General features: G+C 68.7%; 214 protein-coding genes and 16 pseudogenes (2 of these 230 only partly in view). 124 read left to right on the top strand and 106 right to left on the bottom strand.

From position 1 onward, the window contains the following. The 8 genes from ACW4TU_RS41540 to ACW4TU_RS41505 form a co-directional block, all read right to left on the bottom strand. Nucleotides 1-525, bottom strand: partial view of a hypothetical protein gene (locus tag ACW4TU_RS41540; protein ID WP_457422118.1) — the 5' portion only. 474 nt of this gene lie to the left of the window's left edge; 525 of the gene's 999 nt are visible here — the first part of the coding sequence; its start codon is at nt 523-525; the stop codon falls past the left edge of the window. 74 nt (nt 526-599) lie between these two features. Further along, nucleotides 600-1,046: a cell envelope integrity TolA family protein gene (locus tag ACW4TU_RS41535; RefSeq protein ID WP_457422117.1), complete on the bottom strand. Its 447-nt coding sequence runs from the start codon at nt 1,044-1,046 to the stop codon at nt 600-602. Between the two features lie 98 nt (nt 1,047-1,144). Then, complete coding sequence (locus ACW4TU_RS41530) at nt 1,145-2,245, bottom strand: phosphoadenosine phosphosulfate reductase domain-containing protein (protein WP_457422115.1); 1,101 nt, start codon at nt 2,243-2,245, stop codon at nt 1,145-1,147. An 87-nt stretch (nt 2,246-2,332) separates the two neighbouring features. Next, a complete protein-coding gene (locus tag ACW4TU_RS41525) occupies nt 2,333-3,400 on the bottom strand; it encodes a biotin/lipoyl attachment domain-containing protein (protein WP_457422113.1) in 1,068 nt (355 codons plus the stop codon). 88 nt (nt 3,401-3,488) lie between these two features. Next, on the bottom strand, nt 3,489-3,686 hold the full coding sequence (locus ACW4TU_RS41520; protein WP_457422111.1) for a hypothetical protein: 198 nt from the start codon (nt 3,684-3,686) through the stop codon (nt 3,489-3,491). 93 nt (nt 3,687-3,779) lie between these two features. Continuing rightward, nucleotides 3,780-4,214: a hypothetical protein gene (locus tag ACW4TU_RS41515; protein WP_457422109.1), complete on the bottom strand. Its 435-nt coding sequence runs from the start codon at nt 4,212-4,214 to the stop codon at nt 3,780-3,782. A gap of 309 nt (nt 4,215-4,523) precedes the next feature. Then, nucleotides 4,524-4,793 carry a hypothetical protein gene (locus ACW4TU_RS41510; protein ID WP_457422107.1) on the bottom strand — a complete coding sequence of 90 codons (270 nt, stop codon included), beginning with the start codon at nt 4,791-4,793 and terminating at the stop codon, nt 4,524-4,526. Between the two features lie 264 nt (nt 4,794-5,057). Next, nucleotides 5,058-6,710, bottom strand: coding sequence for a hypothetical protein (locus tag ACW4TU_RS41505; protein WP_457422105.1), 1,653 nt, complete (start codon nt 6,708-6,710; stop codon nt 5,058-5,060). A 263-nt stretch (nt 6,711-6,973) separates the two neighbouring features. Between ACW4TU_RS41505 and ACW4TU_RS41500 the strand changes: the two genes are divergently transcribed. The 9 genes from ACW4TU_RS41500 to ACW4TU_RS41460 all read left to right on the top strand — a co-directional run bounded on the left by ACW4TU_RS41500 (nt 6,974) and on the right by ACW4TU_RS41460 (nt 12,629). After that, nucleotides 6,974-7,210, top strand: coding sequence for a hypothetical protein (locus tag ACW4TU_RS41500; protein ID WP_457422103.1), 237 nt, complete (start codon nt 6,974-6,976; stop codon nt 7,208-7,210). A 67-nt stretch (nt 7,211-7,277) separates the two neighbouring features. After that, entirely contained in the window at nt 7,278-7,901 is a 624-nt protein-coding gene (locus tag ACW4TU_RS41495; RefSeq protein WP_457422101.1) for a hypothetical protein, read from the top strand. Between the two features lie 69 nt (nt 7,902-7,970). Next, the gene (locus ACW4TU_RS41490) at nt 7,971-8,417 is read left to right on the top strand and encodes a hypothetical protein (protein ID WP_457422099.1); all 447 of its coding nucleotides are present in this window, start codon (nt 7,971-7,973) and stop codon (nt 8,415-8,417) included. 77 nt (nt 8,418-8,494) lie between these two features. Further along, nucleotides 8,495-8,731 (top strand): hypothetical protein, encoded by a 237-nt coding sequence (locus tag ACW4TU_RS41485; RefSeq protein WP_457422097.1) that lies wholly within the window; start codon nt 8,495-8,497, stop codon nt 8,729-8,731. A gap of 186 nt (nt 8,732-8,917) precedes the next feature. Then, nucleotides 8,918-9,355 (top strand): hypothetical protein, encoded by a 438-nt coding sequence (locus tag ACW4TU_RS41480; protein ID WP_457422095.1) that lies wholly within the window; start codon nt 8,918-8,920, stop codon nt 9,353-9,355. A 108-nt stretch (nt 9,356-9,463) separates the two neighbouring features. Beyond that, nucleotides 9,464-10,057: a hypothetical protein gene (locus ACW4TU_RS41475; RefSeq protein WP_457422093.1), complete on the top strand. Its 594-nt coding sequence runs from the start codon at nt 9,464-9,466 to the stop codon at nt 10,055-10,057. Between the two features lie 121 nt (nt 10,058-10,178). Further along, the gene (locus ACW4TU_RS41470; RefSeq protein WP_457422091.1) at nt 10,179-10,580 is read left to right on the top strand and encodes a hypothetical protein; all 402 of its coding nucleotides are present in this window, start codon (nt 10,179-10,181) and stop codon (nt 10,578-10,580) included. Nucleotides 10,581-10,709: 129 nt separating this feature from the next. Next, on the top strand, nt 10,710-11,636 hold the full coding sequence (locus ACW4TU_RS41465; RefSeq protein ID WP_457422089.1) for a hypothetical protein: 927 nt from the start codon (nt 10,710-10,712) through the stop codon (nt 11,634-11,636). 69 nt (nt 11,637-11,705) lie between these two features. Further along, on the top strand, nt 11,706-12,629 hold the full coding sequence (locus tag ACW4TU_RS41460) for a hypothetical protein (RefSeq protein ID WP_457422087.1): 924 nt from the start codon (nt 11,706-11,708) through the stop codon (nt 12,627-12,629). A gap of 73 nt (nt 12,630-12,702) precedes the next feature. Here ACW4TU_RS41460 and ACW4TU_RS41455 read toward each other — a convergent pair whose 3' ends face one another. Next, nucleotides 12,703-13,623 (bottom strand): transporter substrate-binding domain-containing protein, encoded by a 921-nt coding sequence (locus ACW4TU_RS41455; RefSeq protein WP_457422085.1) that lies wholly within the window; start codon nt 13,621-13,623, stop codon nt 12,703-12,705. A gap of 34 nt (nt 13,624-13,657) precedes the next feature. Continuing rightward, nucleotides 13,658-14,260 carry a hypothetical protein gene (locus tag ACW4TU_RS41450; RefSeq protein WP_457422083.1) on the bottom strand — a complete coding sequence of 201 codons (603 nt, stop codon included), beginning with the start codon at nt 14,258-14,260 and terminating at the stop codon, nt 13,658-13,660. Between the two features lie 1,189 nt (nt 14,261-15,449). Between ACW4TU_RS41450 and ACW4TU_RS41445 the strand changes: the two genes are divergently transcribed. The 10 genes from ACW4TU_RS41445 (at nt 15,450) to ACW4TU_RS41400 (ending at nt 22,765) form a co-directional block, all read left to right on the top strand. Continuing rightward, nucleotides 15,450-15,806 carry a hypothetical protein gene (locus tag ACW4TU_RS41445; RefSeq protein ID WP_457422081.1) on the top strand — a complete coding sequence of 119 codons (357 nt, stop codon included), beginning with the start codon at nt 15,450-15,452 and terminating at the stop codon, nt 15,804-15,806. 86 nt (nt 15,807-15,892) lie between these two features. Continuing rightward, nucleotides 15,893-16,252: a hypothetical protein gene (locus tag ACW4TU_RS41440; RefSeq protein WP_457422079.1), complete on the top strand. Its 360-nt coding sequence runs from the start codon at nt 15,893-15,895 to the stop codon at nt 16,250-16,252. Nucleotides 16,253-16,485: 233 nt separating this feature from the next. Continuing rightward, the gene (locus tag ACW4TU_RS41435; RefSeq protein WP_457422077.1) at nt 16,486-16,959 is read left to right on the top strand and encodes a hypothetical protein; all 474 of its coding nucleotides are present in this window, start codon (nt 16,486-16,488) and stop codon (nt 16,957-16,959) included. A 268-nt stretch (nt 16,960-17,227) separates the two neighbouring features. Next, the gene (locus ACW4TU_RS41430; protein ID WP_457422075.1) at nt 17,228-17,755 is read left to right on the top strand and encodes a hypothetical protein; all 528 of its coding nucleotides are present in this window, start codon (nt 17,228-17,230) and stop codon (nt 17,753-17,755) included. Between the two features lie 255 nt (nt 17,756-18,010). Next, nucleotides 18,011-18,367 (top strand): HNH endonuclease, encoded by a 357-nt coding sequence (locus ACW4TU_RS41425; RefSeq protein WP_457422073.1) that lies wholly within the window; start codon nt 18,011-18,013, stop codon nt 18,365-18,367. Continuing rightward, nucleotides 18,364-18,624 (top strand): hypothetical protein, encoded by a 261-nt coding sequence (locus ACW4TU_RS41420; protein ID WP_457422071.1) that lies wholly within the window; start codon nt 18,364-18,366, stop codon nt 18,622-18,624. The genes ACW4TU_RS41425 and ACW4TU_RS41420 overlap by 4 nt, the downstream gene beginning before the upstream one ends. Before the next feature lie 110 nt (nt 18,625-18,734). Continuing rightward, the gene (locus ACW4TU_RS41415) at nt 18,735-19,355 is read left to right on the top strand and encodes a hypothetical protein (RefSeq protein ID WP_457422069.1); all 621 of its coding nucleotides are present in this window, start codon (nt 18,735-18,737) and stop codon (nt 19,353-19,355) included. A gap of 353 nt (nt 19,356-19,708) precedes the next feature. Continuing rightward, complete coding sequence (locus tag ACW4TU_RS41410) at nt 19,709-20,374, top strand: hypothetical protein (RefSeq protein WP_457422068.1); 666 nt, start codon at nt 19,709-19,711, stop codon at nt 20,372-20,374. 319 nt (nt 20,375-20,693) lie between these two features. Beyond that, on the top strand, nt 20,694-22,454 hold the full coding sequence (locus ACW4TU_RS41405) for a hypothetical protein (RefSeq protein ID WP_457422066.1): 1,761 nt from the start codon (nt 20,694-20,696) through the stop codon (nt 22,452-22,454). An 89-nt stretch (nt 22,455-22,543) separates the two neighbouring features. After that, the gene (locus tag ACW4TU_RS41400; protein ID WP_457422064.1) at nt 22,544-22,765 is read left to right on the top strand and encodes a plasmid mobilization protein; all 222 of its coding nucleotides are present in this window, start codon (nt 22,544-22,546) and stop codon (nt 22,763-22,765) included. A 378-nt stretch (nt 22,766-23,143) separates the two neighbouring features. Here ACW4TU_RS41400 and ACW4TU_RS41395 read toward each other — a convergent pair whose 3' ends face one another. Then, nucleotides 23,144-23,296 (bottom strand): hypothetical protein, encoded by a 153-nt coding sequence (locus tag ACW4TU_RS41395; RefSeq protein WP_457422062.1) that lies wholly within the window; start codon nt 23,294-23,296, stop codon nt 23,144-23,146. 5 nt (nt 23,297-23,301) lie between these two features. Then, the gene (locus tag ACW4TU_RS41390; RefSeq protein ID WP_457422060.1) at nt 23,302-23,880 is read right to left on the bottom strand and encodes a hypothetical protein; all 579 of its coding nucleotides are present in this window, start codon (nt 23,878-23,880) and stop codon (nt 23,302-23,304) included. Between the two features lie 423 nt (nt 23,881-24,303). Here ACW4TU_RS41390 and istA point away from each other — a divergent pair, with 423 nt between their 5' ends. Continuing rightward, nucleotides 24,304-25,584 (top strand): IS21 family transposase, encoded by a 1,281-nt coding sequence (gene istA / locus ACW4TU_RS41385; protein ID WP_457417022.1) that lies wholly within the window; start codon nt 24,304-24,306, stop codon nt 25,582-25,584. Beyond that, the gene (gene istB / locus ACW4TU_RS41380; RefSeq protein ID WP_457417023.1) at nt 25,584-26,402 is read left to right on the top strand and encodes an IS21-like element helper ATPase IstB; all 819 of its coding nucleotides are present in this window, start codon (nt 25,584-25,586) and stop codon (nt 26,400-26,402) included. The genes istA and istB overlap by 1 nt, the downstream gene beginning before the upstream one ends. Before the next feature lie 148 nt (nt 26,403-26,550). Here istB and ACW4TU_RS41375 read toward each other — a convergent pair whose 3' ends face one another. From ACW4TU_RS41375 to ACW4TU_RS41345, 7 genes are all read right to left on the bottom strand, one after another. Continuing rightward, nucleotides 26,551-27,006 carry a hypothetical protein gene (locus tag ACW4TU_RS41375; RefSeq protein WP_457422058.1) on the bottom strand — a complete coding sequence of 152 codons (456 nt, stop codon included), beginning with the start codon at nt 27,004-27,006 and terminating at the stop codon, nt 26,551-26,553. Nucleotides 27,007-27,441: 435 nt separating this feature from the next. Further along, a complete protein-coding gene (locus tag ACW4TU_RS41370) occupies nt 27,442-28,107 on the bottom strand; it encodes a hypothetical protein (RefSeq protein ID WP_457422056.1) in 666 nt (221 codons plus the stop codon). A 148-nt stretch (nt 28,108-28,255) separates the two neighbouring features. Then, nucleotides 28,256-29,386, bottom strand: a complete 1,131-nt coding sequence (locus ACW4TU_RS41365; protein ID WP_457422054.1) for an IPT/TIG domain-containing protein — start codon at nt 29,384-29,386, stop codon at nt 28,256-28,258. Between the two features lie 680 nt (nt 29,387-30,066). After that, the gene (locus ACW4TU_RS41360) at nt 30,067-30,750 is read right to left on the bottom strand and encodes an HAD family hydrolase (protein WP_457422052.1); all 684 of its coding nucleotides are present in this window, start codon (nt 30,748-30,750) and stop codon (nt 30,067-30,069) included. A 17-nt stretch (nt 30,751-30,767) separates the two neighbouring features. Next, nucleotides 30,768-31,427, bottom strand: coding sequence for a hypothetical protein (locus ACW4TU_RS41355; RefSeq protein WP_457422050.1), 660 nt, complete (start codon nt 31,425-31,427; stop codon nt 30,768-30,770). Further along, on the bottom strand, nt 31,424-31,690 hold the full coding sequence (locus tag ACW4TU_RS41350; RefSeq protein ID WP_457422048.1) for a hypothetical protein: 267 nt from the start codon (nt 31,688-31,690) through the stop codon (nt 31,424-31,426). Before ACW4TU_RS41350 ends, ACW4TU_RS41355 begins: the two co-directional genes overlap by 4 nt. Before the next feature lie 235 nt (nt 31,691-31,925). Further along, nucleotides 31,926-32,594: a hypothetical protein gene (locus ACW4TU_RS41345; RefSeq protein ID WP_457422046.1), complete on the bottom strand. Its 669-nt coding sequence runs from the start codon at nt 32,592-32,594 to the stop codon at nt 31,926-31,928. Between the two features lie 690 nt (nt 32,595-33,284). Between ACW4TU_RS41345 and ACW4TU_RS41340 the strand changes: the two genes are divergently transcribed. Together ACW4TU_RS41340 and ACW4TU_RS41335 are read left to right on the top strand one after the other, a co-directional pair. Beyond that, nucleotides 33,285-34,532 carry a hypothetical protein gene (locus ACW4TU_RS41340; RefSeq protein WP_457422044.1) on the top strand — a complete coding sequence of 416 codons (1,248 nt, stop codon included), beginning with the start codon at nt 33,285-33,287 and terminating at the stop codon, nt 34,530-34,532. Nucleotides 34,533-34,897: 365 nt separating this feature from the next. After that, nucleotides 34,898-36,112, top strand: coding sequence for a Shedu immune nuclease family protein (locus tag ACW4TU_RS41335; protein WP_457422042.1), 1,215 nt, complete (start codon nt 34,898-34,900; stop codon nt 36,110-36,112). A gap of 82 nt (nt 36,113-36,194) precedes the next feature. Here ACW4TU_RS41335 and ACW4TU_RS41330 read toward each other — a convergent pair whose 3' ends face one another. The 4 genes from ACW4TU_RS41330 to ACW4TU_RS41315 all read right to left on the bottom strand — a co-directional run bounded on the left by ACW4TU_RS41330 (nt 36,195) and on the right by ACW4TU_RS41315 (nt 39,180). Then, complete coding sequence (locus ACW4TU_RS41330) at nt 36,195-36,653, bottom strand: gamma-glutamylcyclotransferase family protein (RefSeq protein ID WP_457422040.1); 459 nt, start codon at nt 36,651-36,653, stop codon at nt 36,195-36,197. After that, on the bottom strand, nt 36,650-37,204 hold the full coding sequence (locus ACW4TU_RS41325) for a GNAT family N-acetyltransferase (RefSeq protein WP_457422038.1): 555 nt from the start codon (nt 37,202-37,204) through the stop codon (nt 36,650-36,652). Before ACW4TU_RS41325 ends, ACW4TU_RS41330 begins: the two co-directional genes overlap by 4 nt. A 172-nt stretch (nt 37,205-37,376) precedes the next feature. After that, on the bottom strand, nt 37,377-38,000 hold the full coding sequence (locus ACW4TU_RS41320) for a 2'-5' RNA ligase family protein (protein ID WP_457422036.1): 624 nt from the start codon (nt 37,998-38,000) through the stop codon (nt 37,377-37,379). 13 nt (nt 38,001-38,013) lie between these two features. Beyond that, entirely contained in the window at nt 38,014-39,180 is a 1,167-nt protein-coding gene (locus ACW4TU_RS41315; protein ID WP_457422034.1) for an NsdA family TPR-like regulatory protein, read from the bottom strand. A 798-nt stretch (nt 39,181-39,978) separates the two neighbouring features. Here ACW4TU_RS41315 and ACW4TU_RS41310 point away from each other — a divergent pair. The 20 genes from ACW4TU_RS41310 (at nt 39,979) to ACW4TU_RS41215 (ending at nt 57,340) form a co-directional block, all read left to right on the top strand. Then, nucleotides 39,979-40,437 (top strand): ATP-binding protein, encoded by a 459-nt coding sequence (locus tag ACW4TU_RS41310; protein WP_457422032.1) that lies wholly within the window; start codon nt 39,979-39,981, stop codon nt 40,435-40,437. A gap of 136 nt (nt 40,438-40,573) precedes the next feature. Continuing rightward, complete coding sequence (locus ACW4TU_RS41305; RefSeq protein WP_457422030.1) at nt 40,574-42,001, top strand: sensor histidine kinase; 1,428 nt, start codon at nt 40,574-40,576, stop codon at nt 41,999-42,001. Between the two features lie 52 nt (nt 42,002-42,053). Then, the gene (locus ACW4TU_RS41300) at nt 42,054-42,536 is read left to right on the top strand and encodes a roadblock/LC7 domain-containing protein (protein WP_457422028.1); all 483 of its coding nucleotides are present in this window, start codon (nt 42,054-42,056) and stop codon (nt 42,534-42,536) included. Continuing rightward, nucleotides 42,533-42,940, top strand: coding sequence for a DUF742 domain-containing protein (locus tag ACW4TU_RS41295; RefSeq protein WP_457422026.1), 408 nt, complete (start codon nt 42,533-42,535; stop codon nt 42,938-42,940). Before ACW4TU_RS41300 ends, ACW4TU_RS41295 begins: the two co-directional genes overlap by 4 nt. A 5-nt stretch (nt 42,941-42,945) precedes the next feature. Beyond that, nucleotides 42,946-43,545, top strand: coding sequence for a GTP-binding protein (locus ACW4TU_RS41290; RefSeq protein WP_457422024.1), 600 nt, complete (start codon nt 42,946-42,948; stop codon nt 43,543-43,545). After that, nucleotides 43,542-44,150, top strand: coding sequence for a GAF domain-containing protein (locus ACW4TU_RS41285; protein WP_457422022.1), 609 nt, complete (start codon nt 43,542-43,544; stop codon nt 44,148-44,150). The genes ACW4TU_RS41290 and ACW4TU_RS41285 overlap by 4 nt, the downstream gene beginning before the upstream one ends. Nucleotides 44,151-44,211: 61 nt before the next feature. Next, a complete protein-coding gene (locus ACW4TU_RS41280; protein WP_457422020.1) occupies nt 44,212-45,492 on the top strand; it encodes an acyl-CoA dehydrogenase family protein in 1,281 nt (426 codons plus the stop codon). Nucleotides 45,493-45,629: 137 nt separating this feature from the next. Beyond that, nucleotides 45,630-46,577, top strand: a complete 948-nt coding sequence (locus tag ACW4TU_RS41275; protein ID WP_457422018.1) for an endonuclease/exonuclease/phosphatase family protein — start codon at nt 45,630-45,632, stop codon at nt 46,575-46,577. 177 nt (nt 46,578-46,754) lie between these two features. Further along, complete coding sequence (locus tag ACW4TU_RS41270; protein ID WP_457422016.1) at nt 46,755-47,294, top strand: LexA family protein; 540 nt, start codon at nt 46,755-46,757, stop codon at nt 47,292-47,294. Continuing rightward, the gene (locus ACW4TU_RS41265; protein WP_457422014.1) at nt 47,287-48,381 is read left to right on the top strand and encodes a CPBP family glutamic-type intramembrane protease; all 1,095 of its coding nucleotides are present in this window, start codon (nt 47,287-47,289) and stop codon (nt 48,379-48,381) included. Before ACW4TU_RS41270 ends, ACW4TU_RS41265 begins: the two co-directional genes overlap by 8 nt. 12 nt (nt 48,382-48,393) lie before the next feature. Continuing rightward, on the top strand, nt 48,394-48,678 hold the full coding sequence (locus tag ACW4TU_RS41260; protein WP_457422012.1) for a helix-turn-helix domain-containing protein: 285 nt from the start codon (nt 48,394-48,396) through the stop codon (nt 48,676-48,678). A gap of 105 nt (nt 48,679-48,783) precedes the next feature. Then, nucleotides 48,784-49,806: a thymidylate synthase gene (locus ACW4TU_RS41255; RefSeq protein ID WP_457422010.1), complete on the top strand. Its 1,023-nt coding sequence runs from the start codon at nt 48,784-48,786 to the stop codon at nt 49,804-49,806. After that, nucleotides 49,803-50,837, top strand: coding sequence for a nucleoside-diphosphate kinase (locus ACW4TU_RS41250; protein ID WP_457422008.1), 1,035 nt, complete (start codon nt 49,803-49,805; stop codon nt 50,835-50,837). The genes ACW4TU_RS41255 and ACW4TU_RS41250 overlap by 4 nt, the downstream gene beginning before the upstream one ends. Nucleotides 50,838-50,860: 23 nt before the next feature. Beyond that, the gene (locus ACW4TU_RS41245) at nt 50,861-52,048 is read left to right on the top strand and encodes a radical SAM protein (RefSeq protein ID WP_457422006.1); all 1,188 of its coding nucleotides are present in this window, start codon (nt 50,861-50,863) and stop codon (nt 52,046-52,048) included. Continuing rightward, nucleotides 52,045-52,653, top strand: a complete 609-nt coding sequence (locus ACW4TU_RS41240; protein WP_457422004.1) for a 3'-5' exonuclease — start codon at nt 52,045-52,047, stop codon at nt 52,651-52,653. Before ACW4TU_RS41245 ends, ACW4TU_RS41240 begins: the two co-directional genes overlap by 4 nt. Beyond that, a complete protein-coding gene (locus ACW4TU_RS41235; RefSeq protein WP_457422003.1) occupies nt 52,650-53,240 on the top strand; it encodes an AAA family ATPase in 591 nt (196 codons plus the stop codon). Before ACW4TU_RS41240 ends, ACW4TU_RS41235 begins: the two co-directional genes overlap by 4 nt. Beyond that, a complete protein-coding gene (locus tag ACW4TU_RS41230) occupies nt 53,237-54,016 on the top strand; it encodes an aldo/keto reductase (RefSeq protein ID WP_457422001.1) in 780 nt (259 codons plus the stop codon). The genes ACW4TU_RS41235 and ACW4TU_RS41230 overlap by 4 nt, the downstream gene beginning before the upstream one ends. Next, entirely contained in the window at nt 54,016-54,582 is a 567-nt protein-coding gene (locus tag ACW4TU_RS41225) for a hypothetical protein (RefSeq protein WP_457421999.1), read from the top strand. The genes ACW4TU_RS41230 and ACW4TU_RS41225 overlap by 1 nt, the downstream gene beginning before the upstream one ends. 743 nt (nt 54,583-55,325) lie before the next feature. Beyond that, nucleotides 55,326-56,363, top strand: a complete 1,038-nt coding sequence (locus ACW4TU_RS41220; RefSeq protein ID WP_457421997.1) for an AAA family ATPase — start codon at nt 55,326-55,328, stop codon at nt 56,361-56,363. Beyond that, entirely contained in the window at nt 56,360-57,340 is a 981-nt protein-coding gene (locus ACW4TU_RS41215) for a hypothetical protein (RefSeq protein ID WP_457421995.1), read from the top strand. Before ACW4TU_RS41220 ends, ACW4TU_RS41215 begins: the two co-directional genes overlap by 4 nt. A gap of 793 nt (nt 57,341-58,133) precedes the next feature. On the opposite strand, the gene ACW4TU_RS41210 is transcribed toward ACW4TU_RS41215, so the two are convergent. Together ACW4TU_RS41210 and ACW4TU_RS41205 are read right to left on the bottom strand one after the other, a co-directional pair. Beyond that, on the bottom strand, nt 58,134-58,364 hold the full coding sequence (locus ACW4TU_RS41210; protein ID WP_457421993.1) for a hypothetical protein: 231 nt from the start codon (nt 58,362-58,364) through the stop codon (nt 58,134-58,136). A 44-nt stretch (nt 58,365-58,408) separates the two neighbouring features. Next, a complete protein-coding gene (locus ACW4TU_RS41205; protein ID WP_457421991.1) occupies nt 58,409-58,798 on the bottom strand; it encodes a DUF6233 domain-containing protein in 390 nt (129 codons plus the stop codon). 389 nt (nt 58,799-59,187) lie between these two features. Between ACW4TU_RS41205 and ACW4TU_RS41200 the strand changes: the two genes are divergently transcribed. The 13 genes from ACW4TU_RS41200 (at nt 59,188) to ACW4TU_RS41140 (ending at nt 80,933) form a co-directional block, all read left to right on the top strand. Then, complete coding sequence (locus ACW4TU_RS41200; RefSeq protein WP_457421989.1) at nt 59,188-59,739, top strand: hypothetical protein; 552 nt, start codon at nt 59,188-59,190, stop codon at nt 59,737-59,739. Nucleotides 59,740-59,951: 212 nt separating this feature from the next. Continuing rightward, the gene (locus tag ACW4TU_RS41195; protein ID WP_457421987.1) at nt 59,952-60,512 is read left to right on the top strand and encodes a hypothetical protein; all 561 of its coding nucleotides are present in this window, start codon (nt 59,952-59,954) and stop codon (nt 60,510-60,512) included. Between the two features lie 41 nt (nt 60,513-60,553). Continuing rightward, nucleotides 60,554-60,946, top strand: a complete 393-nt coding sequence (locus tag ACW4TU_RS41190; protein WP_457421985.1) for a hypothetical protein — start codon at nt 60,554-60,556, stop codon at nt 60,944-60,946. A gap of 53 nt (nt 60,947-60,999) precedes the next feature. Further along, complete coding sequence (locus ACW4TU_RS41185; RefSeq protein ID WP_457421983.1) at nt 61,000-63,411, top strand: phage portal protein; 2,412 nt, start codon at nt 61,000-61,002, stop codon at nt 63,409-63,411. A 6-nt stretch (nt 63,412-63,417) separates the two neighbouring features. Beyond that, nucleotides 63,418-63,630: a hypothetical protein gene (locus ACW4TU_RS41180; protein WP_457421981.1), complete on the top strand. Its 213-nt coding sequence runs from the start codon at nt 63,418-63,420 to the stop codon at nt 63,628-63,630. Between the two features lie 72 nt (nt 63,631-63,702). Beyond that, on the top strand, nt 63,703-75,273 hold the full coding sequence (locus ACW4TU_RS41175) for a hypothetical protein (RefSeq protein WP_457421979.1): 11,571 nt from the start codon (nt 63,703-63,705) through the stop codon (nt 75,271-75,273). An 11-nt stretch (nt 75,274-75,284) separates the two neighbouring features. Beyond that, nucleotides 75,285-75,554 carry a hypothetical protein gene (locus tag ACW4TU_RS41170; protein ID WP_457421977.1) on the top strand — a complete coding sequence of 90 codons (270 nt, stop codon included), beginning with the start codon at nt 75,285-75,287 and terminating at the stop codon, nt 75,552-75,554. Between the two features lie 98 nt (nt 75,555-75,652). Then, a complete protein-coding gene (locus ACW4TU_RS41165; RefSeq protein ID WP_457421975.1) occupies nt 75,653-76,309 on the top strand; it encodes a hypothetical protein in 657 nt (218 codons plus the stop codon). A gap of 12 nt (nt 76,310-76,321) precedes the next feature. Next, complete coding sequence (locus tag ACW4TU_RS41160; protein WP_457421973.1) at nt 76,322-76,534, top strand: hypothetical protein; 213 nt, start codon at nt 76,322-76,324, stop codon at nt 76,532-76,534. A gap of 59 nt (nt 76,535-76,593) precedes the next feature. Continuing rightward, the gene (locus ACW4TU_RS41155; RefSeq protein ID WP_457421971.1) at nt 76,594-78,504 is read left to right on the top strand and encodes an NUDIX domain-containing protein; all 1,911 of its coding nucleotides are present in this window, start codon (nt 76,594-76,596) and stop codon (nt 78,502-78,504) included. Nucleotides 78,505-78,728: 224 nt separating this feature from the next. After that, nucleotides 78,729-80,018 (top strand): phage major capsid protein, encoded by a 1,290-nt coding sequence (locus ACW4TU_RS41150; protein WP_457421970.1) that lies wholly within the window; start codon nt 78,729-78,731, stop codon nt 80,016-80,018. Nucleotides 80,019-80,101: 83 nt separating this feature from the next. After that, a complete protein-coding gene (locus ACW4TU_RS41145) occupies nt 80,102-80,374 on the top strand; it encodes a hypothetical protein (protein WP_457421968.1) in 273 nt (90 codons plus the stop codon). A 67-nt stretch (nt 80,375-80,441) separates the two neighbouring features. Then, on the top strand, nt 80,442-80,933 hold the full coding sequence (locus ACW4TU_RS41140; RefSeq protein ID WP_457421966.1) for a hypothetical protein: 492 nt from the start codon (nt 80,442-80,444) through the stop codon (nt 80,931-80,933). Between the two features lie 105 nt (nt 80,934-81,038). Here ACW4TU_RS41140 and ACW4TU_RS41135 read toward each other — a convergent pair whose 3' ends face one another. Next, a complete protein-coding gene (locus tag ACW4TU_RS41135; protein ID WP_457421964.1) occupies nt 81,039-81,965 on the bottom strand; it encodes a hypothetical protein in 927 nt (308 codons plus the stop codon). 368 nt (nt 81,966-82,333) lie between these two features. Between ACW4TU_RS41135 and ACW4TU_RS41130 the strand changes: the two genes are divergently transcribed. The 19 genes from ACW4TU_RS41130 to ACW4TU_RS41040 all read left to right on the top strand — a co-directional run bounded on the left by ACW4TU_RS41130 (nt 82,334) and on the right by ACW4TU_RS41040 (nt 99,864). Continuing rightward, on the top strand, nt 82,334-82,795 hold the full coding sequence (locus tag ACW4TU_RS41130; protein ID WP_457421962.1) for an IPT/TIG domain-containing protein: 462 nt from the start codon (nt 82,334-82,336) through the stop codon (nt 82,793-82,795). A 153-nt stretch (nt 82,796-82,948) separates the two neighbouring features. After that, nucleotides 82,949-83,500, top strand: a complete 552-nt coding sequence (locus tag ACW4TU_RS41125; RefSeq protein WP_457421961.1) for a hypothetical protein — start codon at nt 82,949-82,951, stop codon at nt 83,498-83,500. Nucleotides 83,501-83,510: 10 nt separating this feature from the next. Further along, nucleotides 83,511-84,362 carry a hypothetical protein gene (locus ACW4TU_RS41120; RefSeq protein ID WP_457421959.1) on the top strand — a complete coding sequence of 284 codons (852 nt, stop codon included), beginning with the start codon at nt 83,511-83,513 and terminating at the stop codon, nt 84,360-84,362. An 18-nt stretch (nt 84,363-84,380) separates the two neighbouring features. Next, nucleotides 84,381-84,713, top strand: a complete 333-nt coding sequence (locus tag ACW4TU_RS41115; protein WP_457421957.1) for a hypothetical protein — start codon at nt 84,381-84,383, stop codon at nt 84,711-84,713. Further along, nucleotides 84,713-85,249 (top strand): hypothetical protein, encoded by a 537-nt coding sequence (locus ACW4TU_RS41110; protein ID WP_457421955.1) that lies wholly within the window; start codon nt 84,713-84,715, stop codon nt 85,247-85,249. The genes ACW4TU_RS41115 and ACW4TU_RS41110 overlap by 1 nt, the downstream gene beginning before the upstream one ends. 40 nt (nt 85,250-85,289) lie before the next feature. Then, nucleotides 85,290-85,571 carry a DUF7210 family protein gene (locus tag ACW4TU_RS41105; protein WP_457421953.1) on the top strand — a complete coding sequence of 94 codons (282 nt, stop codon included), beginning with the start codon at nt 85,290-85,292 and terminating at the stop codon, nt 85,569-85,571. Beyond that, complete coding sequence (locus ACW4TU_RS41100) at nt 85,571-85,996, top strand: hypothetical protein (RefSeq protein WP_457421951.1); 426 nt, start codon at nt 85,571-85,573, stop codon at nt 85,994-85,996. The genes ACW4TU_RS41105 and ACW4TU_RS41100 overlap by 1 nt, the downstream gene beginning before the upstream one ends. A gap of 73 nt (nt 85,997-86,069) precedes the next feature. Beyond that, a complete protein-coding gene (locus tag ACW4TU_RS41095; RefSeq protein WP_457421949.1) occupies nt 86,070-86,903 on the top strand; it encodes an IPT/TIG domain-containing protein in 834 nt (277 codons plus the stop codon). Nucleotides 86,904-87,042: 139 nt separating this feature from the next. Continuing rightward, complete coding sequence (locus ACW4TU_RS41090; RefSeq protein ID WP_457421947.1) at nt 87,043-87,570, top strand: hypothetical protein; 528 nt, start codon at nt 87,043-87,045, stop codon at nt 87,568-87,570. 80 nt (nt 87,571-87,650) lie between these two features. After that, nucleotides 87,651-87,875, top strand: a complete 225-nt coding sequence (locus ACW4TU_RS41085) for a hypothetical protein (protein WP_457421945.1) — start codon at nt 87,651-87,653, stop codon at nt 87,873-87,875. Beyond that, nucleotides 87,868-91,905, top strand: a complete 4,038-nt coding sequence (locus ACW4TU_RS41080; protein ID WP_457421943.1) for a hypothetical protein — start codon at nt 87,868-87,870, stop codon at nt 91,903-91,905. The genes ACW4TU_RS41085 and ACW4TU_RS41080 overlap by 8 nt, the downstream gene beginning before the upstream one ends. Beyond that, nucleotides 91,898-92,947 (top strand): hypothetical protein, encoded by a 1,050-nt coding sequence (locus ACW4TU_RS41075; protein ID WP_457421941.1) that lies wholly within the window; start codon nt 91,898-91,900, stop codon nt 92,945-92,947. Before ACW4TU_RS41080 ends, ACW4TU_RS41075 begins: the two co-directional genes overlap by 8 nt. A 67-nt stretch (nt 92,948-93,014) precedes the next feature. Next, nucleotides 93,015-93,986 carry a hypothetical protein gene (locus ACW4TU_RS41070; RefSeq protein ID WP_457421939.1) on the top strand — a complete coding sequence of 324 codons (972 nt, stop codon included), beginning with the start codon at nt 93,015-93,017 and terminating at the stop codon, nt 93,984-93,986. Beyond that, on the top strand, nt 93,986-95,185 hold the full coding sequence (locus tag ACW4TU_RS41065) for a hypothetical protein (protein WP_457421937.1): 1,200 nt from the start codon (nt 93,986-93,988) through the stop codon (nt 95,183-95,185). Before ACW4TU_RS41070 ends, ACW4TU_RS41065 begins: the two co-directional genes overlap by 1 nt. Before the next feature lie 89 nt (nt 95,186-95,274). Then, on the top strand, nt 95,275-97,590 hold the full coding sequence (locus tag ACW4TU_RS41060; RefSeq protein ID WP_457421935.1) for a hypothetical protein: 2,316 nt from the start codon (nt 95,275-95,277) through the stop codon (nt 97,588-97,590). Nucleotides 97,591-97,593: 3 nt separating this feature from the next. Then, complete coding sequence (locus ACW4TU_RS41055) at nt 97,594-97,794, top strand: hypothetical protein (RefSeq protein WP_457421933.1); 201 nt, start codon at nt 97,594-97,596, stop codon at nt 97,792-97,794. A gap of 124 nt (nt 97,795-97,918) precedes the next feature. Beyond that, complete coding sequence (locus tag ACW4TU_RS41050) at nt 97,919-98,299, top strand: hypothetical protein (protein ID WP_457421931.1); 381 nt, start codon at nt 97,919-97,921, stop codon at nt 98,297-98,299. A 73-nt stretch (nt 98,300-98,372) separates the two neighbouring features. After that, nucleotides 98,373-98,696: a hypothetical protein gene (locus ACW4TU_RS41045; protein WP_457421929.1), complete on the top strand. Its 324-nt coding sequence runs from the start codon at nt 98,373-98,375 to the stop codon at nt 98,694-98,696. A gap of 346 nt (nt 98,697-99,042) precedes the next feature. Then, entirely contained in the window at nt 99,043-99,864 is an 822-nt protein-coding gene (locus tag ACW4TU_RS41040) for a hypothetical protein (protein ID WP_457421927.1), read from the top strand. A 738-nt stretch (nt 99,865-100,602) separates the two neighbouring features. Here the strand turns inward: ACW4TU_RS41040 and ACW4TU_RS41035 are convergent. The 7 genes from ACW4TU_RS41035 to ACW4TU_RS41005 all read right to left on the bottom strand — a co-directional run bounded on the left by ACW4TU_RS41035 (nt 100,603) and on the right by ACW4TU_RS41005 (nt 107,078). Then, nucleotides 100,603-102,210: a hypothetical protein gene (locus ACW4TU_RS41035; RefSeq protein ID WP_457421925.1), complete on the bottom strand. Its 1,608-nt coding sequence runs from the start codon at nt 102,208-102,210 to the stop codon at nt 100,603-100,605. 189 nt (nt 102,211-102,399) lie between these two features. Then, nucleotides 102,400-102,813, bottom strand: coding sequence for a hypothetical protein (locus ACW4TU_RS41030; protein ID WP_457421923.1), 414 nt, complete (start codon nt 102,811-102,813; stop codon nt 102,400-102,402). An 80-nt stretch (nt 102,814-102,893) separates the two neighbouring features. Further along, nucleotides 102,894-104,078 carry a DUF2637 domain-containing protein gene (locus ACW4TU_RS41025; protein WP_457421921.1) on the bottom strand — a complete coding sequence of 395 codons (1,185 nt, stop codon included), beginning with the start codon at nt 104,076-104,078 and terminating at the stop codon, nt 102,894-102,896. 153 nt (nt 104,079-104,231) lie between these two features. Beyond that, on the bottom strand, nt 104,232-105,050 hold the full coding sequence (locus ACW4TU_RS41020) for an ATP-binding protein (protein ID WP_457421919.1): 819 nt from the start codon (nt 105,048-105,050) through the stop codon (nt 104,232-104,234). A gap of 11 nt (nt 105,051-105,061) precedes the next feature. Continuing rightward, complete coding sequence (locus tag ACW4TU_RS41015; protein ID WP_457421918.1) at nt 105,062-106,078, bottom strand: hypothetical protein; 1,017 nt, start codon at nt 106,076-106,078, stop codon at nt 105,062-105,064. A gap of 59 nt (nt 106,079-106,137) precedes the next feature. Beyond that, entirely contained in the window at nt 106,138-106,422 is a 285-nt protein-coding gene (locus ACW4TU_RS41010; protein WP_457421917.1) for a hypothetical protein, read from the bottom strand. Nucleotides 106,423-106,475: 53 nt separating this feature from the next. Further along, nucleotides 106,476-107,078 (bottom strand): hypothetical protein, encoded by a 603-nt coding sequence (locus ACW4TU_RS41005; RefSeq protein ID WP_457421915.1) that lies wholly within the window; start codon nt 107,076-107,078, stop codon nt 106,476-106,478. A gap of 428 nt (nt 107,079-107,506) precedes the next feature. On the opposite strand from ACW4TU_RS41005, the gene ACW4TU_RS41000 reads away from it, so the two are divergent. From ACW4TU_RS41000 to ACW4TU_RS40985, 4 genes and pseudogenes are all read left to right on the top strand, one after another. Next, a complete protein-coding gene (locus ACW4TU_RS41000; RefSeq protein WP_457421913.1) occupies nt 107,507-108,142 on the top strand; it encodes a ParB N-terminal domain-containing protein in 636 nt (211 codons plus the stop codon). Between the two features lie 20 nt (nt 108,143-108,162). Beyond that, the gene (locus ACW4TU_RS40995) at nt 108,163-108,807 is read left to right on the top strand and encodes a hypothetical protein (RefSeq protein ID WP_457421911.1); all 645 of its coding nucleotides are present in this window, start codon (nt 108,163-108,165) and stop codon (nt 108,805-108,807) included. An 84-nt stretch (nt 108,808-108,891) separates the two neighbouring features. After that, the gene (locus ACW4TU_RS40990; protein WP_457421909.1) at nt 108,892-109,947 is read left to right on the top strand and encodes a peptidoglycan-binding protein; all 1,056 of its coding nucleotides are present in this window, start codon (nt 108,892-108,894) and stop codon (nt 109,945-109,947) included. Between the two features lie 55 nt (nt 109,948-110,002). Continuing rightward, nucleotides 110,003-110,375, top strand: a pseudogene (locus ACW4TU_RS40985) (single-stranded DNA-binding protein); the annotation flags it as partial. A 175-nt stretch (nt 110,376-110,550) separates the two neighbouring features. Here the strand turns inward: ACW4TU_RS40985 and ACW4TU_RS40980 are convergent. The 4 genes from ACW4TU_RS40980 to ACW4TU_RS40965 all read right to left on the bottom strand — a co-directional run bounded on the left by ACW4TU_RS40980 (nt 110,551) and on the right by ACW4TU_RS40965 (nt 112,821). Further along, complete coding sequence (locus ACW4TU_RS40980) at nt 110,551-110,844, bottom strand: hypothetical protein (protein WP_457421907.1); 294 nt, start codon at nt 110,842-110,844, stop codon at nt 110,551-110,553. A 61-nt stretch (nt 110,845-110,905) separates the two neighbouring features. Next, on the bottom strand, nt 110,906-111,742 hold the full coding sequence (locus ACW4TU_RS40975) for a hypothetical protein (protein WP_457421905.1): 837 nt from the start codon (nt 111,740-111,742) through the stop codon (nt 110,906-110,908). Between the two features lie 40 nt (nt 111,743-111,782). Beyond that, nucleotides 111,783-112,085, bottom strand: a complete 303-nt coding sequence (locus tag ACW4TU_RS40970) for a hypothetical protein (protein ID WP_457421903.1) — start codon at nt 112,083-112,085, stop codon at nt 111,783-111,785. A 67-nt stretch (nt 112,086-112,152) separates the two neighbouring features. Then, on the bottom strand, nt 112,153-112,821 hold the full coding sequence (locus ACW4TU_RS40965) for an RNA polymerase sigma factor (protein ID WP_457421901.1): 669 nt from the start codon (nt 112,819-112,821) through the stop codon (nt 112,153-112,155). A gap of 984 nt (nt 112,822-113,805) precedes the next feature. On the opposite strand from ACW4TU_RS40965, the gene ACW4TU_RS40960 reads away from it, so the two are divergent. Further along, nucleotides 113,806-115,044 (top strand): tyrosine-type recombinase/integrase, encoded by a 1,239-nt coding sequence (locus tag ACW4TU_RS40960; protein ID WP_457421899.1) that lies wholly within the window; start codon nt 113,806-113,808, stop codon nt 115,042-115,044. 530 nt (nt 115,045-115,574) lie between these two features. Here the strand turns inward: ACW4TU_RS40960 and ACW4TU_RS40955 are convergent. Both ACW4TU_RS40955 and ACW4TU_RS40950 read right to left on the bottom strand, forming a co-directional pair. Then, a complete protein-coding gene (locus ACW4TU_RS40955) occupies nt 115,575-117,518 on the bottom strand; it encodes a serine/threonine-protein kinase (RefSeq protein WP_457430570.1) in 1,944 nt (647 codons plus the stop codon). 94 nt (nt 117,519-117,612) lie between these two features. Beyond that, nucleotides 117,613-118,920, bottom strand: a complete 1,308-nt coding sequence (locus ACW4TU_RS40950; protein ID WP_457421897.1) for a DUF6986 family protein — start codon at nt 118,918-118,920, stop codon at nt 117,613-117,615. 191 nt (nt 118,921-119,111) lie between these two features. Here ACW4TU_RS40950 and ACW4TU_RS40945 point away from each other — a divergent pair, with 191 nt between their 5' ends. Then, complete coding sequence (locus ACW4TU_RS40945; protein WP_457421895.1) at nt 119,112-120,017, top strand: endonuclease/exonuclease/phosphatase family protein; 906 nt, start codon at nt 119,112-119,114, stop codon at nt 120,015-120,017. Nucleotides 120,018-120,074: 57 nt separating this feature from the next. Here ACW4TU_RS40945 and ACW4TU_RS40940 read toward each other — a convergent pair whose 3' ends face one another. From ACW4TU_RS40940 to ACW4TU_RS40925, 4 genes are all read right to left on the bottom strand, one after another. After that, nucleotides 120,075-121,037, bottom strand: coding sequence for an electron transfer flavoprotein subunit alpha/FixB family protein (locus ACW4TU_RS40940; RefSeq protein WP_457421893.1), 963 nt, complete (start codon nt 121,035-121,037; stop codon nt 120,075-120,077). A 75-nt stretch (nt 121,038-121,112) separates the two neighbouring features. Beyond that, nucleotides 121,113-121,898: an electron transfer flavoprotein subunit beta/FixA family protein gene (locus tag ACW4TU_RS40935; RefSeq protein WP_457421891.1), complete on the bottom strand. Its 786-nt coding sequence runs from the start codon at nt 121,896-121,898 to the stop codon at nt 121,113-121,115. Between the two features lie 246 nt (nt 121,899-122,144). Next, entirely contained in the window at nt 122,145-122,663 is a 519-nt protein-coding gene (locus ACW4TU_RS40930; protein WP_457421889.1) for a flavin reductase family protein, read from the bottom strand. Nucleotides 122,664-122,895: 232 nt separating this feature from the next. Next, entirely contained in the window at nt 122,896-123,309 is a 414-nt protein-coding gene (locus ACW4TU_RS40925) for a thioredoxin family protein (RefSeq protein ID WP_457421887.1), read from the bottom strand. Nucleotides 123,310-123,385: 76 nt separating this feature from the next. Here ACW4TU_RS40925 and ACW4TU_RS40920 point away from each other — a divergent pair, with 76 nt between their 5' ends. Both ACW4TU_RS40920 and ACW4TU_RS40915 read left to right on the top strand, forming a co-directional pair. Beyond that, nucleotides 123,386-123,802, top strand: a complete 417-nt coding sequence (locus ACW4TU_RS40920; RefSeq protein ID WP_457421885.1) for a DUF4395 domain-containing protein — start codon at nt 123,386-123,388, stop codon at nt 123,800-123,802. A gap of 190 nt (nt 123,803-123,992) precedes the next feature. Continuing rightward, entirely contained in the window at nt 123,993-124,721 is a 729-nt protein-coding gene (locus ACW4TU_RS40915) for a lysophospholipid acyltransferase family protein (protein WP_457421883.1), read from the top strand. 30 nt (nt 124,722-124,751) lie between these two features. On the opposite strand, the gene ACW4TU_RS40910 is transcribed toward ACW4TU_RS40915, so the two are convergent. The 5 genes from ACW4TU_RS40910 to ACW4TU_RS40890 form a co-directional block, all read right to left on the bottom strand. Then, nucleotides 124,752-125,444 carry a B3/B4 domain-containing protein gene (locus ACW4TU_RS40910; protein WP_457421881.1) on the bottom strand — a complete coding sequence of 231 codons (693 nt, stop codon included), beginning with the start codon at nt 125,442-125,444 and terminating at the stop codon, nt 124,752-124,754. An 8-nt stretch (nt 125,445-125,452) separates the two neighbouring features. Next, on the bottom strand, nt 125,453-126,046 hold the full coding sequence (locus ACW4TU_RS40905; protein ID WP_457421879.1) for a transglutaminase-like domain-containing protein: 594 nt from the start codon (nt 126,044-126,046) through the stop codon (nt 125,453-125,455). A gap of 80 nt (nt 126,047-126,126) precedes the next feature. Further along, nucleotides 126,127-127,197 carry a threonine aldolase family protein gene (locus tag ACW4TU_RS40900; protein ID WP_457421877.1) on the bottom strand — a complete coding sequence of 357 codons (1,071 nt, stop codon included), beginning with the start codon at nt 127,195-127,197 and terminating at the stop codon, nt 126,127-126,129. Next, complete coding sequence (locus tag ACW4TU_RS40895; protein ID WP_457421875.1) at nt 127,194-127,949, bottom strand: SDR family NAD(P)-dependent oxidoreductase; 756 nt, start codon at nt 127,947-127,949, stop codon at nt 127,194-127,196. Before ACW4TU_RS40895 ends, ACW4TU_RS40900 begins: the two co-directional genes overlap by 4 nt. A 41-nt stretch (nt 127,950-127,990) precedes the next feature. Continuing rightward, nucleotides 127,991-129,388: a DUF6421 family protein gene (locus ACW4TU_RS40890; RefSeq protein ID WP_457421873.1), complete on the bottom strand. Its 1,398-nt coding sequence runs from the start codon at nt 129,386-129,388 to the stop codon at nt 127,991-127,993. Between the two features lie 289 nt (nt 129,389-129,677). Here ACW4TU_RS40890 and ACW4TU_RS40885 point away from each other — a divergent pair, with 289 nt between their 5' ends. Next, nucleotides 129,678-130,361: a glycerophosphodiester phosphodiesterase gene (locus ACW4TU_RS40885; RefSeq protein WP_457430568.1), complete on the top strand. Its 684-nt coding sequence runs from the start codon at nt 129,678-129,680 to the stop codon at nt 130,359-130,361. A gap of 16 nt (nt 130,362-130,377) precedes the next feature. Here the strand turns inward: ACW4TU_RS40885 and ACW4TU_RS40880 are convergent, their stop codons facing one another. Next, nucleotides 130,378-130,917 carry a GNAT family N-acetyltransferase gene (locus ACW4TU_RS40880; RefSeq protein ID WP_457421871.1) on the bottom strand — a complete coding sequence of 180 codons (540 nt, stop codon included), beginning with the start codon at nt 130,915-130,917 and terminating at the stop codon, nt 130,378-130,380. Nucleotides 130,918-131,011: 94 nt separating this feature from the next. Here ACW4TU_RS40880 and ACW4TU_RS40875 point away from each other — a divergent pair, with 94 nt between their 5' ends. The 6 genes from ACW4TU_RS40875 (at nt 131,012) to ACW4TU_RS40850 (ending at nt 135,118) form a co-directional block, all read left to right on the top strand. After that, nucleotides 131,012-131,404, top strand: coding sequence for a VOC family protein (locus ACW4TU_RS40875; protein ID WP_457421869.1), 393 nt, complete (start codon nt 131,012-131,014; stop codon nt 131,402-131,404). Nucleotides 131,405-131,554: 150 nt separating this feature from the next. Next, a complete protein-coding gene (locus ACW4TU_RS40870) occupies nt 131,555-132,115 on the top strand; it encodes a DUF5134 domain-containing protein (protein ID WP_457421867.1) in 561 nt (186 codons plus the stop codon). A 102-nt stretch (nt 132,116-132,217) separates the two neighbouring features. Further along, the gene (locus ACW4TU_RS40865) at nt 132,218-133,153 is read left to right on the top strand and encodes a M56 family metallopeptidase (protein ID WP_457421865.1); all 936 of its coding nucleotides are present in this window, start codon (nt 132,218-132,220) and stop codon (nt 133,151-133,153) included. A 57-nt stretch (nt 133,154-133,210) separates the two neighbouring features. Beyond that, the gene (locus ACW4TU_RS40860) at nt 133,211-133,897 is read left to right on the top strand and encodes a phosphatase PAP2 family protein (protein ID WP_457421863.1); all 687 of its coding nucleotides are present in this window, start codon (nt 133,211-133,213) and stop codon (nt 133,895-133,897) included. Nucleotides 133,898-134,030: 133 nt separating this feature from the next. Next, a complete protein-coding gene (locus ACW4TU_RS40855) occupies nt 134,031-134,378 on the top strand; it encodes a twin-arginine translocation signal domain-containing protein (protein WP_457421861.1) in 348 nt (115 codons plus the stop codon). 50 nt (nt 134,379-134,428) lie between these two features. After that, the gene (locus ACW4TU_RS40850) at nt 134,429-135,118 is read left to right on the top strand and encodes an HAD family hydrolase (protein ID WP_457421859.1); all 690 of its coding nucleotides are present in this window, start codon (nt 134,429-134,431) and stop codon (nt 135,116-135,118) included. 263 nt (nt 135,119-135,381) lie between these two features. On the opposite strand, the gene ACW4TU_RS40845 is transcribed toward ACW4TU_RS40850, so the two are convergent. After that, complete coding sequence (locus tag ACW4TU_RS40845) at nt 135,382-136,884, bottom strand: LVIVD repeat-containing protein (protein WP_457421857.1); 1,503 nt, start codon at nt 136,882-136,884, stop codon at nt 135,382-135,384. A gap of 211 nt (nt 136,885-137,095) precedes the next feature. Here ACW4TU_RS40845 and ACW4TU_RS40840 point away from each other — a divergent pair, with 211 nt between their 5' ends. Next, nucleotides 137,096-137,752: a DUF305 domain-containing protein gene (locus tag ACW4TU_RS40840; RefSeq protein WP_457421855.1), complete on the top strand. Its 657-nt coding sequence runs from the start codon at nt 137,096-137,098 to the stop codon at nt 137,750-137,752. Between the two features lie 45 nt (nt 137,753-137,797). Here the strand turns inward: ACW4TU_RS40840 and ACW4TU_RS40835 are convergent, their stop codons facing one another. Continuing rightward, nucleotides 137,798-138,271 (bottom strand): DUF6214 family protein, encoded by a 474-nt coding sequence (locus ACW4TU_RS40835; protein ID WP_457421853.1) that lies wholly within the window; start codon nt 138,269-138,271, stop codon nt 137,798-137,800. Between the two features lie 204 nt (nt 138,272-138,475). Between ACW4TU_RS40835 and ACW4TU_RS40830 the strand changes: the two genes are divergently transcribed. Both ACW4TU_RS40830 and ACW4TU_RS40825 read left to right on the top strand, forming a co-directional pair. After that, a complete protein-coding gene (locus ACW4TU_RS40830) occupies nt 138,476-139,825 on the top strand; it encodes an FAD-dependent oxidoreductase (RefSeq protein WP_457421851.1) in 1,350 nt (449 codons plus the stop codon). Nucleotides 139,826-140,056: 231 nt separating this feature from the next. Continuing rightward, nucleotides 140,057-140,275, top strand: a pseudogene (locus ACW4TU_RS40825) (oxidoreductase); the annotation flags it as partial. 22 nt (nt 140,276-140,297) lie between these two features. Here ACW4TU_RS40825 and ACW4TU_RS40820 read toward each other — a convergent pair. From ACW4TU_RS40820 to ACW4TU_RS40810, 3 genes are all read right to left on the bottom strand, one after another. Beyond that, nucleotides 140,298-142,691: a SpoIIE family protein phosphatase gene (locus tag ACW4TU_RS40820; RefSeq protein WP_457421849.1), complete on the bottom strand. Its 2,394-nt coding sequence runs from the start codon at nt 142,689-142,691 to the stop codon at nt 140,298-140,300. 43 nt (nt 142,692-142,734) lie between these two features. After that, nucleotides 142,735-144,096 (bottom strand): SGNH/GDSL hydrolase family protein, encoded by a 1,362-nt coding sequence (locus tag ACW4TU_RS40815; protein WP_457421847.1) that lies wholly within the window; start codon nt 144,094-144,096, stop codon nt 142,735-142,737. Between the two features lie 170 nt (nt 144,097-144,266). Continuing rightward, nucleotides 144,267-145,598, bottom strand: a complete 1,332-nt coding sequence (locus ACW4TU_RS40810) for an extracellular catalytic domain type 1 short-chain-length polyhydroxyalkanoate depolymerase (RefSeq protein WP_457421845.1) — start codon at nt 145,596-145,598, stop codon at nt 144,267-144,269. Nucleotides 145,599-146,054: 456 nt separating this feature from the next. Here ACW4TU_RS40810 and ACW4TU_RS40805 point away from each other — a divergent pair, with 456 nt between their 5' ends. Both ACW4TU_RS40805 and ACW4TU_RS40800 read left to right on the top strand, forming a co-directional pair. Then, nucleotides 146,055-147,035, top strand: coding sequence for a pectate lyase family protein (locus ACW4TU_RS40805; protein ID WP_457421843.1), 981 nt, complete (start codon nt 146,055-146,057; stop codon nt 147,033-147,035). A 60-nt stretch (nt 147,036-147,095) separates the two neighbouring features. Next, nucleotides 147,096-147,902: a pectate lyase gene (locus ACW4TU_RS40800; RefSeq protein WP_457421841.1), complete on the top strand. Its 807-nt coding sequence runs from the start codon at nt 147,096-147,098 to the stop codon at nt 147,900-147,902. A 176-nt stretch (nt 147,903-148,078) separates the two neighbouring features. Here ACW4TU_RS40800 and ACW4TU_RS40795 read toward each other — a convergent pair whose 3' ends face one another. Continuing rightward, complete coding sequence (locus ACW4TU_RS40795) at nt 148,079-148,513, bottom strand: hypothetical protein (protein WP_457421839.1); 435 nt, start codon at nt 148,511-148,513, stop codon at nt 148,079-148,081. Between the two features lie 109 nt (nt 148,514-148,622). Here ACW4TU_RS40795 and ACW4TU_RS40790 point away from each other — a divergent pair, with 109 nt between their 5' ends. Beyond that, nucleotides 148,623-149,249 (top strand): nucleotidyltransferase family protein, encoded by a 627-nt coding sequence (locus ACW4TU_RS40790; protein WP_457421837.1) that lies wholly within the window; start codon nt 148,623-148,625, stop codon nt 149,247-149,249. Here the strand turns inward: ACW4TU_RS40790 and ACW4TU_RS40785 are convergent. From ACW4TU_RS40785 to ACW4TU_RS40755, 7 genes and pseudogenes are all read right to left on the bottom strand, one after another. Further along, nucleotides 149,224-149,751, bottom strand: a complete 528-nt coding sequence (locus tag ACW4TU_RS40785) for a hypothetical protein (RefSeq protein WP_457421835.1) — start codon at nt 149,749-149,751, stop codon at nt 149,224-149,226. The genes ACW4TU_RS40790 and ACW4TU_RS40785 overlap by 26 nt on opposite strands. Before the next feature lie 43 nt (nt 149,752-149,794). Continuing rightward, on the bottom strand, nt 149,795-151,078 hold the full coding sequence (gene ltrA, locus ACW4TU_RS40780) for a group II intron reverse transcriptase/maturase (RefSeq protein WP_457421833.1): 1,284 nt from the start codon (nt 151,076-151,078) through the stop codon (nt 149,795-149,797). A gap of 608 nt (nt 151,079-151,686) precedes the next feature. Beyond that, entirely contained in the window at nt 151,687-153,240 is a 1,554-nt protein-coding gene (locus ACW4TU_RS40775; RefSeq protein WP_457430566.1) for an ISL3 family transposase, read from the bottom strand. 120 nt (nt 153,241-153,360) lie between these two features. After that, nucleotides 153,361-153,883 (bottom strand): annotated as a pseudogene (locus ACW4TU_RS40770) (integrase); the annotation flags it as partial. Nucleotides 153,884-154,030: 147 nt separating this feature from the next. Further along, nucleotides 154,031-155,452, bottom strand: coding sequence for an ATP-binding protein (locus ACW4TU_RS40765; protein WP_457421831.1), 1,422 nt, complete (start codon nt 155,450-155,452; stop codon nt 154,031-154,033). A gap of 145 nt (nt 155,453-155,597) precedes the next feature. Continuing rightward, nucleotides 155,598-155,744: pseudogene (locus ACW4TU_RS40760) on the bottom strand (ATP-dependent endonuclease); the annotation flags it as partial. A 53-nt stretch (nt 155,745-155,797) separates the two neighbouring features. Beyond that, on the bottom strand, nt 155,798-156,655 hold the full coding sequence (locus tag ACW4TU_RS40755) for an AAA family ATPase (RefSeq protein WP_457421829.1): 858 nt from the start codon (nt 156,653-156,655) through the stop codon (nt 155,798-155,800). Between the two features lie 484 nt (nt 156,656-157,139). Between ACW4TU_RS40755 and ACW4TU_RS40750 the strand changes: the two genes are divergently transcribed. Then, entirely contained in the window at nt 157,140-158,042 is a 903-nt protein-coding gene (locus ACW4TU_RS40750) for a pPIWI-associating nuclease domain-containing protein (RefSeq protein ID WP_457421827.1), read from the top strand. A 98-nt stretch (nt 158,043-158,140) separates the two neighbouring features. Next, complete coding sequence (locus ACW4TU_RS40745; protein ID WP_457421825.1) at nt 158,141-159,037, top strand: hypothetical protein; 897 nt, start codon at nt 158,141-158,143, stop codon at nt 159,035-159,037. A 65-nt stretch (nt 159,038-159,102) separates the two neighbouring features. Here ACW4TU_RS40745 and ACW4TU_RS40740 read toward each other — a convergent pair whose 3' ends face one another. After that, nucleotides 159,103-159,384, bottom strand: a complete 282-nt coding sequence (locus ACW4TU_RS40740) for a hypothetical protein (RefSeq protein WP_457421823.1) — start codon at nt 159,382-159,384, stop codon at nt 159,103-159,105. 409 nt (nt 159,385-159,793) lie between these two features. Between ACW4TU_RS40740 and ACW4TU_RS40735 the strand changes: the two genes are divergently transcribed. The 4 genes and pseudogenes from ACW4TU_RS40735 to ACW4TU_RS40720 all read left to right on the top strand — a co-directional run. Beyond that, complete coding sequence (locus tag ACW4TU_RS40735; protein WP_457421821.1) at nt 159,794-159,964, top strand: hypothetical protein; 171 nt, start codon at nt 159,794-159,796, stop codon at nt 159,962-159,964. Then, complete coding sequence (locus ACW4TU_RS40730) at nt 159,961-160,347, top strand: hypothetical protein (protein ID WP_457421819.1); 387 nt, start codon at nt 159,961-159,963, stop codon at nt 160,345-160,347. Before ACW4TU_RS40735 ends, ACW4TU_RS40730 begins: the two co-directional genes overlap by 4 nt. A 341-nt stretch (nt 160,348-160,688) precedes the next feature. Beyond that, nucleotides 160,689-161,162: pseudogene (locus tag ACW4TU_RS40725) on the top strand (transposase); the annotation flags it as partial. Beyond that, nucleotides 161,116-162,357 (top strand): annotated as a pseudogene (locus tag ACW4TU_RS40720) (ISAzo13 family transposase); the annotation flags it as partial. The pseudogenes ACW4TU_RS40725 and ACW4TU_RS40720, both read left to right, overlap by 47 nt. A 145-nt stretch (nt 162,358-162,502) precedes the next feature. On the opposite strand, the gene ACW4TU_RS40715 reads toward ACW4TU_RS40720, so the two are convergent. The 3 genes from ACW4TU_RS40715 to ACW4TU_RS40705 form a co-directional block, all read right to left on the bottom strand. Beyond that, on the bottom strand, nt 162,503-164,170 hold the full coding sequence (locus ACW4TU_RS40715) for an IS1182 family transposase (protein ID WP_457421817.1): 1,668 nt from the start codon (nt 164,168-164,170) through the stop codon (nt 162,503-162,505). A 99-nt stretch (nt 164,171-164,269) separates the two neighbouring features. Then, nucleotides 164,270-165,082 (bottom strand): IS3 family transposase, encoded by an 813-nt coding sequence (locus tag ACW4TU_RS40710; RefSeq protein WP_457421815.1) that lies wholly within the window; start codon nt 165,080-165,082, stop codon nt 164,270-164,272. Next, a complete protein-coding gene (locus tag ACW4TU_RS40705) occupies nt 165,018-165,377 on the bottom strand; it encodes a transposase (RefSeq protein ID WP_457421813.1) in 360 nt (119 codons plus the stop codon). Before ACW4TU_RS40705 ends, ACW4TU_RS40710 begins: the two co-directional genes overlap by 65 nt. A 71-nt stretch (nt 165,378-165,448) precedes the next feature. Here ACW4TU_RS40705 and ACW4TU_RS40700 point away from each other — a divergent pair. Together ACW4TU_RS40700 and ACW4TU_RS40695 are read left to right on the top strand one after the other, a co-directional pair. Continuing rightward, a pseudogene (locus tag ACW4TU_RS40700) lies at nt 165,449-165,894 on the top strand (ISAzo13 family transposase); the annotation flags it as partial. Between the two features lie 3 nt (nt 165,895-165,897). Continuing rightward, nucleotides 165,898-166,711: pseudogene (locus tag ACW4TU_RS40695) on the top strand (IS701 family transposase); the annotation flags it as partial. Nucleotides 166,712-167,033: 322 nt separating this feature from the next. On the opposite strand, the pseudogene ACW4TU_RS40690 reads toward ACW4TU_RS40695, so the two are convergent. Then, nucleotides 167,034-167,414 (bottom strand): annotated as a pseudogene (locus ACW4TU_RS40690) (protein kinase domain-containing protein); the annotation flags it as partial. A gap of 107 nt (nt 167,415-167,521) precedes the next feature. Between ACW4TU_RS40690 and ACW4TU_RS40685 the strand changes: the two are divergent. From ACW4TU_RS40685 to ACW4TU_RS40675, 3 genes are all read left to right on the top strand, one after another. Next, nucleotides 167,522-167,926, top strand: a complete 405-nt coding sequence (locus tag ACW4TU_RS40685; RefSeq protein ID WP_457421811.1) for an effector-associated constant component EACC1 — start codon at nt 167,522-167,524, stop codon at nt 167,924-167,926. Further along, complete coding sequence (locus tag ACW4TU_RS40680; protein ID WP_457421809.1) at nt 167,923-169,224, top strand: caspase family protein; 1,302 nt, start codon at nt 167,923-167,925, stop codon at nt 169,222-169,224. Before ACW4TU_RS40685 ends, ACW4TU_RS40680 begins: the two co-directional genes overlap by 4 nt. Before the next feature lie 637 nt (nt 169,225-169,861). After that, nucleotides 169,862-170,053: a transposase gene (locus ACW4TU_RS40675; protein WP_457421807.1), complete on the top strand. Its 192-nt coding sequence runs from the start codon at nt 169,862-169,864 to the stop codon at nt 170,051-170,053. Between the two features lie 90 nt (nt 170,054-170,143). Here the strand turns inward: ACW4TU_RS40675 and ACW4TU_RS40670 are convergent, their stop codons facing one another. Beyond that, entirely contained in the window at nt 170,144-170,308 is a 165-nt protein-coding gene (locus ACW4TU_RS40670; RefSeq protein ID WP_457421805.1) for a hypothetical protein, read from the bottom strand. Between the two features lie 377 nt (nt 170,309-170,685). Beyond that, nucleotides 170,686-170,973: a hypothetical protein gene (locus tag ACW4TU_RS40665; RefSeq protein ID WP_457421803.1), complete on the bottom strand. Its 288-nt coding sequence runs from the start codon at nt 170,971-170,973 to the stop codon at nt 170,686-170,688. Nucleotides 170,974-171,104: 131 nt separating this feature from the next. Here ACW4TU_RS40665 and ACW4TU_RS40660 point away from each other — a divergent pair, with 131 nt between their 5' ends. Both ACW4TU_RS40660 and ACW4TU_RS40655 read left to right on the top strand, forming a co-directional pair. Then, a complete protein-coding gene (locus ACW4TU_RS40660) occupies nt 171,105-171,326 on the top strand; it encodes a hypothetical protein (protein ID WP_457421801.1) in 222 nt (73 codons plus the stop codon). 368 nt (nt 171,327-171,694) lie between these two features. Further along, nucleotides 171,695-172,321: a TRADD-N-associated membrane domain-containing protein gene (locus tag ACW4TU_RS40655; protein WP_457421799.1), complete on the top strand. Its 627-nt coding sequence runs from the start codon at nt 171,695-171,697 to the stop codon at nt 172,319-172,321. A 221-nt stretch (nt 172,322-172,542) separates the two neighbouring features. Here the strand turns inward: ACW4TU_RS40655 and ACW4TU_RS40650 are convergent, their stop codons facing one another. Together ACW4TU_RS40650 and ACW4TU_RS40645 are read right to left on the bottom strand one after the other, a co-directional pair. Next, nucleotides 172,543-173,019: a hypothetical protein gene (locus ACW4TU_RS40650; RefSeq protein WP_457421797.1), complete on the bottom strand. Its 477-nt coding sequence runs from the start codon at nt 173,017-173,019 to the stop codon at nt 172,543-172,545. 396 nt (nt 173,020-173,415) lie between these two features. Beyond that, nucleotides 173,416-174,210, bottom strand: a pseudogene (locus ACW4TU_RS40645) (IS5 family transposase); the annotation flags it as partial. A 377-nt stretch (nt 174,211-174,587) separates the two neighbouring features. On the opposite strand from ACW4TU_RS40645, the gene ACW4TU_RS40640 reads away from it, so the two are divergent. Continuing rightward, entirely contained in the window at nt 174,588-176,450 is a 1,863-nt protein-coding gene (locus ACW4TU_RS40640; protein WP_457421795.1) for an ATP-dependent nuclease, read from the top strand. Nucleotides 176,451-176,520: 70 nt separating this feature from the next. Here the strand turns inward: ACW4TU_RS40640 and ACW4TU_RS40635 are convergent, their stop codons facing one another. Then, nucleotides 176,521-176,748: a hypothetical protein gene (locus ACW4TU_RS40635; RefSeq protein ID WP_457421793.1), complete on the bottom strand. Its 228-nt coding sequence runs from the start codon at nt 176,746-176,748 to the stop codon at nt 176,521-176,523. Between the two features lie 87 nt (nt 176,749-176,835). Here ACW4TU_RS40635 and ACW4TU_RS40630 point away from each other — a divergent pair. Next, nucleotides 176,836-178,072: pseudogene (locus ACW4TU_RS40630) on the top strand (IS3 family transposase). A gap of 357 nt (nt 178,073-178,429) precedes the next feature. Beyond that, nucleotides 178,430-179,671: an IS256 family transposase gene (locus ACW4TU_RS40625; protein WP_457421791.1), complete on the top strand. Its 1,242-nt coding sequence runs from the start codon at nt 178,430-178,432 to the stop codon at nt 179,669-179,671. Nucleotides 179,672-179,675: 4 nt separating this feature from the next. On the opposite strand, the gene ACW4TU_RS40620 is transcribed toward ACW4TU_RS40625, so the two are convergent. From ACW4TU_RS40620 to ACW4TU_RS40610, 3 genes are all read right to left on the bottom strand, one after another. Continuing rightward, a complete protein-coding gene (locus ACW4TU_RS40620) occupies nt 179,676-179,843 on the bottom strand; it encodes a hypothetical protein (protein ID WP_457421789.1) in 168 nt (55 codons plus the stop codon). Nucleotides 179,844-180,052: 209 nt separating this feature from the next. Beyond that, nucleotides 180,053-180,181 carry a hypothetical protein gene (locus ACW4TU_RS40615; protein WP_457421787.1) on the bottom strand — a complete coding sequence of 43 codons (129 nt, stop codon included), beginning with the start codon at nt 180,179-180,181 and terminating at the stop codon, nt 180,053-180,055. A 910-nt stretch (nt 180,182-181,091) separates the two neighbouring features. Further along, entirely contained in the window at nt 181,092-181,658 is a 567-nt protein-coding gene (locus ACW4TU_RS40610; RefSeq protein ID WP_457421785.1) for an Rv1733c family protein, read from the bottom strand. A gap of 213 nt (nt 181,659-181,871) precedes the next feature. Between ACW4TU_RS40610 and ACW4TU_RS40605 the strand changes: the two genes are divergently transcribed. Together ACW4TU_RS40605 and ACW4TU_RS40600 are read left to right on the top strand one after the other, a co-directional pair. Next, complete coding sequence (locus ACW4TU_RS40605) at nt 181,872-182,957, top strand: WD40/YVTN/BNR-like repeat-containing protein (RefSeq protein ID WP_457421783.1); 1,086 nt, start codon at nt 181,872-181,874, stop codon at nt 182,955-182,957. A 119-nt stretch (nt 182,958-183,076) separates the two neighbouring features. Continuing rightward, nucleotides 183,077-183,484 (top strand): helix-turn-helix domain-containing protein, encoded by a 408-nt coding sequence (locus tag ACW4TU_RS40600; RefSeq protein WP_457421781.1) that lies wholly within the window; start codon nt 183,077-183,079, stop codon nt 183,482-183,484. Between the two features lie 311 nt (nt 183,485-183,795). Here ACW4TU_RS40600 and ACW4TU_RS40595 read toward each other — a convergent pair whose 3' ends face one another. From ACW4TU_RS40595 to ACW4TU_RS40550, 10 genes are all read right to left on the bottom strand, one after another. Then, on the bottom strand, nt 183,796-184,296 hold the full coding sequence (locus tag ACW4TU_RS40595; RefSeq protein ID WP_457421779.1) for a flavin reductase family protein: 501 nt from the start codon (nt 184,294-184,296) through the stop codon (nt 183,796-183,798). Then, entirely contained in the window at nt 184,293-184,793 is a 501-nt protein-coding gene (locus ACW4TU_RS40590; protein WP_457421777.1) for an NAD(P)H-dependent oxidoreductase, read from the bottom strand. Before ACW4TU_RS40590 ends, ACW4TU_RS40595 begins: the two co-directional genes overlap by 4 nt. Next, the gene (locus ACW4TU_RS40585) at nt 184,790-186,199 is read right to left on the bottom strand and encodes an MFS transporter (RefSeq protein WP_457421775.1); all 1,410 of its coding nucleotides are present in this window, start codon (nt 186,197-186,199) and stop codon (nt 184,790-184,792) included. The genes ACW4TU_RS40590 and ACW4TU_RS40585 overlap by 4 nt, the downstream gene beginning before the upstream one ends. 1 nt (nt 186,200) lies before the next feature. Continuing rightward, nucleotides 186,201-187,535: an NtaA/DmoA family FMN-dependent monooxygenase gene (locus ACW4TU_RS40580; RefSeq protein ID WP_457421773.1), complete on the bottom strand. Its 1,335-nt coding sequence runs from the start codon at nt 187,533-187,535 to the stop codon at nt 186,201-186,203. Continuing rightward, a complete protein-coding gene (locus tag ACW4TU_RS40575) occupies nt 187,532-188,191 on the bottom strand; it encodes a cysteine hydrolase family protein (RefSeq protein ID WP_457421771.1) in 660 nt (219 codons plus the stop codon). Before ACW4TU_RS40575 ends, ACW4TU_RS40580 begins: the two co-directional genes overlap by 4 nt. Continuing rightward, a complete protein-coding gene (locus tag ACW4TU_RS40570) occupies nt 188,191-189,252 on the bottom strand; it encodes an LLM class flavin-dependent oxidoreductase (RefSeq protein WP_457421769.1) in 1,062 nt (353 codons plus the stop codon). Before ACW4TU_RS40570 ends, ACW4TU_RS40575 begins: the two co-directional genes overlap by 1 nt. A gap of 85 nt (nt 189,253-189,337) precedes the next feature. Then, on the bottom strand, nt 189,338-190,453 hold the full coding sequence (locus ACW4TU_RS40565; protein WP_457421767.1) for an ABC transporter substrate-binding protein: 1,116 nt from the start codon (nt 190,451-190,453) through the stop codon (nt 189,338-189,340). A 146-nt stretch (nt 190,454-190,599) separates the two neighbouring features. Beyond that, entirely contained in the window at nt 190,600-191,466 is an 867-nt protein-coding gene (locus ACW4TU_RS40560; RefSeq protein ID WP_457421765.1) for an ABC transporter permease, read from the bottom strand. Between the two features lie 14 nt (nt 191,467-191,480). Further along, complete coding sequence (locus ACW4TU_RS40555) at nt 191,481-192,302, bottom strand: ABC transporter ATP-binding protein (protein WP_457421763.1); 822 nt, start codon at nt 192,300-192,302, stop codon at nt 191,481-191,483. A 167-nt stretch (nt 192,303-192,469) separates the two neighbouring features. Beyond that, a complete protein-coding gene (locus tag ACW4TU_RS40550; RefSeq protein ID WP_457421761.1) occupies nt 192,470-192,892 on the bottom strand; it encodes a hypothetical protein in 423 nt (140 codons plus the stop codon). A 529-nt stretch (nt 192,893-193,421) separates the two neighbouring features. On the opposite strand from ACW4TU_RS40550, the gene ACW4TU_RS40545 reads away from it, so the two are divergent. From ACW4TU_RS40545 to ACW4TU_RS40535, 3 genes are read left to right on the top strand one after another with little or no spacing between them, the layout of a single operon-like run. Beyond that, complete coding sequence (locus ACW4TU_RS40545; protein WP_457421759.1) at nt 193,422-193,658, top strand: MbtH family protein; 237 nt, start codon at nt 193,422-193,424, stop codon at nt 193,656-193,658. Further along, on the top strand, nt 193,655-200,821 hold the full coding sequence (locus ACW4TU_RS40540; protein ID WP_457421757.1) for an amino acid adenylation domain-containing protein: 7,167 nt from the start codon (nt 193,655-193,657) through the stop codon (nt 200,819-200,821). The genes ACW4TU_RS40545 and ACW4TU_RS40540 overlap by 4 nt, the downstream gene beginning before the upstream one ends. Nucleotides 200,822-200,843: 22 nt before the next feature. Continuing rightward, nucleotides 200,844-201,575: a sulfotransferase-like domain-containing protein gene (locus tag ACW4TU_RS40535; protein ID WP_457421755.1), complete on the top strand. Its 732-nt coding sequence runs from the start codon at nt 200,844-200,846 to the stop codon at nt 201,573-201,575. A 254-nt stretch (nt 201,576-201,829) separates the two neighbouring features. Here the strand turns inward: ACW4TU_RS40535 and ACW4TU_RS40530 are convergent, their stop codons facing one another. Next, on the bottom strand, nt 201,830-202,507 hold the full coding sequence (locus ACW4TU_RS40530; protein ID WP_457421753.1) for a uracil-DNA glycosylase: 678 nt from the start codon (nt 202,505-202,507) through the stop codon (nt 201,830-201,832). A gap of 237 nt (nt 202,508-202,744) precedes the next feature. Between ACW4TU_RS40530 and ACW4TU_RS40525 the strand changes: the two are divergent. Beyond that, nucleotides 202,745-202,852, top strand: a pseudogene (locus tag ACW4TU_RS40525) (uracil-DNA glycosylase); the annotation flags it as partial. A 355-nt stretch (nt 202,853-203,207) separates the two neighbouring features. Then, nucleotides 203,208-204,128, top strand: a complete 921-nt coding sequence (locus tag ACW4TU_RS40520; RefSeq protein ID WP_457421751.1) for a sirohydrochlorin chelatase — start codon at nt 203,208-203,210, stop codon at nt 204,126-204,128. A gap of 112 nt (nt 204,129-204,240) precedes the next feature. Here the strand turns inward: ACW4TU_RS40520 and ACW4TU_RS40515 are convergent, their stop codons facing one another. Continuing rightward, complete coding sequence (locus ACW4TU_RS40515) at nt 204,241-205,272, bottom strand: lactonase family protein (protein ID WP_457421749.1); 1,032 nt, start codon at nt 205,270-205,272, stop codon at nt 204,241-204,243. A 79-nt stretch (nt 205,273-205,351) separates the two neighbouring features. Continuing rightward, on the bottom strand, nt 205,352-206,851 hold the full coding sequence (locus ACW4TU_RS40510) for an FUSC family protein (protein ID WP_457421747.1): 1,500 nt from the start codon (nt 206,849-206,851) through the stop codon (nt 205,352-205,354). A 194-nt stretch (nt 206,852-207,045) separates the two neighbouring features. Between ACW4TU_RS40510 and ACW4TU_RS40505 the strand changes: the two genes are divergently transcribed. Then, nucleotides 207,046-207,522, top strand: a complete 477-nt coding sequence (locus ACW4TU_RS40505; protein WP_457421745.1) for an Lrp/AsnC family transcriptional regulator — start codon at nt 207,046-207,048, stop codon at nt 207,520-207,522. 227 nt (nt 207,523-207,749) lie between these two features. Here the strand turns inward: ACW4TU_RS40505 and ACW4TU_RS40500 are convergent, their stop codons facing one another. After that, nucleotides 207,750-208,517, bottom strand: a complete 768-nt coding sequence (locus ACW4TU_RS40500) for a LysR family transcriptional regulator substrate-binding protein (protein ID WP_457421743.1) — start codon at nt 208,515-208,517, stop codon at nt 207,750-207,752. 110 nt (nt 208,518-208,627) lie between these two features. Between ACW4TU_RS40500 and ACW4TU_RS40495 the strand changes: the two genes are divergently transcribed. Then, complete coding sequence (locus ACW4TU_RS40495) at nt 208,628-209,032, top strand: DUF5997 family protein (RefSeq protein ID WP_457421741.1); 405 nt, start codon at nt 208,628-208,630, stop codon at nt 209,030-209,032. Nucleotides 209,033-209,213: 181 nt separating this feature from the next. Next, nucleotides 209,214-210,953 carry a SpoIIE family protein phosphatase gene (locus ACW4TU_RS40490; RefSeq protein ID WP_457421739.1) on the top strand — a complete coding sequence of 580 codons (1,740 nt, stop codon included), beginning with the start codon at nt 209,214-209,216 and terminating at the stop codon, nt 210,951-210,953. A gap of 27 nt (nt 210,954-210,980) precedes the next feature. On the opposite strand, the pseudogene ACW4TU_RS40485 reads toward ACW4TU_RS40490, so the two are convergent. The 6 genes and pseudogenes from ACW4TU_RS40485 to ACW4TU_RS40460 all read right to left on the bottom strand — a co-directional run bounded on the left by ACW4TU_RS40485 (nt 210,981) and on the right by ACW4TU_RS40460 (nt 213,419). After that, nucleotides 210,981-211,072: pseudogene (locus tag ACW4TU_RS40485) on the bottom strand. Between the two features lie 31 nt (nt 211,073-211,103). Beyond that, nucleotides 211,104-211,196 (bottom strand): annotated as a pseudogene (locus ACW4TU_RS40480). Between the two features lie 31 nt (nt 211,197-211,227). Further along, nucleotides 211,228-211,320, bottom strand: a pseudogene (locus ACW4TU_RS40475). 31 nt (nt 211,321-211,351) lie between these two features. Beyond that, nucleotides 211,352-211,444 (bottom strand): annotated as a pseudogene (locus ACW4TU_RS40470). 144 nt (nt 211,445-211,588) lie between these two features. Next, nucleotides 211,589-212,245, bottom strand: a complete 657-nt coding sequence (locus ACW4TU_RS40465) for an HAD family hydrolase (protein ID WP_457421737.1) — start codon at nt 212,243-212,245, stop codon at nt 211,589-211,591. Then, entirely contained in the window at nt 212,235-213,419 is a 1,185-nt protein-coding gene (locus ACW4TU_RS40460; RefSeq protein ID WP_457421735.1) for an acyl-CoA dehydrogenase family protein, read from the bottom strand. Before ACW4TU_RS40460 ends, ACW4TU_RS40465 begins: the two co-directional genes overlap by 11 nt. A gap of 118 nt (nt 213,420-213,537) precedes the next feature. Here ACW4TU_RS40460 and ACW4TU_RS40455 point away from each other — a divergent pair, with 118 nt between their 5' ends. Further along, on the top strand, nt 213,538-214,134 hold the full coding sequence (locus ACW4TU_RS40455) for a TetR family transcriptional regulator (protein ID WP_457421733.1): 597 nt from the start codon (nt 213,538-213,540) through the stop codon (nt 214,132-214,134). Nucleotides 214,135-214,163: 29 nt separating this feature from the next. Here ACW4TU_RS40455 and ACW4TU_RS40450 read toward each other — a convergent pair whose 3' ends face one another. Beyond that, nucleotides 214,164-215,174 (bottom strand): ScbA/BarX family gamma-butyrolactone biosynthesis protein, encoded by a 1,011-nt coding sequence (locus tag ACW4TU_RS40450; RefSeq protein WP_457421731.1) that lies wholly within the window; start codon nt 215,172-215,174, stop codon nt 214,164-214,166. Between the two features lie 324 nt (nt 215,175-215,498). Between ACW4TU_RS40450 and ACW4TU_RS40445 the strand changes: the two genes are divergently transcribed. Continuing rightward, the gene (locus ACW4TU_RS40445) at nt 215,499-216,167 is read left to right on the top strand and encodes a ScbR family autoregulator-binding transcription factor (protein ID WP_457421729.1); all 669 of its coding nucleotides are present in this window, start codon (nt 215,499-215,501) and stop codon (nt 216,165-216,167) included. A 48-nt stretch (nt 216,168-216,215) separates the two neighbouring features. Here ACW4TU_RS40445 and ACW4TU_RS40440 read toward each other — a convergent pair whose 3' ends face one another. From ACW4TU_RS40440 to ACW4TU_RS40395, 10 genes are all read right to left on the bottom strand, one after another. Further along, nucleotides 216,216-217,046 (bottom strand): alpha/beta fold hydrolase, encoded by an 831-nt coding sequence (locus ACW4TU_RS40440; protein WP_457421727.1) that lies wholly within the window; start codon nt 217,044-217,046, stop codon nt 216,216-216,218. Between the two features lie 27 nt (nt 217,047-217,073). Beyond that, entirely contained in the window at nt 217,074-218,540 is a 1,467-nt protein-coding gene (locus ACW4TU_RS40435) for an MFS transporter (protein WP_457421725.1), read from the bottom strand. Nucleotides 218,541-218,579: 39 nt separating this feature from the next. Further along, nucleotides 218,580-219,788 carry a cytochrome P450 gene (locus tag ACW4TU_RS40430; protein WP_457421723.1) on the bottom strand — a complete coding sequence of 403 codons (1,209 nt, stop codon included), beginning with the start codon at nt 219,786-219,788 and terminating at the stop codon, nt 218,580-218,582. A gap of 96 nt (nt 219,789-219,884) precedes the next feature. Further along, entirely contained in the window at nt 219,885-221,438 is a 1,554-nt protein-coding gene (locus tag ACW4TU_RS40425; RefSeq protein ID WP_457421721.1) for an MmgE/PrpD family protein, read from the bottom strand. A gap of 135 nt (nt 221,439-221,573) precedes the next feature. After that, nucleotides 221,574-221,942, bottom strand: a complete 369-nt coding sequence (locus ACW4TU_RS40420) for a nuclear transport factor 2 family protein (RefSeq protein ID WP_189148603.1) — start codon at nt 221,940-221,942, stop codon at nt 221,574-221,576. An 84-nt stretch (nt 221,943-222,026) separates the two neighbouring features. Further along, nucleotides 222,027-222,974 (bottom strand): diacylglycerol/lipid kinase family protein, encoded by a 948-nt coding sequence (locus ACW4TU_RS40415; RefSeq protein ID WP_457421719.1) that lies wholly within the window; start codon nt 222,972-222,974, stop codon nt 222,027-222,029. 662 nt (nt 222,975-223,636) lie between these two features. Continuing rightward, nucleotides 223,637-224,407, bottom strand: coding sequence for a thioesterase II family protein (locus ACW4TU_RS40410; protein WP_457430564.1), 771 nt, complete (start codon nt 224,405-224,407; stop codon nt 223,637-223,639). Between the two features lie 32 nt (nt 224,408-224,439). Continuing rightward, a complete protein-coding gene (locus tag ACW4TU_RS40405; protein ID WP_457421717.1) occupies nt 224,440-225,510 on the bottom strand; it encodes an LLM class flavin-dependent oxidoreductase in 1,071 nt (356 codons plus the stop codon). A 10-nt stretch (nt 225,511-225,520) separates the two neighbouring features. Then, nucleotides 225,521-227,098: a fatty acid--CoA ligase gene (locus ACW4TU_RS40400; RefSeq protein ID WP_457430562.1), complete on the bottom strand. Its 1,578-nt coding sequence runs from the start codon at nt 227,096-227,098 to the stop codon at nt 225,521-225,523. Nucleotides 227,099-227,187: 89 nt separating this feature from the next. Continuing rightward, on the bottom strand, nt 227,188-228,725 hold the end of the coding sequence (locus ACW4TU_RS40395; RefSeq protein WP_457421715.1) for a type I polyketide synthase. 4,177 nt of this gene lie beyond the right edge of the window; 1,538 of the gene's 5,715 nt are visible here — the last part of the coding sequence; its start codon lies off the right edge, out of view; it ends in the stop codon at nt 227,188-227,190.

Raw genomic sequence — 228,725 nt, 5'->3', positions numbered from 1 at the left:
CACGGCCTGGGCGTCGGCGTCGGCGTCGCTGATGATTCCCGCGGCACGGAGCGTCCGGCACGGCCAGGGCACTTGACCGCCGATCGTGTGCTCACTGCTCCGGCACTCCGGCCGGTGGTCCCTACAGAGCTTCGACGTCGCGCAGCACCCGTGCCGGGGGTTCGCGGTCTTCGGGTGCAGGGCGAGCAACGCTCCCTGGAAGCGCACCACGCCCTCCTCGGCGGCGGCCCGGACCGCGTCCTCGTGGGCATCGAGCATCGCCTTCGCCTCGTCGTGGAGTACGAGCCCGCCGGCGCCCAAGGCGACGAGCTGGTTGAAGATCGGGCGCCGGGTCTCGCGCAGCGTCAGGGCCGCGGCCGTGCCCTGGTTGTCGGCCTGCTCGTCGAGCGCCAGAGCGGCCGTCAGTACGCCCTCGCGGGTCTTGCGGGGCGCAGCGCCCGGCATGCGCTGCTCCATGCGACGCAGGAACCGGACGGCTCGGCGCAACGTCGGGGTGTCCTGCGAGGTGAAGACGACGGGGTCCATCGGTGTCCTTCCAGGGATGTGTGTTGCGGAAGATGCCGGGCGCATGGGGGAACGTCGCGCCGCGGCGGGTTGTGTCAGAACAGGCCGGACTGCCCGGCGGCCTCGAGCTCCTGGCGGTGTTCCTCGGCGTCCTGGACGGCCTGCTGCTCGCGGAGCTGCCTGCGGAGCGGGGCCGTGCGCTGCGCCTCCGCCGACTTGTGGGCCTGCAGCTCCTCGGACGTCGCCCAGCGCACGGCCACCTCGTGGTCGCCGAGTCCGTCGACCTGGCCGCGAGCCGTGCACTTCACGTGGGGGCTCTCGAGCCGTCCGACGATCTCGGAGAGGGTGCGGAGCCAGTTCGGGCCGTACGCGCCGGTGGCGACGACGAGGGTGTCCCCCTCGTGGTGCTGCCGAACGGAGAACCCGTCGACGTCGTGTCCGTCGGGTCCGAGTTGCTGCGTGTACACGTCCAGCTCGAGGTCGATGAGCCCTCCGTCGACCAGGTGGCCGCGGATCGTGTGGGAACGCGTCGTACGCGACATGGGAGTGTTCCTCTGCTTCGTGGTTGGGCCGGTTGCTCTCCGGCCCAGGTGGGGATGGTGGGGGCGCCGCAGTGGGCGCCCCCGGGGAGCTGCCGAGATCAGGCCGTGAGCCTGAACTGCTCGCGCAGCAGGGCCAGACGGCCCCGATACAGGGCGGTCGACGACCTGCCGACGTAGCCGGCCATCGCGGTACCCATCGGCGGCCGGGCCGCGGGACCCTCCTCCTGCTCCAGGACCTGGGCGCGGCGGATGATCTCCCGCATCGACAGGCCCTTCTTGAAGTCGGTCCCGACCGTGACTTCGGTCCGTGCGTAGTCGGCGGCCATCTCCGGCACGCGACGCGCGGCGTTCACCAGGTCGCCGACACACCCGAGGACACAGAACATGCAGCTCAGGCGCATGTTCCCCCAGTCGTACGCCTTGTGGTAAGGCAGGCCCGATTCGGCGATCTCCCGCCAGACGCGGGTGTCGCTCCACCCGTGAATCGGCCGCCACGTCGTGATGTGCCTCTTGCCGTTGCTCGCGGACCGGTCGATCTCGACGGGCGCCAGCTTCGCGCGACTGTCGCTCTCCGCAGCCCGCTGCCCAATGCACGCGAGGATCCGCACGGGGCGGCCCAGGTGCGACAGCTCCCCCGTGAGCTTGGTGTAAAGGGTCCGAATAGGTGTGCGCTTCTTGTCCGAGGTGCACCAGCGTGCCGAGGAGGACGGCCAGGCCGGCGGGACCGTCACCATGGCCGGGTCCTCGCCCTTGTCCCGAGCCTCCTTCTCCACCTTGGCCTTGAGCTTCTGGAAGCGGAGCACGACCTGATCAAGGAGATCCGCGCCCGTTGCCCGGACCACCTCGAACCGGCGGACCCCGGCAAGGCGCGCCTGCTCCTCGGCGAGCTCCCGGGTGCCGCTCCACTCGATGCGACCCAGGTCCGCGTGTACGACGACGACCTTGTCGAGCATCCCCAAGGCCTTCGCTCGCCCGACGACATACGAGAGCATCGCCTGACTGTCCTTGCCACCCGAGCTCGAGACGACCACCCAGTCAGCGTCCCGGATCAGCTCATCGGGAACCGTCGTCGACGGCTCGAACGGCACCGACGCGTGCACGGTCCGCTTCTTCCGCTTCGGCTCCGTCGGCGCGGCGGCCACGGGGGCTTCCCGCAGGGTCTGAATGTCGGGGAGGTCGAACAGGGTCGCGGTCTGCATGGCGGGGTCCTCGAGGACGTGGAGCGGGAGGAGAGGGGCGACGTGGGCCGGGGCGCAGCGTGGGCCGCGCCCCAACCGGAGGGGCGGTCAGTTCAGGAACATGTCTGCGGCCTGACCGGGGGTGAGCTCCTGGCCGTTGGGGAGGACCCAGCGCAGGGCGCCCGCCGCGTTGCTGTACTTCATCTGGCCGGGGGCGCCGGACTCGCGCAGACGGGTCGGGATGGACTTCCTGGTGAACCCGGTGGTGACCGTGACGGTGCGGCGGGTGTGGACCGTGGGGGTGCAGAACCGGGCCGGGGTGGCAGGCAGAGCCGTCCGGGCGGGCTTCTCGGTGGAGTCCAGAGGCATGTAGACCAGCCCGCCCGAACCGGGCTCCGCGGCGCGCACCTTCGGGTCCTCGTCGGCCACCTGGACGGCGTGGTTGTAGCTGGTCGCCTCGACCTGCGCGATCAGGTTGCCCGCGCGGTCTTTGACGGCCCACCAGGTGACCCGTGCGGCCGGGTCCGGGGCGATACGGGGGAGACCGCGCAACTCTCCGAGGGGCACCGACAGTTCGGAGGTACGCAGCCGGCGGACGGCGAATCCCTTGTCCCGGCGGACCGCCGCGGCGACCGCCGCGTGACGCATGGCCGCCTTGCGCGCCCCAGGGTCGTCCTCGGCTTCCACGCGGGCAATCTCCGCGCCCTCAGCGTCTGTGATCGTCCACCAGCCGGTGATCTCGCCCTCGGGCTCCGGGGGCAGCGCGGGGAGCTGCCGGAGTCCGACCATGGGCACACGGACGGGCCCGTTGTGCTTCACGCTGTGCACCTTGACCGTGCCGTCCGCGGCGGGCTCGGACATCACGACGACGATGTCCCGGTGCGAATTGCCCTCCTCGGGCACGTAGACGGCCGGAGTGGCAACGGGGTACTGCTCGGCGAGCTGAGTGATGCGCAACCCGTTGGCCGCGTTCACGCCGTGGTGGGTGAGCACGTGGTCCTTGCCCCCGGGCTGAGTGACGAGCTGACGGGTCCGGATCCACTGACGCTCGAGCATGATGCCGACCGTCCGGCTCTTGGCGTCGGACGGGATGCGGTGCTGTGAGGCGGCGAGCGCGGCGAGCAGGAGACGGGCCTGGTAGTCGGTCGGGGTGGCGTCCCAAGCGGCACGGGTCATGACGGAGTTCTCCTCGGTGTGAAGTCTGGCGAGTTGGGGGGAGGGTGCCGGGGCGCGGCCCCTACGGTCGCGCCCCGGCGAGCGCGTCTCAGGCGTCGGGGAGGGGGTGCAGGTCCTTCACGGGTACGCGTATCTGCCTGCGGTGGAGGGCGCTGTACGCCAAGAGGGTTCCGTCCTCGTCCGGCCTGCCCTCCGGAACTACGACGGACCGATGACCCGTCTCGTTGGCGGGCACGTAGACGGCGATGTCGGGCAGGTGCGGGCCGTGTGGGGTGCTCGTGGACATGGCGGAGTTCTCCTCGGTGAGGTGCGGCGAGCTGGGGAGGGGCCGGGGCGCGGCACATACGGTCGCGCCCCGGCGAGAGAGGGACCGGACCGGTCAGACGACGTCGGTGACGTCGTAGTAGGTGGCCGGACCGCAACCGACGCGCTCGGCGGGTGCTGAGATGGTCGGGCTCTGTGCCTCAGCGCGGACGACGGAGTCGTACAGGGCCTCGATCACCGCGAGGGTGTCGTGGTCGGCCGTGCGCCACTTGGCCAGGGACCAGAAGTCGAGGGCGTACCGGACCGTCAGGGTGACGGGCTCGATGTACTCGACGACTCGGATGGTCAGGGCCCAGCTCTTGCCGGTCGCGTCCCTCACGCCCGACTCGCGCAGCACCTTGCCGCCCGCGATGTTGAAGGCGTACGCCTCGTGCTGTTCGCGGGGGACGGAGGTCCGAGAGGCGTAGTGCAGGACCGTGCGCGGCTCGCCGTACTGCCTGGCCAACTCCCACCAGGGCTTCATCGCCGCTTCTACGGTGGCAACGCTCATAGGGGTGTTCCTCCTTCGTTGGTTCGGCGGGTTGCTCTCCCGCCAACACGAAGAATAGTACACCCAGGGCAATCGTGGGTAGCGTTGCCCCAGGAAAAATCATGAAACAAGGTCAAGGTATTTACTCGGGCTGTGCGTTCCTAGGTAATCAGGGTGACATCCCCGATGGTCTTTGCCCGCAGGATGCGCGGCGCCCCGCCTGTCAGGCGGCGCGGCTTCACCTCCGGCAGCTCCCGCACGGGCACGCCCACCGTGCCGACCTGGCCCGTGAGTCAAGGGCGGGGAGCTGCGCGAGATGCAGGGGCCGGCTCAGCGGCGGAGGAGGCGAGCCCAGAGGGAAGGGCGACGCCCGGGACGCCCACGGCGCGCGTACGCACGGACCATCGCGGCCACCACCTCCGGGTCCGGCGACTGGTGCCACTGGAGGCTCACGGTCACGCCCTCCCGGAACTCCCCGAACGGGCGTTCCAGGAACAGCGACGTCCCGCCGTCCTTGTACCGCCACACCATCCAGACGTGGTCCGTGTCGTACCGCCGCACGTACACCTCACCGGAGGGAGCGGGCGGCAACTCCAACAACCGGGCCACCTCGTCCGTGAACGAAACGAACGTGCAGGTGGACGGCTTGCTAGCGAGCTGAGAACGAAGCCAGGGGGAAGCATGACGAGCCGTGAGCCTTCCGGAGAGCGGCGCGCGGCATCCGGACACACCGAACGCCAGAGGGCGCCTGCAGGGCTGGGAGAGCGGGGTTTCTGGACTTTCTGGACCGTCCACACGCGCGCGGGCGCGTAAGGGGTGATCGAGGGCGCCGCCCGACCCGTTGCCGGGCGGCGCGGGTCGAGATCAGCGCTGGGCGTGCTCGGAGAGCGCCTGGCCGTGCGCGGTGGCCACGCTGCGGCGTTGGCCCTCCATGACGAGGGCACCGGCATCGCCCGGCGGGATGATGGACACGCCGAAGCTCCGTGAGGTCTCGGTGAGCCATCCGTAGTGCTCAAGGTGGAGTCGCAGCGCCTCCGTGAGAAGCGGCCAGTCGTCGCCCTCGGAGGTGACACCGCGCAGCCACGCGCCCCGGGGGTTGATGCGGAAGACGAACCCTGCCTTCCCTGCCCCGGCTTCCTCGTGCATGACGGCGGCGAGCGACTCGCGGGCGCGCTCCTCGATCACCTGGTTTGTGCCGAGCTGCTGCGCCTCGTGCCGGACACCCCACGCGTACGCCTCGCGGGAGGCCTGGGCGCGGATGCGGTCGCTGTTCGCTTGGACGCTCGCGGTCGTGACGGGGATCGGGTCGGCGGCGAGCACCTCGGCGGCCGGACGGACGGCGGAGGCGAAGCCCTCGGCGATGGTGCGGGCTTGGGCGGCCGTGAGTGGTCGACTGCGGGCCCCGTCGGGGATCAGCAGGGCGGCCACGCTGCGGATCAGTTCCTCGTTGGCACGGCCCCACGTGTCGGCGGCCTCACGGCCGTTCTCACGGAGGATGCGCACCCATTCGGTTTCGGTGGTGCCCCGTACCTTCTCGACGGCCTGCCCAATCAGGTAGTCGATCATGGAGAGGGGGACGCCGGCCTGTGCCTGGGCGTCTTGGGCCAGCAGGTCGACGGTCGCGCGGAGCACGGCGTGGAGTGCATCGCGGTCGGGCTCAGCCTGCGGGGTCGCGTGGGCCTGTTCGGCGAGTGCATCCGGGGCGGTGGCGTCCCGTACGGACGTGCCCGAGGCGAGATCCTCGGCCGTGGCGGGGCGCAGCTCCACGGTGCCGCGCTCGGGGTTCTTGTAGGCGATGTGGGCGGTCGAGCGGGCGGCGGACATCTCGCGGACCGCGCGTGTGCCCGGCTGCATCATCGCGGTGTTGATCTCGTGCAGGGCCGCGCGGGTATCGATGATCTCGGGGGTGCCGCCGTTGATGATGCGGACGTGCTTCCGCTCGTCGGCGGGCGCGTCCTCGGCGGGGGCCGGCTGCACCGGGACGAAGCGGCGATCGTCGGAGCAGATGGCGTTCTCGTCGTCCTGGTGGACGAGCCAGCCCCGGAAGCGTCGGTTCTTCACGATGGTGCGGACGTGCGCGGCGGGGAGGCCCTCGCGCCTCAGCTCGCCGTCGATGTAGAGGGCGTGCGGGGCGTCGATGACGTCTTCCGGGAGGGGGGCGGTTTCCCGGGCGTAGCGGTTGGAGTCGCGGCCCATGGTCTCGACGCGGGCGGTGGCCAGGCGCAGGGTTCGCACCTTGCGGGAGTCGGTGGCGCTCCAGGCGGTGGCGTCTTCCAGTCGGCCCCGGGCGCCCTTGCTGGTGCCCTTGGTCCACAGCATGGTCACGGAGTCGGCGGCGATGGTGCGGCCCAGTTCAGTACCGGCGTAGGCGACGGGGACCGGGATGCAGATGCGGACGGTGTGGCTGGTCAGCGTGTCGCGCTGCTTGGTCTCCACGGTGACGTTCAGCCCGTAGGCGAGTGCCAGGGTGATGATCTCGTCCGCGTTGGGGATGCCTGTGCTGGCCTGGTCCGCCATTGGGTGCTCCTCGGTTTGTTGGTTCGGCCGGAGATGCTCGCCCCGACCCCGCCTTAGTGGCGCGCCCTGAACGTACAGCCCACCTCAATAATAGTCAACCAAGGTAAATTTAGAGGGGAGTTCGCCATGGGCCTTTTGGTGTTTCACCTTCATATTTTCGCGTTTTTCGCCGCCTGAGTGTTGCGTTGAATTTCCCTTGGTGTACTGTTCCTCTCGTGACCCCGGAGAGCACCGGGGCCAACCAACGAAGCGAGGAACACACCATGGCCGTCACCCTTGCCAAGCCCACCGACCCCCACGAGCGCCTCATCGCCTCCTACGTCCGGCGCGGCCTGAGCGACTACCTCGCACGCCAGCAGTGCCGGGATGCCCGACGGTGGGCCGAAAACCTCAGCGCCAAGGAACGCGCCCGGCTGCTCACCCTCCCGGCAATCAAGCGGTCGGCCATGAGCGTGTACGTCCTGAACGAGGTCACGGCCGAGCAGCGCAACGCGCACTGACCCGCCGCACCGCCCACGGTCCCGGAGAGCAACCGGGGCCGGACCAACCAGCGAAGAGGAACACCCCATGCAGCGCTTCCCCCGTCTCGGCCGCATCCCGGCCCGCCCCCGCACGGCGTCCCTGCTCGCCGCCTGCACCGCCGTGCTCATCCTGGGCGGCCTGGGCGCCATCACCGCGTCCGACGCCACCCCGGACGACTTCCGGCCCCACACGGACCGCAGCGCGGACGCGGCGACCGCGTACAACGCGGGATGGGTGGCAGGTGTGCGCGACCTCGGCGACGGGACCACACCGACATACCCCAACGTCACCGGCGACGCGAACAACCCGGGCACCGTCGCGTGGGCTGACGGCTGGATCGACGGGCAGGCCGACGCGCTTGGCGACGACAACCGTGACGGTCGGATCGAAGAGGACGAGTCCGGGTGGGACTGCCACGCTATGGGCAACCGCGTGTGCGGCGCGGACGTCCCGCCGGAGTGCCAGGGCGCCGGGGAGGCCGTGCAGCTCTGCGTGACGGTAGCCAGCCGCGCGCCGTACGGCTGGACCAACCCGGGCGGCTCCCAGGTCGCCAACCCCGGCGGGCGCGCCCAGGTGCGCGACATCGAGGAGAAGCCCGGCACCCCCGGCTTCACGGCCGCGCTGCGCGCCCTCGATGCCGAGTACCGCGAGCACGCCCCGCGCCACTGAGCCGGCCCATCCCCGCCGGGGCGCAGCACCGCGCCCCGGCCCCGCACAGCACACGAGAGGACCCACCCCATGGCCCGGAAGATGAGCCCCACCGAGCGAGCCGCCCGCGACGTCGTGAACAAGTACGTGCGCGAGGGCCTGATGGAGCGCGGGCAGGCCAACCGCGCGATCCGCGACGGGCTGCACATCGCGGAGACGACCGTTCGCACGGAGTACGTGAAGAACGGTTGGGGCTCCGCCCTGTACTACGGCCAGAAGGTCGCAGCGGCCCGCGAGGAGTTCGACGCCGCCCGGCCCGGCTCAGTCGCCCAGCGCATCAAGGGAACGCGCCTGTTGGCCACGGAGATATACGCGGCCGTGTTCGCGGTCGTGGAGGCCGAGGAGGGCCCGCGCGAGGGCGCCGAGCGGCTCACGCCCGGCCAGGCCGAGGAGGTCATGGCGACCGTGCGCGACACCGCCCGCGAGGTACGCAAGGCAGCGGCCAACCCCCGCGCCGCGCTCACCGTCGCCGCCTGACAGCTCCCCTCCCCGCCGGGCGTGCCCCTCAGCGCGCCCGGCCCCGCCCGCACCACCCCGAGACAGGAGAGACCCCCGTGAGCACTGCCGCCGACGCCCAGGGCATCGACTGGTCCGCCATGCAGCGCGCCGACTTCGACCCGACCGAGCCGCTCGCCCTGGTGGACGCCCGCGCCGTCGCCCGCCGCGTGGAGGCCGTGGCGCACACGAACGGCACGGGCGCCCTGTTCGGGGACGAGCCGCCCGCCCGCCGCGCCACCCGCACCCGGGGGCCGGCTGTCACGTCCGCCCCGCAGGACGACGCCCTATTCTGAGAGTCAGGAACAGTAAGCCAGAGGCAGTGTGCCCGACCCCGTGACGAGGGGTCGAGTACGCTCTCATCTGCGTAAATGTGGATCCGATCGGATCATGTGTTCCCTCATGGTTTCCCTTGGTGTACTATTTCCTTGTTGGTGGAGAGCAACCGCCGACGAACCAACGAAGGAACCGAGGAACACCACATGGCCAGTGCCCGCAGCCACCGCGCAGCTTCCGCCCTCCGGACCCGCGTCCGCGCCCGGCGCGAGATCCGCAACGCCGCCAAGGCCGTTGCCGCCGGTCCCGCCGCCGCCTCCGCCCACCTGATGGCCGGTGGCGTCGCCCCGCTCGTCGCCCACAACTACGCGGCCACCATCACGAAGAAGGCGAACGGCCTCAACCGCGAGGCGGGCAAGGGCACCACCACGAAGAAGCGCCCCGGCAAGAAGGGCCTGACCGTCCCCCGCACCGGTGACCTCGCCCGCAAGAAGCGGCACCGCGTCGTCCCGGTCGCCCTGTGGACCCGCGAGGACATCCGAGCCGTCGCCCTCTCCGGCTACGAGCCGAAGAGCGAGCAGGTGGCCGACTTCCTCGCCGCGCTCCGCCTCGGCCGTCCGGCCGCCGCCCGCGCCGCCGCCTGACCCTCCCTCATCTGTACGGCCGGGCGGGGGTGTCACAGGATCCCCCCGCCCGGCGTACTACCCGGCGAGAGCACGCCGGGCCAACCACGAACCGGAGGAACACCGCTGATGAACACCGTCCCCCCTGCGGCCCCGCTCTTCGACGACCAGGGCAACTACACGCCCTCACCCGGCACGGTCGTGAAGCTCCTCGCCATGCACACCCACGCTGCCGGTACCGGCGGGCAGCCGAAGGGCTGCAAGTGCCCGCGTGCCGCGTGCGGCGGCGCCGAGTCCGGGCCCGGCATCCCGTGGGCCGACTGCACCGCCCACGGCACGATCACGATCCGGCACCACCGTGCGTTCGACTGCCCGCAGCTCCCCGCCGACACCGACCTGTCCCGCCTGTGGCTGGTCGTGTCCACGTGGACGGACGACGGACCTCTCCTCGACCACGCCGCGCCGTTCACCCGCAACCGCCTGCGCGAGCTGCGCGCAAACTCCGCCATGTGGGACGCGTCCTTGGGTGACACCCTCGACGACGCCGTCCGCACCTGGCAGGACCGCATCGACGCCATGCGTGCCGCCTCCGCCCGCCACCAGGCCGCCCAGGTCGCCGAGGCCCAGGAACGCGCCCGCACCCGCGAGGCCGCTATCGCCGCCCTCCGCGACTCGGGCGTGCGCACCACCGGACGCATGATTGCCGCCCCCGGCGACCTGTAGGTCCGTCGTGCCCCGGGGCCGGACGTATGAGCCGCCCCGGGCGCGACGCAAGCCACACCCACCCCGCCCAATGTCCGGGCGAGAGCACGCCGGACCCAACCACGAACCGAAGGAACACCCCATGAGCGACACGACCGACACCACCAGCCCCGAGACGGACACCCCGGACACGGAGCCCGAGATCACGAACTTCCTCCCCCACATTGCCTGTGCCGTTACCCAGCGCCTTGGCGACGGCTGGTCCTGGAAGCTCCCCAGCCTCGGCACCAACGTGCTGATCTCAGGCCCGTACGTCGCCTCGTTCGACCTGCACGTCGACGAGGACGAGGACCTGGCCATCGGGTACAGCGAAGACCCGTCCGACGGGTTCCCCGAGCTGGACGAGGACGAGGTGCCGATCGGCTTCGGCACCTATCCGGGCGGGGTGTATCTGGTCGACCCCGACATCTCCGAGGGCCTGGAAGTGCTCGCCGACCGCGTCGCGAACGCCATCCGCTTCGTCATCGGCCACCCGCTCATCTAGACGGTCGCGCCCCGGGGCCGGACGTACGAGCCAGCCCCGGGGCGCGACGCAAGTACCGCCCGCATGACCCCCTGCCCCGGCCGGAGAGCACCGCGCCGGAATGACCAACGAACCGGAGGAACCCCCGCTGTGACCACTCTGCCCGCCGTTACTCACGCGACCGCCGCCGCCCCGCTCGCCGCTCTCCTGCCCACCCGCGACGGGCGCAAGCCGTGGACGGTCGGCCCGGCCCCGTACGGCATCCGCAACAACGCTGCCACCTCCCGAATCACCGACGGCCGCCGGGCGCTGCTCGTCGTCGAGGAGGGCAACCGCGTGGAGCTGTACGCCGACCGGCCCGGCCGGTTCCCCGTCACCCCGGATGCCGTTGTCGACTCCACCGACCCGGCCTCCATCGCCGCGCTCGCCGCCCGCGCCCTGCGCTGGATTCTGCCCCGGCTCGACGCCGAAGCGACCGGAGCCATGGCCCGGGAACTTGAGAAGGGCGGCGACGGCTTGAAGTCGTGGGAGTGGGTCATGCGGCACAAGGGCGCCGCCCTGATCGAGGTGGGCTTTGACCTCCTCGACCACGGCGCGTACCCCGTGCCCACGGACCGCCCCGCCCGTATGGCGCGGAAGGCCGACAGCCAGGAGGAATGGGGCCACCCCTTGGCCATGGAGCGCCCCGACGGTCCCGGCCTGGCGTGGACGACCACAAGCGGCAACGAGTGGGGCGTGTGGTCGTACGGACTGGGCGGGACCTTCACCCTGACCTACGAGGGCACCACGGACGGCCTGTTCGGAGCTCTGCCGGTGCTGTTGCCCCCGCTAGGCGGCCACGTCCCCCCGGACGCCGGAAGTCTCTTCACGCGCCATCTGACCGACCGGTTCCCGCAGCTCCGCCCGGTCGATGTCGACGAGGTCGGGTTCGGCGGTCGCCATGACCTGCACGGCTGGATCGCGCTTCCCTCCCGTGCCGAGTTGGGCGACCCCGCCGCCGACGACACCCGCATCTGGGCCGAGTTCGTCCCGGTCGGCATCGACTTCCTGCTCGCCGCCGCCGCGCACCTGGTCTGACCCTCACCCGCCCGGCCGCGCCCCCGCCTCTTCCGCCGGGGGCGCGGCCCCCTCGAAAGGCCCCGCGCCATGACCCCGCCCGTCACTGCCCCGACCCGCCCTGCCTGCCCCGCGCGCACCCTCGCCGAGCACGTCGCCGCGCTGCTGCCCGCGCGGGCCGGCTCACCCTGGACCGTCGAGCTGTACTCCCCGTGGTGGACCGCCCGGCACCCCGGCGTCCGCCTGGTCCAGGGGGAGCGCGCCCTGATCCTGGTCGCCAACGGCTACGCCTGGACCACCGAGATTGGGTGGCAGCTCCCCGGCCGCGAGCCGACCCGCCCGGACTTCACACTCAAGACCAGCCGCCCGGACGCCGTCGCCCGCGAAATCCTGCGCCTGGTACTGCCCGTTCTCGACGACGAGGCCGCCGCCCGCGAGGACGTCTCCCGCGCGCGCCTGGAGCTGCTCTACGAGATCGGCAACGCGGTACGCGCCCAGGGCGCAGCGACGTACGAGCGGGGCGGCCTGCTAGTGAACACGTCCACCGTCACCTGGTCCTCAAGCGGTCTGCGCTACTCGGCCACCCTGCACGGCTTCAGCCCGGCGTGCGACGTGCAGATTGAGGGCCCGGTGCGTGCCGTCGAGCGGGCCGTGGCCCGGTTCCTGCCCGGCAAGCCGCCCGAGCCGAAGACGTGGCCCATGCGGGACGTCCGGGGACGGCTGCCGTGCCGCATGGCCGCGTTCCTCGCGCAGTACGTGGACGTCGAGCAGACCGACCAGGGCGGCATCGCGTTCGGGTCCCGGCCCGGCGTGTACGCGACTCGGCCGCCCCGGTCCGGGACACCACCCCGGCCTCCATCGAGATCCCCGCCGTCGGCGTCGACTTCATCGTCTACCTCGCCCGCTGACCCTCCCCCTGGAAGGACTACGCCTCTGATGCCCGCCGCCAACCTGACCCCGGTCTCCGCCATCGACGACGCCCTGGCCAAGGCGCACGCGGCGACGTTCGCCTGACAATCTGAGGCTGTAGCACCTGCCCAATCATACGCAACCTAGTCTTTGAAACGACCCTGCCGCCTCATCCGCGTCAGCCGTCGCAGCTTGTATATGTTGAGACGTCATCCTCACTCGGCTTGTAATTGCTCTCGAAATCTTGGTCCTTCCTGACGAGGTTGGGGAAGCGCGGTTTGAAGTTCAGATACCACTCGGTCTCCAAGAACTTCTTTAGCTGCACCACTAGGGCCTTGCACTGCTCCGGATGACCCTTGGCAATTCCGATTCCGTAGAGCTGTTCTTTCCCCACTTCGATGTCCTCGACGACCTGCACATCGTTTCCTTCGGTGAATCCGTATAGAATCGCCTTGTCGGTCCAGACAGCGTCGACGTTGTGGGCTATTAGACTGTCGACGCAGGCTTTATAGTCCTTCTTATATTTGAAATTAGCATCCTTGTGCAGTGGATTTTTATTCTCGTTGTCTTCATCTGGCATAGAGGTCGACCCCTGCACCGTGCAGATATCCTTGCCAGCCGCGTCCTCCTTCTTCTTGATCCTGCTGTCGCCGTCGCGAACTAGCAGTCCCTGTTCGGTCTTGAGATAGGGCCCGACGAAGTCGATCATTTTCAGACGTTCAGGGGTGATGGAGTAGGTTGCGATCACCAGTTGAACGGAACCCTTCATCAGTTTTTTCTCGCGGTCGGCGGTCAGAATATCTACGAGCTCCGGCGAGAAGTTAAGGTTCCTACCAAGGAAGTCAGCCAGTTGCTTCTCAAATCCGGCGTATCCGTGTGCCTTTGCGTTCAGGACATTGAACCCGGGCTGGTCGATCTTTACGCCGATGTAAACGGTCGACGGGAAGAGGGGAGCCTTCGGGGCAGCGGCCGTCGGTTCTTTGGTCGTTGGCGACGCCGAGGTTTCGACGGTTTTTCCGCTGGTGGTGGAAGAGCATGCCGTGCCGCTGAGGGCGGCGACGGCCAAGACCGCGCCGGATAGCCGTACTGAGTGGTTCATTGTTCCTCCAGAGAAGCCCTGGTGCGGGTACGTATCACGCGATGACAGCGCGGGCTGGCGTGATACGGATACGACATTCCGATCCGCTCTCGATTCGAGCTTGGAGACGGACGCTGTTTCGAAAGCCTTCGATTGATATCGTTGCCGTTCCGTCGGAGTGCACGCGCAGTTCGCCTTCCCCGATCCCGGCACCGGTTAGATAGAGCCAACTGTCTGGCACACAGTCCGCGCCGGTGGCCGGGTCGAGATCCTCCGCGTCCATACGCAGCGTCAGTGTGTCGCGGCTCTCCGGAAGCTTGATGGTGATGTCAAAGGAGTCACCTGGTTTGGTGTCCACCGCATCCTTGCCATCGGATATTTTCACACCGTCAGTGATATCGAGGGGCTGGCTGCTCTTACTGATGGCGATTCGCCAAGCCAGCACAGTGAGAACTATGACAAGCATAATGGTTACAACGGTATTGGTGGTTACCGACAGGCCCGCGTAGTGCTGAACGAGCGCCCCTAGCATAACCCCGCCGATGCCGATACTGGCCGTGCTGTACAAGGCCTGGTCGTCCTGATTACTCCAGTCAATAAGGAATAGTGAAGTGAAGCAGAAACAGGATGTGACCAGCAGTCCGAGAAAGAGCCACACCGGAGCTGATTTCTTGCCGGCCGTACCTGATGGGGCCTGGATGGCAGAATCGGCACCGGCCCCCGAGGACTGCGAAGATGGCGAAGATGGCGAAGATGGCGAAGATGCACGATTCCTGCGACGTGGACGTCTAAACACTGTGCTCGTGCCCGTCTGTGGAGGATGAGACAGGTGTCCAACCGGAGGAGGCCGTTGCCGAAGTTGCGGCCTTCCCAACGGGTCCTCAGGCGCCGGCGACATGCGGCTAGGAGAGGTCCGCGACTTCGCCACGCCATTACCCAATTCATAAGCGGGCGTGTCCCGCGTCGTTACTGGTAAGTTGAGCTGACCGCCCGTGGCAGCGCGGTTTGACACAGGAGACCGTGTGGACTTCTTGAGATGAACAGAGTGGGCCATGTTGAACTTGCCCAGCTTTTCTACACTTCTTTGACGACTTGCCGTACGAGCCGTTCTTCGAAGTCAATTCTTCGGCCACGCTTTCCTCGGCTACTGACTTTGACCCTACTGGCACTATTGGCTCATTGTCATCGGCGCACTCCGCCGCCCAAGCGCGCTCAGCGCACGCCCCCGGCAGATGCTTACGCTCTTGCGCCGATCGGTGTGGGTCCGACGGCACCTTCCGCGGGAACACCTCCAAGATCCGCACCGGCCACGGGCCCAGACAAAGAAGAGTTCGGCCGCATGGTCGCAACAACTGATGGTCCTTTGGCGGCGCTCAAGCTGCCGAGGGACCGGCCGTGGACGCCGACGCGCCGCCGGAGCGAGCAGGCAGGTCCTCTTCCAGTGGTATCGGCCCGTATGACTGCACGAGGATCATGATGGAGTTTCAGGATTTTCGAAGATCCATCATGATCCACACGGGCTCGTCGCCTCGTCTGCCCGGTTGACCTGCTGCAACGGAGGAAAGAAGCCCAGCTGAACCCACGAGTTATTGCACACCCGAGTTCCGCGGCTGAAAGAGACAGGGCACGGCGCTCGCAGGGGATTCGAACCCCTCGGGGCACCGGAGGCGGTGATCGTGGCGGCCCGCAGGCTCACCCCGCCTCACTCCAGTGGTGCGCAGCGCCGTGCCCGGCACAGCCTGGCCGGCTGGGACCCCGGCGGGCAACCCGATTCGGCACCGCGCGACGCAAGACGTCCCCGGCCTCCACGATCCGCGGCCTCACACCTCCGCCTGGAAGGCCCCGCCGTGAAGACCCAGTTCCCGCAGCCGCCGAACGACCGCCGCTCCCGCCTGATCATTGCCGTCGCGGTCGGCGTGTTCGTGTGCGCCCTGGTCGTGCTGTTTGCGTTCCTGGTCGCCGACGTCGCCGACGACAGCGACAGCAGCTCCCGCCACTGCCCTGGCGTCGCGGGCACCGTCGACCCCGTGACGTGCCTGCCGTACGGCTCTGCGGGCGCGGCGCCCGCTGGTACCAACCATTCCGGGAGCGGCTCGAGCACCGCACGTAAGCCCGCCGCTCAGCCGAAGGCGCCCGCCGTGAAGGTCCCGGCCGCGCCGAAGGCTCCGGCCGCGCCGCCCCGTGTCTCCCTGGGCAAGCGGTGACGGCCCCCGAGGACGGCAGCACGCGACGTAAGGCGCCCGGGGCCGGCACGGTCCGGTCGCCCAGTCCCCGTACCGGAGGATCACCTGTGTCCGACCCTGACTCCTGTCCCAAGCCCGCTCCCTGCTCTCGAGAGACCCCCTGCTCGCGGTGCGAGCGCCTGCTGCGCGTGATGGTCGTCTGCTGGGGCCTCGCCCTGGTCCTGGCCCTCGTCCTGCTCGCGGTCGTCGTCGTGCAGAACCGCGACTCCTCGAGCGGCCCGAAGCCCGCCCCGTCGACCACGGCGCCCGCGGACCCGTCGCCCAGCGCTCCGCCCACCAGCGAACCGCCGCGGCCGACCCCGTCGCCGACTGCGCCCATGCCGTCGGACCGGCCCGGCGGCGAATGCAACATCTTCGACCCCGAGTGCTCGAGCACCGGTGGCACCACCCGCGGCATCGAGGCCTGACTCATCCCGCGCGCTGTGCCCCGGCTGGACGACTCCCCGGCCGGGGCGCAGCCGTATCCCGCGCGCGCCCGAGTCGTTTGGACGGGTCACCGCCCCGGCCAGGCGCGCAGTGACGGGCCAGTAACGCCGCAGCGGACACAAAACCTCCACGCCGTGCAGGGTGCGCCCCTTGCCCGCGGCACGCTCCGCGGCCGCCGCCTGGTGGCCCCGTGCCCCGGGTGGAAGGGAGCATCGTGCAACCGCACGTCATGAAGGCCATGCACGACTGGCGAATCTCCTGGGACACCCAGCAGTCCGCCGCTCAGGAGGCGTTCACCACAGCGTTCCCCGCCCTCACCCCCGCCCAGAAATGCCAGTGCTTCGGCCCCACCCTGCACTGGGAGAAGCAGGGCGAGGGGCAGGGGAAGGTGTGCCTCGACGACCACGGCCGCGCCACGATCGAGTTCGACCACGTCCCGAAGGAGGTCCTCGGCCAGGCCATGGCCGAGGTCTGGGGCGCCGACTGGTTCGACGAGGGGCCCGGCGGGTTCGCCCAGGCCGAGCCCGGCCAGTACAGCTACGAGGACGAGTCCACGTACGCCGAGTACTACGTCGACGTCCTCAAGGGCGGCCTCACCTCGTTCGCGATCTCCTACGTGAAGATCGAGGACATCGTGACGATCCTCGACGCCCTCGAGCGGGCACTCACCGAGCACCGCAAGGCCTGACCCGGCAGGAGGAGAGGTGACGTGGTGCCCCGGATCCGTATCGCGTCACCTCACCTACTCGGCGTGGCGCCGACCCGACGTCCACGACGTCATGTTCTGCATGAGAGGCGCCGCCTGTCGTGGGGCGTGGGTCGGGGCCCCCGCTTCACCTCTCACGTCCGCGCGCCCCCCGCTTCTATCAATATGAAAGATTTCCCGAAGGTCCACCGTGTGTTCTTAGGTGAGGACGGGACGTACCCGCACATCACCCGAACACAAGGAGTCCTTCGTGTCCCTGAAACACCGAACGGTTCTCGGCGCGGCCGGCGCCGCCCTGTCTCTCGCCGGAGTCCTCGGCACAGCGGTCACGGCGGAGGCATCCACCACCCGGTACAGCACGCACAAGGCGGCGGTGGCGGCGCTGACGAAGAACGGCATGTCCTTCAGGATCGTCTCCAGCGGCAACTGCTCCCTCCACAAGAAGGGCTACACCCGCTGCACCTCCCTCGACGAGGTGCGCAAGGCGAGCATCACCGGCATCCGGGCCTTCAAGAGCAAGAGCAAGTGCGCCATCACGATCACGGGCGGCACCGAGGACGGCCACGCCGGCGGCACCACGTCCAGGGGCAAAACCCACTGGATGGGCTGGAAGCTGGACGTGTCCCCGACCGCCTGCGTGAACAAGTACGTCACCAGCAAATTCAAGTACGCCGGCAAGCGCAGCGACGGCGCCAAGCTCTACAAGTCGCCCAGCGGCAACATCTACGCCCGCGAGAGCGACCACTGGGACATCCTCTTCAACAAGGCCGCCGCCTGACGGGTACGACTACCCACTCGATCTCCCGTCCGCCGCGGTGATCGGGCGGGAGCAGGCGGAGGAGTTGGCGATGGTCCTGCACACCACGCCCGGCCCTGTCCTTGGGGATCTCCTCCCGAAGTCGAGCCGCCGCGCGCTCCACCGTGCGACGTAAGGCCCAGCCGCCGTCCACTCTCCCCACCTCGTCTCGGGCGCGCCCACCAGGGCCGTGACCACTGCGGCCCGGCGCCCGGGGCAGGCGAGGAGACCAGTGCTGTGAAGGCACGACGGCGAACCGGGCCCACCGACGTGGTGAAGGCGATCGTCCGCGACCGCGACGGCGGCGCGTGCGTCCGCTGCGGGACCCTGGAGTCCCTGACGATCCACCACCGCGTGAACCGCGGCATGGGCGGCGCACGGGAGGAGTGGATCAACCAGGCCCACAACCTGCTTCTCGTGTGCACCGTGTGCAACGGCTGGTTCGAGGACAATCCGCGGGAGTCCTACGCGGCCGGTTGGAAGGTGCGCCGGCCGCAGCTCCCCGGCGAGGTCCTGGTGATGTACGCCGATGGCCGCGAGTATCGGCTTACCCCGGACGGCGTCCGTTCCACGACCGTGGCGGCCGCCCGATGAGCCCGCGCATCACGCTGCAGCGCCGCATCCGCGCACCGCGGCATCTGCGCCTGGGACCGTTCCGGCTGTGGACCACTCGGATTCCGCAGGGCCCGAACCTCGGCTTCGGCCGGATCGCGACGACCGACACCCCCGGTAACCCAGCTCTCGGGCAGAAGTACGTCAACGACGGGAGCGGCTACGTCCTCGTCCTGGGTGGTGTCGCGTTCGCCGCGCTCCGCTGCAGGTCAGTGCCCGTGCGGCCACGGCATCCCTGACAAGGGAATTTCCCTTGGTGTACTGTTCTTTCGATGTGGCGGCATGGGACTGTCCCAGTCACCGCGCATGGCGCACGAGTCGCGCCGAAGTTGGACGGAGAACAGTCACCATGCCCAAGGCTGGGATCAACTACAGACCGCGCATCAAGGCCCCGGACTACGCCAAGATCGCCGAGGACGCCGAGAAGCAGGTCCTCGAGGAGCTCGGCCTGCACCGGCCCGAGGACCTGGTGGCCAGCGCCCGGCCCGACACCCTGATCGTGAAAGCCTCCCGCATCCTCGAGCAGGCCGACGCGGAGATCGCCTTGCACCTGGACGAGCGGGATCAGGCGCTCGCGCACCTGTGGTTCTACGAGCAATACCTTGGCCTGTCCAAGACCGCAGGGCTCACAAACATGGGTTACCGGAACGCGCTCGCCCGCCTGCTGTTCGGCGACAAGCGGCACCCGCTGCCGGACGCCAAGTCGAACGACGAGCTCGTCCAGGCCGCCGAGCAGGCAGGCATCCCGCGTATCCCCAACCCCGAGGCGAAGCTCCTCGAAACGGCTCCGATCGTGTACGCGGCGCGGCACCGCCGCGACGTCGCCGTGCGCTACATGCAGGAGGCAGTGCTCGCCCTGTCGCAGAAGCCCTACGACTGGAAGCCCGAGCAGATCGCCGAACACGCCGGCGTCGAGCGGAACCTGATCTACAAGCAGCGGGCAACGGCCCGAAAACGCCACGGCCTGTAAGGCACCGCCCGCCCGACAATGACCGGCCCCAGTTCCATCAGGGGCCGGTCTTCTTGTTGCCCCACCGCTGGTCAGACCGGAGACGGGTTTCCGGTCCCCGGTCGCCGGAGACGGGTTTCCGGTCGCCGGTTTACGGGGCGCCGGAGTTCCGGCTTCCGGAAGGCTGGGCCCCTTTAGTAACAAGATCAAGTATCACCATTACGTAAGGTTCCGATGCCTTCGCTTCGCTCAGGCATCGGCGCGTACCGGTGATCGCTAAGCCTCGAGCAAGACCTGGTGCAGAAGCAGCGGCAGAGGGGTGTCACAGATCCCGGCCGTCTGACGTTCCCCCGGCCATGACAACGCGATCTTCCATGCCCAGACGCACGATGCTCCCACCGAACCTGACACGCCACCTCTACGAGACCCGGCGCCTGATCGCCGAGAGCGGGGGCCGCGAGCTTCCGCCCTGGTTCCGGCTCACCGCAGACGAACGGGCCGCCATCGAGGGGGACATGGAGGTCTTCCGCCGGGCGATATCCCGGGCGGAGGAGGAACAGGACATCATCACCGCCTACAACGCCTCCGCCGCTGAACAGCCCCAGCCCACCGGCGAGTCCACTGCGCCGACGGCCGGGAGGTGCGAGTGCCCCGACTGCTCCACCGTCGCCGCACTGATCGAGCTCATCCGGCAGGCCCGGCGCATCGAGGCCACCCTCGGTTGGGACACCGACAGCAGCGGCAAGGGGTCCAGCGTGTTCGCGTTCACCTCCCCGGCTCTGAGTGCCGAGGACCTCGCCCGAGCTAGGAAGGCCGCCCGAGAGGCCATCGACAAGTGGGTCGCCGCAGGTAAGCCGTTCGAGGAGATCACGCCCGAGACCGTGTGGCCGTTCGAGGGCGGCCCTCCGAGGCCGCCCCTCTCGCGCGACTACCTCCGACGCCTCCAGGAGCAGATCCTGTGTACCCCGTATCAGCCCGGTTTCCCGCTCCTGATCACGGACTTCTGGACCACGCAGCCCCCGACCGTCGACAAGGCGTAACAGAATCCGGTCCCTGACGTACTACACAGTGCAGCTGGCTAGCTGACCCCGATCTCTCCCGGGGAAAGCACTCCAGCCACACCCCCTGAGACCGGGGGCGGCCTGCTCCACCTCCCCGGAGCAGGCCGCCCCCGGCAAGACTTCCGGCACGCACACCGACGATCCCGTTCCCCGGGTGGCGTCTCCTGTAGGACAGTGCCGGATCCGCGGCCTGGCCGACGGTCTGGGCATGGACTGTTCGGCCAGGCCGCGACAATAGATCCCCGCGGACTGCACCTTTCCCGGCATGTCCCGCACGCAGCCCTCATCTCACCTTCGCGTGGCCCCCTCACGCCAGGAGCTGCAGCGCGCCCGCCAGCCCGGCGTCATCTCCCGCGACGCCTCCAACGTCGCCGACATACTGCTCCGTGCCCCGGTCGCCGCCCGACGCCGCGCCTTCAAGCAAGACATCAGCGCCCGCGAACGGTCGTACGTCATGCGGGAGGTCGAGCGAGTCACCGGCTCCTTGTACGGCCTGTGGCGGGACAGCCCTTCGGGTTTCGTGGAGGACGTCCTCGGCGAGTCCATATGGAGCCTGCAGCGCGACGTCCTGGACGCGCTCGTCGACCACAAGCGCGTCGCCGTCCCAGCCGGCTTCGGCGTCGGCAAGACCCACCTTGCCGCGCGTGCCGCCGTGTGGTTCGTCAACGTCTACCCGGTCGGCACCGCCCTGTGCATCACCACCGCGACCCGCTTCCGTCAGGTACAGCGGCTGCTCTGGCCCCACATCCGCAAGGTCGTCCCCCGCGCAGGCCTGCCCGGCTCCTGCGACACGGTCCAGTACAAGATGCCCACCCCCCAGGGGCACGACTTCGTCGCCGCATACGGCTTCTCAGCACCAGCGAACGATGAAGCGGCCATGCAGGGCATCCACATGGCCCACATCCTGCTGATCGTCGACGAGGCCGGCGGTATCGCGCCGAGCATTGGTCACGGCACGAACAACCTCCTGACCGGCGGACACGCTGCGATGTTGGCGATCGGCAACCCCGCCATGGATGACCCGGCGAGCTGGTTCGAGGAACTATGCACCGAGGGCGACGACCCTGAGGAACCGACCACCGTCACTATCCCGATCTCCTCCCTCACCTCCCCGGCGATCACGGGCGAGCGAGTGCCGTACTGCACGGACTGCCCGCCCAACCCGAACGACATGCACACCCTGAGCCGGCACATGCCGGACCAGGACTGGGTCGACCGCACGATCCGCGCCTACGGCCCCGATCACCCGTACGTCGTCGCCAAGGTCTACGCAAAGTTCCCGAAGGGAGGCGGAGGCCTCGTCATCCCACCCACCTGGATCGAAGACGCCACCAACGCCGAAGACCCCACCGGGCCCGGCTGGCACCGCCTCTGCGACCTCGGCCTGGACGACGAGACCGCCACCCACACCGTGAAAGAAGGCGCCTGGGTCCGCTTGGGTGCCGACGTCGCCGCCGACGGTGGCGACGAATTCGCCATCGCCCGTTCCATCGGCAACGTCATCGAGAACCGGCACGCGAGCGCCGGCGCCGCCAACGACAACCAGGTCAAGGTCGCGGAGAAGGTCCTCGATGAGATCCACGCAGCACAGCGTCTCGCGGACGCCCTGCGCTCCCCGCACCCCGTCCGCGTCAAGGTCGACAAGAACGGCATCGGCCACGGCGTGGTGTCCATGCTCGAACGCTGGGGCGAGAACGGACGACACAAGGCGCAGATCGTCGGCGTGATGGTGTCCGAGAATCCCACCCAGGACGACCCGGGCGCCGTCATGCGGCCCTACCGCAAGCGTGACGAGATGTGGCTCGCCACCCGCAGTCTCCTGCAGCCCGACCCGTCCACCGGCCACGGCCGCCTGCGCTACCGGATCGACAAGAAGTCAACGGCGCAGCTCTCCACGCCGAAGCTCCTGTCGAACGCGGGCGGCTACTCCGTCATCGAGTCTAAGAAGCAGATGACAGGGCGCGGCATGAAGTCCCCCGACCGTGCCGAGGCGATCCTCCTGGCCCTGTACGAGCCCGAGCCGATCAACCAACCGCGCCGCCGCGGACTGCTCAACTAGTCGGTCCACGTCACGGGAATGGTGGGCCACCTCCAAGATCAGCCCCGAGAAGCGTCTGACAGTCTCCAGGGCGCTGGTACGGTCCCCACATGGACGTCGCCCAGACCCAAGTCCTCACAGTGCCTCTGACGGACACCGAGCAGAACCAGGTGCAGATCGCCGCGGCGGCCGCGGGTAAGTCCGTCGACGACTTCCTGCGAGACGCGGTCCTCAGCGCGGCGTACGACCCGTTCTTCATCGCCCTGGAAAAGGCCGCCGACACCATCGCCGGCCATGTCGACCGAATCCAGCATGACTACGCCACCGGCTGACGGCACGTGAAAGACCCCGGTACCGACGGGGGATGCAGTACCGGGGCTAACGACCACCATATTCGACGACGCCGCCCGTGTTAGGACTCCTCCAAAACCAGAGCTCCTCTCACCCGGGCACAGCTACGCGTGGAGCCCGAACGAACAGGCAGGTCCGTCACATCTGGTCACGCCAGGCAAAGCCGCGGGGCCGACGGAAGAAGCTCCATCGACCCTGCGGTACAGGTGGGATCAGGCCGTCGGGTACGAACCGGTGGGCGGTGATGATCTCTGCGTTGGTGGCGCCCTCGGAGTAAACGTAGAGGTGCTCGATGAGTATCCCGCCGCCAAGTGGTAGGTGACGGGACGTTCCCGATGGCGAGGATGCCCGTTACTCAGTCACCGCTCCTCCAGGAGGATGTGGAGCAGAGTGATGGTTGCGATTCCGACCACGAGGGCCGTCCCGAAGGTGGGGTACCGGAAGGCCATGTAGGTTGTCCCGCAGCCCGCGAGCAGCATCACCGCTGTACGGAGGTCGATCGGCCCGTTCATGCGGCTCACCGCGGAATCGGTTGGACCGGTACCTGACCGCCAACTCGGCGCAGTTGCTGCCGGCGACGTTGCTCATCGGCCAGCCGCTGGGCTTTACGGCGGACCCGTTCGCCGAAGGCCGTCGGGTCGGTGGCACCGGCGACGGCTGCGGATTCCGTCCAAGTCTCTCCCTCACCCGAGGCGAGCGCAAAGACGGTCTTGAGTTCGGCCTCGTCCAAGCCGCGCAGGACAGCGTTGAGCCGCTCGTCTTCGAACACGCCACCAGCCACTCGCCCCAGCAGATCGAGGTCAGCCCCGACCAAGTCATACAGCGCCAGACCGTCGCCGAGTGCGGCATCGAGGGACAGCACACGCCCATACCGCGTGCCACGCCGCCACAGCGGCACCAACTGCCGGTGCACAGATCGAGCTTCCGCCTTGAGAGCGCCCAACGCTGACGCCGACAGCCTTCCTGTTTCCCACAGCGGGTCATTCCAGTTGCCCAGTAGTGCCGTATCCATGGCCTCGTCCCATCGCTCGCTGCGCGGGAGCACAAGGCGGCGGGAGACCATTGAGGCCTCCACCGGGAACAACTGGGTCTGCATGAGAACGAAGTGCATTAGAGCTGTTGAACTGCTCGACGGGTTTGAGAGATCCGTCTGATCCCCGTGAGGGGTGATTCGGATACCCTCACCTTCCGGCTCAAGAGGCATGCTGCGGTACTTCAGGAGCACTGACGCACCACGTGTGATGTCGGACGATCTACGCTGCTGCATGTCGGAACTCACGGGGCCTTTCTGCCAGGAGTGATGGACGTTCTCCTCTCGGTCACGGCAGGCGGACCTAACAGCAAAGAATCTCAGCCAGTGGCGCGTGACCTCGGTCACACCCCTAGGGGTCAGGGGACGTCTCCGGGGCCCATACGTGTCGGCGACGGGTGAATCGTGACCCTCTGACGGCGGATCAAAACTGACCCACTTCGTGGTCTTCTGACCAACCTGATCTTGATCGAAGGTCAGGAGAAGAGGGTGATTTCCGTGGAGGACTGGGCAGAGATCCGCAGGCTGCACCGGGCCGAGCAGATGCCGATCAGGGCGATCGCCCGGCAGCTGGGCATCTCGAAGAACACTGTGAAGCGGGCCCTGGCCACCGACCGGCCGCCGGTCTACTCCCGGCCGGCGAAGGGCTCGGCGGTCGACACGGTCGAGCCACAGATCCGGGAGCTGTTGAAGCAGACCCCGACGATGCCCGCGACCGTGATCGCCGAGCGGATCGGCTGGGACCGCGGGATGACCGTCTTCAAGGAACGCGTACGCGAGCTGCGGCCCGCCTATCTGCCCGTCGACCCGGTCTCACGCACCACCTATCAGCCCGGCGAGCTGGCCCAGTGCGACCTGTGGTTCCCACCCGTCGACGTCCCGCTCGGTTACGGGCAGTCCGGCCGTCCTCCGGTGCTGGTGATGGTGTCCGGCTACTCGCGGATCATCGCCGCGCGGATGCTGCCCACCCGCACCACCGGAGACCTGATCGACGGGCACTGGAAGCTGCTGACCGGCTGGAACGCTGTCCCGCGGATGCTGGTCTGGGACAACGAGGCCGGCATCGGCCGCGGCAAGGTGACCGGCGACTTCGCCGCCTTCGCGGGCCTGCTCGCCACCCGGATCCACCTCTGCAGACCCCGCGATCCAGAAGCGAAAGGGCTCGTGGAGAGGGCCAACGGATACCTGGAGACCAGCTTCCTGCCCGGCCGCACCTTCACCGGCCCCGACGACTTCACCACCCAGCTGACCACCTGGCTGGCCATCGCCAACCGGCGCCAGCACCGCACCCTGGGCGCCCGCCCCGTCGACCGGTGGGAAGCCGACCGGGCCCAGATGCTCACCCTGCCGCCGGTCGACCCACCGCGCTGGTGGCGTTTCGCCACCCGCATCGGCCGCGACCACTACATCCGCGTCGACACCTGCGACTACTCCGTGCACCCCCTGGCCATCGGCAAGAAAGTCCAGGTCCGCACCGACACCGACGAGGTCGTCGTGACCCTCGCCCCCGGCGGGGCTGAGGTCGCCCGCCATCCACGGTGCTGGGCCAAGCAGCAGACCATCACCGACCCGGTCCATGCCCGCGCCGCCGCCGTTCTGCGCGGCGACTACCGCCACCACCACGCCTCCCGGGCCCAGGCCGCCCGCCGGCACAACGCCGCCACCGCAGCCGATGTCGTCGAGGTCGAACAACGCCAGCTCGACTCCTATGACCGCATGTTCACCCTCATCGAGGGCGGCGGCCAGGCCGATGATCCGGAGGTCTCCTGATGCCCGCCACCACCAAGACCCCCGCCGCGGCGGCGTCCCGGACCGGCCGTCAGACCGCAGCCGACCTGTCCTTCCTGGCCCGGGCGATGAAGGCCCCGGCCCTGCTGGACGCCGCTGAACGCCTGGCCGAACGCGCCCTGAAGGAGACCTGGACGCACACCGAGTTCCTCGTCGCCTGCCTCCAGCGGGAGGTCTCCGCCCGTGAGTCCCACGGCGGCGAGGCCCGCATCCGCACCGCCCGCTTCCCCGCGATCAAGACGATCGAGGAACTCGACATCACCCATCTGCGCGGCATAACGCGCCAACAGCTCGCACATCTGGGCACGTTGGACTTCATCACCGGCAAGGAGAACGCCGTTTTTCTGGGACCGCCGGGAACCGGGAAGACACACCTGGCGATCGGACTCGCGGTCCGCGCCTGCCAGGCCGGCCACCGGGTCGCGTTCGCCACCGCCGCCGAATGGGTCGACCGCCTGGCCGCCGCCCACCACGCCGGACACCTCCAGGCCGAGCTCACCAAACTGTCCCGCTATCCGCTGATCGTGATCGACGAGGTCGGCTACATCCCCTTCGAATCCGAGGCCGCGAACCTGTTCTTCCAGCTCATCTCGAACAGATACGAACGCGCGTCCGTGATCGTCACGAGCAACAAACCCTTCGGACGCTGGGGCGAGGTCTTCGGCGACGAGACCGTGGCCGCCGCCATGATCGACCGCCTCGTCCACCACGCCGAGGTCCACTCCCTCAAAGGCGACTCCTACCGCATGCGCGGACGCCAACTCGGACGCGTCCCCACCGCCACACACGACACCGACTGAACACCAGCAACCAGACCCGGTGGGTCAGAACTCGACCGCCCACACCGGGTCAGGATTCAACCGCCGCCGACAATACGCGCCGTACGGACCCCGGCGGCGCCTGCGGGATCAACTCCCCGGCGGGTTAACCCTGTTAGCCCAGGAACCGCTACGCGACGGGGTTCTTGTCGAGCCATTCCGACAGGTCGTGGGCGGAACCGAGGACGTCCGGCCGGTTCGTACCAACGGCCGTGGCTCCCTTGTCTTTCCCCACCGCGATGCCGTCCTCCATGGTGTCGATCAGGGCGTACGCCTCCGACCAGAACTCCACCCCCGTGTCCTTGTCCGTGTTCGCCAACTTCCGCAGGTCGCGTGCCGACTTCATCAGCGCCTGCATCTGCTCCCAACACGTCCCCGGTGCCTTTTCGAGGCAGCCGCCTTCCTCGTCGAACTTAGTCACCGCGGCCTGGAACGTGATGGCGGCTTCCCCCAGGTCCACTACCTTCGCCTTCGCGGCCAGCTTCGTCGTATCCTCGCCGCTCGAGCTGTTGCAGCCGCTCATGGCCGCCATGGTCGCGGCCAAGAACAGCGCGCCGACCGTCTTCCCTAAGATGTGTCTCCCCATGACGCGGGATCATCGCACGAACCTACGACACGGACACGACAAGGGCCCCGGCCGACGGCCAGGGCCCTCCGATCCAGCAGGCTCACGCGCGTACGAAGCAAGCCCTCTGCCAGGGCCGCCCGATTCCGTTCGCGAAGTTCACTCGCGGACAGGGCGTTGAGTGCTGGTCGACGTCATGACGTCCGTCACCCTCCTACGCCTTGGCAACGTTCGGCCTCATACGATCAGGCGCTCGGCGCGGTACCCACTACTGTTCGGAGCTTTGTTCATCCTGTCCCTGCAGGAGAAGCGCGAGAAGCGTCACCCCCACGGTGATGGGCGTCGCCAGTTCCTTCCATTTATAGGCCTCGTAAGCAGTTGATTGCCGCCTCGCACCGGCGCGCGACCGAGCAGGATGATCGCTCTGGGGTTTTCCATAGGCTTCCGAGCGCCTGGTTATGGCCTAAACTCGACACTTTGCTGACGAAGACACAGGCTGCGAACTACTGCCCAGGGACTCGGGCGATCCAAATATCCTTGAGCCTTGCCAACAAATGATTGCAGGGATCGCCCACAGCTCAACCGGGCATCCTTCATTTCAACCTTCAGCGCCGCCAGCTTCGCCGAGGGGATTGGAGCCTGGCGTTCAAGCGATTCCGTGCCCAGGGTCTCAAGGTTAAGCACGGCCCCTTCGTCAGTCTCACGGATCCAGCGTTCAACCGTGGCTACCGTGCCCTCAGTTCGGTGAGCGAGCAAGTTGGTACCTACACCCATGACGGCCAAGTAATATTTCATGGTCTCCACGTGCGTATCACGGCACACAACTGCAAGTTTCGGAGGCCCCTCCAGCCGAACCGCAGCCTCCGAGAACCTTAGCTGTGTGTCATCGGCGAATTGCAACTGCTCCTGACCCTTTTCCAGATCACCATTCCCGAAGGATGTCCTGACTAGGTCGAGCTGATCAATGTATTTCTGCACACACACAACGAAGGATGCGTAGGCATCACGCCGAACTTGATTGCGCCACAACCGATACGTCCCTCGCCCTTGAACTACACCAGCTGCCATGCCGATCACTGCACCCAGGCATGTCCCAATGACGCTGATCCATTCCCCGCTCATAGGTGGCCGCCACCCTTCGACGTTGAATGAAAATGTTGTGGAGCCAGTTGCATTTCACCGAGCCTTGATTTAAACAGAGACCCTGTAAACATGGCCACGATCTCAATTCCACACTCTCGCTTACCGTTTTCCCTAGGATTCCCGATTGTCACTCAGTGGTGTTCACCTTGAACGCAGCTGAGGTCAGACCATTGTCGTCATAGACGATCAAGTCCACCGTAGCGTTCGGTCTGATTCCAGCAGCACCTTGCCCTGGGCGAATGCGCGCCGTCACACTAGTAGCAGTCCATTGACTTGCCTCCAGCGGCACACTGTCTAGAAGGATGCTGTGCGCAGTTCCCTCACTGCTTTCAGAATTAAACCCGGAGAGGCCCGTACCAGTGATGACAATTGGCCGTTCCCAACCGACCGGGATGACATTTGGGCTCACTGCACTGATCACGGGTCCTGGATGGGACTCCAACGCTTTCTTGAAAGCATAAGTTGCGGCCGAGGCGCCAGACAGTGCTAGGAGCGTTTCGGGGAGCGAAGGCAAACCCTCCAGTTCAGGCTCTGGTACACCATTTTTGAAGCTGGTGAAGAAGCTGATGAAGAAATACGCCAGAGTAACGAGGTTGAACAGGAAGTACTGGAAGTCCAGCAGATCGGTTTGGCCCTTATCGTTGGCCACTATTTCTCGGAGTCCCTGGCCAAACCCTGCTTTGTCGGAGTCAGATTTAACCAAGTCGCCATCAGCCACCTTTGCGCTCGTCAGAGCCTTGGCGGCTAGGGCAGCCACGAGTGGAAATCCGAGCAGTACAAAGTACTGCGGTTGCAGCTGACTGCTGATCACGGTGTCGAAGAGGTCGTTGGCCTCGCCCGGAGCTCTGCTAGCGTCAGACTTAGAGCTATTCACCCAGGTATTTCCATAGAACAGGAGGAACACCAAAACAAAGAGGACTGAGTAAGTCCACAGCACAACCTGGACTTTTGAAGTCGAAGCACGACCATCCGTGCCGATCACGAGGCCCTTCAACCCCAGTCTACGAACCCTGGCTGGATTGGTTTCTACGAGGTTCTGAAGGTCCCCGACATCCCAACGCAGTAGTAGATCTATTGCCCAAGTCACCAGGCCGACACTCACCGCAGCGGCTTGCACAGACCAGACTTCGGTGAACCAAAATCCGCGGTCCCTTGAAGCGCCAACGATGACTCCTACGATGGCGATCCCCGTCAATGCCCAGATCGCGAAGGTCCACACCTTCCACCATCGACCGAATACATCCGCCGTCGGTTGCATACTCAGATTTTAGGACGACGCTACTTGATCGGCCACTTGTAGCTGAGCCGATATTAGTTGCTCGCATACACTAATCTACCGGCCTGACTCTCGGTAGCGATGAACAATGAGCCTCAGTGCATGGAGCAGTTGAGCCGGATGAGATGGATCGGCCGCTCGAGGAACGGCACAGTCAGGGAGTCGTGCGGCGTCGCCGCGTGGGCCTTGTCGTTCCATCAAGCCCGGGTCCCCTCACGGCGGGCAGCAGTCTGGTGCCACCCGCTTATGTCGGAGGAGAACGGCTCGTCCGCCTTGGGCGTAGGCCGATCCTCCTCGACGTAGTGCCCGGCCGGAAGGGCGCAGCGCAGCACACTGTGGAGGGCGTGAAGGGCGGTTGCCCTGCACGTGGTGCACTCCGGCAGGGCACGGGCTTCGGCTCTCCGTAGTGTGCGGATTCCACTGGTTGAAGTCGGGGACGATCTTCCGTCCACGGCACCGCTTGCACGGCGGATCGGGCGCGGCTGAGGGGAACGAGACGTCGAGCTTCACCAGGTCCTGATGTCGGTCGGACGGGCCGATCACGTCGACCTGGCAGTGCAGCGTCAGCGTGTGCCAGCCCTCGATCGGCAGTGTGGACGGCAACTCGCCCCCGAGCAGCTTGGACAGTTCCTCGGGGGCGAGTTCGTGGTTCTCTGGACGCGTCACGCGACGTCACCCCAGTAGCCGGGCAGCGGTATGACTTCGATGCCTTCCTGTTCCGACAGGCGGTTCACGCTCGGGTCGGCGCTCCACGCGGTGAGGTTGCCGAACTGGCGGTGGGCGGCGCGCAGTTGTTCCCGCTTCACTATGGCGCCGGGCCGGTAGTCGCCGCGGCCCCTCATCAGGACCAGGGTCGCGGGCACGCCGTTCCGCCCCAGCCACGTGGCCACGAGTTGCTCCAGGCGCCGGTCCCCGCCCGTCATGACAAGGACGGCTTTCCCGTTCTCGTATGCCCACCGGGCCGCGTTCACGACTTCGCGGTTGGGCGGGCAGCCGAGGCTCGCCCGGTGGAACCTGAAGGCGTCGTTCGCCAGGGCGTGGATGCGGGAGACGTCGATGAGACCGCCCTCGAGGTCGAATACGACTGCTTCGTGTGGAACCCCTTCGTTGTAGACGCGGATGATCTCGAGCGCCTTGGCGCTGCATGGCTCGCATTTCCCCTTGTGGCCGCATATCGCCGCGGCGAGGGCGTCGGCGGCGCCCTCGGCAGCGATGGTGAGCAGGGCGCGGGCCTGGTGGCGGTGGCGGTCGCAGGCCTGGGTTGTCCCAGATCTGGAGTTCTCGCCGCAAGCGATCAGGGAAATGTGCTGTTCCAGTGCGGTGGTGTCGGAAACTGTGTTGGCCATGGCGGCGAGGGTGGGGCTCATCGGTTGCAGTCCTTCGGGGCGCGCGACTTGTGGTGGGCGATGGTCTGAAGGTCGCTGCCGACCTGCTCGTACGCGGTCATCTCCTGGCACGCGGTGCACCGGCGCGCGAGGAACAGCCGCAGGGGGACGGTCTGGGACGAAGGGTGTCCCTGGGTCCCACGGACCATCTCGCTGTGCGCGGGGTCGCCGCACCACTCACACGAGGGGTCGTAGTGAGTGATGACGGGGATCAGCCGCCACGGCAACGACCACTTGATCGGGCGTCGCGCGTGTTCGGTCGGTAGGGGTGCCTCGGCGTACGTCACCGGGTCCGGGACGGCCCAGAGGCGGCGGCCGCGGCGGTCTGGGTCGGGTTCCGGCAGTTCCTCGGCGAAGCCGGCGGGGACTGGCCGCGGCTGCTCGGGCTCCGGCTCCCCGCGCAGCGAGCACAGGCAAGTCGGGCAGATGCTCGGCTCGGTCACGGGCCCGTCCCACGGCCTTACGCCTGGCGCCCGTTCGGCGTCCGGCTCGCACTCCAGGGGCACGGTGAACACCGGCATCGCGGGGGCCATGACGCCTACCGTCGCGATGTGGAGCAGGGGGCGGCCCGCGGCGCGGACGACGAGGCGGCCGAACCACTGGGGCGCGGCCGGGACCTCAACGGCTAGAGCGGTCAAGACCGTTCACCTTGCTCGGCCAGGTGGAGGACTCCGGCGATGCTGGCCCACATGTTCGCCATGGCCACGGCCTTGTCGCGGGTCCGCTCGTAGGACTCGGCCCGCTCGTACCAGTCAACGGAGTTGCCCAGTCCGCCGCGCTGGGACGCCCACTGATCGCCCTTCTGGCGGCGGTCACCCGCGGCCTTGTCGGCGTTTTCAGCGGATGTCGCCCAAGAGACGGCTCTCCTTGCGGCCTGCGCCGCTGTGGTGATTGCCGTCATCGGGCACGTCCCACGAGGAACGGCACCAGGCCGGGGGACTTCGGACTCTGCAGATACAGACATCGGCGGGCAGCGTGCACGTTGCGCGGGGCGTGGCAGAGCACTCCGGCCGGGACGTGACACTCCGGGCACTGCACCGAGTAGGCACCGTGCTGAAACCAGGCCGCGGTCTCGTGCGCAGCGTCGTGTGCGGCGTCCGCGGCCGGGGACGAGATGATGGCGGAGGGGAGGGATATCACGCGCGGCCGCCCTGGTCGGGCGTGATGGGGAGCATGTGCGGGCGCGAGCCTTCCGCCGGGAACTCGTGGCTGCGGTCGAGCCAGAATTCCCACTGCCCGCTGTTGAGGTTGGGCCTCTTGAGCCGGGAGTAGAAGGCGGTGTCGTGCTCCAAGGTCACGCTGTCGCCGTGCACGATCGGTAATTCCAGGGTCAGCGGCGGGCCCGGCAGCGCGTCGGTGGCCTGACTTTCCTTCGGCCCCCACAGTGCGAGTGCGACGCCCCGGTGCGGGCCCTCGACGATGCTGACCTCGTGCAGGTCCGCCGGAACGCCCCTGACCGCCTCGTGGGAGATGTCGCGCAGGGCACGGGCCCAGTCATGGACATCCCGAGCCGTCGGCGTCGGCGCGTAGCCAAGAAGACTCCGCAGGGCGGCGATTGCCGAGAGGAGCTCCGAGTACGCAGCGACCGGGAAGCCGTCTTTCCACTGGTCCCTCAGCAAGGAACACGCCGCCTTGTCGACGGCCTCGGCGAGGTGAAGGTCGACGACATCGGGGGCGAGCTCGGTGCCGTTGAACGCGTATGCGTTGATGACCTTGTCCACCAGATGGGCACGGTCCCAGGTCGGCGCAACAGGCATGCCGCGGTTGTCGTACCACTGCAGGGACACGGGCCGTGGGGTGCTCATGGAGGGGCATCTCCTGTTGCTGGGGGCGAGAGCGGGCCAGCCCTCATGACATGTACGTCGGGGCCTCGATTCCTGTTACGTTTTCAGCGTTTCCACTGGTCAGCGGGTCCGTAAGTTCAAAAACGACAGGTGGCATCCGGGCGAATTCAGAGTCCACGGGCTCACCCATGACGGGCCGAGCAGATACTCGTGGCCGTCGTCCGGCAGCAAATGTCAGAGGCGGGACTGCTTCAGGGTGGAAGTCACCAGGCCATCGACGTACGCCTCATCGGTCGGCTCCCTCATCCTTGGAACATGCAGCCGGTTGGCAGGCCTCGGGGTGCAGCTCATGGTGTACGGCGGCGCGCTCCACGCCCAGCAGGCTCCGGCATCGCAGGGTAGTTGGGGTTAGCTTCCTGTGGTCAGCCCTGTGATCCAAACGAAGCCCCCTAGGTCGGGCTCGTTCAGTGCGCCCCGCGGTACTGCTGGCGCCGACAGGACTACTGACACATGATCTCCAACTTGCCGTACGGCACTTGTGATTCAGGGTGGCTGAGGATGAACGGGACGTTTTAGAGTGACGGGTACCGCCCGTTGGGCGTGACTGCTGCGGCCGACGCAAAGGCGTCGGAAGGTGAGGTGTGCGTGTCACTTGTCCCGGATGACGTCCCTGAGCCCCATCCCTCCTTCGGCGAGCATAAGCCAGTTCCGGTGAACTGGAAGGAGAAGGGCAGCAAGTGGCTAAGTCAATTGTCAAAGAGCGCAGCAGAGCTCCTAGGCGAAGCCCATGTAAATCTGAGCTCGACGGGAAGCTACGGCGAGCAGTGCATCGAGGCTAAGCTATTCGCTGAAGGCAGGGCCTTCGATGCCAAATTGGTCATTCGCACCCAGGACGGAGAGGCTGCCGAATACACAATCTCCGGAACTGCTGGAGATGGGCAAGACGAGCATGAGGTTGCAATTTGGGACGACGTGATCACAAAAGCCAGCTCGGATGCAGGCCGTTCTTCTCACTCGTTCCCGTGGGTCGCCGTGATTGGGCAAACGCCCGGGATCATACGAGACAATAACCCAATCCTGCTAGATAGAGCCGTGAAGTTGGACGGGCTGCGCATCTCGCCCGGAGCCAAGCAATTGCGAGAGGCGCGACCAGTTCCGGGATCACTCATCGACTGGCAGCCCTGGGTCTCCAATCCGATTACGGTTCACGGAAAGACTCAAGGGTACGATTGGTGGGACGCGCGTGAGCGGGCTTCGCAAGAGCTGAACAGGCTGGTAGGCCTGCTCTCGGTTGCCTGGAAAACATGCATGGATATCCGCGAAGTCCCGTTTCCCCTTGAGTTTGGTACCTTCGAGCTGCCTGATGCGATTCCTTGGATTGCCGATCCGATATTTCCTACAGGCCAAGCAAGTCCACCAACCGGCAGGGAAAGGCCTCTGCCGGACTGGTTCAACACTGCTTGGATGCTAGCCAAGAAGCGAAAAAAGATTAGCTCCGCCGTATCTATGTATGCTGAAGGGCTACGTCTTAGGCAGGATCATCCAAGTCTAGGACTCGTTGCATTCGTCTCGGCCATCGAAACCATCTACCTTGAACTTTCAGGCCAGGACCAAAATGATGCACTCGCAGATTCATTCAAGAACGCACTGAAGCTCGCCGTGGGCTCCGAAACAGCAGCGCAGATGTCTGCCGCATATGCTCGCCGTTGCAGTACATTGCACTCCGGCCGCCTGCATGGAAGTGAGTTCATTCCCGGTGCGCACTTGATTGACCTCTCAAACCCTGTCAATAAGGAGTTTGAATGGATTCTTCACATGACCCTAGAAGCGTCGCATAGACTTCTCTTGCGGCGGCTCCGCGACGATATTTCCCCGGAAAAATACAAGAGTGGCGCACTGACCGAGCCCACCGCAAAGCCTCCCAGGATGACCACTGCCACAGCCTCGTTCACGGGCTGATCGGTTCAAGGCGGTTGTCTTGGTAGTCGGGCACTCCTACGTCGCTGTCAGCCGCCCCCCTCGGTTGGTCTGTTCCACACCCAGCAGTTGCGCGCGGATGCGCTCGTAGGTTGGGCTCCTTCACTGCGTCCCTTGGGCGCAGTGTGGGTCCAGCCGTTCCAAGGTCCCCGCCGGCCGCGCGGTAGTAGACCCATTCAAGCCAACCCGTGAGCGTTCGGTAGATCACGCCAGGCTCCAGCCCGCTGATCGGGCCAGCGCAGGATGACCCGGTTCAGCTGTTTTGCCGCCTGCCCTGCTGCGAGTCCGTAGAATCTGGGGTCCATGCCGCCCAGCGGTTGTCCTTGATTGTCTAGAGGTGCGGTGCCATGCCGGGGATATCGTTCGCCGAGTTTATTGAGACCACGAAGGCGATCATCGAAAAGCACTTCGCCATCGTTGACCGTCTCATGGCGAGCGGGCAGATGAAGGCAAGCGATGGTGGGATCTTTCTGTTCCCGAGCACAATTCTCTACACCGAGACCAATACGCACTACTCTTTCGAGCTAATCGGCGCTATGCGTAAGCGCCAGGGGTTTCACATCAAGGAGCGTCACACCGACTCTCTCAATCAGGTGGTTAATAACTTCACTCCAACTGCGGACACGCTCTACATCATGGGGACCCCGAACGGGGAGTCGACCAATGTATTTATGTGGTACAAGGACGCCAACCTGATGAGTGAGCATCCTGATGGTCCACTGAATAAGCGTTTCCCAGGGGTGCAAGCGTTTGCCGCTCAGTCTACGCTGCTCGGCATGAGCGACCGAGTCAGCCATCTAGCAATTAATGCCGAATGCCTGAAGGCAGTGGCGTTTGAAAACTGCATGCTGGCCAGTCGGAGCGGCGGATTGGCCCGCCCGAAGCTCATCAACTTCATGTATGCCTCCTCTATCGAGCAGGATAGTGCGGAGGTCACCTCAGATCTGGCGCGAATCGCACCCGCAAAGGGAGTGCGAGTTGTAGGCGTGCAGGCTGTTTCATCTGGCCACGCCGCTGCTGTACGTGCTGCCGCAGGTTTCGCCACTCTCTATCTCCAGGGTGCCGGGGAGACCACGATCACGACTCTTCTTGAGAAGCACAGCGACATGATCGAGAAGGTCTTTGACGCTGACTTGGTTTTTTACCAGCCCGTTCTTCCTTGGGTGGAGGGGAATCCAGACCCAGGTGAAGTCTCGATCCAGCCGGATGTCCTGCTCCGAACCATGGGCGGTGATTGGAAGATCATCGAATTCAAGCTCCCACTGCTTGATAAGAAGTCCCTCACTGCCAAGGGACACAAGCGTAGGCGTCTCATTTTCAGCGTGGATGACGGCGTGCGCCAGTTGGCTAACTACGAGGAGTATTTTGCCTTTACAGGCAACCTTGCTGCGGCACAGAAAGCGCTCGGGGTTCTCCCGGACATCCCTCAGTTGGCGTTGGTCGTTGGCAGCGACGAGAACTTCGATGGCGAGGAGGTGCGTCAGGCCACGCGTCTAATGCGCCCCTTCGACATCATCGACTACGACTCCTTCATTCGCATGTACTTGGACGCGCAGGTCTGAGCGCATGGCTTGACTCGGTTCGCAGCGCGACCCCGTCGGTTTGATCGCCACGACCCAAGTCACGCCGGCCACGACCCAGGGGTTACTCGCCCTTGGGGAGCCCTCCAGCGAGGCGAGGACCGATCCGCGCGCAGCGTGCGACGTACTCCACGAGGTGCCGTGCTTGGAAGCCCTCGGCGTCCCAGTCGTCTTCCTGGACGTCGTCGCCTCGCCAGATGTACGCCCATCCCGACTTGCCCGTGAAGAGGGCGACTTCTCGCAGTTCGTAGCGGAGATCCTCGAATGCGTCGAGGATCTCCCATTCCTCATAGCTGAGGTCAGTCAGCAGCAGGCCTGAGGCCGCGCCGCGGCGCGCCGAGCCCACGAGGCCGGGGTACACCCGTCCTTCCAGTGCGGCGGCGCGCCACCCGGGCGCGGAGGCTGACGTGCGGGCAGGTACTCGCCCTAACAGGGCTTCAAGGACGACATCGAACCTCAGCGTGCCGTAGACGAAGAGTTCGTTCGGGCCGTCGGGAAGCAGATGTCGTCGGCTCGAGGTCACCGACACAACGCTCTCCACTCGTCATCGAGCATCGCGTGCACGACCGAGTCACGCCATCGGCCAGCTTTCTTGATGTGAGCGCGAATAGTGCCCTCCTCGACCATGCCCGCTGCCGTCATGGTCTTCGCCGAAGCCTCGTTGAGTGGGGACCGTGCGCCCCAGATGCGATGCAGGTCAAGGTCCTCGAACCCGAATCCTAGGAGAAGGCGGACGGTCTCGAGGCCGTAGCCAACTCCCCATACGTCCGGACGCAGCGCGAAGCCGAACGTGGCTGCACGCTGCTGGTGTGGGTCCAACGCGAGGCGGCCGAACCCGATCAGTTTCCTCGCATGCCGCTCGATGAGAACGAGCGCGTACTCGCTGCGCGGCTCCGTGGTGGCCAAGGCGATAGATCGGGCCACGATCTGGTCGACTTGGTCGCGAGTCCGCGGCTCGAACGACAAGTGCTCTGTGGCTTCGGGGCTGCCGTAGATGGCGAGCACCGCGTCGACGTCCTCGGGAACTAGTTCGCGCAGCTCGAGGCGCGAGCTGGAGCGCTTGACCGGGTACATGCTCGGACTCTATCCATCGCGCTGTTGGGAGTGGGTTCGGACCGTGTCCGTACGTCAGGGAGGCTGTCTGCGTCGAACCTGTACGACGCCCTATGCGCGAAGCACTCACCTGTGCGGTGCGGGGCCTCGAAGCTCCAAAGTGGGCTGCAAGACCCCGCTCGGCAGCGGAACTTCAGCCCAGAGGTACCTTCGCAAAGGGTTCCCACTCGTACATCTGATTGTCCCGGTGGATCACGATGAGCTCTGCGGTGGGGATGCGAGCCTGCGCCGGCGTGAGGTTGAGGTCGGCGAGAATCCGCGCGACCGGCTCAGCGGGCCCGTCTCCGGCGCTGTAGGCCACCGAGACATGTGGTGTGAAGCCCTCGGCCTTCTCGGGGACCTCACCGAGAACGTCCCCAATGGCCTCCCGGATGGCGTTTCTGACAGCTCGGGCAGGGCCGTCGGGGTGGACATGCAGGAGCACCGCCTCGGGGTCCAGTACGGCTGGCCCGATCTGGACGTCGAAAGCCGGAACGGCGGCAAGACGAGTGTGGGCTGCATCCACGATGCTGTGGACATCCTGTTCCTTGGCCTCACCGACGAAGCTGATGCCCTGCATGGTCAGGTGCAGCCACTGGTCGGGGATTGCAGTCAGCGTGTCTCCGAGAGGGGCGAGTGCGGAACGATACTCGGCGGCGAGCCGGTGCACATCGTCCTGGCCTTCGAATGTTAGGTGCCAGGTATAGAAACGGCGGCCCACGCTCCAGCCCGGCCGCCACCACCAGTGGTTCCGCATGGTCTCGGGTTGAGTCGTCATGTCTGAAATCAAATCAGGCAGAGCCTTCCCCTGGCGAGAGGGCCAGATGCCGTGGAGCGGAGTCCACACAGAACTCTTCGACAGCTTGACGCAGCCCGACAGCAGTGGTGCCGCTGGTGCAGGGGCGCCCGATACTCACGCACAGTTCATTGAGGCGGCGGGTGACGGGCTCCAGGCGGTGGTCCGGCGGAAGTGCGAGGACAGGTACGAGGGCTTCGAGGGCGCCGTCCGCTTCGCCATTCGCGAGGTGGGCCGCGGCTCGGCTGATGTGGATCTGCGCCTCGGTGCCGTACGCCCTAACTGGCTGTACAGCCAAGAGTGCGAGGGCGTTATCTGCAGATCTCAGGGCATCGGCGGGGCGCCCGATTCGCAGCTGGACGGCGGCGGCATAGTTCTCTTGCCGTGCGGGCTGACAGGCGAAGATGCCCCCGATCTCGTCTCCGCCGCTCATAGCGGCGCGCGCCTGTTCGGCATGGGAAAGTGCCGCCAAGGCCTCGTCCTGGGCACCCAGTTCGGACCAGGCATCAGCTTCTTGGCAGGCGAGGAGCACTGCCACCGAGCCAGTTGTGCGGTAGGTGGCGCCGTGACGGGCGAAGTTGATCGCTTCCCGTAGACGTCCGTCCCAGAAGGCCACCTTCGAGCGCGTCGAAAGCACCCAAGCGCGTAGGTCGTTGTGCCCTCCGAGCTCAGCGCACAGCCACGCCGTGCGGCCTTGAGTATCCGCATCGCGCAACTGTCCCAAGTCGGAGGACATCCATGCCAGGAGCCCGCAGAGGTAACCGGCCGCGACGTACAGGTCAGTCGACTGGCGGGGGTACTGGTGGCCTTCGAGAAGCGCGAAGACGCGATCGCGTAATGCTCGGGTTCGGACGAAGAGCGCGATGGGCTCGGACGTGAGGTAGTCCGAGGCGAGCGCCCGTGCTTCGGCCATCAGTTGCTCAAGGGCGATGTCGCCGACGTTTGTCGCCTCCGCCCATTGCGCCCACGTGGCGGACTCATCGGCGGCGAGACGGACGAGGTCGGTCCCGGTCGGGGCAGGCGGGGGAACGGCAGACGACAGGGCCGGCGTCTCGACGGTTGCTGGACGATGGGCGAGCAGGTGCAAGTCCCCTTTGGGGAGCGCGTGCCGGTCCTCCAGGTCCAACAAATCCGCCACGCGGCACGAGAAGGCTTCTGCCATGGCGAAGAGGACCGGGAGACTAGGACGGCGTGAGGAAGGGCCTGGCCACTTCTCCCACTTGCCCACAAGGGATGCGTCAGCGGCGACGGATTCACCGGGGCGTCCGATACTCGCCTGAGTGATTCGATCCGCTGCCTCCTGAAGCGTCCAGCCGTGGGAATGCCGCCACGCTTCTCTGGGACGCATCCTGAAGCGGGTGCGCATCTCGATAGCGATATCCGCGAGGGGGCATCCGACGGCAACCATGCCTTGCCGGAGGGCCTCCCGGTCTGCCTTGGAACCGGGCTTCAAAGGGGAGTTCATGGGCGTGCTCCCTGTGCAGTGTGGTGGCCTAACGGTAACTGCGGCATCGCTCGATTTGGTGGGCGTGACCTGGAACATCAGGTAGAGACAGCCCAACTGGTCGTCCAGAAAGTGGGATTGTCCCTGGTCGGTGCAGGGGCGCGTGTCCAGAAAAGTTGGTCACGGGCGCCCGTGACGCCAACTGCCGTGATTGGAACGGTAGGGGTACCGCATTCGAGGCGCTCAAGGACACGGATGGCAACACCTCAAGGTGAGGCCCGATGCCTGTTTTCTCGGCCCAAGCGTTGACGGATTCGGAATAGCAGGTCCGCACCTACGTCGTGTCCGCCGAACCAAGGAGCTCCCTCCCGTGAAGCCGGAGAAGCAGCGCATCGCAGTCTTCCTCGTCAAGGGACGGGGGATGGAACGGTTGATCCCCGCCGTCGTGGCTTGCCACGTCGAGCGAGTGGTGACGTGTCCGGCGTCCGGAGCCTCCGGACATACGGAGGGTTCGGCATGACACCGACTGCGACCATTGTCCGGACGGACCCCCGAATCCCTCCTAGCCTCCGCGTGTATACCGGATTTGATATGTCCTTTGCCCGCGGAAGTGGCTCCACGGCCGGCGCCATCGCGATAGCTGACAGAGCTGTGCCATCTCGGGTCCGCCTCATCATCCGGGCCGGGCTGAAGTACTGGCGCCTGCCCGACCTCGCTGAGTCTGCCGAGCTACTGGCTACCGAACTGGTCACCAACGCGTTCAAGCACGGCTGCGGTGATGTCGGGGTACGCCTGTACCTCACGGCTAGTCACCTCCTGATCGAGGTGAGGGATGGGTCTCACGAACTTCCCGTGCTGGGCGACGCCGCTCTCGACGATGAGGACGGCCGTGGCCTGTTCCTCGTTGCCTCCATCGCCGACGACTGGGGCGTCAGCCTCGACGGTACGACGACCTGGTGCTCCCTCCCCTTCTGAGGAGGAGCGAGCCGACCGCTTGTCCCTCTTCTTCTTGCCCTCTGCCGGAACGCATCATTGAGGAACCCCCATGCCTGACCGCGTGCCCTCTGCCCCCACGGTCACCCGTCACCGCAGACGAAGCTGCCGCCCCCGTGTGGATCGCTACATCCTCGACGAGGTCGGTGGTGTGCTGGTCGCGCCTCTGGTGTGCATCGTTGGCGTGTGGAGCATGTCCGTTCTGGCCGCGTGGGTGTTCCGGTTCACCTTCACCCAGTTTGCGAGCGCCCTGGGTGGCGGCGTGCTCGTCGCGGTGCTCGTCGGCGTCATCCGGGTACAGGCGGTGGCTGCCTCCCTCCAGGGCCATCGCGACGCCGAGTTCCAGCGGGTCGCGGAGGCCGCACATGCCGCTGAGCAGACCATGGTCTGGACTGCAAATGAGCTGTGCCGGGGTGCCCGGCCCCCGCTCCCGGAGGATCCGCAGGCGGCGGGCAGAGACATGCTCGACAAGGTCATCGAGCTGATCGGGAACCTGAAGACGCAGGGTGCGGGCTCCCTGATACGAGTGCATGACGAGTCCCAGGCGGCGGTGCTGGTGGAGATGCACCGGACTTTGTCCCGGCGCCAGCACAGCCTGATCGGCGAGATGCTGGAGAATCTGAGCGGCCTACAGAACGCGACCGAGGACCCGGAACTCCTTGACTGGAGCTTCAAGATCGACCATCTCGCGATGCGGCTGCGCCGCATGGTGGAGAGCGTCTCCGTGGTGCTGGGCAGTCAGTACCTTCGCGAGATGCGAGCTCCCGTCGAGGTCGTCACGGTGCTGCGCGGCACGAAGTCCGAGGTGGTCAGGTATCCGCGCGTCAAGATCGCGGTGGGTGAAGTCGGTGACGCGTTCGCGCTGCCGGCGCATGTGCATCCCGATGTGGCCCATCTGCTCGCCGAGCTGATCGACAACGGCCTGGAGCACTCCGATCCGGCGACCCATGTCGTCGTCCGTGCGCAGCAGGTGGCGCACGGACTGCTGATCGAGGTCGAGGACAAGGCGACTTTGCTGATGGAGCCGGAGCAGCGGGAGATGCTGAATCGTCTCCTGGCGCACCCCGAGCAGGCCGACGTCGCGGGCCAGGTCCGGGCAGGGCGCCTCGGTCTGATCACCAGCGCGAAGATCGCCGAGAAGTACGGCCTGTCCGTGTGGCTGACGATGAACCCGATGGGCGGGACCACCGCCAACGTCTTGGTCCCGGCCCGCTACCTCGTCCCGGTCACCCCCGCTGTCGCCACCGTCACGATCTCTGCGACGGCGGAGCCTGTTGCCACTTCGCAGCCCGAGCGCACGGGCGCCGTACAGCAGCTCGTCCGTCCGGCGCCGAGCAGCCCTCCCACGAACGCGGGCGTCGCAGGCGCCACGGCCCCGCTGCCGAAGCGCAGGCGTGTGCACAGACCCGTTGCCGGCACCGCTGCGCAGGCTGACGTTCCGGCCCAGGCCGCGAATCCCCGTGCCAGCGGCGACTGGCGGACGGGCCTGCGCGCCGGGCTGGGCGCCGAGCCCGCCCCTGGCGCGCCCCCGATCAGCCAGCCCTGACCCCGTACTTCCCCGCAACTTCGCATGGAGCGAATCGACGATGACTTACGACATGACCGGTGCAGTGGCCTCCACGGCTTCCCCCGATGCGGTCAAGGGGCAGATGACGCGCCTGCTCGACGACTTCGTGGCGAGCACGGTCGGTGTCAGCCACGCCTTGCTGGGCTCACGCGACGGCTTGAAGCAGGTGTTCTCCTCTCACATGGACCCCGACTGGGCCGACGAACTGGCCGCCACGTTCTCGGGAATGTCGGGGCTGGCCAAGGGCGTCACCGGGCCCACGGGCAAGCAGCTGCCGGCGCAGCAGATCCTGCTGGAACGGGAAGACGTCATGTTCCTCGTCACCAACGCCGGCGTCGGCAGCACGTTCAACCAGAGCGGGAAGACCGTCGCCACCGTACTGGTCGTGCTGGTCGCCACGGACGCGAACATCGGCGCCGTCGCGTTCGAAATCGGGCGGCTGGTGTCACGGTTCGCGCCCTTCATGACCACTCTCATCCGTGACCGCGATGCCGACGGTGAGGCTGCGTCATGACCTCCCGGCCACGGCAGGAGCCCTTACCCAGGGCCGGAGACGACACATCGAGCATCGTCCGGCTCTACACACTGACCGACGGCCGCACCCGTCCCCGACACCACCTGAACCTCCAGACCGTGCTCGGACCCGGCCGCCGTCAGCCCGCCCCCGGACTCTCGCCGGAAAGCGCACAGATCATCGCACTGTGCCGCCAACGGCAGCGTCCCCTCGCGGAAGTGGCCGGCACCACCGGTCTGCACGTCACCGCGGTGAAGATTCTCGTCTCCGACCTGATCGACACGGGCGCCCTGATGGTGCCCGTCCCGCAGACGCCGGGCGACCGCTCCGACATCCAGCTCCTGGAATCCCTCAGCGCCTTCCTCAAAACCAAGTTCCCCGACGCGGTAGCGAAGGCCGGGTGACACCTGTGACGCAGTTCCCTCAGCCCGCCGGGCGGACGGCCCTGAAACTGGTCGTCGCCGGAGGATTCGGCGTCGGCAAGACCACCGCGATCGGCGCCATCAGCGACATCAAGCCGCTGAGAACCGAAGAAGTCCTCACCGCACACAGCGCGGCCACCGACAGCCTGGACGGCGTCGAGGCCAAGACGACCACGACGGTCGCCTTCGACTTCGGCCGCGTCGGCTGGGACGACCCCGAACCCCTGGAGCTGTACCTCTTCGGCACGCCGGGACAACCCCGGTTCTGGAACCTGTGGCACGACCTGTCCCAGGGCGCCTTCGGCGCCGTGGTCCTGGCCGACACCCGCAGGCTGGAGAGCAGCTACCCGGCGGCTGACTTCTTCGAACAGCTCGGCCTGCCCTTCGTCATCGCCGTCAACCGCTTCCCCGGGGCTGCCCCGCGCACCCTGGTCGAGATCGGCGAAGCCTTCGACGTAGGCGACAACATCCCCGTGATGTTCTGCGATGCCCGCAATCCCCATTCCGTGGCCGGCGTCCTGCTCACCCTGATCAGACACGCAGTGGCCCTGGCCTCCGACGACTCAGCCCTCTTGGACGCGAGATGACCTCCATTCCCCGCCGGACGAGCCCCGCTCTGCACGTCCCGGCGCTCCACGCCGTGCACCACCGGATCGAGACCTTCACCGACGATCCGCAGACCGAAGCCGCCCAGATGGCCACCCGCCTGACCAGGTTCGAGCAACTGGGCATCGGGATGGAGGGCGTAGAGATACTCGATGACATCGCAAACGACATGGGCGAGCGTGCCGACTTCCTCTACGCCATGGTGAACGCGTTCGGTGCGGAGCAGACCTTTCTCGGCCTGCGCAACCCGCCTCGCGACGCCGGTTATCCCATCGTGGGCCGCACCATGAGCCGCAGTCACGGATGGTGCCCCGAGGTCATCCGGCGCAAGCTGTCGCTGCCCCTGCCGAATGTGGCTGCCTCCCCGCGGTTCGCCAGCAACCTCGTCGTCGACGCCATCGGCATCCAGAGCTACTTCGGCAGCCCCATCATCGACGCGCAGACAGGCCTCGCCCTGCTCACGGTCTGCATCATCGACCCCGAACCGCGCACCCTCCGTGACGCGAGACGGGTCCTGGCCATCGTCAAGGACACCGCGCGCACCGCCGCCGACGCGCTCCAGATCGTCACCCCGCCTGCCCCCTGACGAACCCCCAGGCGCAACCGGCCTCAGCCGTCATGTGAGCCCATCAGGGAGAGGGACGCCCATGTCCGCATCCAGCACACCCCGCGTACTCGACACGTTCCTCACCCCCCGCCACCAGGCCCTGTGGCAGGACGTCGACGCCTTCGCCGACCAGGAGATCCGCCCCCGGGTCACCCACATGGAAACCGCCCGCTATGTCGACCGGAAGGTGGCACGGTTCCTGGCCGCCCGCGGCTGGTTCGGCGTCACCGTCCCCGAGGCGTACGGCGGGATGCAGGCCGGCCATGTGGCCAAGTCCATCCTCATCCACCGCCTCGCCCGGGTATCCGCCGCCGCCGCGGCGATCCTCCAGGCCAGCCTGATCCCCGTCGCCGCCCTGCTCCACTTCGGCACCGAGCGACAGCGAGCGAATCTCCTCCCGGGCGTCGCCGACGGCAGCGTGCTGCTGTCGATCGCGGTCACCGAACCGGACCAGGGCGGCCACATCGGCGGCATGACCACCGCAGCCGAGTGGGACGGCAAAGCATGGATCCTCACCGGCACGAAGGCACACATCGGCAACAGCCAGATCGCCGACCTCCATATCGTGGTCGCCCGTACCGCACCGCCCGGGACCCGCACCTCCCAAGCCCTGACCGCCTTCCTCGTCTCCAGCGAGCGAAGAGGAGTCTCCGCCAACCGGTACGTCGGCGCGTTCGGCCTGCGCGGCTTCGGCTTCGGCGGCCTCGGATTCGACCGCGTACGCCTCCCCGCAGAGAGCGTTCTGGGCGAGGTCGGCCAGGGCCTGGCCGTCGCCCAGTCCAGCAGCATCCTCTACGGACGCCCCAACCTCACGGCCGTCTCCCTCGGCCTGCACGAAGCCGCCCTCGACCTCACCACCCAGTACGTCGGCAGCCGGCCCCGCTACCAGGGAACCCTCTCCGACATCGGCGTCGTGCGCGACCGTCTCGGCGCGATGGCGGCACGCCTGCACACGGCCCGGGTCCTCACTTACCACGCCGTCGACATGCTCGACCACGGCGCGGACTGCGACGACCAGCTCATCACCGCCAAGACATTCGGGCACGAAGCGGCCGTCGACTCCGGCCGGGACGCGATGGAACTGCACGGCGCGAACAGCCTCGACACCTCCGGCGAGATCTCCCGGGTGTGGCGTGACATGCAGACCACCTACGCGCCCGCCGGCACCGGCGAAGTCCAACGCCTGCGCCTGGCCCAAACCGCCCTGCGAGAACACAGACCCAGACCCACCCCCGAGGACGAGGCGGAGCACCACATCCCGTGGTCCGTGCGCTTCGCCGACCACCTACGGCACGTCGAGCCCGACCCGACAGCCGTCTGAAGACCCCCGCGCACGGCACCCCCGTGAAATCCGCATCGCCGTGCGCGGGATCAGCCCGCCGCCGAGCTCGTCGCCCATCTCCCGCTCGGCGGCGGGCGCCAGGTCCACACCGGACAGAACATGAAGGAGGACATGCCATGCGCTCCTCGGCCTACGGTGAGCCCGTCGTGACGATCGCCAGTCTGAACGTGGAGAGGGACGGAGGCGAGGACACCCCCGACGGAGGGATACCCCAGCGTTGGCTGGACGCCCACCACCAGCTCCTGATGCCCCTGCAAGCCGACGTCGTGCTCAGGCAGGAGGCCACCTACAGCCACCTGCACGACAATCGGCGGCTCAAGGCGGCCGGTGAACTGCTGGGCATGAAGGGCTTCTTGTCGGGCAACGGTGCCGGCCGCAACCCGACTGCCCTGTTCGTCCGGCCGGAGACCTTCCCGGTCTTCGAGCGCATGACGTACGACGCGATGTTCTGGCGGACCCCGCCGACCATCGTGTCGGCGCGCTTCGCAGACGTCCCCGAGGCCGAGCTGCTGCTCATGTCTTGGCACGCCGCGTTCAACAGCCCCCGGGGCCGCGAACGCGAGGCCGACGAGATCACGGCCTTGGTCGACCGGATGGAGCGGCGCGGAGGCTTCATCGGCGGGGGCGACTGCAACGAGTACCCGATCGAGGACGGCGAGAGCGTCCCTCCGATCGCCTGGTCGACCGTCACCGACCGGGCGCACATCCACCACCGGACCAACCTCGCCCCGGACGGGTCCCGCGTCAGCTGTACGTACCTGGACCAGGCGCTGCTGACCAGCGGTCTGCACGACGCTGCACGCTACGCCGCCCACACACTCGGACAGCCCCAGGCCATCGGTCCGACCGCGGGCTACGCCCGGCCCGATCAGGGCGGACCACGCCGGATCGACCGCGTCTACGTGGACGGCCGGATCGCGCACGCCGTGCTGGCCGTCAACGTGCTGGACACCACCGGCATCAGTGACCATCACGGCGTCGTGGTCGTACTGTCCCGCCGCGGCGTGGCCGAAGCACTGCGACGCGAACACCAGGCCGCCCCACCCGTCCAGGCCGTGGCCTGACACAGCTCCCGCGCACGGCACCCCTGTGAAATCCGCATCACCGTGCGCGGGCCCCTGTCGTCGAGCGGGGAATTGGGGTTCCCCGCTCGACGACAGGAACCCAGCCCCCTTCACTCCCCGGGCAGGACGGTGACCCGGGGAGTGAAGGGCCAAACCGATACCTCTGAAGGAAGATCTTTGAACGCGGAGAAGCTCATCGGTCAGGAGCGGGGCACGACCCGCCGCGCGGAACCGGGCACGCGTCCAGCGCAGACAGGTCCGCAGCTGACCGCACGACAGTGGCAGATCATCACTGTCATCCGGGAGGCGACCGAGCGGAACGGATTCGCACCCTCCCAGCGAGAGATCGCCCAGGCCATCGGGCTAAGCAGCGTCCAGCACCAGATCGAGAATCTGGAAAAGCTGGGGGTTCTCACACGCGATCCGCGCTCTCCTCGGAGCTGCGAGATCGTGGACGGCTTCGAGCTCCCCGCCCCGGCGGACGCCCCGCCGAGTTCCCTGTGCAGCCTGCCCGGCAACGGCGCTGAGGCGTCCGGGACCGTATTCGTGCTCCAGGTCGTGGTGGGCTCCGCCATCGGTGCCGCTGTGCTCGACGGCGCACTGGTGACCGTGCGCAGTGCCCATGCAGGATCGGACGCCCCGCCGGGGTCCACCGTCCTCGGCCAGGTGGTCGCCGTCACGCACCCCCAGGTCGAGCGGGGGTCTGGTCGTGCGTGACCGTCTCTCCCTCCTGGCGCCGATCCCTTCTCCCAGCTCCGCGACGACGGCGCGATTCCCCGCTGCTTCGACCCGCCGAGTCGTCCTCCACGTCGCCGGGTTGCTGCTGCTCGGCTGCTACTGGTCTCTGGCCAAGGCGGTGGTGGCCGTCGGCGCCCTGTACGGCGTGCGGTGGTCAGCGCAGGACATCCTCCGGTTCGGCCTTGGCCAGATCGCACTCTCCACGGTCCTGTTCTTCTGGCTCATGTGGAAGGTCATTTCCCGGACCTGCCTCAGCCAGGGGGTCTCCAACCGATCGCGACTGCTCCAGCGGTCGGCCGCTGCCGCCTGCGGCATGGCAGCCATGTACTCGACCATCCCCACCTCCAGTACGCTCGCGCGCTTCGCGGGACAGATGGTCTTCGCCTGTGTGCTCGTGTGGCTGACCGTGGAGGTGACCCGAGCCCACGGAGTTCTCCTCGGCGGCAAGCTCCCTGCCACGGCTGCCCAACGGCTGCGTGACTGGAAGGTCAGCGGGATGGCCTTCGCCGTATGTGCCGCATCAGGAGCGGCGACTGCACTGCTGGCCAGCCTCATCCCCTGGGCCGGAATAGACGGCATACCCGTCATGCAGGGCAACCAGTTGTCCGTCCTCGGCATCGACGGCTTCGGGAAACTCGGCCTCGGGCTCGTGAGGACGGTGGCGATCGAGGACGTGGTGGTGGTCGCGGCCACCACCACGCTGCTGACAGCCATCCGGCGACCGGCATGGGAGATCTACACCCTGGTCAGCGTGATCGAAGTCCTCCTGCACGCCTACTCCGGGCTCCCCGCGATCGGGGCCGTCCTCTTCGCCGTCGGCCGTGTCTGGCTGTACCGGCGCCATCGGAGTCTGCTGCCGCTGATGGCCGGCCATGCCCTTTTCGATCTCAACGTCGGCGGGCTTCAACTGCTGGCCGTCCGCGACGTGTACCGGATCGTGCTGGTGCTTCTTACCTGGGCCACGTTCATGTGGATCAGCCACCGGCTGGTGTGTGCCACAGCCGCTGCCGAACCCCCGTCGCCACCCGCCGAGTTGGTTCCGGCCTCGCCGACCACGCTTCCTTGATCTGGAGAAGGCATGCCTGAATCGTCCAACGAGACGCACGTATCCGAGCCCGCGTGGGTGCAGGAGCTGGAGCCCCTGCCCATCCCCTATGCGCCCCACACAAAGCTCAAGGGCGACGCCGCCACTCTGTTCACGAAGTGCGCGACACGTGCGTACGACAGGGGCGGCTCGATCCGCGACATCGCCGGCCGCACGAACCGCTCGTTCGGAGCCGTCCGCCACAGCCTCTTGGAAGCCGGCGTGACGTTGCGTGGGCAAGGCGGAGCACACCCCCGCATACGCCAGGCCGTCGCGTAAAACCAACGGCCGGAGGGCCAGTCCATCCGGCCGCTTCCCGTGGGCAGGCATGCCCGCTCTCTGCGCCGGACCTCTATGCATCCACATCGTCTTCTGGAGGATCAGATGCTCAGCCCCCCTACCTTCGGTAGCGTCGAAGACGCCTACCTGGAACTGCTCCATCTGGCGACCGAGCAGCACGAGCACCGTATTGACGCACGCGGAAACGCGGCTCGCGAGGTGATCGGCGTGGCCTTCCGCCTCTGCGACCCCCGGCAGCGTCTGCCGTTCCTGGCCCGGCGCAAGGCCAACCCGGTGTTCCACTACGCCGAAGCCCTCTGGTATCTGGCCGGGCGCCGGGACTTGGAGATGATCGGCTACTACGCGCCGTCCATGCGCTCCAGTTCCCCGGACGGCGTCCACCTCGGCGGCTCCGCCTACGGCTACATCTTGTTCACTCCCGCTGCCGGGGACACCGTCTCGCCGTTCGACCGTGTCATCGACCTGCTGCGCACGGAGACCGACAGCAAGCGCGGCTTCCTCCCTGTCTTCGCAGCCGGCGAATTGGCCGCTAACGACAACCCCGACGTGGCGTGTCTGTCCGGGTTACATCTGCTCGCTCGGGATGGTCGCCTGCACATGGTGTGCCACATGCGGGCCAACGATCTGGACTGCGGGCTGCTTTCCGACGTGTTCAGCTTCACGATGATCCAGGAGTACGCGGCCATCCAGCTCGGCCTTGAGCTGGGCACGTACACCCACTTCATCGGTTCGGCGCACGTCTGCGACCGGAACACCGAACGCGTCCGGCAGGTGCGGAACGAGGCGGCAACCCGTTCCGCGCCGCGCACTTTCCTGTTCCCGGCGATGCCGGGGAACACCACCGCGGCCACCGTGGCACGAGTCCTCGAACACGAAAAAGCCCTGCGTACCAACACGGTGCAGTACACGGCCGCAGAGATCAGGGCGACGGGCCTGGAACCGTACTGGCAGCAGCCCTTGCTTCTGTTCGAGGTCTACCGGCAGCTCCAGCACGACAAGCCCGAACGGGTCGACCCCGGTGTTCTGGACGCGTTGGAGCCGGGCCTGCGGTGGCTGGTGGCGCAGAAGTGGCCGGCCTGCTCCGACACGACAGGGAGCGTGCGATGAACCGCGGCGAAGTGATCCCCGGCGTCGACTTCGGCCGACGGGCCGTCATCCTGTGCAAGCCGGACTGTGTGGAACGGGGCCTGGTCGACGAAGTCCTCGACCGGATCGCCGACTCCGGCGTCACGGTCTCCGGCCGCAGGGATCTGGTCGCACAGCCGTGGCAGGCCCACGTCGCCTACCGTGACATGCTCGCGGACGCCCGGATTCCCGCCCTCGACATCCCGGCCTGCCTGGACGCCACGTATGCGGGCCGCCCCGTCACGGTTGCTCTCGCGCACGGCGAGCCGGGCGTTCATCAGCGCCTGCGTCATCTCCTGGGACACACGGATCCCACCCGGTCTCCGGCGGGCACGATCCGCGGCGACCTCGCCGACGACAGCGTCGCGGCGGCACGCGCCGAGGGGCGGTTCGTCCGCAACCTGGTCCACACCTCCGACGACCCGAACGCCGCCCGCCGCGACTTCGGCACCTGGTATCGCACCCCGCACCACGGCGCGCATGCCCTCGACTTCGACCGTTGCGTGGTCATCCTGTGCAAGCCGGACTGTGCGGAACGGGGCCTGGTCGAGGAGGTCCTCGACCGGATCGCCGCCGCCGGCGCGATGATCTCCGACCGCGTCGACCTGACGGCGCAGGCGTGGCAGGCGCACGTCCACTACTGGGATCTCCTCGTCGACGCGGACTCGTTCCCCGACCGCGACGTCCCGGCCTGCCTGGACGCCACGTATGCGGACCGTCCCGTCACGGTCGCTCTGGCGCACGGCGAACGGGGCCTGCACGACCGGCTGCGCCGCCTCCTGGGCCACTTCGACCCCACCCACGCAGCACAAGGCACGATCCGCGGCGACCTCGGAAACGACAGCCTCACAGCCGCGCTCGCCGAGCGGCGGTTCGTCCGCAACCTCGTCCACACCTCCGACGACCCGGACGCAGCCCGCCGCGACTTCGGCACCTGGTACGGCGCCGCCCACGGAGCCCTGCTCATCCCACCGCAGGCCGTACTGCACCCGCTCACCACCGCCGACCACTGACCCCGCATATATCGGAGGCACTCATGAGCATCCCTGCGGTCACCCGCCGCCCCCTGCCGCTGCTCACCCCCGACCAGACCAGCGGCATGAACCCCGACCTCACCAACCCGGTCGCCTACCGCAAGTCCGGCATCTCCCTCAACCACGTCATCGGCTGCCCCCTGAACTGCGGGTACTGCGTACGCCACCTCTTCCAGAACTTCGAGATGAAGGCACCACGCGCCCTGATGAGCGACGAGGAAGCGGTCGCGCACCTGCTGGCACATCCCTTCTTCCACCCGCACACCACACCGATCCAGCTCTTCAACCGGGCCACCGACCCGATGCTGCCCGTCGTCAAGCCCCACACGTTCAACGTGCTGCGCCTGCTCAACGAACAGGGCCTGAGCAACCACGTCCTGATCATCACCCGCTGGCGGGTGACGCCCGAGGACTGCGCGGTCCTCAACTCCTTCACCCACCTCCGGCTGACAATCCTGGTCACGCACTCGGGCATAGACCACCCCAAGATCGAACCGGTGGATTCCCGTATCGCGGAGAGCAGCCTGCGCACCCTGTTCGAGCACGCGGAGCACTACCGCACCGTCCTGTACTGGCGGCCGATCGTCCATGGCCTCAACGACACCGACGAACACCTCGCGCGCGCCCGCGAGCTGTCCCGGTACGCACACGCGACCGTGTTCACCGGCCTGTTCTTCAAGGACGAAATTGCCGCCTACTACGAGGCGCACGGCCTGCCGGTGTCGTACGGCGACACCGCCCGCCGCAAGATCACACCGGAGATCGCCGAGCAGCGCATCCTCGATGTCTTCCGTAACCCCCAAGACCCTCAGGCGCCGTACGGGTACTTGTTCCGCAAGACCAGCTGTGGCGTGGCCTTCGCTCATGCAGAGGCCGACTACAACGGCCACTACGGCATCCGAGAGGTGTGCAGTATCTGTCCCTCGGCACAGGTCACGTTGTGCCGGCAGGCGTGGGTCAGGCCCGATTTGAACGAGGTCACCCGCAAGGCGCGCGACCTGGGCGCGACGGGGCCCGTTGAGATCGACGAACGCGCCATCATCGTGGAGGGCCTGGACGGACCGACCCGCAACTACCTCCAGCAGTTGTTCGGTTTCCAGTGCCACGACCGCGACAGCCCCCACCTTTACCGCCAGCACGGCCGGGCCCCCATCGGCTGGGAGGCGGAGAATGGAACGCCGACACCATGAACTTCCAGTCCTGGCCGCAGCGTGTACTCGTCGTCGACGTCGAAGGCAACGGCACCAACCCGCCCGACCTCGTTGAGATCGCCGCGCTGCCCTTGCGCACCGGCCAGCCGGACACCAGTACCGCAGGGGCGTGGCTGATCCGCCCAGAGCGCCCGGTCACCGCGCGCGCGGCCGGCATCCACGGCCTGACCAATGAACTCCTTGCAGGCAAGCCCGCATGGGAACAACTCGCCGATCAGGTCCACGGCTTCCTCGGCGTTGACTGGATCTGCGCCCACAACGCCCATGTCGACTACCGGGAGTTGCGCCGTCACCTGCCGACGTGGGAGCCGGCCGGGGTCATCGACACCCTCCGGCTGGCCAGGGCGACCTACAAAGGACTGCCCTCGTACAGCCTCGACGCTCTGCTCAAGCATGTGAACCCGGTCCTGACGCAGGCCCCTCCCGTGGGCCGGCACCGCGCGGTCTACGACGCCTACGCCACGGCGCAACTCCTGCTCGCCATGGCCGGCCACTACGAGAGCTGGGACCAGCTCATCACCGTGGCAGTCCCGCCCAGCCTCCCCGGCGCCCCCGAACCAGAAACGGAGCCAACCCTGTGGTGACAGACCCCATCAGCATCGGCGTGCTCGGCACGTACTCGACCGGCAAGACCCTCCTGCTCAAGCGGATCGAGATGGAACTGCGCGGCCACGGCCTCACCGTGGCCCGCACCGGCGGACTCGGCAAACGCGCCGCTGCGACCGGACTGCTCACAATGCAGCACCACACCGCGGCGTCCACCGAGTGGATCATCGCGCAGGGCATCGCCGACGAGATCACCGCCGCACACGGCGCCGACGTCGTCCTCGCCGATCGTGCAGCCCTTGACGCCGTCGCGTACTTCAACGCCGCCATGGAGTACCGCGGCGAGCACCCCCACCGGTGGGAGAAGGAGCGCCTGCGCCTGATGGCCTCGACACGCACACCCACCTACGACCTGCTCCTGGCCACCGTGCTCGACGAGTCCGAACCGGTCGAACACAAGCACGCTCACGACGCCCGCTACCGGCGCCTGGTCGACGAACACGTCCACGGCCTCCTGGCAGACGACACGGTCCCTCACCAGCGGGTCACGAGTGCACCCGACAACCAAGAGCGCGCTGTCGAACTCGCCATCCAGCTCTGCCTCAAGAAGGAGGCGGCACGATGAGCGTCGAACCCCCCGCCGGCACCATCACCATCGCCGACAAGACCGTCTCCCGGCTCGGCTTCGGCACTATGCGCCTGACCGGCCCCGGCACCTGGGGCCACCCCGACAACTTCGAGACCGCGGTCTCCGTCCTGCGCCAAGCGGTCCACACCTACGGCATCACGCACATCGACACTGCCGACGCCTACGGCCCGCACACCGCCGAAAACCTCGTCCGCCACGCCCTGTACCCGTACCCGAAGGACGTCCTGGTCGCCACGAAGGTCGGCATGCTCCGACCCGCACCCGACGTCTGGGCTCCACACGGCCATCCGACCTATCTCCGGTCCTGCGTCGAAGCGAGCCTGCGCCGCCTGAGCGTGGAACGGCTGGAGCTCTGCTACCTGCACCGCATCGACCCCGAAATCGCGATCGACGAGCAACTCGGCACGCTTCAAGCCCTCCAGGACGAAGGCAAGATCGGGCACATCGGCCTGTCCAAGGTCACACCCGAGCAGATTCGCCTCGCGAGCAAACACGTTGCCGTCGCCGCCGTGCAGAACGCCCTCAACATGACGGAACACTTCGACCCGGCTCTGGACCTCTGCGGCGAACTCGGCATCCCGTACGTGGCGTACCGGCCACTGGGCGCCGGCACTCTCACGACGGCGCGCGGTGTCGAGGAACCGCTCCACTGGTTACTCAACCGCGGCTCACACGTGGCACCCATCCCCGGCACTAGCCAACCGCAGCACCTCGAACAGATCGTGGCCGCTGTATCGGGCGGAGCTGTCTGATGCCCACAATCACGGCAGCCGTCCATCCCGCCGCGCGGAGCGCCGAACCCACCCTCGTACCGACGACAGCCCGTTACGAGAACTGGCGGCCACCGGCTATCGGAGTGTCGCTCCTCATCCCCGTGGGGACGGACGAGTTGGTGGTCGCGGACCTCCTCGGCAGCATCACGCTGCCGACCGGAGCCGTGCACTACGGGCACAAGACACTGGAACAGGCCACACAGGATGTTCTCTGGGGCGTTCCGGACGGTCTGCCCCTCCTGCGGCGCGTCGCCCTGGCCTGGGTCCAGGCGCGCCGCAGGCAGGTCATCACCCACGTGATGGCAACTGAGCCTATGACCCCAGAGACAGTCGGCCACTTGATCTACCGTGACCCGCGAGCAGACGTACGCGTGCTACCCATCACGCGCATCCTCGACAGCCACCCGGTGCATGGGCGAATACGGATCTCGGCCGCTCTCCAGTCGCTGGCGACCGGCGAGACTGCCTACATCGAAGGAGGCGTTGTACGTCCCTCGGCGCCCGCAGAGCTCATCCCGGACTTTCCAATCCGGCTCGGGTCGTAGCGCCAGCGCGGTCTACACCCACTGGTGATACGCGTGAAAGTGTCCGCTGCCGGGTTGGCGACGGGCGTCAGCCCACCCAGCCGACACACACGATGTCGATCCCATCGAGGGCCGCGCTGAATGTGATCCACGACCGGGGCCGAAGCGCTCGGAGATTTCCCAGCCTCCGGGCGTCGGCCACGCGTCCCGCGCGATTAGGGATGCCGCGATCAGCTCCATCACTTCGCGTCGCCCCTCCTCCGGCAATTCGGCCAGCGTTTCCTCAACCTGGAGCCAGAGCTCCACTCTGTACAACACCGCGCGCCCCCGTGTTCGTGACCAACGGAGAGAGCACCGTACGACGGTCGCGAAGATCACGAGCGTGCCTGTGGATAACTCGGCCGCCGGCTGTAAGTAGCCCCCAGACACTGGCTCATCAGGGCCCAGCGGCCTCAATTGTGCTGTGCGGTGCGAAGAACCCCTCACTGACGACGCTCCCTCATACATGGCTGTCCCACCCCTGGCCAGCGCTGCGGAAGTGACCGAGGTGTGACTGTCCCCATCCTGAGCTAGATTGGATTAAGCAGATTGAGTGCCTGCTCGGTTTTCAGAGCAGGTAAGACTGGCTAGGACTACGGTGCGGCAGTTACAAGACCCACCGATGGCACGAGACTTCAGATCTCGCATCCTCTATAGACATTGTTCGAATTCGCCTCGCGTACGGCGCCAGACGCAGCTGAATCCTGCACCAAGGGGCTGCCGATATGACTGTCAACAATTTTGAAAATCTGCTTCCGAAGGACAGAACCGCGCAGGGGATAAAGGCAGAGCTGGATCGCTACCTGGTCGGGCAAGAGTCCGCGAAGCGAGAGCTGTCGGTCCTACTGTCCATGCATCTATCTTGGTGGATCTCGCAAGACCTCCGCCATAAACCACCTAACGGAATAGTCATCGGGGGCACAGGGGTGGGAAAAACACATAGCATGCAAACAGCTTCCAGCCATCTCCGCCTACCCTACGCGATCGTTGACTCCACATCGCTGGTTAAAGCAGGGATTGTGGGCCTGCAAGTGGAAGACATAATGGAGAGCCTTGTGGGGATGGCCGATGGAATCCTAGGAGAGAATTCAGAGATAACTCGCAAGCGTGACGACGATCTAGAGTTCGCACGTCACGGAATAGTGTTCCTGGACGAGTTCGATAAGCTTCGGCTTACGCATCGCTCGGACGATAACAATGAGGCGATTCAGCGGCGGATCTTGAAAATGGCGGAAGGGAGTCGCATTGCGGTTGGCGAGAAACAAGTCGCGAATCCGACTCGCTTCATTGACACGACAGGAATGCTCTTTATTCTGGGTGGAACCTTTGCCGGCCTCGGCAACAAGAAACTGCGCGACCAGCGATCAGCATCCATACGTCGCGGCCTGACAGACAGCGACTTGGTTCTTTCTCAGGACCTAATTACGTATGGGTTCCTGACCGAACTCGTTGCAAGGTTTCAAATATTGATTCGCTACGAAGACCTAACAGAAGACCACTTTAGGCAAATCTTGGAGAATAGGGAGATAAGCCCTATAGGGATTTGGGATAATCATTTTTCTGGCATGCGGAAAAAATTGACAGTGACACCCGAGGCCATGAGCGCCGTCGCCAAGTTGGCTTCCCACCTGAACCTCGGAGCGCGTGGTGTTCAGCAGATACTTTTCTCTCTATTGGCGCCTGCGGCCTATGAATTTGAGGTATCGAGTGAAGACGAGTTCGTTCTGACAGACGATCGAGTGATGAAGGGATGGGTGCTATGACCAGCACCGCAACTCCGCGGAGCCTCGTACCTGCCTGGGAAGACTTTCGTAGTCCTCCAATCTTCGAGAATCTCGAAAACGTAAATGCGTTTGACCTTACAGTGGAACTTCCAAAAGTGCTCAGGATGGCTAGTCGAGACCAGTTGTTTATCGTTACAGACTTGATCTATGCGGAAGTATTCAAGATCCTCAAAGAAGCACACTTCCACGCTCGCGACCGGCTTACCCTAGTCAACTCAGAATCACAGGTGGGGTGCTCTTATGATGATGACGAGTTTGGCTTCGAGGTGTTCATTGATTCGGATGGTGATCTCCGAATAACCCGCCAAGGGTCATCTTTCTCTAGATTCCACCAGTGGTATGTAGGGCTGATGCCTTCAGTTGAGACCTTGGTGAGTCGAATTGTTGATCAACTCGGCCAGCTGGCTGCGTCAAAATATACGAGCACAGTACTTCAAGCAGCACTTCAAGAAGATCAGAGTGAAGGTGAAGAGGGGCTGCTGAAGCCATTGCGTGTCCAGTTCACCTACCGCTTCATCGCCTACGATTTTATGATTGCTCCGGCCAAGACGGCCTTGCCAAATTATGCGGTAATGAAGAAACTGCTAGGGGTATTGCCTCGGCCAGACGGAAGCCTTAGAGAAACGAAGGATGATCAAGAGTCGCCAGAACAGTTTGGGCGCCTCGATTACAGAGCCAGTAGATGGACGAAAGACAGCGGCGAAGCCTGGGGTCGGCAGGCATACTCTATAGAAGCGCCAGGGAACAGAAGGTTCTCAACTGTATGGGCTAGCTTCTCTTACGTAGGTGAAACGAAAGTCGATGGCGCAAGCCGGAGTGAGTTTGACGCGACGAACTTCCTGAAGCGCTATCAGGTGCCGTATGTAGAATTTCTAAGGGAGCGTGCTCTCGATAATTTTCTCGGTAATCTCACTGCGGGCATGACGTTCCAAACAGCGACAGGGCGTCTGCCGTGACCCTTGGCGGTTCGTGATGGTAACGACAATCAGCACTGTTATTCTGACCATAGTTACGGCAGTCTATGTAATTCTCACGAACCGAATTGCCAACTTTGGAAAAAGATCTGCGGAGGCGGCAGAAGCTGCTGCTGTCGCCGCCGGGCAGAGTGTTGGTGAAATTAGAGAACAACGCCTAGCAGCAATACTTCCTTTCCCTGTGGTTGAAAACGTTGAACTGGGATGGAGAGGGGATCGGATTGTCACTATTTCTGTCAAGATGCGAAATGTGAGCGTCGGGACGGCTGTAGGTATCGCATGCAGCGTGAGAGAACACGAAGGGAACTCCGGCCCGACTTCCTCAATCAAGTCTTCGGGCAGCCCTCTACTTCCTAACCAGGATAGGAGCATCAAATTCAGTGAAAAGGACCTTGACCCTGTGTTGTCATCGGAAGCCGATGTGCGGCATCTCTGGATCACTCTAGAGTTCACGGATGTCATAGGAACGCAATACAGTACGACTCAAAGAGTCAGTTGTGCGTCAAGTACGGCAGGCCGAGCAGTCCTTGAGCCGCCTCACCTTCAGAAAACTCAGTAATGGAGATCAGCACAGATTTCAGCGAAGGTGCGTCCGGTCAACGGTTCATGAGCCAGTCGTTTTCATCCGTATCAAGCGGAGCGACTGCTGGTGCCTCAGCGGGAATCGCGGACTCGCTGTTCCGCGCTCAGCGGCTGATCCGGCTGGGCGTCTACCAGCTCGCGTAGCGGCGGAGGCAGTGGCGGAGGACCGTTCAAGTTGCCCCAGCCTTGCCACTCAGGACTTCCCGGCATCAAGACCACCCCACTCTCCAGGGCCACCACCACGCCAGTCGATCCACGGCACCGTCGGCACCTCGGCCGGGTCGACTTCGAGTCCGGCCCGCCGCAGGAACTCGGCGACGTCGGAGATGTTGTGCGCCAGGCCGAGGATCTCGCCGTCCACGCGCACTCGCCGGCCGCCCGTCGGCGACGGCGGATGCACGACCACACGAATCGGTCCAGCCATGTCTTCAGGATCATCCGGGCAGTACGCACCCGCACTCTGGCCGGTCATTCGAGGATCCCCAGGGCTGTGTCCGGTCGGCAGAACTCGCAGGGGTGGAAGAACTGCACGTCCTTGGTGAGCGCCCTCCGTGCTTCCCCGGCGCTGAGGCCGGTGACGGGCCGAGTCACCATGGCGCAGCCGCCGACGTGGATGGTGCAGCCGAGCGGATGCCCTTTGTCGATCTCCTGCTCGGAGATGTACGCGCTCTTTGGCCTCGGGGGTGATTGGGGGCGTTGCTGCGGGGTGGGAGCGGGCTCGGCCGCGGTGAGGGCGCGGTGTACGGCGTCGCGCTGGAGTCGCAGGTAGGTAGCGATCGTCTCGCTCTGGGCGAGCTGCTGGTCGAGGTGCGCCAGGATCGCCAGGAGGCGCGGCGGATCCGGAGGCAGATCGTTCATATGTTCGATTCAAGCATCCGGCCCCCGCCCCGTCGAGACGAGGACCGAACCCAGGGCTACGCGGCCAACACCTCGGGGTGCCGCACAGCCTTCTTCACCGCCTGCTCCAGCTCATACCGCGACAGGCCCACATCACCACGCTCCGCGCACTCGGTCACCGCGGCCTGGAAGGCCCCAGCCGCGCCACGCCACGCCCTCCATTGGACCTGGTGTTCCTTCCAGCGAGGCCTGCGAGCTTGCCCGCTCCCCTTCGGAGGAACGTTCCAGCTTGATCAATTCATTCGGGATGTCTGCCACGACCGGATCCTAAGCTGACGCTCCCGTGACGCCCGTCAACCTGATCACCACGAAACCAGCAGACGACCTCCGCCTTCCGTCACACTCCACTCATGGATGCAGGTTTGGCAGCTTTGCTTGGTGCTTTGGCGGGTGCCGTCAGCGCCACAGCGGCGGGAGTCTCTACGGGCTGGGCTACGCGCGAGCAAGCCAAGATCTCCGCTCGTGCAGAGCATTACCGCCAACGGATCGAGCCACGAGAGGCCGCCTACCGCGCCTTCATCACGGCCAACAATGCTCTCGTCGAACACATGGGCCGGAAGTATGGCTTTCCTTCGGATTCCGCCTACCTCTCTTCAGCCCCCAGTCGAGAGTTCGCCGGCGAGGGAAGAGAACTTGCCAAAACCATCCGAAACTGCTGGCAAGACATCGCCCTACTCGGGCCCCCAGCTGTCGCTGAAGCAGCCACCAGCGCCGAGGCCGAGGCGTTCCAACTTGCAAGCCAGTGCCTGATGCACGCTCTCTCGGAAACCTTCGAGGTATCGGCAGAGAAAATGACGCACACCGCCAACAGGGCTCACACTCGGTACAACAATCTCAAGCAGTCGATCATCACTTTCACGAGTGCCGCGCAGCAGGCGCTGGACAGCGACGGCATCTCGTGACGCCCGTCAACGTCCTCGCTCGTTGACCCTGTAACGCCGCCCGCGCCTCGCGCGGTACGGACAGGGCCAATTGCGTGCCTGTGCCCTGGCAACAGGACACGTCCTACAGGGCGTGGCAGGGGGTTGGTGTAACAGAACGCGGTCGTTGACGTTTCGACAGGGACGGGGATTCAACCTATACATCGACCCCGCAGCAACGCTCCGGAGGAACGGTGACGACCGCGACAGCCCCCCTCTCGCCCGAGACCGGCCGCTCCCATTTGCAGGAGAGCTTGTTCGTCTGGCTCGATCCCGAAACACCACCCGCACCCGTCAAGGCTCCCAGCCCTGCTCCCGTACTCGCGGCCGCTGCTGCGGCCGCGGTCGAGTCGCAAACGCTGTGGGAGTCCGACCCGGAAGGTCCCCCGGTTGCACCCGCGCCGGAGGAGAAGGCCAACCTCTCCCACGTCTGGGTCGTTGCTGCCACGATCGGGGTCACGCCGAAGATCGCGAGCGTCGCTGACTACCGGGGCAGCTTCAAGGCCTCCGAGGGCCAGCGCATCGAGGCGCTCGACGTGTATTGCGACGGCTGCCGCCGCCCGTACGACGAGGTCAAGGGTGACGACTGCGCGGCCAAGGTCGACAACACGCACTTGATCGGCGGGGACCAGACCAAGCGGGCCAAGCGGAAGTTCCCCACCCCGCCCGCGAACGCGCGGATCATCTCTGCCGGGACCATGAACCGGCGCGGTATCGGCGCCTACATGTCTGGGGTGTCCCGGCCGCCGCGATGAGCGGGCGACGTTAACGCCGCCCGCTGTTCATGGTGCGCGGCGTGACTACTCAGCGAACTCAGCCGTCGAACGACGACCCCGTTGTCGCCACCACCGACATCACTGGGTCGGTGCTCTCCGACAAGGTCGGCCGGGAGGCTCTCGGGCTTTTCCTGCTCTCGTTCGGTGTGCTCGGCGGACTTGGTGCGCTGGGAGCCCTGCACTGGACCGCCGGCCTGTCCGCTGCCCTCATCGGCCTGTGTGCCAGCGGCGTTCTCGTCCGCCGCAACTCCACGCGCCGATGGCAGCAAGACGCCGGGGCCATCGCCGCATTCAGCGGCTACGCAGGACAGACAGCCGTCCTGTTCTACCTGCTGCCCCCGCTGGGATGGCTGGCAGTCAGCGTCCTCGTGGCCGCCGCGGGCCTCTGGGTCTCCAGCGCTGAGGGGGCCTGATGCCCCGCCAACTCTTCCCCGCCCTCCGTGGGCTCCTCGTCCCCAGAGGAGCCGTGGAGCCAGCACCGCGGCCCACAGAGACGAAGGACCTTCTGGCCGGAGGCGTCTACACGTCCATGACGCTCGCCGGCGTCACGAATGTATGGGGCACCCCTGGCCGCGCGGACGGCTGGGACCTCGAGCGCGTCATCGTCGAGGGTTACGAGCGCAGCATCTGGACCTTCAAGAGCATCGAGGCCATCAGCAAGCACGCCTCTACCCTCCCGGTACAGATCGGCCGCGGCGGCGACGAGCGCGAGTTCGCGGAGACCCTCGACGACCACCCGCTCCTTCGTCTGCTGAACAAGAAGGCCAACCCGCTCGAGACCGGCGATGTTTTCAAGAAGCGCCTCAGCGCCCAGTTGCTCCTGAGCAAGAAGGGCGTGTTTATCGAGAAGACCAAGAGCCGGGGCGGAGTCCTCACCCGGCTCGATCTGCTTCCGCCGGACCGCGTCGAGGTCATACCGGACGACGAGAACGCCGCGTACGTCAAGCACTTCCAGTTCACGGACTACCGCGGGCACATCCGCGAGCTCAAGCCGGAAAAAGTCATCTGGATCAGGGACCCGCACCCCACCGATCCCTTCTGCGGCGTGACCCCGCTCGAGGCCGCCGGCCTGTCGATCGACCTGGACGTGAAGGCGCGCACCTACAACATCTCGTTCATCGACAACGACGGCCGCCCCGGCGGCATCGTCGGTATCGACCTGGACGGCGTCGACTCGGGCGAGGTCGACCGGATCCAGCGGCGCCTCGCCCCGGGCGCGCACAACGCCGGACAGCTCACCCTCGTCGGCACCGGCCCCGGCGGCGTCACCTACGTCGACACCTCCGCCCGCCCCCGGGAGATGGCCTACGAGACCCTCGCCACCACCTCGAAGAACGAGATCCTCTCCGCGTTCGGCGTGTACGAGAGCATCATCGGCAACGCCTCGGAGCGGACGTTCAACAACGCAGACCGGGAAGAATGGAACTTCTGGTCGCACACGGAGCTCCCCCACCTCAACCTGATCGCGTCAGCCTTCGACCCGGACCTGTCCGACGACTGGGTAATCCGGTTCGACACCTCCCGCGTCCAGGCGCTCGAGTTCCCCCGCCGCCAGGCCCGAGAAGAGGCCCGCGAGGAGTTCGATTCGGGCCTGATCACAATCGACGAGTACCGAAAGATCGCCGGGCGTCCTGCCTTCAACACCCCGCAGTCCCGCGCCCTGTGGATCAGCCCGCAGAAGGCGCCCGTACCCGCCAACGACCAGGACGCGGCCGCGCTGGGCCTGGCCCCCGAGCCGGGAGCCGGCGGCGAACCCGGCGCCGACCCGAACGCGGCACTGCCCCTGGCCGGTGGAGATCAGTCCGCCGCCGCGGCGGTCGCTGAGGCCCGTGAGCTCGAGGCGGCCCCGACCGCCGCTGACGACGTCGCCCTGGCCCGCGGGGAGGCACCCCTCGAACTGCCCGCCGGAGGGGGAGGCACCGCGGCCGACGTGGTCGCCGCAGCCCGTGCCCAGACCACTGAGGCCGCCCCGGGAGACGCCGCTGACGACGTCGCCCGCGCCCGCACCACCGTCACGCAGCCCGAGGACGGGCCCGCCGCCGAGGACGTCGCCGCAGCGCGCGCCCAGCTCGAGACCAAGACCCTCGCCGCCCAGGGGTTCGAGGTCACCGACGCCGACTTCGACGCCCTGTCCATGGCCATACAGGCGGCGCTCACCGCGCTTCTGGCGCGCCAGAAGGGCGTCATCGTCGCCAGGCTCCGCGCCCCGAAGAGCCGCAAGCACACACGGTTCTGGGAGCCGGAGGACGAGAACGACACCCGCGGCGGGGACGCGAACATCGACGAGTACCGCGTCGTCAGTGCTGCCCGCTGGGCGGAGGAGACGACGAACACCCTCGCCCCGATCCTGCAGCAGGCCGCGACCGCCACCGCCCGCAAGCTGGGCCAGGCCGTCGCCGGTACCAACACAGTGCCCCCGGCCGCCGTCGCTGCCGCTCTCGTCACCGCGATGTACGCCGGCGAGGCCGTGACCGCGCTGCTCGTCGACCTGGCCGAGGAACTGCACAGCCTCCAGACCATCCCGGAGGCAGAGCTCAAGCTGGAGGACCTGGAGCGAGCCGTCATCAGGTTCTACGAGGCGGCCTCGCCCGCGCTGGCGGCACGCGTCGCCGAGACGTGCGCCGTGTCAACCATCAACGGGGCCGCGGACGCAGCGGCGGAGAACGCCGGACCCGGAGTCGTACGGACGTGGATCACGCGCCAGGACGACCGCGTACGGCCCGCCCACAAGGCGCTGCACGGCACGACCCTGCCCGCCGGTACCCCGTACGAGATCAACGGCGCCCAGCTCCGCTACCCCGGCGACCCGTTCGCCCCGATCGCCCTGACCGTGAACTGCCGCTGCCGCCTGCACTACGACACCGACCCCAAGGAGTAACCCACCATGTGGCCCGCCATCTGGATCCTCTGGACCGCCATCTTCGCCATCGCCGAGGGAATCGCCCTGGCGAACAAGCGCGAGAACGACACGCTCTCCGAGAACTTCCGACGCCTGTTCCGCACCCGCACCAGCAAGGTCGGCAGAGCCATATTCGCCGTCAGCTGGTTCGGATTCTCCGCATGGTTCGCCATCCACATCCTCACCGAAACCATGTAGGCCCGGGTCCCCGCATCACGCCCGCGCGGGAGGACGCGACGTTAACCACCCACGGTGTGCATGGTCCGCGGCATGCTGAATCGCCCCGCCGCTGAGCACGCTGAGTTGCAGGACCCGAGCGCCGTCCTCGAGGTCAAGGCCGCCCGCCGTAAGTGGAACCCCGCCCTGCACCCGCGGGACAGCAAGGGGCGCTTTATCGAGACCGGCGGCACCGTCCGCTTGTGGGGCGGCAAGCTCGCGCGCGTCGTCCGCGCCCTTCCCAACGACCGCATCCTCGTCCAGGACCAGACGGCGCCGAACGTGTTCAACGGCCGCAGGCACACCACCAGCGCCAAGTGGGTGTCCATGGTCGCCCGCCCGGACGGCTCCGCGCCCACCGACAACGAGGACAAGGTCCAGGCGGAGGACGAGAAGCGGACCATCGACCCGCGCCGCGGCAACGGCGTGGCCCGGGACGACGACGGCGACCCCGACACCCCCAACGACCCCCACGACGCCGACGACCGCGGCCGCCCCATCGGCGAAGACGACGACCCTGTAGGCCCCCGCGAGAACGACGACCAGGACGAGCCTGCGGACGGCAATCTGCCCGTACGAGTTGACGCTCTGCCCAACCGGAACCACGGGGCCGGCGCCCGTTTCAGGGACACCGCGGCAGTCCGTCAGCACTTCCTCGACCTCGCCGATCGGCCGGGCCGGAAGCCGAAGATGGCGCAGTTCCTGCGGTCCGTCGCGGGCGATGACCACCTCGAGACCTCGCTCAACGGCAAAGTTGTCGCACTCCGCGATGACTCCACCGGCCGCTGGTATCTGACAGCGACCGGCACCGGACAGCGAATCGACACGGCCGGTGAGTTCGCCACCCCGGACGACGCCCTCGAGTTCGCGCGACTCCTCGACCGCAGCACAACCCCGCCCGGCCAGAACTCGATGGGCCGGGGCGGATTCGACTTCTCCGATCCAGACCTCGACCAGGCCGCCGGCACCTGGCGCTCGGCTCAGGGCGAGAACATCCAGGCCGCCATCAAGCGAACCCGCCAGGAGTTCGACGCTGCCCGGCCCGCCCCGCCCGCCAACAGCAACACCGCGGCGACGGTCGGCCGTGAGGAGCTGCGGCCCGGTGACCGCATCAAGGTCACCGTGAGCGGCAGCGACATCGAGTGGCCGGCGAGCACTCGGGACCAGGACAAGCCGGAGACGGTCACCGTCGAGGGCACTCTCGCCCCCACCTACACCTACGACAGGATGAAGTGGGCGCCTCTGCTGGACGCCACCTTGACCGCCCCGGACGGCACGGTGATGACGTCCGGCGACAGCGTGCGCCTGATGCGGATGCCGAACCAGGTGGCAGTGTCTGGGCACGCCGACGGACACATCCCTGAGGAGGTCCGTGCCGACCGCGTCCGTGTCGGTGACGTCGTCGCGGGCGGCGAGTTCGGCCACGTCGTCACGGCCGTCCGCCGGTACCCGGGGGGCCGTACCTTCACCACCCGCCATCTCGGCGGCCGCCGTGAGACCCACCAGTTCGGTGCGGACACCGGCGACATGATGAACGTCATCCCGAGGGCCCGCCGCCGCCCCGAGGACGTGCAGCGCGACACCCCGGGCCGCACGCAGCAGCACCCCAACAGCGGTGACGCCAAGCGCGTGGCCGCGGCCATTCTCAAGGACTGGGCCGCAGCCAACGAAATCGCCGAGAAGCAGTGGCCGGACGGGACGCCGGAGCAATTCCGTGCCCTGGCCCAGCACATGCAGAACGTCACGGACGAGCCCAAGGGCGCCGAGGGATACCACCAGAACGGCGAGGCCATGCACGGCGCCCTCGCCGCCCTCGACGAGCTGGACACCAACGGCCTGGACGACGGCATGGTGCGGGCGCTGCACCGGCTCGAGGAGCGACTGGACGACAACGCCGACCGATTCGAGGCCGACTCCCGCGCCATCACGGAGGACAAGCGGAAGCGTGAGGCCGAGGCCAGCCCCCCGCAGCCGGACGCCCCGGAGGCCACCGCCACCCCAGAGGGCGAGCGCGAGCCCTACGACCCGAGCTTCCAGCAGCAGACCGACGAGAACGGCAGCATCACGCACTACCGCACGCCGCAGGGCGTCAGTCGCGACATCGGCGGCCGCTTCGGTGTCGGCGAGCCGGTCAGCACCCGCCAAGGCGAGACGTACATCGTCGTCAGCGGCAACGACGACGGCACGGTCAACGTGCGCAAGGAGCCGCTGCGCGACGACGAGCCGCTCGGACGGTCCGCGAATTTCCAGGCCGACGAGTTGCGGACCATGGACGGATTCCGCCCCTGGCGACCGGACGCAGCCCAGGCCGCGCCCGACGAGAGCGCCCCAGCCCCGGACGGCCCGGACAAGGTCACGCTGAGCCCCGACGAGGTCAACGCACCCGCGGCCACCGCGCGTGCCGCCAAGGCCCCGTCCGCGATGGACGACGGCGAAATCCGCGACGAGATCGTCTCCCTGATGGAGGCGGAGATGGCCAACGGCGGGGAGCTGTCGGGCGTCGACCGCACCCGTCTGCGGGTCCTCGAGGCGGAGGAAGCCCGCCGCGCCGGCCGTAAGCCTCGGGAGGACCCGAAGCCGAAGGCGAAGCCCGTGGCGGAGCCTGACGCCATGTTCGACGTCGGCCAGGAGGAGGAGCAGCGCCAGGCCGCCGACTTCAACAACCCGGATGACCAGCCGGCCGACGCGCTCGGCACGCCCGACATGTTCGCTGACGCCGAGGGACGCGACACCAGCAAACTTCGGCCGCCGCAGATGCGCGCTCCCATCGACCTGCAGCAAGGGGACCGGTTCGTCGACGCCGACAGGCGCACGCACACCGTGGCGCAGAAGCCGGTGCGTACAGGCCGCGGCCGCGTCCTGGTCGTCACGGAGGACGGGCGGCAGCACTTCCTCAGCCCGGACACCGAGATGCGGGTGCTGTACCCGGACGAGGCCGCCCCCGAGGTGCCGGAGACAAGCGGCCCCGAAGGCAACACCACGAGCACGGACGCGCCGGAGGGCGGCGCCCCGTCCCCGGACGCCCCGGAAGGCGAGACGTCGCCGGCCGCCGACGAGGAGACCGCCGCACCGGAGGAGACCCCTGCTCCGGACGATGCAGACGCCTCGAGCAACACCGACGCTCCGGCAGGCGACGGGCCCGCCGCGGCTGCGGACACCCCCGGCGACGAGACAGAGATGGCCCGCACGGTCCTCGACCGGCTGCCTGACCTCCCGCCATTGCCGAACCTCACCGGCCTGTCCCGGCAGGACAAGGACGACGTCCGCCGGATCCGCGGCGACCACGCCAAGATCCGTGAGTCCCTCGACGGCATCCTCGCCGGGGACCCGCCGACCGGCGACGCCCGCGAGGACCTGCGGCGCGTCCGCGAGCAGCTCGACTACGTCGCAGGGCGACTGCGCGGGGACCACCTGCCCGACGCCGACGCGGCGCAGTCCGCACGGGCCAGCCTGCTCGAGCTGGGCCAGGACCTCGACCGCACGCTCGCCGCGCTGCCCGAGCGAACCCCGGAGCCCCAGGGCGACGGCCCCAACGGCGGCACCCTGTTCCACCCGTGGAACGTTCAGGACGGCGACCTGGTCAGCTTCGTCGCGGAGAACCCCGCCGACCGTGACCGCAGCCTCGCCGCGTACTACGGCATCTTCCGCGGCCGCGCATCCTCGGCGTCCGGGGACCAGGGCCGAACACTGGTGACGTACCAGAGCCGACGATGGAACGCCGACCGGCAGCAGTGGGAACCAGACGGCGTCCAGCACACCGTCACCATGCCGCCCCTTCGACTCGTGGAGCGGTTCACCCCTGAGCAGTGGGACGCCTGGCAGCGCCCCGGGCAGTCCGACGATGCGGACACGGCCGACACCGCCACGGCGCCCGACGCACCGGTCCGGGCCACGTCACCGGCGGACATGACCGACGAGGACATCGAGGCAGAGCTCGAGGAGCTGCAGGCGTGGCAGGACCGGCACGTCGCGAGCACCGGGGAAGGCCCGCGCGTTCAGGACAGTGCCATGCTCGCGCTCTCTCCTGTCGCCAACCGTCGGCGCCACCTGAACGAGGAACAACGCAAGCGCGCAGGCGCCCGCCGGGACCGGGAGAGGCGGGAGAAGGAGAAGCAAGAGCGGGCCGAAGCGCTCACGCGTGCCGAGATCGGCACGCGGAACGATGACGGCTCGTATCCGGTGACTGTCGACGGCGAGGACGCCGGCACCGTCAGCCAGCTTGCCCGCAAGTGGCGGTACACCCACGCCGAGGGCCACACGGCTCCTGCCGAGCACACGAGTCGGGCCAATGCGGTAGCTGCACTCGTCCGCAACCGCGACAGCCGCCAGCAGCAGGCCGTGGACGCCGACCGGCAGGAGCAGGCCCGCAGCGAGGCACCCGAGGGATGGGTGCTGGGAGACCGCGCGGATGTTGCCGAGAACGACATCATCCGCGTGCCGATCACCCGGCAGGACGCCGACGGCCGCCCGTACCCCGTGGGCTGGAGGGAGCCGGTCCGCGTCAACAGCGTGAACCGGAACGACAACGGGACGATGGTCCTGTCCGTCTCGAACCTCGACGGCTCGCGCTCGGAGAACAGCCCCGTCTTCCTGAGCCGCCCCGACGACACTTTCGCCTGGGCCAGCGACCGCACACGGCCGGAGCCGACCCCGGCGTGGAGGCACGAACTCCGTGCCCGCATGGCCGACATCGGCGACGACATCGCCACTCTGCAGCGCAAGGAAGGCCTGCAGGACCCGGAGCGCATACAGCGTCTGCAGGACCTCATCCAGCGCGTCAGCCGGGGCGAGACAGACGACCTGCAGGGCGACCTTCGCCAGATCCGTGACGAGGCCGCGTGGCTGGCGAGCCAGTTCACCGACCCGGACCTGGATCTGCCGTACGAGACCCGTATGTACAAGTCGTGGGCCACCGCAGCCCGGATGAAGGCCGAGCGAGACCTTCGGTATCCGGACTTCCAGAGCACCGGCGCCGACGAGCCCGACAACAGCCCGAGCGGCGACGACGACCGGGCCGCGCGTATGCAGAGTCTGTTCGGTGAGGGCATGAACGCCGTGGGTGGCGACTCGCTGCCGGAGATGCAGGAGCTCGACGACCGTCTCGACCGCGCCGACTCCGCTGACGACCGGGATGCGGAGCTCCGTGACATCGCAGACCGCATGGACGCGCTCGCCGAGCAGTATGAGCTCGCAGGCCCGCAGGGTGAACTCGCCGCCGACCGGTTCCGTCGCGCGGCACGCGTCGCCCGCGGCGAACAGGACGACCGCGACGAACGCCGCGGCGACGGCCAGGCCGACGCCGAGTCCACCGACGGCCAGAACGACACCACCGGCGAGGACACCCCGGAGAGCGAGGACGACAAGCAGCAGACCGACCAGGACGACGAAGACGAGCAGCGCCAGGACGACGAGGCGAACCGCCAGCAGCGCCGCGACGCCAACCCCGACGGCGGAGCGGCCGACCCCGACGGTGGGCCAGCCGGCGGGGGCGCGGGCGCGCCCGACCCACCCGACGGCGGCGACACCTCGAACGACGACGGCGAGAGCGACGGCCCGGAGAACGAGGACGACGACCAGGACGCCCCGGAGGGCGACGAGGACGACGAGAAGCGCCGCCGGCGTCGGCGCCGCCGCAACCGTGGGGACGGCAACGGAGGCCCCGGCGAGGGCGGACCGGGCGGGCCCGGCCTGCCTGACTTCGACGTCCCGACCGCGACCGGTGACGGTGGCGACGGCGGTGCGGGCGACCGCGGCCGATCCCGTCGGCCCCCTCACCGCGATGCGGACTCCCTGCGAAACGCCTGGCGTACCGGCGACGGCCTCACCCCGGCCGAGGACACCCCCGAGCGTCGTGCCCTCCTGGCCGGACTGGCGGACCGGGAAGGGCTCGCCCTGTCGCCCGAGGGCGGCCTGGCGACGTACCCGGAGCCGCAGGACAACGGCACCACCGTGTGGCGCTTCGCCCAGGCCCGTAACGGAACCAACCTGCCCGGCATCACCCTGACTTCCGATGACCCCGAGGAGGCGCGGGCGCTCGCCGGACGGTTCGAGGAGATCAGCGACAGCAACGGCGACCCCTTCGACTGGCACGAGGCGTGGGGCCCGGCCGGCGTCGCCGCCTGGCGAGACGGGGAAGGCCGCAACCTTCCCCAGACGCTCCGCGCGGTGCAGGACGACTACGAGCAGGAGCGCACCGGCGCCTTCCCCCTGCCCGAGGACCTGACCACCCTGAGCGACCCCGAGTTGGAGGCCGCCGCCCTGCACGGCCTGGGCCCGGAGGACACGCTGCGCGTCATGGCAGAGATGGACCGCCGCGACGGCTACGTCGACGAGCGGATCCGCGCCGCGGTGCCGGAGACGCCTCCGGTGAACGCCGACGAGGCGGAACACGAGGGCCGCCTCATGGACGAGGCTCTCCGCTTCGGTGACACGGATGTCACGCAGCCTGCCCCTGCCACTCCCGGACGTCTGCGCCGAGAGTTCGACGCTCTCGACGAGGAGCGATTCCAGGCAGCGGTGCAGGCCACCGGCGGCCGTCTCTTCAATGACGATTCCGAGGACTCTGGCGTCGACCCCCGCGACCTTTTCTCTGGCCGCAAGGTGACCGCCGTGCGGGCCAGGGAGCTCGCGTCGCAGGAGCTGCGCGACTGGTGGGAGGCGAACGGCGGCCGGCTCACGTACTCCACGTACAGCCAGCGTGAGCAGGACCGTGTACTGCGCGATGAGTTCGCCCTCATCGACGAGGCTCGTTACCGCGCTGCGGTCGACTTTTCGAACGGGTACTTCTTCAAGCGCGAGTACAAGTTCGGCGGCACCAACTTCGACGAGCGAGAGCTGTTCTCGGGCGGAACCCTGTCGTCGCGTGAGCGTTGGAAGCAGTACGCCAGCGAGGAACTGCAGGAGTGGTTCGACGCCAACGGCGGGCGCCTGACCTTCGCCCAGTTCAAGCAGCAGCGCCGCGACGGCGAGCGCAGGGACTTCGACCAGTTCGAGGAGGAGCAGCGCCGCGCGGCCGAGGCCGGGGACGCCGAAAGCACGACCTTCACGGCCGATGACGTCACCCCCGCGCCGCCGGCCTCAATGAGCGGTGAGAGCGAAGGAGACGCCGCATTCCGTTTCGGCGGACACGACCGGATGAAGGAGTTCGCCGACATGGCTGAGCTCCGTCCGGACGAGATCGCCCAGGGCGAGTCTGTGTGGCTGAACGGTCAGCGGATCGGCACCATCGTGAACCTGAACCGGTCGTACCCAGACCGCGGCCCGGTGTGGAAGGCTCAGCCGTTCTTTGGCCTGGACGACGACCGCCAGAGCCGTTCCCAGTCACGTGACACGGCTATCGCCAACCTCGTTGGTCGTGCACTGCAGGACGGCCCCACGGATTCGGCAAACCCGAACGAAGACGTGTGGGACAGCGTGACCTTGCGCCTGGCGAGCGTGAGGCGGACGCTGCCGGAGCTGCCGGAATCTCTCGGCAACGACCCGGAGGCACGCGCCCGGTACGAGCGTCTGTCCTCCCTGGTCGACGCCTTCCGTGATCAGCGCTCGCCAAGCGGGAACCTCCGGGAGGACCTGGCGCAGGCGCGCGACGACTTCGCATGGCTGCACGACACCTTGAGCGGCTCCAAGCAGAACAGTCAGCAGCGCGAGGCACTGTCCACCCTGGACAGCCGCGCCTACTGGGCAGGCCAGTTCCTCGATGCCCTCGGCGGCCCGGAGAGCGACCTGGAGCGGCCCCGCCGCAACGACGAACCGGAGGACGACAGCGACACGTCCCGCGCGGTCCCGACGCCGGACGAACCCGTCAGCATCCCGGAGGACACCGTCCGTCCGCCTGCGGAGCCGGAAGAGGAGCCGCTGCCGGACCCGATCAGCGGCCAGCCCGCGCACTGGGCCCGCGTCGAGGACCTGGTGCCCGGCGACATGGTCCGCATGAACGGCACCACGAAGAAGGGCCGGCCGGTCCAGCGGGCCGGGTACGTCTACACCGTGCCCGTGCGGGTGGAGGTGACCCGCCGCGGCCGCACCCAGCAGGAGTGGCGTACCTGGGTCACCGAGAACCCTGATGGCACCGGCGCGGCCGGGAACGTCTACACGTCCAGCAAGGCCACCGCGGCGCGCGCAGAAGCGCCGGACGACGTCGTGCCCGGGTCTCCGGCCAGCGGCGCCCAGGCCGCGCTCCGCTCCGGCGACCTGCCCGGCCAGATTCCGGCAGATCGCAGTGGCCGCGGCGTGTTCCCCGGAAGCACCGTTACCGGCTCCAACGACCGTGAGGGCACGGTCACCGGCGCCACCAGCACCACCGTCACGGTGCGCTGGTCCGAAGGCAACGACGAGGAAGCCATCTCGCCGACCGCGCTCACCGTCACCGACAGCCGGCGCCCCGACGGATGGACCGCATCCGGGCAGCGCGTAACGACGCAACACATCGTCAGCGACGCCAACGGCGCACTCCTCGGGCCCGTCGACGACGTCGACGGCGACAGCGTCACCATCACCACGGCCGACGGATCCGTCACCCGCAGCGCCGGAGACCTCCGCGTCACCGGTGAAGTCCGCGACGAAGTCCCCACAGCGGCGCCGGTGACCGGCACTGACGATCCGACGGCCGCGGACCTCAAGGACGGCGACGTTGTCATCCTGGGCCTCGACGGCGCGTTCACCACCGTCGCAATCACCAGCCCGCCCAGCCGGGACGGAGACCGCGTCACCCTGCAGTACGCCGACACCACCACGGGCGAGTTGGGCGAGATCGACGTCGACGCCCGCACGGTTCTCCCCCGTGCCCAAGGCGCAGACGGTGGGCCCCCCGCCCTTGGACCGGACGACGCCCCCGAGCCGGACGACGACCTCATCGTGCACCCGACGCCTCACGTCGTGGACCCGGTGAACAGCCCGACCGTCGACCCGGACCTCGACTCGAGCGACCGGAACATCATCGGCGACCACGCCGACGGCCCGGACGACAACCCCGACGCCCACCAGGCCGCGGTCCGCATCACCGCAGACCTGCCCGTCACCCCGGAGCAGGCCGCGGCCCTCGCCACGCAGCTCCGCGCGTCTGCCGACCCATCCACCACGGAGGGCCGAGCCGCTATAAGGGCAGCCGACCGCCTGGACCGAGCCGTCGGCCGGACCGCACCCACAGGTCTTGACCGACCGCGGCCGTCGAATGTGGCACAGCTCGGTGAGGGCGACTGGGTAGCGATGCCGGTAGAGCGAGGGCGGGTAGGCGTCTACCGCGTCGTTAACGTCGTCGACGCCCCTGGCGGCATTCGAACGATGCTGCTGGAGGACGAGAGTGGACGGCAGCGGTACCGCATCGAGCACGGGGCCATGCCTGTGTGGCATCTCCCCGAGGCCGAGCCGGACCCTGTCACCCCGCCCGACGTCGACGACGCCGACAACACCCCGGACGCCCCGACTACTCCGGCCACACCGGACTCCTCGAGCACGCCGGACGAGCCCACAGTGCCCGTCGCCCGGGTACGCCCGGGAAGCCTGCGCGTCGGCGACGTCATCGACGCGCCCGTGAGCCGGGCGGGGTACCAGTTCAACGGCCACCGCAGGCTGACGATCATCAGCGAGCCGCAGCGCAACGGCTGGTGGATGCAGCTCACCGGTGTCGACGAGGACGGCAACGTGCACGACTTCGGTCTGCACAGCGGCCGCGCCGTGAACGTGTACGACCGGAACCGGCCCACTCCGGCCCTGCCGCCGGCCGGCACACCCCGCGACCCCAACCAGGTGACGCAGGCCGACGTCGACCGAATCGTCAGCGACCACGCCCGCAGCCTCGCCGCACGCATCATCGACGAGGCCATCACAGGCACGGAGCCGCCCGGAGACATCCACGCCCTGCGCGAGCAGATCGCCCAGCGCCTCACCGCCGAGGCCCTGCGTGACGCACGCCAGTCGACCCGCCAAGGCGGATCCGCTGCGCTCGACGCCGCAGGTATCACCGGCCGGGACAGGGAAGCCGCCCAGCGCCGACTCCGCGACACCCGCGACCAGACCCACACCGACACCGTGCGGGCAGCCCTGCGCACCATCAACGACCTCGAGCCCCTCGACGACGAGAGCAACGAGGACCTGGCGGCCCGCGCACGGGACCTGCTGCGCCTCATCCCGGACCAGATCGCGGGCCGACCGTCGGCTACCCCGGACACCGACCCGGACGTCACCCAGGCGGTCACGGGGCACGCGGACGACGCGGTGAACGCGCTTCTGCAGCAGCTCCAGGCCGCAGGCGTGGACCCGGGCGACGCCGAGCGGATCGCCCGCATCCTCACGCAGCAGATGGCGGGGTCCCGACAGGCGACTGCCCGCCGGATCGCGGCACGGGTCGCCGCGGCCAATGCGGACGCCGGCCGACAGCCGGGCCTCATGGCCTGGATCGTCGCTCTCCTGATCCGCATGGCCAAGCGCCTCGCGGAGCTGGTGAAGTCGGGCGCCCGGACGATCGCCGAGAAGTACCGGAGCTCGCGCGAACGCCTGCGCCGCCTGCGCGCCTTCCTGGGCCGCATGGTCCGCCGGGTCCGGCAGTGGCCGGAGTCCCGCCGCCTGGCGCGCCTGCACCGTGCGGTGAACCTGCCCGACGCGGACGGCAACTCGCTGGCAGCGCGGATCTCTCACTGGGCCGCACTCATGCCGGAACCGGGGCGGTTCGGGCAGTCGCAGCGGCGCGTCACCTTCTGGCGCCCGACGACGTGGGGGCAGCTCGCAGCCGGACGTCTCCCGGACCGGTCGGACCGCATCCAGTGGACGCCGGACCGGGCGGCCGACGGCGGCCCCGGCCTGACGACGCTCCGCCACATGGCAGCCCTGCGGGCGGCCGGCGACGACGTCGACCAGGACGTGACCCGTCGTCTGTCCGCCGCTCTCGGCGACGACTTCGGCGACGACCCGCACGCCACGCTGCAGCACGCCGACGACTACGTGGCCAGCAGCGAGCGCCGACTGGTCAACCTGCAGGCGGCCCGCAGCAGCGCGACGATCCCGGACGACCCGGACCTTGAAGTCGAGATCACGGCGGCCCGCGCCGAGTGGTCGACTGCCCGTCGGGAGTACGCGGACATGCGTACTCGGTACGCCGACGCCGTGCCCTTCGCAGTTGCCGCGGCCCTGGCCGACATCCGCGACATGGGCCCCGAAGGCAATGCCGCCCTCGTATTCGGCCCGGACACCACCCCGGACGCCGAGCGGGCCGTACGAGGCGTACAGCGCTTCATCCCGCGATCGTGGCTCAGCACCCCCCAGGTGCGCCGGATAACGGCCGTGGACGGAGTGCAGGGCCGCTACGAGCCTGACGGGCAGCGGATCACGGTTGCCGACCTGGCCGACGAGGGACTGGGCACCGCCGGGCACGGCCTGGCGCAGCATTTCGCCCGGCACCTCGGCGACCTGGACGCCGCACAGAGGGCGTTCTGGTTCAGCCGGACCCACACCGGCCGGCCCGGCGCCCGCCGTATGCGGCCGAGCGCCCTGGACCGGCTCCTGCGGCGGCAGCAGACGCAACCGGAGACCGGTGACAGTCTCGCCCGGTCCGTACAGGCGATGTTCAGCGGCGATTGGTACCAGGACGACGACTTGCGTGCGTTCCTCCTGGGCCTGATGGCCACCAGGTAAGGAGACAGACAGTGTTCACCGTCACCGGCTCGTTCGACGACGGTGCGACCTACACCGTGCAGATCACCGGGCGGGCAGACCGCCCGGTGATCGGGTCGTACCGGGCCGCGGCCCTGGTGGAGCTCCACCAGGGCGAGACCATCACCCTGTCACCGACCGGCCCCATGAAGGCCGTTACCGGGGACGACGACGCGTCCGTCCTCGCGGTGCTCCGCGAGTACACCAACGTCATCGAGGAGAGCGGGGCCGTGCCGCGGCAGGCACGCGTGCCTGGGAGCTGATCCGGGCCGCTTGCCCAATTGGGCAAGAATGATCTTGATCGGGTTGGCGTGCGACGGTGGCGGTGACACAAGCCGCCCCGCGTGCGCATCCTCCGCCCGTGACCAGATACGGATTCGCCATCAAGGCTCTCCCCCAGGGCGGCAAGCCCTTCGGGGAGGAAGACGACGAGAACGAGGAGACCGCGGGCACCGAAGAGGCTCCGCTCGGCAAGGCCAGCCCCGGCGTCTCCGACCCCGAGCTGGCCGAAGACCTCGAGGAGGACCTACCCGAGGATCCGACGGCAGCCCCGGCCGCACCCGAGGAAGACCCCTCTGCACCAGCGGAGGACCCCGCGGCGCCCCCAGCCCCAGACGCCCCAGCAGAGGGCGACGCTGTCGGCGAAGACCCGAACGCCGCCCCGGAGCCGCCCGCCGACGACTCCCGTCCCTGGGCCGGAGACGAGTACAACGAGGGCGACGAAACCGACCCCGACGGGCCCGACGCCTGGTGCGCCTACACCGGCAGCGGCGGCGAACAGGCTTGGCTCGACAAGGCCCCAGACGGCACACTGACCGGATGGGTCAGGGACAGCGACAGCCGGATATGGCGCTACACAGACCCGGATGCGTGGTCGACCGACGTTGACGGCGCGCAGATGGCGCAGACGCACCACAACGGTGAGGACCGAGCGGGAGCGACAGGGGACGCGGCGCCGAGCACACCGCCCCAGACAGCCGACCGCGGCGTCCAAGACTCAATGTTCGCGGGCCAGTAAGGAGATCCGACCGTGCCAATCCAGCTCGACCGGCAGACCTGCCAGGACCGACTCAACGAGGGCAAGGCCGCGCACGCCAACGGCGACCCCTCCGACGCCTGCCCGTACGACATGTACGGCAGCCTCGAGGACCGGTTCGGATACCGCTACTGGAACCGCGGGTGGTCCATGGCCCGCTCCCAGGCCGAGACCCAACAGCCAGCAGAGGCCAGCGCAGGACAGTAGCTCTACACGAACGGCACGGTGCCCGGCGGCCCACTGTCCACCGCCGGAGGTTCCCCGCCGTGCCGACCGCTGCTCCACCCACCAGACCCGCACGTCCCAGCACCACCCAGCGAGGCACCAGCCGGGCAATCTATGCCGTCACCGGCGTCGTCGACGACGTCGAGGACTTCATCGTTCCCGGCGCCTTCGCCCGCACCCTGGCCATACGGCCCGTCAAAACCGTGTGGCACCACGGGTGGAAAGACCCCATCGGCGTCGTCGCCGAGGTCGAGGAGTGGCTCCCGGGAGACCCCCGATTCGCCGACGTCCCCGGCTGGCCGTCCGAGGCCGGCGCCCTCGTCGCGACCGTGATCTACAACCTGCGCACTCGACAGGGCCGTGACGCCTACGAGCAGGTCAAGCAGTGGCACGAGCACAAGCAGGCCGCGTTCTCCATCGGCTACCGCGTCCCCGACACCGGCGCGAGCAAGCGTGGTGACGGAGTCCGCGTCATCCACCACCTGGACCTCTTCGAGGTCTCGCCCGTCCTGCACGGCGCGCACCCGCTGACGCGCAGCCTGGAAGTGAAGTCCGCCACCGGGCACGACGGTCTCGAGTACAAGTCCACGCCCTCCCACGTGGAGATCGACGTCGTCACCGCCCCGAAGGACGACGACATCAAGGTCGCGGGCCTGGCGGTGAAGGCCGCCGACACCGGCCGCCTGCTGATGATCCAGCGTGCCCTCGACGACGACGACCCCGCATCGGGCACCTGGGAAATCCCCGGAGGGCACCGCGAGAACGGCGAGGACCCCCTCGAGGCCGCCCTGCGCGAGTGGCTTGAGGAGACCGGCTCGACCCTGCCCGGCACGGCCAGCGTGGTCGGCTCCTGGACCGCCCCGAACGGCATCTACCGCGGCTACGTGGCCGTAGTCCCGACCGAGAACTCCGTGCCGATCAACACGCCGCACGACGAACGCCGCGTCGCCAACCCCGACGACCCCAAGGGCGACGCAACCGAGGTCACCGCCTGGTGGCCGATCACAGCGCTCCCCGACATGCCCCTCCTGCGGCCGGAGTGCCGAGACACACCGTGGGCACTCCTGGCCGGCGCCGCCCTCCCCCACGCCCCCGCGCCGAAGACGGCCACACCCGTACCCCCGAACGTCCTGGAGGCCATCATCGACGCCACCCGGGACGGAGCGACCGGCACAGAGAAGAAGTCCGCGCACGCCGCAGTGAAGGCCGCCCGCGCCCTGCCGCGCATCGAGCACAAGTCCGCCCGCTCCATGGTCGCCGAGGCCAAGAGCATCCCCGTCCCGCTGGAGACCCCCATGATGTCGTCCGCTCCGCTGACCGAGTCGCAGGAACAGTTCCGATCCCGCCTTGCCGACGCCGTCCGTGAACTCCTCGACCAGGACGGCGGCACCTGGACGTGCATCGAGGGGACCTACCCGGACCGCGTCATCGTGTCCACGCACAGCGAGGACGAGCGGCGCAGCAGCCACTACGCGATTCCGTACACGGTCACGGCCGGTGAGATCACGCTCGACAAGCCGCAGCCCGTAGAGCTCGCCACGATCGTCGTGCCCGAAGGGACCGCTGCGGCCCGCACCGCCACCGAGGACGAGGACGTCGACGCCCGCGTCGCACAGCCGACGGTGGGCGCACTCTCCGATGCCGCCGCCCGGGTCAACAGCAGCACCGCGGGGCCCGAGCAGCTCGAGGACATTGGCGACAAGGTGCGCGACCTGATCTCCGCACTGTCCGCGAAGGGACTCGACGTCGACGACCAGGAGTCCGCGCCCGCGCCCGCACCCCGGCCGGTCCCGGGCACTCAGCCCGGCCTGGACCTGTGGGACGACGAAACCTTCGACGACGAGAACGACGTCGAGGACGAGGAGGGCGACGAACCGGCCGCGGAGCCGGAGGACACCGTCCGCCTGGACCCCGACGAAGTGAAGGCCGCACTCGCCCTGATGCGGAGCTGAGTTACAACTCCGGACCCGAACGCCTGCCCTGTCCCCTTCACCGCCACCGACAACAAAACAGCAGTTCAAACCCCATGTGCTGCCCGCTCTCAACGTCTCGAGCGGGCAGCACGCGACGTTAGCAACCCTCTCCCTCTTTCATTCCGCCTGGCGTTGAGGCGTCCCGGTGCTGGCCGGGCGAGCGACGCACGTCAACCGCACCCAGCACAGGGAGAGCACCTCAAATGCCCACCGCACGTATCGAGGAACTGCAGAAGGCGCTCCAGCTCAAGTCCGCCGAGGCCGAGCGCATCAGCCAGACCTTCAAGGTCGAGGACGGCGGCCAGTTCGTTGTCTCCACCGACCAGGCCCAGGCCTTCCGGAAAATCTCCGGCGAGGCGCAGGAGATCAAGTCGCTCATCGACGCCGAGCAGGGCCTCGTCGAGATCAAGCAGTACCTCGAAGCCCCGGAGGCACCGCCCGCCGCAGCCAGCCACTACGGCCAGCGCCCCGGCATCGAGGAGAAGTCCCTCGGTGAGCTGTTCGTCGAGTCGGGCTCCTACCAGAGCGCCACCGCCCAGCACTTCCGTGACAAGCCGTACATCCGCGCCGACATCGAGGGCAAGAGCATCTTTTCCCTGTCCGCGGGCACGGTGACCCACCAGGTCCTCGGCTCCGCCCAGAACCTGGGCATCGCGGAGCGTCCGTTCCGGAAGTTCCACATCCGCGACCTGTTCCCCAAGAGCACCACCAAGAACGCCGTCCTGTACGGCGCGCGTGAGACCGGCTGGACGAACGCCGCCCGCCAGATCAAGGAGCGGTACGCCGCGGACGGCACGTCGCCGGCCACCGGAGCCGACACCGACACCTGGGGCCGCGCCCCGCGGTCGAAGCTCACGCTGACCCCGGTCATGTACCCGGTCGCCGAGGTCGCGCACCTGCTCGACTCGCACAAGAACATCCTGGCCGACGAGCCGCGCCTGAAGACCTTCATCAACACGAGGATGGTCGAGGGTGTGAAGTATTCGGAGGACTGGGACCTCCTGCACTCCGTGGGCGACGGCCAGTCTCTGACCGGGATCTACAACACCCCGGGGGTCCAGCAGTACACCGGTCTCGCAAGCGACCAGTACAGCGTCCAGATCCGGCGCAGCATCACGAAGGCCCTGCTCGCCGAGTACGACCCGACCGGCATCGTCCTGTCGCCCACGATGTGGGAGCACGTCGAGGTCGAGGAGGACAAGAACGGCGCCTTCCGCGTCGCCATCGCCGTCGCCATCGGCGCCGAGAAGAAGGTGTGGCGCCTCAACGTCGTCGAGACGACCGCGATGAGTGACAACGACTTCCTCATCGGCGCGTTCGGTCTCGGCGCGCAGCTCCACGACCGCGAGTCAGTCTCCGTGACCGTCTCGTCGGAGAACGCGGAGAACTACGAGAAGGGCCTGATCACGTTCCGTGCCGACGAGCGCCTGGCGCTCGAGATCCCGCGGCCGGAGTCCTTCGTGATCGGCACCTGGACCGACCCGACTCCCTGATCGAGGCCGGAGTGAGGGGGTGCACCCTGGCCACGGGTGTGCCCCTTCCCACGTACCACCATCACGACGACGGAGGACGCTCGGTGATCGAGAAACAACCCATAGGCCTCGCCCAGGAGCTGGACGCCCTCACAGGCATGCCCGCAGCTCACAGGGGCCCCCGCTGCAGCGTCGGTGCCCTCCTGGGAGCCGCAGATGCCGACGTGGCCGCATCGCTCCGTGCGGTGCTGGACACGACCAGCGTCTCCGCCACGGTCATCGCCGAGACGCTCAGCCGCTACGGCGACCCCGTGACGGCCTACACCGTCAACCGGCACAGGCGCTGCGGAAAGCCCAACGGATGCCGGTGCGAGTGATGACCCTGAACAACGAGCTGCAGGCGCTCCTCGAGCCTGTCTCCCACGACCAGAGCCAGGCCCCCAGGTGGAGCGCGCCTACCCGGTCACGCCGCGCGGCTGGGAGTCCGGCGTGCGCTACGAGCCCGGCGGCACCATGGTCGTCACCGCCCCGCCCGCCGACAAGCCGCCCGTGGGAGAGGCTGACTGGCGCAAGCGCGTCGAGGAGATGGGCCTCGCCACCCCCGACGGCTTCCGGGTCCGCCTCGTCGAGGCAAAGCACGACCCGGCCGCATGGCACCGCGACAACCAGGGCGACGACGCCGTCACCCGCGCGGTGTGGCGCTGCCGGTACGTCATCGAGCCCGGCGCTCCCGCGTGGCTGTCCGCCTGCGACGTCGGCGCCCTCGTCCGCGACGCGATGTGCCGCCGTCGGCAGCAAGGTGAAATAGGACCGGTCCACCCGCCTGACGGCGGGTGGACCGGTCCTTCATTCATTCGTCATCGCTCGACTCAGGCCCCTCGTTCGGAGGGGTGTCGGCAGCCTCGTCGACGTCCTTCTTCCGACGCATGTCGGTGATCTGGAGCACCAGCGCGCTGAGCGCGGCAAGAGCCGAGATTCCATCAATGATAGAGTTCATGTCCAAAATCGGTCCTTTGAGTCATGCAGGACCAGCATGCCGAGCTAGACGGTGAGGCGCCCTCCGCGCCCTCCGCGGTGATGCAGCCGACTGCGGACCCCGTGACGGTTACGTCGAGGGACCGCACACCCCGGCGCTCTGGGCACCCGAGGCTCCGCCATTACGAGCTCACCCGGCGGACGACATGGTCGGGGGGGAACATCAAATTCCACCACCCGCGACGCCTCGACCGTGTCGTCGACTTCGAGACGCGCAGCGAGCCTGGAAAGGAACTCGTTCCAGCTCGTCGGCTCTATCCCGATCACGGTCAGAACACGCAGAAGCGCCAACACAGCCTCTGCTTCATACAACAACCGCGTCTCATCCGAACCGCGGGCAGCCAGCGCCGGTCCGGCAATCCCACGACCCGACAGTTCCAGAAGCTTCTCCGGCGTCATGGTCTTCAGGCCGTCTTCCGACATGCCCCCCAGTGCGTTCAACGCCCACAGAGGGATCTCAGCTGCCTTCAGTACACGCAGACGACGATGGTGGCCTCCTCCCAACGCCGCCTGCTCACCCTGCAGCTTCTCGATCTGCTCGGCGAAGCGCCACAGTCGAGCAACGTACTCAACGGCCTGGTTGGTCAGCAGCAGAGACCCCACGCGAGGCATGCTCGCCTCATTGGCCTCTGGCGTCTCGCTCACCTTCGCGGCGAGGACCAGGAGCTCATCCGCCCTGCGCTCACACAGCTGAGCGAACGGAGTTTCCGGGGCGACGCACTTCGCCAGCTCCCGCAGCAGCACAATCTGATCCGCGACCCCGAGGTCCGCGAGGGAATGCTCCTGGATGTCGACGGATCGGCCATGCGCAAAGCAGTTCCGCGCATAGTCGATATCCTGCGCCGCGTCTGCCGAGACAGTCGCCATGAGGCGCTGGGCCTGACGGAGGGAGAAAGCTCCCACCCATGCCCGGCCCCAATAGTCGAATTCCACACGGCGATCATACCAACCTCCGCTCAACTCGGTTCGCTGATACGGGTGATAGCGCGAAACGCTCCTTGGACATCAGGAGCATGTTCGCTCTGTTTCTCCGCAGGTCACAGAGCAACTGCGTGCACGCCTGGCCGGAAAAGTCCAGAAGCAGAGCCCTCACCGATGGAGTGACCTGCAGCGCGCCCAGGACGAGCGCCGCCGCGGCCCCGGCAAGCAGCACGACAGCGGACGACCGTAGTCGCACGGAGCACACCAAGATCATTCTTGCCCAATTGGGCAAGCGCCTCCTTCCCCCGGTAGCGCGCGACCCAAGCCGGCGCCGTACTCCATCCTTCGCCGGCCACCCGACCCAGAAGGGAACAACCCCCATGCTCTACAAGGAAGACGGGACGCTGATCAAGAAGTCGGCGTTCCCCGCGTCCGCCGTACCGGACGCGCCGATGCGGATCACCGAGGACGTGTACGAGACGAAGGCCTATGGGCCCGGCGACGGCCGCCCCGAAGGTTCCCGGCACCACCTGCTCTACCAGGTCGGGACGATCGTCCCCCAGTCCGAGATCGACCGCCTCTTCGCTCCGGCCGCGACCGTCGTAACCGTCAGCCCGGCAACCGGTCCGGCTGTGGGTGGGACCACCGTCACTATCAAGGGCACCCGCCTCGCCGGCGTCACCGCGGTCAACTTCGGCGCCACCGCGGGCACCGAACTCAAGCGCATCTCCGACACCGAACTGCGCGTGAAGACGCCCGCGGGATCGGCGGGTGCCGCCAACGTCGTCGTCGCAGCCGACTCCGGCACCGTCACGAAGACCGGCGGCTTCGCCTACGCCTGATCCGCCTGACCCGGGCGGCCCCTCCGCACCAACCAGGGGCCGCCCGGGTCACCTCGCCCGCTCCCGCTCGCTCGAGGCAGGGCGCGACACAAGCAGCGTCCGGTGTGCAGGGTGCGCGCCGTCCGGACAATCACCCCCGAGAGGGAGCCACTCATGGCAGGCACCGCCCGTACCCGTAAGACCGCGACCGCGAATCTCGCGGCGGCCTCCGGCTCCACCACCGAGGCCGCGGAGTCGGCCAGCACCGCGGCGGCGGACGAGTCCGCGCCCGCTGGAGACGCCAACACCACGGCGGCGGCAGCCGAGGAGACGGCCCCGGCCGACAGTGCCGCGAAGGCGCCCGAAGCCGCACCGCTCGAGCCCCCGGCCGTCCAGGAGCCCCCGGCGGCACCCGCGGCACCCGTGTACGCCACCCCCACCGAGGTCATCCCCGACGAGGAGAACCTCGCCGAGGTCATCATCGACGACGCCACGAAGCAGCCCCCGGCCGACGTCGACTCCGTATTCGTCCCGCTCACCGAGTACGGCTCCGTCCTCGTCTGCACTGTGCGCCTGATCGAAAAGACGTTCCTCGGGCCGCACCGAAACCCCGTGCACCGGCTCCTGCAGCCCGCGGGCGCTCACGTCTCCGAGGGCGTCGCCGCGCGCATCAAGGAGCGACTGCAGCTCCAGGCCGACCGGCTCGCCGACCAGGCCGAGAAGTAAGGAGCCCGGGGTGTACGACTATCGGCCCATGTACGGCGGGGCGCACTACGACCCCGAACCGGCGGGAGGACATGTCACCAGCGTGTCCCTCTACGACGGCCCGGACCGCACCACCTTCGTGGCGGGCGCCGGACCGGCCGCCCGGCTGCGCGCCGGCGTCTACCGGTTCGCGCTCCCGGATGTGCCTCCCGGCCGCTACTGGGCCACCGTCACCTTCACCCCGAGCGAGGGAGCCCGGCCCGTCAAGGACGAGTCCGTACGCCTGGACTTGCCCCTCGGGCTGGGCCTCGTCACCTCCCCCGAAGCAGTCGCCAAGGAACTCGGCGTCCCGCTCCCTCTCACTGCCGAGCAGCGCGACGACCTGCTCACCGCCATCCGCAGGGCACAGTCCGACGTCGTCGGATACCTGGGTCAGCCCGTCATCCCCCAGCTCGTCACCCGTACCGCACTAACACCCCACTGGGGCAGGGGCGACAGACTCGAGGACCCCGCCTCGTGGCCGTTCGAGGTCGACGACCCGGTCCAGGTCTCCGCCTACCGCAACCGCGGAGATGGCACCTACGACGTCGACTTCCTGGTCGGATTCGACGGCGCCGCCAACGACCCCGTCGTCCGGTACGTCACCACTCACGCCGCGGAGTCCGAGCGCCTGCGCCCCGGCGACGTCGGCTCCCAGGGCCGCCGCGTGTCCTCCGTCAGCGCGGAGGGACAGTCGATCTCCTACGAGTCGGCCCCGACCGCCGGCCAGGCCGGCGCACTGCCCGAGCTCAGCGGCCTCTCCCGTTGGAAGCGCCGCCTGTTCCAGCCCCTCAACCGGCCCGTACGCCCACCGTGGCCGTACTCCTCCACCCGCGGCCGCTGACGAAGGGAGCTGCCGACCATGGCCGTCGTGCTGCCGAACGCCATGCTCACGGTGTACGTGCTCGCCCACCCCTGGGCGCGCGACGCCAATGGCGTGCCCGTACCACCGAACCCGAACCAGAAGCCGGCCGCGCGCGGCACCTGGCCCGGATCGGTCCTCGAGCAGCCCGACGGCTCGTGGACGGTACGGCTCGACCCGCAGGCCTGGCCGGTCAAGGAGGGCGACACCATCTCCGACGAGACCGGCCGGTCATGGACGCTGTCGAGCACCCGCGAGCACGCCGTCCCAGGCGTCCCTGATGTCGACTACGTCCAGGCCACCGCCACGCTCAACCCGCCAGAGGTGCCGTGATGGCCGGTGCGAAGTTCACGCCCGCGCAGGGCCTGGAGGCGCAGCTCGCCCGCATGCTGGCCCCTGCGGTGCAGCGCATCGCCCACCAGGTCGAGATCGAGGCGAAGCGCCTGGCCCCGCCCACCAAGCGATGGGTGACCATGGGCGACGACAAGGTCCGCCCCACCCACGTCTCCGCCAACGGGCAGGAAGTCCCCGGGAATCTGCGCTTCGCGATCGACTCCATGCGCTGGGACATGGTGCACCGCGGCGTCGGCCCCACGACGTACATGCTCGAGCCGCTCGACAAGAGCTCCCGGGCCGTCGCCAACCTCAAGAACTGCCGCTGCCGCGCCCACAAGGACCCGGAGGGCATCGCCCGGCACATCAACACCGGTCAGCTGGTCGTCGCCGGGAAGCGGGTCACGGTCACCGTCTCCGTCCAGGCCCCTCTGGTCGTCGAGGCCGAGGTGGGCACCGTCTACCCGGGCAACCTGCGCGCCGACGGCACACACTTCATGTCCCGCGCGGCCGCGATCGTCGCCGCCCGCCGCTGACGACGCGACACAAGCGGCCCGCGCCCGCACAGTGCGCGCCATGGCTACGAACTCCACCACCAAGAAGCCCGCCGCGGACGCCGCGGCGGAGGAATCCGTCGAGGCAGTCACCGAGACCGCCCCGGCCTGCTCCGCCCGCACGGTGGCCGTCGACCCGGACGTCGTCGGCCCCGCGCTGCCCGCCGCCGTCGACCCGGTCACCGTCACTCTGGCGCACCATCACACCATCGACGGCACCGACTACCCGCCGGGCGCCAAGCTCCTCGTCTCCCCGGACTACGCCCAACGGCTGCGCGGCCAGGGCTACGCCACCCAGGTCTGATGAGCGAGCTCACCGTGGCGGACGCGGATCCCGTCTCCGCGCTCCTCACCTGGCTGCAGACACACCCGGAGGTCGCCGACGCGCTCGGCGGCCCCGGCCGTGTGTCCGGAGTCGAAGAGGCGCCCTGGCCGCACCTGCGTATCGACCACGGGCCCGGCGGAGACCTGCGGGACCTGAACTGGGCCACCTCACCGGAGGTGACGCTCGAGGCGTACGGCGACCCGGGCGGATGGCCTGGCAAGGCCGAACTGCGGCGGATCCTGCTGCGCTGCGCCCAGGCCGCCCAGGAACTCGCAGAGGCGCCCCACGTCGCCGGCCAACCGGTCCTCAGCGGCATCAAACCGTCCGGACTGCTCGTGTGGTCGCCGCTCGTCGACGGCCAACCCAGGTGGGTCATGAACCTCTCCGTCACCGTGCATCCGTGACGACGCGACGTTAACCACCCCGGCTCTCCAAGGTGTCCGCGCCCCACCACCGGACACCAAGGAGAAGCCCGCCATGGCTGGCGAGACCACGAACAACAACGAGATCCTCATCCCTCAGCTCAGCCGCATGTGGCTGGCTCCCGTCGGGACCGTCGCCCCGGCCGACGCCACCGTGGCCATGCCCGAAGGCTGGTACACGGTCGGCCTGTTCACCGAGGACTCCCTCAAGTTCAACTCCGAACCGAACTTCGAGCAGGTCCGATCCGCGCAGTCCTCCTACCCCACCCGCACGTTCCAGACGACCGACGCGGCAACCGTCGAGGTGGACCTCCAGCAGTGGTCCGTCCGCAACTTCAAGGCGGTGTACGGCGGCGGCAGCATCACGGCCGTCTCCCCGGCCGCGGGAGGCGGGAAGCACTTCCGTTTCGCCCCGCCCCGCATCGGCGGCCGCACCGAGATCGCCGGCTGCATCGAGGTCATCGACGGTGGCAAGCACTACCGCTACGTCATCCCCCGCACGATGCAGATGGAGGGCGTTTCCAAGGAGCTCGCCAAGACCAAGGAGAGCGTCCTGCCACTGCGCCTGGCCGTCCAAGGCGGCGACGACACGGATGCCTGGTACGTACTCACCGACGACCCGGCGTTCCAGCCCCCGACGCCGACGATCGCCACCATCACGCCGTCGGGCGGCCCGGCCGCGGGCGGCACCGCCGTCACGATCACCGGCACGGACCTCGGCAGCGTGACCGCAATCAAGTTCGGCACCGTGACCGGCACCGGTCTGATCCTCAAGAACGACACCGAGCTGTCCGTGATCTCCCCGGTCGGGACCACCGGCGCGAAGGACGTCGTGGTCGTGTCCGCGGGCGGCGACGTCACCAAGACCGGCGGCTTCACCTACGCGTGAACCCACCCTGCGGCCGCCCCTCTTTGCCCTGATCAAGCGGGGCGGCCGCACGGCGCGACATAAGCCGCGCAGCGCTGCCACTGTCCGCGCGCTGCCGAAACCGGCAACCCAGCACCACACTCATGAAGAGGTCACGCACATGTCGTACGTCATCGACCTGGACGCCGAGCGCCGCGAGGTTCAGTACCCCGACGGCATCCCCGTGAAGTTCCGCGGCGAACAGTTCATCTTTCCGGCGGAGCTGCCGGCCGCGGCTCTCGACCCGATCCTTTCCGACGAGCTGGACCTGGTGGGTCTCCTCGGCGACGTCATCAACTCCAACGACGGCGACGCAGGCATCAAGGAAGTGGTCGCCGCCCTCTTCCGGCGCCCGTCCCTGCCCCGCAAGTTCCTCGAGGCAGTCCGCGAGACGTACGAGGTCCTCCTCGACAAGGAGCAGCACGAGGCGTTCCTCGAACGGAAGCCGTCCGTCCCGGACTACATCCGCCTCACGACCGGCCTGGCCAGGGTCTACGGAGTTGAGTTGGGAAAGCTCTTTCGGTCGGCCGACTCCTCCGAAACCGATGGAGCGACGTCGAGTCCGACCTCTCCCGATTCCACGGAATCGACGCCCGACGCGTCTGGCTTCGTCCCGGACAGCCCGGATTCCTCGGACTCCGTCGACTGACCTCCCTCCTCGACGGCCTGCCAGACGACTCCCGGGTCCGTTCAGCCCCCCTCGGTGGCTGGACCAAGGTCCTCGAGCTCATGGCGCTGATCGTCGAGGAGATCGGGCTCCTGGCCGCAGACAAGCGGCGCGAGGAGCCGACCACCATCGTTCGCCCGCCGCGCTCCGACGCCACGACGCGCAGCGGCCCCGGCATCCCGCCCCGGCCGTCGCAGTCCGCCCAGGAACGGCAGGCGCCCCGCATGAGCGGCCATCGGCAGATGCTCGCCGCCGCCGTGCAGAGAGGAATGGTCCGTAGTGGGTGAGGGCCTGCAGGCCGGTCGCCTCGACGTGCCGGTCGTCGCTGATCTTTCAGGGTTTGCGGAGCGGCTGCGCACTGCCGTCGAGACGGCCGCCGAGGGCCTGGCCGCCAAGGTCAAGGTCGAGGTCGACGGCAAGGGGCTCAAGCGCCGCTTGAACGAGGTCGTCAAGGAGGCGTCCAAGGGCGTCACCGCGAAGATCCGTGTCGAGATCGACGAGGACCGTTTCCGTGCCTCCCTCGACGGCATCCGTCGCCGCATCGGCGACGCCGACCTGGACCTTCCCGTCCGGCCCGACGGGGACGGCTCGTCGAGCGGCGGTCTCCTCGGCCAGCTCCGCAGGCTCATCACCGGCGCCCAGGGCGAGGCCGACCGAAACCCGGTCAACGTTCCGGTGAACATGCGGATGCCGGGGTCGGGCCGCCGCGGTCTGCGGATGCTCGGCATCGGGGCCATCGTCTCCCTGTTGCAGCCTGCGGTCGCTCTCATCGGCCAGTACGGCGCGGGCCTGACCGCCCTCGTCTCCGCGGCCGCGCCCGCGGTCGGTGTCCTCGGCGCGATCCCCGGGCTGATCACCGCGGCGGGCACCGCGGCGGTCGGCACGAAAATCGCGTTCAACGGCTTCGGTGAAGCGCTCAAGCAGTCGAACGCGGCGCAGCAGATGCTCGCCGCGGACGGCAAGGTCACCGAGGCGCAGCAGAAGAAGCTCAAGGAGTCGCTGGACAAGCTCTCGCCGTCGGCCCGGGACGCGGTCAAGTCCGTCTCCTCGCTGCAAGGGGCGTGGAGCAAGGTCCGCATGTCCGTCAGCGACCGCTTCTTTTCCAAGGTCTCCGACGACATCAAGCCCTTGGCGAAGGCCGTTTTCCCGCTCCTGGAGGACGCCCTCGGAGACTCCGCGGCCCAGATGGGAAACCTCGCGGAACGCGGCGCCAAGGCCATGCAGACCGGCCCGTTCCGCAAGGACTTCAAGACCGTCGCATCTTCGAACTCGCGGGTCCTCGGCCACCTGACCGACGGCCTCGCCAACATGGCCGCCGCCACCGGGGACTTCCTCGTGACCAGCGGTCCGTTCGCCGAACGGGTCTCGCGCGGCGGCGAGCGCCTGACGCAATGGTTCCGGGCCTCCGTGAAGGCGGGGCGGGAAACCGGCAGCCTCGCCAAGTTCCTGGATCACGCCGGCGACAAAGCCGCGCAGCTCGGCCGGACCACCGGCAGCCTCATCTCGGGGCTCGGCGGTGTCGGCCGTGCGGCCATGGATACCGGCAACGCGCTGCTCAACGGCCTCGAGGGCAGCATGCTGCGGTTCGAGCGCTGGGCGAACTCCGGCGTCGGCCAGCGGGTGATGCAGCAGTTCTTTTCGGACGCTGCGCCCGTATTCCATGAGGTCAACGCGCTGTTCGGCGACATGATGCGCGGGATGGGCCGGTCCATGAGGGACGGCGGCATCCTCGACCTGGTCCGGCAGATCCGCACCGAGCTCATGCCGGCCTTGGGTACGTTCTTCAACGCCCTCGGCCAGACCGTCGGCCCCGCGATCATCTCGGTGATCTCGAACATCGCCACGGCGATCGGCAACGTGTCGGCGGCCGGCTCCGGCCTCGGCGTACTGCTCGTGGCGTTCAGTGGCCTGCTGCAGATCTTCAACGGAATCATGGGAGTTGTCCCCGGGGCGAACGTGGCCCTGGCGACCTTCCTGGGCGTGATGCTCGCCCTCAAGGTGGTCAGCGGCGTCGCCAACATGCTGCGTTCCTTTGGGACCTCCGTGACTGCTGCGGGAACCTCCGCGCGCACGCTCGGCACCACGATGCGCGGCAGTCTGGGCCCTGGAGTCCTCGGCCCACAGGTCACCATGTGGCAGCGCATGGGGCTCGCCTACCGGGGCGCCGCCACACAGGGGAACCGCTTCACCGGAGCGATGCGCGGGATCGGCGCGGCCAACCAGGTCGCGTCCCGCGCCATCGGCGGCATCACCTCAGCCCTCGGTGGCCCGCTGGGCATCGCTCTCATCGGCGTCACTATCGGCCTCGGCCTCCTCGCCTCCTGGCAGGAGGAGGCCGCCCGCGCCACTCAGGCCCACCAGGAGCGCGTGACGTCCCTGACGGACGCCCTGATCGCCTCGGGCGGCGCGATCGACGCCAACGTCCGTGCCCAGGCCGCGCAGCTCCTGCAGGACACCGAGCTCGCCGACGGCAAGGGCAAGCTGGTCGACAGTGTCCGCGAGGCAGGTGTCAGCCTCGGCGACCTGACGAACGCCTACCTCGGGCAGGGCACGACCCTCGACGATCTACAGAAAAAGCTCCAGGAGACGGCCGACTCCCACAAGGTGTGGATCACCACCGCGGCCGGCGCCGCACAAGCGTGGGATGACGAGGGCCTCGCCGCGATCCGGGCGAAGGACGCCATCGGCACCGTGAAGGGCGAACTCGAGGACAGCCAGAAGAGGCACAAGGAACTCGGCGACGCGATCAACCAGTCGGGCACCACCGGCACCGATGCGTACGGCCGTCTCCAGTCCGCCGTGACCACGTTCGGTGACAAAACGAAGTCGGCGGACGAGCGAGTCGACGCCCTCAAGCGGGCGCTGGACGCGCTGAACGGCAACACGCAGAGCTTCCACGACGCTGAGACCCAGCTCAACGCCGTGATGCTCCAGATCGACGACACGATGAAGTCGAACATCGAGAAGGCCGACGGCTGGGGCAAGTCGCTCGTCGCGAACGACGGTCTGGTCAACACCGCGACGAAGAACGGGCAGACCCTCAACGGCCAGCTCACGGAGCTGCGCGACGGCATGCTCGGCGTGGCCACCCGGGCGCAGGAAGCCGCGGAACAGGGCCTCATGCCTATGTCCGAAGCGATGGACAAGAGCCAGGATGCGATGGACAGGGCCCGCGCGAAGGCCCTCCAGCTCGCTGCGGACATGGGCATCCCGAAGGCCGAGGCCAAGGCGCTCGCGGATCAGATGGGGTTCGTCCCGGACACCATCAACACGCTCGTCACTGCGACCGGCATTCCCCAGGCGATGGCCGAGGTCCTCGCCCTGCGCGGGAAGCTAGAGAGCATCAAGCCAGGCAAGGCCATCCAGATCACAGCGCCCACGATCGGAGCGCGGCAACAGCTCGAGGCGCTCGGCTTTACCGTGCAGCGGATCCCCGGCAGTAAGAAGGTGTCGGTCACCGCTCCGACGGGTGGGGCGCGCGTGAACATCGCCGCTCTGGCCCAGGACATCGCCAACGCGCCGGACAAGAAGAAGGTCACCGTCCAGGCGATCATCCAGAAAGCCACCGGCGACCTCAAGAACGTCCAGGAGAAGGTGGCGGGCCTGCCCAAGGGCAAGTCCATCGACATCAAGGCGCCGACGAAGACGGCCCAGGCCGCGCTCAAGGATCTCGGATACAAGATCACGACCGTCGACGGATCGAACGGCAAGACGGTCCGGATCACCGCCCCCACCAAGACGGCTCTCGCCAACGTGCAGGCCATTCAGAGCAAGATCAACGGCCTCACCGGCAAGACCGTCCACGTCACCGTCCAGTACAGCGAGTCAGGCAAACCGGCCGTCGTCCGGACCCACGCGGACGGCGGGATCGTCCAGTACGCCAACGGCGGCATCCGTGCGGCCACCAACCGCATCAAGACATTCGCGGCCGGCGCTGAGCGGCACATCGCGCAGATCGGACGACCGGGCGAGATCCGCGTATGGAATGAGCCGGAGACCAAGGGCGAGGCATACGTCCCCTTGGCCCCCAGCAAGCGCAAGCGCAGCAAGGCCATCCTCGAGCGCGTGGCGGAGATGTTCGGCGGCCAGGTCGTGTACTTCGCCCAGGGAGCCCTCCGTCAGTACGCGAACGGCGCCGTGCGCAGCACCACGGCGAGCAGGCCCCGCTCCCGGACGACCACTTCAACGGCCGCCGGGGCGCTCGTCGGCGGTGACCTCAACCTGAACATCGGTGCGGTCGAATCGACTGGAAATGCTTTGGAGGACGCCATGTTCGAGCTGCGCCGCATCCGTCTGGGAGGGGGCGCCAATGCGTGACGGTGACTGGCACCTCGGCTACAACGCGGCTGACAACCTGCCGGGCGCTGCGCTGACCTTCGGCCGTCGGGCCTCAGGCATCTACTGCCTGGCCGAGCCGGATGTTTCCTTCTCCGACCCGCAGGTGGGCGATGCGGCGTTGCCGGGCGAGGACGGCATCCGTCTCGGCCGGGACTATCAACGACAGACCACCGTCACGTTCGAGCTGGGTGTCGACGGCGTGGACGGCCCCGTGGACCGGCACTGGCCGATGCGTCCATGGGCGCGCGGCGCGCGGATCGGTGACTGGAGTGACAGCGAGTTGGTGATGGCGTACGCGCACAAGCGGGGCGGGCCGTGGGACTGGGGATCGGAGGGTGTTGACCTGTTGCGGCAGGTGTGGCGGGCCGATGCGATCCGTATGAAGTCGACCCGGGTCTCGTGGCTTCTGCACAGGACGGCGGGCCGTACGCGGCGGATGTACGGGCGTCCCCGGAAGCTGGCGGTCTCCCATTCCCGGCTGACGAGGCAGGGTTACACGCCGGTGGTGGCCGAGTTCGTGGCGGTCGATGACCGGTTCTACGACGAGACGGAGAAGTCCGAGGAGTTGTGGGACTTCTACCTGGGGGGCCGGCCGTCGCGTCCGTGGAGGCCTGTTCTCAATGACGGGCAGGCGTATTTCAACACGTCGCGGAAGACGGCGTCGGTGAAGCAGTTGGGCCGGCTGCCGACCTATCCGGTGATCGTGATCCACGGGCCGTGCAAGAACCCGAGGGTCATGCTGACGCCGAATTTGTGGGCGGTTCAGCTGGCGATGACGATCGGGGCCGACGATCACGTGACGATCGATCCGCGCCCGTTCGCGCGCACGGTGATCCACACCAGGGGTTCGGCTACGGCGTCGGTGGCCGACAAGCTGACGCGGGCGAGTCCGAGGATGGGCGCGATGGCGATCCCGCCCGGGTACTGGACTGCGGTCCTGGGTTACACCCGGTCCTCCGCGAAGTATTTGGACGGTCCGCGGGTGGAGATCAAATGGCGTGACGCCTACGGCTGGTGGTGAGTGGGCGACAGTAGGCGTACGAGCCGTTCAGCCTCTCTTCTCCGGTACGGACAAGGAGCGGTGAGAGATGACGTGGGACGGCATTCCGTGGTTTATCGAGGGCACGACGGCGAGTGAGGAGACGCTGCGCCTGGTCGTCGAGGCGGCCGTGTGCGGTGGTGAGGGCATCGTGGGCCCGGCGGATCTCCTGGTGACCGCGCTGGAGGCCCCGGCGGGCGCGGTTCAGGTCGGCGCGGGGGCGTTGGTCGCCCGGCGGCGGGCGGCTGCGGGCGGTGGCGCCCAGTCGTACGCGGCGCGGTTGCCGACGGCTGAGCAGGTGGTGATCGAGGCGACCGGGGTCGACGGGCCCCGTACGGACCTGATCGTCGCCCGGGTGGAGGACCCGTACGGCGGGGAGACGTGGCCGGAGCCCGAGGATCCCACCGTCGGACCGTACGTGTTCACCCGGGTCATCTCGGATGTGCCGCCGGGTACCACGAGCGTCCTCGACATCGCGCCCGACTCGACCGCGATCACGCTGGCCCGCGTCGACGTGCCGGCGTCGACGAGCGCGGTGACCGCGGGCATGGTCACGGACCTGCGGCAGATGGCCCGGCCCCGTACGCAGACCGTGCGCCGCTACCTGTTCGGGGCGTGGACACCGCCGGACGACGTCGGCCCGGTCACGGATGTGTGGGAGGTCTTCCCGCTCGGGGCGACGTGGGCGGAGAGGGTCCCGCCGTGGGCGACGCATGTGAGCGTGCACGCCCACATCGCGGGACTGCTGCACCCGGATACGGCGGAGGCGTACGGGCAGGTGCGGGTGGCGTTCGGTGAGCAGCGGGGGGTGGGGATGCCGTACGCGGCGGCGGTACAGGTGGGCCGCCTCGCGGTGCAGTGCGGCCATCGCTTCACGCTCGCTCCGGCGGACCGGGGGGAGGTGCTGACGCTGGCGGTCGAGGGCATCGGTACGAGTGGCGTCACCGGTGTGGTGCGGGCCGACGCATACACCGTGCTGTCGGTGGAGGTCGCCTACGAGCAGGCGCCGGTGAGTGCCTGATGGCGTGGCGGTACATCGCCCAGCGGGTCACGACGGGGGACTTTCTGGACTGGGACGTCCCGTTCGTGCCGGACAGCCCTCCGCGGCGGGAGCTGAACGGGCCCGGTCTGATGCAGGGGACGATCGAGCCGGAGTACATGCGGCTGATGTCGAAGCCGGACGGGATGCCGGTCATCTCCGAGTGGGCCACCGCCCTGTACGCGGAGTTCGAGGGCAACATCCGGTGGGGCGGCATCGTGACCAACGTGTCGTACGAGGGGCAGGCCATGAAGGTGGTGTGCGCCGGCTACACCGCCTACCCCCACGCGATGCCGTATCTCGGATCGGTGATCCGCTCGGGTGCGAAGGTCCCCCAGAAATATGCGTGGGAGGGGCGGGACAAAAATCATGACGGCTACATCGACGGAACCCGTCCGAAGCGGAAGATGCCGCCAAGGCCGAAGGACAAGATCACCACCCGGTGGGACGCATACGACGTCGTACGGCACGTCTGGGCTCACCTCCAGTCCTTCCAGCGCGGCAAGCTGGCGGTGACGCTCGATTCGCACGACTCGGGTTACAAGCTGGGTGCGGCGTCCGGTGCCGATCCGTGGGAGCTGTTGTGGTGGGACAGCCCCGACTGCGGCAACACGATCACTGAGGTGATGAATCTGGCGCAGGCGGACTTTCTGGAGCGGCATTTCTGGGACGGGTCGAAGGAGGTGATCCGGCATCACGTCGACCTGGGCACTCGGCGGCTGGGCAGGGTCCGCGGCGATCTGCGGTTCGCCTCCAGCGAGAACATCATCGAGTACGCCACCGCCCAGGGGCAGGGCGACTATTTCGCCAACCAGATCTACGTGCTGGGCAAGGGCTCGGGGCAGAAAACACCCCGGGTCCGTGTCCTTCTGGACGACAAGCGGGTGCGCCGGGCCAGGGTCCTCGCCCGTAAGAACACCGCGAACCTCTCGGCGTTGACCCAGGTCGGACGGCAGGAACGGGCGAGGCACGGTCAGCAGCTCACGATCCCGTCCGTCGCCATCAAGCATCACCCCAACGCTGCGCTCGGCTCCTGGGCGCTCGGCGACCGCATCCTCCTCCAGGTCGACGTGCCGTGGATCGGTGAACTCGCTATCTGGCACCGCATCGTGGCCGAGGAGATCGACCCGGCCGCCGGCACCGCGGTCCTCTCGCTGACCCGCAGCGACTTCTACGGCTGACCAGGCCGCGACGTTAACCCCTTCCCCCTTCCACTCTCCCGCCTGTCCCGGAGATCCCGGTGGCCGTGGAGAGACGGAGGGGGAGACGGGTGTCGTCCTTCCACCTGGACGAGCGGGAGAAGGCCAAGCAATTCGCCTCCTACTTCAAGGAGATCGAGGACCGGCTGGCCGCGCTCGAACGTTCCAATCAGCTCAACAGCGCCAGCATCGAGGGCGGTTCCCTCGACATTTATGACGACGAGGGCGTCCTCAAGGGCAGTGTCGGCGTGCAGCCGGACGGGGCCGTCGCCCTCGTCCCGGTCAACACCATCCCGCCGCCCACGCCGTCCCCGCCCACCGTCGCGTCCGTGCTCGCCGGTCTCGTGATCGGCTGGGACGGCCTGTGGGACGACTCGTCCGAGACCCCGACCGACTTCGCCCTGGTCCAGGTCCACGTCGGCAACACCGCGGACTTCACTCCCGGCCTGGCGACGCAGGTGGCCACGATCACCGCCCAGCTCGGCGGTACGGCCACAGTCCATGTCTCGGGCTACGACGTCGTGTGGGTGCGCCTGGTCGCGCAGAACACCGCGGCGCTCACCGGTCAGCCGTCGACGACCGTCCAGGGGCAGCCCCGGCAGGCCGTGGAGCAGGACCTGGTCGACGGCATGGTCACGGAGGTCAAGCTCGCTCAGAACGCGGTCACCGCGGCGAAGCTCGCGCTCGGGGCCGTGGGGACCACCGCGCTTGCTGAGGGCGCGGTCCTTGAGGAGAAGCTCGCCAAAGCCGCCGTCACCCTGGGGAAGATCGCCAACGGCGCGGTCAACACCGCGGCGCTCGCCACCGACGCGGTCACGGCCGGAAAAGTTGCCGCTGACGCGATCAGCGCGCGGGAGCTGCAAGCCAACTCGGTTACCGCGCTTGAGCTGGCCGCGGGGTCCGTTACCGCGAACGCCGTGGCGGCCGGCGCCATCACGACGGACAAGCTCACCGTCACCGGCGGATCGAACATCTTGCCGGACCCGAGTTTTGAAGGCGCGGTCACGGCCGCGCTGATCCTCGGCCTGTCCTACGCGACGCAGGACAAGACCAAGGGCAACGGCTCGGCCAGCTCCTTGAAGGTCGACAGCCGGTCGGCCACCGCCGTGTACCGGGATGTCCCGCTGACGCTGATCCCGGCGCTGCCGGGGGATCAGTTCTACCTGGCCGCGGACTGCTTCGTGTCCGCGGACTGGGTGGGCACCTCGGTCAACATGCACGCGCGGTGGGAGGACGCCGCCGGCGTGATCCTCGGGTACGGCGTCGTCGGCACGACCGGCGCACCGGTACCGGATGCGTGGTCGCGGGTGTCGGGCACCGTCACGGCGCCGGCGGGAACGGTCCGTGCGGCCATCCGTATGCAGGTCGTGCTGGCGACCGCGGGTGACGCCTGGTTCGACAACGCGGCGGTCCGCCCGGTCGTCCCGGGGGTGCAGATCGCTGACGGGGCGATCACCGCGCCGAAGATCCTTGCTGGGGCGGTCACCACTGACAAGCTCATCGCTCTGGGCGTCACCGCGGAGAAGATCGCTTCACTGGCGATCACGACGGACAAGTTGAACGCGCTCGCTGTCACGGCCGACAAGCTCGCTGTCAACTCGGTCACCGCGACGAAGATCGCGGCAGGGGCCGTTGAAGCCACGCACATCAAGGCCGGAGCCATCACGGCGGACAAACTCGACGCCAACGCCATCAACGGAAAGACGATCACGGGTGCCACGGTGCAGACGGCTGCCTCGGGCCCTCGCATCGTGATGAACTCCTCCAGTTTCATCGGGTACGGCACGGGCGGAAACAAGATCGGCATCGAGCCCAACCACGCCTACCCGTTCATCTATTGGACGTCCGACGACGGCACGAACAAGGCGGTCGTCAACGTCACTGGCGGCGCTGCGGATGCCAACCTCGGACTCAACAGCGGAACATTCGTCGACTCCGCCGACAGCGCCACCTACAAGTGGCGCACCTACTTCGGCAACGACTTTTGGGTCGCTGAACGGCTCAATGCCTCCACGTCGGTGCAGCACGGCGGTCGTCTTTTCCTGGGGAAGAGCACGGCGATTCTCAGCGCGGGACCGAGCGGGAACATGACGCTGACGGGGGACGCCGGTATCCGCGCCGCTGGAGTATTGCGTGCCGACAACATCAGCGTGGGTGTCGTCACGATCACCCCCGTGGCCAATACCCCCACGTCTGTCACGCTCTCCGGCGGCGCCATCAAGGGAACCAACTTCCGGGGATTTTTGACAGCCAATACGGCCGCACCCGGAACGCAGGTTCTCGGGGTCGGCTGCTCCAGCGTGAGCTCCAGCGGCATGACGATCTGGCTCACACGTACCAACGCGGCTGCAACCAACATCTACTGGATGATCATCGGAGAGGACTAGCTCATGGCTTCTCAAATCGACGACGACGAGCCCCAGGCGGTCCCCCTCACCGCCACATGCCGCACCCCCGACTGCCTCGTGGAAGGAGAGCCGTTCCACGGCGACTACTACCCCAACGCAGAAGCACCGATCTACCGCGGCCTGTGCATGCGCTGCGGTCAGCCGATCGAAGATCTCGTGCCGTACGAGGCACCCGCGGTGTAGGCGTCTCAAGCACACGACGTAAGGCACGCCGGTCGTGCAGCGTTCGGGCCGCGGGGAGCCGCGGGCCTTCGAGCCCCGGCTCCCGCGCACCCCATCTGACGACCGATGCCCGAGGAGGCCCCCTGTGGAGTGGCTCGCCTCTCTGGCGCCTGTCCTCAGCCCGGTGTTCGGCATGGCTGGTGTGCTGGGCGGGGCGTGGCTGGTGTACCGAGGGAATCAACGCAAGACCGACACTGTGGATTCGGTGCAGGCCATGGCCCAAGGCTTCACCCAGCTTCTGGAGCAGCACCGCGCGACGAACGTGCAGATGCTCGATCGGGTGACCACGCTGGAGAACCGGGTCGAGCGGCTGGAGGAGGAGCAACGGCAGTGGAGGCGCTGGAAGGCCGCGGCCATCGACTACATCCACCAGCTCCGCGCCCTGGTCGTCACGCTCTACGAGCGTCCCGCCCCACCCCCGCCGCGAGAGATCGCCGAGGACCTGGACAACAGGCCCGGCGGCTGAGCCAGCACGCGACGCAAGGGCCCAGCCGCGCGCACAGTCCGCCCGTCACGCAACTCCGCATGAAGGGCAACCCATGTCTGCAACACTCGAATCCCTGTCAACCAGCGTCCAGGTAGGCGCCGTGCTCCCGCTGCTCACCGCGATCGTGCAGCGCCCCGCCTGGTCGGCGAGCTACAAGAAGGTCGTCGCCGTCGTGGCCGCGCTCGTCGCCGGCGTCGTCGCTGTGGCGGCGGACGGCGGATGGGACCAGTTCCACCACGGCAAGCTGACCACGGTCACCATCCTCGGCGCACTGGCGGCCTCCCAGACGAGCTACGACCTCGTGTGGAAGCCCACCAAGCTCGCTCCGATGATCGAGGTCCTGACCACCAGGAAGACGCCTCAGCAGGCCGAATAGGGTCTGCGAGGCGCGTCTGGCCCCCGGCCGGCGGGTACCATCTGCAACGAGGTGGCCGTATCGCTGCCGCGAAGAACGCGTTTGAGATTCCGGTCCAGGGTTCAGTGGCGCAAGACCACACCGCTCGCAAGAGTGGGGGTGTTCCTCCCGCCCGTTGGGTCCCTTGGCCAATTGGGATCGAGTCACCGGGTGCGTGTAGAGCACTCGGGGCCGGGGAGTGGTTGCTCCTGCGAGGATCCGGCACACGCTGTTCGCGACCGTGCGGCCACCCCGCTCTATGCCAGCGGACACCGCCCGAACAACGGCCCGAGAGCACGGGTCACACCCAAAGTGGAGGAACTCACCTATGGCTGATGCGCAGCGCGTCGCGGCCGAGATCAAGCGCCTGTCGCAGATGAGTGAAGACGCGTTCATGGGCACGGTCGTCGAGTACGTCATGGGCGGGAGGGACAAGCGCGCACCGCGGGAGATCCAGGGCCCAGCCTTCCACGATCCCCGCCTCGCCCCCCGCACGCTCGAGGCGCTCAAGACGGCCGTCCGCCGGGCGAAGTTCTTCAACCCCATCCAGGAGGGGGAGAGCAAAAAACGGCAGAAGGCCCGCATCGCGCCGTGGCAGGAGACGATCAAGGCCGCGATGCGGCCTGTCGAGGACGTCGTCGACGACCTGGCCCACGAGCACGCGAAGGAGTTGGCGGTCCTCGACGACGACTCCTTCGTCGACCGGTGGACGGGGTTCGTCCTCAACGAGCCGGTCCTGGCGCCGACGTCTCCCTGGGTCGAAGCACTCGCCTTCCGCTCACCGAGAGTAGCTGTAAGGGCTGCGGACATCTGTCGGCAGATGCTCGAGGAGCCGGCCCGCTTCATGCCCGAGCCGCCCCCCGGAGAAAGCGGCAACGCGCAGGAACGACGCACCGGCGGCTTCCGTCGCCGAGTGGAGTCCGAGGCCCGTTTCCTGCGCTACGGCGTGCAGTACGGGGAGGCCCGCGAGGGGCGGATGCCGAGCGAGCCCAACGTCCGGCTGCAGGCGCTCAAGCTCCTCGGTGAGCGACACCCCGAGGAGCTGATGAAGCTACTGCGGCAGGAGCGCGGAGGGGAGCTCGAGCAAGCTGCGGAGGCACGGAGGAGGAGGCGCGCCCTCCGGCGCGCGGCCAGGCAGGGCGCGCAGTAGTCGCAACCGACTGATCGTCCACGACTCGAGGGCGCGCCCGATGGCGCGCCCATCACCATGCCCGGGGCGCGCTCGAGGCGCGGCCTCGCGCGGGGCGGGCGCGGCCCTCGACGCGCGGCCACCCGACCGACGCGCCCCCGCGCGGCCATCCGCGCCGCAGGGCACGCGCACTCGAGCAGCGATCACCGCGCCGCTGGGCGCGCCACCAGGGCCGCGCGTAGTCGACGAGGTCTAGGAGGCCCGCGCCTGCCGTGACGCGCGGGGGTGGACGCGCGGCGCGATCCGGAAATTGGCAGGTCAAAGGCGCGCTCCACGGCGCGCTGCCCAGTGCGCTCCTCCGCGTAGATATCTCGGCGCGGGCCGTCGGTCCGGCCAATCCGCGCGCGATCTTCGGCAGGCGCGCGCCGCGCCGCGCGGCGCGGGTGGGGCGTGTACCCGCCCGATGGGCACCCCTGGGCACGCGCGTGGAAGTGCGCTCGGGTCGGCGCGGGGCGCGCCCAGTCTCGGGGCGCGCCCGAGCGCGCGTGGGTCGGCGCGCCAGGAGGACGGCGCGGGTGCGGGTCGGCGCGGTCGGAACGCGCAAGGGATCGGCGCACGGTCACCTGGGCGCGCCTGCAGAGAGGGTGAGGCGCGCGAGCGCGCCGGGCTGAGGTGACGTGAGGTGATGAGATCGAGATGGGCGCGGCACGCCGGAGGAGCGCGCCCGAGGGGGCCGGGCGCGCATCGCCTCACGTCACTTCACTGCCCCGCAGGCACGCCCGCGAAGTACGAGGCGAACCGCTGCTGAATCTGCGGGTCGACGGTCACGTCCCGGTAGTAGGCGGCGAGCTCCGTCTGCCCCTCCTGGTCGAGCTGGGCGATGATCGCTGGCCGGTGCTTCTGGAGGTAGTCCCGGAGAACGGTCATGGTCGGGTCGCCCTCCTCGGAGATCGGCCCGAGGTGCTCACCCACAGTCATCATCCTGATCCGGGCCTGGACGTCAGCCTCAGCGTTGAGCGCCTTAAGTGCACGGCCCTCGTTCGGCCTCTTGCGGATCTTCCGGGCCGCGGGCCGGGGAGTAGCGGGGACATCCTGCGGCTCCTCGGCGGCGCTGGTGTCCTCCGGAGATTCGCCCGGCGGCGGATCCTGGGTCTCCGGGTCCGGTGGCGGGGGCGGGTCGACTTCCGCTTCCTCAGGAGGTTCCGAGGACACCGGTATATCGCTGTCTTTGGGCGAAGGGTCCAGTTCTTCGTTCTCCTGGTGCGTACGTGCTTGATCCTGGTGCTCGGGTTCGGCCGACTGGGCAGAGCTGGGAGCGGTCTGCTCAGACCCGCTCCCTTCGGCCTGCTTGCGCTTACTGGCCTCTTCCTTGACGTACTCCAGGGACCTGGTGATCAGGGCGTCCGCGTCTATTTCGCCCCACAACTTGGTCGTGGTGCGAACTTGCGACAGAGTGCGCTTGCCCCAGTATTCGCGGACGTCGTGCAGGCACGCTTCGGGGTCGCTCTTATTGGTGAGGGCCTGGTGGATCAGCTCCACGGCCTGTGGTCCCGTCAAGCCAGGGTGCTGCGCGGGAGCGGGCGGGACTGGCTGCTGCTGGAGGCGCTGTTCGTTGAGGTACGCCCAAGGCCGAGACTCAGTCGATTGGCGAGTGGCGGCGGAATTCTCGTAGCCCATCTTCCTCAGCAGGTGGTCGATCCCGGCGAACCGGTACTGTCGGCCCGCCTCCAGCGTGTACTCCATGGTGTGCACGCCCGTGACGTAGCCTTCGTCGATCCCATGGAGTTCAACGACTGCGTCGACGGCCGCTGAGAGGTTCTTCTCGGCCTTGAGCCGGCGTGTGGTCTGTCGGGTGGGCTTGTCGTTCGCATAGGCGGTGACGACCTCCTGGCGTGCCACCATGACGACCGGGCCAGGGTGCTGGCGCAGGAGCCACAGCACCTCGCCCCACCGGTCTTTCGCGTTGACCCACAGGTCTCGGTCCTCGTCGACGTAAGGGTCGTCAAGTCGGGCGCTGCGACGGCCGTTGACCTGGGCCCGGCGCTCGGCGCGCTTGCGGGAGACCAGAGCGACCTCGTCACTGAGCATGTCCCACAGGGCACTGCCGTCGTCGAAGACGATCATGTTGCGCTTGCCGTTGTGCAGTGGCTGGGTGGACGCCCAGCGAATCGCGCCGCAGATGTCCGCGTGCGATCCGTCGTGCTCCACGATCTCGTAGCGAGCGCCGGGGATACGGCCGTAGTAGTCGGCAGTGTTGGACGAGCCACCCACCTGGATCCAGTACGACATGCCGACCAGATCGGATGCTGTGCCCGCTGCTGCCTCGTGGCTGCGACCGCTCTTGTCCGTACCGGCGATGAGGATCATGGGCGGGCTCGGTTTGCCCGTCGGCTTCCGGGATCTGCGGTCATGCAAAGGCGTGGTGGTACCAGGCATCTGGGTGTTCCCTCACTTCGTGGTTCCCCGGGTTGCTCTCCCGCGGAGGATGCAACAGCAGAGGGCTTAACCTCTCACCATTGCCATCGGCTTACTATTCTACCCGTCTGGTCGGGTCGCTCAATGCCTGTTCAGCAGATCCGCGACAGGAGTTGAGAGCTCCGGGTCCTGGTCTTCGCGGTGACGGCCGTACCACTCGTCAAGGGCCGAGTGCCCCTCGGCCGCCCGTTCCAGTTCCTTTTCGGACTTGGCGCTCCACTCGGCGACGTCCTCGGCGAACTCCCGCTCCACGGTGCCCGGGTCCCGTCGGCCGAGGGCTTCGGTGATCTCCCCCCAGGACACACCCTCCAGCGCCTCGGCGAGCACGACCAGGTCGACGACCTCGTTGGCCACCTGCCGCAAGCGGCGGGCCTTCTCGATGCGCTCCGTCGGGCTGGTGGTCGTCGCTGTCTCCGCGAGCAGGAGCCGGGCGAGGTCGGACAGGTCGCGGGCAGCACGGGCGGTGGCGATCCGAGCCAGGATCTCCGGTGTCATAAAGAAGCGTCCGATCATGCAGGTGGCGGGCACCCCAGGAAGGGGGCCCGCCACTTCGGTACGGGTAGGGGCAGGATGCCTTACGGGCCGGCTGGCGTCAGCGCCTGGTTGAACAGGACGTAGACGTCGTCGAGAGTGGCCTTGTCCGGGATGATGATGCCCTTCGTGGCGGCGTAGGTCTCGATGAGCCGGCCGCGGACCTTACGGCCTTCCCCTTGGGACTTACCGAGAACCAGCCCGATTGCCCTGCCAGTCAGAGGCCCGTTGAACACCTCCCGACGCCCGTTGTCGATGACGTCCTTGATGATCTCGTACAGCTCACTCTCGGTGCTCCACTGCGGGATGCCGCCCTGTGTCTGCGGGGGCACGGCGAGCGTGACGTGGCGTGGCCTTCTGATGGCAGGCAGAACGGACGGAGTCGGGGGCGCGGCCGGGGTAGGCACGGCGGTCAGTGTCGGGACGGGAGCGGCCGGGGGTGTGAGCGCGGGCGGCTCGGGCATCGAGGCGAAGACGCCCGTGGGCTCGATGCCCGCCGCACGCAGACCAGCGGGGGCCGTCTCGGCGAGCGGGACGCCAGCGCCTACGAGTCGCAGCGGCAGCAGCGACGCCACAGGCGCCTTCCTGCGCCACGCCCGCCCGAACCGGCCATGGAGCTGCGCCTGGTAGACGATTCGCCCCCGCTCGAGCAGGAGGGCCGTTTCGTACGACCGTTCCTCCCACAACTGCATGCGACGCCAGAGCAGGAAGGTGGGCAGCGGGGAAAGCATCCAGCGGGCCCACCGAACCTTTTCCATCCGGCGGCCGCGCCCAGTGGCCGCGCCGATCCGGACGGCGTAGATGTGCGCGGCGATCTCGGAGACCGCGACCCAGAGCAGGGACATGGCGGCGTGGGAGACCCTGGACCACAAGGAGTCGCCGGACGCGACGTTCAGCGCGCAGGTGATCAGGCTCAGGGCCCAGGGGACGAGCCGCGCCCACCACAGCGGCATGTCCATACGGATGAGAAAGAGGTACGCCCCGGTGAAGACGGGGATGGCCGAGTCGATGGCGGTGGGCAGGACCCAGGGTTCGGTGAAGCCCCAGGACGCGGCAGCCTTGGATACGGCATCGAACGATGCGTAGAAGCCGAGGCCTCCGACGGCGACCCCGCCCAGCGCGGTCAGGCCGGCGCCGAAGCGCTCCCATCCACTGAGCGGCGGTACGCCGGAGTCGTCGAGAACCTTCGGTTTCCCGTCCGTGTCGGAGCCGGGGGACAGACGTTTCAAGACACCTTTCCTCTCGTTCGGGTCTCCCCGGTCGGCGTATGCTCATAGCCTTCCGGGTCGATTAAACGATATAACGTCTTTCGCCTCTTGCGGCGCTGTTAGCAACTCACGCCCCGTCAGCAACTGGGACACACAGGGATATCCGCCCCCTGATCACCAGTCCAGTGGCTGCGCCGGCTTCCGCCTGTCTGGACCGACGATCTTCGCCACGTATGCCGAGGACTCGAGTCGGGACAGCAATCGTTCCCCCAGGATGTCCACCACGCCCATTGCCTGGCTTCCCGGCTTCCTGCGGCTGCGCAGGTTCGTGGTGTACGCCGTGGGTCGTCCGGCCGCGATCCGTGCGTCGATCAGGTCGATGGTCTCCTTCCGAGCGAACTCGGTGGCTGTCACGTCCATTTCGCCGCACAACTCGTCGAGGACCAGCAGGTCGCACTCGACGAACCTCTTCCGGACCTCCCACGCCTTCATGTTGTGCGGCGCCGAATCCGGGCGACGCCACGTCAGGTACGTTGCGTGCTTCACGAACAGGGTCCATAGCCCGCGCTCCGCGGCCTCGTTCCCCAGTGAGATCGCCGCAGCGGTCTTCCCGCTGCCGATGTTCCCCGGGAGGATCATGTTCAGGGTCTCCGGCCGGGCGTCTAGCTTCTTCGCCTCGACCAGGGAGTCGAGCCAGTGCTGCAACGTCTTCGGCTTCTGCGCCTCGTCGAGGTGATCGAAGCGGAATGCCAGATAGTCGTCGTGGGCGGCGTCGATGATGCTGTTGCGCCACATGCTCCGTCGCGCGCGAGCCTGCGGCACGGCCACGTCCTCCCATAGTCCGTCTTCTGGTTTCGGCTGGGGCGGCACACCGAGTTGGGACATGTCCGCGCCGTTGTTCTCCAATACGCGCACGAGGTGCGCACTCAGATCGCCGAGCGCGTTCATACCGCGGGCCGGCGCGGTCGGCGGGGTAGCCGCGGTGACCGACATCGTGGCGCTCCTTACGGTCGTACGAGAACACCGAAGGTGGCGTCGTCAGAGTCGTTGGTGCCGATGGGCGTGGTGGACGACGGATTCGTGTCGTCGCCCCAGGTGTTCGCGTCGTTGTACGGCACGCTGCGGGCACCGTTGAACCTGGGCCGGTCGATGTGGACCCCAGCCGCCGCGGCGCACGCGTCCTCGAACTGCTGCTGACTCGGGAACGCACGCTTCGTGGTCTCGAGGGCGGTAGCGATCGTGCCGCGGTCGTAACCCGCCATGAGAGCGTTGCGGACCAGAGCCCGGACACCGTGGTAGGCGCGGCCTTTGTTGCCGACGAACCGCGGGATCTTCCCCTCGTCGATCAGCTCGTACACGCGGCCCTTCTTGACCGGCTGCCCGTCCTTCTCCGGGGTGCCCCACCACCATTGCGCCCCTGCCGTCGCCCCCTCGTCGAGAGCGGCCTTCTCCTTGGCCTTCTCGTCGGCGGCGGCCTCCTTCTCCTCCGCCTCGGCCGCCTTCTCCTCGGGGGTCTTGCGGGGCTTGCGAGTGCGGACAGGCTTCTCCGGCGGTTCGATCGCGGGCTCCTCGTCGACCGTGGGCTTCACCGCCGGCTCGAACTCCGGGTCGGCCGGGGGCTCCTCGCCGTAGGGGTCGGTCTCGAACCCGTCGCTGCCGCGACTGCCGTCGGGGTACTCGACGAAGAACGTGCCGTCCTCCTGCTCGACCACCGGGACGGCCGGATCCTTCTGGGTGCTGAAGATCTCGTGATCCTTGATCCACTGGTCCACGGGAAACTCAGACACAGCCGTGCCCATGACGACCTTGCCGTTGAGCAGTCGGCGCCGCTCGAGGCGGTAGTGGCCCTCAGCGGCAAGCAGGCGCAGCGAGGTCCGTATCGCTTCACGCCCCTCGCGCCCTTCACCCTTGGAGAGTTGATCGGACCGGACCTGCCACCCCTCCTTCTGATCAAGTAGGAAGGTCAGCAGCCCAAGTGCGCGGTAGCTCAGGCGCGTGTTGCGGACGGTCGTCGACTCCACGTGAACGTAGTAGGGGCGACGCCGGTTGTGACGAACCGCCGTGGGACTGGGCAGGCGGCTCATGCAGCGGCCTCGCTGGTGGTGTCGTCCGTCAGCCGGAAGTAAGTGTGGTGCGTCCGGCGGCTGGTGGTCCGGCTGCGGGCCATGCACCGCCTCCTCTCCGTCATGCCCGCGGTGCGCAGTTCGGTGAGGGCGCTGCGCACTTCATGGGAATTCAGTCCGAGGCTGGTGCAGACGGACGTCACGTCGACCCACGCACCGTCGGGGTGCAGGGCGAGTTCGAAGAGGACGCGGTGCGCGCGGTCGGAGAGCTTCTGAGTGTGGGCGGGCGCGGTGGTGGTCATGGTCTTGATCCCTGAGGAGAAGGGTCCGGCCGCAGGGGGCCGGGCGGCCGTCGTCACTCGCTCGCGCCGGGTTGCGCTTTGGGCAGCAACTCCGGTGTCTCTCGCAGCAGTTCGTTGAGCCGACCGCGCTTGTACGCCGCCAAGAGCACGCCCTTGCCGATCGGCTGCCCCTTGAACTTCTTCCAGGTCCAGGTGACGGTGCCGGTGGGCTTCCCGCCCGGCATGTACTTGATCCCCGGGATTTCCTCGCCGGTCCGCGAGTCGAAGACGGTGCCCGTCTCCGGGTTCCGGTGGGCGTGGGCGAGGACCGCATCCACGAACGCGGGCTTCGCCGTGATGACGATGTCGATCTCGCCCTTGTCCTCCGCGTATTCGTCGAACTTGGCCCGGTCCTCGATCTCGAACCGGTCTCCCGTGAGGTTGACCTTGTAGTGGCCGACCTCCTCGCCGTCGATCTCCACGACGAGACTCGGCTGTTTCGTCGCCTCGAATCCCTGGATGAGAGGGTCGCGCGGGGCGTCCTTCCGCGGCTTGATGACTTCTCTCTGGTGATCTTCCATAGCGCGGGCGAGCGCGCCGATCAGCGCGAGAGACGTCAAAGGGAGGCCTACGGTCTCCTCGCCCTGGTTGCCGTCGTCGGCGACGTCATTTGACATCGGGGTGTTCCTCTCTGCCCCCGGACGCCGTGGCCCAGGGTGTTGGTCCTCCCGGGCGGGGTGTCTCGGGACGTCGCATGGAGGTACGTCGCCGGCCGATTCTTGTTACACCTAGGCCCAGGTAGCTGGGTTGCTCTCCCAGCCGATCCGAATAGTACACCCAGGCAAATCACTTGGTAGGACGCGACGTTAACGGTGCGCCCTCCTACGTTCCTTGCGGCTCTGCGGCATTCGGCGACGTCACCGAAAGCGGCTGGGCTCCGGCTCCGCCCCATCCGGAACGAGGGCGGAACCGGCCCGGCGGCGGGCGAGGGTCGGCCATGACGGCATCGCCCTGCTTGCGAGGCGGGGCGCCGCGGTTGAAGTCCGCGGGCTCGCAGCTCTCCCCGCTGCCGGACACCAACGCACGGGAGAGGACCGCACCAGCCGTGACCGAGACGATCGCCAGGCCCCCGCGCTTCACCACCTACGTGCCGCTCACCGACCTGACACCAGCGGCTCGTAACCCCAAGCGGCATGAACTCGAACTCATCATCGCGTCAATCGACATGCACGGCCTGGTGGAGATCCCGGTCATCGACGAACGCACCCAGCAGACCCTCCACGGCCACGGCCGCCGTGAATCCCTGATCGAAATGCAGTCACGCGGTATGCGTGCGCCGAGCGGCATCGTCATCGACGAGGACGGCGGCTGGCTCGTCCCCGTCCTGCGCGGCTGGTCGTCGAGGAACGACGCCGAAGCCGAGGCCCTCGCCATCAAGCTGAACAGGCTCCCCGGCGAGGGCGGATGGGATCCGCGCGAACTCGCCGAGGTCCTCGAGGACCTCGCCACGAACGAGGCGGAGCTGTTCGACTCCCTGGCCATCCCCCACGAGGAGATCGACAAGATGCTCCGCCAGGTCGACCCCGAGACCCTGCCCGGCAGCGGCCGCGAGGACGAGACGCCCCTGCTGCACCTGCCCGACGACAGAGAGCGCGACGACGAACTCAGTCCCGACGACGAGGGCCGCGCCCCGCACACGACCTGCCCAGCCTGCGGGCACATGTTCATGTCCAACCGCTGACCCGCTCTCCGAGGAACACCATGTCCACCCGACGCAAGGCACGCCGGCCACAGAGCCACAGCGGTCGCCCACGCCTGCTCTCCGACGAGGTCGAGGCACGCCTCGTCGGCGCGTCGCGCACGGGCGTTGCTGTCGAGCTGGCCGCCGAGATGGCCGGGGTCTCCCGCTCGAGCTTCCTGGCGTGGATGGCCCGCGGCCGCGCCGAGATCGAGGACCGCGAGGCAGGCGAGAAGCCGAACCCGGACGAGGAGGAGTACGCGGCCCTGTACGAGAAGGTCCGCACGGCCCGCGCCACGGCGGCCGCGCGCGCCATGATGAACATCCGCCGGGTCGCCGACGGCGGCATCGTCACCAAGGTCACCACCCGACGGTTCCGGGACTCCGTCACTGGCGACATCGTCGAGGAGACCGTGGAGGACCGCACGTCGCCCGACTGGCGCGCCGATGCCTGGTACCTCGAGCGGCAGCACCGCGAGCACTACGGCAAGGACGCGATTGTCGCCGTCGAGATCACCGGCCTGGGCGACATCGCGGCCGGCCCGGACGACCAGGCCGTCGACCTGTCCGCGCTCGCCGAGCGCCTCGACCGCAGCCTGTTCTCAGTCGAGTACCCGCCGGAGCTCGAGGACGGCAGCGTCGTGGACGCCGAGGTCCTCGACGAATAGGCCGCAGGGCAGCACGCGACGTTAACCACCCACGCCCTGCACGGTGCCCTCCACTGATCACCCGAAGCGGAGGGCACCACCCCCATGACCACGATCATTTCCCGCGCCACCTGGGGCGCGAAGCTGTGGAACGGCACCCCGGCGTCCGTCTCCCTGAGCAAGCGCACCGAGTTCTTCGTGCACTACGACGGCGGCGCGCACATCACCCGCACCGGCTACGCGATCATGCGCGCCATCGAGGCGCAGCACCTGGGCAACGGCTGGAGCGGCGTCGGCTACAACTTCGTCGTCGACCAGGCCGGCAACATCTACGAGGGCCGCGGCTGGGGCCTGCAGGGCGCCCACTGCCCCGACCACAACATCAGCGGCATCGGCGTCCAGATCGCCATCGGCGGCGACCAAGAGCCCAGCACGAAGGCCCTGGCCGCGTGCCGCGCACTGTACGAGGAGGCGTGCAAGAAGACCGGCCGGACCCTGGCCAAGCGCGGCCACCGGGACGGCTTGGCAACCGCCTGCCCCGGCACCAAGCTGTACGCCTGGGTGAAGGCGGGCATGCCCGCAGGCGACTACGCGCCCGCCCCGAACCCGGGCGGCTCCCTCCCCGGCAGCGGCTCGAGCTCCGAGGTCTCCTGCGCCCAGGCCACCATCAACGGCCTGGTCTACGGCTACGGAGCCAAGGGCGACCACATCACCAAGGTCGGCCAGGCCCTGGTGAAGAAGGGGTTCGGCAAGCACTACACCTCGGGCCCCGGCCCCACCTGGACAGACGCCGACACCAAGAACTACCAGGCCTTCCAGGAGTCCCTCGGCTACACCAGCGCGGACGCGGACGGCGTCCCCGGCGAGACCTCCCTCAAGGAGCTGCTGGGCACCCTGCCCAGCAAGGTCACCGCCAAGCCCGCCCCGCCATTCCCCGGCGTCGACAAGTTCGGCCCCAGCAAGAACAACGCGTCCATCACCCTGCTCGGGCAGCAACTCGTCCGGAAGGGCTACAGCAAGCACTACACCTCGGGTCCTGGCCCGAAGTGGTCGGAGGCGGACCGCCTGAACGTGCGCGACTTCCAGCGCGCGCACCAGGAACTCGCGGGCGACGCCGACGGCATCCCCGGCCCGAAGACCTGGACGATCCTGTTCTCCTGACCCCTCGGCCGGCCCGCACCCGCGCGGGCCGGCTCCGTCATGAAAGGCCCTGTCCGTGGCAGGCGAGACCGTCATCACCGTCGTCGGGAACCTGGTCGACGACCCCGAACTCCGTTTCACCCCCTCCGGCGCCGCGGTGGCCAAGTTCCGCGTTGCCTCCACGCCCCGCACCTTCGACCGGCAGACCAACGAATGGAAAAACGGCGAGAGCCTGTTCCTGACCTGCGCCGTGTGGCGACAGGCGGCCGAGAACGCCGCCGAGTCCCTCCAGCGGGGCATGCGCGTCATCGTCCAGGGCCGCCTCAAGCAGCGGTCCTACGAGGACCGTGAGGGCGTCAAGCGCACCGTGTACGAGCTGGACATCGAGGAGGTGGGCGCCAGCCTCGAGAACGCCACGGCGAAGGTCACCAAATGCACCGGGTCCAGCACGCAGCACCAGGCCGCAGCCCAGGGCCACCCTGCAACCAACGATCCATGGTCCGCGCCGCACGGGGACGAGCCTCCGTTCTGACCCATGCACGCAGGAGGAAGCCCGGACTTTGGTCCGGGCCCCTCCTGGTTGTTCAAGCAGCCGCGGTGCTGTCCCGCAACTGGTTCGGCTGGTTAGCCGCGGATGCTTTGGTCTACGGACTGCCCGCCGAAAGTTCCTGTCACGGTGTTCGAGTTCCCATCGCCTGAGAACTGCTGGTTGTTACCCGCGGACACGTTGTCGTTTTGGCTGGAGTCCTCATTACTGTTGCCGTTGCCGAGAACGCCCACTGCGTCGATGAGTCCCGTTGTCTGGGTGAGTTCCTCTCCGGTGCCGGGGTCGGGGTCCGCCACCGCATTGGTTCCGGACAGGACGAGAGCGGCCCCGGCAAGGGCGAGACCAGCAGCTACACGCTTCATGTTGTTCATGCCAGGCAAACGATCTTGAGTCCGTCCGGGTTACGTCCACCACGGAGTTCCGGGACGGTCTCTAGGCCGAGTCCCGCGCGGTCGGCGACTGGCGGGCCTTCTCTGAATGGAGCAAGTCCGCATACTTCGACAACCCTTGTTCGTCCGTGCCCCACAGTACGTACCGGCCGGAGCGTGAGAGGTTGGGGTACAACTCGGCCGTGCCGTCCTGTCGCGCCCAGGTCTCGGCGTAGTGCACGTCACCGAAGATCCTCAGTCCAATGCGCTCGGAGCCGTACGAGAACGTGAAGATCGTGCTGTCCGGCCCGATAGCCGCCTTGCTCGCCATCACCATGCCGTCCGCGTCGGTGCACTCCGCTTCCAGGTTGGCGATCGGCTTGCAGTCGATCTGCCCGGCCTCGGAGAAGTCTAGGAACTCCCCGTCGATGAACGGCTTCGCTGCGGACTGCACGCCCGACGGACTTGCGTCCGCACTCGCCAGAATGTCGACCGGACTTCCAGCGGTGAAGTAGCCCAACGCCCAACTCCCTGCGAGCGCAGGCGCCAGCGCAGCGGCGACCATCCACCGCTTCGCACGGCCGTGCAGACGCGCGGACTGGACAGGTTCATCTGACAACGGCGTGATGTCCAGGAACGGAGGAGGCTCGATCGAGCCCAGCAGATCGTCAAAGTCCTTGAAGTCCGCGGGGTGCTCACGCAGTAGGCGCTCGACGTGTTCCAGTGGCAGATCCGGCATCGCCGAACTCACCTGCCGTACGACCGAGTCGAAGCGCTGAGGCTTCAGGAACAGGTGGCGCTCGCCTCCGAGGTTGGCCAAGCCCACGTCGGTGAGTTCTTCATAGCCCTCGTCCCCCGGGCGCACGATGTGGATCTGAACAGGCGGCAGTGAATCGGTCACGGCCGCACCTCGATGTGGGGGCCGCCAAGTATCGCGCTGCTCACCTCTGCCGGTCTCTTTCCCTGCTCTCCAGGATGCGCGCGATGCGGGCAGCCGTCGACTCCGCACGCTCGGGCGAGATGTTCTCAATGTCCGTGAGGACGAGCTGGCCACCGTCGGGCAGCTCGATCTCCTCGCGATGGATCGCGGGCTCGTCCAGGCCGTCACCCGATCCGGCGTCTTCTCGGGTCTCCGGTGGGTTCTGAGCGTGTGCGAACTCGCGGAGCATCGCGTCCTTGGCGGCGCGCACCTGCGCAGGGTTGCGTCGGAATCCAGGCTTCAGCGCGCCCGCGGCAGCCAGCATCTGGCGGGTGTCCTCATCGTGAGGTAGGGGCCCGCCATCGAGCGCCCGCTCCAAGCTCTCGCTCTGGTCAGCGCGTCGCGACATGCGCCCTCGCTTCTCGTGTCTCTGCCTGTGTTCCGACCACTCTATTTCTGCCCACTGCCACCGACAGCAGCTCCTCGATCAATTCGGAGGACGACTCTCCCGTCGGCATGACCGCGGCGAGCCTTCGCAGGGCTCGTACCGTGAGGGTACGCACAGCGCCGTTCGTTTTACCCATGATCTGCGCAGTCTGCCCCGGGCTGAGCCCATCGAAAAACCGCAGAATCAGAACCTGCCGTTGCTCAGGGCGCAACTTTTGCATGTGCGAGGCAACGGCTTGGGCCAGCGCACGCCGTACAGCGACCTCTTCAGGGTCCTGGTCGAGGCGCGGCTGGTCGAGTTCAAGATGGTCGGCGTACAGCGCTTCCGAGGGGCGCCGCTGCACCGCGCGTAGATAGTCGAGCGCGGTGTTCTTCGTGATCGTGCGCAGCCAGCCCATCAGGCTCGTACCCGCGCGGTACTTGCCGATGTTCTGAGCGACCTTCAGCCAAACCTCCTGGCACAGATCTTCCGCGACATGCCGATCCCGGATGTAGAACCGCACCCAGTGGTACACGGTGTCATTCAGTTCGTCATATAACGCCCCAATAGCGTCCGCTCCGTCTTCCCCGCCCGCTGAAGCGCGTGCAACCAGAGCCTCAAAAATTTCGGTCACGCCGTGATGCCCCCCAAGCCAGTGCTGCAGTGATCAGCGACAGTGCCGCATCCGGGCGCACCATCACGGTCTCCCCACCAATGGACGATCACGTTCCGACGCGGCGTTGGGGCAGCATAACCAATCCTTTACGGAAAGCATCGAACAGTTCAGCGATTCCGCACAGGGCCCGCACAGCAGATGTCGGCGAACACGAGCAGGCGCCAAGGGCGCCCGCGACGATCGGACCTGGTGCCGCAGTCTCGATGACCTGACCGACGAACACCACCATCCAGCTGCAATCAGCCCTCGTCGCCGACGCCGGATCTCGACGCCCTGTGGGTCCATCGACGAGAGAGTGCGGCCAGGGAGCCGTTACGCGTGGGGCTGAACTCTCGGTCGGGGCACCGGACTTCGTCAACGAGGCCGCCGACCCCCACCCCCGAGGGCAGGGCCGAGTGCCTCCGACACCTCGGCCGCCGGCCCACCCGACATTCCCCGAGCATCCCCAGCATGCGGCAGAAGAGCTGACCCTCCGCCGGGTGTAACAGATTTCGCCGATCCACGTACTTGTCCATGCCAGCCCGTACGCAACCGGCTCCATCCGGCCGGATCGGTCCGCCCGGGGGCGCCTACGAACGAACAGGGACAGCTATGCCTCGCGGTGGTTCAAATGCGTTGCTGAGTTTCGAGACGATTGCCGAGCGGATGGAAGTCCCAAAGCGCACCGTGGTCGACAACTACAGGAGTTGGGATATGCCCATCGTACGCGTCAGCGATCGAATTCTTCGGGTCCGGGAGCGTGATTTCGAGGCATGGCTCGACGAACGTACGGAATGAAAATCAGGCGCGGGCACGAGAGTTATAGCTGCGCATACAGGGGCCTCACCGACTGCACGGCCCCTCACGCGACGACTTGACCAACGATGGCTACGCCTACGTACAGTCAAACTCCCCTGGCCAGGGAGTCACCCGCGAACCCACTGAAATCTCGAGAGGTATCCCGTGGCACGCAAGCCCACTGTCTACAAGCGGTGCGACTGCTCCGACCAGAACCGCCCCAAGAAGGGCGGCTGCGGCCATAGCTGGTCCTACAACCTCACGAACGACGAGGGTAACCGCACACGAGCCACTATCCCCGAGTCAGTTGGCATAACCCAAGCTCAGGCGCAAGCCGTTCTGGACAACATGGCTAGCGGCGTAGCTCCGGAGCCCGCCGAAGCATCCCTGACCTTCAAAGAGTGGGCTGCCGACTGGCTCAGCAGACGCCGCGCGAAGGAAGGCACCCTCGTGAACTATGAGGTGTCTATTCGCCTACACCTCAACCCTCGCTGGGGAAGCAAGCGCCTGCGGACCATCAAGCGGGCCCAAGTAGAGGTCTGGGTCCAGGAGATGGAGGCCAACAAGAACCTCGCCAACCGCACGGCCGAAGGCCACTGGAAGGTCTTCAAGATGATTATCAGAGACGCCCTCCAGAACGGAAGGATCGCCGCCAACCCAACCTACGAGGTCCCCGGACCCTACGTAAGCGCGACGGAGGCGTACGTCTTCACCCCAGACGAGTGCTGGGCAATCTATGACGAGTTTCCCGAGCCTTACCGTCCCATCCCGATGCTCGGCTTCGCCTGCGGCGTACGGCAAGCAGAGGCGCTAGCCGTGTGCACGGACGTGATCGACACAGACAGAAGGCTGCTCACCGTTCACCGCCAAGTGCTCAAGACCAAGGAGACTCGTCACAAGTCCACTCTCATAGACCGACTCAAGACGAGCCCGCGCCTCACCACGAAAGACGTTCCGATCCCCCCGCATCTCCAAGAAGCCCTCAACGAACACATGAACCGCCACCCTCCGCGGGCCGCACAAAACGTCCTGTGGCAGCACAAGCAGAAGATCGATGACTGCCAGCGTGGCTCGGTACAGGCCCTCTTCTGGGGGCCACACAACACCCTCCTCTGCAAGAACCACTTCAACGAATGTCTGTGGAAGCCCACGCTGCGGAAGCTAGGGATCAAGGATGAGAAGGGGAACCTTCCAACCTTCCATGACCTCCGGCACACCTTCATCTCCACGTGCCTCCAGAACAGAATCCCCGAGCACACCGTGGCCGCGTGGGTAGGCGACTCAGTCGAGATGCTGCGCAGTACGTACAGCCACCTTTTGAAGGACCACGCCGACACTCATGGAGCCTTCGCCGCCAGTCTGACCTCACGGCCCGAGCCATCGCCCATGCGCGACGCGGCGTGACCGCCCAACCGCTGCCCCTCGTAGGTGTAGCGGCGAGAAGGAAAACTCAGCGGGGCTGAGGCTGATCAACAGCCGCAGCCCCGCTTCACGTGGCTCGGCACGTTTGGCGCTACCTCCCCTACTGCGACGTCAGATGGCGCGACCGGGCCGCCGGCCTCAGCCGCGAATAGCTGTGTAGCCGAGCGGGGCTATTGAAGAGGTACAAGCTCGCCAGGCGTCGGCACCACCTCGACTGGTGCAGCAAGCCCTCCGGATAGTCCAGCAGAGGCCCCAAGTCGCAGGCCCAGGCACCTCAGTCATCACTGGCTTGCCCTGAGCAACATGGCTACTTCGATGGCTACGTACGTAGCCGTGCACCTCAGTTCGAACCGGTGTGGAACGGGGTCTAATCAAGCCGCTAGTCCAACGAAAGAGGGCTCCTGTGCGTGGTGCGGCGGCTCGTCGTTGGGACGTCCGCGGCCAGGTCGAAGCCTCACTCCGTCCGCCGCAGCCGATACTCCGCGCCCCGTCCGCGACACGATCAGGGCTGGTCAGCAGGTGGGCAGGCCCGGCACCGGCTCGTCGTTGTCGCCGCCCTTGAGGTAGACGTCACTGACGTAGACACCGGCGTTGCCGCTGTCGTCGTCGGTCTTCGCCCACCACACGTTCGTCCACTCGCCGTAGGTCTCACGACGGCCCAGGTTCTGCTGGCAGTAGAAGTAGTTGGTGCCCGAGTTGAGGACGCCGACCTCGGTGCCGGACGCGGTGTACGACGTGGCGGTTCGCCAGACCGTGCAGTTGTACTTGCCGTCGCCGATCGACACGCACGCGGGGTCGGGGGTGGAGGTCGCGCCACCGCTCGTGGTGCTCCCGCCGGTGGTGCCGGTTCCTCCGGTCGTGCCCGAACCGCCGGTCGTGCCGGTTCCGGGGTCACCCGAGGTACCGCCCGAGGTGCCGCCGCCCGTCGTGCCGCTTCCCGAGGTCTTCGACGCGGCCGGGGTGGTCGTGTCGCTCCCGGGCTCGGCGGGACTTGCCTTGCCGGGCGCCGTCGGGGACGAGTGCTTCTCGGTGCCCTTTCCGGTGGGCGTGGGATCGGAAAGGTCCAGGTCCGCACGGCCGCTGCCCGTCGAGGACGCGGCAGAGCTGTCCTCCGACGCCACCGGCCGGGTGCTCGCCTCGCTGTCGTCCTCACCGCCGAGCAGCGCCACGGTGACTCCGGCGGCGGCGAGGACCACGGTGACGGCCGCGGCGGCGAGCAACGCGCGTCCCCTGCGGCGGGGTTGGGCGGACGCGGTATCCGGGGTGGAGAACGTGGTCGGGGCCGCGAGGTGGCCGAGGTCCGGGGCCGCCAGAGGCCCGGCGGGACCGAAACCGGGCGTATTGAACGTCATTGGCTCCGGCGGGCCGAAGCCGGGGGATGCCTTCGGCGCGGCTTCGGAGGCGGGCGACGCCTGCTCGGCGGGTCCGAACCCCGGGGGCACCGGCGCCGCACCGGGCTCCGCCGCCTCCCCCGCTTCTTCGTCCGCGCGTGCCTCGGGTATACCGGCCGCAGCCGCCCCGTACGGTCGCAGGCCCGTGGTCGGCGTGTCCGTGGCACCGCTCGTGGCCGACGCCACCGCCTCCAGCAGGCCGCGCGCCGTCTCCGCGTCCGGACGGTCCTGCGGCCCCTTGGCCATCAGCTGCCGCAGGACCGGGCCCAGAGCACCGGCCTGGCGGGGGTCCGGAAGGGGTTCGGCGACGATCGCGGTGAGCGTGGACCAGGTCGACGTACGGCGGAAGGGCGAGGTGCCCTCGACCGCCGCGTACAGCGTGGCGCCCAGGGCCCAGATGTCGGAGGCGGGGCCGGGGTCGTTGCCCTGGGCCCGCTCGGGCGCCAGATAGTCCAGGGAGCCCACGAGTTCGCCGCTGCGGGTGCGGTTCGTGGCCGAGCCGTCGCCCGGATTCTCCATCGTGGCGATGCCGAAGTCCGTCAGGACGACCCGGCCCGAGGTCTCCAGCAGGATGTTGCCGGGCTTCACGTCCCGGTGCAGGACACCGACACGGTGGGCGGCGGCCAGCGCGTCCATCACCTGGGCGCCGATCCGGGCGGCCTCGTGCGGGTCCAGGGTGCCGCGCTCGCTCAGGACGTCGTCCAGCGAGCGGCCGTCGACCAGCTCCATGACGATCAGGGGGCGGCCGTCGACCTCCGTGACATCGTGCACGGCGACCACTCCGGGGTGGCGTATTCGGGCCGCCGCGCGGGCTTCGCGCTGCATCCGCAGCCGCAGGGCGGCCAGTTCGGGCGCTGCGGCGTCCGTGAACGTGCGCAGTTCCTTGACGGCGACCTCACGGCCGAGCACCTCGTCGACCGCACGCCAGACGACGCCCATGCCACCGCGCCCGAGCCGGTCCACGACCCGGTATCGGCCGGCCAGCAGACGACCGGTCCCGGCCGCCTCCTCCACCGCCCGCTCCTCCGGCTGCCCGGCCGCCTGCCCGTGTTCCCCCGAAGACACCACTGCCCCGTTCGTGTGCGCCACTCGTACGTCCGTACAGATTACGGGGCGGGTGTGACACCGGGAGACCATGGCCGCGGTTGTGACAAGGGCGCTACCTGGGCGACGCCGTGAGGTCGGCCCGTCGCGGGCGCGCGAAGGCGTCCAGGTCGGTCCGGGTCAGGCCGTGCGTCGCCCGGGTCACCTCCGCGACGTCGAGGGCGCCGCAGTCCAGGCCGCGCAGCAGATAGCCGCTGAGGGCCTTGGCGGTGGCGGGCTCGTCCATGACGTCGCCACCGGCGCGGTTGGCGTAGCGGGAGAGGCGGGCCGCGGCCTGTTCGTAGCCCTCGCGGTAGAAGGCGAAGACGGCCGCGTACCGGGTCGGGATGTGCCGGGGGTGCATGTCCCAGCCCTGGTAGTAGGCGCGGGCCAGGGCGCGGCGGGTGAGGCCGTAGTGCAGCCGCCAGGCCGCGTGGACCTGCTCGGTCGGGCCGACCGGCAGGACGTTGGTGGAGCCGTCCGACACGCGTACGCCGGTTCCCGCCGCCGCGACCTGCATGATCGCCTTGGCGTGGTCGGCGGCCGGGTGGTCGCTGGCCTGGTGGGCGGCGGAGACGCCGAGGCAGGCGCTGTAGTCGAAGGTGCCGTAGTGCAGCCCGGTGGCGCGGCCCTCGGCGGCCTGGATCATCCGGGCGACCGTGGCCGTGCCGTCGGTGGCGAGGATGGACTGGCTGGTCTCGATCTGGATCTCGAAGCCGATCCGGCCGGGCGTGAGGCCACGCGCCTTCTCGAACTCCTCCAGCAGCCTCACCATGGCGGTGACCTGCTCGGCGTACGTCACCTTGGGCAGGGTGAGGACCAGCCCCTCGGGGAGTCCGCCGGCCTCCATCAGGCCGCTCAGGAAGATGTCGAGGGTGCGGATGCCCCGGTCGCGCACCGGCGCCTCCAGGCACTTCATCCGGATGCCCATGTACGGGGCGGCCGTGCCCTTCTCGTACGCCTCGGCGATCAGACGGGCCGCGCGGGCCGCCGCCCCGTCCTCCTCGCCGTCCGGGCGCGGGCCGTAGCCGTCCTCGAAGTCGACGCGCAGGTCCTCGATCGGCTCGTGCCCGAGTTTGGCGCGGACCCGGTCATGGACGGATTCGGCGAGGTCGCCGGGCAGGCCGAGGACGGCGGCGAAGGAGGCGGCGTCCGGGGCGTGTTCGTCGAGGGCGGCCAGGGCCTGGTCGCCCCAGGAGCGGATGGTGTCGGCCGCGAACGCGTCGCCGGGGACGTACACGGTGTGCACAGGCTGGCGGGTGCCCGGGTCTCCGGGGTAGCGGCGCTCCAGCTCCGCGTCGACCGGGGCCAGGGAGGCGCTGATCCCCTCGCTGACGGCACCCGCGAGGCTCGTCACGACCTTCTCCTGCTTGCCCTGCCCCATTCCATGCCCTCCATTTTCCGCATTACGGAATCAATAATCCGTGTAACGAAGCTAACTGTCGATCTTCACCTCGGTCAACACCGTCCCGGAGTGGGATTCCCCATGACCCTTCCCTGGTCACCGCTGACCCGGCACCTTCTTCCGTATTCAGTGGGCAAGGTCCATCCTGACTCCGAAGGGGAGGAGATCGCGTGCCGAAAGAGGTCGGAGTGACGCGTCGCCAAGGACTCAAGTCCGTGGCTGTCGCCGCCATAGCCGTGCCGTTTCTGACCACGGCGGGCTCGTCGAAACCGGCATCCGCCGGCGAGCAAGCGGGCGCCCTGAACGTCATGACGTTCAATGTGCGCTTCGCGACCGTGATCGACAAGACACCGCGCTGGACCGTGCGCCGACCGGTGATGCGGGAGCTGCTGCGCCGCGAGCGCCCGCACATCATCGGTACCCAGGAGGGGCTCTACCAGCAGGTTCGCATGATCGAGAAGGATCTCGGCGGGCACTACGACTGGATCGGCACCGGCCGGGGCGGTGGCAGCAAGGACGAGTTCATGGCGATCTTCTACGACACCCGAAGACTCGAGCCGCTCGAGTTCGATCACTTCTGGCTGTCCGACACCCCGTACACGATCGCTTCCAACACCTGGAAGGCGGACTGGCTGCGCATGGTGACCTGGGTGAAATTCGCCGATCTCGCCGACGGGGGGCGGGAGTTCTACGTCCTCAACACCCATCTGGACAACGTCAGCCAGTACGCCCGGGAGCGCTCCGCGGCTCTCATCGGCAAGACGATCGCCGGGTGGGACCCGTCGGCGCCGGTGATCGTCACCGGCGACTTCAACTCGGCCGCCCACGAGAACCGGGTGTACGACCTGATGCTGGCGAACGGGCTCGTGGACACCTGGGACGCGGCGGCCTCCCGCAGCCCTCAGTACGGGACGCTCAACTCGTACCGGGCACCCAAACCCGGCGGCCGGCGCATCGACTGGATCCTGACCTCACCCGGGGTGACCACACACTCGGCGGAGATCAACACCTTCTCCGTGGACGGGCTGTACCCGAGCGACCATCTGCCGGTGCAGGCCTCACTGACCCTGGGATGAACCGAGGCCCCCGCGACCGGTCGTACGGTCGCGGGGGCCTCGGACGGCTCAGGAGGATCAGCCCTTGCGGGTGTTGATCTCCTCGGTGAGCTGCGGGACGACGTCGAAGAGGTCGCCGACGACGCCGTAGTCGACGAGGTCGAAGATCGGGGCCTCGGCGTCCTTGTTGACGGCCACGATGGTCTTCGAGGTCTGCATGCCGGCGCGGTGCTGGATGGCGCCGGAGATGCCGTTGGCGATGTAGAGCTGCGGCGAGACGGACTTGCCGGTCTGGCCGACCTGGTTGGTGTGCGGGTACCAGCCGGCGTCCACCGCGGCGCGCGAGGCGCCGACGGCCGCGCCGAGGGAGTCGGCGAGGGACTCGATGATCGCGAAGTTCTCCGAGCCGTTGACGCCACGGCCGCCGGAGACGACGATCGCGGCCTCGGTGAGCTCCGGGCGGCCGGTCGACTCGCGCGGGGTGCGCGCGGTGACCTTGGTGCCCGTGGCCTGGGCGGAGAAGGTGACGGCGAGGGCCTCGACCGTGCCGGCGGCCGGGGCCGCCTCCACCGGGGCGGAGTTCGGCTTGACCGTGATGACCGGGGTGCCCTTGGCGACACGGGTCTTGGTGGTGAACGACGCGGCGAACGCGGACTGCGTGGCCACCGGGCCCTCGTCACCGGCCTCGATGTCGGTGGCGTCGGTGATGATGCCGGAGCCGATGCGCAGCGCGAGGCGGGCGGCGATCTCCTTGCCCTCTGCCGAGGAGGGGACCAGTACGGCGGCCGGGGAGACGGCGGTGTACGCGGCCTGGAGGGCGTCGACCTTCGGGACGACCAGGTAGTCGGCGTACTCGGCGGCCTCGTGGGTGAGGACCTTGACGGCGCCGTGCTCGGCGAGCGCGCCGGCGGTGGCGGCGGCGCCGTTGCCCAGGGCGACGGCGACGGGCTCGCCGATGCGGCGGGCGAGGGTCAGCAGCTCCAGGGTGGGCTTGCGGACGGCGCCGTCCACGTGATCGACGTAGACGAGAACTTCAGCCATGGGACTTCTACTCTCCTGCTTGCGGAAGATGAGGGGCGGTCTGCGGGGCGGGGCTCAACGAGCCTCGAACGGGGCCTAGATGAACTTCTGGCCCGCGAGGAACTCGGCGAGCTGCTTGCCACCCTCGCCCTCGTCCTTGACGATCGTGCCGGCCGTGCGCGCCGGGCGCTGGGTCGCGGAGTCGACCACGGAGTACGCGCCCTCCAGACCGACCTCCCCGGCCTCCAGGCCGAGGTCGGACAGGCCCCAGGCCGCCACCGGCTTCTTCTTGGCGGCCATGATGCCCTTGAAGGACGGGTAACGCGCCTCACCGGACTGGTCGGTGACCGACACGACGGCCGGGAGGGAGGCCTCGAGCTGCTCGGAGGCGGAGTCGCCGTCGCGGCGGCCCTTGACGACACCGTCCTCGACGGAGACGTCGGAGAGCAGGGTGACCTGCGGGACGCCCAGACGCTCGGCGAGCAGCGCGGGCACGACGCCCATGGTGCCGTCGGTGGAGGCCATGCCGGAGATGACCAGGTCGAAGCCGGCCTTCTCGATCGCCTTGGCCAGCACCAGCGAGGTGCCGATGGCGTCGGTGCCGTGCAGGTCGTCGTCCTCGACGTGGATCGCCTTGTCGGCGCCCATCGACAGAGCCTTGCGCAGCGCGTCCTTGGCGTCCTCGGGGCCGACGGTCAGGACCGTGATCTCCGCGTCGTCGGCATCGTCGGCGATCTGCAGCGCCTGCTCGACCGCGTACTCGTCGAGCTCCGAGAGCAGACCGTCCACGTCGTCACGGTCGACGGTCAGGTCATCGGCGAAGTGCCGGTCGCCAGTGGCGTCGGGCACGTACTTCACAGTGACAACGATCCTCAAGCTCACGCCGGCTCTCCTACTGCATCGTCTGTTCCGGGCTGCCTTCCTGCAGGCAGCATAGGCGCCTCAAAGCGGCAGATCCCGATGGGGGCGACCCGCGCTCCGAACGAAATATTACTCGCCAGTACATCCACTTCGCGCCCACTGAGCAAGCGCTTTGACGTGTGACCTTCGCAACGCAGCGTAACCGGAACCCGGCGACCCCGCAGCATCGCCAAAATCACATTGTACCGATCGGTCGAACACCGTCGGTCAGTCTCTGAGCCCGTTGAAGCGGCCCTGGTGATAGAGGAGCGGCCGTCCAGTACCCGTGGGATCGCCCAGCACGACCTCGGCCAGCACGATCCTGTGGTCCCCGGCCGGCACACGCGCGACGGTCCGGCACACCAGCCAGGCCAGGACACCGTCGAGGACGGGTACCCCGTCGGGACCCTCGCGCCAGACGGTGGGCGCGCCGAACCGGTCGGCACCGCTGCGGGCGAAGGTCGCGGCCAGCTCGTGCTGGTGCTCGCCGAGTATGTGGACGCCGACATGGTCGGCCCCGGATATCGCGGGCCAGCTGGAGGCGCCCGTGCTGATGCCGAAGGAGACGAGCGGGGGTTCGGCGGAGACGGAGGCGAGGGAGGTCGCGGTGAAGCCGACGGGACCGCCACTCCCCCGGGCGGTGATCACCGCGACTCCTGCCGCGTGCTGCCGGAAGACGGAGCGCAGGAGATCGGGAGAGGCGGGAACGACGGAGGCGGGAGTACCGAGGGCGGGCGTGGCCGTCATGGACTTGTCCTTCTGCGGGAGGCGGTGAGCTGGGCGATGGCTGCTCAACGGCCCGGACAGCGCGCGCTCGCGGTGCGCACGAGGTCCACGTGGACGCGCGCGTGGAGAAGGAGTTCCGGAGGCATAGGGTCAGGCTGACGATAGATGGTGGGCGCAGTCAAGTGGCTTCCGGCATCTGGGAGATGCGTCACCGAACACACCATCAGCGGCCGTATCGGATACCCCGCCAGTCTCAAACGGCCTCCCCCAGCGCCGCGATGACCTCTTCCTTGCGCGGCTGCCCGGTCGCCCGCCGCACGATCCGCCCGTCGGCGTCGAGCACCAGCACGGTGGGCGTCTTGAGGATGTCGAGCCTGCGTACGAGATCCAGATGCGCCTCGGCGTCGATCTCGACGTGGGTGACACCGGGGACGAGGCCGGCCACCTCACCGAGGACGCGGCGGGTGGCCCGGCAGGGCGCGCAGAAGGCGCTGGAGAACTGGACGAGCGTCGCCCGCGCGCCGAGGTTCTCGCCCAACTCGGCGGCGCCGAGCCGTTTTCCGTCGTCGCGCACGCGCACGCGTACTCTCCCGCTCCGCCGCCGATGCAGCACTCCGAAGGCGCTCGCCGCCGCGAGCACCGCCACGCACATCACGATTCCGGTCATCCTCGACTCCAGCGTTCATCAGACTGCAAAGATTCCCGACTGCTCGAATCCTTGCTTGTTGCGGAATGATCCCTTCATGGACATCGATGTGAGGGGGCCGCGCTTCGGGGCGGCCGTGACGACCGTCGTACTGGCGGTCGTACTGGTCACCGGGAGCGCGTGGCTGCTGGCCTGGCAGACGCTGGCGTTCGCGCTGGGCGCGGCGGGCGGGGTCGGGCGCTCCCCGTACGGCTGGCTGTTCCGCAAGGCCGTCCGTCCGCGACTCGGCCCGCCGACGGAGTTCGAGGCGCCCGAGCCGCCGCGGTTCGCGCAGGCGGTCGGACTCGTCTTCGCGGGCGTGGGGCTCGCCGGGTACGCGCTGGGTGTGGAGTGGCTGGGGCTCGCGGCGACCGGCGCGGCGCTGGCGGCGGCGTTTTTGAACGCCACGTTCGGGTACTGCCTGGGATGCGAGATGTACCTCGTCGTACGACGGGTGACGGTACGCGCGGAGTAAAGGCGGTTTAAAAGCACGAGGTGGATCGAGGGAAGACGTGACAAGAATCTCGCCCTTCCCAGGCACGAGGGCTGGCCACTCATCCGTTCTTGGGGCACGATCTGCGCAAAGCCGTAAAACCTACGGCCGCGTAACTTCCCGCCGGGAACCGCCTACCCGGGCAGAGCAGAGAGAAGGGTCATCCCCGTCCATGGCTGAGCTTGTCTACCGTCCCGTCATCGGTCTCGCCCAGACATTGTTCAAGGCCTGGGACCTGAAGATCGACCTCAAGGGATCGGAGAACATCCCGCGCTCGGGCGGTGCGGTACTGGTGAGCAACCACATCGGCTACCTGGACTTCATCTTCGACGGTCTCGCGGCTCTCCCGCAGAAGCGTCTGGTGCGTTTCATGGCCAAGGAGTCGGTGTTCCGGCACAAGGTCTCCGGCCCGCTGATGCGCAGCATGAAGCACATCCCGGTGGACCGCAAGAACGGCGAGCTGGCATACGCCCACGCTCTGGAGGCGCTGCGCTCCGGCGAGATCGTCGGCGTGTTCCCCGAGGCCACGATCTCGCAGTCGTTCACGCTGAAGAGCTTCAAGTCCGGCGCCGCGCGGATGGCCCAGGAGGCGGGCGTCCCGCTGATCCCGATCGCCGTGTGGGGCACGCAGCGCCTGTGGACCAAGGGGCACCCGCGCAACTTCAGGCGCAGCCACATCCCGGTCACGATCCGGGTCGGCGAGGCCATCGAGGCGTCCCGCGACAAGTACGCGGGGGCGATCACCCGCCAGGTGCGCGAGCGTGTCAACGAGCTCCTGGAAGCCGCCCAGCGCGCGTACCCCGTGCGCCCCAAGGGCCCGGACGACACATGGTGGATGCCTGCCCACCTCGGTGGCACGGCCCCGACACCCGAGCAGGTCCGCGAGGCCGAGGCGCGTTGAGTTCTGTTTCGGCAGGGGTGCCCCGCGCCCCTACCGGGCTTTCCTGACCGTGATCCGCGCCCCGGGGCTGAACTTCTCCAGCAGTTCGGCGAGTTCCGCGCCGGCCGCCTCCGCCTCGGCGGTCGTCATCGGGGGCAGGCACTCCAGGAGGAAGACCGCCGACGTGGTCTGTTCGGTGAGCCGGGTGCGCGGGCCCTGGCGCCAGTTCCAGCGGCGGCAGGTCACACCCGCGTCGTCGCACCACACGACCTCGCCGGCGTCGGGGTGCTCGACGGTCTCCTCGCCCCCGGCCACGGTCACGAACTCCTCGGCGCCGGTGGCGCGCACGAGACGCATCCCGCCCCGGATGCGGTCGAGGTCCTCGCCCCCGACCGGGACCAGGTGCGCCACGCTGATGGCGTTGTAGAGGTCGACGAGGACGTTGATACGGGGCAGGCCGGCATCCGTCAGGGCCCGCTTGGCGAGCGCCTCGGCCGAGTTGCGGGTGCGCGACGGCTTGGAGCCGAACGCCGTGTACGTGTCCCGCCAGGCGGCCATGTGCGGGTCCTCGTGCGGGGCCCGGCCGTCCAGGCGTGCGGCGAGCCGGCGGGCGGCGTCGTCCAGGAGTGCCGAACTGGCGTCGGTGCTGGGTCCGTTGACGAGTCCGTGGGCCTCGATCGCGACGTGGGTGAAGCCGGGTGCGAGCGTGCGCACCTCGTCGGACACGGTCAGGGTGAGTGTCATCGCCTGCCTCAGAGTGCGGTGGGGAGCGTCTTCCAGAGATACGGCCTGTCGGGTGCGGCCTTCAGCACGCTCAACACGACCGGATGAGGTTCAGCGTACAGTACCGGATAGTCCACCTCATTGGACTTCCCCTCCGGGATCCACGCCAGCCGCTCACCATCGAGGGAGAACCGCGCGTCCACCCCCGCCTTGTTGCCCCGCGGGTCCTGACGATGCCAGGCGCCGTGGAACCGGACGGCGATCAGGCCGTGCACCACATGACCGCTCCCGTCGTCGTGCGCCAGCCGCTGATAGCAGAGCGCCGTGGGGATGTCCTCGGCGCGCAGCAGCGCGGTCAGCGCGTGGGCCTTGGCGTGACAGATGCCGGTGCGTTGCTCCAGGACGGTGGAGGCCCGCCAGGTGACCCGCGGGTCCCCGCTGTCGGCGGAGTGCGGGATGGTGTCGCGCACGAACTCATACGCCGCCCGCGCATAGGCATACGAGTCCGCCGCGCCCTTGGCGAGCTGCGCGGCGGTCTCCCGCACCAGCGGGTGATGGTGGTCGATGACCTCGTCGGCCGCCAGATACGCGGAGAGGTCAGGGGTGTTCTGGATCAGCTCCATGGGCCCAGAGCATAGAAAGGCGATCACCCAACAGTCAATGACTTTTCAGGTGACCGCATATCTATGCATCGGAGCGGGTGTCAGCGCGCCATCTCCTCCTTGAGCGACGCCACGAACGCGTCCACGTCGTCCTCGGTCGTGTCGAAGGCGCACATCCAGCGGACGTCGCCCGCGGGCTCGTCCCAGAAGTAGAAGCGGAAGCGCTTCTGCAGGCGTTCGCTCACGTCGTGCGGAAGGCGGGCGAAGACCGCGTTCGCCTGGACCGGGTAGAGGATCTCGACGCCGTGCACGGCCCGCACGCCCTCCGCCAGCCGCTGCGCCATCGCGTTGGAGTGGCGGGCGTTGCGCAGCCACAGGTCCTTGGCGAGCAGCGCCTCCAACTGCACCGAGACGAAACGCATCTTGGAGGCGAGCTGCATGGACAGCTTGCGCAGATGCTTCATGTGACTGACGGCGTCCTGGTTGATCACGACGACCGCCTCACCGAACAGCGCGCCGTTCTTCGTCGCGCCGAGGGAGAGGATGTCGACGCCGGCCGCGTTGGTGAACGTCCGCATCGGGACGTCGAGCGAGGCCGCCGCGTTGGCTATGCGCGAGCCGTCCAGGTGGACCTTCATGCCGTGCGCGTGGGCGTGGTCGCAGATCGCGCGGATCTCGTCCGGGGTGTAGAGGGTGCCCAGCTCCGTGCTCTGGGTGATCGAGACGACCTGCGGCATCGCGCGGTGCTCGTCGTCCCAGCCGTACGCCTGCCGGTCGATGAGGTCGGGGGTCAGCTTGCCGTCGGGGGTGGGCACGGTGAGCAGCTTGAGGCCGCCCATGCGTTCGGGGGCACCGCCCTCGTCGACGTTGATGTGCGCGCTCTCGGCGCAGATCACGGCGCCCCAGCGGTCGGTGACCGCCTGGAGTGCGACGACGTTGGCCCCGGTGCCGTTGAAGACGGGGAACGCCTCCGCCGTGGCCCCGAAGTGGCTGCGGACGAGCCGCTGGAGGTTCTCCGTGTAGTCGTCCTCGCCGTACGCGACCTGGTGCCCGCCGTTGGCCAGGGCCAGGGCGGCGAGCACCTCGGGGTGGACCCCCGCGTAGTTGTCGCTGGCGAAGCCTCGGGCCTCCGGGTCGTGATGACGGCGTGCGTCGGTCTTCGGAGGGTTCACGGCTTCTCGGTCAGCCACAGGCGTTTCCCGTTCACTTCGGCGGCGGGCCGCTCCCAGACGCCGACGATGGCCTCGGCCAGCTCCTTGACGTCGGTGAAGCCCGCGAACTTCGCGTTGGGCCGCTCGGCGCGCATCGCGTCGTGCACCAACGCCTTCACGACCAGGATCGCAGCCGCCGAGGTCGGCCCCTCGGCGCCCTCGGCCACCCCGGCCTTGCGGAAGTAGTCGCCCATGGCCAGCGTCCATGCCTCGGCGGCGGCCTTCGCGGCGGCGTACGCGGCGTTGCCCGCGGTGGGACTGCTCGCGCCGGCGGCGCTGGTCAGGACGTACCGGCCGCGGTCGCTGCGCTGGAGCGCCTCGTGGAAGGCGAGGGAGGTGTGCTGCACGGTGCGGATGAGCAGCAGTTCCAGCAGGTCCCAGTCGTCGAGGACCGTCTTGGTGAAGGTCTCGCTGCCGCGCCAGCCGCCGACGAGGTGGACCAGGCCGTCGACACGCCCGAAGTCCTTCTCGATACGGGTGGCCCAGTCCCGGGTCGACTGGAGGTCGAGCAGATCCACGGTGTCGCCGACGACGGTGGCGCCGCCGTGCGCGTAGCTCGCGGCGTCCACGGCCTCCGCGAGCCGCTCCGGGTCGTTGTCCGAGCCGACGACGGTCGCACCCGCCTCGGCCAGCCTGAGCAGTGTCGCCCGGCCGGCCGGTCCGCCGGCGCCCGCGACCGCGATCACCGCACCGCTGAGAGCACCGTTCCGCATGTTCATCGCCTCCTGAGCAGTGTCTTCTGTGGCGCGGTCGCTCACGCGGCGATCCGCTCGGCGCTCTCCGCGGTGATCCCCCTGGTGGAGGCGATCACGTTCTTCAGCTTCTTGGAGAGGGCCTCATAGAACATGCTCAGCGGAAACTCGTCCGGAAGCACGTCGTCCACGAGTTTGCGCGGCGGCTGGCTCAGGTCGAGGGCGTCGGGGCCCTTGGCCCAGCGGGAGCCCGGGTGCGGGGCGAGGTGGGCGGAGACCAGCTCGTACGCCTTGAACCAGTGGACGAGCTTGGGCCGGTCGATGCCCTCGCGGTACAGGGTCTCGATCTCGGCGCAGAGCTGGTTGGTGACCTGCGGGGCGCGCTGCCAGTCGATGTGCAGCTTGTTGTCGGTCCAGCGGATCACGTCGTGCTGGTGCAGGTACGCGAAGAGGAGCTGGCCGCCGAGGCCGTCGTAGTTGCGGACGCGCTCGCCGGTGACCGGGAAGCGGAACATCCGGTCGAACAGCACCGCGAACTGCACGTCACGGGCCTGCGGGACGCCTTCCGCCTCCAGCTTCACGGCCTCTTTGAAGGCGGTGAGGTCGCAGCGCAGCTCCTCCAGGCCGTACATCCAGAACGGCTGGCGCTGCTTGATCATGAAGGGGTCGAAGGGCAGGTCGCCGTGGCTGTGGGTGCGGTCGTGGACCATGTCCCACAGGACGAACGCCTCCTCGCAGCGCTTCTGGTCGTGGACCATCGCGGCGACGTCCGCGGGCAGTTCGAGGCCGAGGATGTCGACGGCGGCGTCGGTGACACGGCGGAAGCGGGCGGCCTCGCGGTCGCAGAAGATACCGCCCCAGGTGAATCGTTCCGGCGCCTCGCGCACGGCGATGGTCTCCGGGAAGAGAACGGCCGAGTTGGTGTCGTACCCGGCTGTGAAGTCCTCGAAGGTGATGCCGCAGAACAGCGGGTTGTCGTAGCGGGTGCGCTCCAGCTCGGCCAGCCAGTCGGGCCAGACCATGCGCAGGACGACCGCTTCGAGGTTGCGGTCGGGGTTGCCGTTCTGCGTGTACATCGGGAAGACGACCAGATGCTGGAGGCCGTCCGCGCGGCTCGCGGCGGGCTGGAAGGCCAGCAGCGAGTCGAGGAAGTCCGGCACCCGGAAACCGCTGTCGGACCAGCGGCGGAGATCCTTGGCGAGGGCCTCGTGATAGTCGCTGTCGTGCGGGAGCAGCGGGGAGAGTTCCGCGACCGCGTCCACGATCCGGCGTACGGCGAGATCGACGTCCGCGTGGTCCGGGGCGTCCTCCCGGTCGAAGTCGATCGACCCGTCCTTGGCCTGCCATGGCCGGATCTGCTCCACGGCATCCTTGAGCACGGGCCATGCCGGGTGCTCCACCACCCTGCCGAGCGCGGCAAAGCGCTCGTCCGGAACCGCCTGCACAAGAATTTCCGTCATTTCCCATCCTCCACGGGAGAACCTCGCGTCAAGACACCGTATGTGTACGAGGTTCCCGAACACAAGGCGGGATAGGAGAGATTATCCTGCACACTCCCATGGTCACCGCGTTTTTTCCTGCCGGAAACCTTGAGGACGGTGACTTTCATACCCGGTGGCGACCCGTTCACACCCCTTCCCGGTCGACTGCTTCCGGCCACCTGTTCCGGCGCGTCCGTACGGGTTCGATGAAGGGCCGGGCGGTTAGGCTGCGGCAGCCGAGCCGCCAGTCGACGGAAGCGAGTTGACCTTGAACTTCCTGACCATCGGGCACCGCGGGATCATGGGCGTGGAACCGGAGAACACCCTGCGTTCGTTCGTCGCCGCCGAGCAGGCGGGCCTCGACATGATCGAACTCGATCTGCGTCTCAGCAGGGACGGCGCCCTCGTCGTCATGCACGACGCCGACCTGGACCGAACGACGGACGGCACCGGGCCCGTCGCCGAGAAGACCCTCGCCGAACTGCGCGCCCTGGACGCGGGCCGCGACGAGCGCGTCCCGCTCTTCGAGGAGGTCCTGGACGCCGTCGGCGTACCGCTCCAGGCCGAGATCAAGGACACTGCGGCGGCCCGGGCGCTGGCCGAGGTGATGGAACGCCGGGAGCTGACCGCCCGGGTCGAGGTGTCCTCGTTCCACGAGGACGCGATCGCCGAGATCACCCGCCTGGTGCCCGGAGTACGCACGGCGCTGATCGCCGGCCGCTACGGCACCGACGTCGTGGACCGCGCCACCCGCGCCGGTGCCTCGACCGTGTGCCTCGACATCCGCCGCCTCACCCTGGAGATCGTCGAACTGGCCAGGAAGTCGGAACTGCGGATCATCGGCTGGGTGGTGAACACCCAGGACCACCTGCGCCTCGTACGCGCCCTGCAACTGGACGGCGCGACCACCGACTACCCACAGATCAAACGCACGGGCCGTTTCACCGCGTAGCGAGCCATGTCGGAGATCAGGCCAGTTCCTTGACCAGCAGCTCGAACTGAAGGTCGTCGCGCTGCGGCACGCCGAACCGCTCGTCGCCGTACGGGAAGGGGCTCATCTCTCCCGTACGGCGGTAGCCGCGCCGCTCGTACCAGGCGATCAGGTCGTCGCGTACGGAGATCACGGTCATGTGCATCGCCCGCGCGCCCCAGGTCTCGCTCGCCGCGCGCTCCGCCTCGGCGATGATCACCTTGCCGAGGCCCGCGCCCTGGAGGGCCGGGCTGACCGCGAACATCCCGAAGTAGGCGTGGTCGCCGCGGTGTTCGAGCTGGCAGCAGGCGATCACCCGGCCGTCCTGTTCGACGGTCAGCAGTCGGCTGTCGGCCGACTTGATGACGTCGAGTACGCCCTGCGCGTCGCTCCGCTGCCCTTCGAGGATGTCCGCCTCGGTGGTCCAGCCGGCCCGGCTGGCGTCTCCCCGGTAGGCCGACTCGATGAGCGCGACGAGAGTGTCGACGTCGGCCTCGGTGGCGTCGCGGAAGGTGGGTCCGGTGGCTGCGGTGTCCATGGCGGCGGTTCTCCGGGTGCTCGGGTTGCTTCTGCGGCGCGGGCACCGACGATCGTAACGCCCCTCGTGGGTCGGCCCGCTAGGCTCCGGTTGCATGGTGCATGTACTGAGCAGCCGGGTTCTCCTCCACCCCCTCGACCCGGAGCGCTCCCGGGTCTTCTACGGCGAGCACCTGGGGCTCGCCGTGCACCGCGAGTTCGGTACGGGGCCGGAGCGGGGCACGGTCTACTTCCTCGGCGGAGGGTTCCTGGAACTCTCGGGGCGGGCCGAGGAGCCCCCGTCGCCGTCCCTACGGCTGTGGCTGCAGGTGGCGGACGTGACGGCCGCGCACGACGAGCTCGCGGCCCGGGGCGTCGAGATCCTCCGACCGCCGGTGAAGGAGCCGTGGGGGCTCGTCGAGATGTCGATCGCGGACCCGGACGGCACCCGGATCGTGCTGGTGGAGGTACCGGCGGACCATCCGCTGCGGTACCGGCCCGGTATCTGACGCCCACCCGGTGCCGAGGCCGGGACGAACGGCCTCACCTGCGGTGCTCCGGCATACGCTCCCCCCGCGTACACCCTTGCGCTCGTATGCGCACCGCCCGGCGCGGGCATCCCTCCAGCGGAGGTCTCGGGGATCCAGGGGGAGGTGCGTGTGCACGGTCCGGTTTCGCCCGGGTGGCTGCTGGTCGCGCTGTGCACGGCGACCGGGGCGTACTGCCTGCTGCGGATGCGCAGCACCGTGGAGGAGCAGCGCCGGGCCGCGGGCGGCGAGGCGCTGATGGGCTTCGGCATGGCCGCGATGGCCGTACCCGCCGCCGTGCTCACCCCGCCGCGCTGGGCCTGGCTGGTGTACACGGCCGTGTTCGGTGCGGCGGCGCTGCGCGCCCTGTGGGCGGCCCGCACCGGGCCGCACCATCTGCACCATCTGATGGGCGCGTCCGCCATGGCCTACATGGCGGCCGTGATGGCCGCCGCCCCCGGTCACCACCACGGGTCCGGCAACTCCGGAGTCCCCCTGCTCACGACAACGCTGCTCGTCTACTTCACCGGGTACGTGCTCCTGTCCGGCGCCCGACTGGTGTCCGTCCCCGTCCCGGCCGTCGGCGGCGGAGTCCGGACGGGCTCGCTCGGCTGGGGCGACCGGCCCGAACTGGCGCGTGCCTGCCGACTGTCGATGGGCATCGCGACGGTCGCCATGCTGATCACGCTCTGACTCTCCGCTCTCGGGCTCTCTGACTGTACGAAACCGTGGTCTGCGTCACTTTGCCGCGACGGGCCGTAGGTCCGAGCGCCGCCCCGCTCATAGGCTGCACCCATGATGGTCCCCGCGGCACTGCTGCTGCTCGGCGCGCTGACCGCCGTCGTCGCCCCGCGGCTGCTCGCCCGCGCGGACTGGCCGGACCGCGAGCCGGTGGTCGCCCTGTGGGTGTGGCAGTGCGTGGTGGCCGCCGTACTGATGTGCTGCGCGCTGTCGATGACACTGAGCGCGGCGGCTGCCTGGCAGGCCGTCCGCGGCCATGTGTTCGCCCCGGCCCCGCACGAGGTCGTGGAGGCCTACGTCCTGGGCGCCTCCCGGCCCTGGGCCGCGACGACGGCCGTGGCGCTCGCCTGCGGCGGGCTGTGGACCGCGGCGATGCTCGTCCGTGAGGTCGTACGGGCGCGCGGGCGGCGCAGGCTGCGGCGTACCGAACTCCTGGTCCGCGCACCGCTGTTGCCCGGCGAGGAGCCGAGCCCGGACCGGCTCGTGGTGCTGGAGGGCGAGCGCGCCGACGCCTGGTGGCTGCCCGGCACCGCACCCGGGCTCGTCGTCACCACGGCCGCGCTGCGCCGCCTCGAGGGACGTCAGCTGGACGCCGTGCGGGCCCACGAGCAGGGGCACGCGCGGGCCCGCCACGACTGGCTGCTGCACTGCTCGGGCGCGCTGGCCGGCGGGTTTCCGCGGGTGCCGGTCTTCACCTCGTTCCGGGACGAGATGCACCGGCTGGTGGAACTCGCCGCCGACGACATGGCCTCCCGCCGCTTCGGCCGTCTGACGACCGCTCTCGCCCTGGTCGAACTCAACGAGGACCGGGGCGTGTTCGGCCCGTCCCCGACCCCGCAGGCCCATGTCCCGCTGCGCGTGCACCGGTTGCTGGCCGCGCCGGACCGGCTGTCGCCGGGCCGAAGGCTTCGGCTGACGGCGGCTGCGGCCCTCGTGCCGGTGGTCCCGGTGCTGGTGGCGTTCATGCCGGGGCTGCGGGCTCTCGGGTAGCGCGCCGCCGTACGCCTCGGTTGGCCTCCCGCCCGGGGCGTCGGCGAGGATCGCCTCATGCGCACCTCCCGCCTCGTCCCCCGGCTCCGGCGCCCGGTCCCGTACCCGGCCGTCCGGGTCGTCGGCGCCCTGGCCCTCGCCTCCGTGCTGCTGCTGACCCTTGTCGCGGTGGACTGGCACCCGCTGATCACCCTCGACGGCGACATCGCGCGCGCCACCCATCGCTGGGCGGTCGACGAACCCGGGCTCACGCACACCTTCCGGATCCTGACGGACTGGGTGTGGGACCCGCTGACGCTGCGCCTGCTGGTCGCGGCCGTGGCGGTGTGGCTGGTGTGGCGGCACTCGGCGTGGCCGCTCGCACTGTGGCTGGTGGTCGCCTGTGCGCTGGGCACGGTGCTCCAGCAGGGTCTGAAGGCGGCGGTCGGCCGCGCCCGTCCCGTCTGGCCCGACCCCGTCGACTCCGCCCACTACGCGGCCTTCCCGTCCGGCCACGCCATGACCGCCACGGTGGTGGGCGGCCTCCTGCTGTGGCTGCTGCGCCGGTACGGCGCCGGACGCGTCGTGTGGCGTACGGCGGTCACCGTGACGCTGGTCTCGATCGTGGGCGTCGGTCTGACCCGGGTCTGGCTCGGCGTCCACTGGCCGTCGGACGTGCTGGGCGGATGGCTCCTCGGGGCACTCGTGGTGGCGCTGGCGGTGGTGTCCTACGAGCGGTTCGAGTTGGCGTCCGAACGGCGCTGACCTCGCTGTTCACGTCTCCACTTGCGGATGATTCCATTCAGCCCCGTTCACCCCGGACCCGTACATACGATCGGCGACGGCTGCGGGAGACACCCGTCTGTGCCCTTGAGGGAAGTCGAAAACGGGGGAAGGCTTGTCCAGTATTTCGAGACGTTCGCTGCTGGGTTACTCGGGGACGGCCGCGGCCGGCGCGGCCCTGGGGACGGCGACACAGGCGGAGGCGGACGACCCCACCGCCATGCCCGAGTTCCCGGACAACACCGAGTTCAGCGGCAACTCCACCATCCGCAACGCCGAGTACAGCGAGCCCGACGGGTATGTGGGCCTCTCGTTCAGGCTGAACTGCTCGACGAACGGTGCTGCCCGCCCGAACCACATCGACCTCATCGACATCGCGAACGTGCTCAACGAATACATCGAGTCGCGCGGTTGGCCGCCCATGACCTTCTACGGCACCCCGGTGCCGGCGCCCTTGAACTGACGTTCCTCGCGGCGGCCTCGCGCTGGACGGCCCCGGGTAGGGTCCAGCGCATGGCTGCCGTGCTGTTCGACTTCTCCGGGACCCTCTTCCGTATCGAGTCCACCGAGTCCTGGCTGCGCGCCGTGCTCGCCGAGCGCGGTCTCGCCCTGTCCGCGCCGGAGTTGGCGGTGTCGGCACGAGCGCTGGAGGCGGCCGGCGCGCTGCCGGGCGGGGCCTCTCCGCAGCGGCTGCCGGAGGAGCTGGCCGCCGTGTGGAGGATCCGCGACGAGAGCGCCGAGTTTCACCGGGCCGCGTACACCGGGGTCGCCCGGCAGGTGCCGCTTCCCGACCCGGGGTTGTACGACGCGCTGTACGCGCGTCACATGACGCCGGCCGCGTGGACCCCGTACACCGATGCCGTCGAGGTGCTGGGCGCGTTGCGGGAGCGCGGGATCCCCGTCGGGGTGGTGAGCAACATCGGCTGGGACCTGCGTCCCGTCTTCCGGGAGCACGGGTTGGATCCGTACGTCGACGCCTACGTCCTGTCGTACGAGCATGGCGTCCAGAAGCCGGACCCGCGCCTGTTCAAGGTGGCCTGCGACGCGCTCGGCGTCCTCCCGCACGACGTTCTCATGGTCGGCGACGACCGGCGCGCGGACGGGGGCGCGGTGGCCCTGGGATGCGCGGTGCACTTCGTGGACCATCTGCCGGTGTCGCAGCGGCCGGACGGACTGCGGCCGGTGCTGGACCTGATCGGCTGAAACCGCCCTGTGGGACGGGCACGCCGGCCTGAGGTGATCCCCCGCGTCACCCCAGACAGGCGGGCCGCCCGAAACCGCCCGCACGGGGCGGCTCCGGCCGCGTCGACCATCGCCAACTGACAAATTGTCAACGCAGAGGTAACAGCATGTCCCCACGCGGCGCCTCGGTCAATGAGGAATCACCGCGGTGTTGCCCGGACAGGGGCGTCCCGCCGGGCACCGAGGTGCCCAGCGGGACGCGCGTCAAGGGTTGGTGGGCGACTTCAGTCGAAGTAGTCCGGCTGCGTCTGGACGTTCAGCTCGCGCACGCGGACCTTCTTGGCCGGATCCGTGCGCCGGTCGTCGAGCTTCAGGACGTCGAAGCCCTTGGCGATGTCGTTCGAATAGATGTAGCCGTTGTAGTAGTACGCCGACCAGGGGCCGGCGGTCGTGACGCGGTCGGTGGTCACCGGGCCGCGCTCGAAGTAGGCGATCTCCTTGGGCTGCGCGGAGTTGGTGAAGTCCCAGACGGAGACACCGCCCTGGTACCAGGCCTGGACCATGATGTCCTTGCCCTTGACCGGGATCAGCGAGCCGTTGTGGGCCACGCAGACCTCGGTGTCCGCCTGGTAGCGGGGGATCTTGAAGTAGCTCTTGAAGACGAGCTTGCGCTTGTCGCCCTTGCCAACGATGTCGTAGATGCCGTCGGCCCCGCGGTTCGGGCCGATCTGCGCGTTGCAGGTGGCCGCGCCGCCGCCGCCCAACTCGTCGGTGAAGACGACCTTGTTGGCCTTCTGGTTGAAGGTCGCCGAGTGCCAGAACGCGAAGTTGACGTTGTCCTGGACCTGGTCGATGACCTTCGGGTGCTCCGGGTCCTTGATGGAGAACAGGATGCCGTCGCCCATGCAGGCGCCCGCCGCGAGGTCCTTGGAGGGCAGCACGGTGATGTCGTGGCAGCCGGTGGTCTTGGAGACGCCCGGGTTGGTGGGCGAGCCGGGGTTGCCGCCGCCGTCGGGGCCCTCACCGGGGAACAGCACCGGGAAGCCGACAACCGCCGCCTTCTCGGGGGTGTTTCGCGGCACCTTGATGATCGAGATGCCGTCGTGCGGCGGCTGGCAGTCGGGGAAGGCGGCGCTCGGCGAGTACGAGGAGACGTAGATGTAGACGTTCTTGCGCTCGGGCACCAGCGTGTGGGTGTGCGAGCCGCACGCGGTCTCCACAGCGGCGACGTACTTCGGGTTCGCCTTGTCCGTGATGTCGAAGATCTTCATGCCCTCCCACGACGACTTCTCGGTCGCGGGCTGCGAGACACTGTTGCAACTACTGTCGCTGCGCGAGGAGTCGGTGGACAGGAAGAGCAGGTTCCCGGAGACCGTGATGTCGTTCTGGCCGCCGGGGCACAGCACCTGGGCGACGGTTCTGGGGGCCTTCGGGTTGCTGATGTCGAAGACGCGGAAGCCGTCGTAGTTGCCGGAGAAGGCGTACTTCCCCTGGAAGGCGAGGTCCGAGTTGGTACCGGGCAGCGCGTCCTTGGGGACGTTGGTGAGGTGCGTGATGTTGTCGGAGTGGACGATCTCGTCCACCCCGGGTATCTCACCCTCGGCCAGGGCTTCCCTCACCTGGGTCTGCACACTCTTGGAGATCTTCTCCGACACCGTCGGACCGTCCCCCGGGTCGGGGGTCGCGGCTGCGGGGCCCGCGGTCAGCAGCGCGGCCAGGAGTCCGGCCGCTGCGGCGGCAACTCCCAGGCTTCTGTGCCGCGTTCGGGGATCGTTTAACAGGGTCACTGCTTCCTCCCTGGTGGCCGTTCGGGTCAGAACGGTTCACGGTCCTCAGAAGTATCGTCTTCATCATGCACCGATCAACAGTAGGCAACGCACTCGTAATGAAAGTTTCTGATCACCGGCGAATGGAAGCGTGCTAGGACGGACACAGCACTCACGAGGTGCGCCCGTACTCACGAGGTGTCCGTCAACCCATCTGACACTGGAGGTCGTTGTGCCCGTCCGCCGCACGTCCCGTACCTTTCGCCCGGTCCTGGCCGTGCTCGCGCTCACCCTCGCGCTCGGTGCCTGCGACTCGGACTCGTCCCCCGACGCGGACGCCAGGTCCGTGAAGGCGACCGGGCCTTCGGTGATCGCGCCAGGCCTGCCCGGCGAGGCGGCCCGGACGCTCTCCCCGGAGGAGGCCAAGGCACAACTGCCGGACGACTCGCCCAACTCGGCGGACATCTCGTACGCCCGCAGGATGATCGAGCACCACGCGCAGGCGATCGAGATCACCGAACTCGTGCCGAAACGCGCCCAGTCGGCGCCCGTGAAGCTGCTGGCCGAACGCATCGCCGCCGCGCAGGGTCCCGAAATCGCCGCGATGCAGGGCTGGTTGAAGGACAACGGCAGCGACGAGAAGTCCAGTGGGCACACCCACGAGGCGATGCCCGGCATGGCGACCGAGGCCCAGCTCACCAAGTTGCGCGCGGCGAAGGGGAAGGCGTTCGACGAACTGTTCCTGACGTTGATGATCACACACCACGAGGGCGCGGTCACCATGGCCACCGAGGTGAAGGGGCAGGGCAACAACGTCCGGATCGAGGAGATGGCCGACGACGTGATCGCGCAGCAGACGGCCGAGATCAACAGGATGCGCGGAATGTAGCCGGCACACGCCGAGTTGCGCGGGCCTGCCCCGGAAACCCCCTGCTCAGCGCCGGACATGACGAGGCGTCAGGAACCCCGCGTCGCGGGCCTGCGAGATCAGTCTGAGGGATCGGCGTCGGCTGTACCCGGTCGCGCACATCACGGCGAGAACGGGGTCGACACCCTCCCCCTGGGCCGCCCGGTACTCCTCCGCGACCAGCCACCGCCCCTCGACGCCACGCGGCCAGGCGGGCCGGGCGCGACGAGACCGCAGGCCCGCCCCGGCCTCCTCGGCGGTCGTGGGCCCGTCGCCGCACGCCTCGAAGAGCGGCCCCTCGATCCAGTCCGCGAGCGCCGCCAGATCGTCGAGCGACAGCGCCGGCTGCGCCCGTACGTCCTCGATGGAGACGCCCGCCTCACCGACCACGGCGAGTACGTCGACGTGAGCACCGTCGGCGAAGGCGAGCCGGACGTCGAACCATGCCGTCGGCGCCGAGCCCTCGTACTCCCGCACTTCCCAGGCGGGCCGCACCGACACCGCGCCCTCCGTCGGGCAGCGACCGGAAAGATTAAGAAAGGATGCTTCTAGCACATACGGAACGTAACCGCATCATCACATTCCCTACGAACGGACACGCGTGCCCGTCCCGCCCCGCACCCTGTCAGCTCAGCTCCGGGAGTGCGATCCTGAAGGTGTCAGCAACAGGGAGTTCCGCAGCGTCCCGCAGTGAGGGGTTCCGCCGTGTTGCGTGTCGCCGTCGTGGGTTCGGGTCCGAGCGGGGTCTACACCGCACAGAGCCTGGTCCAGCAGGATCCGGAGGTACTGGTCGACGTCCTCGACCGGCTGCCGACGCCGTACGGGCTGGTGCGGTACGGCGTGGCGCCGGACCACGAGAAGATCAAGTCGCTGCAGAACAACCTGCGCGCGGTCCTGGAGCATGACCGGGTGCGTTTCCTGGGCGGCGTCCGGATCGGCCGCGGTCCCGGCGAGCTGCCGGGCGCCCGGTTGCGGGAGCTGTACCACGCGGTGGTGTACTGCGTGGGCGCCGCCACCGACCGCCACCTGGGGATTCCCGGCGAGGAGCTGCCGGGCAGCTGGTCGGCGACACAGTTCGTGTCCTGGTACAGCGCCCATCCGGACGCCGTCGACGACGGCTTCGTCCGCGGGGCGCGCTCCGCCGTGGTCATCGGCGTCGGGAACGTGGCGGTGGACGTGGCCCGGATGCTGGCGCGCGGCCCGGCCGAGCTGAGCCCCACCGACATCCCGCAGGCGGCGCTCAGCGTACTGGCCGCGAGCCGGGTGACCGACATCCACATGGTGGGCCGGCGCGGCCCCTCGCAGGCCCGCTTCACGACCAAGGAGCTGCGCGAGCTGGGCTCCTTGCCGGACACCCAGGTCGTCGTGGACGAGGCCGAGTTGGCGCTCGATCCGGCGTATACCGACCCGTCCGCCCTGCCCGCCCCGCAACGCCGCAACGTGGAGGCACTGCGCGGCTGGGCAGCCGCGCCTCCCTCAGGTGCCGCCCGGCGCATCCGGCTGCGCTTCTTCCGCCGTCCGGTCGAGCTGCTCGCCGCCGGGGGCCGGGTGGGTGCGGTGCGTTTCGAGCGGACGGTGCCGGACGGAACCGGCGGCGTGGGAGGCACAGGGCAGTACGAGGACATCGAGGCGCAGCTCGTGCTCCGCTCGGTCGGCTATCGCGGTGTCCCGCTCGACGGGCTGCCGTTCGACGCGGCCCATGGCACCGTGCCGCATCTCGGGGGCCGCGTCCTGCGCGACGGCAGCCCCTCCCTGGGCGAGTACGTGGCCGGCTGGATCAAGCGCGGCCCGACCGGCGTCATCGGCACCAATCGCCCCTGTGCCAAGGAAACGGCGACCTCTTTGCTCGCGGACGCCGCAGAACTCGTACGGCGGGAACGGCCCGCGGACCCGCTGACGGCACTGCGCGCGGAGGGTTTCCGGCCGGTCGAGTGGGCGGGCTGGCAGGCGATCGAACGGGCGGAGGCAGAACTGGGCGCCGCGCTGGGGCGGAGCGTCGTGAAGCTGCCGGACTGGGACTCACTGCTGACAGCGGCACGGGCCGCGGACGCCTGACCTGGTCCCCAGCAGCGTCGGCGGGGGCCGTGGCCGTACCCCTGATCGTCGGCGGGGCGATGAAGCTGTCGCCCACCGATCTCGCGTACCGCGGACAGGACGCTGTCGAGAGGTCCCGGGAAGAGGTCGTCCCGGCGCAGGCCGTTCATCTTGGCCGTGCACCCGGTGGACCTGCAGGATCACACCGCTCTCGCGCAGCACCCGGACGTGGTGCGTGGTCGCGGACTTTTCCCCTTCGCCGCCCGGGTGAAGGCCGAGACCTCGCTGCCCGTCGCCGCCGTGGAGATGATCACCGACGTCGAGCAGGCGGACAGGATCCTGTCCAACGGCGAGGCCGACGCGGTGCTGCTCGGCCGTGAGTTGCCGCGCGACCCGTCCTGGGCCCGGCATGCCGCCCATGGACTGGGTGGCGAGGTGCAGGTGCCGGACCAATACCACCGGTCCGGCTGAGCAACGTAAGTCCTTTGCGGGCTCAAGGAGTTGGCGGCAGCGCCTGTTCCGCCCAGATGGTCTTGCCCGTGCCCGTCGGTCGGGTGCCCCAGCGGTCGGTGAGCTGGGCGACCAGGAGGAGGCCGCGTCCGCCCTCGTCGAAGATGCGGGCCCGCCGCAGATGCGGCGAGGTGCTGCTGGCGTCGGAGACCTCGCAGATGAGGGTGCGGTCGCGGATCAGCCGGAGCTGGATGGGGTCGCCGCCGTAGCGGATGGCGTTGGTGACCAGTTCGCTCACCACCAGCTCGGTGACGAAGGCGGCCTCGTCGATGCCCCAGCGGGTCAGCTGGTCGGTGGCGTGTTTGCGGGCGGTGGCGACCACGGCCGGGTCGGCGGGCAGGTCCCAGACCGCGACCTGTTCGGCGTCCAGGGCACGGGTGCGGGCGACCAGCAGGGCGACGTCGTCGCCCGGTGTCTTCGGGAGCAGAGAGCCGATCACCCTGTCGCAGACGTCCTCCAGACTGTCGGCCGGTGCCGCGAGTGCCGTGCACAGAGCGGCCGTTCCGGCGTCGAGGTCACGATCGCGGGCCTCTACCAGACCGTCCGTGTAGAGGGCGAGCACGGCGCCCTCGGGCAGTTCCAGCTCGGTCGCCTCGAAGGGGAGCCCGCCGACGCCGAGCATGGGTCCCGCGCTCACCTCCACCACCTCGACCCTGCCGTCGGGGTACCGGACGACCGGCGGTGGATGCCCGGCGGCGGCGAGCGTGCAGCGCCGGGACACCGGGTCGTAGACCGCGTACAGGCAGGTCGCGCCGATCTCGCCGGACTCGCCGCTCTCGTCGGTCCCGAGGTGGCCGACCAGGTCGTCGAGGTGGGTGAGCAGCTCGTCGGGCGGCAGATCCACGTCCGCCAGGGTCCAGACCGCCGTACGGAGCCTGCCCATGGTCACCGAGGCGTGCAGGCCGTGGCCGACGACGTCCCCGACGACCAGCGCCACCCGGGTCCCGGAGAGCGGGATCACGTCGAACCAGTCGCCGCCTACGCCCGCCTGGGAAAGCGCGGGCAGATAGCGGGAGGCGGACTCGACGGCCGCCTGGCCGGCCACCGTCTGGGGCAGCAGGCTGCGCTGGAGGGCCAGGGCGGTGGTGCGCTCGCGGGTGTAGCGGCGGGCGTTGTCCACGCACACGGCCGCGCGGCTGCCCAGTTCGCGGGCCAGCGACACATCGTCGTCGTCGAAGACGTCGGGCTTCTCGGGGGTCAGCAGCCGCACGAACACGGCCACCCCCAGCGTCGTCCCGCGCGCCATGAGCGGTACGGCCATCAGCGCGAGGTCGTGGGTGTCCGTGCCGCCGTTGGTGCGCAGCTTCGCGGAGCGTGCCGTGTGCCGGCCGAGCCAGCGGTCGAGGTCCGGGTCGCCGGTGCGGGCACGGACGGGCAGGCCTGTGGTGAGTGCGCGGACGGGCGGCGAGTACGGCGGGTAGAGGTCCGCCGCGCCGAGGCCGATCGCCGCCTCCGGCACCCCGGCCGTGAGCGAGTGGTGGGCCACCCGGCGCAGCTCCACACCGGCATCCACCGGTCCGAGAGCCGGTTCGTCGCCCTGGAGCACCGAGTCCAGCAGGTCCACGCTCGCGAAGTCGGCGAGCCGGGGCACCACCAGTTCGGCGAGTTCCCGGGCGGTCCGGACGACGTCGAGCCGGGTTCCGATACCGGCGGCGGCCTCGTTCAGCATGGCCAGCCGCTGCCTCGCCGCGTACTGCTCGCTGCTGTCGAAGGCGGCGAGCGCGACGCCGAGCACCTCGTCGGCCGGATCCCGCAGCGGCCACATCTCGGTGGTCCAGGCATGCATGCGCCGACCCGAGGGTGACCGGGTCCAGCTCTCGTAGTGAACCGGCCGACCGGTCTCCGCGACGATCTCCAGATGGCGCAGAAAGCCCCGGCTGTGTTCGGCGTCCTCGACGGTGTCGGGGAAGTACCGGTGCAGGAACTCGGCCTCGGGCTGCCCCATGACGGCACAGGCGACGTCGTTCATCCGCAGATACCGCTGCCCGGCGTCGAAGACGGACATGGACACGGAGGCCTGCCGGAACGCCAGTTCGCCCAGGTCACGCCCCGCGTCGTCGGGCGTCACGGTGACGACGTACGCCCGCCGCTCCCCCAGCGTCACCGGACACAGGTGCAGCGCCAGTTCCAGGTGCCGCCCGTCCCGGTGTCGTACGGCCACAACGGCGGTGCCCGCCGTGCGCAGGTCCCGCCAGGACGTACGCGGGTCGCCGGACACCAGTTCCGCCGCCGGGCGGCCGGTGGCCTCGGCGGCGGTGTACCCGGTGAGCCGGCGGGCGCCCTCGCTCCAGCCCGTGAGAATGCCGCGCGCGTCGATCACCGCCAGGGCGTCACCGGCCGGGACCACCCGCTCTTCCTCGCGCGGCCCATTCGCCATATGCCCAAGAATGAGGGCATTGACGACTGTCATCAACCCGGGATCAGCTCTTCCTGAACCAGGACGCGGGAACGGCGGCGGCCAGCGTCCGGTATCCCTCGGGGTTCAGATGCAGCCAGTCCCCGTCATGGAGGTCCGCGCGCAGGCGGCCCGGATCGGCCGGATCGCGGACCGCCCGGTCGAAGTCGACGACGGCGTCGAAGCCGCCACCGGTGCGGATCCAGCCGTTCACGGCCTGCCGGGCCGTCTCGCGCAGGCCCGCCGGATCGTCGTACGGCATGTTTCCGCGGAAGGGCGTCAGGGTGGCGCCGTAGACGCGGATGCCCTGGGCGTGCGCGCGGACGACGATCTGCCGGTAGGCGGCGATGAGGTCGTCGGTGACGCGCTGCTGCGCGGCCGGGGTGGCCTCGGCGGTGCCGATGTCGTTGACACCCTCGAAGACGATCAGCCAGGAGACCCCGCTGTGCGCCAGGACGTCCCGGTCGAGCCGGGCGAGGGCGTTGGGGCCGAGGCCGTCGTTGAGAACCCGGTTGCCGCCCGCGGCCTGGTTGAGCGCGGCGATCCTGCCGCCGCCGGGGAGGCCCCGGAGCCGGTCCAGGAGCTGGTCGGGCCAGCGGTTGTTGCCGTTGGTGGTGGAGCCCCGGCCGTCGGAGAGCGAGTCGCCCAGCACGGTGACCGCACGCGTGTCCCGTCCGGAGAGCACCTCGACGTCGCTGAGGAGGTACCAGTGGTTGACCGGGGTGGCCCCGCTCAGATCCTGCTCCGCCGTGCCGTCTCCGGTGCGCAGGTACGAGGTGGTGCGCGAGCCCGGGTGCGAGGTGAGCGCGAGCGAGGCCTGGCCGTCGGCGAGGTACGTCGTCACGGTCAGGTCGGTCGCGGGGCGCAGCCCGAAGTCCAGCGGGTCGGAGACGACCTGGGCCCCGGCGGGGACGGTGGTGGACCGGCGCCCGGCGAACGTCACCTCGCGCAGGGTGCCGGGTTCGACGGCGCTCGCCCCGGCCCGATTGTCCAGCGGGAGGGCGACCGTGACCGCGGTCAGCGGGAGCGGGGTGGTGCCGAAGGCGTTGGAGAAGCGCAGCCGGACGCGCTCGCCACCGACGGAGACGCGCACGGTCTGGCGCAGGGTGGTGTCGACCAGGACGGCACGCTCCCCGGTGAAGGGCGCGGGCGGCATGTTGCCGGGCTCGGTGAGCTGCGGCATCGACGTCCAGGTGTCGACCCAGTGCGGGGCGGTCCCGGCCGGGTCGGCGACCGTCGGCTCCGGGCTTCTGACCAGGGCCACCACGGCGGAGGACGCCACGGCCAGGGTCAGCACGAACACGCAGGTGGCGACCAGGTGGGCGAGCGCTGTTCTGCTGGACGGCCGCTGGGGCCGGGGCGACTGCGTACGGCGGAGCGACTTCACGGGCCGGGTGCCTTCCTCTGTCCGGATCCGGACGTCGTCCGCGGATCCGTCGGGCGTCTTCGTCAGATCCGTCGGCGCCTGCGTCCGAGCCGCTCGGCGACTGCTTCGGATCACGTGGAGCGGGAGGTGACCGGGTGCGCGCTCGTGGCACGCACCCGGCACAGCGGGGCTCAACCGGCCGTGCAGGCCGTTCCGTTGAGCGTGAAGCCGGACGGCGCCGCACTGTTGCCTGTGTGGCTCGCCTGGTATCCGAAGCCGACACTCGCGCCGGGCGCGATGGCCGCGTTGTAGGTGGCGTTGGTGGCCGTCACCGCGCCGGAGACCGGGGCGAAGGTGGCGCTCCAGCCGGAGGTGATGGTCTGGCCCGAGGGCAGGGTGAAGCCCAGTTTCCAGCCGTTCACCGCTGTCGTACTGGTGTTGGTGATGGTCACGGACGCGGTCAGCCCGGTGTTCCAGGCGTTCGTCGTGACCGCCACCTTGCAGGGACCGGCCGGCGGTTGGGGCACGGTGCCGCCGCTGTCCAGGCCGAAGAAGGTGATCACGCGGGCGGCCATGCCGGTGGTGATCAGGTTGTGGCCGACACCCTGGAGGCTGAGGGCCTCGACGGGCGCCTTGTCACCGGTGGCGCCGTAGCGGGTGCGGGTCCAGCCGGACTGGGGCGAGTCGGTCGCGGACGGTGTCTGGCCGAGACCCTGCACGTTGGTCCACTGCTTGATCTCCTCCCCGAAGTTGGGGTAGCGCAGGGTGTCGTCCTCGGTGCCGTGCCAGAGCTGCATGCGCGGTCGGGGCCCGGTGTAGCCGGGGTAGGCGCCCCGCACCAGGTTGCCCCACTCCTGCGGGGTGTGGATCACTGTCCCGCCCGCGCAGTCGCTGTTCCACTCCGAGCCGTTGGTGGTGGCGAAGCAGCCGAACGGCACGCCCGCGAAGGCGGAACCGCCCGCGAAGACGTCCGGGTAGTCGCCGAGCAGGACGTTGGTCATCATCGCGCCGGAGGAGACCCCGGTGGCGAAGACCCTGCTGGTGTCCGCGTCGTAGGTGCGGGTCACCCAGTCGACCATGGATCTGATGCCCACCGGGTCGCTGCCGCCGCCCCGGGTGAGCGCCTGCGGCGAGGAGACGTCGAAGCACTTGCTGCTACGGGTGACGGAGGGGTAGATCACGATGAAGCCGTAGCGGTCGGCCAGCGAGGCGTACTCGGTGTTGGAGTAGAACACGGGGCCGGAGCCGGTGCACCAGTGCACGGCCACCAGAACGGCCGGGTGCGCGGTGACGCCGTCCGGCACGTACACGTACATCTGCAGGTTGCTGGGGTTGGTCCCGAAGTTCGTCACCTCGGTGAGCGCTGCGGCGGCGACGGGGGCCGCCGCGGGCGGCTCCGTACGGGCCGCCGCCGGCGGCGCGGCGAGGAATGTCGCCGCGAGTAGCGGCAGCAGGCCCGCGAGAAGCGTGACGAGCACCGAACGCAGTGGTCTTTTCGCGATGTTGCCGACAGTGGTGGACACGTCCTTGTCCCTTCCTGATCACGGCTCGTGGGGTACGCGTGGCGGAAGTCGAAGTCCCGCTCCGCGGGGCTGCCCGCCCGCATCGTGGCATGAGCATGGCCCCCATGGAAGCGCTCCCACACGTCGAAAACATTCGCTGACCAGCGGTTGCGGACCCGGTCGGCACACATTGCGCGCAAAGCGTTGACCAGAAAGCGCTTACCCCATACCTTCCGTTCAGCGATGTGACCCATCGATGTCGATCCGCGTTCGACGAGACGGCCCCGATCCAAGCACCTCCAGGGACAGTGCACTCCTTGGAGCGCCAAAGCCCCCCACGCTTCGGGCCCACCGTCATCGCTTCACCGCTCCACCGGCTCGCGCGCAGCACGCAACATGGCGCACAACATGGTGAATGAAGTTCACATGACTGATCACCCCCTCGATCAGTCAGCCCTTCCGAAGGGACGCACCCGCATGCGTACACACCCCCCACGTACACAGAAGCAAAGACCCGCTGCGGCGGCAACCGTGGCCATCGCTCTCGCGGCCGTCGCCGTCGTGGCGGTCCCCCAGCCGGCCGGAGCGGCCGAGAACGCACCCGTCGGATTCGGTGCCGGAACGACCGGCGGCGGCAGCGCCACCCCGGTCACCGTGACCACGCTCGCCGCCTTCAGGACGGCCGTCACAGGCAACGCGGCCAAGGTCGTGCGGGTGAACGGCCTGATCACACTGAGCGGTCAGGTCGACCTCGGCTCCAACACCACGGTCCTCGGCGTCGGTTCGTCCTCCGGGTTCACCGGCGGTGGCCTGAGGATCAAGGAGGAGACGAACGTCGTCGTCCGCAACCTCAACATCAGCAAGCCGCTCGCACCGTCCGACGGCGTGACCGTCCAGGAGTCCACGAAGGTGTGGATCGACCACAACTCCTTCTCCGCGGACCGCACCCACGACAAGGACTACTACGACGGCCTGCTGGACATCAATCACGGCTCCGACAACGTGACGGTGTCCTGGAACACCTTCAAGGACCACTTCAAGGGCTCGCTCGTCGGCCACAGCGACAACAACGCGTCCGAGGACACCGGTCACCTGAAGGTGACGTACCACCACAACCACTTCAACAACGTCTACTCGCGCATCCCCAGCCTGCGGTTCGGCACCGGTCACTTCTACGACAACTACGTCCAGGGCGCCGAGACCGCCGTGCACTCCCGCATGGGCGCCCAGATGCTCGTCGAGAACAACGTCTTCCGTTCGACGCCGGTCGCGGTCACCACGAACCGCAGCAGCGACGTCGACGGATACGCCAACCTGCGCGGCAACGACCTCGGCGGAGCCGCCACGGAGGTCTCGCGGGTCGGCACGTTCACCACCGCTCCGTACAGCTACACCGCGGAGCCGGCCTCGACCGTCGTCGCCTCGGTGACGTCGGGCGCGGGCGCCGGAAAGCTCTGAAGCAACCCCCAATCCCCAACTCCCCACACAGCACGACCGACCGGAAGAAGGCATCGGGACATGACTTCTGCAGTAAGTCCACGCGCGCGCGGGCGCGCTCTGACAGGCACCCTGGCCACCCTCGGCCTCTCACTTGGCATGATCATGACTAGCGGTGCGCTCACCCCGGCGAGCGCCGCGACCTGGCCGACCGCCAACGGCAGCCAGGGCGTCTCCGCGACCATCGCGGTGTCCGGCACCAAGGACTACGCGATGAAGCGTCTCTACGGCACCGGGGACCTCGGCTCCGACAACCAGGACGAGGACCAGGGGCCCATCCTCGAGCTGGCGGCGGGCGCCGTCCTCAAGAACGTCATCATCGGCGCCCCGGCGGCCGACGGCATCCACTGCAAGGGCAGCTGCACCCTGCAGAACGTGTGGTGGGAGGACGTCGGCGAGGACGCCGCCACCTTCCGGGGCAGCTCCTCGTCGAACGTCTACACCGTGTCCGGCGGCGGCGCCAAGGAAGCCAGCGACAAGGTGTTCCAGTTCAACGGCGCCGGGACGCTCAACATCTCCAACTTCGCGGCGCAGAACTTCGGCACCTTCGTCAGGTCCTGCGGCAACTGCTCCACGCAGTACAAGCGGACCATCAACCTCACCAACATCGAGGCGACCTGGAAGGGCGGCAAGCTCGCCGGCATCAACACCAACTACGGCGACAGCGCGACCCTGAGGGGCATCACGATCGTCGGGGACTCCAGCAAGAAGATCGTCCCCTGCCAGAAGTACATCGGCAACAACACCGGCAAGGAGCCGACGACGAACGGCTCCAACCCCGACGGCACGTACTGCAAGTTCGCGACCGGCGACATCACGTACAAGTAACCCCTTCGCAGGTGAAGGCGAGCAATGAGCCGAGCCACAGAGAGCAACTCGCCCTCTGACTTGCAAAAACCATTGCTGAGTCGCTGAATTGCGGAGCAGCGCAGAGGGCCACCATCCCTGTGTGGATGGTGGCCCTTGTCGATCCAGGGGGGTTCTCAGGGGGTTTCAGCGGGAGTTCACGAAACTCCCGCTCGGGGCACCACCAGGAATCGTGCGCGAATCTGGAAGGGCCTCAGTTCGGAGGGGAACTGATCGCTCAGGTTCTCGGCCTGGGTGACGGCCAGTCCACTGCTCTCACAGTACTCCTCGACCCACGCGAGGACAGAGGCCAACGCACGGTCCGGTTCGCTGCTCACCTCGGTGCGGATCTCCCCCAGGAGCACGCCTCCGAGTTCGAGCTGGACGCCGACCGCCCACGCATCGCCATACCGGGCGCCGGAGACCAGCAGCTCCGTGGACTTCTGCGCACTGTCGGCAGGAAGGTCCAGCTTCGTGAACGCGCTGAAGCCCAGCGGATCCACGGCACGCAGGTCCGCTCCCGTTCTCTCCGGGGCGCCGCCATCGAGCCAGGCGTCCACCGCGGTACGCCCCCGCTGGCCGTTGTCCGGCATGGAGTCTAATGGTGACGTCGGGTATTGGAACTGTCGGAATGCCTCTGGGGCGAGGGTCTTCTGAGGCGGATCGAGGCCGCTGGCGGGCGAGTCGTGGTAGGCAGGGTTGGTGATCAGCCGACTTCCTCTCGATGAGCAACTTGACTCCCTGCGTGCGGTGCTGTCGCGTAACGATGTGCTGACGGAGGTGTTGGCGCGGACTGCGACGTTGGATCTGCCTGGGTGGTATGTGACGGCAGGGTGCTTGTTCCAGACCGTGTGGAACGTGGTCACGGATAGGCCGCCGACCAGCGGTATCAAGGATTACGACGTCTTCTACTTCGACGAGGGCGATCTGTCCTGGGAGGCGGAGAACGCCGTGATCAAGGCCGGGCAGAAGGTCTTCGCCGGCCTGCCTGCAGAGGTCGAGATCCGGAACGAGGCACGGGTTCATCTCTGGTATGAGGACAAGTTCGGAGTGGCGTGTCCGCCGTATGACTCCGCCGAGGCGGCAATCGACAGCTTCGCTGCGACGACGTGCTGTCTGGGGGTTCGTGTGGAGGCCGACGGCCGGTGGCGTGTGTATGCGCCGCACGGGCTTTCGGATGTGTTCAACCTCGTCGTTCGTCCGAATCCGGTGCTCGCTCCGCGGTCGGTCTATGAGAGCAAGGCGGTGCGGTGGCGTGAGCAGTGGCCCGAGCTGACGGTCCTGGAGTGGCCGTCCGGGAGCGTCACGTCGGCCTCGCCCGCTGGCTGATCTCGGCGGCGTAGGTGGCCCAGTCGCCTGCGGAGAGTCGCTGCCAGGCGACGGCGACGTCGGTGTGGATGCCCAGGGTGCGGGCGAGGATCGCGGCGGGGATCTCGGTGGCGAGTTGGAAGAGCGCCGTGCTGCGGGCCTGATTGGGACGGAGCCCGAGCCGGTTGAGCCGCTGTGTCAGCTGTGTGGTGTTGATCGGCCGTCCGGGCTGTCCGCCGGGGAAGAGCCATCGAGACGGTGTCAGGGCGCCGATGGTCGCGTGGCCCTTGCGGTTCGCCGCGACGGTGCGGGCGAGGTGGGCGACGGGCTCGGGCAACTGGACGGGGGCGTCGCCGAGGTGGAGACGTACTTCCTGGACGCCGACCTCGACGTCCTCGGTGGTCAACCGGTGGATCGCCGACGGCCCTTGGGCAAAAAGGAGGAGAAGCAGTCGGGCGAGGCGGTCTTCGGGCTTGAGGGTGTTGTCGCCGTACGTGGAACGCGGTCGGGTGGCCCCGGGCATCTCAGCCCGGGGCTCCCACAGATCCGTACGTGACAGTCTCCCGTCATACGGCTCTTGTCGCTCTGGTCACTTGACGGCCGGTTTCACCCAGATCCAATGTGCGAAGTACCGGGGGGCTCCGGGCGGCGGCTTGTGCCATCGCCTGGCGGGCCTTTCGCAAGGTCCCCGATCTCCTGTACTTCTTCATGATCCACCGCAACAGATAGGTGTTGATGCGGTCGAGTACGGGCGTCAACTCGGTGTGGAAGAAGGCCCCGTAGTAGGCCATCCATCCCCGCACGATCGGATTGATCTCCCGTGCGAGCTCCGCCTCCGTGCTGTTCACGCGCCGATGCAGCCGCCAGGACCGCACCGTCGCGCTCATTTTCTTCAGGGCGTCCCTGCTGACCGCAGGAAGGAAGGCCGTGAACACCACGCCGTCCCGCCGCTGGGCCGACCTCGGCCGGAAGGTGTACCCCAGGAACGTGAACGACACCTGCTCGAACGAGCCATGCCGGTTGCTGTCCTTGCAGTACACGATCTTCGTCTTGTCCGGGTGCAGCTCCAGCCCGACCTCGGCCATCCGTTCATGCAGTGCAGCCAGGACCCTGCGGGCCTGGAACTCAGTGGCGCAGTGCACCACCGCGTCGTCCGCGTAGCGTTCGAAGGTGACTCCGGGGAACTCCCGGGCCAGCCACGTGTCGAACGCATAGTGCATGAACAGGTTCGCAAGGACGGGCGAGACCGATGATCCCTGTGGGGTTCCCCGGTCCCTGGCCAGCAAAGTCCCGTCGGGCAACTGCAGTTCAGCGGCCAGCCACCGCTTTACATACAGCACCACCCAGCGGGCGTCGGTGTGCGCTTCGACTGCCTTGATCACAAGGTCCCACCGCACGCTGTCGAAGAACTTCCGGATGTCGAGATCGATCACCCAGTCGTACTTCCAGCAGCGCCTGCGGCAGGTACCAACCGCGTCCAGGGCCGAACGGTTCGGGCGATAGCCGTAGGAGTCGGAATGGAACACCGGTTCCACCCGCTCCCCCAGATGCGCGGCCACCACCGTCTGCGCGATCCGATCAGCGACAGTGGGCACCCCTAGCACACGCATACCAGCGGCACCGTGCGACTTGGGGATCTCCACCGCCATCACCGGCGGCGGGAAGTAGGTGCCCGAGGACATCCGGTTCCAGATCTTGTACAGGTTGCCCCGCAGATCCTTCTCGAACTCCTCGATGGACACCCCGTCCACCCCCGGCGCTCCCTGATTGCCCTTCACCTTGATCCAGGCGTCCCACACCTCCTGCTTGGAGATGTCGAACGGCTTGCCAGATGCTGTCAGCTGGTCCATCAGGCTCCTCCCAGAGCTCTGGTTGACGCGACGAAACAGCCACGAACGACCCGGCCCCTTCGCTCCACCCCCGTTACAGGGGCTTCGGCACTACTACGAGCCGGTCCGCCGGCGCGCCCAGCCCGGTACTCGAAGTCCCTACGGGGAACTCCCGACTCGGGCACTCCCGGTTGACCGCGCTGCTGCACGCGGCCATGCCGAACACGCCTTCCCACGTTCCGTACGAGAGCGGCAGACAGGTCTCACGTCACCTCTACGCCGGACGCCGCCCGGCCAGTCGACGGGCTCCCGCCGGGCTCCTCCCGGGATCAAGAGCTTCATCCCGGTTCTGACGCCATCTGACTATTTTCGACGCCTCATCAGTGATCGTCTTCCCTGTCCCCACCTGACGCCATCGCGGGCGCCTTTTCCCTCATCGCTCACCACGACGGTCTTCAGCCAACGCAGCATGAGGGCGGTTTGGAGCCTCCCCCCGCAGGGCGGCTCCGAAGGGCCAGACCTTCATCTCCCGTACAGCACCACGAGATTGGTGCACTTCACCACCTACATGTCGTTCACCCTTCTTGTGTTCGTGGCACACACTCTGGCAAGATTTTCGTAGGTGGAGATCATCTGGGTGCCGTGGTCGGCCGGTCCGCGTAACGGCGGCGGAGGTGGGCGATCAGGACGACGCGGTGGCGCAGGAGCGGAACGCCGGCGCGTCCTGCCATCAGGCGTTTTTGGAGTTTGACGTCGGTGATGCGGCCTTCGTTGACGCCGGAGTTGTAGGTGGTGGAGATCCCCTGGGCGACGGCGTGCTGGTCTTCGCGTAGGGCTCCGGCGATGCCGGCAAGTGGTGACAGTCCGCTGTGGGAGAGCTCGTCGAGCCAGGACGGCAGGGGTGCGGCGTCACGGTTGTCGAGCATGGCGGCGAACCGGCGGACCAGGTCGTGGGTGTGCTTGAGTTCCGGACAGTGCTCCAGGAGCCGGTGCAGGCGGTGGGTGACGTGTAGGCCGCGGCGGTCCGGGTGGGTGGCGATCCAGCGGGCGGTCTCACGTGGGGATGGCGGGCGCTCGCGGGGCTGGTCCAGCGGCAGCCCGCGTCGCAGGGGCGCGATGGCCATCTTCACGCGCTGGTAGTGCCCGAGGTAGCCCTTGGTGCGGAGTTCCTGATGGAGGGCCATCGCGTTGTGTTCGCCCTCGTCCCAGCGTTGTTGCAGGTAGTCGCGGTAGGGGTCCAGGGTGGAGGGCTTGCGGGGCGGGCGGCGCACGACCTCCTGCCGGCGGTCCAGGCCGAGCTCCCGGGCCACGGCGCTGTAGCTCCGACCAGATCCGGTCAGGGCGTGCACGGCCTGGAACAGTCTTCTGGCGTGCTGCCCGGCTCGTGTGTCCGCTGCGGCGTCCCCAGTGACTGCCTCGGCCAGCGCTGGAGCGGCTTCTTCGGCCTGCGGGAGGGCAGCGGGCAGGCAGCCCCGGTGGGCGGAAGCGATGTCCTCAACGCGACGTGACAGCCCCTGCCACAGGTGGAAGCGGTCGCTGACCTGCATGGCCTCGGGGGCGCCGGCGGTGATGCCCTGCCGGTAGGTCAGTGAGCCGTCGCGGCAGACGGTCTCGACGCCGGGATGCTCACGAAGCCAGCGGCTGAGCTGTTCGGCGTCCCGTCCCTCCCAGAGCGTGAGGGGCAGACGGGTCGTGGCATCGACCAGGAGGGTTGCGTAGGTGTCGCGGTAGAGGGCGAAGTCGTCCACGCCCAACACCCGGGGCGTGATCAGGGGCGGGAGCGGCATCCGCATCAGCTGCGACAAGACCGTGCACCGCGAGAGCGTGACGTTCAGGACCCGCAGCATGCGGGCGCCGCCCCGGCCCGCCAGCAGCACCCCCGCTGCCTCAACCACCTGCTGCAGAAGCGGCGTGCGGCGTTGATAACGCACGGTCAGACCCGGTATCTGCTCGGCGAACGTCACCTTTTCGCAAGCGGTGTTCTCGCAGTACAGACGGCGCACGCTCAGCTCGATCAGCACCGGGCGGCCGCCCAGCGACGCATCACCGAGCCGTCTGACGTAGCGGCTGTGACACCACCCACTCGGCGTCCCGCAGCCCGTACACGGCGCGGGAGCAAGCGACCGCGTACGCGCACGGACAACCACCACAGGTCCGGAGCCGTCGGCCGAAAGAACCGACACGCCCGCCAAGTGCGTTAACAGGTAAGGAAGTTCAACTGAGCACACCCAAAGGCTGCCCAGTACGCGGACCGGCCGACCACGGCACCCAGATGATCTCCACCTACGAAAATCTTGCCAGAGCCGGCTGCGAAGTAAGTCGGCCCAGGTCGTGTTCTGTCGTTCGGGTGCGGGCAGGATGCCGTGCGCGCGGAGGATCTCCCAGACGGTGGAGGCGGCGACCTTGACGCCGAGAGCCGCGAGTTCACCGTGGATCCGGCGATATCCCCATGAGAGATTCTCCCGGGCGAGGCGCAGGACGAGGGTGCGGATCGAGCGGACGGTGGGCGGGCGGCCGCGGCGCTTGGGCGCGCAGGCCGCAGCATGGCGTCGCTTGAGAAGGTCACGGTGCCATCGCAGGATGGTGTCTGGACGTACCAAGCAGCAAGAGCTGCCGCAGCTTGTCCATCGGGAGGTGGTGGAGCAGGCCGGCGAGGACGGCGCGGTCGGCGGCGGTGAACGTGGGTTTGCCAACCTGACGCTGCAGGACCAGCAGCTGGTGGCGCAGCGCCAGGATCTCGATGTCCTTGTCGCGGTCGCTCATCGGCAGAAGGCGCAGGAGTGCCAGGGTGTTGGTCGCCGCGAGATAGGCCAAGCGCAGCAGCACGAAAGAATCATGATGGTGTACACGCCTGTGCACGTGAAGAGACTGGGTGGGCTGGGGCACGGCCAGAGATCGGCGGTCAAGGCCGCGACCTGGGCGGATGTTTTCTCGGCACCCGCAGTGCCCCTGACGGCGCTGACATGACCACCGTCACCGCCAAGCGGTGATGAGCTCCTCGGGCCCCACCGCCCGCACCCCGTCCACCGAGACCCCGCTCCGCGCCACCGCGAGGAGCGGGGTCTGCTCGTTCGCCCCGGGCAGTTGCGAGCGGTGAACCAGCAGGCGGGCCAGGTCGTGGGCGTCGAAGGGGCGGTTCTCCAGCCATTTCACGGAGCCGACCGCCGTGATGCGCTTGGCGATCGGGCCCCGGTCGGCCGCGACGATGTCGATCTCGGGGTCGTTGCTGCGGGTCCAGTAGCCGCCCACCGCGCCCGTCTCCTCGGGCAGACCGTCCGCGCGCATCCTGAACAGGGCGTCCCGCACCACCGGCTCGACGGCCCGCCCGCGCCAGGCCGTCCACGACCGGCGCAGCCGCTCAAGAGTCAGGTCGCCCCTGCCGCGCTCGATCTCGGACAGATACGGCCCCAGGAAGGCCAGCCAGAAGCGCAGATGCGGATCGGCTACGTAGTAGCGGGTCTCCTTCGAAGGGCGTGTGGACAGCGGCGTGACGGCCTCCACCACCCGCTTCGCACCCAGGAGCTGCAGGGAGCGCCGCAGGGTGGTGGCGGGCAGGCCGCCCGCAGCCCGGCCGATCAGCGTGTGTGTCCGCTCCCCGGAGCCGATCGCCCCGAGCACCAGGCGTGCCTGGGCGTCGGCCGGGAACTCCGCGGCCAGGGACCGCTCCGCGCTGACGATGAGGGCCGAGGTCGGATCGGTCACCACGTCGGCCAGGTAGTCGAAGACCCCCGCGCCGCGTGGCCACTCCTCCAGGACCAGAGGCAGCCCGCCACAGACGAGAAAGGCATCGAACGCGTCGGCCGGCGGGAGTCCAAGCATGTCCGCCACATCGGCCGGGCTGAGCGGCGGCACCACCATTTCCGTACCGCGCTGGTGGAAGGGCCGGTCGTAGTCGTTGAGCCGCTCCATCATCGCCAGGTCGGATCCGACACAGAGCAGCAGCACCGGCCGCCTGGCCAGTTCCCGGTCGAAGAACTTCTGCAAGGTGCCCTCGAAGCCCGGATCGTTCTTGATCAGATAGGGCATCTCGTCGAATACAACGACACTCGGCCGGTCGTCCGGCAGCGCGGCGACAAGAAGGTGAAAGGCCGCGTCCCAGGTACCGGGCGACTGCCCGCCCACCGCCTCGGCGCCGGGCAGGTCAGACTCGGCCGCCGCCTCGACGAACAGCCGCAGATCCGCCTCCGCTCCGGCCTGGGCCGAGGCCGTGAAGAACAGACTGGGCAGCCCAGAGCGCTCGATGAACTCCTCGACGAGCCGGGACTTCCCCACCCGCCGCCGCCCGCGGATCAGCATCGCCTTGCCCGGCCGCCCACCGCGGCCACCCGCCTCGACCCGCTTGAGCATCCGGTCCAGAGCCGCGAGCTCCCGATCCCGCCCGATGAAATCGTCCACGTCCAGCCACCCACCCAATACAGTCAATTCTGGTGCGTCCAAAAATGAACATACCAAAGTTGGCCCTATCAAGTTCGGTCACCGGCGGTTCCACCATCGAGGCAGGGCCTTGAAGGTGGCCTTGAACAGGCCGCTGGAAGACACGGCTGTACCGGAACAGCCCGACGTGGCCGACGTTGACCACGCTGACGCCGTGCTCGTTGAAGGGCATGCCCAGGACGGCAGCGAGAGCGGGCAGGAAGATCGCCTCGGCGTCGCCCTCGACCATCGCCAGCCCCCGGGCGAAGAACATGGTGGCCTTGGTGACGTCCAGGAACCGGGTCAGGAACGCGTAATCCTCGCCGGTCAGGCGCGTGATACCGCGCCGCAGCGGGAAAGTGCGTCCCGGACGACGAGGGTCAGGCACTCGACGGACGTAGACGCGGCAAGGTTGGGGCTGTGGGTGGTGAGGATGACCTGGACCGGGGCCCTGCCACCTTCCTGCGTCCCCTGGGCCTTGTCGCGGAGCAAGTCCATGATCCGGGTCTGGAGCTGGGGATGGAGGTGCGCCTCGGGCTCCTCGATCAGCAGCTCGACTCCGGGGTGGTCGGTCAGCCACGCCGCGAACGTCGCCGACTCCCGGTCGGGCAGCAGGTCGATGGGAGCGTGGGTCTCGCAGTCGACCAGCACAGTGCCGTACTTGTGTCCCTTGCGGGTGGCGAACTCATCGACCCCGAGTACCCGGGGCGTCTCGGCGTACGGATCGGGCAGGGCCATGACCAGGGAGAGCAGGGTGGTGCGGCTGACCGGCACCGGCAGCCGGGCCGCGAGGCGTTCTCCGGCCCGGCCGGCCAGGGCCACCGCGATCGCGCTCAACAAGCACCGGAGTTGCGGCGTCCGACGGCCGTAGCGCACGGTCAGCCCGTCGATCTGCTCAGCAAAGGTCACCCGTGCACAGCCCTGGTCATCGCAGAACAGGCGGCGGATGGTCAGCTCGATGGACACCTGTTGGCCGCCGACCGCGCCGTCAGCGAGACGGCGCTGGTATCCGCTGTGCCGTCGCATCGAGGGGGTTGCGCAGTCCGGGCACGGCACCGAAACCGACTCCGCTGTTCTCGCCACAATGCGCAGCATCCCGCCCTCGCGGCTCACTTCTTCCACCAGCACCCCTTCGAGGTGCGGAAACACGGTCTTCAGCAGCGCCTCACACTCGGCGAGTATCACGCCGCCGATGACGGAGCGTCACCGGCGCACAGGGGCACGATCGGCTTCACGGAAATCTTGACTGAGCCCAAGTTCAGGCGCCCCCGACAGGTGGGCTTCCCGGACGGCCGATCAGCTCCCCACACCTCACGAAGCGGCTCGGAAGGCTCGGAGTTCCCACCCGAGCCGGCCGAGCCACCGCTCTCATGGATCTTGCCGGACAGCTTCCCTCTGTAGTCCTCAGCCGACTCCTCGGCCTCAACATCAATACCGCGACCCTCTGGTCTCAGGAAGCTGGAAACACTCGCCCGGGCTACGCGGCAGAGGTTGCCCTCAGGGCACACCGCAAGGACTGACAGCCGAGGCTAGAGCACCTGAGAATCCCCACCCAGCTACCGGCAGCGGCCGCTGCGTAACTGCCGTGAGCTGGCTCAAAAGCCGTCACCGCCTAAACGCCGTTCGACTGTCAGTCCCACCCCTCATACTGGACAACATGGTCCGCAGAATGACTCCCGCACAGTTCCGGGCTGCTGCGCAGAAGGCCCAGCGTGAACAAAAACGTGCCATCGACAACTACAACCGCCAGGTGCGCAACCACAACGCCGCGGTGAAGAAGGCGGTCAACGACTACAACCGCGAAGTGCGCAGCTACAACTCGAAGGTGCGCGCTCACAACCGCCAGGTCGAGAACCAGCGACGGCGGATCAACCAGGAGATTGCGCGCCTCAACGCTCGTCCCACCAGTACGACTTTCAGCACTTACCGGGCTTCGACCGCCACTCTCGTTCAGACATACAGCACGGTAGAGTCCAGCCTGGCATCGCGTGCCGTTTCGCCAACTGCTCAGCGGTTCGTGGACCTTGCCAGCAACGAGACAGCGAACAGTGTGTACCTGGTCAACGCGCTCGACGGCGACGGGGCCCCCGAGGATGACCCCACCGAGGATGAGCTCCGAGCCCCCTCAATGGCCACCGAACTCGCGACCTTCGGGCCAGACCTCGTCAACCGGTGGACAGGGGCCCTCTATGCACTCAGTCCGCACAACCCGGACGCCGCTCGACACTTCTGCACCAGTGCGCGCGAAGTGATCATCACCATGCTGGACAGCTCGGCCCCTGACGCGGAAGTCAAGCAAGAGGACCCGACCTGTGAGGTGACCGACAGGGGTGCACCGACCCGCAAAGCCAAGATCAGTTACCTCCTCCGCCGACACGGCGTGGCTGACGACGGCATCACGAACCTCGTCGACGAGGACGTCAAGAACTTGCTGTCGCTGTTCCGGACCTTCAATGACGGCACGCATGGACACGCGGGGCGCTTCACCATCACGGAACTGTCGGGAATTCGCACTCGCGTCGAGTCGGCGATCGGGTTCGTCCACCAAGTCGTCACGGTCTCAGTAGGTTAGCTTCGCCCCGCTCACAGAGATCCCGGACTGACCACCCTCACGGGGCTGAGCTATAAAGCAGGTCGTATCACTGTCCCGGCAAGCCTAGAGTCCACTCCATGCATGCCGAACAGCTCAAGCTCTCTTCACAGAGGTGGATGAACGCGGCGCTCACGGCGTTCTCGCAGGGGGCCGACTCCTACGACTTCGCGGTTCACCACGCCGGGATCGCCGCCGAGCACCTCCTCAAGGCTTACCTCGCATCCCTGCACCCGGCGCTGATAGTCGAGGCCAAGGACTTCGACTCACTGCTCCACGCCACCGGCCACGGCACGCACGCGTCCGCCCCAGCAAGCCGGGCGAAAACAATCGGCCTAATGGAAGCGTATGCCCGAGTACACAAGATCTTGCGCAAGCAGATCCCGATCGATCAGCGAGCTTTCATACCGGTCACGAATGCCCGCAACGGCGTCGCGCACAGTGGTATCCACGACCTTGCCGAGGTCCAAATCGTTTTCACCACCTGCCTGCGGCTGGCAGATCCCATTCTCGAAGAACTGAAGATCGATCCCGAAACCTACTGGGGGCCCTACCGTACTCTGCACGACAGGCTGATCGAAGAGCAGGTCAAGCAAACCCGCGTCGACGTGGAGACCATGCTTGTCAATGCGCGATCGATCTTCTGGCATCGCTTCGGGCACCTGTCCGACAGCGAACGAAAAGTCGTCCTCGCCACGATCACCAGTCACCCAGCCGTCGGCATGGCACGAGAAGTGCCCCAACAGTGCCCCGCGTGTGACTCACAGGGCTGGTTGGCTGGCGAGGTGGAAGTGGGCAGAGAGGGCGCCTACCTCGTTACCCATGCCTTCGCCTGCTCTGCCTGCGATCTTGAGGTGGAAGGCGAGATGCTCTGGCACCTGGGAGACATGGCTGGCGACGTTCCCCTGGACGACAACCCCGAGGACTACCTCAGCCCGTATGAAGACGACGACGGGGACATGCGCCTCGGACGATGAGCCATTCCCGACCCGCAGCCACATTCCGCAAGTTCGGACAGCCACAGTTACCAGTAAAACCGGGCTCATGGAGAGGAAGTCGATTCAGGATCTACGGGTGACTCGTCTTCGTCGATGATCCTCCACGTCATCTCGCTACGCCTTTGCCTCATACGATCGCTGGTGAAGCTGGCCTCGGGCAGTCGGTCGCCCCGGAGATAGGCGCCTAACATCTCTAGCCCCTCGCGGGCCGCCGCCTGGATTCGGATCTCCTGTTCGTGCGCAGTTTCACCGGCAGCGTCCCAGCCAGCCATCAGGGCTAGAACGTTCTCCAGCCTCGTTCGGACTTCCGAGTCTGGAATTCTCATAGACGCGAGCCTGACTCGATTCCGTCTGGGTTGCAAAATTCTACGAGTACCTCCGTCCAGCCCTCCGCCTGTCCTTCAAGAAGCCTGTTCTGAGCGAAGCAAAAAATCTCGTTCAATTCCGTCATAGCGATATCGACGGCGCTTCGAGCTAACTCTGTCTGACGCTGCTCTAGAGCAACCTTTGCCCCATGCCGCTGACTAGCAAGCGTTGCCCAGATTGAAGCTGCCGCGCCTACCGCAGCTCCGACGACGCCCGCTACCGCCGCCACCCATACAGAAGCATCCACAGGACCATCGTCCCCGAACCTCCCTGTCGCTTCTGCCAGAAGTTGCAACCTGGCAGGAGCCACCTGTGTCGCGTCGCTACTCCGCAAGTTTCAATAGCCGGGATTACCAATAAACCCCGGTCATGCACCTGCAGCTGGAGTCGATACTCGCCTTCGATACCGAGGACGAGCACGGCGAGACGGACCAGACGAAGGATCTGAACGGCCTGTTCACCCGGCTGGCCCGGGAATCTTCCGGGATCCAGGACATCGAGGTGCTGTTCGATTCCCTCCCCGTCGCGGAGGCATCGTGAGCGGGCGGGGCCGCAAGGCCGTCCTGCCGCCGGCGGACTTCCAGGCGACCCACCGCATCGCCGACGACGGACTACAGGCCACCGTGGTGAATAAGGAAGGCTTCGAGCACGTCTTCGACTTCGCCGCGATCACCGTGCCCCAGCCGATGCGCTGCTCTCTTGCACGAGCGTTCGCCGAACAGTCCATGGGGTGGAACAGCCACTCGAGCGGTGAGTCGTATTGGCGGTCCGTGGAGGCCTTCGCCCGGTTCCTCAAGGACCAGGGGCACCCGGCCGAGGATCTCGGCGACCTTACCTCGGCCACGCTCCGGCTCTGGCGTAACAACCACAAGGACAGCCCTGGTGGGCGCGAGGCCCTGGCCAAGATGACGCGTGCGACGTGACCCTCGACCTGGCCTGAGCTCCAGGAGGTGGAAAAGGCCACGGTGACGGCGTCGATGTCGCGGCCTGGCAGTACATCGAGCGGTCGGCAGGTCTCCAGGTCGATGAGGATGGTGGCGCACGAATTGCAACGTAAGGCGAAATCGTCCACGCCCAGCACTCCGGCCTGGGCCGGAGGCGGTTCGGGGACGGCTCGAAGGAGATGCAGGAGAGTGTCCTTCGCGACGCGGATGCTCAGCGCGCCGGCAAGCCGCGCCCCAGGACGGCCCGCCAGTGTCAGGGCGATCTAGTACTGCAACGGTGCTTGCCGTGACTGCTGGGCAGATCAGTCGTTGGTGTGGTCATGGGTGGGGACCTTGCTGATGTCAGGCTGTGGGCCGGTCAACTGGACGCTCTGCATGAGCGGTTCGTGCACCGGTTCAACCGGGAGGAACCACGTCAGTCGGCGCTGGCTTACATGCGAGGGCTGGTTGCGCCGCTGGAGCGCAAGAACGGCTGGACGCTGGCGGAAGAAGCCGGGCATGCGGGCCCTGACCGCATCCATCGGCTGCTGAACCGGATCGAGTGGGACGCCGACGAGGTCCTGAACGACGTACGTGACTACGTCGTGGAACACCTCGGCGACAGCGAAGCTGTCCTGATCGTCGATGACACCGGCTTCCTGAAGAAGGGCGTCCGTTCGGCCGGCGTGCAACGGCAGTACTCCGGCACCGCGGGGGCCCGTAGTTCAATAAGTGCTCGACAGAAGGGTGTTGGTGGGAGTCTGAGATATGACCCCGTGTCTGTCAGGCCGCGTTGCCGCTCGTGCTCTGCGGGCCAAGTTCGATCAGATCCTGCCGCACTTCGATGAGCGTCGCCGTCGGCTGTACCTGGCCAGTGAGGCGAGGGCCCTTGGCCGCGCCGGGATCGTCCGGGTGGCCGCCGCCTCCGGCACCAGCACTGCAACCATCGCGCGAGGTATGGCCGAGTTGGCCGGTGGCTCCTCACCGACCCTGCGGGTCCGGGCTCCAGGTGCCGGCCGCAAGCGGCTGACCGACACCGACCCTGGTCTGCTGCCCGCGCTGGAATCGCTGATCGAGCCGCACACCCGAGGCGACCCCGTCTCCCCGTTGCGGTGGACCACGCTGTCGTTACGGGCCCTGGCCTCGACCCTCACCACACAGGGCCACCCGGTCAGCGCTTCAACCGTCGGACACCTGCTGCACACCTTGGGCTACAGCCTGCAGGGAACCGCGAAGACGACGGAGGGCATCAGCCATCCGGACCGCGATGCCCAGTTCACCCACCTGAATGCCACCGCCGCCGCGTTCCTCGACGATGCCCAGCCGGTGATCAGCGTTGACACCAAGGCCAAGGAGTGGCTCGGCAACCGGGACCGGCCTGGTCGCACCTGGCGGCCGGGCAAAGACGCGATCAAGGTGGACTGCCACACGTTCACCACCAACGACCAGCCCATGGCGATCCCCTACGGGATCTACGACATTGCCAACAACAGCGGATGGGTCAACGTCGGCACCGACCACGACACCGCCCAGTTCGCGGTGGAGTCCATCCGACGCTGGTGGCAGCACCGCGGACGGGCGGACCACCCGAATGCCGGCAGGCTCCTGATCACCGCCGACTCCGGCGGCTCAAACGACCCCCGCCGCTGGACCTGGAAAAGCAGCCTTGCCGCCTTCGCACGAGAGAGCGGCCTGGAGATCACGGTCTGTCACCTACCGCCAGGGACTTCGAAGTGGAACAAAATAGAACACCGGATGTTCTGTCACATCACCGCGAACTGGCGAGGACGACCGCTGACCAGCTACCAGGTCGTCCTCGAGACCATCGCCGCCACAACAACCAAAACCGGCCTGACCATCGGGGCCGAACTGGACACAGGCAACTACGACCTCGGCATCAGCGTCACGCCCGCCGAGTTCCACGCCCTTCCCATCACACCCAACGTCTTCCACGGCGACTGGAACTACACACTGGCTCCCGTTCCACCGCGAGCGCCAGACGCGCCGGCTGAGCTTGTTCCGCTTTGACGGACACCATCGGTGTGGTGGTCAGGCTGCGAGTGCGGCCTCGTAGTCGGCGGGACTGCGGTAGCCGAGGCTGCTGTGCAGTCGGTGCAAGTTGTACCAGCCCTCGATGACCCCGTTGCCCAATTGGTTATGCGGCAAGGTCGAGGGCAGCGAGGTGTGATGTCCGAGTGGGGGCGAGTGGTTGCCCAGTCCACCAGGCGTCGAGTCGGAGCAGGTTGACAGCGGTGGCTGTGAGGATGTGCGCGAGGGCGGTCTTCCCCAGTCCTGCGTAGCGGGTTCTGCGCGCGCCGGTGGCTGTGACCGCCTGGTGGATTGTGCCCTCAATACCGGAGCGGATCGCGTAGACGGCCTTCCATTCCTCTGTGGACTGCTCGGCACGGGCGTGTTCGAGAACGGCGTCTTGATCTTGCGGGCGGACGGTGAGCTGCCGCCCGTAGCGTGTCGAGTTGGTGCACTGTCCGCGGGAGGGGCAGGGCGCGCAGGTCTCGGTGGCGAAGCGGATGCGGATCGCGGGTCGCTGGTTGTTGTCGAGGCCCTCGGTCCAGTAGCGGCTATGGGAGCCGTCGGGGCAGATTGCCCGATGAGCGTCCCAGTCGATGGTGAAGGATGCTTTGTCGTAGCCGCTTGCTTGGACGGTGCGGCGGGTCATGGGTCGGACTGGACCGATAACGCGGACGCCTCGCTGGCCGGGCGCCGTGAGCAGGAGTTCCGCGGAGATGTAGCCAGCGTCCATGAGGTGTTCGCCCGGCAGCAGGTCCTTGGCGTCGAGCCGGTCGTGGATCTCGTCGACGACCACGGGGTCGCCGACCGTGGCGTCCGTGGTCACCACGTGGGTGATCAGGTGCGGTCGGTTGGTCTCCCGGGCGTCGCAGGTCTCGGTGAAGTGGACCTTGTAGCCGTCCCAGGCCGATCCGCGCTTGACGGAGTTACGGGCGTCGGGGTCGTAGGGCGAGGTGATCCGTGCTCTGCTGGGCGGGAGATTGTCCTTCCCCCGCCAGGCCACCTCCTGCCCTGCGTCCGTGATCGTGCGTTGGAACTGCTGGAGCCATACCGTCCGCAGGATGCCAACGGCAGGGACCTGCCGCAGCCAGGCGGGAGCACTGGCGGCGAAGGCCGCTTCGAGGAACTGGTAGCCGTCGGCCGCGACGCGCCAGGTCAGTTGGGTTCGCTCGTTTTCGTCGCTGGGCAGTCGGTAGGAGTCGACCCGGGCTCCGTACCTTTCTTGCCAGCCTCGGGGAATCCAGGAGGTGAGCCACTGGGGTGCGGTGACGGCGACCGCCTCCAGCGCGGCCCGCAGCGTCTCGCCGACGAACTCCAGGCGGTTGAGGTCCCTCACCGCGGCAAGCACGTGAGTAGAGTCAGTGCGCTGTCGGCCCCGGCCGGACACGAGCCCCAGCTCGTTGAGCCGTTTCAGCAGCAAGTCCAGGATCTTCTCTTCCAGCCCGTGGGCCAGGAGTCGGTCACGGAAACCCGTCAGCACGGTGAAGTCGAAGCCAGGATCGGCCAGTTCGAGGCCGAGCAAGTACTTCCAGTCGATTCTCGCGCGTACCGCGTGGGCCGCCTGGCGGTCAGTCAGGTTTTCCGCGAACTGCAGCACGCTGACCAACGCCAGCCGCCCCGGAGCGACACCGGGGCGGCCACGCACGCCGAACGCCGACCTGAAGACCTCGTCGTCGAACAGCGGACCGAGCGCGTCCCGCACCCGCATCGCCAGACACCCCCTGGGAAACGCTGCCCAAGCCACCACCCGCGTTCCCTCAGGCACCTCCCGACCCGAGTCAGCCCGCATCGACACCCAACCCCTCCGTCCCGAGTCCGAGGCGGGCTCTCGACCCAAGCCCCCGACCTGAGGCTCCACCCCTAAACCACTCACCAAGGCGGAGATCAGAGGCATTCACCCAATTGGGCAACGGGGTCCCTCGATGAAGTCGAAGATCGCGGTGCGGGCGGTGGCCCGGCTGGGCCAGGTCCTTGTGTCGAGCAACTCCCGTTTGATGGTGGCGAAGAACGACTCGGCGAGCGCGTTGTCCCAGCACTGCCCGGTGCGGCCGACGGACAGACGGATGCCCAACTCCGTTGCCAGGGTGGCGAATTGCTGACTGGTGTACTGACAGCCGCGATCTGAGTGAAAGATCACCGGACAGGTGGGACGACGCTGGTGGCAGGCGGATCGGAGGGCGTCTGCGACCAGTTCGGTCCGCAGGTGGTCGGCGGTGGACCAGCCGACCACGCGGCGGGAGGCGATGTCGATGACGGTGGCCAGATAGAGCCAGCCCTCGTAGGTGGCAACGTAGGTGATGTCACCGCACCAGCGGGTGTCGAGGCCGTCCGGGTCGGGAGCGAAGTTGCGGGCGACAAGGTCGGGCCGGACGGCGGCCCTCGGGTCGGGGATCGTCGTCAGCTGCCGTCGCCTGCGGTGGCCCCGCAGCCCGGCGGTGCGCATCAGTCGGGCGATGCGGCGCCGTCCGCAGTCCTCGCCCTGCCGTTGCAGGACGGCGTGAACCCGCGGGGCTCCGTAGGTTCCACGGGAGTCCTCGTGGACTTCGGTGATCTTCTCGGTCAGCTCGGCGTCGCGGACCGCTCGCGGGCCGGGCCTGCCGCTGCGGCGGGCGTAGAAGGCGGTTCGGGAGACCTGCAGCAGTTCACACGCGCGCTTGACGCTGTGGCCGCTCTGCTTCTCCGCCTCGATGAACGGGTGCACCGTCACCGGGTCTCCTTCGCGAGAAAGCCGTCGCACGCTTGAGGACCTCCACGTCCTCCCGTAGTCGGCGGTTCTCCCGCCGCAACGCGGCCAATTCCTCACGCTCACTGCTGGTCAGGCCGTCGCGCTCGCCCGCGTCAGTCTCGGCCTGGCTGACCCACAGCCGCACCGCGGTCTCGGTCAGATCGAAATCCTTGGCGATCTGACCGACCGAGCGGTCACCACGCCGGCACAGCTCGACGATCTCGGCCTTGAACTCCGGCGTGAACGAACGGCGAGGCCGAGGCTTCTTCTTCCCCATGCTCTCCATGATGGACATCCTCCCGGGGACGAACCCCTGATCTCAGATGTCCGTCAAAGCGGATCAAGCCCACGGCAACGACACACCGGACCGACCCGGCCCTGACCGCGATGCTCACCGATCCGGCCCTGACCGGCATGTCACGAACCGCCTTCGAGTATCTGGTGGCGGTCTCGGAGCCTTTCTGGGACGCCATGGCCGAGGCAGCATTCCAGCGACGCTTCCACCGCCCGCGCAGCTACCGCCATCCACAGACCAGCAGCGTGGACCACACCCACCGGCTCCTGGCAGCCATCTTGCGCCGCCGCAGAGCGGTGACCATGACGTTCCTGGCCCAACTACTGGGCGTCAACCGCACCAACCTGTCCATCCAGTACCAGGACGCAAAACGGCTCCTGGACCTGCACCGAATCCTCGTCACGCCGATACCCGGATCGCCCGCCCGCACGTTGGAACAACTACACGCCCGAACAACCCCCACGGAAACCCGTCGCTGACAGTTATTGAAATACGGGCCCCGGGACGCACCGAGAACTGCCAGATCGGCGTGTTCCTCGCTTACGCTTCCGACCGCGGACGCACGCTGATTGACCGCCGCCTGTATCTGCCCGCGTCCTGGACGGACGACCGGGACCGATGCCGGCGGGCCGGCATCGACGACCACGTCGCCTTCGAGACGAAGGTGGCCATGGCCAAGACGATGGTCCGCCGGGCCATCGCCGACCGCATCCCGTTCAGGTGGGTTACGGCAGACGCCGCTTACGGCTACAGCAAGGGCTGGCGGTTCGAGCTGGAGCAGGCCGACGTTTTCCACGTCATGGCCACCACCCGGCACGACACGGTCGTCACCCGCTGGTCCATCGATCACCCCGTCCACGACCTGTTTCCCGGCCTGCCGAGGCAGAAGTGGAAACGCCGTTCCTGCGGTGAAGGAGCCCACGGCCGACGGATCTATGACTGGGCCCGCGTCGAAGTGAGGCCCTGGCACCGCGAAGACCGCCGGCACTGGGTCATCGCCCGCCGCAGCGTCCGCCGGCCCGAGGAGATCTCCTACTACATCGCCTACTGCCCCGCGGACACTACCCTGGACCAGCTGATCCGCATCGCGGGCAGCCGCTGGGCCGTCGAGGAATGCTTCCAGACCGCGAAACAGGAATGCGGCCTGGACGACTACCAGGTCCGCCGCTACCCCGGCTGGCACCGCCACATGACCCCTGGCCATGGCAGCCCACGCCTGCCTGACCGTCCTGCGGGCCCGAGCGCTGGACACGGACAAAGCAGAAACGGATCCTCCCAGCTCATCCACCTCAGCCTCGCCGAAATCCGGCGCCTGATCACCCGTCTCACCAACCGCCGCCCCACCCCGATCGGCCGCATCCTGCACTGGTCGACATGGCGCCGCAGACGGCAACACCAGGCCCGCATCAGCCACTACAAACGACGCGGACACAGCCCCTGAAAACTGCCCAGCACTCAGAGCAAGCACCGTTGCAGTACTAGGTGAGAACCGTTCGAAGCAGCGGGGTGTAGCGGGTATGAGGGCTGGTCAGTCCTTGAATCTGCTCGGCGAACGTCACCGCCGGGCAACGGGAGTTGAGGCACTTGAAGTGCCGCATCAAGAACTCGATCACGAGGGGGGCCGCACCGAGGGGCGTGTCAGCGAGGCAACGCAGGTACCGGCCGTGCACCCGCCAGGACGGCATCGCGCACGACGTACATCTCACCGGGAGTGTCCGGCACGACGTACGAAACGTGCTCGGACGGAAGGTCGGCGAGCATGACGGAAAAGTCGCGGTACGCCGGCTGTCCTGTCACCGCTTCCTGCAAGACGGCTCCCAGAGCCCACAGGTCCGATGCCTCGGTGTAGCTTCCCCCAGGCCTCGCCGCCTCGGGCGCCCGGTACCCCAGAGTCGGGGACCCGAGTTCGGGACCGTGCGGCCCCAAGCGCGCGATTCCGAAGTCAGTGAGCAGAGCCCTGTCACCCTCCAGCATGGTGTTGGAGGGCTTCAGATCACGATGGAGAACTCCGTTGCCGTGAGCCGCTTCTAAGGGCCGTTTCGGCCGCGCGCCCCGAGGGCAGGTTTCCCTCGCTCACGGGGGTGCGCGCGGCGGACCTCGCAGGGGCCCGGGCACGAGGGGGAAGCATGGAGCTACGACTGTCCGTCGTCGGAGACGAAGCCGACGACGCGTACACCGCGAAGGAATCCGCGTCGCTCTACCGGTGGCTCACGCAGGATCCCCAGTTGCGCGGGACGACCCGGATCACCCGGCTCCCCAAGGAGTCCCCGTCCGGCGCGATGGGAGTGGACCTGGATTCGGTGAACGTGGTCCTGTCCAACTCGCTCGCGGCCGTCAACCTGCTCGTCACCTCGGTGGTTGGCTGGCGCAGCACCCGCTCGCGCCCCGCGCCCGTGCGCATCGACCAGGCCGGTTCCACCGTGACCACCGTGGACGGCACCTCGGACGGGCTCCGGGAATTGCCGGAGGGCCTCGACCACGGCCCGGGGCCGGACTCGCCCCGGGGGGACGGTCCGACGGGCTCGGCGTGACACCGGGCCCGCCGGAGCGCCGGCCTCGCCTGGCGGACCCGGCGGCCTCGCGCGCGGTGCTCGTGGGCGCGCACGCGTACGCGCACCTGGAGGACCTCCCCGGGGTACAGAACAACCTGACGGCGCTGGCCGACGCGTTCGCGGACGAACGGATCTGGGGCTTGCCCCGGGAGCACCTCACCGTGCTGGACCAGCCGGCCGACGCCGGGGAGATCCTCGACGCGGTGATCGACGCCGCCGAGCGGGCCACCGACACCCTCGTCGTCTACTACGCCGGCCACGGGCTGGCGGATGAGCACACCGACGACCTGTACCTCGCCCTGCCCCGCACCCGGCCCTTCCGGCCGGACACCGCCTGCCGGTACGAGTTCCTGCGCCGCCGGCTAACCGGCCACGAGGTGAACGCCCGCCACGTGGCCGTCATCCTCGACTGCTGCTGGAGCGGTCGCGCCCTGCTGGGCGGCATGGCCACCGGTACCGACCTGGCGGACGAGGCGGCGGTGCCCGGGCGCTGCGTGCTCGCCGCGTCCTCGGCGACGCGCCATGCGCTGGCCCTCCCGGGGGAGACGTACACCGTCTTCACCGGCGAACTGATCCGCACACTCACCGAGGGCGTGCCCGGACAGCCCGGCGTCCTGAGCATGCAGACCGTGTACACGCACATCCGGTCCCGGCTTCGCCGAGACCCGCTCCTCCCGCCGCCCGAGCTCGGCAGCCGGGGTGTCGCAGACACGATTTGCCCGGCCCGCAACCTCTCCCCGGACCGCCTGCCCGATCCGCCGGCGGGGCCGCCCGAGCGGACGTCCGTACCGACGGTGCCCGCCACCGGAGGTCCGGCGCCGCGCCGGCTGCCCGCGCGAATGCCCGCCCTGATCCGCGAACGCCTGCTGCGCTCACCGCAGCCGACCGGGGTCTTCGTCGTCCCGCAGGGAGCCGCGTACGGCAAACTCGCGGGAAAGGTCCACCGGCACCTCGGCCTCGACGGCCTCAAGGAGGAACTCGTCGCCGCGTGGATGTGCAACACGGCGATCTTCGGGCCGCCGAAGGGCCTCTTCTTCACCACCCGGGCCCTGCGGTTCGACTACGGCAGGGACAAGCTGGTGGTCCCGTACGAGGACCTCCACCTCTACACCTTCGGGTACATGGAGGACCGGTTGGCCATAACTTCGTACGCCAAGGCGTGGACCCTGACCGTCGAGGGGCCGGACAAAGCCTGGCGGACGCCCTATGACAGCGCCCAGCGGGCGGACTGGATGGCGGACGACCTGAATGACATCAAGGCACTGACCCTCGGATAGCGGTCACCCACCGTCAGCACTCCCTCGGGTCGGTGGGGCTGCGGCGGAAGGACTTCTGCGCGGGGGCTTCGGCAGCGCCCACGGTGATGGAGCCAGCGCTCCACCTGCCCGTCCCTTCGGCGGTGTCGTGTCTCACGGGTTTGAGGACGTAGAACTCGTTGTCGACGCGGAGGGCGATCCACAGGCGGTGGCCGGTGGGGCCAGCCCTGGCCCGAGACGCTGATGCAGCGGGGCATCGTGCCGCCGCCGGGCCTGTCGATCGTCACGGCGGGACCGGGCGTCACGGCCGGATCGGGTGCGGCCGATCCGGCGGTCCGAGGCGGGACGGCATCCTTCGCCTGGTTCACCCAGACCGTCTTCACGGTCCCCGCGACGATGCCGATGGCCGTCAGGACGAGCCCGTACTTGTGTTCCGCGGCGAGCCTGTGCCATCCCGCAGGCCCGCGCCACCACGACCTGCCGGGCGGCTGCGCGGAGGGCGGTACGTCGGCGGTGTCGCTCTCGTGCGGTGACTCCGTCGCCCGCGGGTTCCTCGAGCCGACGGCCTGCCTTGGTTCTGTCGTCAAAGTGATCTTGCGTTGTGGATCATGTTGGGGTGATACGTCGCCATGAACTGTCGGACGCTGAGTAGGAACTCGTGCAGCCGTTGCTGCCTCGGCCCGTGCTGGGGCGGCCGCGGCTGGGCGGCCGGACGATTCTGAACGGGATCGTGTGGAAGTTCCGGACCGGGGTCGCCTGGCGGGACGTGCCCGACCGGTACGGGTCGTGGGCCAGCCTCCACACCCGTTTCCGCAGGTGGGCTGCGGACGGAACCTTCGAGCGGATGTAAGCCGCCGTACATCGCTCCGTGCCCACGACGATGCTCGGGCAGTAACGTCAAGTCCACCGGGGACTTCACCGCCCCGTGCGGCTGGGGCAGCTATCCGGGCCGGACTTCGACGAGTTCCACGTCAGCGCAACCGGCATCCTCCAGGCGCTGCTTCTGTCTCTCCCCGCTCGCCGCGTCGTAAGCGACGGCCGATGCGCGATGCACTCCCTCAGGATCGGTCCAGGTGAGCCCAAAGTTGATCATGTTAATGGTCATGGGCTCATCATTGCCGCTGGCACTGACAGTACCTATTTCCGGCCGGGATCTATCCCGGTGGCCGGTTTGTCGTGCATGGTGTGCGAACGGCCCCTCACCCCCAGGTGGAGGCCCCTCGGACCCCGCCGCTTCCACCCGTGGCGGCGGGGCCCGCCGCGCCTCCCGGCTCCCCACGGGAGGCCTCGCGGCTGCCCGCGCGCGCCAGCTTCTCGGGGGTACGGGGCCACGGCGTCACAGGTCGTCGGTATCCAGCCCGAGGTCGGCCATGGGCTGGGTCGTGGTGACAACGTCGACAGGGTGGGCGCGGGAGTAGGCGGCGAGCGCCAGGGACAGCTTCGGCTCGGCCACGGAACCCACCTTGGCTGAGCGGAGACCACTCAGCAGTTGCCGTGTGATGCGCATGCGGCCCTGCACCGCAGGGAGCAGGCGCTGTGCTCGGCGAGTAGCTGACACGCCTCAGTGCGGCCGGGCTTCTCGACGAGCCCGCGCATCCTCTGCACCGGCCCCGCGCCCACGCAGATGATCACGCCGTAGGAGCTGGCCGTGTTCACGTCGAACGGGGAGGCCAGCACCGCGGGTACGTCGGGCGTCACCGCGGCGGCGAGCAGGGGCAGCGCCGTGCCCTGCCGGACGTGCCTGGCTGTCGCCCGGGGCGAGCCGCCCAACTCTCCGGCGGCGGCTGAGGCGTTGCCTGCCAGCGAGCCCGTTCTGCCCGAGCGCCCCGCTGCCGTCCATCTGCCGCAGGAGCACCGAGGGCGAGCGGTGGTGTAAGGAAGGCGACATCCTCTCCCACGGCATGGCCCTTCTCGACTCGCACACCACCGTCCTCCCTGTCGGCCCCCACCGCATGCTGGCACTGGGGCCGACTCCCCTCTACGGCCGCCTCGCCAAGTCTGAGGTCGACAAGATGAACGTGCTGCAGATCAAAGCCGCCCGCGAATACGTGTACACCCGCCCGAACAGCTCCCTCGCCGCGACAGTCCGAGAAGAAGCCACCTCAAGATTACCGAGGCTATAGATCAGGCACCTGTTCCTCGAGCGCCTGGCGGTCGATGTCCGCGTACGCAGTGCCCTCCTGCGCGCTCTGCCGGCATGGTCGGTTCAGCCTCTGTGTGGCCGCAGTTGGCTGGTCACGTGCTGGGCGGGAAGATGACGGGCTGCCACACTCGCCCGGTTGAACTGATCACTGCACGGCCGTGGCGCCGTATGCAGAAGTCCAGGGGGTTCCTTGCCGAGCGCACGCACAACCGGCGGCCGCTACCGCAGAACAAGCTCCCCGCCGTCCCTTCTCCCTTTGTTGAGCGTTGCGGCTGCGGTGATCCTGGCCATCGGCAATGGCGGCGTGGACGCGTGCCGTTATGGCTGTGGATCCTGATAGGCGTCACAGTGACTGCGGTCTCGGGGGTCGCGATCTACCTGCTGGTCAAACAGATCCGCCGGGAAGATCTCCAATTGCAGGCGGCCGAAGAGGCGACCGAGCCGCAGAAGGAGATCGACGCGCAGAAGCTCGCGGACCTCAAGACCGTCACGCCCCTGGCCACGCTTCTGGAGCTCAACCAGTCCCAGATCGACGAATACCACCGGATCGCCACCGATCAAGCCGACCGGTCCTTCCTGTCCTCGCAACGGGCGATGGCGTTGGGCCTGCTGGTGATCGTGGGCTGCTTCGCAGCCGGCCTGTACTTCGCCAACGGCCAGACCAAGGTCTTCGTCGCCGCCATCGCAGGGGTCGCCGCGGCGCTCTCCGCCTTCCTCAACCGCACCTATCTGCAGATGTACGGGCAGACCCTGAGCCAGCTCAACCGCTACTTCGAGCAGCCGGTCCTGACCGGCTACTACCTGACCGCGGAGCGCCTGGCCCAGAACCTGGGCGAGGACCCCGAGAGCGAAATGCGCCGCCGCATCATCGACCAGGTCCTGGAAGCCAGTGCCCGGATGAACAACGGCGCCTCCGTCGAAGAACCACCACCGGCCAAGCGGCAGAAGAAGAAGAGCGCCGCAGCGACCGAGTAGGCCGCATCACCCACCTCGCCTCCGGCGTCGTCGACACCGAGTTCCGGGCCGCCAACAGGGATGACCTCCGACATGAGACCCCGGGCCGTCGCGGCCGGACACCAAGGTGCAGAGCCACGTGGAACACGTCCAGGAGCGCCGCCAGGGTGCCCGGCGAGGCGGTCGTGACCACGACGGGGTCGGCGCCGTCGCAGCTGGTGAGAGCGGCATGCACGTGCGTGTTACGCACCGTCGTCGATGTGCAGCGTCCAGCGAGACGTGAAGCCGCTGTGAGATCCGAGCCGGGTGGCAAGTCCGCGCAGCGCCGCGTAGCCGTCGTCGCGTTCATCAGTGATGCTTGCGCAGAGCAGTTGTTCGCAGGGATCGACGAGGTGGGCTCGGACAAGGGCAGGTCCATCGCGGTCCACCGTGCTTGCCCACCAGTCACAGCCAGTCCGGGTGAGTGTGACGAGCTGAGCTGCGTCTTCTCCTGCATGCTGGCCGGTGTCGCGGGCGTGGTGGATGGCCAGGCCGGCGCGACGCAGTTCCCGCGCGAGAATGCCGAAGCTGTGGGCCGGGGTGTCGGCGAGCCGGTCGCGTGCTGCGCGGGCCAGCTCGGAGAAGGCATAGGACTTGAAGTCAGAGAGGCTGGTGGCAAGGAGGCTTCGGACTTCGTCCGTGCCGAAGAGTTCCGCGACCCGATCAGTGCTCGATCTCATGGTGCTCTTTCTTATCGGCCCCGCGCCGGTCACCACCGTCCTCCGCGACCAGCCCTCGCACAACACTGAGTGATGTGACCGTAGCCACAGCACGGGGAGGGAGGGCGTTGAGCCGGCCGTCAGGCTGCGCACATCGGGTCCGCCGTCGATGAATGGCTGGACGGGCGGGCCCGGTTGGACCGCACCCACTCATTCGGCTTATCCGTACGGTTCTTCCACCTCGGTCGACGGGGTCCGCCGCAGCCCCCGAATGCATGCCAACTGGAAGTTGTGCCGGGCGATGGCGGCACGTCCCAGTTCCGTCTCCCAGGTCTCCCACACCACAACAGACGGCTCGCGCCGGGCCTGTTCCTCCATCACCTGACGCAACCGGCGGAAGGCTTCGTACAGGCCCTCAACCAGGAGTGATGCGAGGGTGACGGCGGCTTGGTAGGACTCGGCGGTCTTGTCGTAGCGGGTCGCGATGCCGCGCCACTGCTTCAGGCGGTTGAAGCACCGTTCCACCACGTTGCGGCGCTTGTAGAGCTGCTTGCCGAAGACCGGCGGGCGCCCGCCCCGGCTGCCGCGTCGGAGCCGGTTGCGGACCTGGTCGGCCCGCTCGGGAATGGTGTGGCCGATGTTGCGCCGCCGCAGCCAGGTGCGGATGGCCCGGGACGCCCAGGCCGTGTGCGGGGCCGTCCCGGGCCGGTGCGGGGCACCCGTATCGCTTCCATCACGGCGGTGAACTGGGTGCAGTCGTTGGTGTTGCCGCCCGTGAGTGTGAAGGCGAGCGGGCGGCCGGCACCGTCGCAGGCCAGGTGGATTTTGCTGGTCAGTCCGCCTCGGGAGCGTCCGAGGCCGGGACTGCGGGCCCCCCTTTTCGGGCCCCGGCGGCGTGCTGGTGGGCGCGGACGATGGTGGAGTCGACCGACACCAGCCAGTCGATGTCCCCGGACGCGTCGGCGTGCGCCTGGGCGGCCCGGAGCATGCGCTCGAAGGTGCGTCCAGCGCCCACCGGTGAAAGCGGGTGTGCAGGGTGGCCCACGGGCCGTACCGCTCGGGCACGTCCCGCCAGGCCGTCCCGGTACGGAACTTCCACACGATCCCGTTCAGCACCCTGCGGTCGTCCAGCCGCTTACGGTCCCGCAGCGACACCGGCAGCAGCGGCCCGACGAACTCCCACTCGGCATCGGACAGTTCATGGCGGCGTATCACCCCACCATGATCCACCACTCAAGATCTTTCGAAGACACGGCCTAGGGGCCACACAGAGCGGCTGGAAGACGGCGCAGAAGTCCGACTCGGGGTGTGGATCATGAACCAGAAGATCCGCCGCGCCAAGCTCACCACCGACAAACTCAAGCAGCTCGCCAACCTCGGACTCAACTGGGTGTAGCCGCAAAAGCCGCGCGGTTCCCACCCCTTTTTGGAAGAATGCCGGAGATGGAAATCCGAGGTGGCTCCCCTTGCGAGTATTGAGTGTCGGCTGTCGCGACTTCTTGTCGTGCGGCGATCTGCGTCTGGACTTGGCTGGTCAGCCCATTGTCGTCACTGGCCCAAACGGCGCGGGTAAGTCCAACCTCGGCAGGGTGGTGGACCTGATCAGTACGGTCGTCGGGCACTACAGCGGCCACCCAGCAGCCGATCGGCTGGACCTGTACACCCAGGCAGGACGCTTCGGCGCCACATCCTTCCAGGCTGCCGTAAAGATCGAGCTTGATCAGTCCTGGGAACAAGAACTGGTTGCCGCCTTCGTCAAGGCTGCTTTCGTATGCGGGGCAGACAGCGCGTCCTCCCCCAGCCTGCCAACCCGAGCTCAACTGGACGCTGCCATACGCGACCAGCTCGATCCCGCATCGTTGTTCCCGCTGTGGACCGGCACCCTGCATGTGAACTACGACGCAGCCTGGAGCCAGCCGTGGTTCGCGGCCTGGGAGTTCACCCACGCCGACGCCACATGGCACATCCAGCTCGTAGGCGGGTCCAGCTTCCTGCGCCTGGGCCCGGCCGAAGCCCGAGGAAGGGTGCCTGCCCAGACCCGAAACTTCAGCCAATGGTGGCAGCAACGCCCCGCAGGCCTAGGAGACTTCACCAAGGTTCTTCCGCCGTCCCAAGTCGAGGCTCTGTCCTTTAGCGTGACACCACCGAATGACGGATCCAGCCCGCTGCCCGTCACACTGCTGGACCTGGCCGGCAGGCTGGGCACGCGCGACATCGACAACCGGTCCTTCGACTTCATCCACGTACTGGCCGCGATCCTGCGCCAAGGCATCGTGATCACCGACAACCGCCGTCTCCCGTTGGAACGACGCTTTTCCCACCAGGCCCTTCAGCGTCCTTTCGACTTGCGGGACGGCAGTGGAGCGGCCGGCGAGCTGTACCGGTGCAAGAACGGTCCTCTGGCGCTGCGTCAGCGTTATGCGCAGGCCAAGGAGTTGTTCACTGATCTGACCGGGCATGCGTTGGGTGTGCAGGCATCCCCGGATCCCGAGGAACCGGGCACGATGCTCATCGATGTCACCGTCGTCGACGGTGACCATGAAGTACCTATCGCCTTTGCCGGGGCCGGCATCCAGGAAGCGCTCCTGCTGAGCACCCTGCTCACCGGTAAGTCCGGCCGTGTCATCGTCCTCGATGAGCCCGCCGTTAACCTGGAGCCGACCCTCCAGCGCCGCCTCATGCCGGTACTCAGCTCCCGTGCCCAGTGCATCGTGATCACTCACAGCGCCGATCTGGTGCCCGCCAGCACCCCTGCGGATCTTTCCCGCATCGTGCGGTTGGCCCCTCACCCGTCAGGTACGCGGGTCTTTCGCACACCCCAGGATCTGTCTGTACAGGAGCGGACCAGATGGCTGCAGCGTCTGGGTACAACGGAGGCCCGGGCTCTGCTGTTCGGCGCCGGAGTCATCCTGTGTGAAGGCGCCACCGAAACCGGCGCTCTGGGCCTGTGGTGGGACAGCACCCACTGTCCCGAATGGGGCCCCCTCAGTGCCGCCAACATCTGCCTGATGAAGGTCGACGGGGACACGGCCTTCCACGGCTACATCGACTATCTCGAAGCCTTCGGCATCCCCTGGGCAATCGTCGCAGACGGTCCCGCACTCAGCCACGGCAGCCGCCTGTACGAACACCTCACAGCCAAGAACCTTCTCCCAGACGGCCAGCCGGACCCCAGCGACACATTCACCCACTGGAAGGACTACTGGGAGGAAGCAGGCGTGTTCACCTTCGCCCACGAATTCGGCACCGACGGCAACAAGGGCGGCGAATTCGAAGCCCTGCTCACCGAGCTCGATCCCGAACTGTACGAACAGGCCAGAAAGGAGCACGGCCGCAGCAAGCCACGCGTCGGCTCCCACTTCGCAGCCCACCACTCCAACCCACCAACCCCCGTCACCGACCTCTACCGACAGATCCGGGAACATCTGGATCCCGGGACTGGCAGACAGTGACCAGTCGCCTGTCGTAGCAGGAGCCGCAGGCCGGGCAGCGTGAACGCCCGGAGCAGCACCTCGTCGGGCATCATGGGCGCGGGAGCCTCCACAGCTCGGTACACGCGCGGGCCTGGTCTGCGGGGATCTCACGGACCAGGTGGTAGAGGTTCTCGAAGTACTCCTGCCAGCGGTTCGGATCCGGCATGGCGTTGCCCGCCCTCTTGGCCCGCTCCGCTTCCACCAGCGGCCGCATCCCTTCCCACACCGAGACCACCGACCCGCCCAGGTACCCGGAGACAGGCTCGATGTCGACCACACCATGCGCGACCAGGGGGCCTCCCCCTGAGTGGTGGACACGCTGATACTGGATCTGCTTGATCCGGAGGAAGCGAGAAGACCGCCGATGGCGATGAAGGACTATTCGGACGAGTTCAAGGCCGATGCCGTGGCCCTGTACGAGTCGACACCCGGGGCGATCTACAAGAGCATCGCCGCTGACCTGGGCGTCAACGGGCCACTCTGCGGGAGTGGGTGCTGCGGGACCGCGAACGACGTGGGATCACCGCCGCGGCTGCAAAGCCGACCGCCCAACGTGAGGAGGCGGTGCCGTCCGCTGATCCGGACGAGCGGGTGCGGCAGTTGGAGGCCCGGGTTGCCGAGCTCGAGGCAAGTGAGCGCAAGCTCGCCACCGAGCGGGACATCCTCCGCAAGGCGGCCAAGTATTTCGCCGGAGAGACGAACTGGTGATCAGCCGCTTCCAGTTCGTTGACGACCACCGGGACACCTACGAGGTGAAGCGGCTCTGCCAGGTCCTGGACGTGAACCGGTCCAGCTACTACAAGTGGCTCGCCGGCGCCGATGCCCGGGCCACCCGGCAGCACAAGGACCGGGTCCTGGCCGAGGAGATCCGTGAGGTCCACGGCGAGTCCGGCGGCGCCTACGGCTCCCCACGCGTGACCGCCGAGCTCCGCGCGAAAGGGCGGCGGGTCAACGAAAAGCGGGTCGCCCGGATCATGCGGACGTTCTTCATCACCGGTATCCGCCTGCGCAGACGCGTGCGCACCACCGTCGCGGACCCGGCAGCCTCACCGGTTGCGGACCTGTTCCAGCGGGACTTCACCGCCACCGAACCCGGCCTGAAATACATGGGCGACATCACGTATCTCCCGCTCGCAGGCGGGGAGTTCCTCTATCTCGCGACCGTGCTGGACTGCTTCAGCCGCAAGATCGTCGGCTGGTCCATCGCCGGCCACATGCGCACCGACCTGGTCGCCGACGCGCTGCGGATGGCGGCCTCTACCCGCGGCGGCCTGGACGCCGCCGTGTTCCACTCCGACCACGGGGCCCAGTACGGCTCCCGGGCCTTCAGGGATCTCTGCGACCAGCTCGGGGTCACCCGGTCGATGGGCGCGGTCGGCACCAGCGCGGACAACGCGGCCTGCGAAAGTTTCCACGCGTCCCTGAAGCGCGAGACCCTCCAGGGCGCCCGCGACTACGGTGACGCCGGCACCTGCAGAAAGACGGTATTTGCCTGGCTGACCCGCTACAACACCCGCCGTCGGCACTCCGCCAACGGCCACCTCAGCCCCAACGAATACGAACACCGACACCGCACCGCTAAACTCACGCTCGCCGCGTGATCAATAACCGCGTGCCCACCTTCACGGGGGAAGGCCCAACCTGATGCCGCCGCAACGCCGGTGGCGGGTGAAGTCGCGGATGCTGAAGAGATACAGCAAGTACCCCTTCAACCGGAACCGCCACCCGCGAACGGCTCAGAAGTACACCCTCCACACCGAAGTGATCCCTGACGGATGGGCCCCTTGACAACAACGCCGCCCGGCAAAAGCAACGGTGTTGCCTTGACGTGGTGTAGCCGATCAAGGTGAGGGAGTGCGCCGGGGGCGTATGCCAATGGGTTTTCGCTCCCTGCCCGCAAGGTGGGCCATCGTGCAACTCTCCGTAGTGAACGGGCAGTTCAACGCGGGAGGTGCAGGATGGCCCTGTCTCAGCATGACTTACTCCGGCTGCTTGAGTCACTACGTTCGGCGGACGGGCTCGAACTCGTCCGCCATGTGTCCGAGCGGATGCTCCAGGAGCTGATCGAGGCCGAGGTCACGATCCGGATCGGCGCAGAGTGGAACGAGCACACCGACACACGCACCGCGCTTCGCAACGGCCACCGCGACAAGACGCTCAGCACCCAGGCCGGCGACCTGGACCTCGCCATCCCCAAACTGCGGTCGGGCAGCTTCTTCCCCGCTCTGCTGGAGCGGCGCCGCCGCATCGACCAGGCCCTGTATGCCGTCATCATGGAGGCTTACGTCCACGGCGTGTCCACGCGGTCGGTCGACGACCTGGTCAAGGCACTCGGCGCGGACACCGGGATCTCCAAAAGCGAGGTCTCCCGGATCTGCCAGGACCTGGACGGCCAGTTGACCGCGTTCCGCGGCCGGCCCCTGGATCATGTCCGGTTCCCGTACGTGTATCTGGACGCGACCTACTGCAAGGCGAGGGTCGAGCACCAGATCGTCTCGCGGGCCGTGGTGATCGCCACCGGGATCACCGAGGACGGCGGCCGCGAGGTGCTGGGAGTGATGGTCGGCGACAGCGAGACCGAGGTGTTCTGGACCGAGTTCCTGCGTCACCTGCGCGAACGCGGTCTGACCGGGGTCCGGCTCGTCATCGGCGACCACCACCTGGGGCTGGTCAAAGCCATCCGCAAGGTCATGCTCGGGGCCGCCTACCAGCGCTGTCGCGTTCGCTTCCTGCGCAACGTGTTCAGCGTGATCAACAAGGAAGCGGCCGAGATGGCCGCCGCCACGATCCGCACGATCTTCGCCCAGCCCACCACCGACGCGGTCCGAACCCAGCTCGGCACCGTCGCCGACATGCTCGGCACACAGTTTCCCAAGGTCAAAGACATGCTGCTGGAGGCGAAGGACGACCTCACTGCCTTCGCTGCCTTCCCCGAGCGACATTGGAAGAAGATCCAGTCCACGAACCCGCTGGAGCGGATCAACCGCGAGGTCAAGCGCCGCACCGACGTCGTCCAGGTCTTCCCCAACGACGACGCGCTCCTGCGGCTGGTCACCGCCGTGCTCTTCGAACTGCACGACGAGTGGATCGCCTTCCCCCGCCGCTACCTGCCCGAGGGAAGCATGGATCAGCTCTACCCCGCCGAGCGACCCGAAAGCGCCCCCGCACTACCCAACACCACCAACACGACCGCCGGATGATCGGCTACACCACGACAAGGGACACGACCTCGACGGCGGCTTGTTCGTCGTCGGCCAGCGGGATCGCTGCCCGCATGCGTTGGAGATTGTCCTTCGCCTCGATGAGCTGGGCTTTGCTGAGTGTTTCGGCGTGTAGAGGTAGCAGCGGGCGCAGGCCGTGCGGTACGGACATTGCTCGAAGCAGGTGTAGTTGCACCAGCCGTGGCCGAGGTCAAAGTACTGCCAGGACTCACCCGGCGCGGCGGCGCTGGAGGTGACCGCGTCGCGGTCGACAAGGGCCTCGATCGTGCGGACGGCACTGGTGAAGTACCCGCGTCGTCGGGCTGATCTTCGCGTAAAAATGAACTGCGTGTTCTGCGGCGAGCAGTGGCCGAGCCAGGCTTACAGTTCGAACAGAGCCATCGGCTCCTTCGCGTTGTAGACCTGGCTGGCGATCGTGGACCGGGCCCGGCAGCTGGTGATGTTCCCACGCACGTCGGCGGCGGGGGCGCCAGCCTTGCGGCAGAGCATGGGGATGACGGTGTTGTTGGTGTAGGCGGAGGAAAACCTTCCGGGCCCGGGTGGCGAACAGCAGGTCCACCAGGTCGCCGGTGCGGCGGTCGGTGAGCTTCGGCTGCTCCGGACGGATCGCCTGCCACGCACCGAGAGCCTGACCGAGGATCGGATCGACCGGCTTGGTGAACGCGGTGCCGGTCTTGTACGTCGGCACGTCCAGCAGGCAGACCGCGTCGCGGGCCGGGACCTGGTCAGGGGCATCGGAAGTCCCCCTGCGTCGTCAGCTGGCGCAGGGGGGGCTGCTATTTTTCCAGCTCACAGCCTCTTACACGAGGCCTACACCCCCTCTTACGGGGCTCAATCTCAGGGAGTTCAGAGGGGGTTCGAAGCCCTTCAGGGAGTTCCCAGGGGGGTGCTGAACGACACATCGCGAAACACCGAGAAAGAACCAGAAAGACTAGATGGCCAGGTCACGGCCCAGATCCAGATCACAGCGAGGGCGCCAGAGCGATGCACGTTCGATACTGCAAGTACGCGACGAGCGACATCACGTACCGCTGATCCATCCCCCCTCCGGCGGCTGTACGAGGCGGCCCGCATCCGCCTCGTACAGCCGCCGTCGTCCTGCCGTGAGCCGCGCGCTCAACGGCCCGGCCCGCACGGGGGACGCACGGACGGTACCCGTGGTGGCGGAGCCGCCGGCCGACTCCGCCGAACCGGACGACCCGGGCCACTCGGTCTCGCACCTGGGCCCGGCCGCAGCCTCATCGGCCCCGGCCCCGCGCCGCAGACCCGTGAGCGGCGGCGTCCTCCGGGCCTGCCCAACGCGTACGGACGCGCCCCGCATCCGCTGTCGGCGCTCACGCACTGGGGGCGACGGGCCGCCGTCCTCCCGCTCCCCGTTCCCCGCTTCCCTCGGCACGGGTCAGCGTGTGTTGCGCCCCCACATCGGGTCGAACCGCTCCCACGCCTCGTCCCACTCCTCCATCCGCCGTCGCTCCAGACGGCCACGGAGGAGACGCCAGGCGACGTACGGCACGGTCGCCCCGCTCGCGCCCGCCAGGGCGCCGACCAGCGCGGCCCTGAGGCGGGCCTCGGACTCGGTGGCCGGCTTCGACACCAGGCGGCCCTGCGGATCCGTCCAGACCGTCGCCGGGCTGCCCGCGGTGCTGCCCGAGTCGACCCGGGCCTGACCGGTATGCCGGGTGCCGTCGGCGGCGCTCCAGCGGACCTTCGCCCACACCTTCTCGCTGCCGACGGTGCCGGGCGCGTCCTCCACGACCAGTGCCGTCACGGGACGCCACTCGGCGCGCTCCGTCGCCAGCCCCTGTTCGACGGAGTGGGTCGACACCAGGCCGACGAGGACTCCGGTGAGCACGATGAGTGCCCAGGTGGCCAGTACGGCCCAGCCCTCCACGGCATCCACCCGGCGCCTCAGCGGATTCCGCCGCCAACGCCACAGCCACACCCTGGGACCACGGAATGCCGCCATCGAAGGCATCCTCCTCACGCGCACACGGACATGCCCTGCCGTCCTCCCATACGCGCGATGTCCCGCCGCTGCTCACGGCCGGCCCGAGGTCTCCGTCACATCCCGCCGACAAACCGCTCCGACCTGCGACAACGCCGCTTCCAGAGGTGACTGTCAGTGGTGGGGTGCAGACTGGCCGATGACTGGACAAAGACGTCCCCGGAGGTGATCGGCATGACCGAGGTACTGCTCACGGTCGGCACGCGCAAAGGCCTGTTCATCGGGCACCGGCGCGGTGGCACGTGGGAGTTCGACGACAGCCCTTGTTTCAACGCGCAGGCCGTGTACTCGGTCGCGATCGACACCCGGCGTGAGACCCCGAGGCTGCTGGTCGGCGGTGACAGCGCCCACTGGGGGCCGTCGGTCTTCCACTCGGACGACCTGGGCCGGACGTGGACCGAACCGGCGCAGCCGGCGGTCAAGTTCCCGAAGGAGACGGGCGCCTCGCTGGAGCGTGTCTGGCAGCTCCACCCGTCGACGGCGGAAGCGGACGTGGTGTACGCGGGCACGGAGCCGGCGGCGCTGTACCGCTCCGAGGACCGCGGCGAGTCCTTCGAGTTGGTCCGCCCGCTGTGGGAACACCCCACCCGCTCCCGGTGGGTACCGGGCGGCGGCGGGGAGGGCCTGCACACGATCGTCACCGACGGGCGCGACCCGCGCGCGGTGACGGTCGCCGTCTCGACCGCCGGTGTGTTCCGCACGACCGACGGCGGCGCGAGCTGGGTCCCGTCCAACTCCGGTGTCTCCGCGGTGTTCCTGCCGGATCCGAACCCGGAGTTCGGCCAGTGCGTGCACAAGATCGCGAAGGACTCGGCCAACCCTGACCGGTTCTACCTCCAGAACCACTGGGGTGTGTACAGGAGCGACGACGCGGGCGGGCACTGGACGGACATCGGGGCCGGCCTCCCCTCGACGTTCGGTTTCGCGGTGGCGGCCCATCCACACCGCGGCGACACGGCGTATGTCTTCCCGATCAACGCCGACGCGGACCGTGTCCCCGCCGACCACCGGTGCCGGGTCTTCCGTACGGCGGACGCGGGCAAGAACTGGGAGCCCCTGTCGGCTGGCCTGCCCCAGGAGGACCACTACGGCACGGTGCTGCGCGACGCCCTGTGCACGGACGACGCGGACCCGGCGGGCGTCTACTTCGGCAACCGCAACGGCGAGGTGTACGCGTCGGCGGACGACGGCGACAGCTGGCAGCAGTTGGCGTCCCATCTGCCGGACGTGCTGTGCGTACGGGCCGCGGTGATCGACTGAGGCTCCGTCAAGGGAAGAAGCTGAAGCCCAACTGGCAGACCTGCAGGGGGTGGTGAGCGCGAGCGGGGTCGGCTCGCGCCTCGATCCGGCAACCGCGCAAGGAGCGAGGGCCGACCCTGGTGCGGCTCGCCGAGCGCGCCGGACTCCCGCATCCGTTCCGCAGCCGGCTTGAGCGCGGTCTGACCAGGCCGAGCATGCCCTCGTTGCACCGGATCGCCCGCGCCCTCGGCACCACCCGGCAAGCCCTCATGGCCACCGCGGCGGTGCCACGCCCCGGCACCCCGGCCGGGCCGGATCCGCGCACCTGGTGCGCTTCGGCGAGGGCCTGCCGGTGGTCGATCCCGGAGGCGCGGAGCGGATGCTGGGGGCCGCCCAATCCGCTACCCGGGCGGAACCGCCCACCGCCGGCGCGCCGTTGGCGACGCGGAGTCGATACGTCTTCTCACGGTCCAGAGCGCGTCAGAGGGCGCCGACCCGCACCACTCGTGAACCGGGGGATCACCTACGACGGGGTCGCAAGGTCCTGACGCCGCGACCCGGCCCGCTGCCGGTATGGCGTCGCCCGCACCCCGCGTTCCCGCAGGTGAACCGGCAGACCCGCGCGGAGAGTACAACGCTTCGTCCCGCTGTACGGATCAGCGGGAAACCGCGGGCGTGAGCTGTGAACCCGGCTGGAACATGTCCCGCACCCCGGGCACGAGTCGCCCGTCACAGTGCACCACGGGTACCGCCTTGTTGATCACGGCCACCGGCAACACCACGACGTCCGCGCCGTTCCGCGACTGACGAAGGCGGAAACCCGCTCGCGGCGGAAACGGCAGAGAGCGCCGTCATCGCGTCAGCACTCCAGCATCTTCAGCGTCTGTCGGTGCCAGACGAGCGGGTTGTGGTCGTCGTCCGTCAGCATGGTGAGCACGCGCAGCACGATGATGTCGTGGTCGCCGGCCGGGTAGCGGTGTTCGATGGCGCACTCCAGCCAGACCGGCGCACCCTGGAGGAAGATCGCGCCGGATTCCGCCTGGACCGTCTCGACGCCGGCGAACCGGTTCTCCTTGCTGGGGGACGCGAGTTGGCGGGTCTTGTCGCTGTGCTCCTCTCCCAGGACGGAGACCCCGATCGTGTCCGCGCGGGACAGCACCGGCCAGGTCGTCGAGGTGTGCTGCACCGCGAAGGAGACCATGGGCGGGTTGAGTGAGACTCCGACGGTGAACGACGAGACGATGATGACGGTGGGTTCGCCGTGGACGCGTGCCGAAACGGCCGCGACTCCGGAGGGGAATCCGGCGAACGCCTTCTTGACCTCGGCGTGATCCGAGGTGAAACCCTTCAGTGCGGTCATCGGACTGCTCCCGTTTTCGCGGCGTCGAGGACGATCGGACCCCACTGTCCGGCCCAGCGGGCGAGTGAGTCATCCGTCGTGCAGGTGGAGTCGAGCTGGTAGAGACCCTGTGCGGGACATGTCGCACCGAGTTCCACGAGCACTGGTTCGAGGGTGAGTTCGGGGGCGAGCGCGTGCCCAGGTCCGGCGCCGAGCATGAGGGGCGGCGCCACCTGGCCGGCGAGGCCGGTCGCTGTGGGGAACTGGTCGAGGAACAGCTTGAGCAGGCCGGTGCAGGTGCCCTTGTAGGTGGGGGATGCCGCGATCACGATGTCGGCGGACCCGACCCGCGCGACGGCCGCGGTGACGTCCGGGTCGCCCCAGCCGAGCAAGCCGGCTCCGAGGGAGGTGACTTCGACGATCTCGCAGTCGAGCCCGAGGGTTGTGGCGAGGCGTTCGGCGGCATCGCGGGTGCACGAACCTGCCTTGGGGTTTCCGACGACGGCGAAAGCCTTCATCCGGCGACTCCTGTGGGTAGCGCGGGCGATGCGGCGGACGCCGCGGAGAACCCGTCTCCGGGACGGTCGACCCGCAGGAGGACGGATGCGAGGAGACAGAGCAGTCCTACTGCGGCGAGGCCGCCGAGGGTCGCCGCGTAGCCGGTTGCGGCCAGGAGAACGGCGCAGACCGCGCTGCCCAGCACCGCGCCGAGTTGCTTGACGGCGTTGAAGGTTCCCGACGCCGCTCCGGCCTCGTCGGGAGCGACCGCGGTCATCGCCGCGATCGACAGAGGGGACCAGACGAACGAGTTGGCCACCCCGTACACCGCGAAGACGGCGGTCAGAACGGGGACCGGCGCGTCGGCGGCGACGAGCAGGGCCGACGCCCCGATGGACAGGACGAGCGCCACCGAGCCGATCACGGCGACCGCACGCGAGCCGATGCCGTTGTTGAGCCGGGCCGAGACCGGCGCGCCGAGCAGGCACACCACGCCCATCGGTACGAGGGTGAGAGCCGCCGCGCCGGGAGTCAGCCCGCGCTCCTGCTGGAGGTAGAGCATCAGGGGGATCATCGCCGAGCCGGAGCAGAAGGCCGCCGCGCCGCCACCCCAGGCAGCGGTGACGAACCCGCGGCTGTGCAGCAGGGCGACCGGCACGAGCGCGCGCTGTCCGTCGCGACGCTGCAGCCAGACCACGGCCACGACGACCAGCGCGCCGAAGGAAGCCAGCAGCCAGCGTGGCAGGCCCAGCACGTCGGCGCTCGCGGCATCCGTCCCCTGGATACCGAGCGCGAGTGCGCCGACGCCGGCCGCGTTGGCACAGATGGCCCACACCGGGATGCGCGCCTTCTGACGGGGGAGGGAGGGCACGAACGCCAGCACGGCGGCCATCGTGGCGACACCGACCGGGACGTTGACCCAGAACACGGCGGGCCAGCCGCCGACGGCGACGAGCAGGCCACCGACCAGCGGTCCGGCGGCCACCGCGGCTCCGCCGACCGCGCCCCAGGTGCCGAGCGCGGTGGCGAGGCGCGGCGGCTGGAACAGTGCCTTGATGATGGTGAGGCTCTGCGGTGTCATCAGCGCGGCACCGACGCCCTGGACCACCCGCCATCCGATGAGTGCCTCGACGCCGGGGGCCAGCGCACACAGCAGCGACCCGAGTGTGAAGGCCGCCAGACCGACCAGGAGGACGCGCCGGTGGCCGTAGCGGTCGCCCAGCCGGCCGGCGATGATCAGGGGTACCGCGCAGGCGATGAGGTAGCTGCTGTTGACCCAGATCGCGAGGGTCTCGCTGGTGTGCAGGCCGGTGATCAGCGCGGGCAGCGCGACCGAGGTGACGGTGCTGTCCAGCAGCAGCATGAAGAACCCCGCGCACAGACTGCCCAGGGCGAGCCAGTCGCGTCGCTCGCTCCCTGTGGTCATCTCACACCGCCAGGTTCTCGCGCAGCGTGGCACCCGGGTAGGCCGGTGCGAGGGCACCGCGGCGGCGCAGTTCGGGGAGCAGCAGTTCGCTGATCGCGCCGAAGCCCGAGGGCATGGCCGCCGGGCAGGAGAACATGTAGCCGCCGAGCGATCCGGTGGCGGCGAAGTTCTCCTCCAGTGCGTCGGCGATGGTGGCGGGGTCACCGACGATGCCGTGGTCGAGACCCGTGGCCCGTTCGCGGCCGTGCTCGAAGAACTCGCCGCGGCTCATCGTGTGGTCCTCGCCGAACTCCGCGACGAGTGAGCCGACGAGACCCGCGGGGCTCGCGTTGGCCGCGACGATCTCGTCGCGCAGCTCCGCCAGACGGAAGGACTCCGGCAGCGTCGAGAAGTCGTAACCGGCGTTGTGCGACAGGTAGGTGGCGACGGCTTCCTCGTGCCAGAACTCGTGCACCGAGTCCCGCTGGGCCCGTGCCTCGGCCGTCGTACGGCCGACGATCACCTGCGTGGCCCAGAGGATGCCCACGCGCGCGGGATCCCGTCCCTCGGCGAGGAGCGCCTCGTCGAGCAGTTTGCGGTGGCGCTGCTGGGCCGTGAGGTCGCCGCCGAAGCCGAAGACGAGATCGGCGAGCCGTGCCGACGCGGTGATGCCGCGGGGCGAGTTGCCTGCCTGGACGACGAGCGGGTGGTGCTGCGGACCGGGTACGGACGCCAGCGGGCCCTTGACGGTGAAGAACCGTCCCCGGTGGTCGATCGGGTGCACCTTCGCGGGGTCGGCGAACCGGCCTGTGCTCCGGTCGCGCACGATGGCGTCGGGTGCCACCGAGTCCCACAGTGCCCGGCAGACCTTGACGAACTCCTCCATCCGCTCGTAGCGCAGGCCGTGGTCCATCAGCTCGTTGAACCCGTAGTTCGCCGCGTCCGCGCCGCGCGTCGAGGCGACCACGTTGAAGGCGATGCGTCCGCCCGTGACGTGGTCGAGCGAGTTCAGCAGCCGGGCGACGTAGAAGGGGTGCATGAACGTCGAGGAGTACGTCAGACCGAAGCCGATCCTCTCGGTCACGGTGGACATCGCCGCGATGACCGGTGACATGTCGTGGCGCGGCCACTGGATGCCCCACTCGACGGCCGGTTCGATGCTCCCCCGCCAGGTGCTGGGGATACCGCTTCCGTCGCCGAAGAACAGCAGGTCCACGCCGGCTCGCTCGGCGGTCCGCGCCAGCTCCATGTACATGCGTACGTCCGGGAAGTCGTGCCCGGCCCAGGAGCCCGGCCGTGCCCACGCACCCTCGGTGTGGGTGAAGGAGAGGTCGTAGCCGATGTGCATGCCGGTCATCGCGCTGCCTTCTTCCACATCTCGACGACCTCGTCGGCGTCGCCGAGCACGGCCACGTTGAGCCCCAGCTGGACGAGGGCGGCGGCGTTGACGTCGAGGTCGTAGGCGGCCGTGGCATCCCGGGGGACGACGACGGGCCAGTCCAGTTGCAGGGCGTCCTGGGCGGTCGCGTGGACGCAGCACTCGCTGGTCAGGCCCACGACGGTGAGCCAGTCGCAGCCGGCCTGATGAAGCCGCGCGGCGAGATCGGTGTCGAGGAAGCCGCTGTAACCGCGCTTGACGACGCGCTGTTCGCCCTCGGCGGGCCGTACGCGGTACCACTCGGCTCCCGGCGTACCGAGGACGCACGGTTCGGCCGGGCTCATGGGCGCGTCGTAGTCGCCGCCGCGCAGCCAGTTGCCCGCTCGCCACGGACGGGCCGGGTCACTGCCCAACTCGACCCAGAAGACGGGTACTTCGGCGGCACGCGCGGCGTCGACGAGGTCCCCCACGCGGGTGACCGCCTGGTCGAGCGCCGCCAGTGCGGCGTCCGTCAGGCCGTATGCCGCCAGGCGTTCGGGATCGGCGAAGTCGCGCTGTACGTCGACCACGACCAGCGCGGGCCTGCTGCCGGGCCGGGTGAGGTGGGCGAGTTGGGTGTCGCGCAGATCGGGCATCAGGCCGCCACCTCGTCGCGGGCGCGCAGGGCGGGCAGTACGGTCTCGCCGAACAGCAGCATGTCCTCGTCGTACTCCGGGAAGATCAGCATGAGTCCGTCGAGGTCGGCCTCGCGCACGATGTACTCGATGTGATCGGTGATGGTCCGCGTCGAGCCCGCGACGTACGGCGTCTGGAACGCGGCCTCGCCGTCGGCGCCGTCGGCCCACGCGCGGGCCTGGTCCTCGGGGATGCCCCAGGTGCGGCGCATGCGGGCGAGCGCCTCGCGGTCGAGACCCGCGCCCCACTCCTTCACCTTCTTGGCGGCCAGCTCGTCGGTCTCGTCCTGGACGACGGTGAGCATCGAGTACGTCTTGCAGACGCGGCCGTGGGCCTTCGCCCGGTCGTGGACGTCCGCCGAGAGCACCCGCATCTCGTCGAGGCTCTCGGCGGAGAGGAAGGCGCCGTCGGCGTACTTGGCCTGGAAGCGCCGCGCGTCCTCCGACCTGCCCGCGTTGATGAGGGTGGGGCGGGTGGCCGGATGCGGGCGGGACTCGCAGTCGACGAGGTCGAAGTACGGCGTGTGCATGGTGACGGAGTCCTCGGTCCACAGGCGGGTGACCGCCTCCGTCCACAGCTCCGTCATCCGGTAGCGGTCCGCGTGGCTGAGCCGCGGGTCCCACTCGCCGAACTGCTCGAACTCGCCCGCGTAGGAGCCGTTGACGATGTTCATGCCGGCTCGGCCGCCGGAGATGTCCTGGAGGGTGGCGTACATCTTCGCCGCGAGGGCGGGGTTGTGGACGTTCGCGTGCAGCGTCGCCCAGATCTTGACCCGGCTGGTCGCCTCGGCGAGAGCCGCCATCATCGTCATCGATTCGAGCGAGCGGCCCCAGTGGTCGGTGCTGCCGCCGAAGCCGCGCCACTTCGCCATCGACATGACGAAGTCGAGGCCGATGGTCTCCGCGTGCATGGCCGCACGCTTGTTCCACGCGTAGGTCGCCTCGGGGTGTGGCGCGGTCGTGGACAGCATCCATCCCCCGTTCCCGATGGGGAGGAAGATTCCGTACTCTTTCGCGGGCATGCGGGTGAGTCCTTCTGTGAGATCGCCGGCGCCGTGCGGGGAGCCGGGAGCCGTGCGGGCTGCTGGGGGCGCGGGGCGGATGCGGCTACGGTGCGGGCCAGACGAGCTTGCCGGCGGCGTACACGTTCTTGGCGAAGGAAGCGTCGAACCATCCCCGGGCCTGGTCGGCCGTCACGCTACCGGGCACGATCTTGAACTGGTGCAGCATGCCGACGAGCCCCGTGACGTTGCCGAGGTCGATGCCGCCCAGGGGCTGTCCGGGTGTCGGGTTGTCCTTGACGACCTGCGTCTCGGTCTTCCAGATGGCCGTGTTCAGCTTCTTGTCGTAGGTCGGTCCGGACAGCTGTGCCGCGTATCCCACGCATTCGGCGATGTGCTTGTCGTCGGCGCCGCAGTAGTCGTAGGCGTGCAGCGCGGCGCGCACGATGTCCTGGACGGCCTGCGGGTGCGCCTTGGCGAACGCCGGGTTCACCGCCATCGCGCCGAGCGAACTCGGGACGCCGTAGTCGACCGGCTTCCACACCGTGATGTCGACGCCGGCCGCCTTGAGCTGGTTGGGCTCGTTGGAGACGAATCCGGTGAGCGCTTCCAGGCCGCCCTGCCTGCGGGGCAGTACGGAGGGGTCGTAGCCCTGCTTGACCAGCTTGAGCGAGTCCCACTTGACGCCGGCCTTGACCATCATCGCCTGGACGGTGGCGGGTACGTAGCCCTTGTGGCCGACGACCTTGCCGTCGAGCTGGGGCAGCTTGGTGATGTCCTTGTTCGTCATCAGGATTTCGAGGCCGGCGTTCGAGTACGAGGAGATGCCGGTGATGTCGATGCCGTTGGCCCGGGCCTGGATGACGTCCTGCTCGGCGACCGGACTCACGGTGGCCTGTCCGCTGGCGAGGAGCTTGGTGTTCTGCGCCGTGTCGCCGGTGCCGGGCTTGAGGGCGACGTCGAGGCAGAGGTCCTTGAAGTAGCCGAGCTTGGCGGCGGCGATGTACTCGAGGATCGACACCGACGACTGGTACTGGTAGCCCGACAGGTAGGTGATCCTGCCGGCGGCCTTGTTCTCGGCGCACCGCGCGGCGGAGATCGCGGAACCCTCCGAGCCCGCCGAGGTGCTGCCGGAGGAGTCCGAGCCGCATCCCGCGACACCGGCCGTCAGTGCGACGGCGGCGAGGGAGGCGAGGCCGGATCTGATGAGGCGGGACTGCATGGGTGACTCCGAACTGGCGAGGGCCGCCGGGGAAGGGGTGACTGAGGAGAGGCGCCCGCGAAGGGGTGCCGACGGCGCGGATCAGGGCATGGGGCGCCGAGTGCCCCGCCATCGCGGGCCACCGGGGACAGAGATGTGAGGGCGGGTCAGTTGTGCGCGCTGTCGTGCCAGTGGAGGACACGGCGTTCCACCAGCGTCACGACGAGCAGCAGCAGCACGCCCAGGACCGCGAGGACGAGGATCGAGGCGTATACGACCGGCAGTTGGTTCATCGACGAGGCCACACTGATCGCGGTGCCGAGGCCGCGGGTCGATCCGGATGCCGACATCTCGGCCACCACGGCGCCGACGATCGACAGCGGGAAGACGATGCGCAGCGCCGCGAACAGGAATGGCAGCGCGTTGGGGAAGCGCACGTGCAGCAGGAGCTCGAAGCGGCTCGCGTCCATCGTCCGGTACACCTGCAGCACCTGCTGCGGCACGGACCGCAGACCGGCCGCGGTGTTGATGAGGATCGGGAAGAAGCAGATCAGGCCGGCGATGACGAGCTTGGGCAGCGGGCCGAAGCCGAAGGCCACGACGAGCGCCGGCGCGATCGCCACGAGCGGAGTGACGTTGAGGACGACCGCGATCGGCATGACCGCCCGGCGCACCACGGGAAGCTCGGTCGTCAGCACCGCCAGGACGACCGCGGCGACGAACCCCAGCGCGAGGCCGGCCGTCGCCTCGCCCAGGGTGACCAGGGCGTTGTCGACGTAGTAGCCGAACTCCGTGGTGAGCGAGTCGCCGATCTTCGGCAGCGGTGGCAGCAGGTAGGGCAGTTCCTTCGCTCCCCACTGCCACAGGACGGCGAGGACGGCCAGCATCACGGTGAGGGGCAGCCACACGGAGGGACGGATCCACGCGATCCGGGACCTCGGATGGCTGAGGCTGAAGCGCGACGGTTCGACGGGCGTCTCCGGCTCGGCCGCCGGAGACGCAGCGATGCCGGTGCGTTCGTCGGCCACGGTCATCTCCCGCACCCCCTTCACGCGGCCGCGCCGTGCCAGGCATGGCGCAGGCGGTCTCGGATCAGGTCCTCGTACTCGTGGAAGCCGCGTTCCCGGAAGAGGTTCTCGCCGCGCGGCCGGGGCAGGCCGATGTCGATGGTGTCCACGATGCGGCCCGGCCGCGGCGCCATGACGACCACGGTGTCGGAGAGCCGGACGGCCTCGGAGACGGAGTGGGTGACGAACAGCACCGTTGTCTTCAACTCGTCCCACAGGTCGAGCAGTTGGTCCTGCAGACTCTCGCGGGTGAACTCGTCGAGGGCCGAGAAGGGCTCGTCCATGACGAGCACGTCGGGCCGCAGGCCGAAGGCGCGCACGATCGCGGCACGCTGCTGCATGCCACCGGACAGCTGCGCCGGGAGCTTGTGCATGGCCTCGCCGAGACCCGCCTTGACGAGGAGGTCCCGCATGTCCGGGGCCGCCTGCCGCTTCTCGAAGCCGCCGATGCGCTCGCGGCGCCCGGCAGCACCCCTGTTGATCTTCTGCGGCAGTGTGACGTTCCGCAGCACGGACAGCCACGGCAGCAACGCCGGGCTCTGCGGCACGAGTCCGATCATCTTGGCGGCGCACGCTTTCGCCGGCGTCACGCCATGCACCCGGACCTCGCCGCGGTCGGGCTGCTCAAGGCCGGCCACCATGCGCAACAGCGTCGACTTGCCGCAGCCGCTGGGCCCGATGAGGCTGACGAAGCGGCCGGGTGACACCGTCAGGTGAACGTCGTCGAGGGCGTTCGTGGCGGACGGCCCGAATCCATAGACCCGGTGTACGGATCGCAACTCAAGTGCTGGCGTACCAGTCACCTTCACGCTCCCATCCATGTCGCGAGCACGAAGGCCCGATCCTGGAAGTCGGAGAGCGTGCGTAGCGAGTGCGAGAGACTGCGACGCGGAAATCCGCTTAGGTGTGTCCGACCGTAGGAGCCCTGTGTTTCGCTCCGTCACCGGTTCTTGTTTCATGGACATTACGTTCACTGCCTCAGCGTTACGGCCGTGCTGCCGTCGAAGACGTAGATCTCGATCCCGAGGTCCGCCGCCGCGCCTCCCACCCAGCCGCCGAGCGCCTGCACGATCAGCTCGGAGACAAGGAGCACCGCACGCTCGGCGGTGGGCACCGCGTCACGCAACCAGAGCAGCTTGAACATGTCCGCCATGACCTTGTTGCGGTAGGCGGGCTTGTACGTGCCCTGATTGCCGACGAGCTGGACGAGCACCCGGCCGTCGGCGTCGATCCCCTCGACCTCGACACGGTTGCCGTCCGGCAGCATGAGCGGCTTCGGACGCAGCGTGACACCGAGCCGGTCGCCGAGGGCGATCAGCATTCGGCGTTCGACGGAACCTTCGGTGAACCGGCTCCACTCGGTGGGGGCTTCAAGGACAGTCAGGTGGCGCATCTGCCTCAGCGTAGGAAGCGTCCGTTTCCCGCATGTTTCACATGGGCCCGATACCGGCGTCCTGCTCGACGCTGCCCCCGGTCGATGCTGCTCATGCGACGAGGGCCGGCGGTGGCGGGTTCCGGCAGGCCCTCAGTCGGGATCGCGCGGTGAAGCGGTCCAAGCGCACGCCAAGCGATTTCCAAGTCGGACAGTGAAGCATCTGGTCACCGCCGGACAAGCGGTTCGAACGAGGAGTGCGTGCTTGCCCACTGCCGACATCGCCATCGCCATCGCCATCGCCATCGAGCGGGCAATGACCCCCGCTGAAGGCCGAGGGGATTCGCGTGTTTCCGATCGGACTTCGGCCCGTTGACGCATGCGGCGAGTCACAGATCCATGGATCCGGTATGGCGCACGCGATACCCGTTCGTTCTTCAGGGCGCTGAATTCCGCCTGCGGGGACCCGCCGACCACTTCCCCTGCACACCTTGTTTCGAGCGAACCGATGCCCGCACGGCGCTTGAACGATCAGAACACGGAGTCTGCCGTGCCCAATCCCTTCGACGACGAGCGGCTGGATTTTCTTGTGCTCGCCAATGCAGAGGGCCAGTACTCTCTCTGGCCGGCACCGGTCGTCGTACCCGCCGGTTGGTCGGTGCGCCACGCGGAGGACACCCGCGCCAACTGCCTGGCTCACATCGCTGAGCACTGGTGCGACATGCGCCCGGCGAGCCTGGTCGAGGCGACGCAGGCTGATCACGTCCCGGGAGGCCGAGGCGCATGAACATCCGCAGCCCCCACGTACCGTCCTCCTCCTCCTCCGGCCCCCGGCCCTTGATGGCAGGCCAACTCGGAATCTGGTACGCCCAACAGTTGGACCCGGAGAACACCGTCTTCAACGCCGGCGAATACGTGGAGATCCGCGGAGCGCTGGACGTTTCCACCTTCACAGCGGCGCTGCGGCGTACGGTCGAGGAGGTTCAGGCCGTACACGCACGCTTCACCATGGAGGGTGACGCCGTCCGGCAGAGCTTCGACCGGCCGCCCGACTGGACGTTGCACCGGATCGACGTGAGCGCGGAGCCGGACCCCCGGGCCGCCGCCGAACGCTGGATGTGGGCGGACATGAAGCGCCCGGTCGACCTGCTCGGCGGTTCCGGCGGCGGGGCGCTTTTCACCCACGCGCTCTTCACCGAGGCACCCGACCGGTTCCTGTGGTACTCCCGCTGCCATCACATCGTCCTGGACGGATTCAGCAGCCCGCTGCTGCTCGCCCGTACCGCCGCTGTCCACAACGCGCTGCTGCGGGGGGAATCACCCGACGCCGGCACGCTGCAGCCCGTCGACGTGCTCATCGAGGCCGAGTCCGCCTACCGCGCGTCCGCCTCCTTCGCCGCGGACCGGCGGTTCTGGTCGGAGGTCTTCGCGGACGGAATCCAGCCGGTGAGTCTGAGCGGCCCGGCGGTACGGGAGAAACCGAAGGGGTTCCGACGCCATGTGGAGGAGGTCTCCCCGGCGCGGGCCAACGGCCTGCGGGCGGCGGCCGGACGGATGGAGACGAGCCTGGCCGGCCTGCTGATCTCCGCCACCGCGATCTATCTGCACCGGGCGACCGGCGCGGACGACATCGTCCTCGGTGTACCCGCCCTGGGCCGGACGGGCGTGGCGCAGCGCCGGATTCCCGCGATGATGGCCAACATCCTGCCGCTCCGGCTCTCGCTGCGGCCGGAGATGACGCTCGCCGACCTGATCCGGCACACCTCGCGCGGGCTGCGCGAGACACTGCGCCATCACCGCTACCGGTACGAGGACATCGGCCGGGACCTCAAACTCGTCAACTCGGGAACGCTGTTCGGCCCGTCGGTCAATGTCATGTCCTTCGACTTCGACGTCAGATTCGGCGACATTCCCGTGGTTCCGCACAACCTCTCGAACGGACCGGTCGACGACCTGACCATCTCGGTGTACGACCGCGCTGCGGACGGCGGCATGCAGGTCGCGTTCGACGCCAATCCCGCCTCGTACACGGAGGAGACCAACCGGGCCCACGCCGTCCGTTTCCAGGCACTGCTCGACTCGGTCGCGGACCCGTCGGCCACGGACACACCGATCGGCCGGATCGAGCTCCTCACCCCCGCCGAACGGCACAGGGTGCTGGCGGACTGGAACAGCACCGGCACCAGTGAGGCACCGGTTCCCCTGCCGGAGTTGTTCGAACGACAGGTCCGCGCGACCCCGCACGCCACGGCGGTCTCCCAGTACGACGCGGAGCACGGATCCGACCGGCTCAGCTATGCCCAACTCAACACCCGGGCCAACCGGCTGGCCCGACGTCTCGTCGCGCTGGGGGCCGGCCCGGAGACGCCCGTCACCGTGCTGATGCACCGCACCTGCGACCTCGTCGTCGCGCTCCTGGCCGTGCTGAAGGCGGGCGCCCCCTACCTGCCCCTCGATCCGACTCACCCTCCCGCCCGCCTGGCCCACACCATCCGGGACGCCGGATCGGCCATCGTCGTCACGGACCACGCTCCGGATCCCGCGCTCAAGCGACAACTCGACGGCGCGCGGACGCTGCGACTGGACGACCTCGCCGAAGCGGCGAAGACCGCCGCCCAGGCCGGCCACGATCTCGCAGACACCGAGCGGCACGGCGTACCGCACCCGGCACATCCCGCCTACCTGATCTACACCTCCGGATCCACCGGCAGCCCCAAGGGTGTGGTGGTCACGCGCGAAGCCCTGGCCAATCTGCTCGCTTCCGCCCGGAACTTCCTGGCCCTCACCGCCGCCGACCGCCTCCTGGCGGTGACGACGATCGCCTTCGACATCTCCCAACTGGAGCTGTACGCACCACTGGCCGCCGGCGCGCAGATCGTCCTCGCCGACTCGGGATGCGTTCGGGACCCGCGACGGCTCGCCGCCCTGATCAACCGCTCGGGCGCGTCGGCCATGCAAGCCACCCCGTCCGCCTGGCAAGCACTGGCCAAGACCGCTCCCGACGCGATGAGCGGGCTGCGGAAGCTGCTTGTGGGAGGAGAGATGCTGTCCGCCACCCTGGCCCGGCAGTTGCACGGCTCCGGCGGGGCGGTCGTCAACGTCTACGGTCCGACCGAGACCACGATCTGGTCGACCTGCCAGCCCCTGGACGAGACATCCCTCGGCGCACCGCCGATCGGCACCCCGATCGACAACACGTCCGTCTACGTCCTGGACGAAGCCCTCCAACCGGTACCACCGGGCGTCCTCGGCGAGCTGTACATCGCCGGCCTCGGCCTGGCCCGGGGATACCACGGTCGGCCCGGCATGACGGCCGAGCGGTTCGTCGCCGATCCCTTCGGCCGGCCGGGCAGCCGTATGTACCGCACCGGCGACACCGCCCGCTGGAACATCGACGGGACCCTGCACTGCGTCGGGCGGGCGGACCATCAGATCAAACTCCGCGGCCATCGCATCGAACCGGGCGAGATCGAGAACACGCTCCTGCGGCACGCCCATGTCGCACAGGCGGTGGTGACGGTTCATGAACCCCGCCCCGGCGACCGGCAGCTCGTCGCGTACGTCACCCTCACGGCAGGGCGGTCACTCGATTCCACCGAGCTCGACGAGCATGCGGCCGCCGAACTGCCCGGCTACATGGTGCCCCGCCCCATCACGGTGCTCGACACGATCCCGCTGACCCCCAACGGGAAGCTGGACCGCAAGGCGTTGCCTGCGCCACTGCCCCCGACCGACCCCTCGCGCACCCCCCGCACCCCGGAGGAGGAGCTGATCTGCCGGGTGTACGCCGAGACACTCGCTCTTCCCCGGGTCGGCATCGACGACGACTTCTTCGCGCTCGGTGGCCACTCGCTGCTGGCCACCCGGCTCGTCAACCGGGTACGTTCCGCCCTCGGCGTCGATCTCACCATCCGCGACCTGTTCGACAGCCCGACACCCGCAGCCCTCGCCGGGCGCCTGCGGGACTCCGTACCTTCCCGCACACCGCTGCGGATCCGCCCCAGACCGCGCGCACTCCCCCTGTCGGCAGCTCAGCGGGGCCTGTGGTTTCTGACCGAGTTCGAGGGTCCGCGCGCCACCCACAACATTCCGCTGGCGCTCCACGTGTCCGGCCCGCTGGACCGGGCGGCCCTGCGCCGGGCCCTGTTGGATGTGACGACCCGTCACGAAGCGCTGCGAACCGTGTTTCCCTCGGCCGACGGTGAACCCGAGCAGCTGATCATGTCGGTCGAGCGGGTCACGGGCCTGACGGTGGTCGGACCGGACGGGGCGGCCACCCTGGCCGCGGAGGCGGACCGCCCCTTCCACCTGGCCACGGAACCTCCCCTGCGGGCAACCCTGTTCGTGCGAGGTGAGGACGAACACGTCCTGAGCCTCGTGCTGCATCACATCGCCGGTGACGGCTGGTCGCTGAGTGTTCTCGCGGACGAGTTGTCGGCGGCGTACGAGGCACGCAGGGCAGGCCGACAACCGGACTGGACGCCGCTGCCGGTCCAGTACGCCGACTACGCGCTGTGGCAGGCGGAATCGCTGGAATCGGCTGCGGATCCGGGCAGCGTGCCGGCCAGGCAGCTGGTGTTCTGGCGCGGGGCGCTGGCCGGCCTTCCGGAGCGGCTGGAACTGCCCACCGACCGGCCACACCCGGTCCGGCCCAGCCACCGGGGCGACGCGGTGCCGCTGGCCGTGGACGCCGGACTGCACCGGCGGCTCGTGGAGACCGCGCAGCGGCACGACGTCAGCCTGTTCATGCTGCTCCACACGGCGCTGGCGATCCTGCTCAGCCGGGTCAGCGGGGCAACCGACATCCCGGTCGGGTCACCGATCGCCGGACGCACCGACGCGGCGCTGGAGAATCTGATCGGGTTCTTCGCCAACACCCTCGTCCTGCGTACCGACACCTCCGGCAACCCCACCTTCGCCGGCCTGCTGGCACGGGTACGACAGACCTGTCTGTCCGCGTACGCCCATCAGGAGGTGCCCTTCGAGCGTCTGGTGGAGGAACTCGCACCGGTCAGGTCGACGTCGCACCATCCGCTGTTCCAGGTCATGCTCTCCGTGGAGAACGCGCGACCCGGCCTCGCGCTCGCCGGTCTCGCCGTCCGCCCGCTGGAGGGCGGCCCCCGGCCGGCCAAGTTCGACCTGTCGGTCACCCTGACCGAGCAGCACGACGCGGACGGCGCGCCCCTCGGCCTGACCGGACTGATCAACTTCGCGACGGATCTGTTCGACCGGACGACGGTCACCCGTTTCGCCGACATGCTGGTCAACATCCTTGATTCAGGCGCCGCAGCCCCGTCGACGCCCATCGGCCGGCTCCGCGTCCTCAGCCCGGACGAACGGCACCGTGTCCTCGTCGAGTGGAACGACACCGGCGAGGACACCGCCCACACCCCGGCCGCCACGCTCGCGGACCTCTTCCAGCGCCAGGTCCGCGATCGGCCCGAGGACACCGCGGTGGTGCACGAGCAGGGTCGGCTGTCCTACGCGGAGCTGAACGCGCGGGCGAACAGGCTGGCACGGACACTCGTCGCCGCGGGAGCCGGACCGGAGCGGATCGTCGCGCTGGCCCTGCCCCGGTCGCCCGAGATGATCGTCGCGCTCCTGGCGGTCGTCAAGGCCGGCGCGGCCTACCTGCCGATCGACACCGCCTATCCCGCCGAGCGGATCGCACTCATGCTGGCCGACGCACGACCGTCGGCGGTACTCACCACCAGCGCCCTCCTCGGCAGCCTGCCGGCCGCGGACCGAACACCGCGAGTGGTGCTCGACGCCCCCACGACCGTCAAGGAACTGAGCCGCCGGTGCGACTGCGACCTCACCGACGAGGACCGGATCTCCCCGTTGCACCCCGCGCACCCGGCCTACGTCATCTACACCTCCGGGTCGACCGGCCGCCCGAAGGGTGTCCAGATCACTCACGCCGGAATCACCGGGGTGGTGCTGACCCAGATCGAGCACCTGGCCGTCGACCGGTTCAGCAGGGTGCTGCAGTTCGCCTCGCTGAGCTTCGACGCCGCCTCCGGGGAGATACTCCGGACGCTGCTCGCCGGGGCGGCTCTCGTCGTCCCGGCGACCGTGCCGGCCCCGGACGGCCTGGCACGCCTCGTCCGGGAGGAGCGGATCACCCACTGCTTCGTTCCTCCGGCTGTCCTGTCCGTGTTGCCCGACGACACACTCGACGGGGTGCGCACCCTGACGGTCGGCGGTGAGGCCGGTGCGGTGTCGCTCGCCCGGCCCTGGTCGGCAGGGCGTCGGATGCTCAACGGCTACGGCCCCACCGAGACCACCATCGTCGCCACCTACCACCGGGTCCGTCCTCAGGACGGGGACGCCTCGCGGCCGTGGCTGCCGATCGGCCGGCCGATCCGGAACACCCGGGCCTACGTCCTCGACACGGGGCTGGAGCCCGTCCCACCCGGTGTCGTGGGTGAGCTCTACCTCGTCGGCGCCGGGCTGGCGCGGGGTTACCTCGACCGCCCCGGCCTCACCGCCCAACGGTTTGTCGCCTGCCCCCACGGGGCTCCGGGCGAACGGATGTACCGGACCGGCGACCTGGTGCGGTGGAGCTCCGCCGGGGAGCTGGAGTTCATCGGCCGCACGGACGACCAGGTGAAGATACGCGGCCACCGGATCGAACCCGGCGAGGTCGAAGCCGTGCTGAGGCGACACCCGTCCGTCGGTGGGGCCGCCGTGGTGGTGAGAGAAGCCCGGCCCGATGACCCGCGACTGGTGGCGTACGTGGTGCCGGCCGCCGAGAGCGGGGTGGACACCGCGGAGCTGCGGGCCTTCGTGTCCGGCGCCGTACCGGACCACCTGGTGCCCGCCGTGGTCGTGGTGCTGAACGCGCTGCCGCTGACGCCGAACGGCAAGGTGGACCGCCGAGCCCTGCCGCGGCCCGACTTCTCGGCGGCGGCGGTGTTCCGGGGCCCCCGTAGCGCCCGTGAAGAGGTGCTGTGCGGGCTGTTCGCGGAGGTACTCGGCCAGGAGCGGGTCGGAATCGACGATTCGTTCTTCGAGCGGGGCGGCCACTCGTTGATGGCGACCCGGCTGGTGAGCCGGATCCGTTCGGTGCTCGGCGAGGACGTATCGCTGCGGACCCTCTTCGAGGCGCCCACCGTGGCCCGGCTGAACGACCGGATCGGCGCCGCCGGGGCCGGCGGAACGGGACTGGACGTCGTACTGCCCCTCAATGTGGCCGGAGACGGGCCGCCCCTCTTCTGTTTCCGTCCGGCAGGCGGCCTGGCCTGGGTGTATGCCCGCCTGGTACAGCACCTTCCGGCGGATCAGAGGCTCTACGGCCTCCAGGCGCGGGGGCTCACCGGCGTCGAGGACATCCCGGCCACGGTCGAGGAGATGGCCGCGGACTACGCACGCGAGATCCGGTCGGTGCGCCCACGCGGTCCCTACCGGCTCCTCGGCTGGTCGTTCGGCGGCGTCCTCGCCCACGCGACGGCGGCGCTGCTGCAGCGGCAGGGCGAGCCGGTCGATTTCCTGGCCCTGCTCGACTCGTATCCCACCGCACGCCAGGGCGAACCCGAAGCCGAGCCGCGACGGCTGCTGGATGTCGCCGGGGCGCTCGGTGTACCGCTCGACCTGTCAGCGTTCGATGGCCACGACCCCCGGGAACTGCTGAATCTCCTCAAAGCGGCCGACCACCCGCTGCGGGACCTGGACGAGGCATCGCTCCTGGCCATGTACGAGGACCACGCGACGGCGCGGGCGTCCCGGCTCACCTACGTCCCGACGGTCTTCCGCGGCGATGTGCTGGCCTTCACCGCGGCGTCCGACAGCGGCGCATCGGCGGTCGACACCTGGTCGGCCCACGTGGACGGGCACATCGCGGAGCACCGAGTCCCGTGCCGCCACGAGGAGATGATGCAGCCCGGCCCGCTCAGCCGCATCGCCGGGACACTCCGGGACGCCCTGTCCGACCTGCCCAGGTTCCAGTGACACCGACCGAAAGAGCCGAAACATGTCCCACCCCCTCATCTTCCTCTGGGCCCACTGCCGTTCCCGCTCGACGGCGTTCCTTCGCACGATGCTCGAACGCGGCGATCTGCTCGTACTGCATGAGCCGTTCTCCAGCATCGTCGTACAGGGGTACGCGGAGGTCGGCGAGGAGAAGGCCGGCACTTTCGCCGAACTTCTCCGGCTGATCGAACTCGCGGCACAGCGGGCCCCCGTGTTCGTCAAAGAGACGACCGAGTACCGGTACGGGATTCTGGACGACCCCCGCCTGCCGCACCTGGGCACCCACACCTTCATCGTCCGTGACCCCGAACCCACGCTGGCCTCCCACTACGCGATGAACCAGGACGTCACCTGCGCCGAGGTCGGCTACGAGCACCAGTTCGAGATATTCGACCTGGTCAGGCGGAGCACCGGCCGGCCACCGGTGGTCATCGAGGCCGAACGTCTCGTCGCCGACCCCGACGAAGTCGTCCGGTACTACTGCCAGGAAACCGGAATCCCGTTCATGCCGTCCGCCCTGTCATGGCGGCCCGGCGAGCAGACGGTGTGGAAGCGCACGCCCGAATGGCACCAGGACACCGCCCGGAGCAGCGGATTCACGCAATCCGGTGGCCACTACCCGACCGGCGTGCACAACAGTGCGAAGCTGGCCCGGTATCACGCCTACCACCTGCCGTTCTACGAGCGGCTGCGGGCTCACGCGGCACTCGGTCGGCATGACCGGGCCGACTGAGGTTCGCCGCCGCGGCGTTCGAGCCTGCGCCGGTCACACCCGGCGAAGCGATCACGCCTGGTTCGGGGCCGCTGCAGAACCCGGGGCGGCACGCTCGTCCGGGAAGTCGGTGTGAAGATCGGTGCGGCTCGACCCGAGAAGCCCGCCTACGACAACATCACCGCGGTCCAGAGACCCACAAGCGCTGTACCACCAGCTGACGATGAAGCTGCTGGGACTTCGGCAGGAGACCTGTAGGCCGCAGCCGCCATGCCCTACGGCAGTCGCCAGTCCACCGGGGCGGCGCCCTGCTTGACGAGCAGGTCGTTGGCCCGGCTGAACGGCCGCGACCCGAAGAAACCCCGGTCCGCCGACATCGGAGACGGGTGTGCGGACTCGATCGCCGGAAGTTCCCCCAGCAGCGGCCGCAGATTACGCGCGTCACGCCCCCACAGAACGGACACCAGCGGCTTACCACGCGCCACCAGCGCCCGGATCGCCTGCTCGGTGACCTCCTCCCACCCCTTGCCCCGGTGTGCCGCGGGACTGCGCGGAGCCGTCGTCAGCGCCCTGTTCAGCAACAGCACCCCCTGCTCCGTCCACGGCGTCAGATCACCGTTCGACGGCCTGGGCAACCCCAAGTCCGCGTTCAGCTCCCGGAAGATGTTCTCCAGACTGCCCGGCAACGAACGCACCTCGGGCGACACCGCGAAACTCAGCCCGATCGCCATCCCCGGCGTGGGATAGGGATCCTGACCGACGATCAGAACGCGGACGTCGTCGAACGGCTGCTGGAAGGCCCGCAGGACGTTCGCCCCAGCCGGCAGGTACGTCCGGCCCGCCGCTATCTCGGCCCGGAGGAAGTCGCCCATCGCGGCAATGCGTTCGGCCGCAGGTTCCAGAGCCTTCGCCCAGCCCGCTTCGACAAGTTCATGCAAGGGTCGTGGTGCCACAGCCCGTCACCCTACTGGCACACACCGAGGCCCGCACAAACAGGGAAGCCCCCGCCCACGGCCACCGCCCCCGGCGCTACTCTTCCTCCTCGTCAAGGTCGTCGAGCCGGTCCGACAGATCACGCAGCCGGTCACCGGGAAGCAAAGGAGGCGAGCCCGTCGCATCCGATGATCAAGCCATTCCGCCACGGTCATCACGCCTCGCCGACCCCTCGTCGCCGATACCTGCGCCTCGGAACTCCCGCACACGCGGTGGGGTTGTCGTTCTCGGTCGCGCCCGAGGTGCGTTCGCCGCCCGGCAGCCGCATCAGCATCTTCCGGGAGTTCAACACCGGCCTGGGGGTGACTGGCGCCTGCCCTGACCGGGCGGAGGACGCGGACGATCGAACACCGCCTGTAATGACCGACCCGCGAGCCCGGATGACCGGCATATGAGTTTCATGCCCTATCGCCGGACAGGAGGCGACTCGTTCCCCTGGTGCGCAAGTCCGCCCAGCGCACCGGGACATGGCGACCGCACACGGTTGACCAGCACCGGAACACCGTGGCGACCGAATCCGACCCTCCCGCCCCGCACAAAAATGTCACGAACTGATCGCTTCTGATCCGTACGTAACTCATCAGACAAAAGCGGACGGATACCGCTCACCTGCCCCCTCCCCGAACAGGGGAGCCCAATAAGCCAGTAACATGCGGCGCCATGAGCTCCCCCACTGGGCCCGCCGGCCTGCCAGTACGAATGCCGCGCCCCCGCCAGCCGGGCCGGCACCGCCGCCCCGAGCCGCTGGCGGCTCCCGAGGGTGCGCCCGCGCTCGTCCTCGCGGTGCCGGGCGCGCCCAGCGCCGCCACGCGGAGCCTCGCCGAGGAGGTCGTGAGCATCGCCCGCTCCGAGCTCCCCGGTCTCGACGCCCGCATCGGGTACCTCGACGGTGACGACGCGGAGTTCCCCACGCTCCAGTTCGTGCTCACGCACACCGCGCAGGAGCGCACCGCCCGCTACGAGCAGGCCCTCGCCGCCGGTGCGGACGTCAAGCAGCCCGAAGGGCCCGTGGCGGTCGTTGTGCCGCTGCTCGCCGGTCCGGACAACGCGCTGTTGCGCCAGGTACGCCAGGCCGTCATGGAGAGCCGTATCGCGGCCGACCTGACCGACGTCCTCGGCCCGCACCCGCTGCTCGCCGAGGGACTGCACGTACGGCTGTCGGAGGCGGGCCTCGCACGCGCCGACCGGGCCCGTCTGTTCACTGTGGCGACCGCCGCGGACGGCATCATCCTGGCCTCCGTGGGCGGCGAGGAGGCCGTGCAGGCGGCCGGGATCACGGGCATGCTGCTCGCCGCGCGCCTCGCCGTGCCGGTGATGGCGGCGGCCCTCGACCAGGACGGCTCGATCGCGGCCATCGCCGAGCAGCTGCGCGCCTCGGGCTCGCACAACCTCGCGCTGGCCCCGTATCTGATCGGCCCGGAGATCGAGGCCGGTCTGCTGGAGGCCGCGGCCCAGGAGGCGGGCTGCGCCTCCTCCGACGCGCTCGGCCCCTACCCGGCCATCGGCAAGCTGGCGCTGGCCAAGTACACGACGGCTCTGGGCATCGCCCCGCAACAGCAGCAGGGCGCCCCGGTCCGCTGACCCGGACAGCACCCCCCGTACGGCGAAGTACGACGGCCGGAACCTGGTACGCCGAAGGGCCCGCTCCTCTCCTGGAGCGGGCCCTCGGCGTGTCCGGGCCATGGGCGGGCAATCAGCCGAAGATCACACAGGACACCGCCGGGACCGCGATCGAGCCGACGCGACGGGGAACGCCGGTGCCGGGGTCGAGGGCGAACCAGGTGACGTCCCCGGAGCGCTCGTTCGCGACGTACAGGTATCCGCCCGAGGCGGCCAGCTCGCGGGGCCAGTGGCCGCCGCACGGCACCGTGCCCACCAGCCGCAGGGCGGCTCCGGCGTCGTCGACGGCGAGCACGGACACGACGTCCTGACCTCTCGTCGCCGTCCACACGAAGCGGCCGTCGGGCGAGACGACGATGCCCGACGGGTAGGCGTCGCCGGCCGGGGCGCCGTCCAGCACCGGTGTCTCGCGCAGGGGCGTCAGCAGGCCTTCGACGGCGTCCCAGCGGCAGACGGTGACGGTCGGGGCGAGTTCGTTCAGCAGGTACGCGTACGAGCCGTCCGGGTGGAAGGCCAGGTGGCGCGGTCCGGAACCGGGACGCAGGGCGCTCTCGTGGTGCGGTTCGAGGCGGCCGTCGTGCAGTGCGTACACGTGGACGGAGTCCGTGCCGAGGTCGACCGCGACGGCCCATCGGCCGCTCGGGTCGGGTTGCACCTGGTGGGCGTGCGGCTCGCGCTGACGCTGCGGGTGCGGGCCCGAGCCGGTGTGCCGGCGTACGTCGGACGCGACGGCACCGAGGGTGCCGTCCGCGCGGACGGGCACCGCGGTGACGCTGCCGGAGCCGTAGTTGGCGGTGAGCACGTGCCCGGCGAAGAGGCCGAGGTGCGTGGGTGCGCTGCCACCCACCGGCACGGGTGGCCCGGCGAGTTCGGGCGTGTCACCGCTCACCCGGTAGGCGGCCACGGCGCCCTCCGTCGTCTCGCTGACCGCGTAGAGCGTGTGGCCGTCGGCGGCGAGGGCCAGATACGACGGGTCGGGCACGTCGTCCGCCGCGCCGAGCACGGTCAGCGCGCCGCTGTCGTCGTCCACGGCGGCGACCAGGACACCCGGGCCTCCCGCCGCTGTGAACGAGCCGATGAACGCTCGTCGTCGCTCCACTGTCATCCCCTCTCGGTCTCCTGATCGGTCGGGGCGACCGTACCCCATCGGTCTAGACCAAAGGTGCGGGTGTGACGAGAGAACCTCAGGCCCCGACCAGCGGTGAACCGGCAGGGCGGCGCAGCGGAGCGGCCAGCTCGGCCAGGGCCCGTTCCAGGCCGTGCAGGTGGGCGAGGGCGGGCTCGGTGACGTGGGACCGGTGCGCAGGGGCCGTGACGCTGTCCGCGCGGCCCTCCGTGAGCGCCTCCACCGCGGTCTCCACGCGCCGGCAGGCGGCGGCGAGCCGGGCGTCGTGGGAGGCCTCCGGGTCGGCGGTCACGGCGGTCAGGCCGCGGATCTCACGGGCGCAGTCGTCGAGGAGCGCCAGTACCCGGCGGGCGCGGCGCTTACGGGCGCGCACGGGGTTGAGCGGGTGCACGAGCGGCGCGACCGAGAGCCGGACACGCCCCAGCAGCAGCTCCAGTTCGGCCACGCGCGGTGCCGGGTCGGCGCCCGGTGCACCGGCGAGCCGGGCGGTGGCCTCGGCGGTGCAGGCGTGGACGCAGCGCAGAGCGCGCCGGATCCAGGCGTCGGTGGTGGCGTGCGTGGTGATCGGCAGCACGAGGGCCACGGCCAGCAGGGCACCCAGGGCGCCGATACCGGTCTCCGCGAGCCGTACGCCGAGCAGTGCCGGGTCGAGGACGCCCAGAAGTCCGTACAGGAGCTCGGCGAGCAGGGTGACCGAGAGCATCATCCACGTGTACGACACGGCCGCCGAGTAGAAGATGCCGAACACGCATACGGCGACGAGCACGGCGGTGGGGACGACCGCTCCCGCCACCGGTACGGCGACAGCGAGGCCGAGCGCGATGCCCAGCACCGTGCCGAGGACGCGGCGGAAGCCGCGGACCAGGGTCTCGCCGCGCGAGGTGGTGTTGACGAAGATCCACCAGGTGGCGCCGACGGCCCAGTACCAGCGGTCCCCGGACACCAGGTGGCCCACGACCAGCGCGAAGCCGGCGGCGACCGTCGCCTGGACGGCCTGACGTGTGGTGGCGCGGGCCAGGCCGCGTTCGGCGGCCGGAACGACGGGGGCCGGCGGCGGGGGCGTACGGCGCTCGTAGCACCACAGCCCGAAGCGCACCGTCGAGGCGGTGAGCAGGGACAGGACGACGGCGGCGTACAGCTCGGGCAGTTGCTCCGGTCCCGTACGCAGGAACTGGGCGACGAAGAAGGTCATGAACGCGAAGACGCCCAGGCTGTGGCCGCGCGGGCCCCAGCGGCGCACGTAGACGCCCGCGCCGACGACGGTGAGGAGCGCGAGCCCGCGAGCGACCGGGCGGTCGTGCAGCTCGGCCGCGACGGCGAGGACCGGGAGGCCGACGGCGGGCAGCAGCGCGGTGGTGACCGCCTGCCCGCGCACGGTGGCGTCGGTGACCGTGAACAGGGCGAGCAGCGCGGCGAGTCCGCCGGTCACGGCCCCGGTGAGCGAGTGCCCGGCGAGGCCGCTGACGGTGACGGCCGGACCGATGCCGAGCACGGCCCGCGCGGCGAACCGCAGCCGGGCACGGCCCGGGTCCGGCGCCATGAACACCCTCTTCAGCACTGCTGCCCCGCCCCACTGGATTCGGCATGGAAAAGGCGCCGCGGAGTCCGCAGCGCCATCGACAGGAGCATTCCAGCACTACCGCCGCTACTGGCTCAAGTGGGGTCGCATACGCTGAGCCGTTGGCACAGACATACCGGACTGCCGGCGTCCACCGCCGCGCCAACGGACCAATGACGAGGAGGCCGGACGACATGGCCGTGGACGAGCTGGACACCCGGATCCTGCGGCTGCTGCTGGAGCGGCCCCGCACCAGCGTCCGCGAGTACGCCCGTGTCCTCGGCGTCGCGCGCGGCACCCTGCAGGCCCGTCTGGACCGCCTCGAACGGGACGGCGTGATCACCGGCACGGGTCCCTCCCTGTCCCCCGCCGCACTCGGTCACCCCGTGCTGGCGTTCGTGCACATCGAGGTCACCCAGGGCCACCTCGACGAGGTCGGGGACGCGCTGGCGGCCGTGCCGGAGATCGTCGAGGCGTTCTCCATCGCCGGCGGCGGTGATCTCCTCGCGCGGGTCGTGGCCCGCGACAACGCCCACCTGGAGGACGTGATCCAGGCACTGATCAGCGTGCCGGGTGTGGTCCGCACCCGCACGGAAGTGGCCCTGCGCGAGCGGGTCCCGCACCGGCTGCTCCCCCTGGTCGAGTCGATCGGCCGTACGGCCACCGGCTGATCCTGCGCTCCGCCCGGCACCTCCGGCCCTCGGCAGTGCGGTTCTTCCGCCGCGGGCCGGCGTGGGCCAGGGCCCGTCGTCACGTTCCCGCCGTCTGCCCGAAGCACGGGCCTCGCGCCCGCCGCGGCAGCGGCTGACGTCCGGGTAGGCCGGTGCCCGGTGCCCGGTGCGGTGGGTGGGAGAGCGCGCATGGCGCCGCGCGGCGGGCGGGAAGGTGCCGGTTGGCCCTAGGACTTACGGCGCGGCTTGCCCTGGCGGGTGCCGCCGGTCTTGCCGGAGCCGCGGGCGCCTCGGCCCGTGGACCTTCCCGCGGCGGGCTTGCGGGCCGCGCCCTCCGTACCGGCACGCTTCCTGGGCTTCGGCTGCTCGGCCTTCGGCTCCTCCCGGCGTCCGCGCGAGCTGTTGACGGTGCGGCCCCGCACGATACCGATGAAGTCCTCGACCAGATCGGTCGTGCGGTCCTCCGGCCAGGACAGCGCGACCTGGGACTCGGGCGCGTCCGTGACCGGGCGGTAGGTGAGGTCCTTGCGGTGGTGGAGGCGGGCCAGGGACTGGGGCACGACGAGGACGCCGATCCCGGCCGCGACCAGCTCGATGGCGTCCTCGGTGGTCGCGGGGCGCTCGAGCGCGGGGCGGCCGGGGAGGCGCGCCCAGTCGAGGGCGTCGTCGAGGGGGTGCAGCACGATGTCGTCGGCGAGGTCTTCGGCGGTCACCTCGTCGACGGCGGACACGACATGGTCCCTGGGGACCACGACGACCGAGGTCTCGGTGTAGAGGGGGATCGCGCTGAGCACCGTACGGTCGACCGGCAGGCGTACGAGGGCCGCGTCGGCGTCGCCGGCCAGCATCAGGCCACCCACCTCGGCGGCGGACACCTGGAGCAGGGTCAGGGGGACGTCGGTTCGCCGCTCGTTCCAGATCCGCACCCACTTGGCGGGGATCACTCCCGGGACGTACGCGAGCCGGAACGCGGGGGAATCTTCCGAGCCAGTCACCGCGCCAGGCTACCTTCCGTACTCCTCCCGTCGCGCTGCCGCCCTGCTCCCCCCTGCCGCCCGGTTCGCCGTGGTCGGCGCTGGTTCATACGCTCGATACCCTTGACACCATGACGACGCAGCAGACCTCCCAGACCATGAAGCCCGCGACCGCGGCGAAGAAGCTGGGTGTGTACCTCCAGGCCACCCCCGCAGAGTTCCAGGAGGGTGTCGTCACGCGCGCCGAGCTGACCGCGTTGCAGGCCGACCCGCCGGCCTGGCTGCGCGACCTGCGCCGCGACGGCCCGCACCCCCGTCCGGTGGTCGCGTCGAAGCTGGGCGTCTCCATCGCGGGGCTCGCCCGCGGCGGGGTCACCGAGGCCCTCACCACGGAGCAGATCGACGCCCTGAAGCAGGACGACCCCGAGTGGCTCCGGCACGAGCGCTCCGTGCAGGCCGATGTCCGCAGGGAAACGGCCCGCATCAAGGAACTGCACCAGGAACAGCAGGAGAAGCGCGAGAACCAGAGCAGGTAGGCGCACCGGGCCGGGATCGGCCCGGATCGCGCTCGTGACCGGCTCCTCCATGCCTCTCCACGGACAGCCCGGCGTCCGCGAAACGCCCGGTCCCGACATGCGCGCGACCCCCGTGTCGCCGATCATTGTCTCTGCCGTGCGGCAAGCGATATGCCGACGAGAACTGAGAGGTGCGGTGGTCATGGACGCCTTCCGGCCGCTGCTCTTCGAGGACGTCGAGGCGCTGCTCGCCGGGCCGACCGCCGGGGACCTGCCGCGGTTGGTCGAGGAGTACGGCCTGCTGCGCCAGCTCGTCGAGGGCACGGCCGCCGGGGTGGTCGTCCTGGACACGGAACTGCGTTTTCTGTACGTCAACCCGCACATGGTCCGGATCAGCGGTCTGTCGGCGGCGGAGCTCCTGGGGCGGACCCTGGCCGAGGTGTCGCCGGAGGTGGAGCGGCCCGAGAGCGTGCTGCGGCAGGTGCTGCACGACGGGCAGCCCCGTGAGCTCGTGGGAACAGGGCACACGCGCGCGGACATGCCCTTCACCCGCCGCGCCTGGCACGCCACCTATCACCGGCTCCAGGGCGAGCGGGGCCGGGTACTCGGTCTCGCCGGGATCTTCCTGGAGATCAGCGCCCCGGAGCAGCACGTCGACGAGCTGGAGCGCGCGCACCGCCGGATGACACTGCTGGACACCGCCACCGCGCGCATCGGCACCACCTCGGACGTGCAGGCGACCTGCGCCGAGCTGGCCCAGTTCATGGTGCCGGACCTGGCGGACGCCGCCGGTGTCGAACTGAACCTCGATGTGAAGGCCGGTCCGCACCGACCGCCTCCGGGGGTGCTGCGACTGCGCCGGGCGGCCCTCGCCGCGGTCCCCGGCATCAAGGACGCGGTGCTCGCCCTGGCCGGTCTCGGCGACACCCTGGACTATCCGCCGGGCACGGAGATCCGCGCGTGCCTGGACGCCGGGCTCCCCTGGCTGAGCAACGGCATCTCCGAACAGGAGTGGCAGTCCGGGACGGAGCACACGGACCGGTCCACCTCCTACCGGAACATCGGTGTCCACTCGGTCCTCGTCCTGCCCCTGATCGCGGGCAGACGCCCCCTGGGCACCCTGTCACTCGTACGCGCGTTCAACTCCCAGGGCTTCACTGCCGACGACGTGACGGTGGCCCTGGAACTGGCGCACCGGGCCGCCCGCGCCCTGGAGCGCGCCGCCCTGCACACCCGCGAGCACAGCATGGCTCTGGAGCTCCAGCACGCGCTGCTCACCGACGCGGGCGCGCCGCCCAACCCACGCGCGCCGACCGCGTTCCGCTATCTGCCCGCCGACGACGTGGCCCTCATCGGGGGCGACTGGTTCGACTCCCTGCCGCTGCCCGACGGCCGGAATCTGCTGGTCATCGGGGACGTCATGGGGCACGGGGTCGAGGCCGCCGTCGCGATGAGCCACTACCGCTCCGCGCTGCGCGCCCTGGCCATGGCGGGCCTCCCCCCGCACCTGCTGCTCACCCACGCCGACCGCACGGTCGCCGACTCCGGGTTCGACCGGGTCGCCACCTGTCTGCTGGCCCTGGAGGATCCCGTCCGGCAGACGGTGTCCTACGCGAACGCCGGCCATCTCCCGCCCGCCTTCCTCTCCCCGGACGGCACGGTCGGTCTCGTCGAGATCCCGACCGGCCCGCCCCTGGGCACCGGATTCGGCAGCTATACGACGCTCACCCGCCCGACGGTCCCGGACGGCGTCCTCCTGCTCTACACGGACGGGCTGGTGGAGCGGCGCGGCGAGGACATCGACGTGTCGCTGCGCCGCCTCACCCGGCTCCGGCTCTCGCCGCGTGCCTCCCTGGACGTCATCCTCGACGACGTCCTGGCCCAGCTCGCGGACGCTCCCGCCGAGGACGACATCGCCGTACTGGCGGCCCGTTCACGGTAGGCCGGCGCTGGGGCCCACATCTTTCGGCGGAGAGGGCAGGATTCGAACCTGCGTGAGCCTTCCGACTCGACCTCGAACACTTCTCTCGGTCCCCGATCAGCCACTCCGGGCACCTCTCCTGGCAACGGCCACACAAATCGACCGTCAGCGCGGAGAGGGCAGGATTCGAACCTGCGTGGGCCTTTCGACCCGACCTCGAGACAAGCTCTACGATCCCCGATCAACCACTCCGGGCACCTCTCCAGACAACGGCCACACACACCGACCGTCAGCGCGGAGAGGGCAGGATTCGAACCTGCGTGGGCCTTCCGACCCGACCTCGAGACAAGCTCTACGATCCCCGATCAACCACTCCGGGCACCTCTCCAGACAACGGCCACACACACCGACCGTCAGCGCGGAGAGGGCAGGATTCGAACCTGCGTGGGCCTTCCGACCCGACCTCGAGACAAGCTCTACGATCCCCGATCAACCACTCCGGGCACCTCTCCATGTTCCCGGCTTCCGGTTTCCCGTGCCGTTCACAAGAACAACAGTGCCAGGGGGCGCTGACACACCTCTGATGCCTTCCTGACGGGCTCCGCGACGGGGATGAACCCGTCGCGGAGCCGGAATCAGGCCCTCGCTTTCGGCGCTCAGCACACCGCAGGCGAGAGGGTGCCGTCCGGGGCGACCATGAGGGGGTGGCCTACGGACCTGAGCATGGGACGGTCGGACGGGTGGTCCCCGTACGCGTAGCAGTCCGCGGGGTCGATGTGCGGGTACCGGGCGAGGAGTTCGCGCACCATGACGCGCTTGCCCTCGCCGATCGCCGGCGGGCCTTCGAGCCGCCCGGTCAGGACCCGGCCGCAGCGCTCGAGCCGGCCACAGAGCACGAACCGCGCACCGACCGCCTCGGCGACCGGACCGAGCAGAGGCGGGAACGACCCGGAGACCAGGGCGACGGCCGCGCCCTCTGCCTGGTGGCGGCGCAGTTCGGCGGTGGTACTGGCGATGTAGAAGTCCGCCGCCGCGCTGCGTTCCGCGTACCACTTGCGCGCCCAGACCTCCAGCTCCGCGAGCTGATGGCCGCGCCAGATCCGGTGGTAGGCCCGGTTGGCCTCCTCTCGTGGCAGACCCCGGGCGATCTGCCCGTACAGGTCCGCCAGGAACTCGTCGGCCCGCAGCGCTCCGTCGCGTCCGTGGCGGGCCGCCAGGTAGTAGCGGAGGAACTCGGTCGCGCTGGTGCACCTGATGACGGTGTCGTCCACATCGCAGAACACCAGCCGCTCGAAGGTCGGTTCAGTACTCACCGGCGGTCACCTCCCGGAGCGTGGTGGACCCGGCGCGGACAAGCTGCTCCTCGGCGAGGGCGGAGAAGACGGACGTCGCGTACGCCATCCCCGCCGACTCGCGGCGCAGGAGCTGGTGGGCGGCGGCCATGTGGACGTCACGCCAGCTTCGGTCCAGCACGCCCGCGCAGGCATGGACTCCGGCCGTACGGAAGAGCCGTTCGACCCCGTCCACCAGCAGGTCCGCGCCGGCGGCCGTCACTCGCCGGTTCCTGAGTACGTCCCGCTCGGCACGGGTGCCCGAGTCGGCGCGCTGGGCCGCGTCCTCCAGGAGCAGCTGGGCGGTGTCGATGTCGTCGGCCGAGCGTGCCAGGGCCTGGTGCAGTCGGCTGCCGTCCTGGTCGGGACGGCCCGGGGTCTGGGTTCGGGCAGCCCAGGACGACCATTCGCCCAGTGCCCGGCGGGCCGCGCCGAGTGCTGGGGCGCAGAACAGGAGACCGCCCGCGAGATGTGCCGGGACGGTGTGGCATCTGCCCCGCCCGGGGCCCGGCCGGCCGGACACGAGATCGGCCATGAGAAAGGTGCGGTGGTCGGGTACGAACGCGGGGTCCATGACCGCGGTGTGACTGCCGGTGCCGCGCAGCCCGGTGCTGTTCCAGGAGTCCCGGACACGGACGTCGTCCCGGGGTACGGCGAAGAGCCGGCACCGCGCGCCGTCCCCGCCGGGCTCCAGCGCCGCCAGGAGGAGCCAGTGGGCGAACTCCACTCCGCTGACGAACTCCCACTCCCCGCTCAGCAGCCAGCCCGACGGGAGGCGCCTGGCCTCACCGGACGGTTTGACCGAGGCGGAGATCCGTACGTCGGGGCCGGACGCCCACAGCTCGCGCTGGCCGTCGTCCGGTAAATAGGCCGCGTACCGGGCGTGGGCCGCCCACAGGGCCGCGCACCACGCCGCGGAGGCGCAGCCCTCGCCGACGGCGGCCACAGCCGCCAGCAGGTCCATGAACGTACCCTCCGTTCCGCCCCGGGCCAGGGGGACGAAGTGGCGGGCGAAGCCGGCGCTGGTCAGCCGGGCTACGGTCTCGTGGTTCAACCGGCGTTCGGCGTCGGCGGCCAAGGCATGGGCCGCCGCCGATTCGGCGGCCCTCAGGACGGCGACCGACCGCGGTCCGAGAGCCTCTCGCGTTCCGTTCACAGGGTTTTGACATTGCGTCATCTCTGGTACCCACCTCACCTGGTGATTAGAATTCGTTCGTGAACGTATTTTTCCTGACCGTCCCCCGTCGCTGCTCTCAGCAGAGGAGGTGAGCTTCATGGCCAAACAGGCGCGGGCCTTGCGCACCTACGATCGCGTACTCGATGCAGCGGCCGAGGAGTTCGCCCGTTACGGATACGCGAACACGAATCTGCAACGGATCGCCGACCGCATCGGCCTGACCAAGGGAGCGCTCTACGGGCACTTCACCAACAAGGAGGAGCTGGCCACCGCTCTCACCGACCAGCTGGCCGGCACGACGGGCACCCTCCTGGACGATGCCCGTAAGCCGTCCGCCCCCGTACGGAACCGGCTGCGGGCCCTGGTGCTCGCCCTGGGCCGGCTCTTCCAGACCGACACCCGGGCCCTGGCGGCCCTCCGGCTGGAAGCCGAGGCCGCCTGGGCGGGCGCCGCGCCGATACCCCTGCTGGTGCACACGCACGAGGTCGTGCTCCAACTGGTGGACGACACGCAGCGGGAGGAGAACCTGAACTCCGCGCTGCAGCCCAGGCCCCTCGCGGACCTGATCGTTGCGACGGTTTTCGGGATGATCTGGACGAGGTACGGCGCCAGGCGCGGCGAACCGGGCGACCTCGTCGACGCGATGTGGAACGCGCTGGCGCGCACCCTGGACGAGAACACCCCGCCACGCTGAGCACCGGCCCGCGAGGAAGCGGGAGGCGCCTAGCGGGAGGCGGCGGACAGCGGCGGGGCCTCCGTAAGGCGTTCGAGGCGCCGGGGATCACACCGGCCCACGTTCCACCAGAGCGTCTCCGCGACAGCCAGCCGTTTGCCGCCCTGCTCCGCCTCGAAGCGAAGCCGACGACCTCCGTCCCGCAGGGGGTCGGGCACGTCCTCCACCACCGCCAGCTGGACCGGTGCGCCCAACTCACCGAAGGCGGCACAGTCGAGAGCCAGTCCGGACAGTACGAACTCCTCGCCGGCCGCCGCCCCCTGGGCACTTTCGTGGACGGTGAGGTGCCCGAGCTGCCGGAAGCCCTCCAGCATGACCATCAGGGGGACGTGATCGGTGGGGTGGTCGAAGAGGATCGCGTGATCCTGGTCGCTCCGCAGCCGCCACTGACGGTCCGGAGCACCCGTCGCCACTCGCTCCAGCACACAGTCCTTCCGGCGCTGCCGACCGACCCGGTGCGGCGGCACGAGCGCGGTGTCGGCGACCGCTTCGGGACCGTGGCCGACCGGGGCCTCCCCCACCCCGGCGGCCTCGGCGGCCCGCCTGCGCAGCAGACCGTACCTGCGCTCGTCCACGATCAGGCCGCGCGCGTGACCGCGTCCGCACACCCGGCCGTCCACCACGAGCGAGACGTCCATACGGGCACCGGCCCGGCGCGCGGGCGTGCCCCCCTGCCACTCCCACGTCCCGTCGAGCAGCACCGCAAGGGGCGCGGCACCGACGCGCAGCGCGGCGGGGTCCGTGATCTCGAAGCTGAGGTCCTGCCCGACGAAGCGGTGCCCGAGCGGCACACCGAAGAACGTGTGGGCCGCGTAGAAGTGAGCCTGGCGGAGCGTCTCGGCAAACAGGAGCGGATCGTACCGACCGTTCTCGTCCGGGTGGTAGAGGGCGTGGTCGCGCGGCCACTGGGCCGCGACCACGAACTCGGCTCCACCCGTGTGCAGGCCGTCGGTGACGAACACCTCGGACACGGAACTGCGGTGCACCAGTTCACGCGTCACGGGCTGAAGGAAACGGAGCGTCTCCTTCACCGACACCATTGCTCGGTCCTGCGTACACCTGGAATCATTGAACCTGGAGCCACCGAGTGTGGCCTCGTCGCGCACAACGGACATCTGCACCTTCGCCTCCCCGTACTGGAGTCAACCCATGCAAGCGAACAGACGTGCTGCGCCTTCCGGCGAGTCATTAATATACCTACGCGAAGGTATATTACAAGGATTGCTGTCATAGCCTTTCATGGTCAACTCTCTTTGCTAGCAAAGCGCTTGGTCCGAGGGTATGAACTCGGCCACAGCAGATCAGCCTGGCAAGATTTGGATCTCATGAGTAACGAGCACAGCACGCAGGCGGCCCAGCTCCCCGCGGGAGCGCCCTTCGACGACACCTCACACCTCAAACAGCAGCGCGCCATCAGAACCCGTTCGACGATCCTTCACGCCGCCGCCGCGGCCTTCGCCCAGGACGGATTTCCGCAGGTCACCATCAAGGACATCGCGGACCGCGCCGAGATGACCAAGGGCGCGGTCTACTTCCACTTCGCCAACAAGGAGCTGCTCGCGGTCGCCGTCACGGACGAGTTCTACCGGCGAATGCAGAAAGTGATCGACGGTGCACTGGAGACAGGAGACCCTTCCTCGCCCTCGACGGTCGTGGACATGGTGAGGCGGCTTGCGCACGCCTTCCACGACGACACCTTTGTCCACGCGGGAGCCCGCCTGCAGATCGAACAGCCCTACATCAAGGCCGAGTTGCCCATCCCCTACGTCGGAACGCTGGCCGTCTTCACCGAACTGCTGGAGCGGTGCAGCGAGGCGGGACGCCTTCCCGCGGGCAGCAATCCCGCGGCCCTGGCCCGCGCCCTGGGCGCCGCGGTGTTCGGCGCCCAGCACATGTCCTGGGTCCTCAACGACCGCGAGGACATCCTGGAGCGGTTGGAGGAGGTCGTCGAGGCCTTCGTTCCCCTGCACGGGGAACACCCCGTGACGCACTGAAAAGCCGCCCGGCCCATCAGGGCCGGGCGGCTCGGCGCACGAGCACCGTCATCCCTTGGCGAACGCCAGCAGATCCTGGTTGAGACGTTCGGCATGGGTGGCGAACAGTCCGTGCGCGGCGTCCTCGTACCGTACGAACGTACTGCCGGGGATGAGCCGGGCCGTCCGGCTGCCGCACAGGGCGTACGGCGCCGCGAGGTCGGCGGCCCCGTGGATCACCAGCGTGGGCACCCCGACCGCGGCCGTCTCGGCACGCTGGTCGGTGCAGAACAGGGTGCGGTAGATCTCCAGCCCAGCCCTCGGCGAGGCGTCCAGGCAGGTGCCGACCAGCCATCGCGCGAGTTCCGGCGAGACCGGTGGGTTGTCCGGATCGACATCCGCACCGCCGAAGAACGGCATGGTGAACTCGCTGAGCCACCGCGCCCGGTCCCGCCGGATGGCCTCCGCCATCTCCTCGAACAACGCCGGGTCCAGCCCGTCGGGGTTGTCCGGCGCCTTCCGCATGAACGGTGTCGTCGAGGAGAGCAGGACGAGTTTCGCCACCCGCCCGGCGCCGTGACGGGACAGATACCGTACGGCTTCCCCGCCGCCGACCGCGTAGCCGACCAGGACCGCGTCCCTCAGGTCGAGCCGGTCGAGGAGGTCGGCGAGGTCGTCCGCGAGGGTGTCGTAGTCGTAGCCCTCCCACGGCCTGTCCGAGCCTCCGCAGCCGCGCCGGTCGTAGGTGACACAGCGCAGGCCGTTCTCGGCCAGGAAGGGCGCCTGGAACTCCCACATGCGCGAGTCCATCATGGCCGCGCCCAGCAGCACGACGGGCCGTCCGTCGCCCCAGTCGGTGTAGTGCAGTCGTGTCCCGTCCCTCGTCGTGACGTACGGCATGGTCATTCCCTCCTTGTCGGTCGCCGGTCAGTGCCGGGCGGCCCTGCCGGGTGCCAGCAGCACCGTGGCGGAGGCGGCGACACAGAAGGCGATGAGCGGGATCAGGGTGACGGCGAACGCGTGCGGGTAGGAGGCGGCGGAGCCCGCGTCGGCGAGCGCCGGGAAGAAGACCGTGCCGGCGATCGCCACCCCGACGGCGGCCCCGCCCTCCTGCGCGGTGTTGAGCAGCCCGGACGCCGAAGCGGCGTGCTCCGGTACGGCGGCGCCCAGCACGAGGTTGGTCAGCGGTCCGGTCGTCAGGCCCATGCCGAGGCCGGCCAGCAGCAGCGGAGGCAGCAGCCACAGGACGGACCCGGTCGTGCCGAGTCCGGTGGCCGTCCAGGCGGTCAGGGCGTAGCCGACGGCGAGAGTCAGCGGGCCTGCGGCCACCGTGCGGGCGGTGACCTTGGCCGCGAACCGGGCCGAGACGATCGAGGCCCCGAAGTAGCCCACGCCCACCGCCAGGAAGACCAGCCCGGACTCCAGCGGCGACAGGGCCCGCCCGGTCTGCAGGTACAGGGCCAGGACGAAGAAGAACGAACCCATGGCGAGGAAGTAGAGGACGGTCGCGACGAGCCCCACCGAGAAGGTCCGCACCCGGAACAGCGACGGCTCGATCAGCGGTCCCCGGCCGGCCGCGGCCCGCCTGCGCAGGTGCAGGACGGTCAGCGCCAGCAGTACGGCGGCCAGCGCGAGGCACTCCCAGACCCACACCGGCCAGTCGCGCGACTGGCCCTCCACGAGCGCGTACACGATGAGCCCGAGAGCCGCCGTGATCAGGAGGGCTCCGGTCAGGTCGAGACGCGTGCCCCCGGCGGCTCCGCGCGACTCGGGGACCGAGCGGCGGGCGACGGCGAGACAGACCAGACAGAGCGGCACATTGATCAGGAAGATCGTGCGCCAGCTCAGTCCGGCCACGTCGACCGTGATCAGGGCGCCTCCGATGAACTGCCCGAAGACACCGGCGAGACCGATGACCAGGCCGTAGACGGTGAAGGCACGGTCACGGGCGGCCCCGGTGTACATGGTCCCGATGATGCCGAGCACCTGGGGAACCATCAGCGCCGCGGAGGCGCCCTGCGCGATGCGGGCGACGATGAGGACGTCGACGTTCTGCGCCGTGGCACACCAGGCGGAGGCGAGCATGAACAGGGTCATGCCCAGGACGTACATCCGCCGCCGGCCGTAGAGGTCGCCCAGTCGGCCGCCGGTGATCAGACCCGCCGTGAAGGCGACTCCGTACCCGGCGACGATGAGCTGGGCCTGCGCCGAACCGGCGTGCAGATCCGCCTGGATCGCCGGGACGGAGACATTGGCGATGAAGAAGTCGAGGACGGAGATGAAGGTTCCCACCAGGACCACCGCGAGAGCTCCGCGTGCGGGCGCTCCGTGCGGCGCCGGGGGCCCCGCCTCACTCTCCTCGACGGCGGGGCGCGTGCTTGCTTCAGACGTCATCCGACTGCTCTCCTGTGTCGTTCTTCGTTTTCATGGGTGTCACCAGGTCACCGGCAGCTGTGTCACGCCGTGGAAGACGGTCCCGCTGCGGAAGACCGTGGTCGGGTCGGCCGCCAGCCGAAGGTCCGGGAAGCGCCGCAGCAGGGTGCGCAGCGACAGTTCCATCTCCAGGCGCGCGAGCGGGGCGCCCTGGCAGTAGTGCGGCCCGTATCCCCACTGGAGGTGCCCACTGGTGTCCCGGTGCGGGTCGATCGTCCGCGGACAGGCGAACACCGACTCGTCGTGATTGCCCGCGGGCACCGAGATGACCACCGCGTCGCCCTTGGCCACGGCCACGCCGCCGAGGTCCATGTCCTCGAGTGCCAGCCGCACCATCGCGTCCTGGGAGATCGACCAGTAGCGCATCGACTCCTCGATGTACTGGGGTATGAGCGCTCCGTCGTCGGCGGCCACCTCGGCGCGCAGTCCGTCGTCCCGCAACAGGCCCAGAACGTTGAGGGCGATCTGGTTGGTGGTCGTCTCGTGCCCGGCGACGAGCACCAGCCGGGCCATGCCGACCAGTTCGTCCAGGGAGATCATGCCGGTGGCCCAGTGGTTGACGGCGAGCCGGCTGATCAGATCGTCTCCGGGGGACACGCGCTTTCGGCCCGCCAGTTCGGCGAGGTAGTCCGACATCTCCACGAAGGCGGCATAGGACTCCGCCGGGTCCTCCTGGGAGATGGTCACGCGGGTCTTCTCGACGAAGAACGGGGAGTCGTCGTCGGGCACACCCAGCAGCCGGGCGATCACCAGGGTCGGAAGGGTGCGCGAGAAGACCGCGTGCAGGTCGGCCGGCTGCGGTAAGGAGGCCAGTTCGTCCAGCAGTTGGTCGATCAGCCGCTGGATCGGTGCCCGCAGCCGCCGTACCCGGCGCGCCGTGAACTCGGTCTGGATGAGTCCGCGCAGCCTGGCGTGCTCGGGGTCGTCGAGGCGCAGGAACGAACTCGGGTTCTGGCCGGGCGGCAGCTGAATGCGTACGGGGGCGCCGGGCAGTGTCTCGTCCGCGCTGAGCCGGGGGTCCGCGAGTGCCTGGCGCACATCCGCGTATCGGGTCACCAGCCAGGCCGGACGCGACTCGGCCGCGCCCTCCGGGATACGGACCACACAGGGGGGTAACTTCCGTAACTCGCCCAGGACGAGGGCGGGTTCGCCGTCCTTCGTACGGGGGAACGGCCAGTCCAGGATGTCGGTCCGATCACCGAGCGACATGTGAACTCTCCAGAAACTAGAGGGATTTGACCTTCCCTTTACTATCCCAAGGTGCGCTGATACGGCGCTGATCTCGGGCTGACCAGCCCTCGGGGCTCAGTCCAGGAAAGCTGCCTCTATCCACCGTCGTACGCCCCGCGGCCGCATGCGGTGCAGTCTGCCGACGGTGTCGGCGACCTGCCGGGCGCCGCCGACGGACAGGAACTTCTCGCGCACCAGGTCGGAGTGGCGGGCCCGGGTGTCCGGCCCTGCGGCGCCCACGGGGATGAGCCGGGTCCGGGAGACCGTACGCCCGTCGGCCAGGTGGACGGTGACCCGGGCGCCGGTGGACTTGGTGGCGCCGGAGAAGTCCCGGCCGCCCGGCTCGATCGGGCCGAGCAGATCCACCAGCTCCTCGCCGCCGAAGCCGCGCAGCCAGGGAAGGGCCAGCGGGCCCGCCTCACGCACCGCCTCGCCGAACGGCGCGTCGGACAGGAAGAGTTCGCGGGTCATCCGGGTGTCGTGCACCAGCCGCACCCGGCTCGCGAGCGACCAGCGCCCCGGGTCGTCCAGGTGTGGTGAGGAGAAGTCGTCCACCGAGAAGTCCCCGGTCAGCAGGGTGGTGGCGACCGGGTAGGGCACGTCGAGCACCAGCGCGCCGAGCGGCGAGCCGGGGCCGTTGACGTACTGGGCGGCCCGCTCCCCCGCGAACAGCGTGTACAGGGAGGCCTCCACGACGATCTCGGTGACGTCCTGCGGACGGATCGGGCCCAGCTCCCGGTGGATCTCGGCGGCGCAGTCCACCGCCGCGTCGATTCCGGGGCCGCCGGGATGCATCTTGAAGGAGAGGGTGTCGGTGTGCCAGCGGGTGCCGAGCCCCTTCGCCACCGCCTGCGGCAGCGGCACCGTCGCGAACCGGCTCAGGAAGCCGTCGGGGTGCTCAAGGATGTCGGGCGCGCCCCGCAGTCCCGCGGCGGCGGCGTCGCAGGCGTCCATCGCGGTGCGTACCGGCGTGAAGGTGTTGAACAGGCGGGCGTCACTGGCCAGGAAGGCGCGCATCAGCGGCCAGTTGGGCATGGCGAAGGCCAGCCCGAGGGCGTTCTCCCACTGGTCGGCGGGCGCACGGTCGCTGTGCAGCCGGCCGGCCACCGCGCCGGCGAGATGGGTGTGCACCGCGCTCTGTCCGCGCAGCGGGCCCAGGGTGGCCGAGGCGGTGATGCGCGCGGCGCACTCGTTGGCCGCCACGACGGCGGTCAGGAAGGAGAGTCCGTCGAGCTTGCGGGCGTACGCGAAGGCGAGGGGCACCGCGACCGTGGAGTTGGACAGGTGTCCGGCGTAGGCGGTGTCGTCGAGGTTGAGCCAGGAGCCGAGGGCTGCGAAGACACCGGCCGCGGCCCTCGGGTCACGCTGCATGGGGTGCCCGAACGCGGCCACCAGCCTGCGGCCCAGCGGGTGTGCGAGGCCGGCGCGGATGGAGGCGATCTGGGACAGCACCTGACTGGCCGCGAGTTTCAGCACCCGGCACGGGACGTCCTCGGGGCGCAGGTTCGCGGCCCACTGGGACAGTTCGCGCAATGGTGTGTCGGAGGGGGCGCGGGAGCGCGTCGGCCGTGCCGGTTCCCATCCCTCGCACAGGGCTCGGGCCACGCTCTCGGCGAGTACAGCCGTCATGGTGCGTCGCACCTTGCCTTTCCGTACCGGTGTCGCGTACCGGTGTGTGTGCCTTGTCGGTGCGTTTCCGTACCGGCGGACGGGGACGGCGGGGGCACCGGTCGCCCTCGGTGGTGCCCCCGCCGTCCGCGCGGATCAGGCGGCGGGAACCTTGTCGAGGAAGCCGTAGACGCCCGTGATGCGGCCGTCGTCGCCGGTGACCAGGACGTCGAAGCCGATCGCGATGGGCTCGGCGCCCGGCTCGGTGACCAGGCCCCACTGGAAACGGGCCAGGTTGTGGTGGGTGTCGACCGCGCCGTGCAGCTCGAAGAGGAGTCCCTTGAACTGCTCGCGGGCGCCCGTGAGGACGGCTCCGATGCCCTCGTGGCCCTCGACCGCGGCGAGGGGATCGATGTACGGGGCGGTCGCGGTGAAGAGCTCGGCGATGGCCGCCGCGCGCTTGTCCGCGTCCGCCTCGTTCCAGATGGCGAGGTACTGGGTGACGGTGTTGGTCAGGTCGCTCACGGTGTTCTCCTTGGTTGTCCGTTGCGGGTGGGCCGGCATGCCGTCAGGTCGGTTCGGCGCGCCGGGGATCAGGGGGTCGGGGGGTCAGGCGGGGGCCCAGACGGTGAGCGCCGCGGGCTGGACCTCGAAGGTCGCCGAGGAGCCGATGCCGTGCTGGTACTCGCCGTCGTGCTCCAGGGGCAGGCGCCGGCCGTCGGTGCGCTCGACGGTGATGGTGCGGCCTCGCGCGTACACGGTCGCGGGATGCCCTATGTGGCCGGCGGTCAGCGTCAGTTCCGGCACCTCGGTGGCGGGCAGGCCGCCGCCGATGACACAGACGTCGAGCAGCCCGTCGTCGAGCAGCGACTCGGGCAGGACGAGGAACCGGCCACCGCGGTATCGCCCGCCGCCGACGTTGGCGAGAACGGTCGGGCCCTCGTGCACCACACGGCCGTCGACCGTGACGCGGCCCGGGTAGGGCACGTATCCGGCCGCTGTGTCGGCGAAGGCGCGGGCATACCGTTCCCGGCCGGTCAGCGGCAGGTCCTGGGCCGTGATGAGCGCGTCCGCGATCACGCCCGAGCAGGCGCCGAGGTACACGTACTGCCGGGTCTCCGCGAGGCGGGCCAGGTCCAGCCGGCGCGGCCGGGCGGTGCCGCTCACACCGGAGTCGGTGAGCACCGCCTTGAGCGACTCGGTCCAGGGGCGCTCGCCCCAGAGCATCTTGTAGCCGGAGTTCCCGGTGCCGCCCGGCACCACGGCGAGGGCCGCGCGCTCCGGGGCGCCGGCCAGGCCCTGGATCGCCTCACGGACGGTGCCGTCGCCTCCGATGACCACGATCAGGTCGGGGGTGCGGCCGGGCCGTTCGAGGGCGCGGCGCACGGCGACGGTGGCGTCGCCCGGTGCCGTGGTCAGGTGGACCTCGGCGTCCTCAAGGTGGCCGGCACACAACTCGCTTACTTCTCTGACCAGTTGGGGGCTGTGACTGCCGGAGGCGGGGTTGGCCAGGACGAGGGCGCGAGTGGGGCCGGGTAATGCGGCGCTGTCTGCCATGGCAGGCGAACTCCTCGTTTCGGGGCGGCGCCGGGCGGTTGCGGAACGGGCTCGGACACGAACGGGACAGCGCCCGGACGCGGCCGGACCGACACGGTGACGGCACGGCACTCACGACTTTGGCAGGACGTACTGACGTGCCGCTGACATGCGGCTGACGCTGTTGGGGGGGGGCGGCGCGGTGCCGCTCCCGCAGGGCGCCGGCGCGGGGTGCGGCCCACAGACCACGGTCGTGAGGCGGTGGGCGCAGGATCGGCGCCTCCGGGTGGGCAAGGGGCCGGGCTGCCCACCCGGAGGCGAAGAGCGAGGGCGACCGGCGCGGGCGGGCAGCGAACACCCCGGAGCCCGGAACACCCCGCACACCCCGTCCGGCAGGTCGCACGGCTCGGGCACGGGTCCACCGGCGCTCACCGGACCAGCCAACCGCCAGAGGGCGGACCCACGGACCCGGCTCACCCCGCACCACCACCACGACCCCCGGCGAAGGCCGCACTGGTGGCCAGGTCGCCCGCCACCCGCCCGAAGGCGAAGAGCAAAGGCGACCAGCACGGACGGGGCACGAGACCCCCGGAGCCCGGAAACCCCGTCAGGAAGATCGCACGGGTCCGGGCACGGGCCCAGCGGCGTCCACCGGCCCGGTGGGGATCGCGTCGCGCCGGTGGTCAGTGGGCGGCGGGTGTCTGGACCAGGCGTTGGAGGCGTTGGGCGAAGTGGGTGGTCACGGACGGGGCGTGGCTGTCGATGTAGAAGTGGCCGCCGGGGTACTCGCTGTGACCCAGGTACCCGGCGCTGCGTCCGGCCCAGTGCGTCATGGCGTCCGGGTGCTCCTGGAGCGGGTCGGACCTGCCGCCGTAGGAGGCGAGCGGGCAGCGGACCCCGGCCCCGTCGTCGACGTACTGCGCGGCGACCCTCAGGTCCGCGCGCAGCGCCGGCACGACCAGGGCGAGCATCTCCGGGTTGTCGTAGATCTCGGCGGGGAACGAGCCCAACTTCTTGATCCAGTCGACCATTTCGGGCTCGGGCATCTGGCTCTGCTCCTCCGTCGGCTGGAAGAAACCCTCGGGCGACCAGCCGGACATGCCGACCATGACCGGGGAGGGACCGCCCTCCTCCTCCAGCCGGATGGTCAGCCGGAAGGCCAGCTGGGCCCCGAGGCAGTGCCCGAAGAACGCGAACGGGCGGTCGTCGAGGTCGGCGAGCACGGCGTCGTGGAGGGCGTCGAGCAGCGGGTCCCACTCCTCGTACGTCTCCTCGTCCCGGCGGTTGTGGCGGCCCGGCAGGGTGACGGCCTGGGCGGCGATGTCCGCCGGGAGCAACTTCTCCCAGTCGCGGTAGATGATGGCGCCGCTGCCCGCGTGCGGCAGCATGAACAGCCGTACGGATGCGTCCGGAGAGGGCTCCGCGGGGTGGAACCACTGTCCGGCGCGGGACATGTCCGGGCCGATGGCACTGACACTGGGGCTGGTCACGACTGGACTCCTCCGACGGTGGCGGCAAGGGCGGTGGTCTCGCCGAGTGCGCGCAGCGCGGGGAGCAGCACCTCGGCGATTTCCTTCAACTGCGGTTGCGGGTCGAGCGATCCGACCCGGATGACGAGGTGCCGGGCGCCGGCGCGGACATAGCCGCCGAGCCATTCGGCACAGCTCTCGGCGCTGCCCCAGCCGTAGGCCTGGATGGCCGACATCTGTTCCAGGGTGCGCCCGTAGTAGTGGGTGATGTAGTGCTCCAGCTCGGCCTTGGCCGTGGCGCGGTCGCTGTTGACGGTGAGCGTCGCGTACAGCGCGGGGGTCACCGCGTCCGCGCCCCGGCCCGCTGCCTCGGCGAGTTCGGCGATCCGGCGCCGGGCCCTGCCGTACGCCTCTGCGTCGGGCAGGAACGGCAGCCAGCCGTCGTACCGGGTGGCCACGCGTTCGAGCACCTTCGGAGTGTCACTGCCGGCCAGCCACAGCGGCGGACCGCCCGCCGTGGCGGGTGCGGGCAGCCGGTCGAGTCGCTCGGCCTGCCAGAACCTCCCCTGGAACTCCGTGGGCCGGCCTTCCTCCCCCGCCCGCCACGCCGTGCGCCACAGGGCGGCGATCTCGTCGAGGCGGCCGACGCGTCCGGCGAAGGAGGCGCCGACCGAGGCGAACTCCTCCTCCGTCTCGGGCATCGGGAAGCCGGAGCCGAGGCCGAGGACCAGCCGGTCCGCGGCGACATGGCCGAGGCTCGCGACCATGTTGGCGCCGATCAGCGGATGGCGCAGGGCAGGGGTGAGTGCGGCGGTGCCGACGGTGATCCGCTCGGTGGCGGCGGCAGCGGCGGCGAGGACGACCAGCGGGTCGAGGCGGGGACGGGCGGTCAGTGAATCGCCCGCCCAGAGGGAGTCGAACCCCAGTGTCTCGGCCTCCCGCGCGAACTCCAGGAGCGGGGCTGCCGCGTAGGTCCCGGTGATGGCCTGCTCCCTGGTGGGGAGCAGGACACCGATACGGAGGTGAGGGGTCGACTGCGGATTGCTGGTGGCTGGTCGGGCGGTTGGTCCCGTCGGCCGGCGTGACATGGGGTGCTCCTCAGACAGGGCGGGTCAACTGTTCGCGTACCGCGCGGCGCAGGATCTTTCCGGTGGGGTTGCGGGGCAGCGTGTCCACGAAGTGGTACGCGCCCGGGATCTTGTAGTCGGCGAGGTGGCCGCGCAGCGACATGAGGAGTTCGCGCGGGGTGACGCGGGCGCCGGGCCGCAGGACGACGCAGGCGTGCACGGCCTCGCCCCAGTTCTGGTCCGGTACGCCCACGACGGCGGCGTCCACGACGTCCGGGTGGGCGGCGAGAGCCTTCTCGACCTCGGCCGGGTAGATGTTCTGCCCGGCCACGATGATCGTGTCGTTCATGCGGTCGCACAGGTGGAGATAGCCGTCCTCGTCGAGGTATCCGGCGTCGCCCATGTGCAGCCACTCCCCCACCAGGGTCTGTTCGGTGGCCTCGGGCAGGTTCCAGTACCCGAGCATCAGGGAGGGCGCGCGTACGCAGATCTGGCCGATGCTGCCGGGCGGCAGGCGGTCGCCTTCCGGGCCGATCACCTTGACCTCGTTGCCGGGACAGGGCAGCCCGACCGATTCCAGGACCGGGCTGCCCGGGTGGTGCGCCTCGGGCGGCAGGCACACGGCGACGCTTCCGGTCTCCGTGCTGGCGTAGATCTGCGCGAACTCGCAGGCGAACGTTTCCAGGCACTGCTTCAGCAGCGTCTCGGACATCGGTGCCGCCCCGTACGCGATCTTGCGCAGGGAGGTGAAGGCCTCCGGCCCGGCGCCGCGTTCGGCCGCCATCGCCTGCAGCATGGCGGGTGCGGCGAAGGTGGTCGTGACACCGTAGGTACGGATCAGGCGCACCGCCTCCTGCGGGTCGAACTGCGGCATGACGACACTGGTCCCGCCCGCGTTGAAGGTGTGCATGAACCAGCCGATGCCCGCGATTCCGAAGCCCGGCAGCGAGATGAGGCTGGTGTCGTCGGGCAGCCAGTCGATCCACGCGACACCGTGCTCACGCATGGCCGCCGGCAGGGTGAAGAAGCTGCGGTGGGCGAGTACCGCGCCCTTGGGCAGCCCGGTCGTACCGCTGGTGTAGATCTGCACGACCGCGTCGTCGGGCCCGGAGACCTGCTCCAGGTCGGTGGCCGGCCGGTCCGCGCACCAGCCGCGCAGACCGGTGCCGCGAGCCGGCTCGCCGTCGATGTCCATGCCGTCGATCCGGACCACCGTGTGCAGGGCGGGCAGTTGGGGGCGGACCTTTTCGAGGGTGTCCCAGAACTCGTCGTCGACGAAGACCAGTGACGCGCCCGAGTCGCGCAGGATGTGGTCCACCTCGTCCGGGGTGAGCCGCCAGTTGACCGGGACCAGGACCGCGCCCACCTTGGCGCAGGCGAGGATCACGAGGTAGTAGTTCTCCGACTCGCGGCCCAGGTAGGCGACCCGGTCACCACGGCGCACGTTCTGGGCGCGCAGGGCGTGCGCGGCCCGGTTGCTCGCCCGGTGCAGTTTCGCGTAGGTGAGGACTCGGTCCTCGCAGATGATCGCCGGGTGGTCGGGGCGGCCCCCGGCGTGTGCCCGGGAGGTGTAAGTGAGCGTCCAGTTCGCGTTCGGTGGGTGGGTCATGTCGTCCTCCCCTTCGTGTCCGTCGTGTCCGTCGTGTCCGTGGTGTCCGTGGTGCTTGTCGTGCTTGTTCTGGGGCTCGGCTGCGGCCGTCATGCCGCGGGCGTGGGGCAGAGCCGGCCGTCCAGGAAATCGGTGAGCCTGCGTACGGTCGGGTGATCGAAGGTGAGCGAGGCCGGCAGGGGCAGCCGGAAGACCCGCTCCAGACCGGACTTGACGTTCATCGCCATGAGCGAGTCCAGGCCCAGCGAGACGAACTCGGCCGTCGGGTCCAGTTCGTCGTCGGCCGCCAAATGCAGCGCGGCGGCGACCGTGTCCCGGACCAGGCCGGTGATCAGGGCCGTACGCTCCGGTTTCGGCAGGCCGGTCAGCGCGACGAGGTCGAGGCCTCCGTCGTCCGTCTGCTCACGCCGGGCAAGGCGGTCGTAGAAGTGGTCGCCGGTCGCGTTGCCGGCGACATAGCGGTCCCAGTCGAACTCCCCCACCACCCGCTGGTTGCGGGGCTTCCCCCACAGCCTGGCCAGGGTGTCCAGGGCCCGGGTGGGTGAGAAGAAGTGGACGCCGCTGCGTTCGATCTCCCGGCTGAGGTACTCCTCCAGCCGGGCCGACATGCCGACCCTGGCCCAGGCGCCCCAGTTGACCGAGAGCCCGGGAAGTCCCTGGCGGGTGCGCCATTCGGCGAGGCTGTCGAGCGCGGCGCTGGCCGCGGCGTAGTGCCCCTGGGTCGCGCCGCCCAGGACGGAGGCGATCGACGAGTACGTCACGAAGAACTCCAGCTCCGGGAAGGAGTCCTGGGACGCCTCGTGCAGCAGCCAGCCGCCGTAGGCCTTCGCGCCGAGCTGGGCGTCGATGGACTCCCAGGTGAGCTCGGATATCAGCTTCTTGTCGTAGGACCCGGCCGCGTGCACGATCCCGCCCAGCGGATACGGTCCCGCCGCCACGGCCCGCATCAGCCGGGCCACGTCCCCGGCATCGCTCACATCGGCGCGCAGGAGGGCCAGTTCGGCGTCCTGGGCCAGGTCGGCGAGGACCGCTCCGGCCTCCGCGGTGGGCCGTCCGCTACGGCTGACCAGCGTCAGGTGCCGGGCGCCGAGTGCCACCAGCTTGCGCGCGGTGACCAGTCCGAGTCCGCCGAGACCACCGGTGATCAGGTAGGTGCGGTCGGCCCGTACACCGGCGCCGACGTCGTCGGCGGCCGGTTCGGCCGCGTGCTCGCCGGACAGGTCGACCCAGACCTCAGGTGCCGTTCCGGCGGCGGCCGTGCGCAGGGCCTCGCCCGCCTCGTCGAGGCGGAAGTGCCGGGCGCCGTCGGCCGGTTGTGGCAGCGGAGCGAGAGTCACCGAGGCCGCCGGGACGGTGAGGGTGGAGCGCAGGGCGCCCTCGTGGCGTACGAGGACCTCGTCCCCGGCGGTGAAGCCGGACCGCGCACCGGCCTCGGCGACCGTCCCGGTGGCCAGCGCGCCGAGTACCGGCGGGGGCTCCTCCTCCTCGCGCCCGGCACGGCCGGTGTCCAGGGCGGTGGCGGCGTCGGCCGCCGTCAGGGCGACGGCGTGTACCCGCACCTGGACCTCGTCGCCGCGTGGCGTCAGGTGCCGGGCGGGGACGAGGGCGAGGTCGGAGAGGTCACCGG

Source organism: Streptomyces kryoterrae (assembly GCF_054072135.1).
This window is presented reverse-complemented; position numbering and strand designations above follow the sequence as displayed.

Bases quoted from the DNA above. Each gene is read 5' to 3' on its own strand.
- ACW4TU_RS41535 (WP_457422117.1), bottom strand. From the start codon at position 1,046: ATGTCGCGTACGACGCGTTCCCACACGATCCGCGGCCACCTGGTCGAC.
- ACW4TU_RS41530 (WP_457422115.1), bottom strand. From the start codon at position 2,245: ATGCAGACCGCGACCCTGTTCGACCTCCCCGACATTCAGACCCTGCGG.
- ACW4TU_RS41525 (WP_457422113.1), bottom strand. From the start codon at position 3,400: ATGACCCGTGCCGCTTGGGACGCCACCCCGACCGACTACCAGGCCCGT.
- ACW4TU_RS41520 (WP_457422111.1), bottom strand. From the start codon at position 3,686: ATGTCCACGAGCACCCCACACGGCCCGCACCTGCCCGACATCGCCGTC.
- ACW4TU_RS41515 (WP_457422109.1), bottom strand. From the start codon at position 4,214: ATGAGCGTTGCCACCGTAGAAGCGGCGATGAAGCCCTGGTGGGAGTTG.
- ACW4TU_RS41505 (WP_457422105.1), bottom strand. From the start codon at position 6,710: ATGGCGGACCAGGCCAGCACAGGCATCCCCAACGCGGACGAGATCATC.
- ACW4TU_RS41500 (WP_457422103.1), top strand. From the start codon at position 6,974: ATGGCCGTCACCCTTGCCAAGCCCACCGACCCCCACGAGCGCCTCATC.
- ACW4TU_RS41495 (WP_457422101.1), top strand. From the start codon at position 7,278: ATGCAGCGCTTCCCCCGTCTCGGCCGCATCCCGGCCCGCCCCCGCACG.
- ACW4TU_RS41490 (WP_457422099.1), top strand. From the start codon at position 7,971: ATGGCCCGGAAGATGAGCCCCACCGAGCGAGCCGCCCGCGACGTCGTG.
- ACW4TU_RS41480 (WP_457422095.1), top strand. From the start codon at position 8,918: ATGGCCAGTGCCCGCAGCCACCGCGCAGCTTCCGCCCTCCGGACCCGC.
- ACW4TU_RS41475 (WP_457422093.1), top strand. From the start codon at position 9,464: ATGAACACCGTCCCCCCTGCGGCCCCGCTCTTCGACGACCAGGGCAAC.
- ACW4TU_RS41470 (WP_457422091.1), top strand. From the start codon at position 10,179: ATGAGCGACACGACCGACACCACCAGCCCCGAGACGGACACCCCGGAC.
- ACW4TU_RS41460 (WP_457422087.1), top strand. From the start codon at position 11,706: ATGACCCCGCCCGTCACTGCCCCGACCCGCCCTGCCTGCCCCGCGCGC.
- ACW4TU_RS41455 (WP_457422085.1), bottom strand. From the start codon at position 13,623: ATGAACCACTCAGTACGGCTATCCGGCGCGGTCTTGGCCGTCGCCGCC.
- ACW4TU_RS41420 (WP_457422071.1), top strand. From the start codon at position 18,364: ATGAGCCCGCGCATCACGCTGCAGCGCCGCATCCGCGCACCGCGGCAT.
- ACW4TU_RS41415 (WP_457422069.1), top strand. From the start codon at position 18,735: ATGCCCAAGGCTGGGATCAACTACAGACCGCGCATCAAGGCCCCGGAC.
- ACW4TU_RS41410 (WP_457422068.1), top strand. From the start codon at position 19,709: ATGCCCAGACGCACGATGCTCCCACCGAACCTGACACGCCACCTCTAC.
- ACW4TU_RS41400 (WP_457422064.1), top strand. From the start codon at position 22,544: ATGGACGTCGCCCAGACCCAAGTCCTCACAGTGCCTCTGACGGACACC.
- ACW4TU_RS41395 (WP_457422062.1), bottom strand. From the start codon at position 23,296: ATGAACGGGCCGATCGACCTCCGTACAGCGGTGATGCTGCTCGCGGGC.
- ACW4TU_RS41390 (WP_457422060.1), bottom strand. From the start codon at position 23,880: ATGCAGACCCAGTTGTTCCCGGTGGAGGCCTCAATGGTCTCCCGCCGC.
- istB (WP_457417023.1), top strand. From the start codon at position 25,584: ATGCCCGCCACCACCAAGACCCCCGCCGCGGCGGCGTCCCGGACCGGC.
- ACW4TU_RS41375 (WP_457422058.1), bottom strand. From the start codon at position 27,006: ATGGGGAGACACATCTTAGGGAAGACGGTCGGCGCGCTGTTCTTGGCC.
- ACW4TU_RS41370 (WP_457422056.1), bottom strand. From the start codon at position 28,107: ATGAGCGGGGAATGGATCAGCGTCATTGGGACATGCCTGGGTGCAGTG.
- ACW4TU_RS41365 (WP_457422054.1), bottom strand. From the start codon at position 29,386: ATGCAACCGACGGCGGATGTATTCGGTCGATGGTGGAAGGTGTGGACC.
- ACW4TU_RS41360 (WP_457422052.1), bottom strand. From the start codon at position 30,750: ATGGCCAACACAGTTTCCGACACCACCGCACTGGAACAGCACATTTCC.
- ACW4TU_RS41350 (WP_457422048.1), bottom strand. From the start codon at position 31,690: ATGACGGCAATCACCACAGCGGCGCAGGCCGCAAGGAGAGCCGTCTCT.
- ACW4TU_RS41345 (WP_457422046.1), bottom strand. From the start codon at position 32,594: ATGAGCACCCCACGGCCCGTGTCCCTGCAGTGGTACGACAACCGCGGC.
- ACW4TU_RS41335 (WP_457422042.1), top strand. From the start codon at position 34,898: ATGCCGGGGATATCGTTCGCCGAGTTTATTGAGACCACGAAGGCGATC.
- ACW4TU_RS41325 (WP_457422038.1), bottom strand. From the start codon at position 37,204: ATGTACCCGGTCAAGCGCTCCAGCTCGCGCCTCGAGCTGCGCGAACTA.
- ACW4TU_RS41320 (WP_457422036.1), bottom strand. From the start codon at position 38,000: ATGACGACTCAACCCGAGACCATGCGGAACCACTGGTGGTGGCGGCCG.
- ACW4TU_RS41315 (WP_457422034.1), bottom strand. From the start codon at position 39,180: ATGGCAGAAGCCTTCTCGTGCCGCGTGGCGGATTTGTTGGACCTGGAG.
- ACW4TU_RS41310 (WP_457422032.1), top strand. From the start codon at position 39,979: ATGACACCGACTGCGACCATTGTCCGGACGGACCCCCGAATCCCTCCT.
- ACW4TU_RS41300 (WP_457422028.1), top strand. From the start codon at position 42,054: ATGACCGGTGCAGTGGCCTCCACGGCTTCCCCCGATGCGGTCAAGGGG.
- ACW4TU_RS41295 (WP_457422026.1), top strand. From the start codon at position 42,533: ATGACCTCCCGGCCACGGCAGGAGCCCTTACCCAGGGCCGGAGACGAC.
- ACW4TU_RS41285 (WP_457422022.1), top strand. From the start codon at position 43,542: ATGACCTCCATTCCCCGCCGGACGAGCCCCGCTCTGCACGTCCCGGCG.
- ACW4TU_RS41280 (WP_457422020.1), top strand. From the start codon at position 44,212: ATGTCCGCATCCAGCACACCCCGCGTACTCGACACGTTCCTCACCCCC.
- ACW4TU_RS41275 (WP_457422018.1), top strand. From the start codon at position 45,630: ATGCGCTCCTCGGCCTACGGTGAGCCCGTCGTGACGATCGCCAGTCTG.
- ACW4TU_RS41260 (WP_457422012.1), top strand. From the start codon at position 48,394: ATGCCTGAATCGTCCAACGAGACGCACGTATCCGAGCCCGCGTGGGTG.
- ACW4TU_RS41255 (WP_457422010.1), top strand. From the start codon at position 48,784: ATGCTCAGCCCCCCTACCTTCGGTAGCGTCGAAGACGCCTACCTGGAA.
- ACW4TU_RS41250 (WP_457422008.1), top strand. From the start codon at position 49,803: ATGAACCGCGGCGAAGTGATCCCCGGCGTCGACTTCGGCCGACGGGCC.
- ACW4TU_RS41245 (WP_457422006.1), top strand. From the start codon at position 50,861: ATGAGCATCCCTGCGGTCACCCGCCGCCCCCTGCCGCTGCTCACCCCC.
- ACW4TU_RS41240 (WP_457422004.1), top strand. From the start codon at position 52,045: ATGAACTTCCAGTCCTGGCCGCAGCGTGTACTCGTCGTCGACGTCGAA.
- ACW4TU_RS41230 (WP_457422001.1), top strand. From the start codon at position 53,237: ATGAGCGTCGAACCCCCCGCCGGCACCATCACCATCGCCGACAAGACC.
- ACW4TU_RS41225 (WP_457421999.1), top strand. From the start codon at position 54,016: ATGCCCACAATCACGGCAGCCGTCCATCCCGCCGCGCGGAGCGCCGAA.
- ACW4TU_RS41220 (WP_457421997.1), top strand. From the start codon at position 55,326: ATGACTGTCAACAATTTTGAAAATCTGCTTCCGAAGGACAGAACCGCG.
- ACW4TU_RS41215 (WP_457421995.1), top strand. From the start codon at position 56,360: ATGACCAGCACCGCAACTCCGCGGAGCCTCGTACCTGCCTGGGAAGAC.
- ACW4TU_RS41210 (WP_457421993.1), bottom strand. From the start codon at position 58,364: ATGGCTGGACCGATTCGTGTGGTCGTGCATCCGCCGTCGCCGACGGGC.
- ACW4TU_RS41205 (WP_457421991.1), bottom strand. From the start codon at position 58,798: ATGAACGATCTGCCTCCGGATCCGCCGCGCCTCCTGGCGATCCTGGCG.
- ACW4TU_RS41200 (WP_457421989.1), top strand. From the start codon at position 59,188: ATGGATGCAGGTTTGGCAGCTTTGCTTGGTGCTTTGGCGGGTGCCGTC.
- ACW4TU_RS41180 (WP_457421981.1), top strand. From the start codon at position 63,418: ATGTGGCCCGCCATCTGGATCCTCTGGACCGCCATCTTCGCCATCGCC.
- ACW4TU_RS41175 (WP_457421979.1), top strand. From the start codon at position 63,703: ATGCTGAATCGCCCCGCCGCTGAGCACGCTGAGTTGCAGGACCCGAGC.
- ACW4TU_RS41150 (WP_457421970.1), top strand. From the start codon at position 78,729: ATGCCCACCGCACGTATCGAGGAACTGCAGAAGGCGCTCCAGCTCAAG.
- ACW4TU_RS41130 (WP_457421962.1), top strand. From the start codon at position 82,334: ATGCTCTACAAGGAAGACGGGACGCTGATCAAGAAGTCGGCGTTCCCC.
- ACW4TU_RS41125 (WP_457421961.1), top strand. From the start codon at position 82,949: ATGGCAGGCACCGCCCGTACCCGTAAGACCGCGACCGCGAATCTCGCG.
- ACW4TU_RS41115 (WP_457421957.1), top strand. From the start codon at position 84,381: ATGGCCGTCGTGCTGCCGAACGCCATGCTCACGGTGTACGTGCTCGCC.
- ACW4TU_RS41110 (WP_457421955.1), top strand. From the start codon at position 84,713: ATGGCCGGTGCGAAGTTCACGCCCGCGCAGGGCCTGGAGGCGCAGCTC.
- ACW4TU_RS41105 (WP_457421953.1), top strand. From the start codon at position 85,290: ATGGCTACGAACTCCACCACCAAGAAGCCCGCCGCGGACGCCGCGGCG.
- ACW4TU_RS41100 (WP_457421951.1), top strand. From the start codon at position 85,571: ATGAGCGAGCTCACCGTGGCGGACGCGGATCCCGTCTCCGCGCTCCTC.
- ACW4TU_RS41095 (WP_457421949.1), top strand. From the start codon at position 86,070: ATGGCTGGCGAGACCACGAACAACAACGAGATCCTCATCCCTCAGCTC.
- ACW4TU_RS41090 (WP_457421947.1), top strand. From the start codon at position 87,043: ATGTCGTACGTCATCGACCTGGACGCCGAGCGCCGCGAGGTTCAGTAC.
- ACW4TU_RS41085 (WP_457421945.1), top strand. From the start codon at position 87,651: ATGGCGCTGATCGTCGAGGAGATCGGGCTCCTGGCCGCAGACAAGCGG.
- ACW4TU_RS41075 (WP_457421941.1), top strand. From the start codon at position 91,898: ATGCGTGACGGTGACTGGCACCTCGGCTACAACGCGGCTGACAACCTG.
- ACW4TU_RS41070 (WP_457421939.1), top strand. From the start codon at position 93,015: ATGACGTGGGACGGCATTCCGTGGTTTATCGAGGGCACGACGGCGAGT.
- ACW4TU_RS41065 (WP_457421937.1), top strand. From the start codon at position 93,986: ATGGCGTGGCGGTACATCGCCCAGCGGGTCACGACGGGGGACTTTCTG.
- ACW4TU_RS41055 (WP_457421933.1), top strand. From the start codon at position 97,594: ATGGCTTCTCAAATCGACGACGACGAGCCCCAGGCGGTCCCCCTCACC.
- ACW4TU_RS41045 (WP_457421929.1), top strand. From the start codon at position 98,373: ATGTCTGCAACACTCGAATCCCTGTCAACCAGCGTCCAGGTAGGCGCC.
- ACW4TU_RS41040 (WP_457421927.1), top strand. From the start codon at position 99,043: ATGGCTGATGCGCAGCGCGTCGCGGCCGAGATCAAGCGCCTGTCGCAG.
- ACW4TU_RS41035 (WP_457421925.1), bottom strand. From the start codon at position 102,210: ATGATCCTCATCGCCGGTACGGACAAGAGCGGTCGCAGCCACGAGGCA.
- ACW4TU_RS41030 (WP_457421923.1), bottom strand. From the start codon at position 102,813: ATGACACCGGAGATCCTGGCTCGGATCGCCACCGCCCGTGCTGCCCGC.
- ACW4TU_RS41020 (WP_457421919.1), bottom strand. From the start codon at position 105,050: ATGTCGGTCACCGCGGCTACCCCGCCGACCGCGCCGGCCCGCGGTATG.
- ACW4TU_RS41010 (WP_457421917.1), bottom strand. From the start codon at position 106,422: ATGACCACCACCGCGCCCGCCCACACTCAGAAGCTCTCCGACCGCGCG.
- ACW4TU_RS41005 (WP_457421915.1), bottom strand. From the start codon at position 107,078: ATGTCAAATGACGTCGCCGACGACGGCAACCAGGGCGAGGAGACCGTA.
- ACW4TU_RS40995 (WP_457421911.1), top strand. From the start codon at position 108,163: ATGTCCACCCGACGCAAGGCACGCCGGCCACAGAGCCACAGCGGTCGC.
- ACW4TU_RS40990 (WP_457421909.1), top strand. From the start codon at position 108,892: ATGACCACGATCATTTCCCGCGCCACCTGGGGCGCGAAGCTGTGGAAC.
- ACW4TU_RS40980 (WP_457421907.1), bottom strand. From the start codon at position 110,844: ATGAACAACATGAAGCGTGTAGCTGCTGGTCTCGCCCTTGCCGGGGCC.
- ACW4TU_RS40970 (WP_457421903.1), bottom strand. From the start codon at position 112,085: ATGCTGGCTGCCGCGGGCGCGCTGAAGCCTGGATTCCGACGCAACCCT.
- ACW4TU_RS40950 (WP_457421897.1), bottom strand. From the start codon at position 118,920: ATGGGGCAGGGCAAGCAGGAGAAGGTCGTGACGAGCCTCGCGGGTGCC.
- ACW4TU_RS40940 (WP_457421893.1), bottom strand. From the start codon at position 121,037: ATGGCTGAAGTTCTCGTCTACGTCGATCACGTGGACGGCGCCGTCCGC.
- ACW4TU_RS40930 (WP_457421889.1), bottom strand. From the start codon at position 122,663: ATGACGGCCACGCCCGCCCTCGGTACTCCCGCCTCCGTCGTTCCCGCC.
- ACW4TU_RS40925 (WP_457421887.1), bottom strand. From the start codon at position 123,309: ATGACCGGAATCGTGATGTGCGTGGCGGTGCTCGCGGCGGCGAGCGCC.
- ACW4TU_RS40920 (WP_457421885.1), top strand. From the start codon at position 123,386: ATGGACATCGATGTGAGGGGGCCGCGCTTCGGGGCGGCCGTGACGACC.
- ACW4TU_RS40915 (WP_457421883.1), top strand. From the start codon at position 123,993: ATGGCTGAGCTTGTCTACCGTCCCGTCATCGGTCTCGCCCAGACATTG.
- ACW4TU_RS40910 (WP_457421881.1), bottom strand. From the start codon at position 125,444: ATGACACTCACCCTGACCGTGTCCGACGAGGTGCGCACGCTCGCACCC.
- ACW4TU_RS40905 (WP_457421879.1), bottom strand. From the start codon at position 126,046: ATGGAGCTGATCCAGAACACCCCTGACCTCTCCGCGTATCTGGCGGCC.
- ACW4TU_RS40895 (WP_457421875.1), bottom strand. From the start codon at position 127,949: ATGCGGAACGGTGCTCTCAGCGGTGCGGTGATCGCGGTCGCGGGCGCC.
- ACW4TU_RS40890 (WP_457421873.1), bottom strand. From the start codon at position 129,388: ATGACGGAAATTCTTGTGCAGGCGGTTCCGGACGAGCGCTTTGCCGCG.
- ACW4TU_RS40880 (WP_457421871.1), bottom strand. From the start codon at position 130,917: ATGGACACCGCAGCCACCGGACCCACCTTCCGCGACGCCACCGAGGCC.
- ACW4TU_RS40875 (WP_457421869.1), top strand. From the start codon at position 131,012: ATGGTGCATGTACTGAGCAGCCGGGTTCTCCTCCACCCCCTCGACCCG.
- ACW4TU_RS40865 (WP_457421865.1), top strand. From the start codon at position 132,218: ATGATGGTCCCCGCGGCACTGCTGCTGCTCGGCGCGCTGACCGCCGTC.
- ACW4TU_RS40860 (WP_457421863.1), top strand. From the start codon at position 133,211: ATGCGCACCTCCCGCCTCGTCCCCCGGCTCCGGCGCCCGGTCCCGTAC.
- ACW4TU_RS40850 (WP_457421859.1), top strand. From the start codon at position 134,429: ATGGCTGCCGTGCTGTTCGACTTCTCCGGGACCCTCTTCCGTATCGAG.
- ACW4TU_RS40820 (WP_457421849.1), bottom strand. From the start codon at position 142,691: ATGGCGAATGGGCCGCGCGAGGAAGAGCGGGTGGTCCCGGCCGGTGAC.
- ACW4TU_RS40805 (WP_457421843.1), top strand. From the start codon at position 146,055: ATGCGTACACACCCCCCACGTACACAGAAGCAAAGACCCGCTGCGGCG.
- ACW4TU_RS40800 (WP_457421841.1), top strand. From the start codon at position 147,096: ATGACTTCTGCAGTAAGTCCACGCGCGCGCGGGCGCGCTCTGACAGGC.
- ACW4TU_RS40795 (WP_457421839.1), bottom strand. From the start codon at position 148,513: ATGCCGGACAACGGCCAGCGGGGGCGTACCGCGGTGGACGCCTGGCTC.
- ACW4TU_RS40785 (WP_457421835.1), bottom strand. From the start codon at position 149,751: ATGCCCGGGGCCACCCGACCGCGTTCCACGTACGGCGACAACACCCTC.
- ltrA (WP_457421833.1), bottom strand. From the start codon at position 151,078: ATGGACCAGCTGACAGCATCTGGCAAGCCGTTCGACATCTCCAAGCAG.
- ACW4TU_RS40750 (WP_457421827.1), top strand. From the start codon at position 157,140: ATGACTCCCGCACAGTTCCGGGCTGCTGCGCAGAAGGCCCAGCGTGAA.
- ACW4TU_RS40745 (WP_457421825.1), top strand. From the start codon at position 158,141: ATGCATGCCGAACAGCTCAAGCTCTCTTCACAGAGGTGGATGAACGCG.
- ACW4TU_RS40740 (WP_457421823.1), bottom strand. From the start codon at position 159,384: ATGAGAATTCCAGACTCGGAAGTCCGAACGAGGCTGGAGAACGTTCTA.
- ACW4TU_RS40735 (WP_457421821.1), top strand. From the start codon at position 159,794: ATGCACCTGCAGCTGGAGTCGATACTCGCCTTCGATACCGAGGACGAG.
- ACW4TU_RS40705 (WP_457421813.1), bottom strand. From the start codon at position 165,377: ATGGGGAAGAAGAAGCCTCGGCCTCGCCGTTCGTTCACGCCGGAGTTC.
- ACW4TU_RS40685 (WP_457421811.1), top strand. From the start codon at position 167,522: ATGGAGCTACGACTGTCCGTCGTCGGAGACGAAGCCGACGACGCGTAC.
- ACW4TU_RS40670 (WP_457421805.1), bottom strand. From the start codon at position 170,308: ATGACCATTAACATGATCAACTTTGGGCTCACCTGGACCGATCCTGAG.
- ACW4TU_RS40660 (WP_457421801.1), top strand. From the start codon at position 171,105: ATGGCCCTTCTCGACTCGCACACCACCGTCCTCCCTGTCGGCCCCCAC.
- ACW4TU_RS40650 (WP_457421797.1), bottom strand. From the start codon at position 173,019: ATGAGATCGAGCACTGATCGGGTCGCGGAACTCTTCGGCACGGACGAA.
- ACW4TU_RS40625 (WP_457421791.1), top strand. From the start codon at position 178,430: ATGGCCCTGTCTCAGCATGACTTACTCCGGCTGCTTGAGTCACTACGT.
- ACW4TU_RS40620 (WP_457421789.1), bottom strand. From the start codon at position 179,843: ATGTCCGTACCGCACGGCCTGCGCCCGCTGCTACCTCTACACGCCGAA.
- ACW4TU_RS40615 (WP_457421787.1), bottom strand. From the start codon at position 180,181: ATGCTCTGCCGCAAGGCTGGCGCCCCCGCCGCCGACGTGCGTGGGAAC.
- ACW4TU_RS40610 (WP_457421785.1), bottom strand. From the start codon at position 181,658: ATGGCGGCATTCCGTGGTCCCAGGGTGTGGCTGTGGCGTTGGCGGCGG.
- ACW4TU_RS40605 (WP_457421783.1), top strand. From the start codon at position 181,872: ATGACCGAGGTACTGCTCACGGTCGGCACGCGCAAAGGCCTGTTCATC.
- ACW4TU_RS40595 (WP_457421779.1), bottom strand. From the start codon at position 184,296: ATGACCGCACTGAAGGGTTTCACCTCGGATCACGCCGAGGTCAAGAAG.
- ACW4TU_RS40590 (WP_457421777.1), bottom strand. From the start codon at position 184,793: ATGAAGGCTTTCGCCGTCGTCGGAAACCCCAAGGCAGGTTCGTGCACC.
- ACW4TU_RS40585 (WP_457421775.1), bottom strand. From the start codon at position 186,199: ATGACCACAGGGAGCGAGCGACGCGACTGGCTCGCCCTGGGCAGTCTG.
- ACW4TU_RS40580 (WP_457421773.1), bottom strand. From the start codon at position 187,535: ATGACCGGCATGCACATCGGCTACGACCTCTCCTTCACCCACACCGAG.
- ACW4TU_RS40575 (WP_457421771.1), bottom strand. From the start codon at position 188,191: ATGCCCGATCTGCGCGACACCCAACTCGCCCACCTCACCCGGCCCGGC.
- ACW4TU_RS40570 (WP_457421769.1), bottom strand. From the start codon at position 189,252: ATGCCCGCGAAAGAGTACGGAATCTTCCTCCCCATCGGGAACGGGGGA.
- ACW4TU_RS40565 (WP_457421767.1), bottom strand. From the start codon at position 190,453: ATGCAGTCCCGCCTCATCAGATCCGGCCTCGCCTCCCTCGCCGCCGTC.
- ACW4TU_RS40560 (WP_457421765.1), bottom strand. From the start codon at position 191,466: ATGACCGTGGCCGACGAACGCACCGGCATCGCTGCGTCTCCGGCGGCC.
- ACW4TU_RS40550 (WP_457421761.1), bottom strand. From the start codon at position 192,892: ATGCGCCACCTGACTGTCCTTGAAGCCCCCACCGAGTGGAGCCGGTTC.
- ACW4TU_RS40540 (WP_457421757.1), top strand. From the start codon at position 193,655: ATGAACATCCGCAGCCCCCACGTACCGTCCTCCTCCTCCTCCGGCCCC.
- ACW4TU_RS40535 (WP_457421755.1), top strand. From the start codon at position 200,844: ATGTCCCACCCCCTCATCTTCCTCTGGGCCCACTGCCGTTCCCGCTCG.
- ACW4TU_RS40520 (WP_457421751.1), top strand. From the start codon at position 203,208: ATGAGCTCCCCCACTGGGCCCGCCGGCCTGCCAGTACGAATGCCGCGC.
- ACW4TU_RS40515 (WP_457421749.1), bottom strand. From the start codon at position 205,272: ATGACAGTGGAGCGACGACGAGCGTTCATCGGCTCGTTCACAGCGGCG.
- ACW4TU_RS40505 (WP_457421745.1), top strand. From the start codon at position 207,046: ATGGCCGTGGACGAGCTGGACACCCGGATCCTGCGGCTGCTGCTGGAG.
- ACW4TU_RS40495 (WP_457421741.1), top strand. From the start codon at position 208,628: ATGACGACGCAGCAGACCTCCCAGACCATGAAGCCCGCGACCGCGGCG.
- ACW4TU_RS40490 (WP_457421739.1), top strand. From the start codon at position 209,214: ATGGACGCCTTCCGGCCGCTGCTCTTCGAGGACGTCGAGGCGCTGCTC.
- ACW4TU_RS40455 (WP_457421733.1), top strand. From the start codon at position 213,538: ATGGCCAAACAGGCGCGGGCCTTGCGCACCTACGATCGCGTACTCGAT.
- ACW4TU_RS40445 (WP_457421729.1), top strand. From the start codon at position 215,499: ATGAGTAACGAGCACAGCACGCAGGCGGCCCAGCTCCCCGCGGGAGCG.
- ACW4TU_RS40440 (WP_457421727.1), bottom strand. From the start codon at position 217,046: ATGCCGTACGTCACGACGAGGGACGGGACACGACTGCACTACACCGAC.
- ACW4TU_RS40435 (WP_457421725.1), bottom strand. From the start codon at position 218,540: ATGACGTCTGAAGCAAGCACGCGCCCCGCCGTCGAGGAGAGTGAGGCG.
- ACW4TU_RS40430 (WP_457421723.1), bottom strand. From the start codon at position 219,788: ATGTCGCTCGGTGATCGGACCGACATCCTGGACTGGCCGTTCCCCCGT.
- ACW4TU_RS40425 (WP_457421721.1), bottom strand. From the start codon at position 221,438: ATGACGGCTGTACTCGCCGAGAGCGTGGCCCGAGCCCTGTGCGAGGGA.
- ACW4TU_RS40415 (WP_457421719.1), bottom strand. From the start codon at position 222,974: ATGGCAGACAGCGCCGCATTACCCGGCCCCACTCGCGCCCTCGTCCTG.
- ACW4TU_RS40410 (WP_457430564.1), bottom strand. From the start codon at position 224,407: ATGTCCCGCGCCGGACAGTGGTTCCACCCCGCGGAGCCCTCTCCGGAC.
- ACW4TU_RS40405 (WP_457421717.1), bottom strand. From the start codon at position 225,510: ATGTCACGCCGGCCGACGGGACCAACCGCCCGACCAGCCACCAGCAAT.
- ACW4TU_RS40400 (WP_457430562.1), bottom strand. From the start codon at position 227,098: ATGACCCACCCACCGAACGCGAACTGGACGCTCACTTACACCTCCCGG.